We start from the raw sequence: 185,563 nt of genomic DNA on the forward strand, positions 1-185,563 counted from the left end.
TGGTTTGTAGCTACGAAACACCACAAACTATTGGAGGTAATCAAAAATGAATAAAAAGTTTATCACTGCAGCAATGACTTTGGGAGTAGCGACCGTGTTGGTTGCAGGAAACGGCGTTATTTCGGCAAATGCTTCTACATTCGATCATGCGGAGCAGGTGAAGGTAACCGGTAAACATCAGCAGCCGGGCGTCAATAAAGTTGAAAATGTGCCGGTGCACGAAAAGATAGCCGTTGTGACCGCGGAGCAAGCGGTTCAAGATAAATTTAACGTATCCTTAAGCGGCATGGACATTTCCTATAGTGTGGGCACCCGCGAAGGCATGGAAGGAAAGTTCTATTTTGTAGCCTTCGAAAATCAAAAATACACCTACACGGATGAAGAGAAAATCAAAGCGAAGCGCGATTTGCTTGCGGGTAAAGAACTCGACATCAAGTGGAACGATATTTACGTTGCAACCGTAAACGCCGAAACCGGGGAAGTCGTTTCTGTCGAGAAAAATCCATCGGCAAAAGGTACGGACTTTGCTACAGAGTAATTGTTCATCTATATGAGTCTATGAAAATGGAAACCTTTGGTCGTATAAGTTATATGACCAAAGGTTTTTTTACGTGAAGCCAACAATGACGAAATGTCTGTTCTTGCCCTGAGGACTTCAATCGCGCTATGCTGTAGGTATGACTATGACTACAACATTTGATAGGAATTGATTCCCTATGAAACTCGGTTTTTTTGATTCCGGAATTGGCGGGCTTACGGTATTGGCCGAATCGCTCAGGCTGCTCCCTGCTGAGGATTATCTCTATATGGCAGATACTACACATGTCCCTTACGGGACCAAATCGAAGGAAGACGTGCAGACCTTCGTCTTTGAAGCTGTGGAGAAGATGATTCAGCATGGCATCGATGCGCTTGTTATTGCTTGCAACACGGCGACAAGCATTGCGATAAACGAGCTGAGAGAGCGGTACTCCTTTCCGATTATCGGCATGGAGCCTGCCGTCAAACCGGCCGTAGAGATGAACCGCGCAACCGGTAAGAGAGTACTCGTTTTCGCTACGCCTCTTACGCTGCAGATGCCGAAATACTATGCGCTCGTATCCCGCGTGGATCAAGATGGCATCGTGGACTCATTGCCGTTGCCGGAGCTTGTCCAGTACTGCGAATCCCTTCAATTCGATAGGAATGTTATGGGTGAGTACTTTCGAGGCAAGCTTGCCCCCTATGATCTTAACCAGTACGGCATTATCGTGTTAGGCTGCACACATTATCCGTTCTATACGGATATTCTCCGCGACCTATTGCCGCCCCATATCGAGATCGTCAACGGAAACGCTGGTACGGTCAGAAGGTTGTCGGCGTTATTAAATCGCTATGGCATTGAAACAGGCTTGGGGAGCGGGCATGTGACGTTCATGTGTACCGGCGGGGAAGCCGCCTACATCGAGAAAATGAAGTTAGCGCTGACTCGTCTCAGATAAGAAGCGAAATGAAACAAATACATCGCCTTGGGCTGCGCCCGGGCGATGTATTTGTTATGCTCACCTATTCGATTATGCGTTTCTCGCCTAAGTATTTCTCCGTCAATATGGAAAGCAGCCGGATGCCCACTTCATTCTGCCCGCCTTCGGGGATGATGATGTCGGCGTATTTCTTGGACGGTTCAATGAAGGCTTCGTGCATGGGCTTGACGGTCTGCAAGTATTGATCGTGGACGGATTGAATCGACCGGCCGCGCTCTTCCATGTCGCGCAATACCCGGCGCAGAATGCGAACGTCCGGATCGGTGTCGACGAACACCTTGATATCGAGCATTGCACGCAGATTCTCGTCAGATAGTACGTGAAGCCCTTCAATAATGACGATGTTGTATGGCATGAGCTTCTCGGTTTGATCCTTGAAGCGGGCATGCATCGTGAAATCATAGACCGGCGCATAGGCTGTCTGTCCGGCCTTCAGCAGCTTCAAATGCTCGACCAGCAGCTCGTTCTCGAATACGAGCGGATGATCATAGTTCAACTGCTCGCGTTCGGCCATCGTAAGATGGGGATGATCTTTGTAATAGTTGTCTTGCGATATAAAGGTCACTTTATCAGACCCGTGATGTTCGATGACCGAGCGTGCGACCGTTGTTTTGCCCGATCCCGTGCCGCCTGCAATTCCGATGATTAGCATAGCTGTCGATAAGACCTCGCTTATGTGTAATTACATTAATCTCAGTATTGTAGCATAGTGGTGCAGGGAATCACAAAACGCCGGCTTGGATTCGTACCACATTGAATTTCAATTTTAGAAGGAACCAACCGATAATAGAGGAGAATGGTACTAACGATATGCACAGGCACATCGACATCTACGAATGGAAGGAGAGATTCGTCAATGCACTACCAGTTCTGCCAGCAAGTGAAAATCGTGGATATGGATGATGAAATTATCTCGGAAGTGTTATTCGAGCATGGGGAGTACGAGACGGCAGCATTGTCGATCGGTTCCTCTATCCTGATTCACCAACTGGGATTGAAGGAATTTAGCGTTGTCTACGATAAAAGGGAAGGCAAAATCGCTCGTTATAAAATCGCGGATATCGAGCTTGATCTGATTACGCAACCGGTGGTTACCAGGGTATACTTGGAACCGGTGAAGCTCATTGTCGGCCAACACGATATCGGCGAAATTGCCTGATGTCCGGAACGGGGCTTTAATGAACCTGCGGGTAGCGGGTTCTTTTTTATGTGCAACTAAAATTTAACAATAAATGTTGTTTGGGCGATTGCAATATTTGCCCAATAATAGTACCGTTTATTGGTAAGACTTTAAGGAAATGAGGGGATAAGTTGTCTAACTATTCGAATGCAGTTGCTGCCACTGAGGAAGCGCCGTTCTCGATGAAAGCGATTATGGGTCCGCTAATGGCAATCGTTGTCGGGATGATTATGGTTATACTCGACAGTACGGTTATGAACATTGCTTTGCCGACTTTAATGGATGATTTCAAGTCGTCCGTCAATACGATGCAATGGTCCATTACGGCTTATACGCTGGCACTTTCCGCGGTTATTCCGCTGGCCGGCTGGTTGACCGATCGATTCGGCGCCAAACAAATTTTTCTGATCACGATTTTCTTGTTCGCGGCAGGGTCTCTTCTTTGTTCCTTTGCCACAACGCCTGAACAGCTGATTGCCTATCGCGTTATTCAGGGAATCGGCGGAGGCATGGTGCAGCCGATCGGGATGGCGATTATATTCAAGCTCGCTCCTCCTAACAAGCAGGGTGCAGTCATGGGCATGCTCGGCATTCCGATGATGCTGGGACCCGCGCTTGGACCGGTATTGGGCGGTTATTTGCTGGAATACGCGACTTGGCACTGGATCTTCCTGATCAATTTGCCAATCGGTATTATTGCCATCTTAGTCGGCCTTAAGTACTTGCCGAGAGTAGAACGCAAAACCGTACCGGAACTCGATATATGGGGCATGCTCCTTGCACCGATCGCATTCGCTACGTTATCTTACGCGGTTAGTGAAGGCGGCAAAGATTGGGGTTCTACTAAAACAATTGTCGGCTTAATTGTGGGCTTCGTAGCTTTGGTGTTATTCATTATTGTCGAGCTTCGCCATAAACAACCGTTACTGGAGCTTCGCGCGTTCAAATCCGCGGACTTCACAGTCGGCATGGTCACGTCTTGGCTCATGTTCATGGCCTTATTCGGCTCCTTCTTGTTCGTGCCGATGTACATGCAGCAAGTGTTTCATTATGAGCCGCTCAAAACCGGGTTTATGATCCTGCCGCAAGTCGCGATGACAGGATTGTTTATGCCTATTGGCGGTAAACTGTTCGATAAATTCGGCGCTCGCGCCGTTTGTGTGGTCGGGGTCGCCTTTGTTGCGGCAGGCATGTTCTATATGTCGCAAATTCAAGCGGATTCCGGCTCAGGCTTCGTAATCATAGCAACGATGATTATGGGCGTAGGCATGGGACTGTCGATGATGCCGGTGAATACGCACATCTTGAAAGCAGCGCCTCGCCATCTAGTAGGCCGGGTAACGCCGCTTACGTCTGCTGCCCAACAAGTCGTGGTGTCTTTCGCGGTTGCGGGATTGGCCAGTTACCTGAGTACGCGAGTGACGGATCATATGACCGCAAGCAAAGGTGATGCGGCTGTCTCGCTCGTCGCCGCTTTCGGAGATACGTTCTTCATCGCCGGATGTATCGCTACGGCCGGCGCCTTATTGGCCATTCTGCTTCGTAAGCCGAAGGCGGTGGAAGGCGAAACAACGGATCAAGTCAATGCTCCCGTGATGATGCATTAAGAGAGCATGATAGAAGGCCTCACTGTCCTAGGGATGGTGAGGCCTTTTCTATTGTCTGCATCCATGCATTCAACTTAACAATAAAGCAAGCATAATCACGTCAAGGAAGGTTTTCGTAACATCGTGCAACAAATACTGTCGTAATAGACCTTCTTCCTGAAAGCCGAGTTTCTTTAATACCTTTAGCGAGGCCGCATTATCAGGGAGGACTTCAGCTTGAATTCTATGGTGACCGATATGCTTCCGGTTGAAGTCTAGAACGGATCGCAGCGCTTCAGACATTATACCTTTGTTCCAATACTCAGGCTTCAAGTCGAATCCGAGGGTAAGGGGGAAGAAAGGAGCTTCATTAAAATGACCTCTGGTAGGCATGAGCATTAGCGTACCTACAAATTGCGTAGAACTGCTAAGGGATATTCCCCAAGGGAGCAGCTTGTTGGCTTCAAAGGCTTGATTCCATGAGTCGATCAGCAATCTGGAATGCTCAATGGAAGAGGGGCCGGACCAATCTAAATGTTTCGTGACAAGAGGGTCGGAATAAAAAGCATAGATCTCACCGGCATCCGCGGCATTCATTTGTCGTAGAACTAACCGTTCCGTATACAGGGTAGGAAAGGAGGAGAATAAGACTTCGTTGCTCACAGATTTTCACTTGCCTTCTGGAATAAGAGTGTATTGAAGCGATCATATACCAGTAGCCTTAAAACCAACTTAAAATCGCATAAATTCGTGTGATACGAAGTCAAAAACCGCACTGGATGATGCACACGGACTGAGCGGTAAAGCATATGCAAGGTTGCCATTGCTGCAACATAGGCCCTTGGCCAGTGTAAGACTGTACGCGCAATGAGTCGAGAAATGGCGCCACAGATCAGTGACCTGTGGCGCCATTTCTTAGTTTTAAGCTACTCCTAAGGAAGTAATTTCTTATTGAAGAAACCCCTTCTGGGACAGCCCCTTTAATTGAGTTACTGCGCTTCCACCGCAACGGGAACCGGAACCGGATCCTTGATTCGGTAAATTGGCAGGAGAAACACGATGCCGATTAGAAACATCGCAGCAGAGCATTGATAGGTCCAAGAGAGCGATAAGCTGTCCTTCAGGAAACCGGAGATGCTCATGGTAACCACCATGGCGCCCATGAACATAGGCGTCAGAATACCGTTCACACGCCCGACGAATGATTCCTCCGTCTTGTTCAGAATTAGCGTATTAATGCCGATCTGTAAGGCTGGCATGAAGAAACCGATCATGGCTTCCATCGCCAGCGTGAGCCAGAACATCTCGGAGAATCCCATAATCGATACGCCAATTCCGGAGACAAGCATGCCCCATAAAACAAGCGTTTGCGGCGCAACTTTGTTCGAGAACACCATCGATAATCCTCCGCCGACAAGCATCGCCGCGCCGTTGGCCGCGAAGAGCCATTGTAGATTGCCCTTCGGCAAGCCGAGCTGCTCGGTAATAAGAAAGACGGCAAGCGTATGAATGACGCCGATGCCAAGTCCCGCAGCGAGGAAAGAGCCGCCTAAAGCGACGAGCGCTTTGCGATGAAGAACGTAGTCGAGCCCCATCTTCATCTCCGTCCAAATCGAAGTCCCTTTATCGATTTTCTCTTCGTCTCTGTCCGGCGGCAGCAGCGTAAGTACGGCGGCAGAGATGAGGAACATGGCGCAGACGATGCCCATCGACCAGTGGATGTTCAATTGTTCGAATACGAATGTGCCCAGAATTGGACCCAAAATCATGAATACGGCCATCATCGTCTGGAACAAAGCCATGCCGGCCTGCATTTGCTCGCCCGGTACATGCAGCTTAAATAACTTCATACTGGAAGGTTGAGAGAACTGCGATAGAATCGCCGAGACGAACGTCGCGAAGAATATGGCCTGCCAAGAGCCATAAAGCAAGGTGAGCAAAATAACGAAGATCGATATTGCGCTAAGCAGGTCGCATAATACCATTGTCTGCTTAGGCTTCCATCGATCAGCAAATGCGCCGCCAATGAAGGAGAAAACAAAAATAGGCGCGAACTCCGCTACCGAGACCAACGAGACGGCAAGCGCGTCCCCATCGGTCATTTCGACCACAAACAAGAGCACTGCGAAGTTACGCACCCAAATGCCGATTTGCATGAATACGCCTGCTGATAGGATCGCTTGAATAAATCGGTTTCTGAGCATGGAGCCCATTGAGGGCTTAGGTTCAGTTGAAGGACTATTTGTTACAGGGAGTTCCATGTGTAGCAGTCATCCTCTCCTAGCAAAATAGTAGATCATATGTTCGATTCTACTATAATTATGTCTATTAAGGAACGAGAACATACTCTTAAAACAATTAATATTTTGCAGGAAAATGTGGAGTGGTAGAAACCGAAGTTGATGATTCCTTTAAGCTATTGGCAATGAACAATTGGGCCGCATAGTAGGTGACCATGATCCAAATATCGGGGTGGGAAATGTCCGAAACAAACATATTCCAAGACAGAAGGGAGTCGGAGGCTAAGAAGAGCAGTGACCCGATTATAGCGTAAACATTCCCTGTTAGAATCGCCGTCCAGGCCATTAAGGAGATAACCGTTACATAGAGAAGAACAGGCGCGATGAGTCCGCTCTGCCCGCTGGCTTGAAGGGCATGCACCAGCCGTATACTCATATATCCGGCATAGATAGCAATTGGAATGAGGGTCGCGGCGCGCGGCCAAGTGAACCGCATTCGCCGGATGAAGGATGCGGTGTAGAACAGATGTCCGATCAGAAAGGCAGAGAGACCGGCAACGAACCATTTCATTAATCCGTCACCGCACATCGAGAAGAGCAAACCGAGCAAGAGCAGCGAATGTTTCGGCTGCCGAGAAGTCGGGCAGAGCATGAAGGCATACGTCAGGATAAGAATCATAGGAATCAGCTTGAAAACCAGCTTAATACCTTCGGGCTCGTCAGGAATGATGAAAATATAAGAGAGGCTCATAAGTCCAATGGCATACGGAAGCATCTTACGAATCAAGGGGAGCTCCTCCTTTTATATATTGAGTAATGGCAGATACATAGATTAAATTATAACGCATCTATTAAGAAAAATAAGGATATTTTGATGAGGTTGCGTGGGCAGAATCGGTGGTCTATGGAATACAAAAGAGCTTCCCGCAAAGGAAGCCCTTGTTGTTATTCTATAATCTCGACATGCGCAGCATGCGCTGCCGGTTATGGGCGTAGGACTGGTTGGCGATCTCGCGGAATCGATCGTAGTCACCTGCCAGAATTGTATCGTAAATGGATTGATTCAATCGGTTGGCGGAATAGTGCGGCTCGTGAGGTGTTAATTTGAAGTTAATGGTGGCGAAGAGAATCATTTGTTTGACTCCGGCATCGACGATCTTCGCAATGACGCCGTTGTTCATGACATTGAGCAAGCATTCGGAGAATTTCATAGAGCTCACAAGGTACTGCGTATAATCATTATCCTGCTCGGCCTGGATGGAACGGTTCAGATGCTCCTGCAGATTCTTGAAATCCGGCTCTACTACACCATCTTTCAATAGGGTGATGGCCTGCAGTTGAAACAGGTACAGAACCTCCATGGTGTCAATGACCTCTTTCATGGAGATCTCCTTGACGAGTACGCCTCTATTCTTAAGCGTAATGAGCAGTCCTTCATGCTCAAGACGAGAAATGGCCGCGCGGATGGGCGTACGACTCATGTTCAGGGTTTCAGACAATTCGTTCTCAGACAGAAGTGAACCTGGCATGAACTCACCGGTTCGAATTTGGGTATTCATATAGTCGTACGCGGTATCAATCAGTGTCGAATTCGCCATCATTACACGTTCCTCTCTCTCTTGCACTCCTCTGTATATTATGACATGCAAGAGGCGGTCTGCAAACTGACAGCGCCGAAACCTAGTTGAAAAAGGAGTCGCCCCACAACCGGGGGCGACTCCTTGCTATAAGATTACTCCGTGTACATCGCTTTCAGCTTAGCGCGCTCTTCTTTCGTGATGCCAAGGCCGGTCTCCAGGAATGCATCGATGGAGCCGTACTTTGCTTTCATCTCATCAATAGCAGCTTGAAGGAATTCTTGCTGTACGCCCATCAGTGCAGTAATGGCAGCAACAATGTTCTCGTCTTTCACTTGTTGTTTCACGCCATCGATCATCTTCTTGTTAGCTTCTGCACGGTAAAAGTCGCTGAGCAGGTAGTCGTCCATTACGGTTTTCTCATCAACGCCAAGTGTCAGAAGAATGATAGCGGAACCTAGACCTGTACGGTCTTTACCGGCTGTGCAGTGCTGCAAGAGAGCGACGTTCTTCGGATCGTTAAGAAGATCCATCAATTGCACGTAAAATTTCGGAGCATCAACCATTTGTTTGTTGAAGCCAACCATCATTTGAACGGCGGATGCGGCGTCCTTCATCATGCCGGAAGCAATCATCGCATTCATATCAGCAGTCGAACCTGCGTTGCCTGCATCCGTACGAATGTTGTTGATGCCTGCCATTACCGGATCTGGAACAGCTTTAACTTCCGCATCGGTACGGTAGTCGACGTTAGTTTTGATACCCATCTCTTGAATGGTCTTAATATCTGCATCCGTCAGATGGCCAAGCTCTTCGCCGCGGAACAGCTTGCCCCACTTTACCGTTTTGCCGTCTGCCGTTTTGTAGCCGCCGAGGTCGCGGAAGTTAAATGCGCCTTGCAGGTTTACTTTGCGTTCAGCCGTCTCGATCGTCGAGCTGTTGCCGCCTTTGACAAGGAAGTAAATGCGGGAACCCGGTTTAGGATCTTCGGTTACAAATCCGTTATATGCCGAGTAAGTCTTAGCCAGCAATTTACCGTTCTGCTCGATGTTGTCCGGGGAAGTGCTCCAGTATACTTTGGCTGCGCCTAGATCGGCGTCAGCTTTCCAACGTACGATTAATTTACCTTGTGCCGTGCGCTCCACGCTGGCTTGCGTGAAAGCACCCGGTTTCTTGGCGATTGGCGCTGCTGCGAAGCTGGATGCAGGAGCAACAATGGCACCTACAAGCAAAGATGCGGATAAAACCGCTGTTGTGAGTTTCGAAGTATGTTTCATTTTTATATACCCTCCTATGAAGTTCAACGTGTCTACAAGTAGAGTACAAGTTGTATGTTTTCGAGAAATCATAGATTTGTAAATGTTTTGTGTAGCACCCGGCGCGCCTAATAATTGTCCTTGTCAAATGCTTATATTTCCATTTATAATAATTGTGTAAAGTTTAATCGCTTTAATTTTCACTTAACAAGCTGTGTTATATTTATTTTTTTATTTCTAAAGTTAAAGCGATTAAACTTTGAGTGCGTCATTCCGGCGCTGGTCGATTTGGCAATCGAAGGGGGATTGGTGGCGTGAAGTCAACCAGGGCAAGCCGCCGCGAGGGAAGATTATTTTACTTGTTCGTGTCTCCGTGGCTGATTGGATTTATCGTATTCGCTTTGTTTCCGGTACTCGCTTCCTTGTATTACAGCTTCACGGAGTATGACATCATTCATGCGCCGGAATTTATCGGGTTTGGCAACTACAACGAGATGTTCCACGACGATTTGTTCTGGAACTCCATCGAGGTCACGCTGCGGTATACCTTCATCAGTGTTCCTTTGACACTTGTCCTCTCCCTGATCTTCGCAATTCTAATCAATCAGAGAATTCCGTTCCGTGGTTTGTTCCGGACGGCGATGTATTTTCCGAGCATGATCTCAGGGGTGTCGATGGCCCTCCTCTGGTTCTGGGTATTTAACCCGCAAGCCGGTCTGTTCAATTACTTCTTATCCATGTTCGGCGTCGATCAGATCAACTGGTTCCTCGATGAGAAATACGCGATGTGGGCCTTCATTATCATGTCCTTCTGGGGTTTAGGCGGGGGGATGCTTATCTTCTTAGCTGGTTTGCAAGGCGTGCCGGCACATTTACTCGAGGCGGCGAAGCTTGATGGAGCCGGAAGGCTGAGGTCGTTCTGGAACGTCACATTGCCGCTTATCTCTCCCGTTATCCTCTTTCAGCTCATCATCGGATTAATTGACTCCTTTCAAGTGTTCACGCAAGCATACACGATTACCCAAGGCGGGCCGAACTATTCCACTTGGTTTTACGTCTACAACATCTACATTAACGCCTTCAAAAACTTCCGCTACGGTTACGCCTCAGCCATGTCCTGGATACTGCTGATTGCAGTTACAGTCATTACGTTCTTTATTATGAAGCTGTCCAAACGATACGTGCATTACGAAGGGGGAACCCCGCAATGAGTGGGATTGCCAAGAAGGTCGATTTGCTCCAAGTCATCGGATTTCTCATTCTATTGCTCGTTACCGTCGCCATGATTATGCCGTTCTGGTTCATGTTATCGACATCGCTCAAGACGACGAAGGAAATGTTCGTGTATCCGCCGTCCTTCATTCCGGAGCACTTCGCTTGGGAGAACTTCAAAGAACTGTTCGTGAACTCGGAGATCAAGTTCGGGCGGCAGTACATAAACAGCGTGATTGTGGCTGTGTTGACGGTTATTGGAACGGTATATTCTTCTTCGTTCGTCGCTTTCGGCTTTACTCGGTACCGGGCAAGGGGAAGCCAATTTCTGTTCATGCTCGTGCTCAGCACGCTGATGCTGCCGTATCCGGCGATTATGATTCCGCAGTTTCTGCTCTTTACGAAGCTGGGGCTTCATGATTCCTTGCTGCCGCTCATTCTGCCTTCCTTCTTCGCATCGGCATATATGATTTTTCTGTTGAAGCAATTCTTCACGACACTGCCTAATGAGCTTTACGATGCGGGCAGAATCGACGGTTGCAGAGAGATACAGCTCTATTGGAGCTTAACGCTCCCGTTAGCAGGTCCGGTATTAGCGACTGTGGCGATCTTCTCTTTTCTCTGGAGCTGGAATGACCTCCTCACACCTGTGCTGTACTTGGATTCGCAGGAGAATTTCACGCTTCCGATCGGGATGGCGGCGATGATGTCCTCGAAATTCCGCATTGCTCCGTGGAATCTGATGATGGCGGCCTCGCTGCTGTCGGTCCTTCCGATTGTTGCTCTGTTCGCAGTAGCGCAAAGACGTTTCGTACAAGGGATCGTTCTTACCGGTATTAAGTAGTTGTTCACATAGTCCGTCACTACTATTAACGAGGGGGATTTGCATGAGCGCAAAGATTGGAAAGACGATGCTTAGCTTGACGCTGACGTTCGGATTAGTTGGGTTGGTTGCTGCGGGATGTTCAGATGGAGGCGGTAAAGACGGGGATGTTGTCACGATCACGCATTATACCATCGATTCGCCGGATCGCACCTTCGTGGAGAAGCTAATCCCGGATTTCGAGAAAACCCATCCGAACATTAAGATTAAAGTGACCAAAGCGCCGTATGAACAATTCGACTCCAAGCTTCAATCGTCCATAGCGGCCAAGAACTCTCCGGACGTCACTTCCCATTGGGGGTATGGCGGATTCATGGAGTACTACAACAAAGGAATGCTGATGGATATGACGCCTTATCTCGCTGATTTCAAGGCATCCGACTACAATATTCCGGATGATGTCATGAACATCTACAAGGTGGACGGCAAGACTTACGGAATCCCGCTGAATAGTTACGTGACGGTCATGCTGTACAATAAGGACCTGTTCGACAAAGCCGGTCTCGCGTATCCTCCGACGGACTACGAGGATAAGAGCTGGACATTCGATAAGATGGTGGATTACGCGAAGAAAATGACCGTGGATTCGAAGGACTTGGCCGAGGCGCAATACGGAGTGGACTTCGGGTTCGGTGAGCGCGACCAAAGGCCTTCTTATTTCGGAGGTCAAGTCTACTCCGACGATACGTGGACCAATGGCGGCAAGCCTTCTAAGATCAACCTGACGGAGCCGGACGTTATTGAAGCTTATAAGAAAATCTACGGTCTTATCTGGGATCAAAAGGTTTCTCCGACACCTGCATTCTCGAAGTCGGTTTCCGGCCAATTCGGCGATCCGTTCCTCTCCGGCAAAATCGCCATGTCCGTCGTAGGCTCCTGGAGCTTGGCGGCATCCAGTGATTTTAACTTCAAGGTCGGCGTTGCGGCGGTTCCGCAAGGTCCGAATGAGAATGTGAGAAGCGTTCTGTACGTGGATCCGCTCTTCGTGCTTAAAGATTCCAAGCACCCCAAAGAAGCGCTGGAATGGATCAAATACTTGATTACGACAGACGTACAGAAGAAGTCGATTGAGCTGAGCGGCGGCAATCCTCCGGTCAACCAAGCGGCGGCGGAGACGTATTACAATAATTTTGAAGGCATCGATCCGGCTCAAATTAAGCAGGTGTTCGAAGGTGCATACAAATACGGCTTCGAATCTTATAATCACTTGATTTCGAACTACTCGCAGATCAACGAACTCTTCATTAACGAGCTGGCTGGCGTTGAGAACGGGGATGAGAAGGTCGAAGTCGCGCTTCCAAGAATCCAGGAGAAGCTGACGAAGCTGCTGGAACGCGTCAACAAGTAAATCAAGAGACGCGCGGCTGCTAGTTTCCGGCGGAAAAGCAATCGTCTTCCGCGCGCGCGTCTTAGTTTGCTCTTGGCTCCAACTATGATACGGTAAGGGCAGTCATTTTTTATTCGTATAGGAGCGATATAACGATGAAAGTCAGTATCTTTGATGTTGCGAAGAAATCAGGCTTGTCCGTAGTTACGGTTTCGAGGGTATTAAATAACTCATCATCCGTGCGTCAAAACAACAGGGAGAAAGTGCTTCAAGCGATGAAGGAACTCGATTACCATCCGAACGCATCGGCACGTAGTCTAGCCAGAGGAAAAACGGGCATTATCGGCTTGATGCTGACGACGCTTCATGATTCTTTCTTGGATGCCGTGGTCAAGGAAATCAACGATCGGTTGGCGGAGCACGGATATTTTCTCGCGTTGTCCATCTCGAATGGCTACGAAGATACGTTTCATCGTTCCTTGTTTCAGGAAGATCGCGTAGATGGGGTCATCTTGCTGTCTCCCGTTGATGAAGACGAGTATGTGATGGAACTGAAGAAGAAGAAAATCCCGTTTATTATGATCGATAACTCGCAGCGCAATCCTTCCGTGACTTCGATTATCGTAGATAACTTCAAAGGCGGCTACGAAGCGACGAAGCACTTAATTGATCTTGGGCATACGGAAATCGCGCATATTTCGGGGCCGGATTCCTTCCTCAGCAGCAGGGAACGAGAACGGGGATTCCGCTTCGCACTCGAAGAAGCGGGTTTGCAGCCTTACGGGATTGAGCGCGGCGGCTTCCAAATTCCTACCGGCTATCGCATTGCGAAGCAGTGGATTGACGAAAGGCGCCTGCCGTCCGCGATCTTCGCTTCGGATGATTACATCGCGGTAGGTGTTCTTAACGCTTGTATGACCTCGGGCATTCGCATACCCGAGGATGTGTCGCTCGTCGGCTTCGACGACCAGATTCTGGCCTCCGAATTTCATCCGCGGCTGACGACAGTTCGGCAACCGGCGGATCGGATCGGGCACGCAGCTGTGGAGCTGCTTCTGAACGTGATTAACGAACCTGCCAAACGCAGCGTGACGATGCAGATCGAGCCGGAGCTGATTGTGAGAGAATCGACGGCACGCAGAGCTTAGACTGCCGGGGCAGGAGCTCGCTTGGTTAATAGGCTGTAAGCCAAATACATCGCCAGAGCTCTGCGCTTGGCGGTGTTTTTTTATGGTTTTGTCAATTCATTGTTGCTAAAGTCGTACGTGAAGTCTACTGATTGTTAGAGGAGCCATGAAGGATTTGTCGAAAGTACTGCAATATGAAGCGACTCGTCTTGGGGGATTCGTTTTTCGGTATAATGGGAAGTAGTTTGTAGACAGAAGCCTGAGCTTGAAGTGATGAACCGAATCCTTATATAAAGGGAGTTATGATCATGCTGGAATATAGAAAGGCAAGACCGGATGAGCGTGAGGCCTATATCGATTTAGCCAATTACGCCTTCAAAATTGATGTAGAAACCGTGCTGCCCAAAGTGTACAACAAGGACATTGATTCATCATCGATCCATATGGTGGCCGCGGATGAGCAGGGACGGCTGCGCGCACAGGTAGCCATTTACCCGGAGCCGATGAACGTAAGCGGTGTTGAGCTGCGCGTCGGGTACTTAGGGATTGTGTCGGTGCACCCGCGAGCGCGCGGGGAAGGGCATATGAAGGTGCTCATGAACAAGTGGCTGGAAGAAGCGCCTGAATTGTACGATATGGTTGTTCTATATGGTCAGCGACAGCGGTACGAGTATTTTGATTTTACCCTCGGTGGGGTGAAAATCAAGTATTCGGTGGGCGAGGTCAATTGCCGTCATGCCTTGCGCGATGTGAATGTGAACGGGCTGTCATTCCCTCCGTTGTTCGAAGTCGAGGGCGCAGCGGCCTACGCGCGTAAGCTGAACGATGCTCGGCCTGCATTCGTTCACCGTGACGAGCAGCACATGTCGCACATACTGAATGGACTCGAGCAGCGAGCGATCGGTGTGTTGGATGGGGACAAGTTAATTGGCTATATGGTCGTCAATAAAGCGGGCAATGAAATAACGGAGCTCGCGATGGAGAATGTGAACGACGTTCCGCGTGCGATCAAAGGTTATTTGGCTCATGCAGGTCAGGAATGGATAGCTGTATTCGTACCGGAGTATGAGACGGAGTTGAATGCAAGCCTGAGCAGCTTTGCAGAAAATTACGCGATAGGTACATCAGATATGTACCATATCATCGATTTTGCCCGTGTGCTTGAAGCGTATCTAACGCTTGCTCATCGGACGAATGGACTTCCGCCGGGTGAGTTCTCCGCTGTGCTGGATGGCCAGCCTGTTACCGCTCGCGTAGATGAGAACGGCGTGACGGTGGAACGGTCGGCTAAGCCCGGCGCAGATCAGCTGGATAAGAAGCAGGCGCAGACGCTTCTCCTTACTCCGCAAGGTCGTTATTCGAGAGCAAACGTGCCTGCCGGATGGTTTCCGCTTCCTATCTTCTGGTATACGGCGGATAAATTCTAACAGCCTAAGAGGAGACAACTAACATGAAAGCAGATAAACGCGGCATACTTATTCTACCCGAGGAGGTTGGCCCTTATTGGGCGGACCTGATTGCCCGTTCGGGCCTTAATCTGGTGGGCATCCATCCGGGCTGGGGAGCGGGAGCGCTTGAGGAGCTTGAGAATATGCTGGATTTCGTGAAAACGCCGGTTTTTGAGCAGTTCGTTGAACGGATGAAGGAGCTGAATGTGGATCTCGAGTTCGAATCCCACGCCATGTCATGGCTTGTTCCGCGAGCACTCTTCTCCGAGCATTCCGACTGGTTCCGTCTGGACGAGTCAGGAAGTCGCAATCCGGACTTTAACTTGTGTGCTTCCAACAAGGAGGCAATCGAATTCTTGGAGACGCGGTCAGAAGAGCTGGCTCGTGCTTTGCCTACATTATCGGGGCGATACTACTTCTGGATCGACGATGTGACGAACAGTGCTTGCCACTGCGAGGAATGCCGCACGTTGTCTACCTCCGACCAGGCGATGATTTTCTATAATCATATCCTGCGGGGGATTCGGCGCTTCGATCCATCGGCTGAGCACTGCTATCTGGCCTATCAAGACACGATCCAAGCGCCGGTGAAGGTACAGCCAGACGAAGGAATCTTCCTGGAGTATGCGCCTATCTATCGGAATTCAGCCCGTCCAATCCATGATCCGGATTGCCCTGAGAACTATAAAGAGCTCGAGCACCTGCCTGGTCTGCTGCAGCTATTCGGACAGGATGGCGCTCAAATTCTGGAATACTGGATGGATAATTCCAGGTTTCTAAACTGGACCAAGCCGATGAAGGCATTGCCTTTCTACGAAGAGGTCATCCGTCAAGACGCGGAGTATTATCGGAGCCTCGGATTCAACCGGCAGACCAGCTTCGGCGTATGGTTAGGCGAGGACTACGCGGATGCTTTCGGAGAGCCGCCGATCGTCGCTTATGCTCGCGCTATTGGGGAATAAGCAGAAATTAAAAAAACAGAGCCCGGTGATTCGAACACCGACGCTCTGTTTTTTTCTTATTCGGCGTTCATGATGTCTACATACTGCTGCGAAATTCGTATCCAATCGGCATTATGCTTATCGCAATCGTCAATTAACGCCTTTATTCGATTATTCATCGCTTGATCGACGACGTTATGGAGCTGCAAATGAATGTCCAAGGCAACCAGCAGGATTTTAGCTAAATCCAAGCTTCTGACGTTCAACGTATTGAGATCTGCAGGGAAAAACTTCCTCAGCATCATGAACGCGGACTGGCTGTCTTCTTTTGAATACATCAAATCGAAGAGGGTCTCGAAGGGATTGGCCCAATCCGCGCTCTCAATGGTTCTAAAGAAAGCAGGGTTGGCAATCTCGGTATTAGGCGTTCCGACAAACAGCGTATTTCCACCTAAATCCGTAATGATGAATCTTCGATCGTCCGCCAAGTCCTTCAACTTCGAAATGCGAGGGATGCCGGAACGGGGGATTTTGCCGATCGCTTGTTTCAAGCCAGAAGTGAAAGCTTCATAGATCCGATTGACGTCATCCACTTGCACGTAGCACATTTGCGAATTTGCGGCGGGTACTGTCATTTTACTTCCGTAGAAATGAATCTCCAGCTCGCCGTACTTTACAACGGCATACGGACGGCGATTGGTGGTATACACGGTTTCGAAGCCCAAATGTTCGTAAAAGGCAATCTGCTCCTTAATGGAGGGACACGGCAAAATGGGTTTGATTTGATTCAATTTTAAAGCCCCTTTCATTCGATAAATTTTTACTACTACCTCTATCGTACAACATTCATGCACATGAGAAGGTTTCGTTAATATTCCGGATAGCGGTGAACGGCATCAGAGCTCTTGCTGGAGCCAACGCTGGGCTTTTTCTGCCAATCGGAGCATATTACTTAGTAAGGTCACACTTACAAGTAGAGTGATAACATGCAAGACACGACGTTTAAAGCCTTCGCGATCTCCAACGAGATCGACTTGAACAAAATCGCCGTTCATTGCGGCATTCGTAAGAAATACACCTGGGAACAGCCCTTAATTCTAAGAGACGGTATTCTGGCATCCATCCTCCGAAAACATGTAGACGAGATGCAGCAGGTGCTTGTTTTTTCATTCGGCTGTGTTGTTTTCGTCAATAACGCCCAAGCGAGCGAAATCACGGAATTTCTGCGCTATATCCAGTCCTTCGAGCCGGAAATCGATATTCAGAGTGCGGATTATTATACGGATGATTATAGTCTTCACATCGGGGCAACGGAAACCACCCAGCTAACCGACGAATACATCGTGGTGAACGAGTACGAAAGTGTATACCCTGAACTGATCTCAACCGTACTCGCAAAGTCAGTAGCGCTTGAGCGAATAGAGGAGCAGCTGGGCAAAATCAACGACAAGCTCGAAACGCTATTAGACCGACTGGAAAAAGGAAAGCTTAGAATCGGCAACAAGGAACTGGCAAGAACGACCGCGATCATCGTTCGTCATGAATACAATACTCTTGCTTATATCATGATTCTGGATAAGCCCGATATCACATGGACCAGCAGCAGTGCAGGTCAATTCTACGACAAGATGATGGAATTCTTCGAGCTGAGCGACCGATATAAAATCATGAAGAGCAAAACGGAAGTGCTGTATCACATCATGGAGGGGTTTTCGACGATTAGCCATTCCATTCGGGGACTATTCGTGGAATGGATTATTGTAATCCTCATTGTCATCGAGGTTGTTCTGACGGTTTTGCAAATCGTGGGATGGTTATAAAATGATGACAAATAATAAGGGGCGCTCCCGATTGATGGAAGCGCCCCTTTTCTGCCGATCGTTACTTCTCCTTGCTCAATATGGCGTCGACTTCTTCGGCGATCTTCTTGGCGCCTTCTTCCGGTGTCACCTTCTTGTTCAGAATTTGATCGCCGTAAGTGATATACACCTGATCCTCTTCCGCCGTCGTTTCTGTAAACTGATACAACTTTCCTTTTTGCAGCATTTGCGAAATGATTTTGGCGTTGGACGGCATTCCTTCCGCGTTCAATATTTCTTTCTTGTCGACGACGCTCGGTCTTGGCGGAATAATGCCACGGCTGGCTGCGTCATCCGAGTAAGAGTCCGGTGTCGAGAGCGCTTCGATGACCGCCCATGCTTCGTCAGCGTGCTTCGTGTCCTTGGAGATGGAGAAGCCCGAGTTGTGAATATAAGTGGTGAGCGGATCAATATCGGTGCTTGCCACTGGCATCGGCGCTACATTCCATTTGAACGGTAACGTCTTATAACCGCCGATTGCCCAAGAGAAGTTTGCTTCCATGGCGATCTTGCCTGTCGCAAACGACATGCCCGTTACGTCTTGACCGCCGCCCGCCGGTGACGGAGCTACGTTGTACTTGTTGGATAGCTCACTTGTAAACGCAAGCGCTGCGATGACTTTCGGATCGTTAAATGCCGATTTCGTGCTGTCCTCGTTCAAATAGGATCCGCCGTTGGTGAACACCCAAGCGCTATACCACCACGGCCCGATTCCAGGATAGCTGGTGCCGAATTGCGTGAAACGATCGCCGTCCTTCAGCGTCAGCTTCTTGGCATCCTCCAAGTACGTTTCCCACGTCCAGTTCCCTTCCTCGTAGGATTCCCAAGGTGTTTTCAATCCGGCAGCCTTGAACATATCTTCGTTATAGAAGAAGAGCGCCGTATTCAAGTCCTGTGGAATACCGTATTGTTTGCCGTCGTATTGATAAAATTCCAGTGACGCAGGATAGAAATCGTCTTTATTAAATGTCGAGCTGGCTTCGATATACGGATTCATGTCAAGCAGCTTGCCCTGACTTGCGAACTTCTTGAGCGGTTCGCTCATGAACAGAACATCCGGCTGCGTGCCGCCGGCAAACATCGTCGTCACCTTATCCCAGTATTCTCCGCCGGGTATCGGTGTAACTTGTACATCGATGTTGAGTGATTTGTCTAAGTATTTATCAATCCGTGCTTTCAACACTTTCGTCGCATTCTCATCGCCGGTATAAGTCATGGTAATCGTGACCTTATCTCCGGAACCGCCTGAATTATTGTTTGAGCATGCTGCAGCGAAGACGAGCGAACAAACGACAGTGAACAACATGATTAAACGACTCGATTTCACTACGGTCAGCGTTCTCATTTGTGTTGCCTCCCCTTAATATTTAACTGCTTCATGAAACGAAATCCGGCACAGCTCTAAACATCACCCCTTCCGTTATCCTTTGATTCCGGAAACGACCACGCCTTGAATCATCTTGCGCTGGAACAAGAAGAAGATGGTAACAGTCGGAATGAGCGCGATGACAGAAGCTGCCATCAGTAGATGCCACTCCACGGTATGCAAGCCCCTAAGCGCGTTAATTCCCAATTGAATCGTTCGCAGCTTCTCGGAATTGATATAAATGAGCGGTCCGAGGAAGTCGTTCCATACGCCGTTGAATGAGAAAATGGTCACGACGCCAATGACGGGGAGCGACATCGGGATGATGATGCGGATAAAGGTGCTCCAATAGCCGCAGCCGTCGATTTTGGCGGCGTCGCTGTACTCCTTGGCAATATTCATGAAAAATTGCCGGTACAGAAAGATGTAGAATGGCGTCCCGAAGAAAGCAGGTGCGATTAAAGGCAAATAGCTGTCGAGCCAACCGAGTTCTTTGAAAATGATGAATTGGGGCACCAAGGTGGTATGATAGGGGATCATCATGGTCGATAGCATAACGATGAAGAGGATGCTGCGTCCCGGAAACCTCAGGTTGGCAAAGCCGTAACCAACCATTGCGGATGAGAAGACCGTGCCGCTGACGACGAACACGGCAATGAATAGGGTGTTCAGAAAGTATTTGCCGAACGGCAATATCCGGAAGATGTCCGGATAGTTAGACCATCGGAATCGCGACGGAATGACCTCCGGCGGGAATATAAACACGTCCGCATAAGGCTTGATCGAAGTCGTAATCATCCACCAAAGCGGAACGAGCAGGAATAATGCGCCGCATCCAATAACGGCATATATTAGTACTTTCTGCAACAGCCCGGCAGCTGACCTCATCCCCGATTCTCCTCTCCGCTCGCATAATACACCCATCTCCTCGAGGTCGCGAACAATAAGACAGTCACCAGCAGAATGATTAAGAACAAGACCCAGGCCAGAGCGGAAGCATAACCCATTTTGAAAAACTTAAAGGCGTTCTGGTACAAATACATCGCATAGAACAGCGTAGCGTTATCCGGTCCGCCATTGGTGATGACGTATGCCTCCGTGAACGTCTGGAACGCACTGATCATTCCGATAATCAGATTAAAGAAGATAACGGATGTCATCAGGGGGATGGTTATTTTCCACAGCTTCATCCACTTGCTGCAGCCGTCAATTTCGGCGGCCTCGTACAACTCGGTAGGAATGCCCTGGAGTCCGGCCAAGTAAATAATCATTCCGCCTCCCGCACCCCAGACGCTCATAATGACAAGTGATGGGAGGGCCCAGTCCGGACTCGCGATCCAGCCGGGACCCTGTATGCCGACGTAAGAGAGGAGCAGGTTAATGACACCAAAGTCGGGATTCAGCACCCACATCCACATGAGCGAAACGGCGACACCTGATAATATGGCGGGGAAATAGTAAATCGTCCGCCAGACGGACAACCCTTTTATTTTCTGATTGAGCAGCAGTGCAATGCAGAAGCCGAATACGATGCCGAGCGGAACGGCGGTTACGACGTAGATGACCGTAACTCTCAGCGAGATCCAGAACTTCTTGTCATGAATGAGCGTGTTATAATTGTCTGCTCCAATCCACTTGGACGGTGTAAGCAAATCCCAATCCGTCAGGCTTACATAAAAAGCGGTTATCAGGGCTCCGAGCACGAATACGACGAAACCGACGATCCACGGAGCGATGAACAGATAACCTGCGACTGCCTCGCGTTTTCCCTCTTTTCCCACTGCTCTTTCACCTCACGCTGTGTTGCATTCATATTTGATTTGCCACTTCGCCGGTTGATTGGAAAGCGCTTGCAACAACTGGTAACCCGAGTATATGATAATTTATAAGCGCTTTGCAGAGGGTATACTGGTCGAAAAGATATGCGCTTTTGTTTTTATAACAAAGGAGTGATCCGTTTGACCCAATCGCTTTTTGTCGAACCGTTCCTGCCGTTTGTGCCTGCTGTGTTAAATTTCGATTTGAAACAGGGCGAGCAATTCGTATTCCCACTTCATCATCACCCTGAGCTAGCCCAGCTGCTGCTTATCTCCGAAGGAAGCGGATCGTTTCAGATCGATGGTCACACCTATAAAGTCGGTCCGCGAACGATGCTGGTATATGACACCGGCGTATGGCATGAGGAGTTAGCGGACGCCTCGCAACCGTTTAAGGCCATTTCGATTTCTTTCGCAGCTTTCCAGCTTACCGATCTGCCGCCGGGGACCTTTATGGAACCCGGGATTAGCCCGGTAATCGAGCTGGGTGATCGCTACGATGAGGTAGTATCCTTGTCACGGATGATTCTGCGTTTAGCGGAAGATCCTTATGTACCCGGAGGGCTAAGCATCCGATATTATTTGGCCATTCTGCTAATCGAGCTAGCCAAAATCGTCTATACCGGCTTTGCCAAGGGAACGTCAACAAGCAGCGACCGGACAGTTACCGCTATTAAACAATACATTCATAATCATTACATGGACGCGATTACGCTTGAGCAGCTGTCGAAGGCTTCCTTTTTCAGTCCGGGTTATACATGCCGCGTGTTTAGTCAATCCGAGGGAATCAGCCCTATTCAGTATTTGGTTGGCTACCGGATGGAGGTCGCCAAGCATTACTTGAGGACAGAGAAGGAGCCGGTGTACCGAATCGCCGAGCTGGTCGGTTATCAGAGTGAAACCCACTTCAAGAACGTGTTCAAGAAGACGATTGGCCTGCCGCCGCACAAATATAGGAAGATGCACCGAATAGAAGGGTAGATGGAGTCGGAGAAAGGACCTTGCATGCACTTTATGTGATGCAAGGTCCTTTTAATTCAAACTTGAAGCCTGACTGATCAGGAATTTAGCACGATCGTACTAAATCCGCTTTACACTTTAGCTCGATCGTACTAAAATATAAGCGAGCAACTAAACATCGGCATGGTTCGAAAGCAAAGGTGGAAGAGCATGAAGGATACAAGAGAAAGAATACTGCTTGCCTCACAGGAGCTATTGGTCAGAAACGGCTACGCCGGATTTACGTTAGGGGCGATCGCGGAATTACTGAGAATCAGCAAGGGCGTGGTCACGTATCATTTTTCGCAAAAGGATCAGATTATACAAGAGCTTGTAGAGGGCTTCTTTCATGATGCGGCGGCGCATATGGCTAGCCATATGGTCATTGATGGAACCGCGCCCGAAGCGCTGGAGTCCTATATTGACGCCAACTTGCGTTTTGTGGCTGATAATCGAGACCGAACGTTAGCTATTATGCACATTATTGCGAACCATAGAAACAAGGATGGCCGGCTGGTCTTCTCGGATCAAGACAATCTCATCTATCAGCCGCTTATCGAGATTTTTCAATACGGGCAAGAGGAAGAGAAGAGCTTCAGGAAGTTTTCGACCGGATTAATGGCCATGATCGTTAGGAGCACCATCGATACGTTAAGCGGAAAAATTGCGACAAACGAGATCGAAGATCTCGATGAGGCCATTCAAGAAACGATTCATACCTTTATCCTCGCAACAAGGAGAGATGATCATGAAGAAAATTCAAAATAACGGGCTGCAGATACTGGGGATCGTTCTTAGTCTCATTGGTCTGGCAACAGTTGTGCAACCGCTGATTAAGGCTCTTTTCGGCCACCCCATCACCTATAAATTCCTTGGATTACTGCCTAATGGGCTGCCGTCCTTCATCGCGTGGGCTGTCATTCTGGTTGTGGGGCTTGTGCTTGTTTCGATTACGAAGCCTATTGCTACCAACTCTTCAGAGTAAAAAGAGATGGAGTTAAGATCGGCATGCATCTATATCGAGCGCCAGCCCTCTGTCACATCGACGCAAAAAAGGCCGCCAGAGTGTGGTGCGAATACGAAGGGGAAGGTGGAGTCCCAGGCAGATGAATACAGCAGCTATCCGGTACGAACGTTTAAATGAACAAGATTATGATGCCGCAAGAGAACTATTAAGCCAGGATGATGCAGGCGAAAATATTCTTCGGGTGCTTGATGCAGAGCCGCAACTGTTTATTACGGTGTTTATGGAAGATAAGCTGGTTGCGCTGGCTCAAGTGAACGAGCCTGGAGTGCTGTCCTATTTAACCGTGTATGTCGCTCCAACCTATCGTAGGCAGGGCATCGGTTCTGCGGTGGTAAGGTATGCGGAGGAGCGCTTGCGAACGGGCGGAACCCAGAAAGTCAGGAGTTCCTTTCGTGCCAGTCACCTCTCAACCCTGACGTTTGCACGCAAGCTCGGTTATGACGAATACTTCTCATCGAGCTTATTGCGGCGGACTCTCGGGCCCTTTCCCTCGGAGGAGCTCCCGGTGAGAGTATACACGGACGGAGACTATACGGTCAGTCAGTCGTTGTATGCCAGAGCTTTTCATGAGATGCGTGTCCGTGTCGGCTCCTTTCCTGATTCCATCATTGCGGAATCCAATGAACAAGAGCGGAAATCATGGCAAGAGGATGCCCAAGATCGTTTTGTCTACGTCCTAAATGGGGAAATTGCCGCGTATGGCCATCTTTCTAATCATGAGCTTAGCAGTATTTCTGTTCGTGCAGACCTACAGGGGCTTGGCATTGGAAGAAAGTTCATAATGTACCTGTGCAACGAGATTTATCAGCGTGGTCATGCAAACGTCGACCTTTGGTGCGTTGTCGGGAATTACGCCAGAAATCTGTATGATAGCCTTGGCTTTGAAGAGAAATACACGATGCAATTTGCACGGAAAACGCTGTAATTCATACGGTTGAGCAATAGACGAAAGGCCGGAGCGCCATCTAACAGATGACAATCCCGGCCTTGTTGTAGTTATAAGCATGATTCATTCGAGATGCGAGGAGAAGGGCAAGCAATTGACCGAAGTTGATCCAGCTGTACGCGGCAACTTTAAGTTTCTGGTTACGCTGATATCGTGCTCTCTTTTTTGGAAAGACCGCACTATTAGTGATTGTGGGATGTTGTCTGACGGAAACACCGAGATGTCGAAAAATAATGCGCGTTTAGATCTAGGAAACGACAAACTTTTCACGGAAAATGACATAAAATTAGCGGGAGTTAACAATCTTGTGAAAAGATGTCGATAAATTACAAATCAGCTCACATCACCTTTAAAAAATACGATTTCTGGGGGAAGACCACACGTATGAAATGTATTAGGGGCTTTAGAGGATTAAACGTTTTTATGATTGCAGCACTTATTTTCACCTTTATAGTTCCATTTGGTAATTACGCAAGTGCTTCATCAGCGCCGACACCTGCATTGACCGATGTTTCGCTGAATATGGGCTCAGCTATAAATAAAACTCTCGTGGACAATGAACGGGACAAGATGTACGTGACCACTAGAGATACGAACCAGTTGCTAATCATAAACTTAGTTACATTTCAGATTGAGAAGAGCATAAATGTTGGTTCGACGCCAAATGGAATAGATATGGACGGGGATAAGCTCTACGTTGCTTTGAGCGGGGCTACATTTATTGCCGTCATCGATTTGGACGAACAGGTTGTAACTACGATGCTTCCTACAACGGGCAAACCGATCCATTTGGCCGTTGATGGAGATATTCTGTTCTATTCTAATGACGCTCCTTTTAGTGCGATTTACCGTAAAGATCTAGCCAATTCCGAAGCTTCAGATACGAAGCTCGAGAGCTCGCCGAGAGATCCGTTATTAACAATTGACCGTGAGGCACATGTTCTCTACGCTGGTCAAACAGAGGTTTCCGCGTACGAACTTAACGCTTATTCCTTGGATGGTGCTAAACAGTGGACGATTCAGCCTAGTGGGGGATTTGCGGGAACGTTATTCGTTAAGGATGGTTCTGTTTACTATGGAAACCTTCGGATTAACAGCGCGAACCACGTTATCATTTCAAGATCAGTTGCCGGCTATTATCAGGCTGCAACGGACGAATTTTTGTATTCTAATGGCGCAATCGTGACGAAAGACGAAGCAAAGACTGTTGTAAAAATAGCCGATTCGACCAATAGTGACGAGCGTTTGGCCATCGACGAGAATGGGAGCGTCTATACCTACGAGGTCAGGAGCTCACCGATGATTCGCAAAAGGACCTTCGAAATGAGCGCTGATCTCCCGGCGATTCAGTATGTCTCGGACCCCGAACATAACCGCATTCTGCTAGACAATAATTTGACCGCGTTTGCTATGGGCAAAGACGAGCAATACGTCTATGCGATTGCACAGAATTCAAACCGGTTGCTCCAAATCGATACGGACAACTTTCAAGTCGTTCAAGACCGATATATTGGCATCAGCCCGACGGATATCGATATCAGGGATGGTATTATCTACGTTTCGCTTGGTGGCAGTACACATTTAGTAAAGATTGACACACAGAATGAAACCCAATTTCTAGCGCCGATTACTGAAATTGAAGTGGGTTCCTATACGAGCAACGTCGAAGTCGGTAATGGAACGGCCTATTTTACGACACCTGGAGGCTTTGGCAATGTTAACATTGTGAACGGCGATTCCACTTTGACAGTATTGCCGCACAGCTATAGCACGCCATTCTTGAAGCTCTCCTCTGACGGTGCTGCTCTATATATCGGAGAGACTGATACGTCAGGCGGTCAGCTATTTAAGATGGATACGTCGACAAATACGATTATCTCATCGACGCCGACGAGTTATTCGAATCCACCTGAAAGTATCATTCAGGATGAGAATGACCACTTCATCTATTACGCGTCGAATCGGTTATCATCTGAGAATCTGGCGACTGTCTACGGCGTCTACAAAAATGATTATTATAACGCCATGCTGCTTCATGCACGCGGTCCTATCGTAGTTGCTGCTAACGGACTATACGATCGGGATAGCTTCAATCCATCGTACACATTCCCATTTACAGCATCGTATGGATACGTTAAAAATGACGGATCAATCCTTTTGTTTACTACTGTAGGCATGGGTCCTGATCCGGTATACGCGCTTATGAAATTCAATGATGTCGATGATTTAAGTAATCAAATTAAGCTCGGTTATCATCCTGTGTATGCAAGCTTTATAGACGAAAGTGAAACTGAGAGTGTGATCCAAGGTGACTTAACGTTTTACCCTGGCCCAATGGCAGTTAGCGACACCAAGTATCGAATTCGATATTACGATGCGAATGGTAGAACAATTCCTGATGTAAGTGACGATTATAGCTACTCTTATGATCGGGAAGACAATGGCAGCTATGTTCATACGTTATACAAATCGATGCCAGCGGCCATTACGACAATCGGAGTAACGCCTGTCGTATCACTCCCTTTAAACAAAACACTGGTCATGGAAGACTCGGAGCGCCTTATTCATTTGTGGAGAACGGATAGCTATTATGTAAATAACCTTGTTTTTCATGATACAAATGCGGATACGAATAAAATCAGTGGACAAGTTACCTTCGATAAAGCTTCAGGTGAGATGGCAGGAAGCAGGTACGCCATTTGGTTCGGTGGAGAGGATGATGTCCTCGGTGATCCAATCGGCTACGTGAATGCAACAGGTGCGGCAAGTTATTCGTTTACGCTTCCAGCGAATACGGTCATACCGAATGGCGCAATAGTGCTTGCGGTTCAGGTTGAAGATTCGAACAAGGAAGGGGCGCCGGGATATTCCCTTATCGAAATTCTTGATCGAATGACTATTACGCCGAATCAGTCGCAAATCTCAGTGTCCAACGTAAATGGGACATCCGATTCTGTCACGGTAACTGGTCTTCAATCAGGAGACATCGTGAAAGTTTTCAATTACGAAGGTGTCTTGTATGGACAAAGTGTAGTCAGTTCAGGCCAAACTTCTGCAACGTTATCGGGCTTGAATCTTGACAATCAGTTGCCGGCACTGTTCGTCACGGTAACTTCTCCAGGCAAACGTGAGAGTTTCTACGTGTTAAAAGAGTACACTCCGACAAATGGCGAGGACAATAGCGGTGTAGTCGGCGGCGGCGGTGGCGGTGGTGGTGGTGGTGGGATACCCATCTTTGGAGGCGGCGGTTTCATGCTGCCGAACTTGGAAGATACATCTGGGGGAATCAAAGCCACTGGCGAAACGGTCGATAATCCTGATGGCACGAAGCAGTTTGTCGTCAAACTGGATGATAAGGCGCTGGACATCTATTTAACAAACTGGGATAAATCAAATCATCAATTTGATATTATAGTGGAGGACAAATCAGAACGAGTGACACTCGTTCTGAGCGCCGACCAATTGACCAAAATACGCAGCAAAGATGAGAAGGCCGTCATTCACTTGCAAGGTGAGAGGGGCATGGTTATTCCTGTAAGCCTTATGAATCTATACGTTGTTGATCATTATTCAATTGAAGTAACGCCATTGAAAGATTCACTTAACGACTCTGTGCAGAAGCTGATCAACAATGAGTCTTTACAGCTTGTTGGTCAAGTGTACGATTTTAAAATTATGGCGTATAAAACGAACGGAGCTACAGTTGAGATTCATAATGCCGACCAATATATTGGACACGTTATTACGCTACATGCCGCAACACAACCGATTGAAACGCTATCCGCTGTAATGTACGATACCGAAACGAATCAAATCATTCCCGTTCCTGCGACATTCAAGAAAGAAGGGGACAAAATTACTGCGGTGATCTATCGAAAAGGGAATTCCATGTATTCTGTTGTAAAGAAAGAAGCTAATTTCAGTGATGTATTAACTACACATTTTGCCAAAGAAGCGATTAAGAAGCTGGCGGGACGTATGGTCATTAAGGGTTACGAGGATGGCTCCTTTAAGCCGGAAGGTTTTGTAACGCGTGCAGAGGCGGCTTCGATGCTGGTCAAAGCACTGGGCATTATGCCTGTCGGTACAACTTCAAAGTTCACAGATATCGTCAAAGGATCTTGGTACGAAGGATACATTGCTGCTGTTGCACAGGCTGGCTTGTTTAAAGGTTATCCGGACGGTACCTTCCACCCGGACGAATTGATTACCCAGCAAGAAATGCTCGCAATCGTGTACCAGGCGATGCAGTACGGAGGATATACGCATACGGATGTCTTGGTGCCAAGGCAATTCAATGAGAATGCCGGTTATAAAAAGTGGTCGGCGCAGGCGGTGGATGCCCTTCTGCAAGAAGGTATCATACTGAAGGATGAGAAGTTCCCGATTCAAGCCTCCAAACAAACGACGCGTGCTGAATTTGCAGAGTTGCTTTATCGCATGTTGGGGAATTTAAAATTCATCTAAAGGTACAACTTTCCCTCACTTAACTTTGAAAAACGGACCGCGATGACCCCTTATATGAGGGGCATCGCGGTTCAATTTCTTTTAGGGGGTAAATCAGTATACAAAGGTTCCGGTATTTTTGGTATGGTTAGTTGGTGTTTCAAAAAGATTGGCTGGGAGAGACGACATCTTATGAGTAAACAAATGAAATCCAGTTTATTGCTTCTCATTACGGCTTGCATCTGGGGGTCCGCTTTTGTCGCACAGCGCGAAGGGATGTCCTATGTAGGGCCGTTTACCTTTAATGCTGTTCGATTCGCGCTAGGTGCATTATCCTTGGTTCCGCTCATCATCTGGCTGGATCGAAAATCTCGGAAATCATCCCAAGAAATTGTGTCTTCGGTCAAGAGCTCAGCCGTCTCCGGCTTCATAGCAGGTCTGATTCTCTTCTGCGGGGCGTCGTTGCAGCAAATCGGACTCATTTACACAACAGCGGGCAAAGCCGCTTTCGTCACTGGTTTATACATTGTTATTGTACCGTTTCTGGGCTTGTTTCTAAAGCAGCGGATTAATGCGAACAGTGCAGTAGGCGCGATTATAGCGGTTTACGGTTTATATTTACTATGCTTAAAGAGTGATTTGACGCTCGGAACCGGCGACTTATACGAGCTCGTAGGGGCATTCTTCTGGTCGGCGCATATTCTGCTGATCGACAAGCTATCTCGGCGAACGGATGTCATTAAGCTGTCGTTCTTCCAGGTGGTAACCTGCTGCGTGCTTAGCTTTATCGTTGCTTTTGCAACAGAGACGATCGAATGGACAGGACTGTCGCAGGCCCTTATTCCTCTACTGTATGGCGGAATTTGCTCTGTCGGGATTGCTTACACCCTGCAAGTTGTTGGTCAGAAAGGTGCGCATCCGACGCAGGCGGCGATTATTATGAGCATGGAAACGGTATTCGCGGTTGTAGGCGGTTATTTGATCCTCGGTGAGTTGCTGGATACACGCGGCGTCGTCGGTTGTGTGTTTATGTTGGTGGGGATGATTATTCCGCAGCTGCCGCCAATTAGGAGAAACATTATCGTGCAGGAATAGTTGCGACTCCCAATTACCGCTGCTCTATACTTCAATTGAAAGGAGGGAATGAGATGGATTGGCTTACGAGGATGAATCGTGCTATGGACTACATCGAAGCGAATCTAACCGGAGAGATTGATTTGGCAAAAGTGGCTCGTGAGGCATGCTGTTCATCCTATCAGTTCCAAAGAATGTTCTCGTTCATTACGGATGTGACGCTTGCCGAGTATATTCGGCGTAGACGCCTTACGCTTGCCGCACTGGAATTGCAGAATAACGCTGCTGCCAAGGTAATCGATGTTGCACTTCAATATGGGTACGAATCGCCGGTTTCTTTTGCACGAGCCTTTCAATTGCTGCATGGTGTCACACCTGCAATGGCCCGGCAAGACGGGATTGCACTCAAAGCTTATCCTCGTCTTTCCTTCCTTATCGCAATTAAAGGGGCAGAGGCGATGAATTATCGAATTGAATCGAAAGAAGCTTTCCAGGTGTTCGGCATTGAAGGCGTATTTCAAACTAACCCGGACAGCGAGAATCAGCCTACACCGGCACAATTGTGGCAGCAATGCCATGCGAATGGCGAAGTGGAGCGATTAGCTGCACATGCAGGAGACTTGCCGGCATTCGTGAGTCGGAATTTAAGTAAAGTACATGCGGTATGTAGTTATAAACCAACCGACGACGATACATTTCCGTATATGTTGTGTGCCTTTAAGAGCGAATCCAGTAAGACGGACGGGTATTCAACAATAACCATTCCGGCATATACATGGGCTATTTTCCCCTCAGATCCATTCACTTGGGATGCATTCGATGAGGTTATCGAGACGTTATATCGGCGCTTCTTCACAGAGTGGCTGCCAACGGCGGGATACGAGCAGGTCGATGGACTGGACTTTGAAATCTACGGCGGTTCGGACGGACTGAACTACTTTGAATTATGGTTTGCTGTGAGGAAAGTGGCTTAATTGCACACGTGGATGCTAAAAGAAGGGCAGGGAATCCTCCTCACGGGATTATTCTCGGCCCTTCTTTTGCAGTTCGGACGCGTAGTTCTGTTTGGAATCCCTCATGAGCAGCGGTGCGTCCCGAACAGCGTGTAGCGGAATGCGCTAACGAACCGTACAGATCTTATTTGCCCGAAAGTAGCTCCGAAAAAATGCTAACGAAACCTACAGGTCTTATTTGGTGGTTTGCAATACGGTTCGTTAGAATCTCGTGGCGCGGGTGGTGTAAGGACAATCTGGTGGTACAGGAGGGGAATCCTGTACCTTTTTTGCGTCTGCGCAGTGTGGCCAATCCATCACATGGAAGGGTTTTCCGACTCCTCTGACGAATGAGTAACCAACTGGAATACCGTTTCACTCGACTACATCCTCAGTATTCGAGGCAGAGGAGGACGGGACATTGTCGATTAAAGAGCAGACGATTATGAACGTGAGCAGAAACAAAATTATAACCACGGATCAGGAAATTACGATTGTCGGCAGGATCGAAGAACCGCTAATTCTCATCTTGGAAAATGTTTTGAGCCACGCCGAGTGTGATACGTTGATTGAATTAGCTGCAAACCGCATGCAGCGTGCCAAGATCGGCAAGTCCCACGAGGTAAGCGATATTCGCACCAGCAGCAGCATGTTCTTCGAGGAAAGCGAGAACGAATCCATTCATCGAATCGAAACCCGGGTAGCTGAGCTCATGAATATACCGATCGCGCATGCAGAGCCGCTGCAAATTTTACATTATCAAGCCGGTGAACAGTATCAACCTCATTATGACTATTTTAAATCCGGACACGCCGTAAACAATCGCATTAGCACGCTAATCATGTATTTAAATGATGTGGAGGAAGGCGGAGAAACGAACTTTCCTTCCCTTCAGTTTGCAGTAACGCCTAGAAAAGGAAGCGCTGTCTATTTTGAATACTTCTATACGGAAGAGCGACTAAATGAGCTCACCTTGCATGGGGGAAATCCCATTGTGGTTGGTGAGAAGTGGGTGGCGACCCAGTGGATGAGAAGACAAATTCATCGCTATGATTAGGGGGAGTTAGTGGTTATGTTGAAGCAAATTTCCACGAGTCTATTTCAATATGAGGATACTTGTCTGGTGTATGTGATTAAGAACGGGAGCGAAGCGGTCTTGATCGATTTTGGATCAGGTGCTGTGCTGGAAGAGCTGGCAACGATCGGCATCGACAAGGTAACGGATGTGCTAATGACGCACCATCATCGCGATCAAGGACAAGGACTGGACAAAGCGGTTGCGGCCGAGGTGCGCGTGTGGGTTCCCCATTATGAGCAGGATTTGTTTACCCAAGTGGACCAACACTGGCAGGGCCGTGAAATACTCGTGAATTACAATGTACGCCAAGATAAATTCTCCTTGCTCGAACCCATCCCGATAGCTGGGACACTGAAGGATTATGCGAACCACAACTTTGGCGGGTATTCGTTTAACGTCGTTCCAACCCCCGGTCACACCACAGGGTCGATTACGCTGACAACCGTATTGGATGGCAACCATGTTGCATTTACAGGGGATTTGATCGCCGGCTCGGGGAAAGTTTGGTCCATGTCTGCCACTCAGTGGTCGTATAACGGCTGCGAAGGGGTCAATAATACGATCTGTTCATTAACGGCTCTGCGGGATAAAGGCTTACAAATGCTGCTTCCGTCACACGGCGAAATAATGGAGCAGCCCACCGCTGCGATTGAACCCTTAATCGAGAAACTAGAGCAGCTTCTCCGGCTTCGTGGCCAATATTCGGATTTCGAGTCTTTCAAGGAACCGGAGTTTCGGGAAATTACCCCTCATCTGCTTTGGAATGCGCGCAGCTTTGCCAATTCCTATGTTCTCCTCTCCGAGAACGGCAAAGCGCTTCTCATCGATTATGGCTATGCAAACCTACCTGCAATCTTCATAGCAGGAACGGATCGCGCATCACGCCGGCCATCTCTCTTCCCTATCGAGCAGTTGAAAAAGCAATATAACGTGACCAAGATTGATGTGGTCATACCGACGCATTATCATGATGATCATGTGGCCGGGTATAACCTTCTGCGTGATGTCGAAGGTACGGAGACGTGGGTAGCCGATAATTTTGCCGATTTGTTCGAAAATCCATCCCACTACGACGTGCCCTGCATTTGGTATGATCCGATCCCTGTAGACCGCAGAATCCCCCTCGAGCAGACTGTTTCTTGGGAGGGGTATGACATCCGTCTCTACGAGCAGCCCGGCCATACACTCTATGCGGTTGCGATCTCGTTCGAAGTCGATGGTAAGCGAGTATTGGCTATCGGAGATCAGCAGGGCAACGACGGGAATTTGAATAATTACGTGTATCAGAACCGGTTCCGTTCGCATGACTATGTGCGGAGTGCAGAGTTATACCAGAAGCTGAATCCTGACCTCATTGTTTCCGGCCACTGGGACCCGCTATGGGTGGAGGAAGGTTACTTCGATAAGCTGAAGCGGGACGGGGAAAGCTTGAAGCAGCTGCATGATGAACTGCTGCCTTTGGAGAAGATTAATCTAGGAGCGGAAGGGTACTGTGCATGGATTAAACCTTACCAAGTCGAGGTCGGCAACGGGGAAACGACTGAGATTGCGGTTGAGGTGTTAAATCCGTTCTCACGCAGGGAAAAGGTGACCGTTCGACTGGTTACACCTCCAAGCTGGAACACGGAGGCGGATGAGCAGCAGCTGGAGGTCGATCCTCACCAGGTGGAGACGATACAGTTCGCTATTACAGTTCCTGCAGGCGTCTCTGTGAAGCGTGCCCGAATCGCCGTCGATATTACGATTGGAGATCAGAAGCTGGGCCAGCAGGCGGAAGCGCTTGTGACGGTGAAGTGATTTCAGTTTTTTATGATACCAAAAAGAGAGCAGGCAATGTCGCCTGCTCTCTTTTTGTCGTAGCTATAAAGGAAGCGGGGGCCATTTTATTCGCGAGCCTAATCAAAGTAGTATTAGTTGCTGCCTGAAATCACATAATCCGTGTTCATAAGCGTATACGTAATGGTACTGTTCGTGTTGATTAAGGCATCAAAATCGCTTTCGAGGGTCACGACGAATTGCATTTTGCTATAGAGGTCACCTTCGAAAATCGTGAAAATCAGGATCCCATTTAGATAAGTGTTGTCGTCGTCGCCGTAAGCAACCTCTTCTGTCCCAAACGGTCCAAGGGTAAAGGATTCCGTGCCATATTGGTTGTAAGGCTCAAATCCTGCGCGGATAAACAGCGTAATATCCAATGCGGCTCCGGTGGTATTCACAAACGTTTTCAAACCTGCCATGAGGTGTATCCTCCTTTCAGAGCGGGATACACTATTCTATTCTAGTATTTTCAGATTGCTAGGACTACTCGATAGAATTAGTTAATCACCCGTGTTCCTCCCAGTCGCCAGAAGCGCTTGCGAATTGCCGCTTTGTCCAGCTTTCCCACCGATGTTCGCGCGAGACTCTGAACGACTTCCAAACGAGTAGGCAGCTTATATTCCGCAAGACGTTGCTGGCAGTACAGCCTTACTTCTTCTAAGGTGAGTGCCGAGCCCTCTCTGATAGTGACTACGGCAGTGACTTCTTCCCCCTCATCCGGTAATGGCGTTCCGATAACGGCAACTTCAACAATGGAGGGATGTTTACTTAAGACCTCCTCGACTTCAGAGCCGTACACATTGGAGCCGCTAACGATGACGATATCTTTCTTTCGATCGAGTAGATACAAATATCCGTCTTCATCGAACCTGCCCAAGTCTCCGGTATACAGCCAGCCACCGCGAATCGCTTTGTCTGTTTCCTCCGGATTGTTCCAATAACCGAGCATGATTTGATCGCTTTTGCAAATAATCTCGCCTACTTCTCCCCGCGCGACATCGTGAATACCAGAATCATCGACGATCCGTATTTCAAAAGGTTTCTGTCCCCAACCGGCGATATGTGAGGGGTTTCCCACAGACAAAAGTCGTTCCGCTCTACCTTCTGCGAAGCACTGATTGATGGAGAGGTGACTGATGAATTGACCGCTTTCGGTTTGCGCGTACACTTCGGTCACATGTGCATTCGGAAAAACTTCTCGTGCCTGGAGGAAGGTTTTTCTGCTTATAGGAGCTCCTCCACATGAGAGTCCTTCAATAGACTGTAGGTTTCGGGATTGAATATGTTCCAAATGGACAATGTCTCGGAAGAGAAGCCCCACTGTACCGAGGAACTTTAATTGTTCACGTTCAATTAGATCGACAACCTCTGCAGCTTGCAGCGGGTAGGAATCCGGATAAATGAGGCAGCCGCCTTCGAATAAGGTCGTCCATAGAATGAATTGGCCGGTTAGATGAGCTTGATTGGGGACAAGAGATTTCTTGCTTGGGTTGTGCCCTCCGACTCGATCGGGATTCATAAAGGACCAATTACGGATACTGCGATGGGAATGCATAACACCTTTGGAACGACCCGTCGTGCCGCCTGTATAAATAATTAGCGCAATATCATCAGGGTTCGCGGCATACCATCGTTCGAGAGGTGTGGACAGGGAGATGAACTGTTCGATGGAATGCGGGGCGGAATTGCCACCTGCTGACTTGCAAGAAACGAGATTAGCTATGGATATCGAAGTGACTGCTGCGGTAATGTTCGATTGATCGGCGTCGTACACGACAGCAGCGGGAGAGGCGTCTTGAAGGATCTGTTTCAGTTCAGTCGGCGTTAAAGCGGGAAATAGGGCTACCGGAATTGCGCCAATAGCGACCGCTGCACATTCTGCAACGGCAAGGTAAGGGGAGGGGTCACTTAGAAGTGCAATTCGATCCCCAGGCTTGATGCCAAGCTTGTGAAAACCATAGGCGACACAGCTAACTTGGTGCAGTAGCTCAGCGTAAGTCAGCGTTTCGCGGTTACGCTTCATGGCGCAGTTGGTAGGGAGCATACGAGCCACATGAGGCAAAATCTCTGACAGCAGCATAGCGTCAATAACCTCCTCGCTCCAAATCTTATTATTCCCATTATTTTACTCGTAATAAAAGTACCACTAGAACGGTTTGCGGGCAAATCGTGTTTACTTATAGCCGAAGAAAGTCTTTATTATATAAGGCGTGCGGAGCCTGCGAATTTCGTTGCAATTTTGGATGTCTTGGATTACACTGATCACAATCGAATAAGCGCGGGAGCTTGTAGAAACAGGCTGAGAGTACGACTAATCCGTCGTAGACCGTTTAACCTGTTGGGTAATGCCATCGTAGGAAGTTCACGGCTGTCGTGCGCATTGTTGCGCCTTACCCTCTTTTTGCGGGTAAGGCGTTTTTTTGATACTCGATTGGCAAAATAGCAAAGTAGAGGTGGCCGAGGCTATGAATATTCAAGCAGTAGCAAGCAAGCTGAGACAAGTAAGGGAAACGAACCCGTTAATTCACAATATTACGAATGTCGTCGTCACCAATTTCACGGCAAACGGCCTGTTGGCATTGGGAGCATCGCCGGTTATGGCCTATGCCAAACAGGAAGTTGCGGATATCGCCAAAATATCGGGAGCATTAGTGCTTAATATTGGAACGCTCAACGAAACCGAGATCGAAGCGATGAAACTGGCAGGCAGTTCGGCAAATGCGCATGGAGTTCCTGTTGTGCTGGATCCAGTTGGAGCGGGAGCTTCGGCTTATCGTACGGATACTGCGAGAGGATTGCTGGCAGAGGTGAAAATCAGCATCCTTCGAGGCAATGCCGCCGAAATCGCAAACGTTGTCGGCCGTGAATGGTCGATCAAAGGCGTTGATGCCGGAACAAGCGGCGGCGATGTTGTCGAATTAGCTAAGCATGCGGCTGCGCAGCTCGGCACAGTCGTCGTGATTACCGGCGAGGCTGACATCGTTTCTGACGGAACGAGAACGTTTGCCGTGCGCAACGGAGATGCGATTCTGACGCGCGTTACCGGAACAGGCTGTCTGTTGACGTCGGTTATCGGTGCATTCGCGGCAGTGGAGAGCGATCTAATCGTTGCTTCGGTCGCTGCATTGGCGGCATACGGCGTAGCTGCTGAGCTTGCTGCCGTGAAGGCGGCCGGACAAGGACCCGGCAGCTTCCAAATCGCGTTCCTCGATCAATTGTCGAATGTAACCGTAGAGGATATCGAGAAGCTGGGCCGAGTGGAGCGGATTGAAGCATGAGTAGTATAGCGAGAGCATTAACGATTGCAGGCTCGGATAGCGGCGGCGGTGCCGGCATTCAAGCGGATTTGAAGACCTTCCAAGAGCTGCGGGTATATGGGATGTCGGCGATAACGGCTGTTACATCGCAGAATACGCTAGGCGTGCGGGGGATTTATCCGCTTACGGCTGATGCGGTTCGGTCGCAGATTGAGGCCATTGGCGATGATCTCGGCACGGATGCGGTTAAGACGGGCATGCTGTTCAACGATGAAATTATTGTTGCGGTTGCCGAGGAAATCCGCCGCTACGGCTGGAGCAAGGTTGTTGTCGATCCGGTTATGATCGCCAAAGGCGGGGCATCGCTGCTGCTGGATCAAGCGGTTCGCGCGATGAAAGAAACGCTGCTTCCGCTTGCTTGGGTCGTCACGCCTAATGTGCCGGAAGCGGAAGCGCTGACAGGGATGACGATCTCCGGCATTGCTGCACGCAAAGAAGCAGCGAAACGGTTGGCTGATTTCGGCGCCAAGCATGTCGTGCTCAAAGGCGGCCATGACCTGTCCGATGACGGCCAAGCAATCGATATTCTCTATGATGGACGGGACTTCTATGAATTTAGCAGCCAGCGGAGAGAAACGCGTCATACCCATGGCACGGGTTGCACGTTCGCTTCCGCGATTACGGCTGAGCTTGCCAAAGGCCGCGACGTGACTGAGGCTGTCGAGGTTGCCAAAGCATTCATCCAGGCGGCGATCGAATACCCGCTTGGTCTTGGACAAGGGCACGGGCCGACCAATCACTGGGCGTACCGCGATCAGGAGAGCGGACGATGAGCGCTGGGGCATGGCAGGATGATGCCATTCGTGAGGCGCTGCGGCTTTATTTCATCATGGGGAGCAACAACTGCTTGCCGGGACGCGATCCCGTGCAGGTGTTGGCGGAAGCGATTAGAGGCGGCGTCTCGATGTTTCAATTCCGGGAGAAAGGCAGCGGCGCGCTTGTGGGCGATGCCCGAGTAGAGCTTGCTTGGCGGCTTCGTGAGCTGTGCCGTGAGCATCGCATTCCGTTCATCGTGAACGACGATGTCGAGCTGGCCCTGGAAGTGGACGCGGACGGTGTCCATGTCGGCCAGGAAGATGAGGCGGCATCGACCGTACGCCGGTTGATCGGCGATGACAAGTTGCTTGGCGTCTCTGCCTACGATGCGCGGGAAGCTGAAGCGGCAATTCGTTGCGGTGCGGACTATTTAGGCATAGGGCCGCTGTTCTCCACGCGCACGAAGGAGGATGCCAAGGACGCCTCGGGCCTTAGCGTGCTTACGCAGATGCGTGAACTGGGCATGCACATTCCAATCGTCGGTATCGGCGGAATTACGGACGCGAATGCGGCTGATGTCATATGCGCCGGAGCTGACGGAATATCTCTGATCTCTGCGATATCGCTGGCCGAGGAGCCGTTCGCGGCATCCAAGCAGCTGCGTCAGCTCATCGACGCGGCCGTCGGGTGAGAACAGATAAGTAAAAAGGCGTGGGAAACTGTGTTGGCAGTGTCCCATGCCTTTTTTGCTAGGGTCATCATTTGCAGCATTGGGTCCCATGTAGCCCACCGGGAAGTCTACATGCTAGTGAATTTGCAGCATTGGCTCAACTTATTGTCGGAGGACAACTGGAGGCGACAGCTGCCGGTCTTTTTGCGGTACAATAAACAAAACGGAACATTCCCCGGAGAGGATGGTTTACACCCATGACAACGACCGAGAAGTCCTTACGTACCTGCAGTCAAGGACATAAGTATTATAAAAGCACGGATTGTCCGACCTGCCCGACCTGCGAGCAAGAGCGGAAGCCAGAGAGTGGATTTCTGTCTCAGCTATCGGCACCGGCAAGACGAGCACTGGAGAATAACGGGATTACGACAGTAGAGCAGCTATCTAGCTATTGTGAAAGGGACATACTCAAATTTCACGGGATGGGACCCGGTTCAATGCCTAAGCTGAGAGCGGCGTTGGAGGCAGTTGGGTTGTCTTTTAAGCAGTAAGTCTGCGTACAGAGCATGGTGAGCGTATCGCCGCTGCTCTGTATTTTTTTATGTGCGGCAGGTAATCTGGATAATAATGGTGAATGGTCTCTGTAAGATATTGCGGAGGTGGTGCTGCCAAATGCAAGAGGATACGATCGTTCAGCCTAACACTGTGGTGAAGCTCGAGAATTATAAGTTCAGCGGCCTGGATGCTTCACTCGTCGGTGCCATCAAGTCGGTTGCTGACTACTATCAACTTCCGCTAACGACATCATGGATCTATGGCATGACAGGCATTGCCTTCCTGCACATCCTTGACGAGAACATGTGTGAGCCCAATGGCGGACCGCTTGAACCGGAGGTGTTTGCGCTCGCTCGTAATTTTGGCGTGGACGTTGAGGGCTATCACTTACATGCAGAGGGAGAGGCTTTCACGCAATTACAAGCGGAGGCTTGGGAGAAAGCAAAAGAGGCCATCAACGCGGGGCAGCCTGTCTTTGCCAAAAACATCGATATCGGCAACCAGTCGTCGGTCATCTATGCGTACGACGATCAAGGATACTACACCTATACTTGGCACACGGGTTATGAGCACAGCGAAGATGTGATACCGTGGAATCAGTTAGGGTTAAGTCAATGTCCGTGCATCAATTGTGTACATGATCGTAAGTCGTCAGGAACGCAAACCAATTCCACCGGCCGACTAATCTCACTGCACTGGGCAAAGTCTATTCCAGCCGCGAAAGAGAATCAGGCTGCTCTGAAAGAAGCACTCGAGTTTGTCATCCAGTTAAATGAGACAGGCTTCTATCAATGGTCCGGCAAAACCTATTTCGTCGGATCGCATGCCTATGAGCGCTGGTTAACGGCACTTGAATGCAAGCGGCTAGATAAATATTTCTTCAGTTTGTTCGTCGAAATCATAACGGAAGCAAGGCATCATGCAGCCCGGTTTCTGTCCGAAATCAGAGCGAGCATGACGAATCTCAACCTCAACCTCCTAGATAAACTCATACTCACCTATAACGAAATCGCGGCTAAGGGTAAGGCGTTAAAGGACATGTATCCATATACGGAACCACGCACGCAAACACTCGAACAGAGCGAACACTGCGCAGTACTCCTGAGAGAGCTCCAGGCATTGGAATCGAAAGCATTAATCACGCTGCGAGAGCTCCATTCGAGTTTATAAGCCGCACATGGCTCAGCTACGTATGGATTGCCGTAACGGCGAGATCATGATAAAGTAGCGGGAACTTATAGGAATGGGGTCGGTACCCGTGGAACTGACGTACTTGAAGACTTTTCGCGAGGTAGCCAAGTGTGGAAGCTATACGCGAGCAGCGGAGTCGCTGGGTTATGCCCAGTCGAGCATCACGTCGCAGATTCAGAAGCTGGAAGAAGCTTACGGGGCAGTCCTGTTGGAGCGGTTCGGAAGAGGCATGAAGCTGACGATGGCCGGTGAAGCGCTCCTGCACTATGCCAACGATATCTACAGACTGCATGAAGAGTCCAAAGAAGTCGTAGCCAAACAAGCCAAGGGGACGCTCTCGATTGGGACGATTGAGACATTAGCAGCCTTCTACCTCCCGCCGCATCTACAGGCTTATCGCCGCGAGTTTCCGGACGTTAACATTGTCATTCAGCCGGCGAATGAGCCGTTTATTATCGAAGCGGTCAAAGAAGGAGAGCTCGACATCGGAATCATTCTGGATCCTCCGTTCACGGACCCGGAGCTTCACAGCAGCATCCTGCGAGAAGAAACGCTTGTTATCATCACAAGCCCCAATCATAAATTAAATGGACAAAGCGAAGTCCATGTCGAGGATTTGGAGAGCGAGTCCCTCATTCTGACGGAGGATGGCTGCACATACCGGGCGATGCTGCTCAAGGTGCTGAAGGGCAATCAAGTGAGCTTCAGTCTCTCCTATGAGTTTGGCAATTTGGAAGCGATCAAGCAGTGTGTCATCTATGGACTTGGGATTGCCTTGGTGCCTCGGATTACGGTGGCCGAGGAAGTCCGCAAAGGCCAGCTAATCGCGATACCTTTTGTCCACCCGGACTGTAAGTTCTACACGCAATTGATCTACTCGAAGAAGAAATGGAAGTCAAAGGCGTTCAATGGCTTCGTGGAACTGCTCAGCGCCGGCGGAACTGCTAATTATCGAAATGAGTGAAGTATAGTATAGATTTCTATCGATAACTCCATGGTTAGGGGCTGTGATACATTGAGATCAACAAACAACAACCACAACCCTACCGGAGGTAATCCAAATGACCATTCAAACACGCCAATCTCTCGTGCTCGAAACACCAGCTGCATCGCCTGAGCATACGCATCGTCACTTTATGAACAAACTAGCTGTGGAAACTGATGTTGCGGATGTACGGTATGACATGCAGCAGGGTCTGAATGACTTCCTGCTCATCGATGTTCGCAGCACGAAAGCCTATGAAGAATGCCATGTTCCTGGCGCGATCAGCCTGCCTTCCAACAACATCAGCCCAGAGACGACAGCTGCATTCTCGAAGGAACAAGTCATCGTGGTCTATTGCTGGGGACCGGCTTGCAATGGCGGCACCAAAGGCGCGGCGCGATTATCCGGTCTTGGCTTTCAAGTCAAAGAGATGCTTGGCGGCATCGAATACTGGCGGAAGGAAGGGAACGAAGTGGAAGGGACACTTGGACAATCGGCTCCCTTGATCGGGTAAGGAGTCGCTGCGGTCCGACTCGACCTAATAAATGTTGTTTTTCTTGCAACAAAAGTAGCCTATAACAGCCGACAAGGTGGATTTGTTGCGCATTATGCAACATTATGGCGCGAATCGCCTTGTGGGGCGGCACAAATCAATATTCACAAAGCACGAAGGAGTTTATGATATCGAATGACGGAGATTAACGCAGAGCTAGTAAGCAGACTTATCCAAGGCCAGTTCCCGCAATGGGCGGACTTGCCGATCTATCCGGTTGCCAATAGCGGCCATGATAATCGCACTTTCCATTTAGGCAGCACGATGAGCGTCAGGCTGCCAAGTCATGAGTCGTATGCGGCGCAGGTCGAGAAAGAATTAACTTGGCTGCCTAAGCTTAGACCGCACCTTACTTTACCTATACAGGTTCCTTTAGCTAAAGGGAATCCTGCGGAAGGCTATCTGTGGCCATGGTCCATCAATCGATGGATTGAAGGGGAAACCGTAAGCCTTGCTTCAATAGACGATCTGAATCAACTAGCTATAGATTTAGCCGCTTTCTTACAAGAGCTTCAGGCCATTCCGGCTTCGGAAGGACCTCCTTCGGGAGCGCATAATTTCCATCGAGGCGGTTCACTAACTGTCTATCATGAGGAAACGAAGGCTGCACTCGAGAATCTGAAGTCGGACCTCGATACAAAGGTGTATCATGAAATGTGGAACCTAGCTTTACAGTCACAATGGAAGGGTACGCCGGTCTGGGTGCACGGTGATATCGCTCCGGGCAATCTCTTGGCGCAGGCTGGGCGACTTAGCGGCGTCATCGACTTTGGCATACTGGGCGTTGGCGATCCGGCCTGCGATTACGCGATGGCATGGACATTCTTCGATCCCGTAAGCAGGGAGGTCTTCTTGCGTGAACTTGGCTGTGACGAAGGAACACGCCACCGGGCATGCGGCTGGGCACTATGGAAGGCGCTTATCACCTACAACTGGCATGACAGAGAGTCTGCTGCGGCAGTAGAGGCTAAACGTGTCCTGGATATTATTAAAGGCGAGTATGAGCAGTCTAATTAACAAACAAATAGCCGGTAACTCTTCATTCGGGAGAGTTGCCGGCTTTTTCTATCCCAATAGGTAAAAAAAGGGCGAACAAGGCATACTAGCCAATGTGGCACGCAGATCAATTGCAGGTCGAAGGAGATTCAACTCTGATGAGGATACGTAGAGCGATATTCGGCCATAGCAGGGCGGGTGGTGGTGGCGGCAAGGAGAATCGCGCCGTTGCGCCCGGGCAGCTTGAAACGGATTTGGATGCCAATATAAACCGAATCCGAACGGAGCTGGTATCCAGCCCGGATCTCATTGTGCGTAAATTCACGCTGCGTACGGGACTACCGCTTCACGTGGCGGCGGTTTATCTGGATACCATTACAGATAAAGAAATGGTGAACGAATTTGTGATGCGCTCGCTCATGTCGCCATTTCTGCCGCAAATCCCGGAGGACGCGGATTCTACGGAGGCTGCTTTCCGGTTTATCTGCGATAATGCGCTCGCGGTCGGGCAGATCGAAGTGCTCGATAACTGGACATCCATGCTGCTCGAATTGTTGACCGGCAAGACACTCCTCATTGTCGATGGCTGGGGCCAGTGTGTCTGCGGCAACACGATTGGCGGTGAGAAACGTGCCGTTTCGGAGGCGAGCACCCAAGTTGTCATTCGGGGACCGAAGGACAGCTTCTCCGAATCGATCGCGACGAATATCGCACTGGTGCGACGCCGGATACGGAGCGCGAAGTTCGGCTTTGAAGCAATCAAGATTGGCTCCGTTACACAAACCTCTGTTGCGATGCTTTATATAGAGGGAATCGTCAAGGACGACATCAAGCAAGAAGTAAGAAGCCGGTTGGAGAAAATCAATACAGACGCGATCTTGGAATCCGGGTATATCGAGGAGTTCATCGAAGACAACTGGAGCTCTCCTTTCCCAACGGTGTACAACACGGAGCGACCCGACGTCATCGCCGCTAATTTGCTTGAGGGACGTATTGCGATCTTGGTTGACGGAACGCCTTTTGCCTTGGTGGTACCAACCGTGCTTTCGCAATTTTTCGCGGCTGCAGAAGACTATTACCAGCGCTATGATATTGGCACCTTCATCCGATTATTGCGCTATGTGGCATTCATCATTTCGTTGTTCGGACCGGCTGCCTATATCGCTTTAACGACTTTTCATCAAGAGATGCTGCCAACGACACTCCTCATCAATTTGTCGGCGTCCAGGGAAGGCGTCCCTTTTCCGGCGTTGGTCGAAGCTTTCATTATGGAGATTTGCTTTGAGATCCTGAGGGAGGCCGGCATTCGGATGCCCCGAGCGGTTGGACAAGCTGTGTCGATCGTAGGCGCGCTGGTTCTGGGTGAAGCGGCTGTCCAGGCAGGCATCGTATCCCCGATCATGGTCATAGTAGTGTCCATAACCGCGATCGCGAACTTCTCCATTCCGGCCTACAATCTGGCCATTACGGCACGCATGCTGAGATTCCTATTCATGATGGCGGCCGGATTGCTTGGCTTCTATGGCATTGTACTAGGCATGATCATGATGGTAGCCCACTTGAATGCATTGCGCTCATTCGGCGTATCCTTCTTGTCTCCGCTCGTGCCATTCAAATACAAGCAGATGAAAGACGTGTTTGTCCGTCTCCCGCACTGGAGCCTTGAAGCCCGGCCGGACGATACGGCGAAGGATACCGTTCGGATGCCTCCGGGGCAAAAACCAGAGAGCGAGTGAGTCAGGGAGGTTCAGTCTAATGGAGATCGGAAAACGATTGGCTAAGCTTGCCCTAATTGCAGTCTCATTGGCTTCCGTCTTGTTCGCAACCGGCTGCTGGAACAGCAGAGAGCTGAACAAGCTTGCGATTGTGACGGCTATGGCTATCGACAAAGCGGAGCATTCCGATCAATACGAGCTCACCTTCCAGGTTGTCATCCCGGGCGAGTTAGCGAAGTCGAGCAATAGCGGAGGTGGAGGAGGTGCGCCGTTCTCCATTTACAGCGTGCGCTCCAAAACCTTGTTTGAAGGCATACGTAAGGCATCCAAGCAGGTGCCGAGGCAGTTATTCTTCTCTCACATTCAAGTTGTGGTTCTCGGCGAGAGGCTCGCAAAGGCGGGAATCGAAGAAATTTTCGACTTTTTCGAACGATCGCATGAGGTGCGGCTAACTTCAATGCTGCTCGTTGCCAAGGGCAGCTCCCCAGGGAAATTAATTAGTACGATCACGCCGCTTGCACCCTTGCAAGCCGAGGCTGTTCTGGGAGCAAGCGAATTCTCGTCGAAAATTTGGTCCAGCTCTCCCGACATCGGAATTGACGAGGTAATCCGGAAGTTGATCAATCCGGGGGCAGATCCATCCATCAGCGGACTCCGATTGCTAGGGGATAATCAGAACGTGACGCAGCAGCAGAACCTGGGGCAGACACGTCTTCCTTATCACCTTGAAATTTCAGGCATTGCCATGTTTCATGACAAGAAGCTCGCGGGATGGCTGGAGAACTCAGAAGCGCGCGGGTACATGTTCATCATCAATGGAATGAATAGCACGATTATGAATTTGTCATGCGAAGGGCAGGCAGATGGCGTTGCGCTTGAAGTAATAAAAAGTAAAACGAAGACGCAGGTTTCGATGAAAGACGGTCATGTGAATGTGGATATCGTCGTGAAAGCAGAGGGAAACGTGGCCGAAGTCAAATGCGGCATTCCGCTTACGGAACTATCCGTGCTGAACAAGCTGGAGCAAGAATGGGGTGAATTGGTCAAATCCAGCATGATGGCGGCGATTCAACGTGCGCAAGCCGTCCATTCCGATGTGTTTGGTTTCGGTGAAGTGCTGCAGCGCAGTCATCCGAAGGCATGGAAGCAAGTACAAGACAATTGGGCGGAAGCATTCTCGGAAGCGGAGGTGAGCATCACCTTCCAAGGGCAGATCATGAGATCGGGCATGAGGGGCAAATCGCTAATGGAGAAGCCTTGATACAGGGAGGAATGGCAGCATGAAAAGCCGGGTGGTACACATTGGGCCGCTGCATTTGTTTGCATGGATTACCTTATTCGAGCTGGGAACAGCCGTCGTCATTCAGATGGGGATGGAAGCAAAGCAGGATGCCTGGATTGTCATTGTACTCGGCTGCCTGTGCGGCGTTGCCCTGTTTGCCGGGGTGTTCGGCACGCTGTACAGACTGTATCCCGACCTTCCCTTGACAGGGTACATACGTCAAATCATAGGCCCTGTTCCGGGATGGATGCTGGGCTTCGTGTACCTGCTTTATTTCATCTATATTTCCGGGCGCGATGTCAGAGACTTTGCCGATTTGTTATCCGCTGCCGCTTATGATGTCACACCGCTGTTCGCGCTCTCGTTGTTCATGCTGATCGCGGTCGGGTATACGATTCGTCTGGGAGTCGAGGTGTTTGGAAGAACAACCTTTGTTTTCTTCCTGATCTGCTGCTTCATGTTTCTGTTCATCATCGTCTTGGTGATGTTCTCGGATTTGTCGGATGGGAAGCGGCTGCTCCCGGTGCTTGGCGAAGGATGGACCCCCGTCTGGAAGGCGCTGTTTCCCACGAACATCACGTTTCCATTCGGCGAGATGATCGTCATGACGATGTTCCTGCCTTACCTGAACAAGAAATATAAAGCGGTCAAAATCGGTACCGGGGCGATGGTGTTCAGCGCGATACTGCTCTGCATTGCTACCTATGTGAATACGTCCGTGCTGGGCACCGAAATCGCGTCGCGAGCGACATTTCCTCTGTTTACGTCCTTGAGTCGACTAAGGTTGTCTGAAATTGTGCAGCGAATGGATTCGATTGTGCTCTTCTTATTTATCATTACCAGCTTCGTCAAAATCGGCACCTTCATGTTTGCCGCGATCTTGGCCGCTAGCGATCTGTTTCGGATTACAGATCATAAGACACTAATTATGCCGATTGGCTTAATTGTGTTGTTCTCATCGCTTACGATCGCGGGAAGCTTAACGGAACATCTGCAGGAGGGACTTAAGATCGTGCCGTATTACCTCCATCTGCCTCTCCAGTACGCGATTCCAACCGTACTCATGCTGATTGGCTTAATTCGGCGCAGAGGGCGATCCGTCACTTCCTCCTGACGAGGTTGGGTTGTCAGGCGCTGGCATGAGCTTGCGTACAAGAGCCGTAAACGGCTTGCGAACATAGAAGAAGAGGAGTGCCGCAAGCATGATTCTCTCGACCAAATCCAGCATGGCGAACGGAAATATTAAATTTCTGATCATGCGGTCCGGAGGAAGCCCTTGGAGGAAATCCATGGACAAATCCCATGCGATGATGCAAGGGAAAAGTAGGGCGAATACGGCGTAATGCTTATGATTCTTCATTAGGGGGCACCTTCCTTACTGTTGATGCAAGTATTATTCCCCAATTTCAATGTAAAGGGCCGTGACAATCGCCCATACGGGTGATAATCACGGCCCTGTTTCTGTAGCTTACAGGCTTGCCAAGTAATCGTCGAGCTTATCGAAGGTGCCGCCGAACCCTTGTTGCATGGATTCGAACATGCCTTTGTAGAATGCGTTCTCCTCAGCGGTTGCTTCGTGAGGGCCGCCTTCAAGCTTAATCGTCGTTTGGCCTTCACTCTCGGTAAAAGTAACCATATTCAGGACTTGCAGCGGAAATTGCGGCGCGAATGGAGGACGTTCCGTGCCGCCCTCAGAGTTAGAGAACGAGCTGAAGAAAGAAAGCTTCTCCGGTGCCGCGATTTCTTGATAAACGAATTTGCCCCACATGGATTGTCCATCAGGCGTGCTCATGGTGTAGAGGAAGATGCCGCCGGGACGCAGATCAAGCTGTACAACTTCAAGATCCAGACCCTTCGGTCCCCACCAGTGCTTCAGATGCTCGGCTTCCGTAAAAACTTTAAAGACCAGCTCACGCGGTGCGTTAAAGGTACGAGAAATGACTAATTTCCCATCCTTCGTGCTTACTTCATTGGCGTTTACAGCTTGGTTATCGGTCATTATGATACCTCCAGAGTTAATTTCTTGCTTTGAATATACTCTATACGGAATATTCCTGTCAAGGAATACTCGGAATAGATTCACAGATGCTGCTAGGGCGGATTATATATCATTACCCTGGCAACAATTTAACTATTCACGCCGTCTTGTATAGCAATAGAGCCGAAATGGATGTGAGGCGAGCATGCTTTTCAAAAAAATGATGTGGGTATCCTTATGTGCGATCATGTTGCTATTGAGTGCATGTGGGGAGAAGTCTGTAGTCGCTGCTCCGGATTTAGGCGAGCTGTACAGCTTGGCTCTCGACGCTTATATGCCGGTTGATGAAGGCCTCAATAGCGGAATGAAATACATTGCCATTGATATGAGTAACTTGAAGGACCTTGATGGGGCAGATAAGGGACAGATTCTGGACCATTTCAAAACCTACAAGGTTGACGTGATGGAAGCGACCTATGAGCAGTTGGAGGCCAAAGGGTTATTTAATAAGAATACACTGTCACTTGACGGCATCCTGTTGAAAGTGGATAAGGCAGAGCTTACAGCGAGACAGCTTATTGTAGAAGGTTCCAAGTATCGGTCCGGTGACGGTGCGATTGGAATGAAAGTTGTGGTGGAATTAAAGGACGGAGAATGGCAAGTGAAGAAGGCAGACATGACATGGATAAGCTAGTCAATTAGGTGGGATAAGCATCATGCTGAGCTCGCGCAATCCTGTGGCGGGAAGCTTAATTGAGCCAAGCCTGTATGCGAGCATGGAGTCATCTGCTATGATAGTTGCAAAACAACAGTCGGGGTGATGGATCCATGTTCGGCAATAAGAATGCGAAAACAACTGAGCCGGCAGCAGCGGAGACGGTGCGGGTCGTCCCGGTGTATACCGTCCATTCGCTGCCTCAGCCGTATGAAGTACTGTGCACTGTCTACTCCGGCAGGATAAGCAACAGCTCGCCTGTTAATTTGCTGCAGCAGCTCGGTCGCGCCGGTGGCGCAGTATCTGAGTGTGATGCAGTCATCGGCATCCTGCTTACTCCCGGTCTGGCGGCTGGGACATTGAATGCCTACGGCACAGCCATTCGTTATTTGTAAGATAGAAAAGGACAGAGCGTCTGCTCGGTCCTTTTTGATTTTATAGTGGTAATGTAACGAACCCGCAGCCGTATTTGGTGTCGAGACGCCGCTTTCAATGGTCTACTGCGGCCGAATGCTGCACAGAACGCAACATTTCACCTCTTCCAATGGCCTACTACGGCGAAATGCTGCTCAAAATGCAACATTTCAAGAAGATTGGCCAGCCGAGAGGCCATATGAGGTGGAAAAAGTGCCTTTTGTGCAACATTTCCTGCTTAGGACCACCTTTTGTCTTGAAATGTTGCAGAATATGCATCATTTTCACTTGGGGGTAAGCCAAGTTACAAGCCCTTACGGCTGCAGCTTCAACAGCTCACTAACGGTGATGAAGGAATACCCTTGCTCCGTGAGCGCCTGCAGGATTTCATCGATTGCGGCGATCTTGTTCTGGTCATACATGGGATGAAGAAGCAGGATGTCCCCCGACTTCACCTGCTCTTCCACATAGCGTACCTTATCGGCAGTCGTCGAATAGTACGTATCCGGCTCAAGGCTCCAAGTGATCGTTTTCATATGATGCTTGTGCAAGTAATAAGGCAGTCCAATCAGCTTCTTACCGTAAGGCGGACGAAAGAGAATATCTCCCTTGTAGCCGGTTTGGCGAATAAGCGTATTTGTCTTTTCGATTTCTTCCTTGATATACGAGGGTGATTTGAAGACCATCCGGTCGTGAGAGAAGGTGTGATTCCCGATCTCATGTCCGGCTTCTACAATCTTGCGTCCTTCCTCCGGGTGCTGCTCCAGCTCCCCGCCAATGAGGAAGAAAGTGGCTCTTGCTTTGTACTTGTCCAGCAGCGGCAGGAGCTGATCGACATTGCCGGTAGGGCCGTCGTCGAAGGTGAGTGCGATGACCTTCTGATTCGTCGCCACATGGTTGGTTATGCCTCCGAATACTTGAAAGGTGCGCGAGTTCATCCATTTGAGCATGCCAAATAGAATCAGAATAAGGAGGACAAGGACAGCTGCGCTAATGATTAATTTTTTCTTCATACAGGGTACCTCCTTGATTAGTTTTCGTTAACCGGGTTCCATTAGCATAGCAATAGTCGTTACAATATAAGGAAGACAAACTGTAAGGGAGTCCTGGACGTTGAGCTTTCTAAAGCCTTATTTTCGCCAATTCGGAAAACCGTTTGCCGCAGCGATTCTATTCCTGATGCTCGAAGCGTTATGTGATCTCATGCAGCCCACGCTGATGTCGCGGATTATTGACGTTGGTGTTGCGAACCGAAATCTGGATTATGTCTTCCGTTTCGGCGGCTACATGCTGCTCATAACGGCTATTGGTGCCGCAGGGGCGACGATGCGCAACATTATCTCCAGCCATGTCTCCTTGAATTTCGGCACGCGTCTGCGGTCGGACTTGTTTCGCCGGATTCAGACGTTATCGTTTGACAGCATCGACAAATTCGATCGCGCTTCTCTGGTGACAAGGCTGACGAACGATGTGACCCAAATTCAAAACTTCACAAACGGACTCATGCGTATCTTTGTCAAAGCTCCGCTGATTTGTATAGGCAGTCTCATTATGGCGATTCGATTGAATCCGCCTTTATCGCTTGTATTGGCGGTTGTCATTCCTTTCGTGGCGCTGCTCATTGTGATCAATATGCGTATTGGTTTTCCTCTGTTTGCAGGTGTGCAGCGTGCGCTCGATCGGGTTAATGGGGTGTCGCGCGAATACTTATCCGGGGTCCGTGTTGTGAAAGCTTTTAACCGGGTCGATTACGAGACGGACAAGTTCGGCATGGTCAATGACAGCTATCAGGAAGCGTCGACTCGCGCGATGCGTTTGATGTCGATCTTCAGTCCAAGCATTATGCTGACCGTGAATCTGGGGATTACCGCGGTGATTTGGATCGGCGGCGTTCGGGTTGACGGAGGCCACATGCAGGTTGGCCATATTATTGCATTTATTAACTATATGACGCAAATTTTGTTCTCGCTGCTGATGATTTCGAGTGTGTTCACGATGTTCGTAAGAGCCAAGGCGTCGGCAGAGCGGATCGGCGAGGTATTCGCGGAGAAGGATTCGATGACGGTGAGAGAGGCGGGACAAGGACAGCGGGCTTCCGGGAAAATCGGCGGCAAAGGAAGCATTGCGTTCAAAGGCGTATCGTTCTCGTATGCCAATTCGGATACGGTGCTTCGCGATATTACGCTGGATTGCCGGCCGGGCGAGACAATTGGGATCATCGGTTCGACAGGCTCGGGCAAAAGCACGCTCGTCAATCTTATTCCGCGATTCTACGATGCTACCTCAGGTACGGTGGAAGTGGACGGGCAGGATGTGCGGAACATCGAGCTGAAGTCGCTTCGGGAGCAAATCGCCATCGTGCCGCAGAAAGCCGTGCTGTTTTCCGGCACCATTCGGGAGAATCTGCTGTGGGGCAAGGAAGACGCTGCCCATGAGGAGATCGAGCTGGCGGCGCGAATGGCGCAGGCGCATGACTTCATTATGGATTGTCCTGAAGGCTATGATACGCTGCTCGGTCAGGGTGGCGTTAATCTCTCCGGAGGACAGAAGCAGCGGGTTTCCATTGCTAGGGCGCTCATTCGCCAGCCGTCCATTCTGATTCTGGACGACTGCACGAGCGCCGTGGATACATCGACGGAATCCCGCATTAAGGAAGCGCTTCGGGAATATGCGCAAGGCTTGACTTGCATCTTAATCGCGCAGCGTATGTCCTCCGTGATGGATGCGGACCGTATTATCGTGCTCGATAATGGGGAGATCGTGGGCTCCGGGCGACACGAAGAGCTGATGCTAAGCTGCTCGGCTTATCAGGAAATTTATCGGTCGCAGACCGGCAAGGAGGCGCGTGCCAATGTCTGAACGGAATCATCGACCTGAGGGGAGTGCTCCGGCGCAGGGAAAACCGCAAGCGCAAGCGCAGGGGTCGCCACCGCCAATGCCTGCCGTGAACGTCCCGGGCCGAGGCGGCTTTATGGGCCGGGGGCCGGTTGTGAAGCCGAAGAACTTGAAAGCGACTCTGGGCCGGCTGTGGTCGTATTTTGGCAAGGAAAGAAAGCTTCTCGCGATTATCTTCGTCATCGTACTGATCGATGCCCTTATTACACTGGCTGGGCCTTACCTCATTGGCGTGGCGATTGACGCCATGTCCACAGGGAACGATGGCAGCCCGGTCGATTTCGGACTGCTTCAGATCGCGCTCATTGCGCTTGTCTCTTCATACATCGCTGATGGGGGTCTGACCTTCCTGCAAGGGTGGCTGATGGCCGGCGTTTCCCAGCGTATCGTTGGGCGCATGCGGACCTCCTTATTCGCCAAGCTGCATAAGCTGCCGATCCGCTTCTTCGATACGCGGACGCACGGGGAACTGATGAGCCGGATGTCCAATGATATCGACAATGTGAGCAATACCATCGCGCAGTCGGCTATTCAAGTCATGACGGGTTCAGTAGCCATTACAGGTGCGCTCGTTATGATGCTGGTGCTCAGCCCCGTGCTGACGCTGGCGAGCTTGATTACGGTGCCGGCCGTATTCCTGCTGACGCGGACGATTGCCCGTGCAACAGGGCCTTTGTTCAAGCAGCAGCAGAGCAAGCTCGGCAAGCTGAATGGACATATTGAAGAAACAATCTCGGGGATCCAGATCGTGAAGGCGTTTAACCGCGAAGACAAGGTCATTGATGACTTCGAGGTGGTGAATGAAGAGCTGCGTGAGATTGGCATTAAAGCGCAAATTCGCTCAGGTTTCCTTATGCCGATTATGAATGTCATCAACAACGTCGGCTTCGCGTCCGTAGCCATTGTCGGCGGGATGCTGGCGGTGAATGGACATATTACGGTTGGCGTTATCGCCAGCTTCCTCAGCTACTCGCGCCAGTTTGTGCGGCCGCTCATCGAGCTTGCAAATTTGTTCAACGTGCTGCAGTCGGGCGTAGCGGGGGCGGAGCGGGTATTCGAGGTGCTCGATGAAGAAGAGGAGCCGGCCGATCGTCCGGGGGCGAAGACGTTCGTCAATCCGCGCGGACATGTCGTCTTCGACAATGTGTCCTTCGGTTACCGCGCCGATGTGCCGATTCTTAAGGGCATCAGCTTTGATTCCGCCGAGGGCACAAGCACGGCGCTAATCGGCCCTACAGGCGCAGGCAAAACAACGATCGTGAACCTACTAAATCGGTTCTACGATGTGACAGGCGGCTCCATCCGAATTGACGGACGCGACATCCGCGATTATACGAAGGATAGTCTTCGGCAGGCGTTCGGCATTGTGCTGCAGGATACCTATCTATTCTCCGGAACGATCCGGGAGAATATCAAGTACGGTAAGCCAAGCGCAACCGATGAGGAGATGGAGCGAGCGGCTGGGCTGGCCAATGCCGCCTCCTTCATCCGCAGGCTTCCTCAGCGATATGATACGGTGCTCGCCGAGAACGGCGGCAACCTAAGTCAAGGTCAGCGGCAGCTGCTTGCCATTGCAAGGGTCATTCTGGCCGACCCGCCGATTCTTATCCTCGACGAGGCGACCAGCAGCATCGACACCCGGACAGAGCTGCATATCCAAGATGCGCTGCGAGGTGTGCTGCATGGCCGCACCAGCTTCTTGATCGCTCACCGGTTGAATACGATTCGTGACGCCGACACGATCATGGTCATTGACCGTGGGGCGATCATGGAGAAGGGCTCCCATGAAGAGCTGCTCGAGAAGCAGGGCGTATATGCCAATATGTTTAAGAACCAGTTCGGAGCCGTGCTCGGCGAAGGTTAAATAAAAGGTCCCCAAAGTTGGTTGAGGCAACTTTGGGGACCTTTTGTATATTTAGGTTAGACCAAGATTTATACGACGCCTTGAGCAATCATGGAGTCGGCTACTTTAATGAATCCGGCAATATTCGCACCATAGACCAGATTACCGGCATGTCCGTAATCTACCGATGCTTTGACGCTGTTATCATAGATATTTTTCATAATGCTATGCAATTTGGCGTCTACTTCTTCGAAGGTCCACGACAGTCGCATGCTGTTCTGCGCCATTTCGAGTGCAGATACAGCGACTCCGCCCGCGTTTGCAGCCTTAGCAGGCCCAAACAGAACGTCGTTATTCAGAAACACATCAATGGCTTCCAACGTTGACGGCATGTTCGCCCCTTCGCCAATTGCCTTCACGCCGCCATCTACTAACAGCTGTGCGGACGCCGCGTCGATCTCATTCTGTGTTGCGCATGGAAGCGCAATGTCACAAGGAATGGACCAAATGCCGTCGCAGCCCGGCGTGTAGGTAGCGTGTGGATGGAATTTCACATATTCGCTGATTCGTTTGCGATCCAGTTCCTTCAACTGCTTGAGGGTATCAAGGTTGATGCCTTCAGGGTCGTAGATATAACCGCCGGAGTCGCTGCAAGCAACCACTTTAGCGCCAAGCTGCTGTGCCTTCTCAATCGCATAGATAGAGACGTTGCCCGAGCCCGATACGACTACCGTACTGACTTTGAAGCTCAAGCCTTTGCTTGCAAGCATCTCGTTCACGAAATAAACGCAGCCGTAGCCGGTCGCTTCCTTACGCGCCAGGCTTCCGCCGTAGACAATGCCTTTGCCCGTTAGAACGCCTGCCTCGTTGCCGCCGCGAATGCGCTTGTATTGCCCGAACATGTAGCCGATTTCCCGTGCTCCCACACCGATATCGCCTGCAGGAACATCGACTTCAGGCCCAATATACTTATAGAGCTCCGTCATGAAGCTTTGCGTAAAGCGCATAATTTCATAATCGGATTTGCCTTTCGGATCAAAATCCGATCCGCCTTTGCCGCCGCCGATCGGCTGGCCGGTTAAGCTGTTCTTGAAGATTTGCTCGAAGCCCAAGAATTTGATGATGCTTGCATTTACGGACGGATGGAACCGCAGCCCACCCTTATACGGGCCTAGTGCGCTGTTGAACTGAACGCGGAACCCGCGGTTCACATGCACCTTCCCCTTGTCATCTACCCAGGGTACACGGAAGGATACGACACGTTCAGGTTCGGTAATTCGCTCTAGAATGCTATTGTCTTGATACTCCGGATGCTGAGCCAGTACCGGAACGAGTGAATCCAGAATTTCCTTCACGGCTTGGTGGAATTCAGGCTCGTGGTGGTTGCGTTGAACAATTGTTTCGTATACGGATTGCACGTATTCCTCGGCCGCTGCCAATTGCTGATCAGGTATAACGGTTATCAATTTAACCAACGCTCCTTTAGATGATAAGTGCTCGAATTTGCATTTTTCTGCTGAAAGTTTGTATTTTTATACATTGTAAACGCGTGGTTAATAGAATACCAATTAATTAATCTTTGCGGACTGATAAAATACATTTATAACCTAAATGTGAGAAAACCTGCCATATAGTCATGGCAGGTCATATGACATCTATGCTGAAGGGCTATCTTTTACGAGGCTTCGGGCCTCTCATGGAGCGGCGGATGAGCATCGGACCAACCGCGCTTCCCACCATTGCTGCATAGAAGGAATGGAGGGGCAGCTTGATCAAATAGTACAATACGGTACCTCCAATAATATCGATCACGACGAACTTCTTGATTTCCGACATCGGTACGACCACAACGATAAACTCTTGCTTGCTCCCCATTACATAGATCCCTGCTTTCATCGTAACAATCTCCACTTGAAATTGTATTTGCAGCGAGCTTGTCAGATTCCATGACAATGAAAAACCCGGGAACTCCCGCACGCGAGCAGCGAGGGGCTTCCGGGCTCAGCAATCTTGCGATTCAGAAACAAGTAAAGGCATCGATTCGGTTAAGGTCTAAGCCGGTGTACATCCAGAAGAAGCCGTTCCAACGAAATCCGGAAACCGAAGTCCGACCGAGGAAGACCGGATAGAACCAGAAGCCCTGCCCGCTGCGCGGCCATATATAGGTTTGGCGGAACATACAGCGGGAGATCGCTCCCGGATCAACAGCAAGCGTCGAAGTAGTAAGGGGTTTGGGAGGAACCATTTGCGGCGGCGGTGAACTTGGGGGCTGCTGCATACCCTGAGGTCCGACCGGTGGCATAAAAGCCATGCTAATCACTCCTTTGTGGTTGACTGTCGACTGCAAACTACAAGCTTAAAGCAGCGAGATGGCCAGAAGATTAAACAGAACCAGAGGCAGGATTACGTTACTGTATGTCTGCTGCTGTGGCGGGAAACCCGGGCTGGGGAAGAAACCGCGACGGGCGCCTTCATTCGACAGGCAAATGTAGAGAATACTCCTGTCGCAATGGACGATATGTCCTTCGAACACATCGCCGTCCATCGTTTCAACCTTAACCAGCCGGTGTGCGTGATTCGCGCATAGCTGATGAAGATGATCTTTGACGGATTGCAGCGTGTGATGAACTTTGGAGTCGCATTGATAGATCGGCTTTAGCTCTTGTTGCACGGACTTATTTTGCGAGCTCATGATTGATAACCTCCATTTTGAACATGAATTATCCTATGCAGAGGCCTAGCTGGGCGTGAAAAAACCGCCTCTCCGAATGTGATCGAAGAGGCGGTTTATAGTAGCTGACAGAGCTTGGAAACTAGAGCAGCTCGCGGCGGAGCTGTTCAGCTGATTTCGGGGATAGGTAGCCGATTGGCAGGTCGAAGATCGTCTTCGCGCCTTTGCTGCCCTCTTGGCTTAAACGGTAGCCCGCTCTCGCGCAAGCCACCAGCACGCTTGCCGTAAACTCGGGATTGCTCTCGAGCGTAAGGCCGAACTCAATGATTTGTTTCGTGCCAGCGCCCGTAATCCCGCTGCGAATGACGAATCCGCCATGCGGCATGCCTTGGTGCTCAGCTTGCAGTTGTTCTTCGCTAATGAACGTCACCGTCGTGTTGTAATCCGAGAAATAGTTCGGCATGTTCACGATGGTTTGTGTAATTTCTTCTTTATCCGCGCCTTCTTCAGCAACAACGTAGCATTCACGCAAATGTTTGTCGCGAGTTGCCAGCTCCGGGGTTTCACCCGAGCGGATTTGATCGATGACTTCTTGAACAGGCACGGTGTATTGAACGCCTGCTTTGACACCGGGTACGCGGCGGATCGCATCGGAGTGACCTTGGCTTACGCCTTTGCCCCAGAACGTGAAGTCTTTACCAACCGGCAGAATCGCTTCTGCAAGAAGGCGGTTAAGAGAGAACAGACCCGGATCCCAGCCTGTCGAAATAATGCTGAGCGTACCGGCTTGCTGCGCGGCAGCGTTGACCGTTTCGTAGAACTCAGGGATTTTGGCATGGGTATCGAAGCTGTCTACCGTGTTGAACATGCTTGCAATAACAGGTGTTTGCTCAGGAAGATCGGTAGCCGAACCCCCGCAGAGAATCATAACATCGATAATGCCTTTGTATTGCTCAGCTGCCGAAATATGTTCGAAGCGGACGCCTTCTCCGCCGGTCATTTGCTCAGGCTGTCTGCGGGTGAAGATCGCAGTAAGTTCCATATCTGGATTTTGAACGATTGCTTTCTCAACGCCTCTGCCGAGGTTTCCGTAACCTACAATGCCAATTTTGATTGCTTTACTCACTTCAAATTCCTCCTAATATGGGGTATTCTGCATGTATGGATGATCTTTATTAAGTATAAAGATATTACATGGAATGTAAACTATTTCTTTTGAAAATGCCCAAGAAAGTAGTAGCTAGAGACGGAGGTAACGGATTGAGCACATCGACCAGGAGCGTCACGGGCCTGATTCGCAGACAGGGATTCCGGCAATTTTTAGAGCTTTGTAAGCGCTACAAATATTTATATCTGGCCGTTCTGGTGCTGCAGCTTGGCGGTACGGGGGCTGCACTCCTGCTCGCGGAGCTGAGCAGAAGGATCTTCGACGGCGGCACGGAGCTGTCTCATGCAGAGCTTGTCCGATTAATCATCGGCATAGCCGTGATGGTCATGCTAGGCTTGTTCTTCTCGCTGGGAGCAAGGATTTGCAACCAAGTCGTAAACACCAATATTGTGTTCAGAATGAGGCAGATCATACTGCGGCAGCTAACCAATCTATCGCTGAAGTACCATGAACGCACCCACAGCGCTCACACGCAGAATATTCTCTTTAATGAGCTGGAAGTGTTCAAGCATTTTATCGTATTCGATATGCTTCGACTGATTTCACTGCCCGTATCATTCGTCGCTGTCGGCATCTATTTGTTTACGGTTAATCCGCTGCTCGGAGCCATCGCAGTTCTTGTAGGTCCGTTTCAGCTGCTCAGCAATCTGGTGATGCGAGGGAGATTCAAGGATCTCATTGCAGAACAGCAGGCCAACGGGGGCGAAGTGTTCTTCCATATGGATGAGACACTCTCGGGCATTCGAGAAGTGAAAATGAATCAATTAGAGCAGTCGGTATTTGCGAGGTTCGAGAAGGTGTGCAAGGAGGGTATCCGGCTCTGGGTTTCCGTTGAGAAAATGGAGGCGTTTCGCGAGTTTACAAGGCTCATTCCGGAGAAAATCGGGTATCTACTAGGTATTACCGTTGGTGCTGTTCTGATGGTGAACGGGGATATTGGCCCTGGTGCGATCATTGCCTTTCTTACGCTGCTCGATAAGGTTAGCGAGCCTTTCGTCAGCATAACCGCTATCATTAGCTCGCTGCAGAGAGTGTCGGCCGGAGCGGAGAATCTGCTTACAGTCATGGAGATGGCACCTGAAGTGAAGGATCGAGGAAACGTACTTCCGGCAAAGCCTTGCTCCATTCGCTTCGATAATGTCTCCTTCTCTTACGAAGAGGATCGTCCGGTCCTTCATAACGTCAGCTTCGAGATTCCGGCTGGCAAATCCGTAGCGCTGGTCGGCCCAAGCGGCAGCGGGAAGAGCACGTTGATTAAACTGCTCTACCGGTTTTATGAGCCGAGCGGCGGCTCGATTCGACTGGATGAACGTCCAATTGAGGCGTTTACGATCGCATCGCTGCGGGGGCAGCTGGCCGCGGTTACTCAAGATGTGTATTTGTTCGATGGCACGATTCGGGAAAATATTGCGATTGGGTTCGCGAATGCGACGGAGGCGGACATCCTTCGAGCTGCTGAGCTGTCACAAGCGGCGTTTATTTGGGAGCTTCCGGAAGGGCTGGATACGTTGGTTGGGGAGCGGGGCATTAAGCTATCCCATGGGCAGAGACAGCGCATAGGTATAGCCAGAGCTGTTCTTCGGCGGGCGTCGGTCACCATTCTGGACGAGCCCACCTCTGCGCTTGATGTGGAGACAGAAGCGATGTTTCAGAGTGATCTGCCGAAGTGGGCGGGAGCTAGTACCAAAATCATCATTGCCCATCGGTTAACGACGATTCGCGATGTCGATTTCGTGATTTTTCTGGAGAATGGACGCGTACAGGAAATGGGCTCTCCTAAGGAGCTGCTGCAAGCGAAAGGGCGGTTCTCGGATTTCTGGAGAAACCAGCATATTCATGAGTTTGTGAGCTGACGCAGACAATGCAGGCAATGCAGACAATGCAGACAATGGACAACAAACAAGGAGGCATTCTAACTTATGACAACGATACTTTGTTTACAAGAGCTTACTTCGGAGCAGCAAGCGGCAGTGCGACAGGCGGCACCGAGTGCGGCGATTATTTTCGGCGGGAAGTCCGCGGCGAGCGATCAAGATTTTCGCGAAGCGGAAATTATTCTCGGATGGGATAAGAGGGTGACAGAGATTGCGCTGCAGGAGGGCTCGAAGCTGCGCTGGGTGCAGAGCTGGTCGTCGGGGATCGACAGCTTGCCGCTAGATCGGCTGGAAGAACGCGGCATCTTGCTGACGGATGCCAGCGGCGTGCACGCCAGATCGGTGTCCGAGACGGCAGTCGCCATGATGCTCGGGCTGTCGCGCGGCATTGCCGCGGCCGTTCGCAATCAGCGGACAGGCCTATGGGAAAGCCCGGATACGCTTGCTGAGATGAACGGCGGCACCGTAGCGATTGTCGGCGCAGGCGAAATTGGCCGCGAAGTGGCGCGGATCGCTCGCGCGTTCGATATGCGCGTCATTGCCGTTCGCCGATCGGGCGGCCAGATGCCGGAAGCGGACGTCGTTTACGAGACGTCGCGTCTTGATGATGCACTGCGGGAAGCGGATTATGTCGTCAATATTTTGCCGCTCACGGGGGAGACGCAACATCTGTTTCATGCTGAACGCTTCGCCGTGATGAAGCGTACGGCTTATTTTATCAACGTGGGGCGCGGGGCGACCGTAAGAACGGAGGATCTCGTTGAGGCGCTGGATAAAGGCGTTATCGCCGGTGCGGGACTTGATGTGTTCGAGGAGGAGCCGCTGCCCGCGGATCATCCACTATGGGCGATGCCCAGCGTGATTCTCACGCCGCATAATGCCGGCGGGCTGACGGTTCGCAACGGGGAGCGGCTCGTGAAGCTGTTCCTATCGAATTTGGAGCTGTATTTGTCCGGGAAGGCTGCTGATTTGCGCAACTTGGTCGATTATAAGAAGAGGTACTAACGAATGAGCCGCATCGGCAGCGGCGGCGATGAGCGTTACTTCAGCGCGAAAGCAGCTTTGGCCCATGGATATTCGGGATCCGGCTGGGTTCCGTCTTTGTAGGTAGAGATAAGCGCCCAGCGGTCTGCGCCGGACGTGTTGGAATACGAGGCATGCAGCAATAAATCGTGGAACACGATGGCGTCTCCCTTGGTTGCAGCGAAATCGACGACCTGCGAAGCGTCGATCTGATCCTCATTTAAGCGATGAACGAACCCGTTGTTATCCGCGGCGTCACCATCATGGCTGACTGTCGATCGATGGGAGCCGGGAAGCACTCTCAAGCAGCCGTTAGCCGGGGTCGCATCGTCAAGCGCAATCCAAACGGAGAATTTGTGACTGCCGTGCCAGTAGGAATAGTCTTGGTGCCAAGGTGAACCGAAGTCCGTGCTCGCATTCTTGAAGACGACCTTGTCGTTCATGAATAGGACGGAATCGCCGATGATCGCTTTCAACGCGCGAGCCAGTTCGGGTGTCCGTGCGGCATCCTTGAACAATTCGCTTTCGGACGCTAATCCGAGGAAAACGCCGCTTTTATCGACATCATGTCTTGCTAGAATCTCGGCTGCTTCCGCCTTTAAGGCTTGCACCTCTTCTTGCGAATAAAGCTGCTTCAGAATGAAATAGCCTTGTCGATCGAACTCTTCTTTCATGGCTGTTGTCATGCTCATTGCCTCCTAATCGATATGATGCGGAATGAATGGCAAACCGTGCTAAAGGGCGCTATAGTATGAATGGTAAAGCAACCGGATAATGGTGTAAAGGGGCGATACCGACATGCAGTTGTTTCGGATGCAGGTGGAGTCGGAAGGCAAGAACGGGTTATCTGAATTTGTGGAAAATCATTATATAAGCTGCGGCAGACCGGGCATCGGGGATATGAGCGACATGACCAAAACAGAGCTGAAAGTGAAGCTGGCTGAAGGTTATGGGCTGGGTGGAGCCGAGCTGGAACGCGAAGCAGAGGCGCATTACTGTTTCGCGCAAGTCATGCAGGACGGCGATTACATCATCGTAAGGGATAGCGATCGCATGTATCTGGGCGATCTCGGCGATTATTATTATCTCGATGATTTCGACAACGCGCAGGATCAGATCGGGCATAGGCGCGGCGTGACTTGGCTGCGAAGCTTGCATAGCGAAGAGCTGCATCAGGAGCTGCTTGGTTTTCTGGAGCAGGAAGGGGAGCTTGGCATGTTCGGGCGAGCGGTTGGCAAGGAGCAGCTTGAACGGCTGCTGATGACCAAACAAGCCGGAACGAGGCTGGTCGACGAAGCGACCATTCAGGAAGCGCTCGACATTCTGAAAGCAGCGATGCGAGGCGAGGATGCAGTTCGGCGGGAACAGGCTGCAGTTGCGATATTGCAGTTTGCTAGGATGGAGCGGCAGGCGGCGGTCAGAGAATAGTGGATGATAAGGAGGCGAAGGGAATGAAATTTCGAACGGTAGTCGAGCTTGGCGGCAAGACCGCAACCGGGCTTGAGGTGCCGAGTGAAGTAGTGGTGTCACTTGGGACAAGCAAGAAGCCGGCTGTTAAGGTGAAGATTGGCTCGTATAGTTACCGCAGTACGGTTGCTACAATGGGCGGACGCTTCATGCTTCCGCTCAGCGCGGAGCATCGCCAAGGCGCCGGTGTTGCGGCAGGAGAAGAAATTGAAGTCGAGCTTGAGCTGGATACCGAGCCTCGGGAGCTTGAAGTGCCTGGAGATTTCGCTGCTGCGCTCGGCGATGCACCGGCATCCCGCGTATTCTTCGACGGCTTGTCTTACAGTAACAAGCGCAGAATCGTACTTTCCATCGACGGTGCGAAGACGGCCGAAACCAGGCAGCGGCGTATCGAGAAATCTGTGCAGGCGTTAAGCGAGAGCCGCATTCCATAGGAACCAAGCAGAGCTGCCGAGGCGTGACCTCAGCAGCTCTGTTTCTGATCAAGCCCGCTAATGCGCGTAAGCTTCTCGGGGTTAGAGACCATATAAACAGCTCTAATGGCGCTGAAATCCTCACTCGGTTCGAACACGAGCGCAAAGGGAGGTCTATTCTCCCGCTGCAGAAGCAGTCCTTGCTGGCCGCTGATCGATACAAGGTGGAGCTGCCCGATAAGGGAGCCTTTGCTGAATGACGCGCGCAAGCGGCGTATCCGCAGCCGCGGTGCCAAGCTCGATGACAGGCTCCGGCAGCCAGTGGCCCGTGTAGCTCTCGCGATTGCGCGGCGCTGCTTTCATTACATTGAGCACGCGGTTGGTAACCATTTTGACCAGGTAGGCTCTCGGATGAGTCATATCGAGCTTGCCCAGCTTACTTATCGTGACGAACACATCTTGAACGGCATCCTCGGCCTCACTCATTGAGCCGAGCATGCGATAAGCAATGGAGGTAAGCAGCGTCTTGTGCTCGCGGTATAATTGTTCCGCTTCCAACGTGTGATCGATCGACGTCAAGGCGCATCACCCTCCGATTCTAGATGCATTTTATCAAGATAAGAGCATGAAAGAAAGCCACCCGTGGCGGGGTGGCTTGTCAGATTCGTTCACTTATTTCGCAAAACAGTCCGGGTACATGCCTGTAGCAATCGCGATCCGGTTCCAGCCGTTGATTGCATTGATGGCGAGCAGCAGGGCAACAAACTCGCTTTCGTCGAAGTGCTTAAGGACTTCGTCGTACACGTTCTGCGGCACGCCGCCTTCGGAGATCAGCGTAACCGCTTCGGTCAATCCGAGTACGGCACGTTCCTTCTCTGTAAATTGAGGAGATTCACGCCAAACGACGATCAGGTTTAGCCGACGCTCGCTTTCACCCATGTTCCCGCAAATCGGTTGTATGCATATCCACGCAGAACGCGCAGCCATTGATTTGGGAAGCCCGGATTTTGATGAGCTCATAGATTACCTTGTCTGCAATTAACTCCTTTGCCGTTCCATCTAGTTGTTGCATCGCCTGGTAAGCTGTTGGGTTGGCTTTGGATGCGTTCATTCGTAAGTTCATATCGATTCCTCCCGTGGATTCTAGTCGAATTGGTTATTACATCTATTTAGACAATTGAAGCTCTTATTCTGTGACAGTGCCGCCACCTCGGATGCAAAAAAAACTCCGAGCGCGCTCGGAGCCTGTCTGCCCGAGAAATTCTTGGGCAGACTGCGTAGCCCCGAAGGGGCTGCTGGCTGAGCAGTTCAGGAGTGCGGAATGTTCTAACGAGCCGTACGGGGCTTATTTGCCCAATGATGGCTCCGAAATAATGCTAACGAACGACCGTGGAGGGGCTATTTGGTGGATTTTGAGTTTTTGGGACCGGATTATCCCCAAATAAGGCCTCCTCCACGGTTCGTTAGATTTTCGTTGCCCCGAAAATTGACCTATTAACGCCCTAACAGTTCGTTAGATTTTCGCAATTATCGCACGACACTATGCCATATCCGAAAACTGGTCTTCAAGGTAAACTTCGTCCCGTCATCTCGAGCAAAGGTACCAAAGTGTTAGGGTACGAGATCACACCTACTGCATGACTCGACGTTAGCATGCACGGAGTACAATACAATCTCGCTTTTCATGCCTCGCGTGGTATGTGAAATGTATGGAGTACAAGTCAAATCTATATATGTACGGAAAACATCTAATTTTCAGTAGTTCAATTGTATGGGCTGCACGTTAACTACATACACTTCCACAAATTCTCCGTTTGAAGTGTAGTTTTTACATCACAAGGGGTTTGTCGGAAGGGAAGAGTATCTGATTTCCCTAGGTACTTTCCAATTGAATTAGGGGACTTAATAGCAAGCAAAAAGCGAAACCTACCATTTTGAACAAATGTAGGTTTCGCTTCAGCCTAACTTCGAGCGGGCGCGCTCAGAGACTTATTGTTCAGCTATTGCTGCTCCCCAGCTTCACCGACATCTCTCCAATTCGGAAGTCGATCAAGCGTAATGCAGCTCGGATGATGATAGACCTTCTTCAGCTGTTCGTCAGTCGTGGATTGACCATCAAGCACGAAGCCTTCGCCCCATGTCATGTACCACAGCCAAGGCGTGCGGCTCGCGAGGAGCTGATCCGGATCCGGAATCGATCCGTTCTCACCGAGTGCAATGAGCTTCTTGCCCCCGGCCAGCGCGTCCACTTGCTCGAACGGCTTGCGCAGCGGTCCGTAATTGGCCGACGGCGCGTAGATGTCGCAGCTGTCGATGTCGGTTTCGCCTTCTCCCGGATACCACTCCTCCACATGAGAATTCCAGACCCAAATCAAGTTATGAAGCTGATGCAGATTCGTCAGTCGATCGTACAGCAATCGCCATAGCTGCTTGCATGGCTCGGCACCGAATGCTCCCCACCAGAACCAAGCGCCGTCAGCTTCGTGCAAAGGACGCCATAGCACAGGGACATTGGCATCTTGCAGCTTCTTCAATTGCTCCGCAACGGCATCGATATCAGCCAGCAGCAGCTGATGCTCTTGCGAATCAGACTGCAAAGCGAGCGGAAGGTTAAAATCGGTGTTCTTCGTGTAGAACGTTTTGTCCGTCCCGCCGGTTGGCGCATACCAGTGCCAAGTCAAGGTTACGATCCCATTATGCACGGTTGTCCACTCGATAGCGGATTCGATGGAGCCTTTGTTCTCTGCAATTTCGAGCAGTTTATGCGGGGTTGGATCTGCTGTTTCGGTAGCATGCGTATAGCTGATCAGATCAAATCCGCGAATGGCAGGCTGTTTGCCGGTCACACGCTCGATATAAGTGAATTCCTTCACGGGTGTAAACCCCGAAGCGGTATGCTGACCCGTAAGGAGGCTGCTGCCGAACTGGCTGTTCAAGTAGTTCCACAGCGACACGGTTTCTGTCGTAGCATTAGGGTTAATCAATTGGCGCGGCGTACGGCTGAGCTCGGGCGTGTCCGCTGCGGACAACAGGAAACAGTCGACTTCCACGCCGCTGTCCCAGGCTTTGAGCATGGCAAGCGTATGTGTGCCAGCCTCTAGAAAAACGCTGCACTGACGCTCCGTTACAAATCCTTCGGTCGGACGAGATCTTACATAGCCGTAGCAATTGCCATCGATGAGGAGCGCGTTGGAGCGATAGCCGTCCGGTACGGAATAACGGACACTAAGCTCATAGAAGCCTCCCTCCTGAATCTGTACATCAACCTCCAGCCAATCTCCTTCATTCTCCGTGCCATTCACGTAACCGGCTCCGCTGTAACCGGGTGTCTCCTGTGCAACTGCAACGCCTTGCAAACGGCCTTCGTCGGCCTGAACGACAATCGAACAACTTGTTCTTGTTTCCATCGGATAGCTCCCTCAATTGTTGGAATGGATTATTGTTCTTTCACTATAGCTGAATTTAATTGTCGGTTGAATGTACATATATCAAATGGAAGTACCGCCATGTAAAGCACCCCGAAGCCGCTTCGGACATAGACTAGGCTATAAACCAATGCTATGTACGAAAGGAATAAAGGTCATGTATCTCGATATAAGGAATAGCGTGAGTGAGTGGATTCCCGGTTGGCAGCATGTGATGGAGCAAAGAGCAAAGGAGCGCGAGCAGCCGCTTACCTTCGTTCTCGTCCACGGTTCATGGGCGGATGCCAGCTTCTGGAATGGGGTTGCCGTCATGCTCCGCAGGATGGGTCATCGCGTATATACCCCTGAGTACCCCGGCCATGGGAGCGATCCAAACAAGAATGTGACGCATGCCATGATTACGCAAGCGGTAGTGGATTTCATTATCAAGAATAACTTGCGCGATATCATATTGGTCGGGCACAGCTTCGGCGGATCGGTCATCCAGAAGACGGCGGAGCAGGTTCCCGACCGCATCAAACGGCTCGTCTTTATGGATGGTTTCGTGCTTGGCGACGGGCAATCGGTGGTGGATCAGTTTCCGCCTCCTGTGCAGCAAATGTTCGAGCAGCTTAGACAATCCTCGCCGGATGATGCGCTCGTGCTGCCGTTCCCGGTCTTCCGCGAGCTGTTCACGAATTTGGCGGACCTGAAGCTCGCGCAGCAGCTGTACAGCGAAGCGAAGTCGGAGCCGGCGAAGCCTGCCTTTGAGAAGCTGGACTTGAAGAAGTTCTACAGTTTGAACATCCCGAGAAGCTATCTCTATCTCACGGAAGATAATTTGCTGCCGCAGGGAGAGGGCTACGGCTGGCATCCGCATATGTCGAGCCGACTTGGCGTGTTCCGGCTGATTCGATCGCATGGCGATCATATGACCTTCTTCAGAACGCAGCCTGCACTTCTGGCGCAGAAGCTGTATGAGGCATCGAGAGATTGAGAAGCATACAAGAGCAGAGCGACGGTGTTGCTGCTGCTCTTTTTTGCTAGATGCAAGGGAGTGTATTTATTCGGTAGAATATGATACAATATGTATCTAAAATAAGGAGGTGGTACGATGCCCGCTCGAGCGAAAGTTGCTATCAGGAGCTTGCGTCCGGGTAAAAGCACGTTGACATGGCTGGTTGTTTTATCTTTTTTTGATGCATTCGCGACAGATATGGGCATTCGATTGCGCGCGATCAGGGAAGCGAATCCGTTTGCTGCTTATTTGTACGAGACCGATCCGACCGTCTTCTACGCGTATAAGATTATGTTGCCGTTACTTCTGTTCTATTTGATACAAAATGTATCAGAATCGTCCTTTATCAAGAAATGGATTCTCATCGTGACCCTCATCTACGCTCTGCTCGCCATGTATCATCTCGTATGGATGCTCCTAGCTTTTGTGCTCTAACAATGCGCTCTCGATACACCGCAACTTCTCCACTATACCAGAGCATACTAATGCGATGATTAGACGTGGAGGGTACTTGGGATGCATAAAAGATTAGCATGGTGGCAGCTTTCGCTGATCGGAATGGGCTCGATTATTGGAGCAGGCTTCTTCCTAGGGAGCGGTCTGTCGATTGGGATAGCGGGGCCATCTGTGCTCATCGGTTACATCATTGCGGGCGTTGCTACTTTTATCGTATTTGCTGCTTTGGCCGAAATGACCGTGAACGACCCGCAGCCGGGCTCGTTCCGGACCTATGCGAGATTGGCTTTTGGCCGCTCGGCGGGCTTCATGTCCGGATGGATCTACTGGCTGGCCGGCGTATTAATTATGTCCAGCGAAATCGTAGCGCTGTCTACCTTCACGCAATATTGGTTCCCTAATATCCCGCTGGGCGTCTTTTCCGTGGTCTATGCCGTGCTTGGGTTTGGCATTAACTTCATGGGTGTGCGTAACTTCGGAGCCACCGAGTCGGTGTTTGCCGTCATTAAGCTGTCCATTCTAATCCTGTTTATCTTGTTTGGCGTGCTGTTCCTGTGTGGTTTGATCGCTGCTTCGCCTCAAGTGCCGATTCAACCTATTGGGGTGCATGACTGGTTCCCGCACGGCTTTAGCGGTCTGTGGTCTGCTATGATTTTTGTCTTCTTCTCGTTCGGAGGCATCGAGGTCGTCGGCGTTACGGCTTCGGAATTGAAGCGCGGGGAAGAGATTGCGAAGGCGGGGCTTACGCTCCTGATGGTGCTGGTCGTGGTCTACGTGCTTGCCTTGTTCGGGGTACTCAAAATGACGGAGGCGTCTGCAATCAACGACGCAACCAGCCCTTTTGTAACGGCGCTTTCTGGTTTTCACATTCCCTATCTCGGCACGCTGTTTAATCTCGTTATCATCAGCGCAGCATTCTCTACCATGGTCGGGGCGTTATTCGGTGTTAGCCGGGTGATGGTCTCGCTTGCGGAGGATGGCGATGCCCCGCGTTCACTGAAGCAGTTGAATTCTCGCGGCGTCGCTGCAAAATCACTCTGGATTACAGCGGCTGCCCTGACTGTCACCATTGTCTGCTCGTACGTGCTGCCTCATACGATGTATGAGTATGTGAGTACGGCGGCCGGGGCCATGCTCATTCTGAACTGGATTCTCATTCTTGCTTCTTCGCTCAAATTACGCAGCCGCAACCGCTATGAAGCGGCAAGCGGCAAGCTTCGAGCCTTATCGCATCCCTATGGTGCCTATATCGGAATGGTGCTAATTCTGGTCGCAATCTCCGGCGCGCTCCTGCATCGCAATGAACGCATTGGACTCGGCCTCAGCTTAGCGTTGATCCTGCTCGTATTCATGGCATCCAGAATGGTGTGCGGTAACAAGCGCCGCTGAAGCCCTTCATGGTTGACAAACCCAAAGCCGTGAACTGACCTCACAGTCAGCATCACGGCTTTTGTTATCATCGGCGGTTCGGTGCGGAGCTGACCACGCCATATCGATATAAAGCTTTTCGCCCAATCCATCCGACTATCCGATCCGTAATGAACCCCATGAGGCCAAGGCTGATCAAGCCGACAAAAATCCAATCCGTACGGAAGAACAGTCTGGAATTCCAAATCAGAAAGCCGACGCCTTCATTCGCCGCTATCATTTCTGCACCGATAATGGCCATATAGGAGGTACCCATAGCCAGCCGAATGCCGGTGAAGATATAAGGGGTGGTCGCGGGGATGACGACATGCAGCACAATCTGCCATTCGGAAGCGCCCATGCTGCGTGCCGAACGTATTTTGTCCTCTTCTACGGAGAGTACGCCGGTTAACGTATTCATGATGACGATAAATAGAGTCGCGTACATAATTAAGGCGATCTTCGACTGCTCTCCGATCCCGAACCAGACCAGAAACAAGGTAATGAAGGCAATAGGCGGAATGAACCGAATGAAGTTGAGAAAAGGCTCTGCGAAAATGCGTATGGCCGTTACTTTGCCAATCGTCAGCCCAATCGGAATGGCGAGAAGACTGCCGAGCGCCCAGCCGGTAAAGACTCTGTAGAAGCTGATGCCGATATACTTCATGAGAGAGCCGTCGGAGAGCAGCTCCTGTGCGCCTTGCCATGTCGCTATGGGACCGGGGATAATCTCCGGCCCATAGATCCAAGCGCCAACCTGCCAGGCGAAGAATGCCAATACCCACAGTAACGGGAGGGTAATCCATTTATTGCGCCATGTTTGCTTCATGGGTGCAGCCCTCCTTCAAGCTCAGCATCGAAGTGAGACTGAATGCGCCTGTGCAGCGATTGAAATTCCGATGATGACGCGTCGCGGGGATAGGCTAACGGGATGTCATAGATATCCGAGATGTTGGCATTCGGTCCGGAAGACATGACGGCAATACGTCCGCCAAGCAGGATGGCCTCTTGGATATCATGCGTTACGAAAATAACGGTTTTGCCCGTCTCCCACCAAATTTGGCTGAGCTCCTTCTGCATCGTCCGCCTAGTCATGGCATCGAGTGCCCCAAACGGTTCATCCATCAGCAGAATAGCAGGGTCATTGGCCAGAACGCGCGCCAGCTGCACACGCTGCTTCATGCCGCCGGACAGCTCGCGAGGGAATTTATTCTCGTGGCTGAATAGACCTACAAGACTGATGAATCGATCCGAAATCACTTTGCGCTGCTCCTTCGGCATCTTTTTCATTTTGAGTCCGAATTCTACGTTCTGACGTACGGTCAGCCATGGGAAAAGGGAGGAATCGGCCTGCTGGAAGACGACCGCCCGTTCACGGCCGGGCTTATCGATCTCGACATCGCCAACGCGCAGATTGCCGCCGGTCTTGGATACGAACCCTGCAATGATGTTCAGCAGCGTCGACTTGCCGCAGCCGCTCGGGCCAAGCAGGACGAAGAATTCTCCGCCTTTGACGACCAAGTCTATATCTTTGATGATATAGTGGACGGCACCAGGTTTGTGGTCGGCGTAGCTTTTGTTCAGCCGTTCTATCGTAATGGTGTTGGATAACGAAGACGATGATGTAGAAGAAGTTGAAGACGAAGTTGCTGCGGACATCGCTATTCCCCCTTATTGGCCGTAAGTAACACGGTCCGGCAGTGCTTGCTTCACGCCATCCAGACTCAGCTTGGCCGTGAGGTCGAAGTCTTCTTTAATGATGCCGACTTTGACCATATAGGCTTTTTGACTGGATAAGCTCTCGAAGGATTCTTGCTTGAAGCCAATCTCCCAGTTGTTCGTCGGCAGATCGCGAATCGTGGCATCCTTGGGCTGCTTCACTTCTTTATAAAGAATATCTGCCGTTTCTTCCTGATTGGCTGTGATATATGCAGATGCCTCATCGAGGGCGAGCAAGAAGTTTGAAATCGCCTGCGGATGCTCCTGAATCAAGCTGTTCGGCGCTACGATGCCGCCGCCAATACGCACCTTCGTCTTGGACATATCCGTCAGCTCGTGAACCCCTTCGATGGCTTGAAACTTGCCGATCATGGCGGCGCCTACAATCCAAGTTGCATCTATTTCCCCTTTCTTGAGCGCTACATAGGCTTCGTCGAAGCCGCCTTGCCCAATCTGCTTCGTGTCCTCCAGAGCAATGTTATTCTCCTTCAGATATTCATCCCACAAGTAGGGGAGGAACGTTCCTCGCAATGTACTGAGTTTCTTGCCGGCCAGATCGGATACTTGCTTCACGTCATCTCTGACGAATAGCTTCCACTGGGAGGCGGCGAGATCCGTATTGGTCCCTGTAGCTGCAATAATGGAGTAATCACCCTTACTTACGGCATTTAAGACCGGGAAATCCGCTCCAAAGGCGACATCGGCTTGTTTGATGAAGAGGGAGTTGATCCCTTCAGCCGGCGTGGCAAACGTAATGATCTCCGCGTCTATGCCATACTTGTCGAAGAAACCTTTATTCTTAGCGATTCGGAATACGGGATTGGTCAGAATATCGGCAATCTTAATCTTGACCGGATCAGACTTCACGGCCTCCGATTGGGAGGTGTTCGCCGGTACTGCGTTCGTATTCGCGGCTTTCTCCTTGCCGCACGCACTCAGCACGACCGTTAATAATAGGGTGGCTATCAGTAAGCTGTATAAGGAACGATTCTTTTTGGCTGTTTTCATGTAGAACCCCTCACTTTTCTATTGTGGAATCAAACTAGGAATCCTGTCCCGCCGGTTTCTCGTCTGTACTGGCTACGCAGAATGCACCTTCCTCGAAGGAACTTGTGCCTGCGATGGTCACAATGGAGCTGGACCCTTTCGCTGCAGCGCCAGGTACACGGTAATCGGCGATATCGATCGGCAGGATCGCTTCTTCCTCCGGTTTGGACAGCTGCGGTACCCACTCGTAAGGCACACGGTAAGCGCGGTAGACCATGTTCGAATTGCGTTTGTTCTTATAAGGGGAAATGTACTCCCATACTAATTCATGCTTGCTTGTCACTTCGAAGATTCGCCCATCGGCGCCTTCCGTAATGAGCGTATTGCCGTTAGGCAGCCGCTGTGCAGAGCTGATGTAAGGGCTATAGAAACGATAAGAATCAAGTGGTGCTAGGTAGCCGGCTTCAGTCGGCGTATATTGCCATTCAATCTGAAGGGAAACCGGATTGATTTCGAGAATGCGCGAGTGATCGCGAACCGCGTTCTTCTGGCCATAAGGAGAAGCGGGATTAGGAAGACCGTAACCGGCCCAGCCGCCATTATCGAACACAAGCAGATTGCCTTCGCCGGGAAGCCCGTTTGGGATGATGTGGGCGTGATGCTGACCAATGATCCAGCCGAGATGCTTGAACTCCGGTTTCGAGAAATCCGGGCCCAGCTGCCAGACGATCTTGCCTGTTTGTCGATCCGTAATGGCCGTAATGTTCGATTCTCTCGCATCCCAGATGATGTTGTCCGGGTGGAAACGCTCATCACCAGCATCATAGAACTTGTTCGGGCCAACCCATGACGCGGAATTAATGTGCATCCAATCGCCGCCTGTATCATTGCCGAAATGGCGGCCATTCGGATCGCGGAACAGGACGTTCTTCGCTGCCTCGTCGAAGCCGAGTTCTTCGAAGTGGTCGCTGACCGCCCACTCCCAAATGATATTGCCTTCCCAGTCCACCTCGATAATCGTGTCGTCCAGCAGCACTTTATCGGAAATTTCAGGCTTGGAGACGTTCTTGTGGGCGAGGATGAGCGTGCGCCCGCCGTCAGTCTTCGGTTCCTGTCCGGGCGCATAATAGCCGACCGGGTTGCCTTCGCGTTGATAGTCATGATGTGCTCTGGCCATCCATTCCGGCTCGTAGCCGGGATCTTCTATCAGCTCATAGCGGTTAAAGCGCCACACGATATTGCCATCCCAATCTACCTGCACAACGTCAGCTTCATCCTGGAAGCCGTATCTCGGATCTCTCTCCTTGGTGCTTCCGGTTACGAAGCCGCCTGGCAGAATTTTGTTCGGGAAGCCGCGGAGTCCTTGCCACAGATGGACTTCCTTGCCGCTCATGTCGATTAGAAGCGCGCCGGTTTCAGCTGCTTGATAGATGGTGTATCCGCTCCATGCTTTCTCCGGTAAGTAGACGGTTGTTCCTGTCGGGTGAATAGTAGGGTGTCCCATGTTCATCTCTCCTCTGATAAGTTGGATTAGTAATGCAGGTACCGGCTTGGTTGTACCGGCGCCGGCTTAGTCTTAGGGGTGTCGTCTTCTTGCGGTTTCGCAGGTTTGTTGACGAGGCTTAGCACTGTCTCTGCGAAATGCTCCAGATTGTCGGTAATTTGGGTGTATGTAGTCTTCTGTGCGTCGAGTTCATGCTTTGTGAATGAACCGAATAGGAGGGTGATGCACTGTTTCCCAACATCTTGATTCCGTGCCAATAAGGCACGTCCTTCATCCGTAATATCGAGCAAAATAGTGCGTCGATCTTCCGTCCTGCGATGACGTTTCGCGAAGCTCTTCTCTTCGAGTTTGTCGCAAAGTGCTGTGATCGCTCCGGAGGTCAAATCGAGTTGTTCCGCCAGATCGCCAAGCTTCTGCTGTCCATCGCGGACGAGCTTGTGCAGGATAAGGATGCCGGGTAATGCAATCCCTTCAATGGAGACCTTGTCACGTTCCTTAATAAACTTTCGAACCATCCGCCTAAAGAGCCAATCAATTTCCTCCAGCTGTTCCCATGTAATGTCAGTGTCCACCATGTTCTCCTTTCCGCAGCAATCTTCCTTAAGAGCGCCAAAAAAGGCCGCAACGTCATCCCGAGTGAAGGGAACTGTTGTGGCCTTTGGTTATCCAATCGGCATATGCAATTACTTTAGTGCTAAAATAATGACCGCTAAAGGATCATGAGTTGATACTAATCCAATAATTCCAATCAGTCAAGTGGGTATTAATATTTTATTTGAATTATTCATTATTTGATGGCTAACACTCACCAATTACAGCAAGTCCGATGGTTTTAAGAAGAAAGGTCCAAGTTGTATCCGAAAAGATGCACCGGGCCTTTTTTTCTTGTTGTAAATTAACTGTGTACATAATATACTGATTACACAATACACAATTAATGAGGGGATGATGATAAATGGCAAAGCTTGCAATAGAAGCCGCCGGGCTGCGTAAGAACTTCGGCAGTCAAACGGTGCTGGACGGTATCGACTTGGCGGTCGCGAAAGGGACGATCTTCGCGCTGCTTGGCCCAAACGGTGCCGGCAAAACGACACTTATTCATATTCTATCGACCTTGATCGAACCAGATGACGGCAGTGCGCGAATTGAAGGGTATGACATTGTGGCAGATAAGAAAGGGGTGCGCCAGTCGATTGGGTTGACCGGCCAGTTCGCTGCAGTGGATGAGGTGTTGACGGGGGCGGAGAATGTGAACATGATGTGCCGCTTGTCCGGATTGTCAGCAGCGGAAAGCCGCGTCCGCACGGCGGAGCTGCTCAGAAGCTTCGATCTGGAAGCTGCTGCAGGCAAACGCGTGAAGACCTATTCCGGGGGAATGCGCCGGAAGCTGGATCTTGCAGTCAGTCTTGTCGTGCACCGGCCGGTGCTGTTCTTGGATGAACCGACGACGGGGCTAGACACGGTGAGCCGCCGCGCACTCTGGGCGAATATTCAGCAGTTGAAGGAACAGGGGATCACGATCTTCCTGACGACGCAGTATTTGGAGGAAGCAGATCAGTTGGCCGATCAGATCGCGGTCATAAACCATGGGCGAGTAGTCGCGTCCGGGACAGCGGCCGAGCTGAAGGCGCGTGTGGGCGGCGAAGTCATCGAGCTGCGCAATAAGGACAATGAGCTGCTTCGAACCTTGCCAACGAGCGGGACCATCGTTGATGTGTGGCAAACGCTTGGAAGTGTCGTTCATTCCTTCCCTGAAGGCACGCAGCTCAGTATCCGCAAGCCGAGCATGGATGATGTTTTCTTGGCGTTAACGAGCATGGAGAAGGAGGCGTCACCGGCATGAGAACCTTACAGCAACGGGCACCGAAGCCCGCTTCCTTCGGCGTGACTAATCTTGTCTTCATCGGACGCAGTCTCCGTCACAGTCTGCGCAACGTCGAGTCGCTGGTGATGGCGATTATGCTCCCCGTTATGCTCATGTTATTGTTCACGTATGTGTTCGGAGGGGCCATCGACCCTTCGGGCGACTATGTCGATTACGTTGTACCGGGCATCATCTTGTTGTGCGCAGGCTTCGGTTCTTCCAGCACCGCAGTCGATGTCGCGACAGACATGACGAACGGCATTATCGATCGATTCCGCACGATGCCGATTCGTTCACTAAGCGTCGTCGTTGGACACGTGGTCGCGAGCCTGGTCCGTAATTTGCTTGCGACCTGTATCGTCATCGGCGTTGCGCTGGCCGTGGGCTTCCGCTCGGACGCAAGCGTGTTAGAGTGGGCGGGTGCGCTTGGCGTCATCATCCTCTTCATCCTGACGTTCACGTGGTTATTCGCCGCGATCGGGCTGGTGACCGGAAGCCCGTCGGCCGCAAGCGGCTACGGCTTCGCGCTGCTCTTCCTTCCGTATCTGTCGAGCGCCTTCGTGCCGACCAGTACGATGCCTTCATGGCTGCAAGGTTTAGCCAATCATCAGCCGATCACGCCGGTCATCGAGACCATTCGCGGACTGCTCTCGGGCACGCCGATCGGAGACAACGGCTGGTGGGCGATCGGCTGGTGCACGTCCATCCTGATACTGGCCTTAATATGGTGCACGCTCGCGTTCCGCCGGAAGGCCGGCCAGCGATAAAATAAAAAGCAGCGATTCGAGCCAATGAGCTCTAATCGCTGCTTTTTTACATTTGACGTCGTACCTCAAGATACTGCTCGATACCATCAAGTATACGCTCCAGCCCAAAGGCCAAATCGTCTCCAATCGGACTCTCAACCTCACCTGTATAGGCGCCTGACATGACGATCGGATGCAGGTCCGGGAAGCTGCTCTCCGTAATGAGCTGCTTCAATGCGGCCGTGTAGCTCAATCCGCTGAAAGTCGAGAAGCTGTCGCCCGCCTTGATGACCAAATCCATATCTCTGGCAATCATGCCGCATGCCCTCGCATAGCTGCTAATCAGGAGCACGAAAGACATTTTCTCAAAATCATTAACCGGGAAGTCACGCATAATGCGAAGCATCCAATCAATAATGCGAAGATTGCCGGGCATCATAGGGACGCTGCGAATGGGGATATCGGCGAACCAGGGATGATCCCGAAAGACAAGGATACAGAATTGCACGTAGTCCTGCATTTCCTCGCGCCAATGTTTCTTGGGCGCGTCCGAATCCGCTTCAGGTGGGGGAGGACAGACTCTATCCTGCATTAGAAGCAGCAAATCCTCTTTGCTGGTTATGTATCGGTAAAGGGACATCGTAGTGAAACCGAGCGCTCCGGCAACGCGGCTCATCGATACGGCGGACAGACCGTCTTGATCGGCAATCGCGACAGCGGTGTCTACGATTAAGGGAATGCTAAGCTCGCCTTTAGGCCCTCGGCGTGATGGCTTAATAATCCCCCAGCTCAGTTTGACGCTCTCCGGTAAGCTTTGAATCGCTTCGTCATCATTGTGTTCCTTATTGTCGGACATTGCCTTTATTCCTCCATCAGCTTAGCGCTTTCATAAGTGTATATGTAGTAAACAGTATATCATAATTTTCGGCCACAGAGATGGTGCTGGGCCGCACTGCGGGTACAACTCTCGATTCTCTCGGCTGCTCGACCAGTCGTCTCGTAAGCTTGTACATTTTGTTATATGATGGGGAGAATGAAGGGAGTGGATACACATGGCCTACAGCTATGAAGAGCTGGCAAGAGGGTTTGTTCATACATCTGTTGATCTGTTTGGCGTGTACCGGACACAGCTTGAAGCGAACGAAGTATACAGCGGGCATGTGGACAAGCCGACTTCGAAATGCGCGATTATTTGCGCCCTTAGCGGAGCTGCCGAATTTATCTTCGATGACGAGGAGCGCTACCGGCTGGAGCCCGGCAAAATACTGATTGGGGGAGCGGGCAGAAGGCTTGAGATCATCGTGGGAGACAGCGGCTTTCAATATAACATCGTGCATTATATGCCAAACACGGCGGAAGCAGTGCCGGGGAGCTTAGAGCGTAACCATGATATTACGCTGCTGGAGGTTACGGTAGATCCTGAGCTGCTGCGATTGCAAGAGCAGCTGCTTCAAGCCGCTTCGGCTCCTGACAATATGGGAATGCTTGCGAAGAAGTCGTTGTTCTACCAATACGTAGCCAAGCTGCTTCAGTCTGAGCGTAACCGCCAGAACAAAGACAGCTACTCGGTAATCGACGACGCGCTCGGACATATTCATGACCACTTCATGGATTCGCTGACGCTTGCCGGGCTAGCTGAGCGCTATCAACTGAAGCCCAAATACTTCTCTTATTTATTCCACAAATATACAGGCACCGGACCAATCGATTATTTGATTCATTTCCGCATGAACAAAGCGCATGAGTGGCTGCTGACCGAGCAGGTTTCGGTATCGGCCGTTGCGAAGAGCGTCGGATACGCAGACCCGTATTACTTCAGCCGGTTGTTCAAGAAATATAAAGGCATAGCGCCAAGTATGGTCGGTCATCTGCATCAGAAGAAATAGTCCATTGAAGAGTCGGGAATTTCTCTATTCTATTATTCCGCGTCTGATGGTACTCTTTTAGTTGATAATGAGAATCGTTATCGAGATGAATAGAAGAGGGGAAGCTTGACATGCACCTGAGAAAACAATCTTATTTGGTACTAATCGCTCTGTTGAGTTTGGCTTTGATCCTGAGCGCATGCTCCGGTTCGAATAATAATGGAGCGTCTAATGCTGCGCCGAGCGGTGAAGCGGAGGAGAGCAACAACGCGTCGACCAGCGCATTCCCGCGTACCATCGATGCAGCGAATGGCCAAATCGAAATTACCAAGAAACCGGAAAGAGTGGCAGTGGTACATTGGGGTTATATCGACTCGATTCTGCTGTTTGATCTGAAGTCGGCTGCGCTTGCGCTTCCTTTCACGGAGAAGTCATCGGCGCTGCATACGGACAGCTATAAGCCTTATGTAGACAAGCTGGGTGAAATGGTCGTCGTTGGCGAGAATACAACGGTTAATATGGAGGCTTTGCTGAGCTATAACCCGGACTTGATCATCGCCGGTAACAGCATCAACGCTGAAGTTACGGATCAACTGGAGAAGATCGCAAAGACGGTCGTTATTGATGAAGCCAAAACAGATATATGGAGCAACTGGCAGGCGGTCGTTACGAAGTTCGGGGAAATCCTCGGACAAGAGGATGTTGCGAAGCAATACATCGACAATTACAATGCGAAACTTCAAGATGTCAAAACGAAATTGGCGAAGGTAGAAGGAACAGTAGCATTCGTCCAAGTTCGGAACAATGCGGTATGGCTTGGCGGAACGAAGTATTTGACGCAGTATTACGGAGGCGGACTTGGCTTGAAAGCGCCGAACGATCCGGCTATGGAGGAAGGCGTAGAGCTTTCGCTTGAGGGTTTAAGCAAGCTTAATCCTGATCACCTCTTCCTGGGCTACTTCAATTACGTCGACAAGTCGCAGCCGGCAATGACAGACGATTGGGAGAAGAATACCGTCTGGAAAAGTCTGAAGGCTGTTCAAAATAAACAAACCTACGCCATTAACGGCGAGCTGGCTATGGGCTACGGTCCAATCGGCAACAGCTACGGCGTGCAGGCTGTACTTGAAGCTTTAGAATAGAAACGATTCCGGTCTACATAGACAAGCGTCTCTCATGGGAGAGACGCTTTTTTGTGCTTACAAGGGACTCGGACTCTTCTTCGGGTTGTACTTCAGGACGCTTGCTGCCATATAGACCGCTGTAACAGCAATGATGACGATAAGCCAACTGTCATGAAGCTCATCGAACCAGTTGAAAGCAGACGTTTTGACAAAAGCAAAGAACAGCACATTGAAGGAGCACCCAATGAGAATTACCGACCAAATCGAACGCAGGCGGAGATACATGTAGCCATACAGGAAACCTAGCGGAATGCCAAGCAGCTGCATGGCGATCCCTCCCGGCTGTAGAGCGGCAATAATAATGGAAACGAGTAGAACCGCCCAGAAGACGGCCACATTGCGGCGTGCTTCATTGAAGAGGATGCCCATGAACAAGACGATCTCAAGCGTGGTGTTGATAACGGCAGAGATGATGAGGTAGCCGGTCGAAACGTCGGCATATTGATCCGTGAAGGCTGCCAGCTCGCTTACTCCTTGATGGAGCAGGAGTTTGAGGGAGGCGGTGAAGAAGAAGGCAAACCCGATGCCGACGGTGATCATATGTACGGCTCGTAAGGTTGAAATCGGCAGATACTGCTGCATCCGTAGGAAGCCGGGCGGCGGTGTCTGCGGTACGATCAGCCTATATTTCACGCGATAGGCCAGATAACACAACAAGGCGGACAGCCCCAGCACGATAAAGACTTGCGCAGGCAATTGTTCGCCCTCCCCGAAGGTTCCCCACCCGAGCAGCGGATTTACGGCCGCATTGTAGATCACAATCGCGGCAACTATCATGGCCACATACAGCGCTACATTCGCAAGCATGCCAAGGTATCGTCTCATCATTCAGGTTCGCCCCTTTAACTGCTTTCCACATTTCGAAGGTTCAAGACAACATATTCGTGGAACGGAGAGTCTATGCTGGGATGAAGGCATTTTCTACCACGTTGCATGAGGTAAATTCTACTAACTGTAAATCTCGTAAATAGCATTGTCTGGATGTCGAACATAATGGGAAGTTCGAGCGGATGTTATCGGTTACTCGGGCTAAAATCGCTGTTGACCTTCAAGTAACTTTAAGGTGTATGATCGTCTTAGCAAAAATTTCCCAAAAGCGGAGGTTGGAATGGATGGAGACACCTTACTTTAAATTCGACGGCGGATTTATTATGGTACCTTGGCAGCAATTTGACGAAGCCGTGGAATGGTATCGCGAGAAAATGGGTTGGCGATTGAAAGGGACAGGCGACGGACCTGTCGGACGGAAGGCTTTCTTCAAATTGCCCGGCGTTGGACAAGCAAACCTGAAATCTTTCGAAAGCGAGCTTGAGCATTTCACGCTGAACGATTATGCCGAAGGAAACTGCCGATTCTGCTTCCGTACGGCTAATCTCCGTGAGACGTTGGATTACTTTAGATCACAGGATGTTACTTGTACCGAACCGTTCGAGATGCCTGATGGCACTTGGTCTGCCGATATTCTGGCATTCGGGAATGTTCGCCTAACGCTAAGCGAAGACCGCAAGCTGGAAGGGAAATTCCCTGACGCTCGCATCGTGCAGTATGCAGCTAAGCCGTTATGGCTTGGTGTATCTGACCTGGAAGCTTCTATTTCTTGGTACGAGCAGGTTTTCGGCTGGGGCCGGTCGAAGAAAAACTATCAGGACCAGGGGTTTGCCTTGATGCGCGATCAGAAAAGCAAATGGGACTTTGTATGGTTGGAGCAGCTCAAAGAGGAGAAGGCTCAGCCTATAGGTAAGGCCAATCCCGGCGCACGCTTATATTTTCATATCAAGCAGCAAGAGGATCTATATAAGACGAATGCTTGGCTGAAGGATCAGGGAATTGAAGCTTCAGCAATTATCGGGGAGCGCTGGAAAGGATTCCATTTCTACGACCCGGACGGCAATCGATTAAACGTTTGGAGCTACTATTAATAAAGCTGCAGGGAGGGGATCCGCTTGAGAACGGGCATGACGATTCAGAGCTTCGCCGAGCGGACGGGTCTGCCTGCCAGCACGCTCCGTTATTATGAGAAAGAAGGATTGCTCCAGCCCAGCTACCGCGCGGATAACGGGTATCGCTATTATCAAGAAGAACAAATACCGAGCGCATTGAAAATTCATACGCTTCGACAGGCAGATATAGCCTTGTCCGAGATTCGGCAATATCTTATCGCCGGTACAGAGGGTCAGACAGGATGGCTGCGCAAATGGCGCCAAGATGTAGATGCCAAGCTGCTGGCTCTGAATGTAGCGAAGCAATACTTGAATGGCGTAGTTGATGCGGTCGATGAGCATGTCCAGCTTGTGAGGTGGTCTCATGCGACGAGCATGCTCTGGTTCCGGCATCGCGTGAAGCGTCAGCTCCAGCCTTATGCGGAAGCCATAGAAGCGAGCGCGGCATATTTAAGCAAGCACGGGATTCTGGTTGCGCAAGAAGCCTTCGTGCGGCAGCAGCAAATCATCGGCGACGAGATGATCGGGCAGGTCGGATTCCGATTGCCCTCAAAAACGAACATGCCGAATAGCTGGAAGCAGGAGACACGTTTCGAAATCGAGCTGGAGCGGATGCAGCCGACCTTGTTCGTGACGCTGGATTGTTTATCGAACGATCCTTACGCCTGCTTCAGCTTGATGCTCGTTCTGCAATCGTTCGGCTTCGAGCCGGATGGACCTAATCTGGAGCGTCATCAACTTCACGAGCGTCAGCGCTATCAGTGGATGATTCCGGTCATTCACAGCAGTGGAACAGAAGAGCGTGAAGAGGAGCTTGAATAATAAGAAAAGGCCGGTATTCTCCTTCGAACGGAGCGATATCGGCCTTTCATTTGTTTGCTCGCTAGGTTATTGAAAGCACTCAATAAAATGCTGCGCCCGCTTGGACAGCAGCTGATCCTTCAGCCATAGAATTCCGACCTCGGATTGGAAATCGGCGTCGCGTATACTGAGCGTGATGACGTCCCCGGAGGGAAACGAGGAAATAACCGATTTCGGAAACACCGTTGCGCCGATTCCTGCGGCAATTAGGGACATAATAATGGCGACGCTGGAGCATTCGCAGATGATATTCGGTTCGAAGCCGTGACGACGGAACTCGTTGACAACCTGTTCGTGCATTTTGATCGTTTTATCGGTCTTTAACGTGAGCAGCGGATATTGGGCGAGCTCTTCAATGCTGATATCGTTCCCTCTTCCAGGAGAAGCCCACGCGGCAGGCATCAAGGCAACATAGGGATCGGAAGGGAGCGGGAGCATATCCAATTTATTCGGAAGCAGATGTGCCTCAAAGGGCAATCGGGATATGACGAGCTCAATCGAGCGCCGCTCCAGCATTTCGCCGAGCAGATAATGATCGCCCTCGGAAATCTTAAACGTAACCTGCGGGTATTTCTCTCGTAATTGCTGAATCGGGCGAGGGAGAATGGAGACGCAGGAAACAACCGCGCCGAGCGAGAGCGTACCGCGTACGCCAAGCTCGAGCTCCTTGACTTCCTTCATCGTCTCGTCTAATTGCAGCAGCAACGACTCCGCCCGATCCTTGAGCAGCCGCCCAGCAGCGGTTAACGTGAGCTGGGTTCGGCTCCGCTCGAACAGTTGCGCACCGAGCTCTTCTTCCATCAGCATAAGCTGACGGCTGAGGGGCGGTTGTTCCATATGCAGCAGCTTCGCCGCTCGTGTAATTTGCTTCTCGTGCGCGATGGCCAAGAAGTATTTTAGCTGTCGAAAATCCATGTAAGCATCCCCAATTTGAAGATCTATTTACATACTCTAAAGGTATGGATAGTGAACATAATAGATATTTTATATATACCTCAACAAGTTGTATTATGCAATCACCAATCATGAAAGTAAGGGAGTAGTGAATAAACCATGACAACAGCCAATAAAGCCGTTTCGATTGAACGCAGTCAGAACAAGAAGACCAAGCCAGCGCAGGATCAGCTTGGTTTCGGGATTTATTTTACGGATCACATGTTTGTAATGGATTATAGTGTCGAGCAAGACTGGCATAACCCGCGCATCACGCCCTACCAGCCGATCGTACTCGATCCGGCCGCGAAAGTGTTCCATTATGGACAAACTATCTTCGAAGGCTTGAAAGCCTACAAGACCGAAGACGGCGGCATTCAACTGTTCCGTCCGCGCGATAATTTTGCCCGTATGAACCGCTCCAATGATCGCATGAGTGTACCTGAGCTGGATATTGATGTGGCGATTGATGCTCTGGAGCAGCTCATTGCAGTCGATCAAGACTGGATTCCGGAGCTTGCAGGCACATCGCTCTATATTCGACCGTTCGTCATTGCTACGCAAGCGACGCTTGGCGTGTCTCCATCTGAGAATTACCAATTTATCATTATCATGTCGCCTGTCGGTGCCTACTATCCCGAGGGCATTAATCCGGTCAAAATCCACGTGGAATCCCAGTATGTTCGCGCAGTTGTGGGCGGCGTAGGTGAAGCGAAGACCGCAGGCAACTATGCCGCAGCCTTGAAATCGCAGCAAGCCGCTAAGGAGCAAGGCTATACGCAGGTACTTTGGCTCGATGGCACGCAGCACAAATATATTGAAGAAGTCGGCAGCATGAATGTATTCTTCAAGATCAATGGAACGGTTATAACGCCTGCACTGAACGGCAGCATCTTGGCGGGTATTACACGGAATTCGGTCATCCAACTCCTGAAGCACTGGGACATTCCTGTTGAAGAGAGAGTGCTGTCCATTGAGGAGCTTTATGAAGCGGGTCGTAACGGCACGCTGGAGGAGGCTTTCGGAACCGGAACAGCTGCGGTTATTTCGCCTATTGGAGAGATGAACTGGAACGGAGAGAAGCTCGTGATCAGCGAAGGCGTGACCGGGCAGCTCTCGAAATCCATCTATGACACGCTGACAGGCATCCAAACCGGTGCCGTTGCTGATCCGTTCGGTTGGGTGAAGAAAGTCGAATTCAGCGAGAAGTAATAATTGTGGCGGGGCGCGGCAGATATTCATCGTACTGTGAGATTTTTCGAGTGAGGTCTATGGTAGAATCAGAAGTAGACAAGGATTTCACTCGAGAAAAGGAGCACGTGCATGCTGCAGCCTCGCCATTTTCTAATCTTCTTGCTACCGCTTGTTAATGCCGCCGTGTGGATTGCTTTTCCACCTATGGATAATAGCCAACAGCCTGCGTTTTCCCAGCGTTATCTAGGCGAAGTAATTGGCTCTACAATGATGATGATGATGGCCTTCACTTTATTGCTCGCAACGAGATTCCGGGTATTGGAACGATTATTTGGCGGCTTGGATAAGCTGTATGTCGTCCATCGAAACGCGGGTATATTTGTGTTCCTGCTGCTCTTTCTTCATTTGCTTGTGATGCCGCTTAATCCTAATGAGATCCCGCCCGGACGAGCTCCCGGTTATATTGCATTTGGAGGTTTTGTCCTTCTCATTCTCCTTTCACTGGCACCGAGGATACCGGTGGTTCGGCGGATTGTGCGAATAGGCTACCGAGGCTGGCGAATCACGCATCGGTTTATCGGGCTCTTCTTCATTATCGGCACGGCGCATTCGCTGCTGGTTGATCCGCTCGTTCGAACGACTACCGTGCCGTTTACACTCTTGATGATTGCGATCGTTGTCGGGATAACCTCCTATTTATATACGGAGCTCATAGCGAGATTCGTAAGGCGAAGAGCGGCTTATAAAGTGAGCGAAGTACGGCAGTTGAGCGCAGGAGCAGTCGAGGTGACGCTCTTTCCGGAGAAGAAACAGCTGCGATTTGAAGCAGGGCAGTTTCTGTTTATCCGGTTCAAAGGAGACAGGGTGCTGTCCGAGTGGCATCCCTTCACCATCAGCAGCTCACCCAAGGAGTCCGGCCTCAGGCTGACGATTCGATCCGCCGGTGATTATACCGATTACCTGAACCGAAACTTGAAATCAGGCGCGCGAGCCGTTGTTGAAGGCGGTTATGGCACTATGGATTACCGCAAAGGCGATACGAATCAAATATGGATCGCCGGCGGTATTGGCGTGACGCCATTCCTTAGCTGGATTCGAGATATGCCGGAGCGTCTTCCCCATCATGTTGATTTCTTCTACACGGTGCGAACGAAAGAGGAAGCGCTGTTTCTGAACGAGATACGTGCAGCCGAGCGGCGGCACGATAACCTCAAGGTGCATGTCCACTATTCTGCGGAACAGGGGCGACTCACTGCCGAGCGTGTAGTCAGCACGATGCAGGGTAAGATGGCTGTGGCGGCAAAACAGATCTATATGTGCGGACCGGCTCCGATGCTTGCGGCGTTCCAGCTGGAATTTCGGCGTAGCGGCGTTCCCACGGGTTCGATTCACTATGAACAATTCCGGTTCCGATGAGCGCTGTGCGTGTGCGAAGGTCCGCGGCAGAGCTCTAATGTTGAAACGAGGTACAACTTAGCTATGCAGAAATCCAAAATTCTCTATCTGTGCATGCTGACGATTGCGATCGGCTTTATCGTATATGTGATCACCATCAATTTCTTCGTAGATCCCCAGGCGGATCGTTTTCTTAGTCACAAAATCAACTTAAAGCACTCTTTAAACAAGCCGGTTTGGCTTAATGTGATGTATGTTCATGTGGTTTGCGCGAGCATCGCGATGGTTGCGGGAGCGGTTAATTTTGCCTCGAAGGTTCAAACCCAATACCGGCGCGCCCACCGAGCGATCGGGTATGTTTATTTTGGCGTGATCCTTGTTGTGGTGCTAACTTCCGGCTACATGGCACCTTATGCGACCGGTGGCAAGCTGAACAGCGTTCCGTTTAACCTGCTGAGCATGCTGTGGACGGCCATGACGGTGATTGCGATCGTGAAAGTAAGACGAAAACAGCGCATCGCCCACCGGAATTGGATGGTCAGAAGCTACGCGTTCTGTTATACGAATCTGTGCATCCATGCGATTACGTACGTGGTTCACCAAGGATTCGGCGTATCTTACACGCACAGCTACACCATCGGCGTTTATGGGGCGATTCTGTTCCTGCTGCTTGCAGCCGAGTTCGTCATTCGGGTCGTATATGGGCGAAGGAGCAAGGGAATGTAGATCCAGTCATCATATAGATGGTCGGAGCAGTGGCTGAGGATTCACGGGGCTCTTTTCTGCAACATTTGTATTTCCCGAGCCGGTCTGGGGCGAACTATGCAGATGCGAGGCGGGCTCCCAGTGAATAGCCAGAACTTTCACGATTGATTTGCGAGAATATTCGGACTAAAATAAAGGTAGTATTCGGTGTGTGTGACTGGCGTAAACGTGGAGTACCACGAGGGAGCACATATTTCATATGCCGTACGCCTGGGCGAAGTGCTTGGTCTTTTGGACTGAGCACTTTTTATTATTTCATGGGAGATGATGAAATGGAGCAGGAGCAGGTGCGGCAGGCAAGGAATGTAGCGATTCTGATCTTTGATCGCGTGGAAGTGTTGGATTTTGCAGGGCCATTCGAAGCTTTCCTATCCGGAAGTAACTATGGCCGAGATTTGAACGTGTTCACCGTGGCGGAACACGATGGCCCGATTCAAGCGCTTGGCAACCTGAGCATTAACCCGGCTTACAACTTTCGGAACTGTCCGAAGCCGGACATTCTCGTCATCCCCGGAGGCCCGGGCACCAGAACCGAAATGCACAATACGGTCATGACGGATTGGATCCGTAAGATTGCGGGAGAAGCCGAGCTGGTGCTGTCCGTTTGCACAGGTGCGCTTCTTGTTGTGAAAGCACAGCTGGCAGATGGGTTGAAGCTAGCTACGAACCGGCTGGCGATGCATGAGCTTCGAGCAATAGCACCGGAATCGGCTGTTATTCACGAAGAAGCGCGTTACGTGGACAATGGGAAGATTATTCTGTCAGCCGGCGTTTCAGCAGGGATCGATGCGTCCCTTTATGTGATCGGTAAACTGCTGGGCGAGGAGCGCGCGCTTCTGGCAGCGAGCTTGATGGAATATGATTGGTCACGTTCCTAAAGAAATTGCACTAGTCCACAGCAGTGGGCTAGTTCTTAAAATAATTCTTTACTGATCGTTCTCAATATGCTAAGATGATCTCGTAAGCAAGAAGGAAGCAATCGAGCCATGAGATGCATTCCTTTTTTATTGGGAATACTAGAACGATCATTCCCGAAAGGTAAATGGAGTGTGGCTGCAGTACAATTTTTTTTAACCTTTTCGAGAACGATCATTCTCGAAAAAGGAAGCATAATAAAGCACATGACAAAGGAGCGATTCATAATGGGTAAATTAAACGGTAAAGTAGCATTCATCACAGGTGGTAACAGCGGGATCGGGTTTGCGACTGCGAAATTGTTTGTAGCCGAAGGAGCTAGAGTCGTCATCACAGGTCGTAATCAAGCTAAACTCGACGCAGCAGTGGAGGAGCTGGGCACGGCGAATAGCTTCGGCATTCAAGCCGAAACGACCGATCCGCAGAGCTTGGAGAAAGCAACAGCTGCAGCAGTCGAGAAATTCGGCCGACTGGACGTCGTATTCGCTAATGCCGGCATTGGTGGTCATACTCCACTGGGTGGAACGGAACTAGCCTTATTCCAAGAGGTTATGAACGTGAACGTGACAGGCGTATTCTTCACGGTGCAAGCTGCATTGCCTCACCTGAAGGAAGGTGCTTCGGTGATCTTGAATGGTTCAGTGCTTGCCAATGCAGGAAGCCCGGGATGGGCGGCTTATGCGGCGAGCAAAGCTGCAGTTGCCAGCATGGCTAGAGTGTTCGTATCCGAGCTGTCGCCGCGCGGCATTCGCGTAAATACAGTCGCTCCAGGTCCTACACGCACTCCGATCTGGGGTCAGCCGGAAGGGCTTGCGCAAATGGAAGCCAAACTCACACGATCGGTTCCGCTAAACCGTTTGGGTGAACCGGAAGAAATCGCAAACGTTGCTTTGTTCCTGGCTTCGGATGATGCTTCGTACGTGCAAGGCGCCGAAATCAGTGTTGACGGTGGCGGCGGCTCATCCCCGTTCGGTGCACCGGTATATCGATAAGTCAAAAAGTCGCCGGAGTAGAAGACACCTTGTCAGAGGATTCTTTACCGATTGTTCTCAATATGGTAAAATCGACTGGAAAGGGGTATGCTTATGGCTAGAGCGAAAGAATTCGAAGAAGACGTCGTACTGCTGAAGGCAATGAAGCTGTTCTGGGAGCAGGGCTACGAGAAAACATCGATTAATGATCTTGTCGAGCGTATGGGCATTCACCGCAGGAGCTTGTATGATACGTTCGGCGATAAACATATGCTATATCTAAGGGCCTTTGATCGGTACAAAACATTGACCAATAACCGACTTGGTGCCCTCATTCCGAACTCCACGCCTAGTCAGGCGATCGATTTCATATTCGATTACACGATTCAGGGCACAAGCGAGGATAACCCCGCCGGCTGCATGATGGTGAATATGGCGGTTGAGCTGGCTTCGATTGATCCCGAGGCAAGAGCCAGGGTGAGCGAAAGCTTCGATTATTGGGAGCAAATTCTTGTAGATGTTATTGGCAAGGGTCAGCAGCAAGGCGACTTTACGTCGAAGCGCAGCGCGGAGGAGCTCGCCGAAAGCCTGCACAACAATTTGCTTGGCTTGCGAGTGCTGACGCGATCACTTACGGAGAAAGACAAGCTTTACCGCATAGCCGATATGGCTAAGAGCATATTGTACCATTAAATGATTGTCCCGAAAGCCGGAACTCCTTTCTATATAAGGGGTTTCGGCTTTTTATATGGGGTTTCGCCGCACAAGTGAACCCCCCTTACCCTTGCAGAGTGTTCTCCAAATAGACAAACGTCATCATGGCATGGGAATTATTTTCAAAAGATTAATTGACAATGAGAATCATTATCAAATAATATGAGAGAGGAAATGCGGGGCGTAAGGAACGCATACCCAAGCAATGGACTATGGAGACATAGGGTAGAGGAGTGTTGTAGGCATGGCAAATGTACTGCTGGTTTATGCGAGCATGACAGGTAATACGGAGGATATGGCGGATGCAATTGCACAAGGCATTCGCGAGGCAGGCGGAACTCTCAAGGTTCAGATGGTGATGGATGCTGCTGCTGCCGACCTGGCGGCTTACGATGGTATTGTCCTTGGCGCGTATACGTGGGGGGACGGAGAACTGCCGGATGAGTTTCTTGATTACTATGGGCAAATGACCGGCTTGCAGCTGCAAGGTACTAAATCCGCCGTGTTCGGCTCCTGCGATTCCTCTTACTCTGCTTACGGAGTTGCTGTAGATATCTTGATGGATAAACTCAAGGAACTGGGCTCAGAGGTTGTGCTGGAAGGGCTAAAAATAGAATTCGGACCAAGCCCCGCTGAGAAAGAAATCTGTATACAGTTTGGCAGACAATTTGTCAGCGCGCTTGCCGGGGTTGGAGGAACTGTATAATGGGACTCCTATATAATCTGTATAAATCGATGCAAGAGATGGAGGACGATCGTTCGGATATGCGGAATCAAATCGAAAAGGCGGATACTCCACTATCGCTAATTGAGCTGCTCGCCCGACCTATTGGCGGCAGGGATGTAAATGAAGTCGCCCCAGGGAAAGAAACGACGAATTAACGCGGACTTGGACTAAATCGGATTTCTCCCACGTAGTATAGTTTGAAGCTAAACGATACTGGTTCGGGGGGAACTGATGTATGCTGAGTCGTCCTGAGATTCGAGCGAAAGCAAGGCAAAGCTTATCCGGCAACTGGAAGACGGCCGTACTTCACTTCTTGTTGTACATGGTGGTTTCGGGCCTCATTAGCACGATCACGAATAAAATTGATTTCATTGGCTGGATCATCAACATTCTGCTGACGGCTCCGTTAGCGTATGGGATCTATAATCATTATTTGGATTTCGCTCGGGGGAAGGTGCCGGAGGCGACAGCGATTTTTCGCGGATTTCAGCGTTACAAGGAGTCGCTCATTGTTTACGTTGTCATGGCGATCTTTACGATGCTGTGGGCTCTGCTGCTGATCGTTCCGGGTATTATCGCGGCGCTTCGCTACTCGCAATCTTATTTTATACTGCGGGATAATCCAGGGATATCGCCACTTGAAGCGATTGACCGCAGCAAAGCGTTGATGGCGGGGAACAAATGGCGATTGTTTACGCTCTACCTGTCCTTCATCGGATGGGCATTGCTGTGCATTCCAACGCTCGGGATCGGATACCTCTGGCTAGGCCCTTATGTCAGTACGGCGGCGGGACACTTCTACGAGGATATTGCAAAGTAACAAGAAACGTACGGCTTGAGTCTTAAAGGATGAGTGAAGGCCGGGAACTCCGTTAGCGGAGGTTCTCGGCTTTTTTGATGTTGCAGCCTTTATTTCAATTCGCAGAGCCAAATGCCCCTTTTGTGCGTCTAATCGTTAGGAAGGTAAATGTGAAGCAGGTGATGAGGATTATTGAACGGGTCAAGAAAGCTCAGCAAGGTGATGAGCAAGCGTATTTAGAGCTGTTTCAGCAGTATGAAGCGGATATTTACCGAACGGCTTATGTTTACTTGGGAAGTCCAGAGGACGCCCTTGATGTTGTACAAGAAACAGCCTATAAGTCGTATAAAGCGATCGCGAATATAAAGGAGCCTCAGTATTTCAAAACATGGCTCATTCAAATCGCCATCAGCTGCTCCATCGATATGCTTCGTAAAAGGAAGAAAGAAGTGCAATGGAGCGCAGACTACTTGGACTCTATAACGGTAACGGACGAAGAAGATATTCCGCTGTCTGTGTCGCTGCAGGATCTGATCGAGTCCTTGACGGCAGAGGAGAAGCACATCATTATGTTGCGATTTTATTATGATTTTACGATTCGAGAAGTGGCGGAAATCATGGGCATTCCACTGGGGACTGGGAAAACATTGCTGTATCGGACGCTTAAGAAGCTTCGCATGCGAGTAGAGGAGGGCGATAGTCGTGAGTTCAAATCCAATTAAAGACCGATTGCAAACGATACCTATACCTTCCGAGCTGGGGCAGCGAAGCCGGTTAGGCATTCAGAAAGCTGCTGCGGAACGAGAACAGGCCATTAGCGGTTCTATAAGCAGCAGAGTGAAACCGGCGAGGAAGAGGAGATTGATCGCAGTTGCAGCAGCAATAATCGTTATCCTCATGACTGCGGCGCTTGTAGATCACTCGAGAGTATGGGCAGCCATTCAGAAGGCATTGCAATTCGTGCCCGGCATCGGCATTGTGAAAGAAGAAGCTGTTCCTATGGAACGGTATGTGATGAAGCAGCCGATTACGGTGAAAGTCGGGGAAGGGTCGATTCTCATTACGGGATTTATGTCCGACGAAGAGATGACCTATCTCACGATGGCAGGCAAGGATGTGCCGCGGTTCAAACAGATTGAGATTGTGAATGAGAAGGGAATGAAGTTCACCCTTGGTTCTTCTATGGCCGTTCAGGGCGGAGCGCAATGGACGTCTGACTTCTGGCATAAAAAAAAGTTGGATCTTAGTGGGCAGGTTAAACTGATCCTGCCGCTTGATCCCGCTATTGAAGTAGAAGTTAAACTGTCGAGGGCCGCGACTTACGCCAGCTATACGGAATTAGGTGCAACGGATACAGCTACCGGAGTCTCCATAACGGCGATTACGGACCGGATGGACGAGAAGGTTAGAGTTTCCTTGGTTTCTCGTCATTCTGATGATTTCAACGTCTATGATTATGGCATTAATGGCGTGTACCTGCATGATGAGAGCCTGAAGCTGCAGGTGGCGGATGAAACGGGCAAGAACCTGGAGATCGAGAAAATACCCGGTGTCAGCAGCCCGGCAAGCGAGTTTTTCTTTAGCGTGCCGAAGCAAGCTGGTAGTGAGCGCTATACGCTAACAATTCCTGAAATAAGCGTTACGTATAACGATGAGGCGCAGATCAAGGTGCCAACCGCTGCAAACGAGCATCTGAATCAGACCTTCGAGATCGCCGGTTTTCCGGTCACGATTACGAAAGTGGAACGTATAAACGAGACTGGTCTGCGACTTTACCTGGATATGCATGATGACGATCAGGCTACAGCGTCGCTATATGACTTCGGATTAAATAGGAGCAGCATGTTCAAGCTGGATGAGCAGACGGGGAAGGTTGTTTATATGGAGGTCGACATGGAGCCGGGCAGCAAGCGGGTCAGCTTAACAATAAACCGGCCGGGAGTGGTGATCCGCGGACCTTGGTCATTTGTGCTTGACCCATCCTAGGCTGCAGGCGCGATTCTTGTTTAGCCTTTTTTTAGAATTCCTTTACGGATTCGATAGAATGAGCAGGTACAATGAAAAGAAAACCTAGGTGGCGTGGTAGTTGTGAGGACGAATAGGCGTTGGTGGATTCTGCTCGTTGTTTCGCTTGGGGTGATGATTCCATTCATGCTCCCTTATTTGACATTTGATTCGGATAACAGTCGGGTGAGCATCGCCTCCGCGACCATTCAATATCCGGCGCTTGTTGCGCATATCTGCTTTGCTTTTGTCGCTCTGCTTACGGGCTGGGTTCAGTTCGTCGGGCATATCCGCAGGCGGTATCCCCGCGTGCATCGGCAATTGGGACGTGTGTACGTCGGCAGTGTTTTTCTAAGCGGAATGCTATCGCTGGTGGTCATTCTGTATGTCGAGGATTTTACAAAAGCGGTGTCTTTCCTCGTGTTGACCAGCCTATGGCTGTTTACGAGCTGGAAAGGGTATCGTACGGCGGCGCTTCGGAGGTTTGACGAACATCGCAAGTGGATGATTCGCAGTTACGGGGTTACGCTGGTGGCCGTGTGCGCGCGCGTGGCAGTTCCGGTTCTGCTGCTAACCTATGGTGTGTTGAACGGGTTTTCTCTGCCGGAAGGTAGAGAGGGGATGATTGAAGAGGTACTGAATGTGAATATTTGGACGGCGATCGTCATCGATCTTGTCCTTGTAGAATGGGTAATTCTAACTAAACGGCGGGAATAAAAGGGTTGTGAAGCCTCGGCTTGGCAAGGTAAGATAGGTTTGCAATCCACTATTGTATGCCAGGGGGAAATTCGACACATGCTCACTCGTCCTCAAATCCGTGCCAGAGCGAGGCAAAGCTTATCCGGAAATTGGAAACCGGCTGTTCTGCACTTCTTATTGTTCGTGGTCATTTCGATTATCGTTAGTACCGTCACCGGAAAAATTGATTATATTGGGTGGATCATCAGTATCCTCATGGAAGCTCCGTTAACGTATGGGATCTACAATCATTACTTAGATTATGCTCGAAGGAACGTGCCGGAAACCGCCGGTGTTCTTAGAGGCTTTGAGCGATATAGAGATTCGCTGGTGCTTTACGTCGTCATGTCGGTATTTACGTTCCTTTGGACGCTGCTGCTCATCGTTCCCGGTATCATCGCGGCACTTCGTTACTCGCAGTCCTATTATATCCTGGGGGATAACCCGGGCATGGCGCCAACTGAAGCGATTAACCGCAGTAAAGCCATGATGGCAGGTCACAAATGGAGACTGTTTGTGCTCTACTTATCCTTCTTCGGCTGGTTCTTGTTATGCCTCCCAACGCTTGGGATTGGATTGCTCTGGTTGGGACCGTATTTCAGCACGTCGATGGCGCATTTCTATGAGGATCTGCGAAGTGGCGGTGGCATGCAAGAAGATCATATCGTCGCATAGAATGGCAATAAAGAAGGCCGGGATCTCCTTAAGCGGAGAATTTCCGGCCTTTTGTCGTTCCTTAATCTACATCGGCAAAATCAGTGAAGTCCGTGCGTGCAGCTGCAGGCTCTTCATGCGGCTTCGCCTTGCGAATGAAGAACGCCAGAACGAGTGCGGCCACGGTCAGCCAAGTTGCTACGATGAAGGAATGATTGATGCCGTAGATCATCGCCGTTTGCGTGACTTCTGCCATTTTGGTTTTGTCGGTCGTATCGATTTGGCCAGCAATGATGAGCTCCTTGGCGTGGGACGCCGACTTGTTCGTCATAAGCGTAACCAGAATCGCGGTGCCGAGTGCGCCGGAGACGTTGCGAAGCGTCTGCGACATGGCCGAACCGTGAGCGTTCAGGCGGCGCGGCAGCTGGTTCATGCCGGCTGTCTGAATTGGCATCATGAGCATCGACATCCCGAACATACGCAGCGTATAGATCAGCATCATGTGATTATAAGTGGTGTCCGCCGTCAAATGACTGAATTCATAGGTTGTAATCGTCGTGATGACGAGACCGACAACCGCCAGCCAACGAGCGCCGACTTTATCGAAGATCATCCCCGTGATTGGAGACATAATCCCCATTAGAATGGCTCCCGGAAGCAGCAGCAAACCGGAGTCCAGCGGGGAGAAGCCGCGGATGTTCTGCAGGAAGATCGGAAGCAGAATCATACCGGAGAACATGGCCATCGTGATGATCGCGTTGATCAGTGTCGTCAAGGAGAACATCCAATATTTAAATACATTCAAGTCAAGCAGCGGTTTCTCTGCCGTAAGTGACCGAATGACGAAGAGCAGTAAAGACAGCCCGCCCAATGCCAGGCAGACAATAACGGTTGCACTTCCCCAGCCGGCCGAGCCAGCGTCGCTAAAGCCGTACAAGAGTCCGCCGAAGCCGATGGTGGATAGCACAACCCCAAGGGAATCGAGTTTAGGAAGACTGGTCTTAATAACATCCTTCATGAAGATGGCACCGATGATGACGGCCAAGATAGCTAGCGGCATGATGATGTAGAACAGGACATGCCAGTTATAATGCTCGACGACCCAGCCGGACATCGTAGGACCAATGGCCGGTGCGAAAATCATCGCGATTCCCATCATCCCCATCGCTTTGCCGCGTTCTTCTACAGGGAAGATCGTGAGAATGACGACGGACATGAGCGGCATAAGGATGCCGGCGCCGACAGCTTGCACAAGGCGTCCGGAGAGCAGTACGCCGAAGTCGCCGGAGAAGGCACATATGATGGTACCAACGGCGAACAAGGAAGAGGCCACCAAGAACAGCTTGCGTGTGGAGAACCGGTTGAACAAGAAGGCGCTGATCGGGACGAGAACGCCGTTTACGAGCATGTAGCCGTTGGACAGCCACTGAATCGTGCTCTCGTTTACGTTGAGGTCCTCCATCATTTTGGGTAAGGCGACATTTAATACGGTTTGGCTGAGCAACGCTACGAATGCTGCAAGGAGCAGCGAGGCCATGATCGGACCTTTGCGCAGGGTTGAGCTTATCATGCTGGTCATATAGCACCATCCTCTTTCACTTTTCTTAAGATGCCTAAAATTTCAGTTTGGATACGGAGAAATTGAAGCTGGTCCTCCTCGGACAATTGAAGAAGAGGCTGGAACATCAGCGTACGAGTCTCGTTCGATTCTTCCCACAACGTTCGTCCTTTATCGGTAAGCGTGAGCGTCATGGCCCGTCGATCTGCCTCGGTCCGCTCGCGGTATACAAGCTCATCCCGCACCATGCGATCAATAATGCCGCTAGTCGTGCTGCTGCCAAGATTCAGCTTCTCGGCCAGCTCCGTCAGTTTGATCTCCGGATGCTCTCTCAGGATGCGAATGACGATGAGCTGAATCGGCGTGATTCCATGCTGCTGCGCCACTTTCTTCATCACTTGGAAGAAGGCTTGATTCACCTCGCGGTAGCTATGAAAAATGTGAAGCATTCGCTGTTCATCGTCCACTTTCGTCCACCTCCTGCTTACTTGCAGTTACTTCGCATACGAACTTTCGCATACGAAGTATTATGCTCCGATCCAATTCATATGTCAATATTGATATATAAAATAGAAAAAGGTACCTGATTAGGGTACCCTTAATCCTCGTCAAAAAAAGACCCGCAAGAGGTCACTTGAATTCAAGTGTCCATCTCGCGGGTCTTAGACCTGCACTTCATTTATTATTTTGTTGCGCTTGCCATGAGCAGATCGATCACTTTAGCTGCTTCCGCGCGTGTCGATGTTGCTTTCGGAACAAACGTATTGTTGCCGCGGCCATTCATAATGCCTTTGCCTGTAACGGCATCGACGCTGGATTTGGCCCAAGTGCTGATCATGTCGCTGTCTGTGAATACAACAGCAGCCGCAGCTGCAGCTTCCGCTGCTTGAAGATCCAGCGCGTTCTTAGCCATCACGGCCATTTGCTCGCGCGTGATGCTTGCTGCAGGAGCAAACAGATCGCTGCTGATGCCTTTAACCAAACCATTGCCGTAAGCTGCTGCTACCGCGTCAGCGTACCAGCTGCCAGCCGGAACGTCTTTGAACGATGCTGCAGTCGCGGTTGGTTTAAGGCCCAATGCTTTCACAAGCATGCTTGCAAACTCCGCACGCGTAACTTGCGCGTTTGGATCGAAGTCCGTTTCGTTCTTGCCTTGAACGATTTGCTTAGCGGCTAGACGCTGAATAGATTCGTAAGCCCAGTGCGAAGCAGGTACGTCACGGAACGATTTGTTCAAGTTGATGGAGAAGATGCCGAAGCCTTTGTCATCTGTTTTGTCCAAGTAACGAATGTTGCTTGTGGCTTTCGCATAACCTTCTGCCTTCGGCGAAGAAGCGAACGTTACATTCACATCACCGAAGATTGGCGCGATGGACCAGTTGTTGTCGATCGATGGGTTGATCTCTTTGTTATCTGTGATGTAATCCATCAGAATTTGGCGGTTCTCTTCTGTGGAATCAATGATATACTTGCTTCCTTTAACGCCTGGGAAGTTGCCGCCGCCGCTTGCACGGTAGTTGTTCGTTACGACGATAAAGTCTTGGTTCGGGTCTACTGCTTTACCTTTGTATTTCAGGTTGATGATACGGCTGGAATCTGCATTGTTAACCGTACCGTCTACTTTATATTTCGCCGGCTTCGTAACATCGACTTGATACGTTACGCCGTCAATGACATCAAAGTTGTATACAGGGAAGCTGGCGTTCAGCAAAGCTTGCTCTTCTTTGACAGTCGGATCGATTTGATTGAACTTGCCTGCCGACATTTCCAGCCATTCTTTCACAACAGAGCCTTTAACCAGGATGGCTTTCATCGTGTTGTCGTAGAGGTAAAGATCGCCTGCGCTCTTAATGGCAAGAGGGCCTGTTTTAATTTCCGTATATTCTTCTACGCCATTGCGGCCTGCCTTAAACGGAGCGCCAACCGACAGAATCGGCGTGTCTTTGTATTGCGGCAAGTTGTCCTTCACATATTGTTCCACGTACCATTTCTGCGCGTTCGTTACAATTTGGACCGATGGATCGTCTTGAACTAGGGCAAAATAGCTGTGAATCGGCGAAGTCGTCGTACCGATTGGGTTGTTTGCATATTGAATAGTCGCATCATGATCCGCCTTAACAGCTGCTACGATAGCAGGATCTTCTTCAACAAGCGATTTCTTCGCTACTTTGTCATAGATGGATTTCGTGGAAGACTGGGAAGCCGCCACTTTCCACTTGCCGTCTTGCTTCTCAAGCGTAAGATCGATGACGCCGAGGTCGCTGCCGCCGTAACCGGCTTGTACAGCAGGAACGCCGTTGATTGTGCCTTTGGCGTTATCTACGCCAGGCAATACTTTGCCAGAAGCGTCTTTGAACAGGGCATCAAGGGATTTCTCGTCAACTGCCGGGAATACCTTATGCGTGTGGGAGAAAGTAATCGCATCAATGCCAGGCACTTTACTAAGCGGCAAGACAGCATCTTCTGCTTTCACATGTGCTTGCGCGTTGCCGTTAAAGCCGGTGTGCGCCATAGCGATAATGATGTCTGCACCTTCGGCCTTCATGACAGGAATGAATTTCTCAGCGGTTTCGACGATGTCCTTCGTGATGACATTGCCTTCAAGCGAAGCTTTGTCCCAGTCCATGATTTGCGGAGGCACAAAACCGATGACGCCGATCTTGAGCGTTTGCTCTTGGCCGGATTCGTCTTTGTACTTCTTCTCAATGAGCTTGTAGGGCTCGAATTTGTTTTTATCATTGTCAGGGTTGTTATCCTTATCATCCACATAGACGTTAGCGGAGATGTAAGGGAAGTTAGCGCCTTTGATCGCTTGGTTCAGGTAATCTAGGCCGTAGTTGAACTCATGGTTGCCAAGCGTAGCTACGTCGTAGTCCATCAGATTCATCGCTTTGTAAACCGGGTGAATCTCGCCTGCTTTCAGCGGAGCGACTTTCGCTTTGTACGTGCCGAGCGGCGTGCCTTGAATCAGGTCTCCGTTATCGACCAAGAACGTATTCGGGGATTGTTCGCGAACTTGTTTGACCAGGTTCGCTGTTCTTGCTAAACCTACGGTTGGAGCTGCAGCATCTTTATAGTAATCGTAGGACATCAGGTTCGTATGAATGTCCGTTGTTTCCATAATGCTAAGCTTCAAAGTCGAAGCGTCTGCTGCTTCTGCGGAAACGATCCCGCTAAATGGTACTGCGAGCATTCCTACTGCTAATGTAGTTGCAACAAACTTGCCAGCTCTTTTCGTCTCTCTGTTTCTCATGCTGCTCCACTCCCCTAGTAAAGTTTGTTCAAAAATTTTTGAATCGATTAATGAACCTCTCTTATCTTAGTTGAAGTCACCCGAAAAGACCACCGTCAAAAAATGTAATCGACGATCGGCAAAAAGGTAAATGAAAGACAACAAGAGTCAACGATTTCACGTTGTAGGCGTGCTTGCGCAGGCTCTATAATCGAGATAGGAAACGAACGCCAAACCTACATAGCAGCCGAGATTCGATAACTCCTGTCCACCTGAGGATAGGAGTTTTTTTGGGGTAAGCGGATTTATCAAATCGGATCATTTCTATTATATCCATAGAGGAGCGATCATCATGTCCATACTAGATGGCCTTTACAAGCTTCATAACGGAAGAAGAACGAAACGGATATCGAGCTATGACCGAGCGGGCTTCAACAAGGATTCCGTGCCGATCGGGGCGCGAGAGGTCCGGGAAATCGCACGGATTGAAGGATCGGGCATTATCCGCCATATCTGGATGACCATCAGCACGAGTGATCCCATGATTCGCCGGCATGCAGTGCTGCGCATGTACTGGGATGGGGAGACCGAGCCGAGCGTGGAATCACCGATCGGGGATTTCTTCGGACAAGGCTGGGGCCAGTCCTATCCGTTCCTTTCTTTGCCGCTGGCAGCGGCTCCGCAAGGAGGAAGAGGACTGAATTGTTATTTTCCGATGCCGTTCGGTCAAGGGGCTGTCATTACGGTGGAGAATGATTCGGACACGCCGATGGATGCTCTTTATTACTATGTGGATTATGAAGAGCATGACGAGCTCGGGGATGATGTCGGCAGATTCCACGCGCACTGGCGCCGCGAACTGACAGAAGCAGACCCGGAGGATGGCGAGAACGAGGGATTGCTTGAGATCGTACCGCTGAAGCCGACTTTGGATGACAAGAACAATTACGTGTTTGCAGATATAGAAGGAAAAGGTCATTTCGTCGGGCTGAATTACTTCGTCGATAATCCGAGTCCGATGTGGTACGGGGAAGGCGACGATATGTGGATGATTGACGGCGAAGAATGGCCGGGATCGCTACATGGCACGGGAACGGAGGATTATTTTAATACCGCGTGGTGTCCGAAGGAAGTGTTCATGCATCCGTATTTCGGCATCGCCAAGATCAATGAAGGGGAAACCGGGTTTCTGGGACGGACGCACTGCTACCGATTCATGCTGGAGGATCCGGTGTATTTCGAGAAATCGCTGCGCGCGAGTATGGAACATGGTCACGGAAACGTGCTGACGCTGGACCTTGCGACCGTTGCGTACTGGTATCAATCAGAGCCGCATAAGCCTTATCCGAAGCTGCCTGATCGGGCCGGCAGGCAGAACATGCCGATGCTCAATTTGCATGATGTGCATTATTGGCGGCACGAATACCGCAAAGCGTTCGGCGGCGGAACGAAGCTGTGGGGCAACGAGTGGCGGACACAGCGACCGCAAGGCTAACAAATTACATTCAGTTCGAAAGGTGCGAAACGGGACAATGCTGAACATAGCTGAGAATAAACGATTTCTGGTCAAAGAAGACGGTACGCCTTTCTTCTACATGGCCGATACTGCATGGGAGCTGTTCCACCGGCTGGACCGCGAGCAGACCGCAGAGTATTTGGAAACCCGTAAGGAGCAGGGCTTCAATGTCGTACAAGCGGTCATTCTCTTCGAGCTTGAAGGGCTGGCCGAACAGAACGCGTACGGCGAGGTGCCGCTGCTGCAGAATGAGGCGGGCAGCTTCGATCCATCGCTTCCCGCGGAAATTGCGGATCGCTACGATTATTGGAAGCATATCGACTACGTCGTCGATTATGCGGCATCGCTTGATCTCATTGTTGGCATCGTGCCGACTTGGGGAGACAAAGTGCTGCTGGGAAATCCTTTTGCCAAAGGGCCTGAGATCTTCAATGTGGACAATGCCCACCAATTCGGTCGTTACGTAGGTGAGCGATACAAAGACAAGCCGAATATCGTATGGATTCTCGGCGGAGACCGGAATCCGGATGAGCGTATTGCAGTGTGGCGGGCGATGGCAGGAGGATTGCGCGAAGGAGATGGCGGCAATCATCTGATCACTTACCATCCGATGGGCGGCTTCTCCTCCTCGATTTGGTTCCATCACGACGACTGGTGTGATTATCACACGCATCAATCCGGACATTTCGGGCGGCACTTGGCGAACTACAACCTGATTGCTAAGGACTATCATATCTATCCGCCTAAGCCGACAATTGATGGGGAACCCCGTTATGAGGATCACTCCGTGAATTGGAACGAGGAGCTTGGTTTCTTCCTCGATTATGACGTTCGGCAGGCGGCATACTGGGCGGTCATGGCCGGCGCCTTCGGCCATGTTTACGGCCATACGAGCGTATGGCAGTTTTATGAGCCGGGCCGTCTGGCTTACAGCGGCGCGAAGCTGCACTGGCGGGAAGCGCTCAGCCGCCCGGGTGCCGACCAGATGAAGCATGTGCGGGCGCTCTTCGAATCGCGGCCTTTGCTGGAGCTGGTGCCGGATCAGAGTCTGATCACGGATCAGCTTGAAGGGGCGAATCATATTCGGGCGGCAAGAGGGCGCGGTTATTTGTATGTGTACAGTGCGACCGGGCAGCCTTTCCAAGTGAATATGGGGCGTATAACAGGCGACCGGGTTCGCGCCTATTGGTACGATCCGCGTACAGGCGAGATGCTGAGCGCGAGCGCACATAATCAGGAGATTCCGAACCACGGCATTAGATCGTTCGTGCCGCCCACTTCAGGAATTGGCGAGGACTGGGTCTTAATACTGGACGATGCTGCTGTGAACCGCGGAGAGCAGTAAGCAGTAACTGGAACAATACGAGGAGAGAAGGGGAATCGGTATGATTCGAAATACAGTCCAATTGGAACAGATCGCCGTGCAAGGGGATTTGCTTGATCGTTTAAGAGCGAATGCGGCTCGTTTGGCAGACCCTCTATATAGCCCGGAGGAAGTCTTTAAGCCATCGAGCTATGATTGGCCGGGCGATAATGAAGGCAGAACGCTGCTCGCCCAAATCTTGACCGCCCGCGCAACAGGCCAGGATGCCGTTCACTTGGACGCCATCTTGGCGAAGCTTCCGTTCTATTTGAATGGACTTGGCTATTTTGGGAATATTCTGCCTGAGGGGATTACCGATGAGCAGCAGCTCTCCGGCAACAGCTGGTTTCTGCGCGCCTTGTGCGAGCTGTATGCTTGGAAGCAGCAGCCGGAAGTGCTGGACCAAATCGGGCGCGTCGTGAAGAACCTGCTGCTGCCCGCCCACAGCCACTTCGCGCACTATCCGACCGATCCGTCCGAGCGGGCGGAGGGCGGCGAAGCGTCCGGCACGCTCGCCGACAAGACGGTTCGCGACTGGTACCTGTCGACGGACATCGGCTGCGCCTTCATCATGCTCGATGGGGCGACACATGCTTATGAGCTGCTGCAATGGCCGGAGCTCGAAGCGACCGTCCAAGAAATGATCGAGCGTTTCCTCGCGATCGATCTCGCGGGTATCAACGCGCAAACACATGCGACGTTATCCGCGCTGCGGGGCATTCTTCGCTATTACGGCATGAGCGGGGACAAGAAGCTGCTTCATGCGGCGGAGTCTATTTATTCCTTATATTTAGACGAAGGTAAGACGGAGAATTATGCGAATCGCAACTGGTTCAACCGCCCATGGTGGACAGAGCCTTGTGCAGTCGTGGACTCATTCGTAGCCGCCGTAGAGCTATGGAGATATACAGATCATCTACATTATCTGGAGACGGCGCATCTCATCTATTACAACGCAATCAGCCACGGTCAGCGCGAGAACGGCGGCTTCGGCTGCGATTGCTGTACGCGTGAAGAGGAGCCTTCCCTATACGCGCTCGAGAATGTGTACGAAGCGTATTGGTGCTGCACGATGCGCGGTGGAGAAGGACTCTCACGCACTGCGGAATACAGCTACTGGCTGAGAGACGACGAAGTAACAGTGCCCTTCTATCATGCTAACAAAGCGGAGCTTTCGTTTGCAGAAGGCACGGTGTCGATTGAGCTTGAGACGCGTTACCCTTATGAAGGCTATGCATCACTTACCGTCGTGCAATGTCCGGATTTCATTCCACGCAAGACGATCAGGCTATTCGTGCCAAGTTACTCTGTGGCGGGTTCAGCGGCGCTTCGCCTTAATGGCGAGTTGGTGAACGATGCCGTGCTGAGTAACGGGTTTATTGAAACTCCGGCGGTGATTCTTGCAACAGGGGCGAAGCTCGAGCTTTCCTTCGACATCGAGCTGCAGCAAGTCCCGATTCGTAGCAACGGTGAATCAGAAGGTCAAGCTCCGGTTACGCTGCGTCATGGTGCGCTTCTTCTTCATGGGCCGCATGACGTCGACGCTGCATCCATTCAAGCCGGCTCTAAGCTTACGCCCCTCGGAAACGCGGTTTATCGGGATGAGAAGAATAAGCACGAATTCTCGCCGATCTATCGTCCTATCCGCGAGGCTGCGAAGCAGGATGCCTTAGCTAAGAAGCCGATTCTGTTCCGCTAGATAAGGAATGTATTGACTTCCATACTCTTTCGTTTACTAAAGTAAAGATTGGTCATTTCATGTCAATACATTCATATTTTCGCCTCCCGGTGAGTTCGGTATGATGAAGCAGCAAGAATGACAGCGTATATATAAACGGGAGGTTGCAAAGATGAAATCTATGAAACACGTTTTGCTGTTGACGGTAATGACCATGGTCGTATTTACTTCAGCATGCGGCAAATCGAATGATACGTCCGGTACCGATGCGACGAACGAAACTGCTGCAGGCAACAACAATTCGGCCAACGCGGCTGAAGAAACAATCGACATTAATGCGAAATATGATCCGGCGATTACCGTTACGGCCATTCGTGACCAAGATCCATCCATGGCGTTCAAAGAAGGCGACGACTTCGAGAACAACAACTGGACCAAAGCTTATGCGGATGAGCTTGGCATTACGCTTAAATACGATTGGATCGCTCCATCGGACCAATACTATGAGAAACTCAATGTTGCAATCGCTTCCGGGGATATTCCGGACATTATGAAAGTAAACGGCGCGCAATTGAAGCAGCTGGTGGATGCCGATTTAATTGCCGACCTGACTGATGTCTATAACAAATACGCGTCCGAGCTGACGAAGAAATCGATCGAAATGGGTCCGCTGGCCAAAGCTTCTGCGACGTTTGACGGCAAACTGATGGCGATTCCGCCGGATGAAGGCTCCTTCGAGGGCGGACTGTCCTTGATGTATATCCGCGCAGACTGGCTGAAGAAGCTAAACCTTGAAGCGCCTAAGACGTGGGCGGAGCTCGAGAAGGTCATGGATGCATTCGTGAACCAAGATCCGGACGGCAATGGCAAGAAGGATACGTTCGGTATGGGACTGACGAAGGACCTGTACAAGAACGGCGTTGCGGAAGCGACGGGCGTATTCAACGCATTCGGCGCACAGCCGTACACGTGGGTTCAGCAAGCAGACGGCACAATCGGCTACGGCGGTATTCAGCCGGAAGTGAGAGAAGCGCTGCTTAAGCTGCAAGACATGAAGAACAAGGGACTTATCGATCGCGAATTCGGCGTGAAGGACTCCGGCAAGGTCGGCGAGGATTATGCCAATAACCGGATCGGGGTTAACTTCGGTGCACTGTGGAATCCGCTTTGGCCGCTGCAAGATAGCGTAACGAAGAATGCGGATGCGGATTGGGTAGTGCTTCCGGGCATTTCCGCTACAGATAAACCGGTTCAGTACACCGGCGCGTTGGAATTCAATGAGTATATGGTTGTCAGCAAGAAAATGGAGCATCCTGAAGCGCTAATCAAGCTGCTGAACACAAGTCAAGAGAAGCTCTACGGCGGTAAAGCAGATCCGAAAGTGTTCCATACGGAAATCGTAGGGGACAAAGAATATGCGCACTTCAAAGAGAACGTCATGATGGTCAAAGGCTCCGACCCGATCGGAAACTACGGCCACTATAAGAAAGTGATTGGCGCGCTCGACTCCAAGGATGCGACAACGCTTAATCCGGAGGAGAAGGGTTATTACGACAAAATCGTTGCCTTCCAAGGCGGAGACCGTACAACGTGGGGAACCGTTCGCGTATTCGGTACAGAAAGCGCGTATAGCGTCCTAGACGGCATCTATCAGAACAAGGAGCAGAACATCAACTTCACGAAGTTCTATGGCTCCAAGACGAAGACCATGGCGGAGAAAATGGCGACGCTTGATAAAATGCAAAAAGAAGTGTTCACCAAAATCATCCTAGGCTCGCCAATCGAAGATTTCGACAAATTCGTAGCCGACTGGAAGAAGCTTGGCGGCGATCAAATCACGCAAGAAGTGGCCGAGTGGGCCGCGCAGCAAAGCAAATAAATCAGAAGACAAAGAAGAAGAACGATAGTGATCTTCCTATCCTTCTTCTTCTTCTTTCATCTACCGCAAATAAGACATACGAAAGACGGAGGGACCGCAATGGTTAAGAATAGAATCAGCCAGATGCCCTTTCATTTGATGCTGCTTCCGGGTGTCATTCTCGTGCTGATCTACAGCTATGGCCCGATGCTCGGCATTGTCATGGCATTTCAGCATTTTATCCCTGCGCTCGGCTACTCCGGCTCGGAGTTTACCGGTTGGGAGAATTTTCAGTATGTGTGGGATATGCCGGAGACGTTAACCGTGCTCTGGAATACCATCTATATTTCCGTTATGAAAATCGCGGCGGGACTCGTGTTTCCCGTACTCATCGCGCTCTTGCTTAATGAAGTGACCAAGACCGCCATCAAGCGGGGCATTCAAACGCTCATCTATTTGCCGCACTTCCTGTCTTGGATCATCCTTGGCGGAATCCTGATCGATGTTCTGTCGCCATCAAGCGGCATCGTGAACCACATTCTTGGCCTCTTCGGCGTAGAGCCGATTTATTTTCTCGGCGATAATCGGTGGTTCCCCTTTACGGTCGTCATCAGCGACTTGTGGAAGGAATTTGGTTTCTCCACGATCGTCTACTTGGCTGCACTCACGTCCATTAATCCGGTGCTCTACGAAGCGGCGGTTGTGGATGGAGCGAGCCGTTGGAAGCAAACCTGGCATGTGACGCTTCCGGGCATGGTGCCTATTATCGTGCTGCTTACGACATTAAGCCTTGGCAATGTGCTTAATGCCGGCTTTGACCAAATTTTCAACCTCTATTCCCCGCAAGTATTCGAAAGCGGAGATATCATTGATACGCTGGTCTACCGCCTTGGACTTGAGCAGGCGCAGTTCGGACCTGCGACAGCGGTCGGATTGTTCAAATCCTTCGTTTCGTTCGTGCTCATATCGACTTCCTATCTACTCGCCTACCGTTTGGCCAACTATCGCATATTCTAGGAGGTGCGCGAACTTGTCTTATCAATTAACGACCAGCCGCAAGCTGTTCCAAGCAGCCAATTATACGTTTCTTATCGGATTGTCCATTCTGTGCATTCTGCCTTTGCTCCATGTTTTCGCAATTTCGCTTAGCGACAAGACTGCGGCTGCCGCAGGTGACGTCGTGTTATGGCCCGTCGATTTCACGCTGCAGTCCTACGAATACGTGCTTCACAAACCGGAGTTCTCGAGATCCTTCTTCGTTACCCTAGAACGGGTTGCTCTTGGCACGCTCGTTAATATGTTTCTGACCATTCTGCTGGCCTATCCGCTGTCCAAGGAAGTCCGGACGTTCAAATACCGCACGGTTTACGCCTGGTTCTTCGTGCTGACGATTCTGTTCAGCGGCGGCTTGATCCCGAGTTATATCGTGGTGTCGAAGACGCATTTAATGGATACCATCTGGGCGCTGATCATCCCCGGCGCGGTGCCTGTGTTTAATGTGATCCTGCTGCTTAACTTCTTCCGGGGATTGCCGAAGGAGCTGGAGGAGGCTGCCTTCGTGGACGGCGCTCGTGCGTGGACGGTGCTGTGGAAGGTGTTCGTTCCGCTATCCATGCCTGCGCTTGCGACGATCGTGCTGTTTACCATCGTGCACCACTGGAACTCCTGGTTCGACGGGCTGATCTTCATGCACCGCCCGGAGAATTATCCGCTTCAAAGCTATCTGCACACGGTCGTCATCAAGATTGATTTGGCGATGCAGTCGGCGAAGGATTTGGATTCCCTTGCGCAGGTATCTGACCGCACATCCAAGGCCGCTCAAATCTTCATGGGGGCGCTGCCGATCCTGTTAATCTATCCGTTTCTGCAACGTTTCTTCGTCAAAGGCATCGTGCTCGGAAGCGTGAAGGAGTAGCGACGCCAAGCGAAGGTGATGAGCGAGGGCATGTTATAATGAGCAGATGTTAAGATCCGAAAGGAAGTCGATTCCTCTGAGACGAACCACCAAGCTCCGAATCCCGATTTTCGGCAAGCTTGTCATCGCCTTCATGCTCGTCATTATTCCGATGTACACGATAAGCCTCTTTCTGAATCAGTGGGGCGCAGCCAGCGTCCGCGATGAAATTACGAAGTCGATGAAAGGCCGAGTCCACTTCTATATTCAATCTCTCGTTGTGGAGTTTGAACGGATCCAGCGGCTGCAGTGGGACTTCATTAATGACCGCGATTTGCAGAGGCTGAGCGTAACCAGTGAAATCATGTCCGATAACGATCGGACCCAGACGATCATCAGGCTGCAGGAGCGGCTCGCGCTTGTGAAGAATTCCAGTAATTATATCGCGAGCTTCAACGCTTATATACCGACGCTAGGCAAGGTCATCAATTCGCAGAACAATTATGATTCTGCGGATCAAGCTTATTTGAAGGCGCTCATCGATGAAACGGACCGCATTCATCCCATTGTCCAGTCATGGCAGGACAGGCTGTTCATTACGCAGAAATACCCCGATATCGGGTACCCCGATTCGCTCACGTTCTTCTTAAATGAAGAAATCTCGAAGAAGGCCATTCGGCAGGAGCTGCAGCAATTTAGCAATATTCAAGACGAACAGGCTATTCTTTTCGGCACTGACTTTGATTGGTCGATCACGAATGACGATCACGCCGAATTAATTGAACATATACGGCAAGTTGCGAAGAGCCTCGTGAAAGGCGACACAGTGACGGCTATGGATACGGTCGATTATGAAGGCAAATCGTACTTGCTTACCTTGGAGCACGAGTCTTCCTTTGATATGACGCTCGTCATGTACATGCCGGTGAAGAACGCGCTTGGGCCGATTGCCAAATATAACGTATGGCTGTGGGTGCTTTCGCTCACCTCGTTCATTATCGTATTGTTCTTCTCGTACTGGATTTACCGGGTCATTCATAAGCCGCTTGAGCAGCTGGTCCGAACGTTTCGCAAAGTGGAGAAAGGGCAGCTTGATGTGCGACTTAACCCCACAACCCGCGATGAATTTGAATACTTGTACAGCCAGTTCAACTCGATGATCGGACGAGTGAACGTATTAATTGAAGAAGTGTACGAGCAGCAAATCCGTTCGCAGCGCTCGGAGCTGAAGCAGCTGCAGGCGCAGATCAATCCCCATTTTCTATATAACACCTTCTTCATTCTGAACCGGATGGTGAAGGTAGAGGATTATCCGAAGCTGAAGCCGTTCACGAAGCACTTAGGCAACTATTTCAAATTCATTACGCGCGACGCCTCCGACGAGGTTGCGCTTCGAGAAGAGTTGGCTTTCGCCCAATCGTATTTGGAAATTCAGAAGATTCGGTTTGAGGACCGCATCCATATCGATATTGAAGTATTGCCTGAGCATTATGCGGATTTGCTGGTGCCAAGACTGACTTTGCAGCCGATTATCGAGAATTGCTATAAGTATGGGCTGGAGGATGTTGTATCCGGAGGGCAGCTGCGCATTGCGTTCAGGCAAGCAGGCGGTTTGCTAACCGTTGTCATCGAGGATAACGGCAAAGGGATGAGCGAGGAAGACATATACGCCTTGAACCGTAAGCTGAGCCACTCGCAGGCGCAGTTGGAAATTACGGGCATGATCAACGTCCACAAGCGGCTTCAGCTGATGTATGGGAAGGAAAGCGGGATTCGCGTAACGACCAGCGAGACGTTCGGAGGGCTGAAAGTCGAGCTCTATATTCCGGTAAAGGAGGAACATGATGCACCGGCTATTGATTGTAGATGATGAGCCGTATATCGTCTCGAGTTTGAAGGAGTTGTTCGAGGAAGCGGAGCATCTCGAGCTGGATATTTATTGCGCAGGCTCGGCCATGGACGCAATCGCACGGCTGGAGCAGACGCGAATCGATATTGTGCTAAGCGATATCCGAATGCCCGGCATGACAGGGCTTGAGCTGCTCGCCCAAATTCGGCGCAGATGGCCGGCTTGCAAAGTGATTTTCCTATCCGGGCACAATGAGTTCTCGTACGTGCAGGAGGCCCTTCGGCAGGGAAGCGCAGGGTATTTGCTCAAGACGGACGATGAAGAGGAAATCGTGCTTGCCGTAGCCAATGTCATTGCGGGCATGAACGGTGAACAGCATGTGCAAGTCTCGATCGAGAAAGCGCAGCTCCGTATGCGCCAGGCACAGCCGGTGCTGCAGAGAGGGTTTCTGACCGAGCTTGCGGAAGGCGAGCCGCTTGCCGACGATGCGACCAGAGCCAAGCGGTTTCAAGAGCTGGAGCTCGGGCTGCGAGCTGACCGACCGTTCATGCTTGTCGTAGGCCGGATAGACCGCTGGGATGAGAAGTATTCCACAATGGACAAGGAGCTGCTCCTGTACGCCGTTCAGAATATCGCTGAAGAAGTGTTCAGCCATGCGGGTACCTTCGTCCCCGTGATGAGCGATCGCTCACGTTTCTTCTGGTTCATTCAAGTAGGCGGCGGCGAAGCTGCTGCTGAAGTTCCATCCCGATTTGTTCAGGAATCACTCGATTTTATTCAGAATCAATGCGAATCGCTGCTCAGTGTACCGATTTCGTTAGCCTCGACGGAGCAGGAGATTGCTTGGAACGAGCTGCCGGATTATTACGGACGCTTGAACAGGCTTCTTATTCGGGGGCTTGGACAAGGCGATCGGATGCTGCTCTACGAAAAGCAGGAGGAGGATCCGGATTCGGAGACCAGCATCTCCCGCTGGCACAGCGAGCTCAACCAGCTGGGCACCCTGCTTGACAGCGGCAATCGGGATGCTTTCTTGCAGCTGCTGGAGAGCATCTTAGGGCGAACAGCTGGGCGGTCGTATGGCATCGTGCAGGAAACGTATTATATGATTGCGACTTTGCTGCTTTCGAACATGAATCGATGGGGCGTTTACGAGGCTGTATCCCACAAGCAACCCATTAATCGACTGCTTCATTTGGATGGACATGTGTCTTGGCAGGTGGCAGGCGACTATCTCAAACGAACGGCCGAAGTGATTTTCGCGCTGCTCGATCAGGATAAGTCGGCGAAGAGCAATGAGGTCGTCGATCAGCTTCATGGCTATATCCATGAGCATATTGAAGGCGATCTCTCGTTGTCCCGATTGGCGGATCTGGTGGGGCTCAACAGCAGCTACTTGTGCAGATTGTACAAGCAGCTGACGGGGAGCGGTTTATCCGAGTACATCACCGAGCTGAAGCTGACCAAAGCGAAGGAGCTGCTTCGTGATCCTCAGCTCAAGATTGGCGAGGTTGCGATCCGAATCGGACTGGATCCGGGTTACTTCTCCCGCTATTTCAAGAAAATGACGACCCTTTCTCCTCAAGAATATCGGGAGAAAGCAGCGATTCGGTCATCGGAGTAACAGGCAACGGATCATGGGGGAGGCAGTTAGAATGAATAAGCGCACTATACCGGGAACGCCGCTCGAGGCTTCCGTTATCTGTCTTGGAACGTCCGCTTATGGCGGTACGCTGCCGAAGGAAGAGGCTTACGAATTGCTGGATCTATTCACCGAGCTCGGGGGCAATTTTCTGGATACGGCCAATGTCTATGAAGATTGGCTTGGCAAAGGCAAGAGCACGAGTGAACGTACACTCGGGGAGTGGCTCCGATTGCGTGGAGGCAGAGACAAGATCATCCTTGCGACTAAGGGCGGCCATCCGGATTTGCAATCGATGTCCGTGTCTCGGCTAAGCAAGGAAGAGATCATTCATGATCTCGAACAAAGCCTTCGCCATCTGCAAACCGACTATATTGATTTGTACTGGCTGCACAGAGATGACCCGTCGATACCTGCAGGAGAAATCATCGAGACGCTGAATGAACAAGTGGGCGCAGGCAAGATTCGCGCGTTCGGCTGCTCGAACTGGAGTGCCCAGCGTATCGAGGAAGCACGCCAATATGCTGAGCGCAGAGGGATTGCGAGCTTCGCGGCGAGCCAGCCTCTGTGGAACCTCGCGGTGCTCAATGAGGGGATCATTAATGATCCGACGGTTGCGATCATGGACGAGAAGTCGCTCGCCTATTACAAGGAGATCGGCCTGGCGGTTGTGCCTTTCTCTTCGCAGGCGAACGGGTTCTTTGGCGGACGCTACTTCAGAGGGCAGGACATTCAGATGGGCGGCAGCGCGCATATTGTCAAAGCGCATTATTTCAACGAAGCCAGCTTCGACCGGCTGGATCGTGCGAAACAGCTTGCGGATGAGCTTGGTACGACAGCCTCACGCATTGCGCTCGCCTATTTGATCTCGCAGCCGATCCCGGTCTTCCCGATTGCCGGAGCGAATAAGCGGGAATATATGCTGGATAGCTGCGCGGCCGGAACGATAACGCTGACGAAGGAACAGCTGCTGTTCCTAACGGGCGGAAGTCCGATGTAACAGAGGTAGCCATGGCGCTGCAGCTTCACGCCAATAGGGGCTTTTCGCAAGTCATTCCGACTTGTGGAAAGCCCCTTGTTCTCAGTTCAGCACCATATCTCTGTATTCTTGCGGAGCCAGACCGGCTGCACGTTTAAACATGCGCGTGAAGTAGGAAGGGGATTCAAACCCGACCGCATGGGCAATATCGTGAATTTTGATCAAAGGATCCAGCAGCAGCAACTCTTTGGCACGATTCATTCGAAGGTTGAAGATGTAGGCCGTGATGGATTCGCCGCTCTCTTGTTTGAAGAGCCGGGACAGATAATTGGGATTCAAGTGTACGATTTCGGATAGATGGGTGATGGAGAGATCACCGGATAGATGCTGCTGGATGTAGGTGTGAATGTTTCTGACAATCACATGCGTATGGTTAGTGCGGAGCTTGTCTCTAAAGCGCAGGAATCGTTGGGAGAATTGCAAGAGCATCGCTTCCATCTTCGACCATGAGGAAAGGCCTTTCATCTGGAACAGCAGCTCCAAATCCATGGAGGGAAGATCGTCATCACACATGCCGATCCGATTACAGCAGGAGATCATCATAAGGGCGAGCTGGTAATAGATTTCATACGTGGTGCTCTGCGAATGGGGCCGGGTTGCGGCTACCGAATGAAGCAAAGAGCGAAGCTGCGACTGAAAAAGCTCACGCTGGCCGCTCTCGAGGAGCGTCTCGAGCTCGGTGACTTTGCGCCGAAAGGCTTTTAAAGAGAATGTTGAGGAGGGCTGTCCATGTCCTCGCTCTTCGACATCGATAATTAACATCTCGTCGTCTGCGCCTAGTCCCAGGCTCATTCTGCACTGAATTCGATCAAAGGTTTCAGCAGCATGACACCATGTAATCGGAGTGGATTGCACGATGAAGGAACAGGGCAGGTTCAGCATTTCTTTCGTATGTAGTTGTACGGCTTCGATATTCCCGTGGATGAAGGTAGCCAATGAGATACAGTTCTCACCGTTCTCTTGTTCAGCAGCCTCCTTAGGTTGAATGAGCCATACCCAGCGGTCTGCCTCGATTTGAACACTCATTAGGTTTGCCTTATGCCTGAGCAGCTCATCGGCAATATTGTTTACCGCATACAAGAGAAGCGTGCGATCGGGTCCGGAGTAGGGTTTGTTCCACTGATCCACTCTGCCCATCACGAGGTAGAAGCGGTCAGCCAGGTTTACGGGCATGTGCAGCTTGGACAAGGAATCCGCTGAGGGGGGAGCCGGCATATGACCATGAACCATGTTTAGCAGCAGCTCTTTCCGAAGAATGGGAAGGGATGCCCGGTACTGCAGCTTAGCCTGTTCGAAGAAGGTCGTATTGTCCATATCCAGCTTGATTTGCTCGCAGGCTCTTCGCACCGCTTGAATAAGGGGGCGGTCGCCTTCCGTTTTCAACACATAATCGACACTGCCGTTACGAAGCGCGGACTGGGCGTAAGCGAAATCGGTATAGGCGGTCAAGAAGATCACTTTGCAGAGCGGCCAGTTGCCTCTGACAATCGCTTGCAGCTCAATTCCGTTCTTCCCCGGCATCTGAATATCGGTCAGAATAATATCGATTCGAATTCGTTTCATCCACTCCAGCGCTTCATCCGCGGAGTCTGAGCCATAGACATCCAAGCTCATTTCAGATGCCAATTCCTCAAACAATTCGCATAGTCCGCGTACGATAATGGGTTCATCATCGACAATCAAGAGTCGGAACATGCCACCCCTCCAAATTCCAGTATTTGTTTATATTATGAGGGAAACGAAAGAAGTAATCATACGGCAAGAATAGTGGGAATCCTATTATTTTAGATCGGGAGAATAGGAATATACTGGGACTGAAAGGGGGGCCTGCGTTTGTAAGAGTTCGTATATTGAGAATGGAGGAGGTCATTTATGTATGGAATCCGAAGGTTAGTGCCCGCAACACTCATCATGTGTCTTGCCCTACTGACTGTATTCTCTCCTTTGGGCCCGGCCAATACGGCTTACGCGGTCGACCCGAAGCTAACGCTGACAGCATCCATGGTCGTGAATGAATCCGGATTAGGTACTGCCGGCATGTTAGTGGATGAACAGAGTGCTGCGGGCAACCCGCTTGGAGGTGCCGGAGGCAGCACGAACACGTATTGGCATCCGGGATGGACGGCCAGCACATATCCTGCAAGCGCATACATTGATTTGGGCCAGTCCTATACCTTGAGTGCCATCTATTTATTTGACCATGAAGGTGCAGGTAACTATACAGTATCATCAGGATCGCCGGGGAATTGGACACCGCTGTTTACCGATCCGCTAACCGGATATTTGGCGTGGAATGCACATGCTGTTAATGTATCCACACGGTATGTACGCGTGACGATGCTGACCGATCAATCGAAGATGTCTGAAATCGTGATCTATGGCTCTTCGGGCTCGGGCGGTGCGGATACGACCGCGCCTGCCGCAGTTGTGAATTTGGCTGCCGGCTCGCCTACGACCACCTCTGCTTCACTTAGTTGGACTTCCCCGGGAGATGATGGAACCACAGGTACCGCCTCCTCCTACGACATACGCTACAGCACATCAACCATTACAACGGCTAACTGGGGCAGTGCCACGCAAGTGAGCGGCGAACCGGTGCCTGCTGCTCCGGGAACCAGCCAGTCCATGAACATAACAGGCTTAACAGCAAGCACGACTTATTATTTTGCTATTCGCACGAATGATGAGGTTCCTAATCTATCGGCCCTATCGAATATTGCAAGCATCACGACATCCGCCACCGGCGGTGGGGGAACCGGTACGAAGATCACGCTCTCCCCGGCGATGCTCACCAATGAATCCGGTTTAGGCAGCGCAGAGCTTCTGGTAGATGAGCAAACGCTGGCAGGCAATCCGCTAGGCGGGGCGGGCGGTAATCCGGCTAACTATTGGCACCCGGGTTGGAATCCGAGCTCTTATCCTGCCAGTGTCACGATTGACTTAGGTCAATCCTATCAGCTCAGCCATATCTATCTGTACGACCACCAAGGTTCAGGAAGTTATGGGGTATCTTCAGGTACGCCCGGCAGCTGGACTTCCTTATTCACAGATGGATTGACGAATTATCTGGTCTGGAATCCGCATGCGGTTAACGTGAATACGCGTTATCTTCGATTGACCATGGGCTCCCTGGATGCCAAAATGGCTGAAATTGTGCTCTACGGCACAGCGAGCGGTGGCGGCGGTCCGGATACAACACCTCCGGGCGCTGTCACGAATCTGGCCAAAGGAACCGTATCTTCCACATCGGTGACGCTGCAGTGGACGGCGCCGGGGGATGACGGTGCGGCGGGTTATGCCTCTTCCTACGACGTTCGTTTCAGCACAGCGCCAATTACAGCAAGCAATTGGAGCAGTGCGACGCAGGCTAATAATGAGCCCATTCCGGGAACGCCGGGTTCTGCGCAATCGTTCAGCGTAACGGGGCTTCAGCCGCAGGTCCTCTATTATTTTGCGATGAAAACAACCGATGATGTCGGGCTCATCTCTGCCCTCTCCAATGTCGTGAACGCGACTACCTCGGCTCCGAGCGCAAACTGCGGACCTTATGCACCGAGAGTTCAACATACCGTGGATAAATTCCTTGGTGTGAATGGATTTAATGATGTACCGGTTGATATCCAGACCGTGGGCGGCGCGTTGCGCGAATACCACCCTTGGCCATGGGATGAAACCAATTCCGCCCCATATCCGAACAATTTGCTGAAGTTTAATCCGAGCTACTCCGGCGATCCATGGAACTTTGACAATGTATATGCCACGCATAAAGCAGCTGGCGTAGATGTCAGTCCGGTCATCTGGCAAACGCCGAACTTCATTGCTTGGGGGCATGAAGATAAGCCGGTATATCCGGCAGGGGCAAGCACGACCAACCCGAATTCGTACGTGGCTAAAGCCGAGCATATGTACCAGTTTGTTGCCCGCTACGGCAGTCAAACGGTCCCGGATGCGAACCTCAAATTAGCGCCGGATCAACCAAGACTAAGCGGCTTGAACTCGGTCCGCTACTTTGAGAACTGGAATGAGCCCGACAAGAACTGGATGGGCGCAGCCGCGCAATTCTCGCCGGCAGAGCTCGCAGCGATGTCGAGCGCAGACTTCGACGCCAATTGCCGCAGCATGGCGAACGCCGATAAGCTTGGCATGAAGAACGCAGATCCGACTGCCCGCATGGTCATGGGCGGCCTGTTCCAGATCGATGTTCCTTTCTTGGATGGCATGAAGGCATGGGCGTCGGCTAACCGTGAAGACGGCAAGCTGCCGCTTGATGTCATTAACGTTCATCACTACAGCAGCTCGGCCGCTTGCTGCTCGGGCAACGGCATTAGTCCTGAGGCCGACAACCTGAAAGGGAGACTGCAAGCCTTAACGGCATGGCGCGATACGAACGAACCCGATAAGGAAGTGTGGTTCTCCGAATTCGGATGGGGGACCAAAGCGGGCAACTGGATGTATGCACCTCCGATTGGTCCTTATAGCAGCCTAGAGGTACAGGGTATGTGGACAATTCGAGCGTACATGGCGGGATTGGCGGCAGGAGTAGATCGCATGCATTATTACGCGATCCGCGATTCCAATCCGTTCTCGTCGCAATGGGATTTGACAACAGGGCTGACCTTCTTCTGCTCGGCCTGGTCCGGCTGTGACATCAATCAATATACGGCTGCAGGTTACACCCAGTATCAGAAGAAGCCGGCCTGGTACTATATCAACACCTTGAAGAATCGCTTGACCGGCATGCGGTTCAATGGCGAGCAAGCATCCGGCAACAGCAATGTACTCATTTACAAAATCAAGCATCCAACAACAGGAGCAGGTGCTTATGTCGTGTGGGCGCCTACAAGCAACAACTCGGTCGTGTCGAATTATCAGCTCACCGTGAGCGGTGCGACTTCCGCTACGTTGGTGCAGCTGAACGAGAGCAGTACGGGCAACGCCTCGTCGCTTACGATATCCGCAGGCAAGGTAACAGTGAACGTTGCCGAGAAGCCGATCCTTATCATGGTCAATAGCATGCCTTAACAGAAAACGGCTGCACCGGATGGAATTCATCCCGTGCAGCCGTTTATTCGTTGCCTTCCATTACGCGGATGGCGAAGCGAGGATGGCGCGTTCAAACGTACGTACCAGCTCAGCGCTGTACGTTTCCATGTCCACTTGCGCGATCAGATTCGCGTTCACCAAATACTCGCCGATCGCGCCTTGAATGGTGCTTGCCATGATGAGGACGTTGAACGCACAGAACTCGCCTGTTGCTTGCCCATCGAACAAGATCTGCTGGAGCCGAGCAAGCATCGGATCTTCCTCATCGTCGCCAATCTTGTAATAGGGCACATTATCCGGTGTCCGTGCGTGAAATACAATTTCAATCAGCGCCGTGTTATGTTGAGGCCGAGTGCCTTGATAGGCAATGCTGGCGTAAATATACGCACGAAGCTTCTCCGTGGCAGTCGCCGCGGTGGCCGTTCTGTTCAGCACATAGGAGGACGATTCCTGAACTAGCATCATCAGCGTATGGTCCATCAGATCGTTCTTATCTTTAAAATGGTACGAAATAAGCGCCGTGCTGATACCGGCTCTCTTAGCGATTTGGGCGAGGCTGGCATTCACATAACCGATTTCATCGAGCGTAGTGATGGCCGCGTTCATGATTTGCGACCTTCTTGCTTCGGTTATAAACGATTGCTTCTCGCCCTCCTTACGTTCAGTCATCCTTGTTCTCCTTCGGTGGTGTTGGTTTGGGTTTAGCGTTGGTACGTATGATGATCAGCGTGATGATAACCAAGATTAGCGCGATATTCATAAGCAATTTGCCGGATGTAATCTCCAGCCCTGTGAAGAATTCGACCACCGATCCATCGAGTAGTTTGCGTGCGACCGTACCGATAAACACAACGATCACAATCAGCAAGCGCATCGCCAGTGTAATTGGCACGATGGCGATCGCCAGCTCCAGCACATCGCGGCCTGCAGCATTGCGGCTAAATAGCATCGCTGCTGCCAGCCAGCTCATTGCACCGCCAAGCAGAAACGCGATGGGGGTGATCCATTCATACCAATGAAAGTCAGGAGAATCCCATGAATTTCGGAAGAGCAGCCAGGTGACCAGCGGAAAAGCAATACCGGCTAATACAGCGAGCAGACCAAGCGTGTTTAGAGGGAGCGATCTCCAACCGGATAAGGATGGGGCTTCTTTGACAGGTTCGTTCATCAGACATTCTCCTTTTTAATTATACGGATTATCAGTGCATTGAGCATTTAATCAAAAAACTGATTACTTAATCAAATTTTAATGGAGATGGCTTCCAATGTCAATCGGCGCAAAAAAGCCGGGCGACTTCTCTTATCGAGGAGCTCCCGGCTATCTTGTTTATGTTCGAGCTGCCAGAGTAGCTCCCCACGCAGTAGGGTCCACGTCTTTGACATGCTGGGAGAACAGCCATAAATGGTTTTCGCTATCCACTGCCGCATATTGCCGCTCCCCGTATTCCGTTTCGAAGAGCTCCTCTGCAATGCTTGCTCCGGCTGATTTTGAACGATTATAGTGCTCTTCAATGTCGCTCACGAAGATCATTAACGACTGTGTCGTTGCTCCGAGCTTGATCGGACTGGCTGTTAGCTGGCCGATACTCTTCAGCATCACCCATACATCGCCGAGGTAAATCATCGCTCCATGCAGCTGCCCGTCCGGGAGTTCGAAGCGGAAATGTTCTTGGAAACCGAAGGTTTGGCTTACCCAATCCAGCGCCTCTGCGACATTCTCATAGTAAAGATGCGGCAATACATGGTTAGTTGGTACAGAGCGGTTGTGGATCATAACGAGAGTCCTCCTTAAAAGTTACGGATTTGCAGGATACAGGGATAACTGCAGATTCTTATGGATACTCTGCACCGTGCGGTTTGTATGTGAGCCTGCTCACTGATGCGCGTTCATACAAATCATACCAGTAATTTGGGTTCTCTCATACGGACCGCCATCACGCGGCATGTTTCTGCAAATACCACCGTTTCAAGCATCCGAACGAAACTGCCAAACCTTTACCCCGAAGAAGCATAATGGAAAATAGGTATTGGGTATAGTAAGGTCTGTGGCAAATCGTGCTCACTACATCCAAAAGGAAGGTGTCTTGTTACATGGAAGCAAATAAACGTTCTCATGGATCTAAAGGTAAATCCTTGAGATCGGCTGCTAAGTTTCTTGGATCATTTTTGTTGGTGCTAACCCTTCTTGTTGGTGCGCCAAATGTCGGCTCGGCTATTGGAAAAGGGGCAAGGGGGCCGGATGTTTACGTTATTCAAGGAATGCTGAAATCATTAGGCAGCTATTCCGGACCGATCGATGGGCGCTATAATGCGTTGACTGTTCGCGGTGTCAAATACTATCAGAAGTCGCACGGCCTGCCGATGACCGGCAAAGTAGATAAACGTACGCTGAAGTCGATCGTGTACGCTTACGATGCTAAGAAGTCAGGCGTGAAGATGAAGGCGAAGAGCAGAGGCATGGGTGGCGCTAAACGTATTCGCGGCGGCGGTAGAGGCAGCGGTGCAGGCGGCGGTGCAGGCGGCGGTGCAGGCGGCGGTGCAGGCGGCGGTGCAGGCGGCGGTGCAGGCGGCGGTGCAGGCGGCGGTGCAGGCGGTGGTGCAGGCGGCGGTGCAGGCGGCGGTGCTGGTGGCGGCGCAGGCGGCGGTGCTGGTGGCGGCGCAGGCGGTGGCGGTCAAGGCGGCGGTGTAGAGCAAAAACAAGAACAAGGCACCGAGCAAGGACAAGAGAAAGGCCAAGTCGAAGAGAAGTCGCAGCAAGAAGGTACTGAGAAGCAAGGCAAGGATAACGGTGGTTCGCAGGGCGGAAGCCAAGGCGGCAACCAAGATAACCAAGGTAGTCAAGACAATCAAAACAATGAAGGCAGTAAGGACAATCAAGACAATACAGATAACAAGAGCAAAGGCCACTAAGCTTGGCTGATAAGACAAAGGCAGGTCCTCCACACGAGGACCTGCCTTCTTTTATTGCGCTGCTCAGATCTAGAAGAAATGACACATAAAGTGGCATTCAGATAAATATTTACAAATTATAGAAACCGACTTATATTACTTTATAAGTTTAGATTTTTCTCACTTAGTTCTTAACCGATGGTAGAGGAGCGTTTTCAATGAGCATGGTAGGAAATTTACAACGAATCTCGTCCGATTTACTTCATGATCTGCTTCAAGGGGAAGTGGAGTTGGAAGATGTGTTATATAACGGCGGAAGTGAAACCGAATCGTTATATCTTGATAAGTCATGGCACGCCATTCATTATTTGCTCAATGGGGCTGCATGGGAAGGCACGGAACCACTTGTACATACCGTTCTCGGAGGTACACCGATTGGTGAGGAGACTGACGAGGAAGAGGAGCCGACACGTTATTTGACCGTTACGCAGGTAAAACAAATTCACGAAGCGCTGGCTACTATTTCAGAGGAAAGCCTTCTAAAGCGCTATAATCCTGAGCATATGAGGGAGATAGATCTTTACCCTTCACTGAGCTGGGATGATGACGGTGATCGTGAATACGTGATGGATTACTATCGGGAGTTGGTTCAATACTATCGGGTGGCTGCTGAGAACGAGCAGGCTATGTTGTTGTACATTAGCTAACAAGAGAGGCGAGCCTAGACAGGCTCGCCCCTTTCTTTGTACTCGTAATACCAAACGGCATGTACGGTGGTATGATGAGAGGTTGGGAGTTAATAACTCCCGACGTACTTAATGTATGATTTGTGCTGAAGATGGTTGTGGGATATGTTTGCGAATGAGTCCGATTTGACCGGCATGCAGACCTGTATGATAGATGGCACGGCCAAGCGCTTCGCGCGGAGAGGACGGTCCGATCTTCGATTCGACGATCGTATCCCAAGCGTCATCGCTTAGCTGTTTCATCGCTTCCGTCAGAAAAGCATCAGCTGCCGCAGAGAACGCAATCAACTCCTGCAGGGAAAGGGCATGCTCATTCTTCGCGCCGCTTTGACCGCTTGCTATGTATTCCGTTCCCTCAGGAACAGTTGCACCGAAGAACCACTCCGCGAACATATATTCAACCTCAGCGTTATGCCGAATCATATGAGCGATGGAAGAGGCTCCGGGTGTCATCGCCAGAAGAAGTTCTTCTTCGTTTAATCCTTGTACCATTGTCTGAAACCGATCACGAACTACGCGCCAAATAGGGCCGACCGCTTCATAACTCATGCTTACACCGTCCTCATTATTATTTATCTTTGCGATCTACGACAACATGCTCGAAACGGTCGCCGGCGAGATCGACATCGAATGCTTGTCCGAAACCAACTACATATCGACCTGCCGATGGGGTCAGCTCGAACAAGGAGAAGTCGAGCCCGCGCAGCATCGCCATCATTTTGTCGCCAAACTTCTCGTCGAATGCGGCGAAGATGGCTTCATAGCCTTCGTTGCCGAGGTTCTGCGGCTCACATACCCAGCGAGCGCGCTCACGGGCAAATGCATTCGGCGTAGCCGACTCGTCATTGATCAACATCACGTGAATCCGCTCGTTATTCTCTACAAAACGATAATGATCGGAGATACGGCTGATGTAGATGTACAGCTTGCCGTCTACTTTAACGAACGGCGCATAGCTGATGAAAGGAGTACCTTCCGCATCTTGCGAGCTGATGATAAGCGATTTGCGGCTTTCGATAAAGTCGATGTACTTCCCGCGTGATTCTTCGATGTTGGGCTGTTTCATGGAAATGCCTCCTTGTAGTGGGTAGTAAACAGCGCCTCCGGCAATAGATGCAATCGGTGCGACTCCGCATTAATTGGTATTGATAATCATTATCAATAGTATTTAGTTTATAACAGCATATGTAAATATTCAATAGATTACTGAAAATGATACGAGGATCAGTATGAAAAATATTATTTGGACCCCATATCTGTGCGCCTTCTGACCACGTTATGATAGGTGTAGTGAATTTCCAATCAGGAGGGAGTCTCATGCGACGAAGTGTAAGCAGAATTAGCGGTATCTTTATTCCTGTAACGGATATGCAGCGCTCCACGGAGTGGTACATACGGATGTTTGATCTGGAGACGATCGATCTGTCGGACTGCTGCACAGGACTCGCTTTTCCGGGTGAGGCTACGTTTATTAATCTATGGAAAGTAGAGTGTCCGGTACCGACGCAGTTCGATGCGGGAGGCGGGGTGCGGATTCCGTATTATAATTTCGAGTCCTTTGATATCGAATACTCCCATGCTTCGCTTCGTAAGAAAGGGGCGGAAGTGCTGCCGATTGTCGAGGATGCGAGCGGAACCCGTTTCTTTGATTGTCTGGATCCGGACGGCAACCTGATCGGCATCGTGGAAGATTTGCCGAATTCGACGTTCTATCCTCACAAACAGAAATATAACAACGGTTAATCGCCCCATGACAACCTACAATGACGAAACATTCGAGATGCAGACGACACCGTACAAACCGGAGCTGCTCCGCTATTGCGGCAAATTAGCCGGCTCAGCCTGGGATGGCGAGGATCTGTTTCAAGAGGTGATGCTCAAAGCCTATCGCAGATTCATTCGCTGGCCGGAGCGCGAGCTGAGCAAGCCATATCTGTACCGTATTGCCGCCAATGCGTGGTTTGATAGCTGCCGCCGCCGCAAAATCGCCTTCCTGCCGGAGCTTCTGGCTGACTATAACAACCTGGCTTATTCCGAATGGAATCGTCATGATGTGCGAGAGTCGCTCGCATACTTGATGGATGCGCTGGAGCCGAGGCAGGTGGTGCTCATTCTTCTGACCGACGTGTTCGGCTTCTCTCCTACCGAGACCGGACGGGCACTGGGGCAGCCGGTTACGGCGATCAAAGCTGTGCTTCACCGAGCGCGTACGCGGCTGAAGAAAGCAGCAGAACGGCAGCTCCACTGGCTGGACACCACGGCCGGTTCCCCGAAAGAAACAGGGATGAATCGACAGCCCGGCACGGAGCTGTTCGAATCCTTCGTGAGAGCGTTCCGCGAAGCGGATATGACGGCGATGTTCCGTACCTACCGAGAGCTGTCCGGGGCTGGGATCGCGATTGACCGGGTCACGGTGGTCCGAGGGCAAGCTTGGTTTTATTTTAAAGATCCCGATGGCAATGTCTTGATGGTGTCGACGCCTTTCAGAACGATTCAATCCGAGCAGGAGGAACAATGAGATGAGTAAACCGGCTTTATATGGCGTAGGGATATTTGTCCCGGTGAGTGATTTGGAGCGTTCCACAAGGTGGTATGCGGAGATGCTGGGTTTCGAGATTACAGGCAGAGACGAGCCCAAAGCAACCGTGATGATGATGAATGATTACCGCATCATGTTCTGTCTCGTGAAGTCGTATAACATCGTGCAGCATGCGTTTCCGCAGAACGACTATCAGGTCGAGCAATATTTTAATTTTCATACCGACGATGTGGAGGAGGCCTACCGTAACTTAAAGGACAAGGGGGCCGATATTGGGGATATCGTCCATTATGATGACGGCATTACCGGCTTCCCGCTGTACGATCCGGATGGCAATAAGTACGGGGTTGTTAAATAATAGACGAGGTGAGTGAAGCAGATGCAGCCATTAATTAAGCAAGATATTATCGGGGTCATGCACTATGTGAAGGACTTGGAATCTGCGGCAAAATGGTACTGCGACACGCTCGGATTTACAATAACCGCCTATGATTACCGTGCGTTCGTTGAGCTTGCGATTGATGGTCGTTATGTCATGCATTTGCTACAATCAGAAGGTGACGCCGGGCCCGTATCACAGGCTCCATTCACGTTTGATACGGCTGATCTTCGGCAGGCGCATCAACGGTTGGCTGAACTGGGCGTGGAACCGGGACCTATAAAGGCATATAGCGATCATGCCTGTTTCAGCTTCAAGGATTGCGAAGGAAATGCGCTGATGATTTGCCGGTTTGACCGCCGCTAAGGAACGTATGAAGTGAGGAGTAGAACAGGATGCAGGTCAGTCAGTCGAAGTCGGAATTATCGCGGAACCCCTATGTGCTCATGCCGATTTTGCTGCTGCTGTGGGGCTCTGTGGCGGCAGTGAGTAAGCTGGTGCTGGGCCAATTGGACAGCTACCAGGTGTTATTTTATATGAATGGAATTGGAGTTGTCGTATTCGCAGGCATCGTGTTGCATAAAGTGCGATGGAGAACGCTACGCATGTGGTCATGGCGACAAATGGTGCTTATTGCGTCGTGCGGGTTGTTCGCGTTCTTATATGATGCTCTCTACCTGCAAGCGCTTGATCGGATTCCGGCGGTCGAGGCATCCATGCTGAATTATCTGTTTCCTATCTTTATTGTCATCTTCGCGATCCCCATCCACAAGGAGAAAATGAACCGATACAAGCTGCTCTCCATCGTGATGGGTTTCGCGGGGACGGTGCTGCTCATGACAAAAGGGGATATTTCGGCGCTGAAGCTGACGAATTTGACCGGCGATGTATTGGCGATTCTGGCCGCGGTTAGCTGGGGATTGTTCACTAATCTGGTGAAGAAAAACAAGAAGGATATGCTGATCAGCACCTTCTTCATCACGGTTGTGGCTTTTGTGCTGTCCGCCGGTGGCCTGTTTGTTTATTCGAACCTCATGCTGCCCCGGCTTGTCGACTTCGGCGGGGTGTTCTGGTTAAGCATGTGCAACATCGTGCTCGGCTTCCTCTTGTATTTCCGGGCGCTGCGCTATTCGCCGGCTTCGCTCATTGCGAGCTTCACCTTCTTTACGCCGTTCGTCACGCTGGTGTTTATCATGCTGCTGCTCGATGAACGGCTGACGCTGATGGACGGCCTTGCCGCGCTGCTTATTCTGTGCAGTGTTCCGGTGCAGAAGCTGGGGAGCATGCTTGGGCCAGGGGAGAAGAAGGACGTTATGAACTGAATCCATAGAGCCGGATAGGCGAGTGCCCGGTTGCATGGTACGCTAGTGGGATTCTGCCGGTGGCAGGAAGTGGAACGTGGAACGTTGGATGCCGAACGCTGAATGCCGACTGCCGAACACCGACTGCCGAACGCCGAATACTCTAACGAACCGTACGGGTCTTATTTGCCTCAAAAACCGTTCGAAAAAATTCTAACGAACCGTACAGGCTTTAGTTGACGGTTTGGGGGTGTTTTTGAGCCGATTATCCTAGAATAAGGCCTCTACGGTTCGTTAGATTCTGCCACATGTGGCAAGCGTGTTGCGTATTGTGAAATCCGAAATCCGAAATCCGAAATCCAGAGGATTGAAGGCCGGTTGCTGCATGTACTAAAAAGGTAACTAAGAAGCCTCCTAATCGCATTGCTGCGGTTAAGAGGCTTTGTTGCGTGCTGCGTTAGAGTGAAGTAATGGAGTAATAATGCTCGAAGAATCGCTTGCGGTCGACGGTTGTCGCAATTTCATGGTTATCGCTTGTGCTGCCAGCTTGGAAAGCCATCCGGCCGAATGTATCCGCGTGGGTGTAGTCCACTTCAACAGAGCCGCACGCGTACTCGCAGAGATTCGGTTCAAATAAACATGCCGCTGCGAGCGGGTCATGGAATGTCATCACATGCTGCTCCAGCCAGGGTGATCCGAAATCCTCCACTGCCCGCATGACCGGCGCGTCGAACAAGTCTGCTTGCTCGTTTCGCTCAAGGACAAGTTGTGAAGTCACATTTAACCCGAACGTGCGATGAATGGCTACCTGCTTGTTATACACGATGGCGCAGGCATGCGGGTCCATCCAGGAATTCCAATTCCCCATCGGCATATCAGGGCCGGCTTCGAGCTCTTCGGAGAATACGCCGCTCATGATGTAAAGTCCTTTCAGCAGCTTCGGAATCTCGGGATCGAGTAGAAAAAGCTGGGCAATATTGGTGAGGTGACCCACAGCGAGCAGCATCATTTCATGAGGGTTCTCATAGATCGCAGCACGCATCGCATCTACGGCTTGGTTGGCCTTGAAGGTCGTCTCATGCGGCCAATTCGCCAGTTTGGATGCACCGTCCGGCGTAGGATAGACACTGGTTGGCATGATCGGATTGTCTGCTCCCGCATACACAGGAACACTCCGATCGGCAGCTTTGCAGATCGCGTCCGCAACCATGGCTCGTTTCTCTACCTCGCCGCCTACGGTGGAGATGCCAATCAGCGTACAGTTCGGTTGGCTCAGCAGATAACCCAAACAAAGCGCATCGTCGATATCGCCGCCGATGTCCGTGTCCAGCCAAACTTTAAGGGTAGTCATCGTCATTCCTCCTTGGGTATGATGGAACCAGTGATTGGAGAAGATCGCGGGATGAAAGGGATGAGCAGCATGGACAAGCGACGAGCAATTGTAATTGGCGCGGGCATTGGCGGATTGTGTTCGGCTTTGGCGCTGCAGCAGCGCGGTTGGCAGGTGGCGGTGTACGACAAAGCTGCTGCGCTGCGGGAAGCGGGAGCAGGTATCGTGCTTGCAGCCAACGCGATGAAAGCACTGGATTTGTTAGGTGTTGGCGACGGTGTCAGAGAAGCAGGCGCCCCGGTCATGCAAGCGGATATTCGGACTTGGGACGGCAAGCTGATTACGAGCCTTCCTGCTGCGAAGCAAGCGGAGAAATACGGTACGCATAGCTATGTCATTCATAGAGCGGAGTTGCAGTCGATTCTCCTGCGAGCGGTCATGGCGGGAGCATCGGTTTATACCGGTAGGCAATGGATTCATGGTGAGCAGACGGATGATGCGGTAACGGCTGTGTTTGATGACGGAACGCAAGAGAAAGCTGAGCTTGTGATCGGAGCTGACGGCATTCATTCTGCGATTCGAGAGCAGTTATTCGGTGCAAGTCCACTCCGTTATGCCGGCTATACCGCTTTAAGAGGGGTATGTACACTGGATGAGGTCCCGGTTGGTGCAACGGAAGGCGGCGGATTCGAAGCGCTGGGACAAGGCAGAAGATTCGGATTCTCGAGTCTGGGCAATGGCCGGGTGTTCTGGTTTGCGGCGATTAATGCGCCGCAGGGAACCGTTCTGCCGACAGCGGAGCGTAAGTCAGCGCTAATGGCCTTGTTTCGCGGCTGGTACAAGCCGGTTGTCGACGCGATTGAGGCGACGGAGCCGGCGACGATTCTTGCCCATGACATTGTAGATCGAGCCCCACTCGCTCAGTGGAGTTCCGGCGGCATGACGCTCCTCGGCGATGCCGCGCATCCGATGCTGCCTAATCTGGGGCAGGGCGGTGCGCAAGCCATCGAGGATGCTGTAGTGCTGGCACGATGCCTGCAGCAGACAGATGCTTCGGTGGGAGCGGGAACGGATGTACCTGCTGCACTGCGGGCTTACGAGAAGGAACGTATGGCACGAGCTTATAGAATTGTTCGACTATCGCGCTCCATGGGGAGAATGGTGCAGCTTGAGCATACGCTGCTTATCCGCTTCCGTAATGCGGTCATGGCCGCAACGCCCGGTGCTGCTTACGTGAAACGGTTTGATCCTATCGTTGGTTATGTGGTTCGCTGACCGCAGTTACCGGTGATCGCGTCAGATAAGGATAGAGTAATATAAGGCCGACTATATAAAGCAATAAGGCGAAGATGGCGGGCGACAAGTGAATGAAGTCCGTATAGCCAATGTGCCAATGAACGGAGAAGGCAGCGAAGAACGCCGGGGCTCCGCCGATTAGAAAGGTCCACCACAACCAGCGTTCCCCTTGTTGGATTCCCCATAATGCCATCGTGAGCAGGGCCAGTGCATCGGAAAACAGAGCGCCGCCGAAGCCTGCACGATCATGGGCGATAAGAGGAACGAGCCGGGAATTGATTGCCGAAATCTGTTCCGACGTGAGTCCGATGTAATCCAGGTCCTGCGGTACAAACACACGCGTCACACCGAATCCGGAGATGGTAATGCTGCCGATTACGAGCGCAAAACCAAGTACCACCATGCAGAACTGCCCCCACATAGCCCGCTTCCACATCCTGTCGCTGCGTAAGTTGACGGGATTGCGAAACGGCTTGTCGGGGTTAGCGCGCATACTTAGCAGAAACAGAGGAAGAAGAATCAGTGCCACAACTGCATGAAGCGGATCGAAGTAGCCATAACCGAGATAGAGAAAGAAGCTGGCGAAGCCGGTAATACCGGATACGAGCAGAGCAGTCCTCGTCCAATGCATACCGTACCGCAATCCATGCCTGCCAAGCTGATAATAAAGTACGCCGATGGAAATCATCGTGCCGGCGAGCGTAATGCGGTCATGCGACATGAAGTGAAGCAGACGGTGATTCAGATGATGCAGTTTATCCCGGTTGATGCCTAGAAACGCCTCATCATAGGGGAGCAGCACCGTTGTGGTCGCGATTATCCAGGCAAGCATTCCGCCAATGATCATCCCGATGCCAAGTAAGCACATCCAGCCCCAGTGACGCCAGAAGGATACGGGCTTAGGATCAGGAAGGTGTCGGACCCGCTCATACAGGATGGCTTCGTTGACCCGCTTGGGTAGTCCCGGTCCGGTATCAATGAGTCCGCCGTGCAGTAAGATGTAGTCGGCGCCTGCAGCGATCAAATCCAAGGCATCCTGTGGTTCATAGACGCCGCAGGATGCTTTGAGCACGAAGTGCTGTGGACCAAACCGTCGCAGCAAGGCAAGTCTCGCAACGCACGACTGCTTATCTGCAGGCCGCACTGTGAGTCCGCCATCACTTGCACGAGCTTCCCCCACAACGGCCCCGCTCCACGCTGTGAAATCAGCGGCATCGAGCACGAGTCGCAGCGTCTGCTCTGATAGATCATGCGGGATGTAGAGGAACAAGCGGTTCTCTTCGGCCACATTCGACGCCGCTATGAGTTGGAGCAGCGCGATAATAGGTTCTGATAATGCCGGCTGCTGCAAAATATCAAGATAAAACCCCGCGGCACCTGCCTTACGTAGCCGACGAATCATAGTCAGCAGCTGGTCAAACGACTGCTCCGGCGTACTCCCCGGCAGCGGTGTCAGTCTTGCAAACAGCGGCAGCTTATGTCCGGGCTTGGCGATCCGCGCAGCAATAACGGCTGCACCGACATTGTCGCTGTAAGACGGGTAGGTGATGCTTCGTTCCCCTTGGTTCAACTGAATTGGCGCCGCGCTTGCACCAAAGATGGGCTCCGTCGTAATCGGACCGATCTCGATAAAGCCCAGACCGAACTGCGCCACCGCTAGGTGGGCGGTGCCCGAAGGATCAACCGTGCCGGACAGACCGACAGGCGTGATGAAATCGACGCCGCATGCTTGGCTGCGGATCAGAGGAGCGGGTTCCATATGTCCGAGCGTGCGGATGACGAACGAACCGAGCGGCAGGCGACTTAAGGTGCCGATGGCGCCAAGCGTAACGGAGCGGGCAAGTCGATTCGGAAGCCGGAACAGCAGGGGGCGAAACAAGGTTTGATAAGACCAGTCCGGCACTCGCATTCTCCCCCAATCTTAACGTTATTTTCGTATAGCAGCGGTGTCAGTTCAGTTTGGCACACCATGCCTGACCAGTACTTCCCTTACGGCACTGCTGCCTGAAGCACTTTGAGGCAAAGAAGCTCCTGCCTGAATAAGCGTCTCTGCAACCGCAGCATAATTTCCCGTTTGATTCTGCATATGAACGGAGCCCCAAGCACAGCTGTCTAGTGCGGTACCGCCATATCCATTGGTGAGTTGGTTAGATGCGCCATGCGACAGCAGAAGTTGAACCGCTTCAACATTTCCTCGAATCGCCGCGTTATGAAGCGCAGTGAAAGAACTGACATCACGGCGTGCATCCGCATAGAATCCTGCCTCCAGCATGACTTGTATGGCGCCAATCTGATTATCCCAAGCCGCATCGGCAATCAAGCTCTGATCCTCAGCAGACAAGGAAGCGACTAAGTTCGGGTGTTGCTCCAGCAGCTCATGCACGGCAGCATGATCCGCCTGCATGCAAGCCAGTAGGAAGCGCTGCTCAATCGAACTGTGAGCGAGAATCAGCTCTACGATCTCGGTGTTGCCACAAGTCGCCGCCAGGAAGAGCGGCCTGACATTGGCGCCTATTTTGTACGTGTAAATATGACCGCCGTCCGAATCGCCGGATGTAAAGCGGCCATGCCCGACTTGAGCGAGTAGGCACTCTGGGCTGTCTTCAATCAGCGTACGGACTAGCGCCGCGTTACCGAGCTTAATTGCCATGAGAATATCGGCTGCTGCGCCGCGCTCTAGGAGATAATTGCATTTTGCCGGGTTATCGACCGCCCACTGCGCAGGTGTGCTGCCATGGTCGATATCGCACATATCGACTATGGCGCCGTGCGCAAGCAAATAATCGATAATCTCAGGCTGAACAGCGAAATGAAGAGGAACCTGACCGTCAGGTCCGCGCTGATTCACGACACCCGGGTCCTGCTGAACCATAGTCGATATCGTATCCAGCATGCCAAGCGCAGCGGCCGCATGAATATCTACGGGAGCACCTCGTTCAATCAAATAGCGGGACAGCTCGGCATGATCATGATGCAGAACCCCGAAGGCTCCTGCCCACCAACTACTCTGAGCATGTAGATCTGCGCCGTTTGCGAGCAGGACGTCGACCATCTCGCGGTTGCCTGCAGCAGCCGCAGCTACAATAGCAGGCGTATCGAAGGAAAACCAAGGCTCGTTTATTCCCGTGGACAGGAAAGGATGCTCGTTTATGTACTGTGTCGCTGCCTCCGTATTATTGTGAAGGACGGCTTGCTTGAACTGCTCGATGATCTGCTGCTCCTGATTCATTCCCATTCCCCCGTTCTGAACGAATTAGTTAGCTTCCAGTGTAAGTTCGTCTCCCGGTGCCATGACTTTCCCTTTGAGTCCTTGTTCTTCTAAACGGCGCACGAACAGCTCCGCGTCTTGCTTGATCGGCGGGAAGGTGCTGTGGTGAATAGGAATCGTAAGCTTCGCGTTGTACCATGCTGCAGCTTGCAGTGCATCGCCAGGTCCCATTGTATAGTGGTCGCCGATTGGAATAAATGCGATATCGATCGAATGACGCTCTCCGATCAGCTTCATATCGCTGAATAGGGACGTATCTCCCGCGTGCAGAATCGTCAGCCCTTCCGCGAAAACAAGATAACCGGCCGGCATGCCGGCATACATAATTTGTTTGGTTTCCATATCCACGATGCCGGAGCTGTGGAAGGCTTGCACCATTTTGGCTTTTGCGAAGCCCAGATCGACCGTTCCGCCCATATTCATCCCGATTGTCTTGGCTCCCTGCCAGGACATATAAGTGGCGAGCTCTACAATGGCTACAATCGGCGCATCATTGGCGATGGCGACCGGTGCGGCGTCTTGAATATGATCTTGATGTGCGTGAGTCAGCAGTATGGCATCGGTTTTGAGCGCTTCTGGTTTCATAACAGCAACGGGGTTACCGCTAAGAAAGGGATCAATAACAAGGGATTTATCGCCGGTGCTGATTTGGATACAAGCATGGCCATGAAATTGGATTTTCATCTGGGAGTAGCTCCTTATCGATTCAAGAATAGGTACACCTTCCATAGTGCCAGAATATGGAGCTGGAAGCAATTTGAAGGTGACGAATGTGACAACAACAGACAACTCCACTACAATATAGACAAAATAAAGCCTAAAAGGAGGCATGACGTTCATGTTTGTTCATATGTCGATCCACCATCCGAAGCCGGGCAAGAGTGAGGACCTGATTGCTTCCATGCACCGTTTCGGGAGCGCGCTTGAAGGAGCGGAAGGATTAAGGGAGGTACATACCTTGCAGGACAGCCGTACCGGCAAGCTAATCGGCCTGGCGATTTGGGAATCCGAGGAAGCGTTCCGGGCAGGCGTGAGTGCTGCGCGTTCGGCGGTCGAGAATGATCCGTTCGAGGATTGGGAGGACGCTTCGGAAGGATTTTGGCTGAGCAAGGTGTAGCAAGGATATCGCGTTAAAATGTTAAATGGCGGCGCCGGGATTCCGGCACCGCCATTCTGGCATCCTCATAGCTGATTGGATTAATCCTGTGGACGCGTACCGGGCTCCAGACCTGTCGAAGCAGCTGTCTTGAGCAGATTTACGGTTAGATCCCCATGTACCCGAATTTGGCAGGAAAGGCGGACATTCGGGTCTGTGATCCCTTTAGCCTGACGAACGGCGGCTTCGGCTTCGCCCATTTCCCCAGCGTCCCCGCTTAGTACTTCTACGCTGCAGGTGGTGCATTTGGCATTTCCCCCGCAGCGATGTAGAATATCAACCCCATTGTCTTCGAGCACGAGCACAAGCTTCTTGCCCTCATCTGCTTCGAACGTACCTCTCTCTTGAACCTGAACAGTTGGCATCGTAATCCCTCCTCTACCTCATCGTTGCCATATTAGTACCGGTTATACGGTACATCCGAGCATAAGCTTGCGCTTACGGTCTCTAACCATTGTCGCATAGTTCAACGCGGACAGCTATACTAGTCGTATGGGGTTCAGAGCAGTCCAATCAGTAAGGAGATGTCGTAATGGCTTTAGAAATTGAACGTAAGTTTTTATTGACTGCATTCCCGGAGGAGCTCATGGGTACCGGTGAATTACAGCGCGTGTCCGAGCATCGAATCGAACAGACGTATCTGGCGCTTGATGGCCCGCAGGAACTGCGAGTCCGCAGAATCGTCGATCTGGCGACAGATGAAGTGAGCTACACGCATACTTTCAAATCCGGCCATGGTTTGGCGCGTGAGGAGATCGAATACAACATTTCGCAGGGGATTTACGAACAGATTATCCAAGCATTCGGCGCTGTTCCACTGACGAAGAACCGCATCACCGCTCATTGGGGCGATCAAGTCGTGGAGATTGATATCTACGATCAAATTCAGCTAATGGTGCTTGAGGTGGAGTTCGATTCCGAAGAAGCAGCTGTGGCGTTCGAGCCCCCGGCATGGTTCGGCAAGGATATCAGCACAGAGAAGCAATACAGCAATAAGAAGGTTTGGCGCGAGCTGCAAGAACGCGGCAACTAATACGAAGCGATTATTGATGGTGAAAAAGGTGGTAATGACCATGCAGCGCCAACCTGGCGAGAAGCAGCACGTTATTGAAGAAGCGGAACGGTTCGCACGGGCCGAGCTGGAGCATGATGCCACCGGCCATGATTGGTGGCATGTGCACCGCGTCGTTCAGATGGCGGAGCGCCTCGCACTGCGCGAAGGCGCGGATGCGGAGATCTGCATGATTGCGGCACTGCTGCATGATGTGGCGGACGAGAAGCTGAACGAGTCTAAGGAGAGCGGCCTGCGCAAAGTGAGCACTTGGCTCGCGAGCCAGTCGTTGTCGGAGGCGGAACAGGCGCATATTATGGAGATCATCGCCACGATGTCGTTTAATGGCGGCGCCAATCCGCCGATGCGGACGTTGGAAGGCAAAGTGGTGCAGGATGCGGACCGGCTGGATGCGATCGGGGCTATCGCGATTGCACGGTGCTTCCTCTACGCAGGCTGGAAGGGAGATCCCATCTATGACCCGAAGCTGCTGCCGCGCGATGAGATGAGTCCCGGCGAATATCGCCAAGGGAAAAGCACGGCAATTAACCATTTCCACGAGAAGCTGCTGAAGCTGAAGGATCGCATTAACACCGCGTCGGCCAAAGAAATTGCCGAGGAGCGGCATCTCTACATGAAGGAATATGTGGAACGGTTCATGCAGGAGTGGAATGGGAACTAACGAGCTGTCGGGATAAATAAGAAAGCCGGGTGTTCTCCGCGTTGGAGAATGCCCGGCTTTTCTAATTACTCTGCTGCTGTTGCAACGGTGCTTAATTCGCCTGTCGTCAGTACAACCGGACAATGGTCGCTGCCCATGATGTGACAGTCGATCTGCGCATCGATTAGTAGCGGAGCAAGTCTGGAGGAAACAAGGAAATAGTCAATCCGCCACCCCACATTCCGCTCTCTGACCTTCGGCATATAGGACCACCATGAATATACATCGGCGAGGTCCGGATAGAAATAGCGGAAGGAGTCGGTGAAGCCGGATGCGAGCAGATCGGTCATTTTGCCGCGTTCTTCAAGCGTGAAGCCGGAATTGCCCAAATTGGGCTTCGGGTGCTTCAAGTCAATCTCTTCATGGGCGACGTTCAGATCACCGCAGACGATGACCGGCTTCTTGGCATCGAGCTCCAGCAGGTAGCCCCGGAACCGATCCTCCCACTCCATCCTGTAGTCGAGCCGCGCCAGATCGCGTTTGGCATTCGGCGTATATACCGTGACGAGATAGAACTCATCAAATTCCAGCGTAATGAGGCGGCCTTCGGGCTCATAATCCTCTTCCATGCCGTAACGCACGGATAGCGGTTTGATTTTCGTGAAAACGGCCGTGCCGGAGTACCCCTTCTTCTCCGCATAATTCCAGTAGCTCTCGTAGTCGTCACCAAGCTCAAGCTCGATTTGGCCCGCCTGTAGCTTCGTCTCCTGCAAGCAGAAGATATCCGCGTTCATCTCCGTAAAATAATCCATAAACCCTTTGGTCACGCAAGCGCGTATCCCATTTACATTCCATGAGACCAGTTTCATCGGCTAGTTCTTCTCCTTGCTGCTTATCGAATGAATTACTACCAGTTTAGCACAGAAGACTGCGCTCATGGTGGCTGGGTACCGCTTTGCACTATAATGGGAATAACAAGGAAGAATTGGACAATAGAAAGGGCATGATCGCGAATGGCTTCCACTCGGCAAAATAATAAATTCGTCAACGCCATAGAAACAAAGATGGATATGAGCTTCAAGGCGATCGTCAGCATGCTTCGGGATCAGTTCAAGGGCAGTCCGAATCGGCAGCCGGCGAAGGCGATTCCGTATAAGAAGCTGACATTGCCCGCTCGACCACAGGCAGCAGGCATTCAAGTGACCTGGTTCGGGCATTCCGCGTTCCTGCTTGAGATGGAAGGGAAACGGCTGCTGTTTGACCCGATGTTTGCGGATTCGCCGTCACCGGTTTCGTTCTTTGGCGGCAAGCGCTACAGCGGGGGTCTTCCGCTGCAGGCGGAGGATTTTCCAGCGATTGATGCCATTATTCAGTCGCATGATCATTTTGACCATCTGCACGAAGGCACGATTCGGAAGATGAAGGATAAGGCGGCGCGGTTCATCGTACCGCTGGGCGTAGCGAAACGGCTTCGTAAGTGGGGCGTGGATCCGGCGAAAATTTCCGAGCATGATTGGGGCGATGAGCTTCAATTGGCGGGGCTTACGCTTGCATGTATGCCGGCTAGGCATTTCTCGGGCAGAGGATTGTTTGATCGGAATTCGACGCTGTGGTGCTCGTGGGTAATAGCCGGGGAGCGCAATCGGGTGTTCTACAGCGGGGATAGCGGCTACGGGCCGCATTTTAAAGAAATCGGGACGAAATACGGGCCCTTCGATCTGACGCTGATGGAGTGCGGTCAATATGATGAGCGCTGGTCGTCCATCCATATGATGCCGGAGGAGACGGTGAAGGCGCATGTTGATGTGCGGGGAAGCCTGCTGATTCCGGTCCATTGGGGTGCTTTTACGTTAGCCTACCACGATTGGACGGATCCGGTTGAGCGTGCGGTAAAGGCGGCACATGAACAGGGAGTTGCAATTGCAACTCCGCAGATCGGAGAGACCGTTACGGCAGGAAGTGGGGATTATCCTACTGCAGCTTGGTGGCGAGGGTAGCCCGAGGAGAGGGAGTGCGCGTAATGAAGGGGAACGGAAAGTATCTCATCATCAATTGTGATGACTTTGGCCAAAGCGCGCCGATGAATGCGGCCATTATGCATTTGCTGGAGGAACGGCGCGTTTCGTCGGCGACGATCATGGCTCCGGCGCCGGGCTTCGAGGAAGCGGCAGCTTGGTGCAAGAAACGCGGGCAGTCCAACATTGGGCTGCACCTGACGCTGACCAGCGAATTCGATGCGCTGCGGTGGGGAAGTTTGACCGGTCATCCTTCCTTGCATGATGCAAGCGGGCATATGTATCAGACCGTAGAGGCGTTCGAACGAGGTGCCGTTACTGCAGCGGTCGTGCAGGAGATGGATGCTCAGTATGATCGGGTGCGCCAAGCGGGCATTACCATTACGCATGCAGACAACCATATGGGCAGTCTGTATGGAATAGCGACAGGCCGCAGTCACATTCCGCAAGTCTTGATGAAATGCGCCAAGTGGAAAGTGCCGTTTCGACTGTTCCGCCACGTTCATCCGGAGGATATGATGGCCGCGGTTCCCGGCGTGGAACGTGCAGTAGGCAAGGCTTCGGCGCTCGCGGGTACGCTCGGCGTAGCAATCCCGGACTATCTGTTGTCGCATCCTTTCGAGATTGAAGAAGGGGAGACGTTCGAGTCCTTCAAGCAATCCATCATCGCCAAAATGTACCGCCTGCCCGAGGGCATCAGCGAGACGTACATTCATCCCGCTGTGGAGGATGCCGCGATGCTGGCGGCGATTCCCCACTGGGAGAAGCGGGTATGGGAATACCGACTCATGCTCGATGATGATTTGCACGCTGCATGCAAGGATGCGGGCGTCACGCTGACGGACTACAATTTCATCCAGCAGCATGGCAAATCATCGCGCCTTCGCTCCGTTTGGGCGCTAGGCACGGAGCTGCTGCGCAAGTAGCCGGTCGGCGCGGAGCCTTATCTTGCACAACAAAGGCCGGGTTCAATGGGAACCCGGCCTTTTCATAAACGATTCGATTAGATGCGGAATCGCTTCACCATCGTATTAAGCTGATAAGCGAGCGAGCCGAGCGACTGGGAGGAGCTTGCCGTCTGCTGGGCAGCGGCGGCGGCCTCTTCGCTGATGGAAGCAATGGATTCAATCTGCTTCATGACTTCCTGGGATTGCGAGGCTTGGCTGACGCTCGAAGACGCGATTTCTTTGGTCTGCTCCGCCACTTCGCCGACCCGAAGCACAATGCTGCCAAGCGCTTCGCCGGCTTGTCGATAGAGCGTCTCGGTGGTCGACATGGCCTTCACGCTCTCATGCGTACTATGTTGCATCCCCTTAATAATATCGGCGATTTGCTTCGTAGCTTCGCCGCTGCGTTCCGCCAGCTTGCGTACCTCGTCTGCCACGACCGCGAAGCCGCGTCCTTGGTCGCCGGCCCGCGCCGCTTCAATCGCGGCATTCAGCGCCAGCAAATTGGTTTGCTCGGCAATGTCGTCGATTACACCGATGATGTTGCCGATCTGATTCGAATCCTTCTCCAATTCATTCATGCGCTGCGAGAGCAGGTTCATGCTGCTTAGTGATTCTTGCACGGTATTGCCGCAAGCGATCGCTTCTTTGTTGGTGTTAATGGTGAGATGCGTCGCTTCCTTGGCGCGCTGCGATACGGTGCGCACGCCTTCTGATAGCTTCGTAACGACCTCTGAAGCGGTTTGTGCCGACTCGGCTTGATACATGTTACCTCTGGCAACTTCATCGGTTGTTGCCGAAATTTCCGCTGCGGCTACTGTCACGGCTTCGGCTGAAGTAAGCACGTTGCTGATCAGCTCACGAAGTCCGTTTGCCATGCCATCGATGGAGTGTGTGATGGTGCCAAGCTCATCCTTGTAATGCTGAGACGGACCGTCGTTATGAAGATTGCCTTCGGAAACTTGCTTCACACGATCCAGTATATGATCGACAGACTTTGTGATTCGGCGAATGATGCCTAGTCCCGTAATTCCAATAATCAGCACACAGAGGGCGATGATGATATAGATAAACAAATGCATGCTCACATTGTCCTTCTGAATCAGCTCTGCCTGTGTAACCGCATAAGCATCGAGAAATTCACCAAGCTCATTCAAGCTCTCCCTGGCTGTGTCGAAATCCGTGATATCGCTTGTGCCTGCAGCAGTCTTGTCGGACCATGCGGCAAAATGGGTATTGAACCGGTCGAGGTTCTGTTGAACGGTTAAGTGAGATTGCTCATGCGTTTCTGCCGAAAGTCCATTCTCGGTCAGGATGGTACCGGCATTGCCGACCCGTTCGACGATTTGTCCGATATTCTCGCTCAAATCCTGCTGCTGCAGCTGCAGCTCATCATCGGTCAGATGACCATTATCAATCGTTTGATAGGCGTTCAGTGCTTGGTACATGTCGCGGTCAGCGTTAAGAATCAGCGAAGTGGTTTGCGCACTGACGTCGTACATAGTTGTTTTCATATGACTCAAATCGGCATTATTCCTTTGAATCAAGTAAAAACAAACAACAACAAAGAGTACCAACGGAATAGCAAGCAGGCCACTCAACTTCTTCTTTAACGAGATGTTATTCAGCATCCGGACAACCCCTTTTATCTTGGTCCAAGCCAGCTTTGACAGCTTTAGAGCCCATTATAGAGTCAAGTTGTTTAGGAAGTTTGGCGGTAAATGTTTAAATTGTGTTTGATTTTGAAGAGGACGCAAATAAACAGTCGTATATTTGAGCCTAGCTACAGAGAAAATAGGATAACTATGAAAAAGAATCCAAGCGCATCATTAGAAAGGGTCCCTTCTAAGCAGCAGCTGCTTGGAAAGGACCCTTCTGGCTATTCGGCAGGAAGGAGAGGCTGAGCGGCTTCCTTCACCCAAGGATGGGCATGTGCCCAGCTTCTCCAAACCGCGTGAACCCATTGGCGAATCATCGCATCCCGAGGTTCACCGGCTTCCGCGTGAAGCACTTCTTGAATGGTAATGGCTGCGCTCGTTTGCGGTGGGGCGAGCTCGGGCCATGTGATCTTTTTGCGACCTAACTCCATATGCGCTTGTTGCACTTGTTTGCCCGTAAATCCATGCTCTACGACCAGATAGAGACCGATCAGCGAGAAGGCGGTCGTAATGGAACGCGTGAATCCGCCTGAATGCTGCGCACCGTAGGAGTCTAATGCCAGCTGATGAATAAATTCGGGCTGTCCATGCGATACCGTGTAGTAAGATAACTGATTAAACAGTTCCATACATTCGCCGGACGCATGAAAACGCGAGGGCTCCGCAAAGTACTGATTGGGCAGCATCAGACCGCACCCGGGACATTTGACGATCGATTGTTTCATGGATCTTCCGCCTCCTCTATTAGATAAACTGCGTCCGCTGCAACTTCAAGCTTCGGCAAAATGAATCCCATTCATCTGCATAATCGGCCATGCGCCGGACCTCACAACCTACTACACAACAAGATGCGCCGCAGAGGAGGGCATGGGTTGAAGAACAAGAAAAGCTATACTCTTCACAGCACCGTCTCCAAGGATGGAACGTGCATCGGCTACAGACAGTCGGGGCATGGCCCCGGTCTTGTCATCATTCATGGCGCATTCGTCTCCGGGCATGAGTATGAGAAGCTGGCACGGGAGCTCTCTGACACGTTTACTGTGTATGTCGTCGATCGGCGCGGTCGCCTTTACAGCGGTCCGCAGGGTATGCAGTACAGCATAGAGAAGGAGTGCGAGGATGCCTTGGCTGTTCTTCAGGCAACGGGGGCTCCTTATGTGTTTGGCCACAGCTTTGGCGGGCTGATTGCACTGGAACTAGCGCGGACGCCTTGGTCGGCGATGGAGAAGCTAGCCGTGTATGAACCGGCCGTCTCGGTCGACGACGAGTTTCCTTCCGACTGGATGCCCGCCTATAAACGTCAGATGGAGAAGGGGAAGGACTTGGATGCTTTTGTTACCTTCCTCAAAGGAGTAGGAGTATCAGAGCAGATGGTTAAGCTGCCGCGCTGGCTTATCAAGCTGATGCTGCTTCCTTCCCTGCTGTTCCGGGAAGGGCGTAAGCTGCGCGAGAAGCTGCCGACACTCATTAAAGAGATGGATGAAGTGTTCCGCCTTGACTCCACGGTCCGCAACTACAGCGCCATACGCGCGGAAACTCTCATTCTGGCCGGAGGCACCAGCCCGGCATTTCTGCTGAAGGGTGCCAGCGCGGCAGCGGCGGTCATTCCGAACGCTTCGTACGCCGTGATGGAGGGACTTGGTCATAATGCGCCGGACTTGTTCAACCAGAAGGAGATTGCGCAGCGGCTGAAGCGGTATTTTGCCGAGGAAGGGGCTGCCTATGAACAAAAAGAACCTCGGCAGCTCGCTGTGAAAGGCGCAGCGGGTGACAGAGGTTCTTCCGGGCAGCCCGGTTGAACCCGGGCATTATGGCATATTCGAGTATGGCTCTGGCACAGCCAGACCGCCGGTAAAGAGAGACAGGGCAGCATGACGAGCCGCGATTGCAGCTGTACGAACGAGAGGCGAGTTGGATCGGATCATTCTGCTCACTCCTTTAGGTAACCGTAGTCAGACTTACCTAAATTATAGCGGATTGAGGCCATGCGTCTATCGCTAATTTTGGCGGATTTTAGCGAAACTGCTTCTGCAGAAATAGAATCCGTTCCCTATTGTGGTACTCCCCGATTTCATGACCGCTGAAAGGGTAATCGAAGATCACTTTCTCCGATGCAATCCGGTTGTAAACCGCATAGATCGTCTCCGGCAGACAGACGCCGTCTTTCCAACCGACCGACATCAAGACAGGAACCTTGATGCGCGAAGCCAGATTGAGCATGTCGTAGTGAGCCAGCGTATGTAGAACAGGCTCCAGCTGCTCAGGATAACGCTTGAGATGCTGCGCGACCTCCGATAAGGAGCTGCTGGAATGGAGCACACCGTGATCCATATTGCACATATTCGGAATATCGGCGATGACGGCCGTTACTTTGGGGTTCAGCGCTGCCGAGATCAAAGCGAGACCGCCGCCTTGGCTGCCGCCGACCGATGCGAGTCTCGCAGGATCAACCTCTGGCTGCGCTGCGGCGGCATCAATGGCACGAACGACATCGAGCGTAAGGGCATGGTAGTACGAGCCCTCCGGCTGAAGCAGATTGCTGGAAACCCAGCCTTTCACCGAGCCTGTGAGCTCCGGCATGTAATTGCCGGTCTCGCCGCCTTGTCCTCTCACATCAACAGCGAATACGGCATAGCCGAGAAGCAGCCAGCTCGCGTAGCGTTCCGGATAACCGCGGTCATCGGTATAGCCCGGGTAGGTTACGATACAAGGAAGCTTCGCGCCGGCGCCAGCTGCTGTTTGCGGAACGATAAACCAGCCGTGAATCGGCGTGTCATCGTAGCCTTTATAAGTGATTTTATCGACGGTTATACCTGGGAAAGGGGAGTCCGCGCGCTCGCGTAGGAGCTCTAGCGGAATATCCTCATATTTACGCAGTACCTTATCCCAGAAGGCATGAAGTTGATCAGGATCCATTGTCAGCTCAGCTGAGCAATTCATAAGCTCGCGCTTGCGGCGAGAAATCGCATCGTTCACAGTGGTAAGCCTCCTCCAAGTCGGTATTGCGTATTATTTGTGCATCGTCATGAGGACAGAAGCGGTCGTTGAAGCAGATCGACGAGATGAAAGGGAAGCCCAGAGAATAACAAGCAGCATCAATGCCGCCGTACCCGCGAATAACCAGCGAACGGCTTCCGGGCCATGCTGGTCGAGGAACCAGCCGGTTCCCTTGGGCAGCAGCGCGCCGCCAATACCGCCGCAAGCCATGAGCAGGCTGGTCGTCCGCTCGGTCCTGCCGGGCGTTGCCCGGTTGGCAAATACAAGTGCGATCGCAAACATGCCTGACATCGTGAGTCCAACGACAAAAGCAAGCACGAATGCCGGTAATGCGCCGGTGAACAAGGTCATGAGTATGAATAGTACGGAAGTAATGATACAAGTCCCGATTAAGTAGGCCGAGCCGCCGATGCGATCGGCGATTTGCCCGGAAACCAAGCGGCCGATGACCATCGCACCCCAGAAGAGACTGAGCGCGAGTGTAGCTGACGACTCCACCAGACCGTTCGTTTGTACAAGCAGGGATGGCAGATAGTGGATATAGCTCATTTCAAGACCTACATAAACAATGAAGAATACCGCGCATGCTGTAAGAATAACGAGAGAACGTGATGTGAGCTTTGGTGCAGCTCCCGCATGGGCTTCATGGTCGGCGGTTCCCGCCGAAGAAGCGGGTTGATCCAGAACGGATGGCCACCAGATCGACCATAGTAAGAAGGTGACAGCACCGAGCACGCCGACGATTCCAAAGGACAGTTTCCAATAACCGGCCTCGATTAAGGCTGCACCCGCGAACGGGATAAGCAAAGCGCCGACGCCGAAAAAGGTTTCTACGCGGCTCATCGCAGTATTGGCTTTCGCCCCGGATGCTCCGATAATAAAGGACCCCACAACGGCTTCCGTCATGCCGAGGCCGACTCCGGCAAAAGGCGCAATCGTGAGCATAACCCACCATGGCGGCAGCATGGTGTATAGAAATTCAGCTACGGTCATGAAGCCGATGGCGGACAGCAGCACCGCTTTTTTGCCAATCTTCCCGATGAGCCATGGTGCGCACAGAATGCCTGCCATTCCCCCAAGAAATTGATGCATGACGAGTTGACCGCCATCTCCATATTGTACGCCATAGGCGTGAACCATCGGTTCCATTATAGCGCCGATGACCAATTGACCGAGCCCGACAACGAGATAAGCGAAACAACCTAGATAGACTAACCGAGACATTTATTCCAGTGCTCCTCACGTGGTAGATTATTTCCACCTTAACATATATGGGAGAGAGGAACGATATGAAAATATGACCGATTTCCATAACAAAACAGCCTCTTCTCCTGCAGCATAGGTTTGCAGGAAGAGAGGCTGTTTGTTTATGGCGAGGTTGCTCGGTTGCTGGAAGAGCGGCTGCATGTGACAACGAAGGTTGCTCGATTGCGAAAGAGAGGCTGCATGTGTCAACGAAGGTTGCTCGGCCACAGCACAAGGGAGCGATTGTCGCGCTCGGCGCCCATGGCGCGCAGCATCTCTTGGGCGGCTGTCGATTCGGTTATCGGCTCTCCGTTCCAGCGGTCGATCTTGATTTTGCTGAGTCCGTGCTGACGAAGCAGCATGCGGAAGATTTCTTTGAGCTCGGCTGCGCGGGCGGCGTTGCCAGCTGCATCAGACGGAGTCGATAAAGCAGACAGGTCGACGATGTGTCGGCCGTTATTTTCGAGCCAGAAGCGCCATTGCCCGTGCTGCAGCACGAGGTAATTGCCGCTCTTGCGAGCGAATCCGGTGCCGCGGACGCTCGGCCAATCGGCGGCGAGGCCGAACGGATTGGCCGGGTCCGTAGCGGCGAGGACCGTGACGGCGGCATTGTCCTGGCCGGGCAGCGGCTGGCGGACCGCAGCGATTCCCTCGCGGCGCGCGAACTGCAAGGTTTGCACGCCTTGCACCAGCAGGCCGCGGGTTACGACGCCCCACTGCTCCAGCTGCTTGAGCATCGGCAGCAGCTCCTCCCAGCTGAATGGCGAGAGCTGGGCGACGAGGTCCTTGGACACGATGCCGTAGCTGTCCAGCAGATGCTGCGTCCAGTGGAGCGCCGACTCCGACAGCTCGGAGGAAACGGAGCGCAGCTGGGCGGAGCCGGTTGGTTCGGCGTGCTGGCTGGGCTCGGCAGGGTGACCGGCCTGGCCGAGCGGAGCGGGCTGAGCCGGTATAGCAGGCGGAGCCGGCCGAACGGGCTGCATAGTTACGGCTGGTCGGTCGGGCGTGACGGGCAAGACTGGCTGCTCGCTGAGCGGGCCTGTCCAGTACCAGCGCCCAAGGCCGGAGCCGGTGCGTGCGAGCTGCTTGCCCTTGGTCTGCAGCTGCAGGCGGAGCGGCGCGAACTGGTCGTTCGAGACCGTGCCCTCCCAGATCAGATCGAGCAGATCTGTCAGCAGCTCGGACGGCACTTTGCCGTAATCGCGGCTCAGCTTAGTCAGGAAGCTGGCCCCGCCTTCCTGGAGCAGCGCAAGCAGGCGGGGATGCTTGGTGCTGTTGGCAGCTTGGACAGCTCGTGCGATAACCGGTGCGTAGAGAGGCTTGGACTCGGAGAGGAAGAAGGCAATTTTGCCTTCCTTCTCGTTCTCTTCTTTGCGGCCGATCCAGATGATTTCACCGGAGGCGCAGAGCAAATCCAGGTCGTCCTTTCGATAGCCGATCACACGGGAAGGGAACAGGACGGATTCCCAATGCGAAGCAGGCAAGAAGAAGCCTTGCAACCGTTCGATAACCATGCGCAGTCCGTCGATTCCGCTTAGCTGCGAACCCGAGAGAGCGTGCTGGAGCATGGACATATGAGCGCACCAGCGAATGGGGGCGATCGGCTCGGCTTGTTTTCGCGCTTGCTCCATTGTCAGTCGGATTAGTCGTTTGGCTACGGTGCGGCTCGTCCAAATCCGCTCTTCCTCACCATCGGCGAAAGGAGCAGGCTCGATTCGATCCAGCTGCAGCAGCACCTCAGGGATATGAGCGGCCTGGGCCGGCGAAAGATCGGGGTAGTGCTCACGCAGCTCTACCTCGTTGAAAGAAAGCCGGTGGTCTGCGAAGCGACCGGCAATAAAAGCGATGGCGCTTTCGCTCTTGGGGAACGCGTCGTACATGTCCTGCTCCTCCGCGCAGATCCATCGGCGCTGTCCGCGGCCGAACGGTTGCTCCGCGATACGACCTGCATCGCGTAGAGCTTGCAGCCATCCCGGTACGGATTTACCGGCAATGGCAGTTAGTTCCTCGGTCGACAAATCGCCGCGCTGTTTGAGCAGCATATACAGCTCCTCGGCGTTTGCGGGAACTTGTCGGCCACCGGTTTCCAGTCGCTCCTGCTCCTGCTGAGCAATGCCGGGATCGACCGCCCGTTGAACGGCCTCTTCTCCGAAGAGCTGTCCTGCCAGCGACTTGCTCACACTAAGCAGTTGGAGCTGTGTCGCTTCGCTCAGGCCATCGCCTTCATAGAGCATCATATTGGCGTAGTCGGCGAGAAATTGAACGGCAAACGGTGATGGGGCATGCGATTCTTTGACCAGCACCTCGATTTGACCTGCGGTGATCGACTCCAGCAGTTGTTTTAACCCATTCGTATCGAGGTAGTCATGCAGACATTCCCGCATGGCCTCCTCAAGATAAGGGAACTGCTCGGCATAAGGGAGCGATTGCTTCAACAACTCTTCGCAGCGCAGACGTTTCTGCCACATCGGCGTACGCGTGAAACTGCGGGAGAGGAGAAGCGACGTCTCTGCGATACGACGGAAAGATAATCCGAGAAACGGGGAGCCCGTAATCGCTTCTGTGAGAAGTGACTCCACGCTGTCCGCCGTAATTTGCCACAGCGTCTGCAGCCAGGAGGCGTCCCAATCGGGCACGACCAGCTCGATGCCGTTGTCTTTGGCGTTGCCGTACATCGAGTAGGGCAGGAGCCGCTGAAATTGCCGCTCGATGGCGAGCAGCCACGTTCGGTTCATACGCCTGCCGAACGGATTATGGATAATGATACGGGTCTGGTTCATCAGATCGCGATAATGCTCGATAATGATTCGCCGCTCGGTGGGCAGCCCAAGCGCATGATGCTGGGATTGGACGAGCCCAATCAGCTCGGAAGCCGCATAATGATCGAGCCCATATTCTGCATCGAGCCAGTCAATGGTGGCGTCTTCCCTTCTTCTTGCCAGCTCGGGATCGCTTTTGTTCGTTGGGTCGTCCAAAGCCAGCCTTGCGGATAGCTGTTCCAGAAAATGACCAAGCTGAATGCCGACCTCCACGCTTCGGCTGGCGTTCTCCGCCTGCCAGAACGGGATCTCGCTGAAGCGATTCGGTGCTTCTTGGACATATACGCGGTCGTTCTCGATGCTGCTGATCATCCAAGAGCTGGTTCCAAGCTGAAAGACGTCTCCGACACGGCTTTCTGCTATATAAGTTTCATCAAGCTCGCCTAAGTGAGTACGGCTGTCTGCATGATGAACGGGATAAGCGGAGCTTTGCGGAATCGTGCCGGCGCCGGTAATAGCGGCCATGGATGTATTGGCCCTTTTGCGGAGCGTGTCAGTGGCTCGATCCCATTCCACTAGAGGTCGTGCGAACGGATAAAATCCCGACAATACCTTGAGCGCAGCCTCCAATCGCGTTCGTGGGAAGCCGCGGAAACATTCGCTTTGTATTATCAGCCTGTACAATGCATCGATACTGATATCTTCCGCCGCTACGATGGAAGTCATATGCTGCGACAAGACGTCGAGCGGCTCACGCGGCAGGGTGATCGCTTCGATGTCACGCCGCCCGATGTTACGGCAGAGCACTGCCGCCTCAGGCAGCTCGCTGCGCGATCGCGCGATGATGAAGCCGCGGCTCACATCGCCGACGGCGTGACCGGCGCGTCCGATCCGCTGAATGCCGGCGGCTGCCGCTTTGGGCGAGTCGACCTGAAGCACGAGGTCGACATGGCCCACGTCAATGCCGAGCTCGAGCGAGGAGGTGGCGACGAGGCAGCGCAGCTCGCCGGCCTTGAGCATGCGCTCGACCTCAAGCCGCCGCTCGCGCGAGAGGCTGCCGTGATGCGCGCGCGCCAGCTCGTAGCCCGCGTGCTCGTTGAGCCGCAGCACGAGCCGCTCGCACATGCGGCGGCTGTTCACGAACAGCAGCACGGAGCGTGCGCCTTCCATCAGCGCCATCATCCGCTCGATGATGGGCTGCCAGACGCCATCGCGCGTGCGAGCAGGGCGGCTGAGGTCCGGCATCGTGACCCGGACCTCAATGGACTTGGTCATCGTACTCTCGACGATGACCACCCGGCGCCGCGCGTAGCCGAGCGGATGCACCGGCTCCGCATCCGCCGCGCCGCCGTCCGCACTCGCTCCAAGCTCGCCATGCTGCGCCGCCGCGCCGCCGTCCGCACTCGCTCCAAGCTCGCCATGCAGAGCCGCCGCGCCGCCGTCCGCACTCGCTCCAAGCTCGCCATGCAGAGCCGCCGCGCCGCCGTCCGCACTCGCTCCAAGCTCGCCTTGCTGCGCCGCTGCGCCGCCGTCCGCACTCGCTCCAAGCTCGCCATGCAGAGCCGCCGCGCTGCCGTCCGCACTCGCTCCAAGCTCGCCATGCTGCGCCGCCGCGCCAACCCCAGCGCCTGCCTGCGGCTCCCAGCCGCCAAGAAACCGCGCGACCCGCGTCAGCGGTTTCTGCGTCGCCGACACGCCGATCCTCTGCACCGGCTGAGCCGCGAGCGCGGACAGCCGCTCCAGCGAGAGCGACAAATGCGCGCCGCGCTTGTCGCCGGCAAGGCTGTGGATCTCGTCGACGATGACGGTCTCGACGGTTCCAAGCATTGTGCGACCTTTGTCCGAGGTGAGCAGCAGGTAGAGGGACTCCGGCGTTGTCACGAGCACGTCGGGAGGGCGCCGAGCCATGCGCGCCCGTTCGCTAGAAGGCGTATCGCCGGTCCGCACCGCGGAGCGGATGCCCGGCCATGCTTCGGCCGTGTCGCCGCCAGCCTCTCCGGATTCACTCTCAAACCGTTCAATATCCTGCATAAATCCGACCAAATGGTGTTGAATATCATTGTTGAGCGCCTTAAGAGGCGTAATATATAGCACACGCACACCGGGTGGCAGGGTTTTACCCCGTGCAGCAGCAGCCAGCTTGCGCTGAGCAAGGCGATTCAAACATGGCAGCAGTGCAGCCAATGTTTTGCCCGATCCGGTTGGCGCGGCAATCAGCGTATGACGGCCTTCCACAATGGCGGCCCATGCTTCCAGTTGGACAGGGGTAGGTTCGCCGAAAGTATGCCAGAACCAACCGGCCAGCGTCTTATGAAATCCCGCGAGCGCGGGGGATGAGAGTGACATAGCGGAAGCTCCTTTTCTATTCAAGTACTCAAAATGTATAATTTCATCTCCAAAAGACACCGCCAGCTGGTTAGTTTCACTGGAACGCGCCATCCAGAGCCCATATATCTGCAAACGAACTCAATTATTAATTCTAACGAATCCCACAGGCCTTATTTCGGCCAAATAACGCAATTTGAAATTCTAATGAATCCTACAGGTCTTATTTGGACTGAAATAGCCCTTTTCCATCCATATTCACCTAAATAAGACCGCTAGGGTTCGTTAGAATCGAAAAGTATCGATTTCCCCTAAAATAAGACCTCCACGATTCGTTAGCCTGCAACCACTGTCGCTGTCCCCGGCACCGGAGCGTCATCCCGGCTAACAGCAGCTCCACCGAATGAAATGACCTTCTCAGCCCCGGCCGACGCGCCACGCATTTCTCCACGGCACCAGCCATCAATCCGTCGACGTTCTCCGTCTGCCTTCTCCACCAATCCATCGCCTTCCCCGCCGCGCCAACCGCACGCGCCGTTCCCCACCTCTATCATCCTACTATTCATCATGAGTCAATCGATTCCTCTTTAGACAGTCCTCGCCGCTCTAACCTGCTAAAAATCGGTCATTTGTTAAGCTTCGTCACATAAGCTTAGAAAAAAGGAGGAATCCGGGATGGCAGGATGGCGGGACAGCATAGAGAGTCGGCGAGCAGAGTGGAAGAAGCTTGAGGTTGGTTTAACGGATACGTTGGCGGGACGGCGCGTACTGCGGGTGAGTGGACCGAGAACGCCGCGACTGACGACGCCGGTGACGAAGGCGGTCCGTCAAGAGGAACTCCAAGCAGTGGCCGATACGTTCGATGCGGGGCTGGCTTGTTTCTGCCTCGGCGAGCTGCCGGCGGGGGAGCGTCAGCACTTCCTCGAGGCCTGGCATGAGCGGCTTGCCTCAGGCGCGATCGTCGTCATGGCCGACCGCCGAAGCGAGGGCTGTGCGACGCCGATTGAGCTGCATGATCTGTTTGCGCCGCTCGGCAGCAAGCTCGATGTCCAGGTTGGCCGAACGTTCTGGTGGGTGCGCTACTTAAGGCGGTAATGCCGATTATTCCTTCGAATAGAACAAAAGAAGCCGCAGGTGCTTGTCCCGAAGGACGAACAGCTGCGGCTTCTTTTGTGCTCACACAGGCACCTTAGGCAGGTGCAATAATCAATCTTACTCGTCGCCGCCGCCATCTGCAACGTCAGTAGGCTCGTCCGCGTATTTCTCATACGTTTCAGGGCTCATCACGCGGCGTGCTGTAACATACCGTTTGGAATAGTAGGAATCGCTCAGTGCGCTGATGGTTACACCTTTGCTGGTGGAGGAGTGTGCAAACTTGCCTTCGCCAACATAGACGCCAACATGCGAGATTCCTTTTCCTGTCGTATTAAAGAATACGAGGTCGCCGGCGATCAAATCCGCTTTCGCGATTTTCTTGCCAAGCTGTGCTTGCGAACGGGATGCATGCGGGATATCCACGCCGAGTTTATTAAACACGTACATGGTGAATCCGGAGCAGTCAAACCCTTTCGTTGTAGTACCGGTGTACACATAAGGTGTACCGATCAGATCTGAGATGACCCCATCCATTTTGGATTGCGCGAAAACGCTTCCTGTTTGAAAAAGTAGAAGCATCGCCAGTCCGATCAAAAGTGCAGAAAGCTTTTTCAAAACGGGAAACTCCTTCCAGTGCCTACGAGGTTAGCTGTGGGGTTCGGTTGAAGGCTCCCTATGATCACCTCTGGCATGCCGCGTCTTGCTTTGCGGATGTCGGGATCAATTCACCCAAGATGGTTCCCCCGTTTCCCGTGATGGGAATTCGGCAAAATTTTCATTTCTAGGCATAATTATTCGATCATTTTCTTCCTTCTCCTCCCTAGTTCACAACTTGTTCACAAATTAAAATTATTAGAATGCAACCTTTTATCTCTCACTTTCGTATAGTGGCCGCTAGTTTCGGCGATTTATGGGGCTCGCCCGCGATCAGCCCACTGTGCAAAGCATGTCTCATCTTGAAATGAAGCACATGTCAAAAAAACCCGCTCTACCCGAGGAGTTTGTCTTTAATATGCCAGTAATTAGTGAAAAAGGAGGCCGTCCCACTGTCATGAACATGACATGATGGGCGGCCTCCATGCATGGATTAGACCTGTTTCGACTGCCAAGCATCGTACTGGGCGGCTACCGTCCATACCTTCATGATGGTTCGGATCAACTGGTAACCTTGATGCAGGATGAGCGCCAGCAGACCTGCCCACAGCAGCGATACGGAAGCAATGGTCATACTGAGCGCGGCTCCAATTGCCCACATTAGAAGCGAAATACCGGCGAAAGGCAGGAAATTCGCAATGCATGTCCATAGGGAGCGGAGGGCGCCGGTTCCGGCGACTGCCCCGAACTGCATGGAGAGGAAGAGCAGGTGGATCAGAACCGCCCAAGCGAGCCAAGCACCCGCCCACGGACCGGCTTGCTGTGCAAACTCCAGCAGCGAGTTGCTTCCTAATAGTTTCGTTAATGCCCTCGGCAGCAGCCAAATGGCCGGCAGGAGCGTGAGTGTTGTTTCCACCAAGTAGAGCAGCGCAACCGGCTTCCAAGCAGCGCGGATGCCTTTTAGAAATTTCGTGCCGTTCTCGTCCGTTACATGATGGAGGGAGTGGAACAGCCCTGCATTCAGGAAAGGGGTGATCACGATGCGCCCGGCCAGCAGCCCGCAGAAGAGCCAGACATAAGGGCGGATCAGATCGGTCTTGATGAGCTGGAACTGTGCTTCCGTCATGAAGAGCTGAACGGCTGTACCACTGCTGCCGATGCTGTCCGGGAATCTTTTTAGAAGCGGCACGGTTATCCCTTCAATGGTTCGATAGAGGAAGAAGCCCCATATCAGCTCATATAGAAACAGCATAATGATAATGTAGAAGTGCTTAACGGTCAGTCGCCAGCCTTGCTTCAGATGCGTTCTCATTTATCATCACCTCCCGGAAAGTTTTTGCTAGGCTTCACCATGCGATGGAAGCAAAGATGCTCTCAATCAGCTTGGAAACACCGACACTCCAGCGTGTGCGTGATTTCTCTGCGAGCTCGGCTTTCATAAAGTTGTTGATGTGTTTGTTGTCGAGCACGTTGTCGTTGTGCGGATCGACGGCGGCCCACAGCAGCTTGGAGGAGTGGACGATTTTATATTGAATGTGGGTTTCTTGGCCGTCCCACACTTTAGGCATCAGCGTACCGTCGGCAAAATGGAACACGACCGACACCGGCCCGGAGCTGCCGCCTGTCTTCTTGATGAGTACGACCGATTCGTACTGCGTCTCGTTGCCTTGTTTCACTGGACGTACATGAATGGAAGCGACCGAGTAATCGGACATGGCATCCCCGTACACGAAATGGCTGAAGTAGTCGTTCCACTTGGACTTCGTTACGGATTCTACGACACGCTGGAAGTCGGCGGTGGAAGGATGCTTGAATTTATATTTTTGAAAATAAGTCCGCATAATCTTACGCATCGTCTGGGCGCCGACCTGCTTCTCGATGCCGAAGAGCACCAGCTTCGCGCGCATGTATACATTCTCGGCATAGTGATTGTTGCTGTGGTAGGACCAGGAAAGCTGCTTCAGCGGTGCAGGGTTCGTCATGTAGCTTGCTTCCACCGGCAAATTCGGCTCCACGCCGTATTCGCTCTCCATCACTTTGTCCTCGGCATAGGAGGTGAAACCTTCGTCGAGCCAAGCCTCTTCGAATTCATTGGAAGCGACCATGCCGTACCAATATTGATGGCCGATCTCGTGGACGACCGTTCGCTCCAGATCGTAGCCGGGATTCTCGTTCTCTGCGGCAAATGCAGTAATGAGTGTCGGATATTCCATCCCGCCTGCGCCGTTGCCGCCTTTAGGCGGAACTACGACAGAGAGGGTGGTATAGGGGTAAGCGCCATACCATTGTGCATATTTGGAGAGTGCTGATTTGGCTGCGTGCATGTAGCGATCCTTGAATTTGGCGTGCAGCGGATCCAAGTACAGCTTGATACGAACACCCGGAACGCCGTCTGTGGAGAAAGGTTCCTCTGAATAGACGAAATCCGGTGAGGCCGACCAGCCAAAATCATGCACATCATCGGCGTAGTATTGGTAGGTTTTGCGGCCGGCTGCCACGACGGAAGGTTTGGTTTGGAAGCCGGTTGCCGCTACTTTATAGCTGTCCGGGACGTTGATTTTCACACTGTAGATGCCAAAGTCGCTGTAAAATTCCGAGTTGCCGTGGTACTGATGAATGTTCCAGCCTTCGGCGGCTCGGCCGCGTGTGCCTGCAGTTTCGTACACGGCAAGCTTCGGAAACCACTGGCCCGCCATGATGAAGTTGCCGGAGTAGCCCATCCGCGCGAACACTTCCGGAAGCTTGACCTCAAATTTCATACGAAGCGTGACGCTTTTGCCCGGTGCGACAGCTTGCGGCAGCCGCAGCTTGGCCAGCGTTAAATCATGTGGATTGCTGTCATCGGGCTGCACGTAATGCAGACGCGGAAGAAGGCTGTAACCTTCGGTCGTCTCTAGGGAGAGCAGGTTCATATAGCCGATGCTGTCCGAGGTCGCTTTATCATTGCGGAGCTGACCGCCGGATTCTTTCATGAAGGTCGTGTCTTTGGAGCGGAAGGCGTTCGGGTATAGATGAAAATACATCTCGGACACCTGCTGCCTGCCGGGGTTTGTCCATGTGACAGACTGCTCCCCGACCAACATGTGCGTATTCTCCTGGAGTTTCACATCGATGTGGTACTCCGTAACCCTTTTGCTGAGCGCTACCGGCTTTGGCTGCATCACAATATCGGGCTCCGGCGCGGTTGACGGAGCAGCAGGCTTCGGCGCCGTGTCTTTCTTGGCAGGAGCGGAGGCATATGTATATTGCGAAACCCAGGCATCTCCGAACCCTTGCCTTGCCGTTAAGCCCAGAATCACGGCGACGAGGGCAAAGAGTAGAAAACGTTTGGCGTGACGTGGATTCATTGAAAGATTCCCTCCCGTTGACAAGCATCTAAAGCATGTATATGTTTGCTTTTCCGAGATTATTAGCTAAAATGGAATTAATGTGCGGACAGGCGCGGAAACCGCGCCGGACGTGGAATCGTAGCGTTTTTAGATGGGAGTTGAAGCGTAAGATGAGTGATCAAGAGAAAGATCAACAGCCCGTGGAGAAGAAAGAGAAGAAGTCTCTCTCTTTGAACGTGGTGAGCAATAAGGAACATAAAGGCTTTGGTGCAGGGACGATTGACCTCAGCAGCGTATCCTGCGTCATGATCGATAACGGCGAGGCTTACATTGATGTAGGTGCGATGCATGCGAAGAGCAAGATCGAGAAAGGGATCAAATTCAGCACGAACAAGGAAGATGTGCCTAACGGCCGTCTGTGCTGGATCGTCTGGGTAGCCGTTGATCGCAATGAAGAAGGTTCGTTCTATGCAGGGGCAACCGCTTGCCCGATGCTGGTGGACACAGAAGCACGCAGAGGCTGGAAGATCCTTGCGCAGCACGTGAATAACCTGGATTATGCGATCAAGCGCCGGTTCGTGCTCGACGAGCTTGGAACCGAAGAGAGAGCGGCGCTCAAGAAGCTGCTCGTCACCAACAATCAGGAGTGGTGGGACCGCTCGCCGGATAAGTTGAAGGAAGCGCTGAACGTATAATTTTGATGGATAACACGTAACGTATAACATGCACTTGTGCTGTAATAAAGCCGGTTTGCCGTCTCTCTAATGAGGAGAAGGGTGAAGCGGCTTTTTATTATTTATTCTGTTTCGAAGTGCATCCTAATTATGGTATAGTCGTAGGACAGAACGTTTGTTCTAAAATTAGGGGGAACTGGAATGAATTTACCGCGCGTATCGCGCAATCAATATTCGGAGCTGCTCCGGCGCTATCTGCTCCCGCAGAAGCGGACATTAATCGGCCTTGCCTTATTGCTCTTCCTATCGATTGGCTTGCAGCTCGTCAACCCTCAAATTATTCGCTTCTTTATTGATACCGCACAATCGGAAAGCAGTATGAAGCCGCTTCTTATCGCAGCTTGTTTGTTTATTGGATTCTCCCTTGCGCAAGGGGCGGTATCGGTCGCAGCCACCTACTTCAGTGAGAACGTAGGCTGGAAAACTACCAATGTGCTGCGCGGCGACTTGGCTGCTCACTGCTTGTCGCTGGATATGCCGTTTCATAAGACGCATACATCCGGGGCTATTATTGAACGGGTAGACGGTGATGTGAATGCGCTGGCGAATTTCTTCTCCAGCATGATCATTAATCTGGTCGGTAATTTCTTGCTGATGGTGGGCATCTTGGTTCTGCTGTTTCGGGAGAGCTGGTTGATCGGCACAGGCATGACGGTGTTTGTGTTTCTGGCCATTCTGGTCATTCAGCGTATACGGAAGATGGCAGCACCGCTGTGGAAGGATTGGCGGCAAGCTAATGCCGATATGTACGGATTCATCGGCGAGCAGCTGGAAGGAACGGAGGATATTCGGGCCAACGGGGCATCAGGGTTCGTTATGAATCGCTTCTACGGCATGCTGCAGCGGATGCTGCCGCTTCGCGTGAAGGCTTTTCTTGGTTTTGGCGCGATGTGGAGCACGACCATCGTTGTTTTTGCTTTAGGGAATGCGATGGCCTTCGCTATTAGTGCGTATCTATGGAAGGCAGGCTCTATTTCGATTGGTACGGTGTATTTGATTTTCTACTATACAGAGCTGCTTGCAAAGCCGATTGAGAAGATTCGCACGCAGATGGAGGATTTGCAGAAAGCGGACGCCAGCATATCGCGTATTCGCGCTTTATTCGAGACGCGTTCTGCTCTTGTGGATGGACCGGGTGCAACGCTTCCAGAGGGTGCGCTCGGTGTGAAGTTTGATGAAGTCACCTTTAGCTACGAGGATGGTACGGGCGAGCCTACGCTTGATCGATTGGTTCTGGACCTGAAGCCCGGCGAGGTGCTAGGCTTGCTCGGCCGGACGGGGAGCGGGAAGTCGACGCTTGCCCGGCTGCTGCTTCGGTTCTACGATCCGCAGGAAGGAAGCGTCTCCTTGAGTGGGACGGATATCCGCGAGCTGAAGCTAAGTCAGCTTCGCAACCGTGTGGCCATGGTTACTCAGACGATTGAAATTATGGAGGGCACGATCCGTGATAATCTGACCTTCTATGATGACTCGATACCGGATGAGCAAATCATAGCCGTCCTACATCAGCTAGGGTTAACGAGCTGGTATGAGGCGATGCCGGAGGGGCTGGACACCAGGCTCGCCTCCGGCGGCGGAAGTCTCTCTGCGGGGGAAGCGCAGCTGCTGGCTTTTGCCCGTGTGTTTCTGACGAATCCGGGTCTTGTCATTATGGATGAGGCGTCTTCGCGGCTTGACCCGATGACGGAGCAGCGCATTGAGCAGGCTATTAGCACGCTGCTTGCGAACCGTTCTTGTATTATCATTGCGCATCGATTGGCTACCGTACAACGTGCTGACAGTATCCTGATTCTCGAGAACGGCCGCGTCATCGAAGCAGGCAGCAGAACAGCGCTTGCAGCCGATCCGGCATCGCGTTTCAGTGCCATGCTGGCAACCGGCCTTGAGGAGGTGCTCGTATGACGACTTTTCGATTTCTAATGGGGCTCATTACGTACCGGACATGGCGTTACGTCATCAATGCGACCGCCTGGACGGTCATTTACATGGTGCCTATTATACCGGGGCTCATCACGAAGGAGTTCTTCGATTCGCTCACGGGAGACGCTTCGCTGAAGATGGGCACTTGGGGGATCATCGCGCTGCTGCTCGCTGCGGCGCTCGCACGTGTTGTTCTAATCATTGTCGGTTTTATAACCGACGTTAATTTTCGCTTCCGCATGGGGATGATGCTGCGGCGCAACATGCTGAAGCATGTGCTGAAGCAGCCCGGTGCCCGTGCGATTCCTTGTTCGCCGGGAGAAGCAATCAGCTATTTCCGCGATGACGTGGAGCAGTCCGAGGAAGCGGCCAGCTGGTCGGTCGATGTGTTCGGAATGACCTGCTTCGCCTTGGTTTCCAGCTATATTCTGATTGGGATCGACGCGCAAATGACCTTGCTGGTTTTCGTGCCGCTCGTTATCGTTATTGCGGTTGCGCAGCTGTCGACCTCAAGATTGCAGAAGTACCGCGCGGCGAGTCGCGAAGCGACTTCTCATGTGACGGGGGCGATCAGCGAGATGTTCGGCAATGTGCAGGCCATTCAGATTGCAGGCGCTGAAGAACGTGTCATTGAGCGGTTCCGGAAGTTTAATGATACGAGGCGCCAAACGATGCTGAAGGATAAGCTGATGGGCGAGGCGCTGGATTCCATCTTTACGAATTCCGTGAACCTTGGCATCGGACTCATCCTCCTGCTGGCTGGTCAGAAGCTGCGGGGAGGTACCTTCACCGTCGGTGATTTCTCGTTGTTTGTCTACTACTTGACGTTCGTTACCTCAATCATCACGAATGTGGGCAAGTTCATTACGTATTTCAAGCAGATGGGTGTAGCACTGGATCGGCTAAAGGGGCTGCTTCAAGGCGCGCCGGCTGGTGTGCTTATACTGAAGGAAGGCCTGCGGCTCGGTAAAGGGAGCGCAATGAAGGAGAGTACGGCAGTGGCAGCTGTGAAGGTAGAAGCTGATAAGGCTGTTAGTGAGCCACTGCGTACTTTGGAGGTCGAAGGTTTAACCTACCGGTTTCCGGAGACGGGCAGAGGGATCGAGGACATTCGGCTTGCGCTGAAGGGCGGATCGTTCACCGTTGTGACCGGCGCAATCGGTTCCGGTAAGACCACACTTGTCCGCACGTTGCTGGGGCTGCTGCCGAAGGATGAAGGAACGATTACGTGGAATGGGAAGCCGGTTCACGATTCAGGGACCTTCTTCACCCCGTCGAACAGTGCATATTCGGCCCAAATCCCTCGTATGTACAGCGATACGCTGCGCAACAATATTTTGCTCGGTCAGCAGGAGCAGGGGGATGACTTGCAGCAGGCGATTCATACGGCCGTGATGGAGTATGACCTCGACCATTTGCAGAACGGCCTGGAGACGATGATCGGCCCGCGCGGCGTGAAGCTCTCCGGCGGACAGATGCAGCGGACGGCAGCCGCGCGCATGCTCGTGCGCGACGCACAGCTTTATGTGTTCGACGACGTATCGAGTGCGCTCGACGTCGAGACCGAGCAGAAGCTGTGGGAGCGGCTGTTCCAGAGCAGAGGCGACGCGACCTGCTTGGTCGTTTCGCACCGCAGAGCGGCATTGACGCATGCCGATCATATTATCGTCATGAAGGACGGCCGCATCGAAGCGGAAGGCACAGCCGAAGAGCTGCTGCGCACAAGCGCGACCTTCCAGGAGCTGTGGAGCGGCGATGAGCGAACGGCGGATGCCGCCTTACCCGCCGATGCAACGGAAGGCGTTGCTGCGCTCCAGTCGAAAACATAAGAAAAGCCTCTGCAGACGGCAAGTTGCCGTAGCTGCAGAGGCTTTTTTGCTCAAACGCGGCAGAACCCGTTGCGTAGCTCAACGCGCTGTCCGCCGCCCGCGCCGCAACCCGCGGCGTAGCTCAACGCGCTGCCCGCCGCCCGCGCCGCAACCCGCGTCATAGCTCAACGCATTGGCCATTAGAATTCACTAAAACTACCTTCCCAACACACGCGACACAATTATTGCGGAATATGCAGCATTCAATCTGTTTTATCGATCATCCAGCATCATTGTTGCTTAAACTGCAACATTACATCACTTTATCCCCGAATAAGCCTGCTCGTGCGCCGAAATCTTGCTTTTTGAGCAGGATTTCAAGAAATCAGCATCATACTGAGCAATAATGCTGCACATTTTGCAACATTGTCCCCATAAGGAGAGATGCGCTACTGAAGCGTGCATCCCTCCTTCCGGCTAGATCGACATTTCTTTGCCTGTGTAGTCCACGAATTGAAAACGGAACGCTTCCGGGACTATGCGACGCTCCAATAAGTCCACGATGCCGCGGGCACTGGCACGTGGGTCGGTCGGGGCGTTTTCGCCGCCCATATCGGTCTTCATCCAGCCGGGGTGAATGCTGAGCACCTGAATAGGGCGATTCATCAAATAGCGATGAAGCTGCTGCGAGAACATATTGAGCGCCGTCTTCGAGATGCTGTAGGGGTAGTCTCCCGGATAGGCGTTCGTAATGCTGCCTGCTTCGGAAGAGATATTTAGAAGCGCACCATTCTCCTCCGTAAGCAGAGGCAGAAAATGCTTCACCACCCGCATAGGCCCATACAAATTAATTTCGAATGCTTGCGCGACATCGTTCATATCGAGCTCTTCAATTTGAGTGTTGCGCGCATTGAGTATGGCTGCGTTGTTAACGATTGCGCCGAGTGTTCGGCCTTCACGCTTCAATGTGGAAGCCAACTGAGCCACACTCTCTTCGCTGGCAACATCGAGCTCAGCGATCGTAAGTCGCTCTCCATATGCTGCCCCGAGAGCTGCCAGCTTCTCGCTGCCCACATCGCGAACCCCGGCAATAACAGCATGTCCGCGCTCTAGTGCTTCGGCGGCCATTGCTAAACCAAGTCCGCGGCTAGCGCCAGTTAGTAGTATATTCATGCTCATTGATCACTCCTATTTGTCGTTCTCGAGCAGCTCCACGAGCACCTTCAGTGCCGGAATGGTATCGATATAAGCATAACGTCCGCCTGTATATTCACCCTTTTGCTGAAGCGGGAAACCCTTACCCTCCAGCAGCATAATCTTCTCTTTCATGCCTTCAATTTCAAAAGCGATATGATGCGGCCCCTCACCATGCTCGTCCAAATAATTTCGCCACGTGCTCGGATGTTCATCCGGTTCGATTAGTTCAAGCTGCAAGGAGCCCATATCGATAAAAGCAAGCTTAGCCCGAGCAAGAGTAGGAGCACCGTTAAATTCCGTCTGCGCTTTATCCAGCGTGTCCGTAATGATGGCCTGCGGTTTCTCAATTCCAAAAAAATCCGCATAAGCCTGACTCACTTTGTCGATATCGTTAACGAGTATGCCGATTTGCGTAATGACTTTATTGCCGAGTAGTCCTGACAACAGCGAACACATCCTCTCCATAGTGGTGAATCAGACGTAGACTCTTACACAATTTCCCACAACCCTTACTCAGCTATCTTATCCAATCGGCAAAATGAGTGTCAATCCGCACAACCGCTCACTTTCGCACTTTGCTTGCCGTGGAAACGAAGGAAATAGCACACGACGGAGTAACCCCAAGAGCGCCACAATGGTGGGAAAGCGACGAAAGCAGCCCAAGAGTAGTCCCCAGAACCACACATTAGCGAGAAAACACCGAAAGTAGCCCAAGAGTAGTCCCCAGAACCACACATTGGCGAGAAAACACCAAAAGTAGTCCAAGAGTAGTCCCCAGAACCACACATTATTGGATGCGATCGCAATGTGAGGTACCAGTTATCGTTCCTTGGACGAAATAGAGCAATTTAGCTTGAGGAGAGGTGCCGGTTACCGTTCATTGAGCGGAAATCCACGAATTTAGCTTAAGTGGGGTACTGGATACCGCTCATAGAATATTGGAGGTTAGTAAGAGGATTGTAGGTGGCAGCATATGAGCCAAATGCGAGTTTTCGAGCCAAGAAGCGTATGAGGAGGTCTACATGCGAGCCAAATGCGGGTTTTCGAGTCAAGAAGCGCACGAGGAAGTCTACATACAGGCCAAATGCGAGTTTTCGAGCCAAGAAGCGCACGAGGAGGTCTACATGCGAGCCAAATGCGGGTTTTCGAGTCAAGAAGCGCACGAGGAGGTCTACATTAGAGCCAAATGCGAGTTTTCGAGCCAAGAAGCGCATGAGAAGGTCTACATCCGAGCCAAATGCGGTTTTTCGAGCCAAGAAGCGTACGAGGAGGTCTACATCCGAGCCAAATGCGAGTCAAGAAGCGTATGAGGAGGTCTACATGCGAGCCAAATGCGGGTTTTTGAGTCAAGAAGCGCATGAGGAGGTCTACATCCGAGCCAAATGCGGTTTTTCGAGCCAAGAAGCGTACGAGGAGGTCTACATGCGAGCCAAATGCGGGTTTTTGAGTCAAGAAGCGCACGAGGAGGTCTACATAGGAGCCGAATGCGAGTTTTCGAGCCAAAAAGCGTATGAGGAGGTCTACATGCGAGCCAAATGCGGGTTTTCGAGTCAAGAAGCGCACGAGGAGGTCTACATACGAGTGCAACGCCTGAATTCGTACGAAGAAGCGTACGACATGCGCTCCAAATTGCCTAACGGCACAAAAGGGCTGCCTCACACCATCCGAGAACTCGGATGAAGAAGCAACCCTTTTCCACCCGCACCGCGGCCAGCTCCCGCAGCACCGCACCGCGGGTCCCTCAACCCGCGGCTAGCCCCTCCGCGCTGCACCGCAGCGGCCCCGGCGCTCCCACGGCCAGCTCCCGCGCTCCGCGGTCAGCCCCCGCAGCACTGCACCGCGGGTCCCTCAACCCGCGGCTAGCCTCTCCGCGCTGCACCGCAGCGGCCCCCGCGCTTCGCGGCCAGCCCCCGCAGCACCGCACCGCGGGTCCCTTAACCCGCGGCTAGCCTCTCCGCGCTGCATCGCAGCGGCCCCCGCAAAACCGCGGCCAGCTCCCGCGCTCCCGCGGCAAGCCCCATCGCAGCGGCCAAGCGGCGCGATCCGCTCCCCAAGCGCTAATTCGACCACCAGCGCTTGAGGTGCTTCCACCAGTGGCGCGTCTGCTCGGCTTGCGCGCCGTCGTCCGTCGAACCCGCAGCATCGCCTTCGCCGTGAACGCCGCACACCTCTACCGGCTCGGTGCCGCTGACGAATGATTCGAGCCGCCGGTCCGGGCAAGACTTCCCGGCGAGTTTGCCGCTCTGCGGATCGATGTAGACGGATACGACGCCATCCGGCAGCGGGAAGATCTTCGGCGGAATGGCGGACAGCGCAGCTTCCGTATAGGAGGCGAAGATCGGCGCGGCACGGCGCGCTTCTACAGGCGTCAGCTTGCGGCCTTTATCGTAGCCGACCCATACCGCGGTGGCCAGCTCCGGCGTATAGCCGACGAGCCAAGCGTCCGTCGCGGTCGTGCCGGTTTTGCCGGCGACAGGGCGCTTAATCATCGCCGATACGCGGTTGCCGGTTCCGCCGGTTTCGAACACGCTCTCCATCAGGCTGGTGAGCACATAAGCATGCGCGGCATCGACCACGGTGGAGGAAGCGGGCTGCGCTTCATACAGCACCTCGCCTTTGGCATCCTCAATGCGCAGGATTGCCGTTGGCTCCATGCGTACACCGCCGTTAGCGAACGCGCTGAAGGCTGACGCCATCTCGAAGGGACTTACAGGGAATGTGCCGAGCGCTAAGGATGGAACCGGCTTCATCGGGCTCTCGATGCCAAGCTTCCGAGCCATGGCGATGACCTTCTCCGGTCCGACGGTCATGATGGAATTGACCGCATAGATGTTGTCGGAGCTTGCGATGGCCTGACGCATATTAATGAAATCGCCGACGTATTTGCTGTTGTAGTTGCTCGGCGAATACGTCTTACGGCCTTCATCATAGGTGAAGATTGTAGGTGTGCTTTTATACTGCGAAACAGGCGTCAACACACCTTCTTGCAAGGCAGTCAGATATAGGATCGGTTTAAAAGCCGACCCCGGCTGCCGCGTCTTGGCAAAAACCCGATTATACTGATTGGTCCTATAATCGCGGCCGCCGACCATCGCCTTGATGTAGCCGGTACGCGGATCGACGGAGACGAGCGCAGCCTGCTGCTCGGAATCCGCCGGTATTCCGGAAGCGACAGCCTCTTCCGCCGCACGCTGCGCATCGGGATCCAGCGTCGTATAGATGCGAATGCCGCCTTCGCTCATCGTCCGCTCGTCGATGCCAAGCTTATCGACCGCCATATACCGTACATAATCGCGGAAGTATGGCGCAGTTCCGGCTTGCTTGCTCGCTCCGAGCGGCACGAACCGAAGCAGCTCGGCGCCTGCCGCTTCAGCATCAGGCTGCAGCAGAATCCCTTGATCCACCATCGTTTGGAGGATGGTGCGCTGCCTATCCTTCGCGTTCTTCATATCCATATAGGGAGAGTAGTATTTAGGGCCTTTCGGAATACCCGCAAGCATCGCGCTTTCGGCTAAAGTAAGCTCCGACGCGTGTTTCCCGTAATACAGCTCCGCTGCGGCTTCTGCGCCATAGGCACCGTGACCGTAATAGATTTGGTTCAAATACAGCGCCAAAATCTCATCCTTCGAGTAATGCATCTCCAGCTGAATCGTGTACATGGCTTCCTTCAGCTTGCGCGACCAGGTCCGCTCATGCGTCAAATACAGGTTGCGGGCGAGCTGCTGGGTCAGCGTGCTGGCCCCTTGCTTGCGCGACATGTTCTCGACATTAACGACCGCTGCACGGGCCATCCCTTTCATATCAAAGCCGAGATGGTCGTAGAAACGCTGATCCTCGATGGCGAGCGTCGCCTCTACAAGATAAGGGGAAATTTGCTTCAAAGGTACCGATTGGCGGTTCTCGCCGGCATGAAACGTGTCGATGATATGGCCCTGTGCGTCAAGCATTTGCGAGGTTTGGCTGATCGCCGAAGCGGGGAGTGCCTGTTCCCGCAAATAATAGAGGAAGCCGAAGGCACATATAAACAGCACCAGCAGTGCAGCGCCTGAATAAATCAGCCACCGCTTAACATGCTTCAGCAGCGGCATCCATTTTTCCAATTGAATAGAAACAGGCAGTCGACGCTTCATCGCGCCGCCCTGCCTGAATATAGGTTTCAACCATCTTTTCATGTGCAAGTCTCCTAACCGAAAGAAAGTCCGCTTCATCCAACTAGTATGGAAAACAATGGGACACCCTATTCAGCAAGAGGGTTTGCTTAATATGAAATTTTTGTGCGACGCTGGCAAAAGGTTGCTTTTTCCCCCCGTTAACTTATAATACAGATTGAAACATTGGACCATATGATCAATAGCACCACTACATAAACGAAAGTAGGGACTTAACAATGGAATTGTGGTACACGGAGAAACAGACCCCGACTTATGGGATTACGATGAAAGTAAAAGAAACGTATGTCAGCGAGCAAACGGAATTCCAACAGCTCGATATGATCGAGACGGAAGAGTTCGGCACGATGCTTGTTCTGGACGGCATGGTAATGACAACAGATAAAGACGAGTGGGTTTATCACGAAATGGTTGCTCACCCGGTTCTATACACGCATCCGAATCCGCGCAAAGTGCTTGTTGTTGGCGGCGGCGACGGCGGCGTAATCCGCGAAATCCTGAAACACCCGAGCGTAGAGAAGGCTGTTCTGGTTGACATCGATGGCAAAGTAATCGAATACTCCAAGAAGTACCTTCCACAAATCGCTTGCGGTCTGGACGACCCTCGTGTAGAAGTGATCGTTAACGACGGCTTCATGCACATCCACGATCACAAGAACGAGTACGATGTGGTTATGGTTGACTCCACGGAGCCGGTTGGCCCTGCGGTAAACCTGTTTACACGCGGCTTCTACCAAGGCATCTACGATGCACTGAAGGAAGACGGTATTTTCGTAGCACAAACGGACAATCCTTGGTTTACACCGGAGCTGATCTCGAACGTAAACCGCGATGTGAAAGAAGTGTTCCCGATCGTCCGCGTATACTGGGCTAACGTTCCAACGTACCCGAGCGGCCTGTGGACATTCACAATGGGCAGCAAGAAATACGATCCGCTTGAAGTGGACGAGTCCAGCATCCCGGAGATCGACACTAAATATTACTCCCCACGTCTGCACAAAGCGGCTTTCGTTCTGCCGAAATTTGTGGAAGACCTGGTGAAGTAAGAGGAGACCTACACAACCTATGAAACTCGATCAAAAATATTCCGGCAACGTGTTTATCCTTAGCTCGGATGACTATAACACGTCCAAAGCCGTTATTTACGGTATGCCGATGGACTTTACCGTATCGTTCCGCCCAGGCTCCCGTTTCGGCCCTCCGCGTATTCGCGAAGTGTCGATCGGTCTGGAAGAGTACAGCCCGTACCTGGATCGCAGTTTAGAAGATATCGAATATTTCGACGCAGGCGATTTGCTGCTGCCTTTCGGCAACGCGGCTCGCTCGCTTGAGGTGATCGGTGAATTCGTTCGCGGCGTGTTGGATGACGGCAAAATGCCTGTAGGACTTGGCGGCGAGCATCTCGTTTCGTGGCCGATTTTCCAAGAGGTATACAAGAAGTACCCGGACATGGCAATCATTCACTTTGATGCCCATGCGGATCTGCGCGAGTCGTACGAAGGCGAACCGCTTTCGCACTCCACACCGCTTCGCAAAGCAGCCGGCCTAATCGGCGGCAAGAACGTCTACCAATTCGGTATCCGTTCCGGCTCCCGCGAAGAGTGGCAATTTGCGCGCGAGAACATCAATTTCCACCCGTTCGAAGTGCTTGAGCCACTGAAGAAAGTACTGCCTGAGCTTGAAGGCCGTCCTGTCTATCTGACGATCGACATCGACGTGCTGGATCCATCGGCAGCACCGGGAACAGGTACGGCGGAAGCCGGCGGCATCACGTCGAAGGAATTGATCGATGCGGTTCACGCGATCGCTCGTTCCGGCGTTAACATTGTCGGCTGTGACCTTGTTGAGGTAGCACCGGCCTACGACCCGACAGAACAAACACAAATCGTCGCGGCGAAAGTCATCCGCGAAATGCTGCTTGGCTTTATTAAATAATAGCGAAGGATGGGGGCGATGCTCCCGTCCTTTTTTGTTGGTTAGAAAATGAGGGGCTCCTAGCATGGGCTGCATGCGGGTTGTGGATCGCGAATACGCTAACGACCGTACAGGTGCTATTTGTCGAATAGAGCATCGAGAAAATTCTAACGAACCGTACAGGCCTTATTTGCCCGAAAAAAGCCTTGAGAAAATTCTAACGAACCGAACAGGCCTTATTTGAAGGTTTTGAGTATATTGGAGCCGATTATCCCAGAATAAGACCCCTACGGTTCGTTAGATTATAGAAATCGCGAATATCGGCCGAATAAGGCTACTACGATTCGTTAGATTTTCTCGGCAAGCTTTATTGCTCCCTCAATCCATTCCTTTATCCATTCCTTGAATCACCCCTATAATCGCTCCTGAATTCGCACGCTAAATCCCCATAATCCGCCCGTAATCCCCTTCCAAATCAGGCTTCTTCTTTTTCGGCGGTCAAGTTTCAGAGTGCCGGAATCAGCTATAAAATAACAATAAAGCAGCTCTGGTTAGAGTACTACCGTATGCCCACCGCTTAGGGCTTCATTTTTTGGTCATAATGAATAGTAGTAGTCTAACAATTGAGGGGGCGAGCAAGTTATGAGCTTATTGCCAATTCACGAGCGGCTCGCGGAGCTGTGGACGGTACGTAGCAAGAGGCAGCTCTCGGCGGAAGAGCTGGCGGATTTTGAGCATTGCTTGGCGGTGAACGCGATGATTTGCCGACAAGTTGCGAATTTGTACAATCTCTCGCTGCTGGCTTCGATGACAGGCGATACGGAGTGGCAGCATGATATATGTCGCAAAATAGAACGGCTGACCGGCACGCCGCCGGCATCGCCCCAGCTCTAGATGGGGCTTGATTAATACGTCTCTTTCTGTTTTCCTATGGAGAAGAGGGGGAGGGACTGCTTCATGAGAGTACATTCATTTCCGCCGGAGATCGGCGCTCGTGCGCGGGTGCTTGTCCTTGGCAGCATGCCTGGAACGGCTTCGCTTGCGAAGCATCAATATTACGCTCATCCGCGCAATCATCTATGGCCGGTGGTGTATGGCTTGTTCGGCCAAACGCCGGCTGAAGAATACGAGGAACGGCTCGCTTTTGCCAAGGCTCGTGGAATTGCGCTCTGGGATGTAATTGCCTCTTGCCAGCGAGAGGGCAGCCTCGACGTGAACATTCGCGAGGAACAGCCCAATGACATTCCGGGCTTGCTTGCGGAATATCCGGAGATTAGCTGCATTGTGTGTAACGGGGCCAAGTCGCATGACACGTTCTTAAAGTATTTCCGGAGCTTGCCCGAACTCAGCAGGATCACGCTGCTCAAGCTGCCGTCGACCAGTCCGATACCAACGGCTGCGATGCGCTCGACTGCAGATCGGATCGAAGCTTGGCGGATAGTGCTGCCTTATTTAATTCCGCTCGAGCAGACCTAGGCAAACCTCATAAAGAGGCTTGCATTTTTGGCGAGGTTGCATATAATAGGGGAAATACAGTCAGTTATAACAGCTACATACGATGAACGGGACAGTACCTTGCAGATCGGTGCTAGCAGCGAGCCGGGCTGGATGAGCGAATCATCCTTGGTGAAAGCCGGCGCAGCGGCGTAAGGGAAGCGGACCCGGGAGTAGATTCATTGAATCATGCAGTGCGGCGGCTCGATTGAAGTTCATACGCCTCTGTCTCTGTAAGTAGATGAATCCGGTCACCCCGTTATCGTGCTTGAGAGGTTTTCGGCATGGCCGCCGCTGTTTGCAGTTCGTTGTTCGTGCAGCCATAATGAAAACCAGAAGAGTGGTACCGCGGAAATCAACCTCCGTCTCTTTATTAGAGACGGGGGTTTTATTTGTCTCAAGAGGGTTGTGACCACATTCGGGGAGGATGATCATGATGAACCTGTTATTGCAGTGGACCGCTGCACAGCTGCAGCCGTATGTACCGACGCTGACTTACGAAGACATCGTATCGCTGCTGGAGCTCCCGCCAAATCCGGAGCTTGGTGATGTCGCATTCCCTTGCTTTGCCCTATCGCGTGAACTGAAGCGCGCGCCGGCGGCAATAGCCGCAGAGCTCGCGGAGCGGATCGGCGGTGCCGGTGCCGGCACGGGCGTGTCACCGACTTTTCGCGCCGAAGCCAAGGGCCCTTACTTGAATCTCTTCCTCGTACGGGAAGAGTGGGCACCGAGGCTCCTTGCGCCGCTGCTGCTTGCCGACTTCGGGCAATCGCAGATCGGGGCAGGTCAGCGCGTCATCATGGATATGTCCTCTCCGAATATTGCCAAACCTTTCGGCGTCGGTCACCTGCGTTCTACGATGATCGGCAATGCGCTCGCTCAGATGTACCGCAGCTGTGGCTATGAGGTTGTCACCGTCAACCATATCGGCGACTGGGGCACGCAATTCGGCAAGCTGATGGAAGCGTATATGCGCTGGGGCGACGAAGCGAAGCTTAAGGAAGAGCCGATTCGTGAGAGCTTGCGTTTGTACGTCAAGTTCCATGAGGAAGCGGAGAAGGACCCGACTTTGGAAGAAAAGGCGCGCCACTGGTTCTGGAAGCTGGAGAACGACGATGAGGAAGCGCACCGATTGTGGCGTTATTTTGTATCGTTCAGCATGGAGGAATTTGACCGTGTGTACAGTCGTCTTGGTGTGCAGTTCGACTATACGCTGGGTGAGAGCTTCTATAACGACAAGATGGCTGCTGTCGTCTCTCGCTTGCAAGAGCTAGAGCTCCTTGAAGAAAGCGACGGTGCGCAGGTGGTCCGTTTGGAAGAGGAAGGCTTGCCGCCATGCCTCATCCTGAAGTCGGACGGCACGACCATCTACCCTACGCGCGATCTCGCTACGGCGCTCTATCGGAAGAAGGAGATGGGCGGGGATTTGCTGCTGTATGTGGTAGGCGCGGAGCAGAAGCTGCATTTTCAACAAGTGTTCGCCGTCTTGAAGCGTATGGGTGAAGAAGTGGCAGACCAGTGCCGCCATCTGGCATTTGGGCTGATGAAATTCGAAGGCCGTAAGATGTCCACGCGCAGAGGTCAGGTTATCTTCCTGGATGAGGTGCTGGACGAGGCGGTATCCAAGGCTGCGGCGATTATTGCAGAGAAAAATCCGGATCTGGCGGATGCACGGGATACCGCTGAGGCAGTGGGTATTGGTGCGATTGTGTTCGGTGACTTGCTTCACCATCGGATGCTGGAGGTGGATTTCTCGCTGGATGAAGCGCTTCGCTTCGAAGGAGAAACCGGTCCGTATGTGCAGTACACCGCGGCAAGAGCATTCAAGCTGCTGGCCAAAGGGAAGCTGACGCTGGCGGAAACCGAATCGCGCAGCTTATCCGGGGCTGTTACCGGCAGTGAGCTGGCCAGCTATCTCTCGGGGGCGGCGGCATGGGAGTGCATGAAGCTGCTGGCTGCCTACCCCGAAGCGATTGCCGGCGCGCTTCGCCAGAATGAACCGGCGGTTGTGGCACGTTTCCTGCTCGATGCAGCCAAACGCTTCAATCGTTTCTATCACCAGGAACGCATTCTGACAGATGACCCAGCGGAAACCGAAGCGAAGCTGCTGCTGACTGCGGCGGTTGCAGGCGTACTGCGTTCAGGGCTGGCCCTGCTCGGGTTACGGACGCCGGAACAGATCTAGAAGCGCTTGTCCATAGGCGCAGGCATTGAAATTAGAGGTGCTCCTGTATATAGTGAGGACATAAGCATTTCAGGCGACGGGAGACCGTGATCATGACAGACAGAGCGAATGTAACGATATCACTGAGAAGCGACATCGATGGGGAAGTGGAACAGAATACGTTTAGCGGTGAGTGGTTTCGCAAAGGCTCCTCTGTATTTGTCCGATACGAGGAAACGAGCGATGGTGAAGGCGACAGCGTCGTGCGGACGATTATTCGCTATCGCGACGGCGAGCTTAGTGTCACGCGCCGCGGCGATGTGGAGTCGCTGCAGACATTTGTCGCAGGCACCAAGCGTACCGGTCATTATGAATCGGCGCATGCCGCCTTTCATTTGGAGACGGAGACGAAGCTGCTCTGGGTTCAGTTTGGTGATTTAACCAAGACCGGACCGAGCGACGGCGAGTTAAAGCCGGATCTGCCGATGCTGCTCGAATGGCATTATACACTGCTTGTTAATGATGAACCGACAGGCGAGTTCCAGCTTCGGCTGCAGGCGCAAGAGCAGGAGCAGGAGCCGTTGACCTAGATTGATTTTTTGCGAATGAATGATTGAAAGATTGATGAATTGAATGATTGATAAGCGAACCAGGGGGATTGAAGACTTACATGACAACGAATGTGATAGTACAGCTGCATGAGCAGGTGAAACAAGCGATCGCGGATGCGGTCGTAACAGCAGGGCTCGCAGCCCGGGAAGAGCTTCCGGTATTTGTGCTGGAAGTACCGAAGGATAAGGCGCATGGCGATCTCGCCACCAACGCGGCGATGCAGCTGACGAAGCTGGCGAAGAAGAACCCGCGTCAAATCGCTGAAGCGATCATTGCGAACCTGGATATGAAGAAGGCTTCTATTCAAGGCGCCGAAATCGCCGGTCCCGGCTTCATTAACTTCCGGATGGACCGCAGCTACTTGTATCCGGTTGTCGGTCAAGTGCTTGAGCAAGGTGCCGATTACGGACGCATAGATACTGGTGCAGGAGAAAAGGTGCAAGTAGAGTTCGTCAGTGCCAATCCGACAGGCAGCCTGCATTTGGGTCATGCTCGTGGTGCGGCGGTTGGCGACGCACTATGTAATGTGCTTGATTTTGCAGGGTACAAGGTTACGAGAGAGTACTACATTAACGATGCGGGCAACCAGGTTGCCAATCTGGCACTTTCTATTGAGGCACGTTACAAGCAGGCGCTTGGCCAAGATGCGGCAATGCCGGAAGACGGTTACCACGGCGAAGACATCAAGGGCTTCGCGAAGGAACTCGCCGATTCCGAAGGAGACCGTCTGCTGTCGCTGTCCGACGAAGAGCGTTTCACCTTCTTCCGTGACTACGGCTTGGAGCGTGAGCTGAATAAGATCAAACGCGACCTCGGCGACTTCCGCGTGGAATTCGACGAATGGTTCAGCGAGACGTCACTCTACAAGTCCGGCCAAGTCGAGCAGGCGCTGGCAGCGCTCCGCGAGCGCGGTCAAGTATTCGAAGAAGGCGGCGCTACGTGGCTGAACACGATGGCTTACGGAGACGACAAGAATCGCGTGCTTGTGAAGAATGACGGATCGTACACGTATTTGACGCCGGACATCGCCTACCACCGCGACAAATTCGGCCGCGGCTTCGACAAAATGATCAACATTTGGGGCGCCGACCACCACGGCTACATTCCGCGTGTGAAAGCGGCAATGGAAGCACTGGGCAACGATCCGCAGAAGCTGGTCGTTCTGATCGCACAGATGGTGAGCTTGTTCCAGAATGGCGAGAAGGTCAAAATGTCCAAGCGGACAGGCAAAGCCGTTACCATGGAGGATCTGCGCGAAGAAGTCGGCATCGACGCCATTCGTTACTTCTTCACGATGCGTTCAATGGACTCCCATCTTGATTTTGATATGGATCTCGCGATCTCGACTTCCAATGAGAATCCGGTATTCTATGTGCAGTACGCACATGCGCGGATCTGCAGCATTTTCCGTCAGGCCGAAGAGCAAGGCATTGCGATCCTGCCGCTTGCGGAAGTGGATCTGAGCCAGCTGACCACGGAACATGAATTCGATCTTCTACGCAAAATCGGCGAGCTGCCGCAGGAAATCGCGGATGCCGCATCGCAATACGCACCACATCGCCTGATTCGCTACGTCTATGAACTGGCGTCGCTGTTCCACAGCTATTACCGTGCAGATCGCGTCATTACCGAAGACGCGGCTCAAACGCAAGCGCGCTTCGCCCTGCTTGGTGCGACTCGTACTGCTATTGCGAACGTACTGCGTCTTGTCGGCGTTTCCGCGCCGGAGCGCATGTAGGCTATTCAACAATCAAGGCCGCGAACCTTATCGGTCCCCGGCCTGAAGCATTCGCATTACATCGAGCTCTCCGGTTATCCGGGGAGCTTTTGTGCCCCTTAAAGGCAGCATGGATCGTTTGACGACAGCCTTAATGTCGCTTGGCGACATTCCGGGCCGATGAGCGAGCAGCAAAGCGATGGCGCCGCTCACATGCGAGGTGGCCATGGAAGTGCCGCTCATTTCGTTGTATTTGCCTCGCAGCCAAGAGGAGAGAATCTTGTCGCCCGGAGCGTACACGTCGATATACAATCCGCGGTTGCTGAACGGGGCGATCCTTCGCAGCCGGTTCGTTGCACCGACGGCAATGGTTTGCGGGTAACGTGCCGGATAGTCGATCGACTTCCGTTTACCATCGTTTCCGGATGAAGCGACGATAATGACACCTGCATTGTAAGCGTTGGTTACGGCGGTCAGCAGCGACTTGCTCCGTGTTTTCATGCCGAAGCTCATATTCACGATGTCCATATTGTTGCGCACGCACCAATCGATACCGAGTACGATATCAGAGACAAAGGCGCTTCCATTCTGATCGAACGCTTTCACGGGATAGACTGTCGCACGCGGAGCTACGCCGATCATGCCATGCACTTGATTAGCCGCTGCGATGGTGCCGGCAATATGGGTGCCGTGTCCGTTGTCATCATGCGGAAGCGACCCGCGATTAAGCAGGTTGATGCCCCGGCCCAGCGATTGCTTCAAATCCGGATGGCTGAAATCAACGCCGGTATCAATGACGCCGACCTTCACGCGGTGCCCGGTGGTTGTACTCCAAGCAAGCGGCGCTTTAATTTCCTGGACGCCCCAAGGGATACCTTTCTCACGGATCACCGGCTTATATATGGAGGAGGAATGCACCGTTAGGAGCGGGTCATTCTCGATCCAAATTCCGTCATGGGTATGAGAGCGAAGCAGGTCATTCGGCACGCGCAAAGAGAAGCCTTGGATGAATGGCAAATGACGGATGGCATCGGCCGCATTCGCCGCGGTTTTGTCGATATTCGACCATTCTTGAAGGAAGCGCTCATAGTCGCTCTTTTGCCGGAAGCGGACGATTCGTCGCTTGGCGGCTGACGTGGTATGAGTTAATGCGCTGTGCAGCAGGCGGAGAACTGCGGATCTGTCCAAGTTGGCTTCCCCTCCATGGCGAATCATGCTGCAGTATTGTATGAACGAGCGCAACAAGCTGTATGAGCAACTTGCCTTTTTTCACATAATTAGGCTGCAAACCGTGTCATTCGCCGTACGGGCACATAGTATAGACCAAGAGTCATTAACGGGCTCTTATAACCGGAAACAGCGGCAACGCCTCATCCGGAAGGATACAGTCAAAGCGAAGGCGCCTCCTTCGCTTTTTCTTTTTGCTCTCATAGGCGGGGGCGCTTGCTTTTTCCAAAGAAATAGGTTTTACTATAATTTGATAATGGATTGCTAACGCACAAACGATTTCTCCTGCTAGGACAGCGAAGTCGGTTTTCTAGCGTTCAAGCAGTTTGACATGAGAGGAAGTGTCCGAAATGAGCAGCGAGATTGTCTTGAAAATCGATTCTGAGCGCATCAAGGAAATGCCGATGGTTGATTTGGCATTTGAATTGCTGAAAGCGGCTAATACGCCGTTTTACTATCGCGACCTAATGATGGAGATTGCCAAAGTTCGGGGCTTTTCCCAAGATCAAATCAACCAAGTGATTGCGCAAGTATATACAGAAATTAATATCGACGGACGTTTCGCGTGCGTCGGCAGCAATATGTGGGGATTGAAACGCTGGTATCCGGTTGAGAAGAACGAGGATCCGGTCGGTAATGCGAAGCGTTCCCGTATCATCAATGATGAAGAGGACGACGACGATCTCTATCCGGATGAGGAAGAGGAAACTTACGCTGCAGAAGAAGATGACTTCGATTCTTATGATGAGGATCAAGAGCTCTTCGACGAAGCTGAAGAAGAAGCGGAAGTAGACGAAGAAGTTGTCATCGACGACGAAGAAATTGAAGAAGACGGCATTGAAGACGGAGAAGGCGCAGATGGAGCGGCTGACGAAGAAGATGCTGAGGATGACTTCGACGACGAGGAAGAAGAAGAAGACAAATAGATTCGAATCTGCGGGACCCCTGAGTCTCTTGACATGGGGTATCTGCGCAGAGTAAACTATTGCATGGGCTTCAAGTTCGGACATGCAGGCAATAAGCCAAAAACAGAAAGTGCCCCGTTTATACGGGTGTCACTTTTTTCTTTTTTATCGACCATTTTTCTTCGGAAATTGGAGAACCTATACTTAACATACAGGCGTGGAGGGTATCATCAGTGACTAAGTACATTTTCGTAACAGGCGGTGTTGTATCATCGCTGGGCAAAGGGATCACGGCCGCATCTCTCGGACGTTTGCTCAAGAATCGCGGTCTGAAAGTGACGATCCAGAAGTTCGACCCGTACATCAACGTGGACCCGGGAACGATGAGTCCATACCAGCACGGTGAAGTTTTCGTAACGGACGATGGTGCCGAGACGGATTTGGATTTGGGTCACTATGAGCGTTTCATTGACATCAATTTGTCGAAGAACAGCAACGTGACGACGGGCAAAATCTACTCCACCGTTATTTCGAAAGAACGTCGCGGTGAGTATTTGGGCGGAACGGTTCAAGTTATTCCCCACATCACGAACGAGATCAAGGATCGCGTATTCCGTGCAGGCAAAGAAACAGGTGCGGACGTCGTTATTACGGAGATCGGCGGTACCGTAGGCGATATCGAGAGCCTTCCGTTCTTGGAAGCGATTCGTCAAATTAAGAGCGATATCGGTCGGGATAACGTGATGTACATTCACGTTACGCTGATTCCGTTCATTAAAGCAGCAGGCGAAGTAAAGACCAAACCGACACAGCATAGCGTGAAGGAATTGAGAAGCATCGGGATTCAGCCGAATGTGATCGTTTGTCGTACGGAGCATGAGCTGGCAGACGATTTGAAACGCAAAATCGCGTTGTTCTGCGATATTGATGCGAATGCCGTCGTGGAATGCCGCGATGCATCGACACTCTACGAAGTGCCGCTGAATCTACGAGAGCAAGGACTCGATGATATCGTTGTTAATCACTTGAAGCTGACAACCACGCCTCCTGATATGACGGAATGGGAAGCACTCGTTCGCCGTGTGAAGCAGCTTAGCCGTACAACTGAAATCGCGATTGTCGGTAAGTACGTTGCGCTTCATGATGCATACTTGAGTATTGTAGAATCGCTAAGCCATGCAGGCTTCGACGCGGATGCGGATGTGAAGTTGCGCTGGGTGAATGCAGAAGAATTGACCGATCAGAACGTTGCAGATAAATTGCACGGTGTGCACGGCGTATTGGTACCGGGCGGCTTCGGCGATCGCGGTATCGAAGGCAAAATCATTGCGATTCGTTATGCGCGTGAGAATGCAGTACCGTTCTTCGGTATTTGCTTGGGCATGCAAGTAGCAGTCATTGAATATGCACGAAATGTATCGGGATTAAAGGATGCGAACAGCTCCGAAATTAACCCGCTTACGCAATATCCGGTTATTGACCTGCTTCCGGAGCAGAAGGACATTGAAGATATGGGCGGCACGATGCGCCTTGGACTATACCCTTGTAAACTGACACCCGGCTCCTTGTCCGCGCGTGAGTATGATGATGAGCTTGTATACGAGCGTCACCGCCACCGTTATGAGTTCAACAATGAATACCGTGAAACGATCGAATCCGCAGGTCTGCGCATTACGGGTACATCCCCGGATGGCCGTCTTGTTGAGATGGTTGAGCTTCCGGGACACCCTTGGTTCCTGGCCGTTCAATTCCATCCTGAGTTTACTTCCCGTCCGAACAGACCGCAGCCATTGTTCCGTGGTTTCGTAAGAGCGGCGCTGGAGAAAGCAGAGAATTAATCGTTTTGAAGTTTTTTTCCAGCAAAAGCAGGAATATGAGTGCCATGGCTCGAAATCATTAACGAATATGGAATTCAAATCCAATCGTGACGATGGTTGTCGTACATTCATAGGAGGGTTTCAAGTTGGAAAACAAGAAAGTCTTAATTGTCGATGATCAGAATGGTATTCGTATTTTGCTGATGGAAGTGTTCAGCAGCGAGGGCTACACAACGTTCCAAGCGCCTAACGGCAAGTTGGCACTGGAAATTGTGAGAAACGAAGCACCGGATCTCGTATTGCTTGATATGAAAATTCCGGGTATGGACGGATTGGAAATATTAAAGCATGTCAAAGCGATCAATAAAGACATCAAAGTCATCATGATGACCGCTTATGGCGAGCTTGACATGATTAAAGAAGCGACTGATCACGGCGCGCTTATGCATTTCACTAAGCCGTTCGATATTGATGAGATGCGAATGGCGGTTAACTTACAACTGCGCAGCGAAGAAGCTGGCGGCTGGTATGCAGTAGGATCCTAAGCACAAGGGTCCTGCTGCTTTTTTTTGTCCGCGTTACAGACTGTACGAAGCATCGATTTCCAAGACTTGTACCAAACGATTCATGATTGTGTTATAATCATTTGGTGCGATATTTGAAGCGTGTTTTCGTTATATAAGCGCATGTCTTCAATGCCGGTTGTCGGCACTCGTGCTGAGGCGGTTTTGCGAAGCGTCGCATATCAAAGACAAATTTATGAAGCGGTAAGCTTCATAAAACACTAGGAGGAGTAGAGAACCATGCCACTCGTTTCGATGAATGAATTCCTGCCAAAGGCAAAAGCAAACAAATTCGCGGTCGGCCAGTTCAACATGAACAACCTGGAGTTCGCGCAAGCGATCACAGAAGCCGCAATGGAAGAAAACTCGCCATTTATTTTTGGTGTATCTGAAGGCGCCCTTAAATATATGGGTATTGAGTACACAGTTGCTATTGCTGAAGCAGCAGCGAAGAAATCCGGTTTGCCAATCGCACTTCACCTGGATCACGGCAGCAGCTTTGAAGTTGCGATGAAATGTATCCGTGCAGGATTCTCTTCCGTTATGTTTGACGGTTCCCACTACGGACTAGAAGAAAATATCGAATTGACTAAACAAGTGGTTAAAGCGGCTCGCGCTATGGGCGTATCCGTTGAGGGTGAGCTTGGCACAATCGGCGGCGTTGAGGATGATATCAGCGTTGACGAAGAAGATGCATCGCTTGCTAAGCCGGCTGAAGCAATCCGTTTCTACGAAGAAACAGGCGTTGACTGCTTGGCTATCGCTGTAGGTACTGCTCATGGTATGTACAAAGGCGACCCAAAAATCCATTATGATATCATTCAAAAAGTATCGGATGCTATTCCGGTACCTGTTGTATTGCACGGCGGTTCCGGCGTACCAGACGAAGCGATTCGTTTGTCCATCGCTGCAGGCGTAGGCAAAATCAACGTAAATACAGAGAACCAAGTGGCTTGCACAAACGCGATCCGCGAAGTGCTTGGCGCAAGTGCATCGGTGTACGATCCGCGTAAATACTTGGTACCAGCTCGTTCCGCAATGAAAGCAGTCGTTCAAGAGAAAATCCGGTTGTTCGGCAGCAGCAACCAGGCTTAACTTCCGAAAGCTATAGAATCGAACAGCCGCGTTTAGCGCGAATCAGAAGCAGGCGCTCCCGTCCGTCAAGAAATCTCTTGATAGAAGGAGCGCTTGCTTTGTGGCATATAGGGTTTATGTTATGTACTGGATAGCGGCTGCTCGTTTTGTTGCTCTCTTCCGGATGGGAGGATAATAAGAACTGATGGATAAATTAATGATCCGCGGCGGACGTCCGCTGCGCGGCACCGTGCAAATCAGCGGCGCGAAGAATAGTGCAGTTGCCTTACTACCTGCGGCAATATTGGCGGAATCAACGGTCACGCTTGATAATTTGCCTCACCTTAGCGATGTCGCCGTATACAGTGAAATCTTAGAAGAGCTTGGTGGACATGTACATTGGAGCGGGGACTCTATCGTCATTGATCCTTCCGCCATGCAATCCATTCCGATGCCCAACGGGAAAGTAAAGCTGCTTCGTGCATCGTATTACTTGATGGGTGCGCTGCTTGGCCGATTTGGCGAAGCGACAATCGGTTTGCCGGGCGGCTGTAATTTCGAGCCTCGCCCAATCGATCAGCATATTAAAGGCTTTGAAGCGCTTGGTGCACAAGTAACCAACGACCACGGCTCCGTACGGATTGTGGCGAAGGAACTGCGCGGCGCGAAGATTTACCTCGATGTTGTAAGTGTCGGGGCGACGATCAATATTATGCTTGCGGCCTCCCGGGCCAAGGGCTCTACCATTATCGAAAACGCGGCAAAAGAGCCTGAAATCATAGATGTAGCTACGCTTCTAAGCGCGATGGGTGCCAAGATCAAAGGTGCCGGAACAGAAACGATTCGTATCGAAGGTGTTGAACGGCTGCATGGCTGCAGACACTCCATCATACCTGACCGAATTCAAGCAGGCACTTACATGATTGCCGCCGCGGCAACGCGCGGTGACGTATTAATTGATAATGTCATTCCGAAGCATATGGAAGCAGTAACGGCAAAGCTGCAAGAAATGGGTGTTCATGTGTATGAAATGGACGAGTCCATTCGTATTGTAGGACAACCGAAGTATGAAGCAATCGATGTGAAAGCCCTTGTTTACCCCGGCTTCGCCACGGATTTGCAATCCCCTATGACCAGCCTGTTGACACAGACTTCGGGAGTAAGCATCTTAAGTGACTATGTTTATAGCAATCGCTTCAAGCATGTCCCGGAATTAACGCGAATGGGCGCTAACATTCGGGTGGAAGGCCGTTCGGCTATTGTCGAAGGCGGTGCGCTGAATGCGGCGAAAGTGCGTGCAGCTGATTTGCGTGCAGGCGCGGCGCTTGTGGTGGCGGCATTAACTGTGAGCGAAGGCGTTACGGAGATAACGGGCGTGGAATATATTGACCGTGGTTATGACAATTTAGTCGAGAATTTGCGGATGCTCGGCGCAGACGTTTGGCGCGAGTAGCCGGAATGGGAGAATAGCAGGATGCAATTCTGCTATAGGAATCAGCCGATGGAATAGAGTAGGCTGATTCCGGCAATGATGGATGAGGCTTGGAAATATTTGCACGGAGTGAAATGCGCTGCGCCGCCATTACGACAGCGATAGCCGTTTCACCTTGAACCTTGATAAAAGTGGTGATATTATGTCTGAACTTCAGATCGCGGATCTTGAAGTGATGAAGCTCACGGAGCTTTATAAACTGGCCAAACAGCATCAAATTCAGGGCTATGGCCAGCTGAAGAAGAGAGAATTGATTTTTGCAATACTGCGCGCGCAAGCGGAGCAGAGCGGACTTATGTTTATGCAGGGAGTACTTGAGATTTTACCGGAAGGTTTCGGATTTCTACGACCGATTAACTACTTACCAAGTCCAGAGGACATCTACATCTCGGCCTCGCAAATCCGCAAGTTTGACCTCCGTACAGGAGATTTAGTTTCAGGCAAATGCCGAGCTCCCAAAGAAAACGAACGCTTTTTTGGATTACTTCAAGTAAATGCCGTTAATGGAGAAAGCCCCGAACATGCTGCAGAACGCCTTCATTTTCCAGCCCTTACTCCTCTCTATCCCGAAAAGAAATTAGTTCTCGAAACCGCCCAGCCTAAATTATCTACACGGATTATGGATTTACTTGCGCCTGTTGGCCTTGGCCAGCGCGGACTTATCGTAGCGCCGCCTAAAGCGGGGAAAACATTGCTGCTTAAAGAAATTGCCAATAGCATTTCCACCAATAATCCGGAAATCGAATTATTTGTACTGCTCATTGATGAGCGCCCGGAGGAAGTAACGGATATGTCTCGTTCTGTGAAAGGCGAGGTTGTCGCTTCGACGTTCGATGAATTGCCGGAAAATCATATTAAAGTAGCGGAATTGGTGCTGGAGCGTGCTTTGCGACTTGTGGAGCATAAGAAAGATGTCGTAATTTTGCTGGATAGCATCACGCGTCTTGCTCGTGCATACAACTTGGTTGTACCTGCATCAGGACGTACGCTTAGCGGTGGTATTGATCCGGCGGCATTCCACCGTCCGAAGCGGTTTTTCGGTTCTGCGCGTAATGTGGAGGAAGGCGGCAGCTTGACGATTCTGGCAACTGCGCTTATCGAAACGGGCTCGCGTATGGATGATATTATTTATGAAGAATTTAAAGGTACGGGCAATATGGAGCTTCATCTGGATCGTAAGCTTGCAGAACGCCGTATTTTCCCTGCACTGGATATTCGCCGCTCGGGAACGCGCCGCGAAGAGATGCTCTTGACCAAAGAGCAGCTGGATAAAGTATGGGCGATTCGTAAGAACATGAACGATTCCATGGAGTTTGTAGATGGCTTCTTGAAGAAGCTAGCGGATACGAAGGATAACGAGGAGTTCCTGGCCTCACTGGACACTTCTGCTGTTACGCCGCCACCTGCGCCGAGAAACAGACCCAGCACAAGTTCAAGTGGCAGCAGACCGAGCTCAGGCTCGAGCAGCAGTGCCACAAGCGCATCGAGAAGACCGTCAACACGCACGACACCTGTAACATAGATTGGAAGTCGTCTTGCTCACGCAGTATTTCATTAAGCGTGCGGCAAAACTTTTAGGAGGTACACCATGAATCTCGTTTACGCAGACGAACACGGTAATTTGTTCGATCATCCCGATTGGACGGGTCTTGGCCGCAGCGGCGATATGATTGTTGAGCTGATGGAGGATGAGCTGATTCCTCTTCCTGAGGGTGCAACGATGGTCGGACTGCCGCATACGCGGCCGATCGGCATTCATAATGCGTCCGGTGAGATGCGTCCGCTGCCGGGCAATGTGCAGGCGGTTGGAGCACTTTTGCCACAGGGCTATACTCGTTTATGCATCCCGGGTTATATGAAGAGTGACAAAACACAGAAGCTGCCGCTCTTTGGTTATTCTGCTGTCGTTTGGAAGGAAGACGGCTTCTATGTGACGGCGCAGAAATCCGACGATCCGGAACGCTGGAATCCGCTCAACTGCGACACGAATGAACTGAATGTCGGTGTCGAGCGACTGCTTGCCAAATACCCGGAGAACAGGCTCTACAAGCATCTGTCGAATTGCGCGCTTGGCTATGAGTGCCTAACGGCATCCAATACTTTCTTGCAGCGCTGGGAAGGTGCAGTTCCTGTTTCCTTCTCCTGCAATGCCGGCTGCTATGGCTGTATCTCGGAGCAACCCGACGATAGCGGCTTCGTAGCACCGCAAACACGCATGAACTTTAAGCCGACGGTAGAAGAAATCGTTGACGTGATGATGGAGCATCTCATTGCTCCGGAGTCCATCATCAGCTTCGGACAAGGCTGCGAAGGCGAGCCGTCGACGCAAGCCAGAATTATTATCGACGCTATGCGCGAAGTCCGCAAACGGACCTCGATGGGCTATATTAATATCAATACCAATGCGGGGTTGACGGATCACATCCGTGGCATCGTTGATGCGGGTCTTAATCTGATGCGTGTCAGTACCATCAGTGCGCTCGATGATCACTATAACGCATATTACAAGCCTCGTGGCTACAACCTGGCGAATGTCGAGAAATCACTTCGCTACGCAACGGATAAAGGTGTGTACACATCCATCAACTATCTTATTTTCCCTGGTGTTACGGATCGTGAGGAAGAGATCGAAGCGATGCTCGGTTTCGTCAAACGCACAGGCTTGAAGCTCATCCAAATGCGGAATTTGAATATCGATCCGGAGAGCTATCTGGAGCTTATCCCGAAACCGCAAGGGGAGATCTACGGCATGAAGCAGATGCTGGAAATCTTCGCGGATGAACTGCCCGATGTTGTGATTGGCTCCTATACCCACGTGCCTCCGGCGCCGGTAAAGCAGTCCTAATAGTGCTCGCTTGGTAAGCTGTGGGTGGCCCACAAAAGCATTGCTTTTCAGAAGACGGCCATGCTATACTCTTCTTATGTTTGTAACACACTCTGGATCCACATGTTGATTCAGGGCAGAAAGAGGTGAACGAGATGAAACAAGGTATTCATCCGACATACCACATCACAACGGTAACTTGCGCTTGCGGCAATAGCTTCGAGTCTGGTTCGATCAAACAGAACCTGCGCGTAGAGATTTGCTCCAATTGTCACCCATTCTTCACGGGTAAGCAGAAGTTCCTGGATGCTGGCGGTCGCGTCGACAAATTCAAAAAGAAATACGGTATCTAAGCCTTATTGGCCGGGATTTCCGGAAATTAGCAGAATACAAGAACCTCCCTCAGCCATCCTATTGGTTAAAGGGAGGTTTTTTTATGCGAAAGAAGCATGTTCTGCTTAGCGCGCTAACACTCATGACTGCGATTTCGATATCCGCATGCGGACACAATAAAGACGCGACCAACAATTATAATTCGAACTCGTATGGTCATGACGGCTACATGGGGCTCTCCAACAGCAACCCCCATCTGCCCAACCGCAATGGTCAATTCTTGAATTATGATAGTGACGGGGATTTTGCGCAGCAGCAGCTGAAGAAGGTCAGTGGCATTGAAAGAACCAACATTATGTTCCAAGGACCTGAAATGTACGTGAACATCAAGGCTAAACCTGGTGTAGATAAAGAGAAACTGCGGGTAAAATCACTTGCCGTATTGCGGGATAATTTCCCTCGCTATAAGGTGCATGTCCGAATGGCGGGGTAGCGGCAGGTTGACTCCAATGACAACCCAGTGACAACTTCCATCCAATAGGCGGTTGCACTTTGAGATAGAACAAGCTATACTTATTTTTGCCGTGCTAGACGGGGAGGTAGCGGTGCCCTGTAGCTCGCAATCCGCTGTAGCGAGGTTGAATCCCTTTTCTGAGGTTATGCTGATGTGGGGCTGGTGTTCATGAACAGTGTTGACGGTTGGGTCCTCCGCAATGGGCGCTTGTGAACGGGTCAGGTCCGGAAGGAAGCAGCCATAAGCAGGTTAGCTCATGTGCCGGAGGAGTGCTTGACCAGAGCTGGGAGTGGAAGTGCCGTCCATGTTACATCAATCGAAGTTAGGTGCACGGTCCTAACAACAACAAACGACATCCATGTTTGACTCTTAACGAGTCAATATGGATGTTTTTTTATGTTCTGGCAGGATTATCAACTTTTGTGGACGAAAGGAATAGAGACGATTGGATCTACGTAAAGGGGATAACGCATGTACGATATACCATCTGCTTCTATTGTTCACTTGAGTCTGCAGGCGCTTGATAATTATTGTGCGCAGTTCGCTGGCACAATGATTGTTGTGTTGGATGAGTCCGCCCGCATGGTCCATGTTAATACACAATTCTTGAAAGATACGGGCTATACGGAGTCGGACTTACTTCATACTGCTTTCCGCGGCATTGCGGAGAGCAAGCTCTTTCGCTCTGAACCTGAACATTCTATAGAAGCAATCGTGAAGCATCTGCTTCTTCCTTCTCGAGATTCCATTTCGATACAAATACGCAAAGCCGGCGGCACTGTCATGCATACCACGGCCGCACCTATAATTGCACAAACAGAGCAGGGAATTCGTTGTCTGCTCTTCATATATAATCAAGAAGCCGGGCAAGGCACTAGCCTCATTGAACGTTTTGGGGAAACCATGCTGCAGGATGAGCATATCGGCGTGATCCTGCTTCACCCGGAGACACTGCAAATTTTCGATATCAGTCCTCTTGCTTGTCAATTGCTTGGCGTTGCGAAGTCAGCTCTCGTTAATGAACAGCTGTCGTCATTTTTCGCAAGCGCGGAGAAGGAATATGCACTTATTTGTCAGGCGCTGGAGAGTGGGGAACCGGTTCGGAACTATCCGATCACCTGGATTCACGACGACAAGCGAAGCGATCTGCTCATGGATGTTGGCTTGCTTCGCAGTTGTGGAGAAGGCCGAGAAGGTGCTTATATCATATTCAAGGATGTCACCAATTTGCGGTCGCTCGAGACGCAGGTGCAGCGAAGTGATCGACTCGCCATGATTGGCCAAATTGCGGCGGGGGCTGCGCACGAGATCCGAAATCCGCTGACGGCGATTCGAGGGTTTCTGCAAATGTTCCGCAAAACGATGATCGAACGCGAAATGAACAAAGAAAAGGAGTACACGGACATCATGTTAGGAGAACTGGATCGGATCAATCATCTTGTCGGCGAGTTTCTTCTGCTGAGTAAACCGAAGGAAGTGATGACAAGCTCTGTGCAAGTGGGATCCGTGCTGCGCGATATTATGCCTGTTGTAGCAAGTGAGGCGCTCCTTCATAATGTAAACGTAATCTGGGATGAGGAGCTGGAACTGCCGAGGGTGCTGGCGGATGCAGAAATGCTCAAGCAGGTGTTTCTGAACTTATGCAAGAACGGCATTGAAGCGATGGAGGCAGGGGGTACGCTCACGGTAAGAGGCACTGTTGTGCGGGAAGGCAGGAAATCGCACCTGCTTATTGAAATTGAAGATACAGGTCCGGGCATACCGGCTGCTCTGATTGATAAAATATTCGATCCCTTCGTTACGACGAAACAGAACGGAACTGGGCTTGGGCTTTCGGTTTGCCAGCGAATTTTGCATGACTTTGGCGGAAGTGTCACAGCAGCGGACAGACAGACAGGAGCACTTCTGCAGGTTGTGCTTCCTTGCTAAACCTCACTTTGAGTGCCTTCTGCTAAGGGGAAGGAAGAAACGTGCAGGAGAACGGTTTTTTTGGCTGGCGGCATCGTGTATAATAGAAGGGGCTGGCATTTCAGCCCCGCGAACGAAAGCAGCCGAAAGGAACGGAACGTATGTCACATATCGCCTTATATCGTGCCTGGCGTCCGCAGACGTTCCAGGACATGGTCGGCCAGCAGCATATCATTCAAACTTTACAGAATGCGATACGCGAAGATCGTGTATCCCATGCCTATTTATTTAACGGTCCAAGAGGAACGGGGAAAACAACCGCGGCTAAAGTTTTGGCCAAAGCCATCAACTGTGAACGAGGACCGACGACCGAGCCTTGCAACGTCTGTGACGCGTGCCGGGGCATAACGGCCGGAACGATTATGGATGTTGTGGAGATCGATGCGGCGTCCAACCGCGGTATAGACGAAATAAGGGATATTCGAGACAAGGTTCGCTATGCCCCTTCTGAAGTACGCTTCAAAGTGTATATTATCGATGAAGTGCACATGCTGACGACCGAAGCGTTCAACGCCCTGCTGAAGACACTCGAGGAGCCGCCGGCTCATGTCATCTTCATCTTGGCGACGACGGAACCGCATAAGCTGCCGGCTACGATTATTTCACGCTGTCAGCGGTTCGATTTCCGTCAAGTCTCTTTGCCGGAGCAGACAGAACGTCTCCGCCAAATTTGTACCGAAGAAGGCATTGAAGCCGAAGACGATGCAATCGCTTATATTGCGAGACTGTCGGACGGCGGGATGCGGGATGCGATCAGCTTGCTCGAGCAGGTGTCGGCTTACAGCGGTGAACGAATTACGCTGAATGCTGCCGTCGATGTTACCGGTGGACTAGCTGCGGAACAGTTCGAGCAATTAGCAGATGCAATCAGAGCACGAGATGCCGGGGCGGTAATGCCTTTGGTGGAAGGGCTAATGCAAGCCGGCAAGAGTGCAGATAAGTGTCTGGAGAACTTAATATACTATTTCAGGGACCTGCTCGTGTTGAAGCTTGCTCCGCAAGGGAAAGCCGCAACAGAGCGAATCGTCGATCAGGCCAAATACCGTGAGGTTGCCGAAGCGTTCAGCGCTGAGCTGCTGTTTCGCATGATAGACGTGCTTAACGGCTATCAGCTTGAGATTAAGCATGCTGCGCTGCCGCAAACGATATTCGAGATCGCCCTGATGAAAATCTGCACGATGCAGGAGGCAGGTAGTGCGCAGGTTACTGCGTCTGTTGTCTCTGATGCTGCTGCTGGCGGTGCTCCTTCCGGAGAAGTGCAGCGCCTGCAGCAGCGTATTGATGCACTGGAGCGCAAGATTGAACAGCTCGTGGCCAGCGGCGTGCGTCCTGAGGGTGGCGCTGCGGCCAGCGGCGATCAGGCCGGAGCGGCGCAGCGCGGCGCGCGAGGTGCTTCGAACTTCGGCAAGGGCGGTGCAGCCGGCGGAGGCACAAGCTCGATAGCCCGCGTCAAGCTGGATCCATTCCTTGCTGCGGCGGAGAGCCAAGCGACAGGGCAGGTGCGCATGAGATGGAGCGACATTTTGCAGCGTGTGAAAGGGAATAATATTTCGACACATGCTTGGTTTGTGAATGGAGATCCCGTCTCGGCCGCTGATAATACAATCCTTGTTGCATTCAAGAACTCCATCCACCGGGAAACGACAGAGAAGCCTGCCAATCGCGAGGTTATCGAACGGGCTCTGCATGAGGCGTTTAATCGCCCGATCCGTCTGGCTACCGTCATGCTGAAAGAATGGCAGACGGCAGCCGAGAACGGGCCTGCGCCTGCAGGCGAGCTGCTAATGCTTCAACAAGATGAAGCAGGTGCGGCACCGGCCGAACCGGAATGGGTGGAAGAGGCAGTTAAGCTGTTTGGCGAAGACCTTGTCGTTATTGAAGACAACTGATGTCATCCCAAGCAAATGGGTATACGAATCTAACTATAATTGAGGAGTGACTTTCACGATGAACAACATGAACCAGATGATGAAGCAAGTTAAGAAAATGCAAGAGCAAATGCTTAAAGCACAAGAGGAGCTTGGAACGAAGCTGATCGAAGGCTCTGCAGGCGGCGGTGTCGTTACTGTGCAAATAAACGGACATAAGAACGTGCAAAGCATCATCATCAAGCCGGAAGCTGTAGACCCAGACGATATCGAAATGCTGCAAGACCTTGTCCTGACAGCGGTTAACGATGCACTGACTAAAGCAGATGAGCTGGCAAACAAAGATATGGGCAAATTTACGGGCGGCATGAAGATCCCGGGCCTATTCTAACGTTCCAAACGAGTAGAGGAGCTGCGCCTTGTATTATCCCGAACCGATAGCCAAACTTATTGATGCCTTCAGCCGATTGCCGGGCATCGGTCCGAAAACGGCGGCCAGACTGGCTTTTCATGTGTTGAAAATGAAGGAAGACGATGTCATAGATTTCGCGAAGGCGCTGGTCAGCGTCAAGCGCAACCTGCATTACTGCTCCGTATGCTGCAACATTACCGATACCGATCCTTGCCGAATTTGCCAGGACAAGAGCAGAGATAACTCTGTTATCTGTGTCGTTCAGGAATCGCGGGATCTGGTTGCAATGGAGCGTACGAAGGAGTTTCAAGGACAATATCATGTTCTCCAAGGAGCGATATCGCCGATGGAGGGGATTGGCCCTGACGAGATTCGCATTGCTGAATTATTGAGACGATTAAGCGACGAACGTGTGCAAGAGATGATTCTCGCAACGAATCCCAATATAGAAGGCGAAGCGACAGCGATGTACTTATCGCGGCTAGTCAAACCGTTTGGCATCAAAGTCACCCGTATTGCGCATGGGCTCCCCGTAGGGGGCGATTTGGAATATGCCGATGAGGTTACTTTGTCCAAGGCGCTTGAAGGCCGCAGGGAATTAGGATAATCGTGTTGTAAGAAAAGCCCCGTGAGAGATTGCTCTCACGGGGCTTTTCTTTGGACTGCGATTGAACGCGGGATAGGAAGCTTGTTCTAATTCTCTTTCTCTTTCATACATTTCAACTATATGCCGTGCAAATTGCGAGCTATAAGGGAAACAGGAATGAGCGAGGAGTGATTGCGATGTGGGCCAAATGGCTGCGTACGAAGAAACAGGCTGCAGCACTGAAGTTAAAGAAGAGTGAGCAGGATGAGCAGGTGGAACTTTATGCAGAGATTAAGACAGCAAAGCAAGAGTGGGATAATGCATACCGGTACTTCGACAATGCACTCGGCAAAGATCAAATCGACTATGCCATATTTGCGATAGGTGCGGCTGAGAAGCGTTACGAAATGCTAATCAGAAAAGCGAAACGATTGCCGGTAGAATGGTCGGCTTTAAAAGGAGGACTTAGTGGATGAAAATCATTTGGCTGGTTAGTCTAATTGTATCTTCCTTGCTCTTAATTACTGTTATGCTGAGGCATCGATTGCCGCTGCAGTGGGTGAGGCGATTTGCTTTGCATCTCATTGCGGCAGCATTGACGTTGTACGTTCTGAATTATTCGGGGTTGATCTCAGGTCTGGAAGTACCGCTGAACCCGATAACGATCGGGACGACAGTGCTGCTCGGAATCCCTGGCATAGCATTAATTTTGGGGCTGCAAATGACATTGTTGTGAGTGGATCACATTAGTAAACGATAAAAGTAAAAGAACACTTGACCGGGGGCTCGCGTATATGTTAAATTAGTTCTCGCGTCACTCGAAGGTACATGAGTTGCAAAAACAAATTTAAAAAAAGTGCTTGCAATTGAATGACCGAATGTGATATATTAATCAAGTCGCCGCTGAGACATGGGCGCACAAACACGAAGTATTTGTTCTTTGAAAACTGAACAATGAGCGACCAGTCAAATGGTCATAAATCGCGAAACTAACGTTTCGCAAAGCTAGTTTTTTGAATGAGCTAACAAGCG

At 51.7% G+C, this 185,563-nt stretch carries 170 protein-coding genes, 1 other RNA gene, 1 pseudogene, 2 riboswitches and 1 other annotated feature; of the genes and pseudogenes, 112 read left to right on the forward strand and 60 right to left on the reverse strand.

Annotated features, from left to right (window positions below):
* Window positions 1-46: 46 nt before the first annotated feature.
* Window positions 47-538 carry a hypothetical protein gene (locus AC0YNS_RS25190; RefSeq protein ID WP_475783687.1) on the forward strand — a complete coding sequence of 164 codons (492 nt, stop codon included), beginning with the start codon at window positions 47-49 and terminating at the stop codon, window positions 536-538.
* A gap of 178 nt (window positions 539-716) precedes the next feature.
* Complete coding sequence (gene murI / locus AC0YNS_RS25195; RefSeq protein ID WP_475783688.1) at window positions 717-1,481, forward strand: glutamate racemase; 765 nt, start codon at window positions 717-719, stop codon at window positions 1,479-1,481.
* A 64-nt stretch (window positions 1,482-1,545) separates the two neighbouring features.
* On the opposite strand, the gene udk is transcribed toward murI, so the two are convergent.
* Window positions 1,546-2,175 carry a uridine kinase gene (udk, locus tag AC0YNS_RS25200; protein ID WP_475783689.1) on the reverse strand — a complete coding sequence of 210 codons (630 nt, stop codon included), beginning with the start codon at window positions 2,173-2,175 and terminating at the stop codon, window positions 1,546-1,548.
* Window positions 2,176-2,379: 204 nt separating this feature from the next.
* On the opposite strand from udk, the gene AC0YNS_RS25205 reads away from it, so the two are divergent.
* Together AC0YNS_RS25205 and AC0YNS_RS25210 are read left to right on the forward strand one after the other, a co-directional pair.
* Window positions 2,380-2,682, forward strand: a complete 303-nt coding sequence (locus AC0YNS_RS25205; protein ID WP_475783690.1) for a hypothetical protein — start codon at window positions 2,380-2,382, stop codon at window positions 2,680-2,682.
* A 152-nt stretch (window positions 2,683-2,834) separates the two neighbouring features.
* Window positions 2,835-4,310, forward strand: coding sequence for a DHA2 family efflux MFS transporter permease subunit (locus AC0YNS_RS25210; RefSeq protein ID WP_475783691.1), 1,476 nt, complete (start codon window positions 2,835-2,837; stop codon window positions 4,308-4,310).
* A 69-nt stretch (window positions 4,311-4,379) separates the two neighbouring features.
* Here AC0YNS_RS25210 and AC0YNS_RS25215 read toward each other — a convergent pair whose 3' ends face one another.
* From AC0YNS_RS25215 to AC0YNS_RS25235, 5 genes are all read right to left on the reverse strand, one after another.
* On the reverse strand, window positions 4,380-4,952 hold the full coding sequence (locus AC0YNS_RS25215) for a GNAT family N-acetyltransferase (protein ID WP_475783692.1): 573 nt from the start codon (window positions 4,950-4,952) through the stop codon (window positions 4,380-4,382).
* A gap of 326 nt (window positions 4,953-5,278) precedes the next feature.
* Window positions 5,279-6,550 (reverse strand): MFS transporter, encoded by a 1,272-nt coding sequence (locus AC0YNS_RS25220; RefSeq protein WP_475783693.1) that lies wholly within the window; start codon window positions 6,548-6,550, stop codon window positions 5,279-5,281.
* Between the two features lie 97 nt (window positions 6,551-6,647).
* Entirely contained in the window at window positions 6,648-7,316 is a 669-nt protein-coding gene (locus AC0YNS_RS25225) for a lysoplasmalogenase (protein ID WP_475783694.1), read from the reverse strand.
* Window positions 7,317-7,479: 163 nt separating this feature from the next.
* Entirely contained in the window at window positions 7,480-8,130 is a 651-nt protein-coding gene (locus AC0YNS_RS25230) for a GntR family transcriptional regulator (protein ID WP_475783695.1), read from the reverse strand.
* Between the two features lie 131 nt (window positions 8,131-8,261).
* Window positions 8,262-9,383 carry a tyrosine-protein phosphatase gene (locus AC0YNS_RS25235; protein WP_475783696.1) on the reverse strand — a complete coding sequence of 374 codons (1,122 nt, stop codon included), beginning with the start codon at window positions 9,381-9,383 and terminating at the stop codon, window positions 8,262-8,264.
* Window positions 9,384-9,676: 293 nt separating this feature from the next.
* Between AC0YNS_RS25235 and AC0YNS_RS25240 the strand changes: the two genes are divergently transcribed.
* The 6 genes from AC0YNS_RS25240 (at window position 9,677) to AC0YNS_RS25265 (ending at window position 16,321) form a co-directional block, all read left to right on the forward strand.
* The gene (locus AC0YNS_RS25240) at window positions 9,677-10,573 is read left to right on the forward strand and encodes a carbohydrate ABC transporter permease (RefSeq protein ID WP_475783697.1); all 897 of its coding nucleotides are present in this window, start codon (window positions 9,677-9,679) and stop codon (window positions 10,571-10,573) included.
* Window positions 10,570-11,418 (forward strand): carbohydrate ABC transporter permease, encoded by an 849-nt coding sequence (locus AC0YNS_RS25245; RefSeq protein WP_475783698.1) that lies wholly within the window; start codon window positions 10,570-10,572, stop codon window positions 11,416-11,418. Before AC0YNS_RS25240 ends, AC0YNS_RS25245 begins: the two co-directional genes overlap by 4 nt.
* 43 nt (window positions 11,419-11,461) lie before the next feature.
* Window positions 11,462-12,805, forward strand: a complete 1,344-nt coding sequence (locus AC0YNS_RS25250) for an ABC transporter substrate-binding protein (RefSeq protein WP_475783699.1) — start codon at window positions 11,462-11,464, stop codon at window positions 12,803-12,805.
* Between the two features lie 134 nt (window positions 12,806-12,939).
* Complete coding sequence (locus AC0YNS_RS25255; RefSeq protein ID WP_475783700.1) at window positions 12,940-13,932, forward strand: LacI family DNA-binding transcriptional regulator; 993 nt, start codon at window positions 12,940-12,942, stop codon at window positions 13,930-13,932.
* 287 nt (window positions 13,933-14,219) lie between these two features.
* Window positions 14,220-15,338 (forward strand): GNAT family N-acetyltransferase, encoded by a 1,119-nt coding sequence (locus AC0YNS_RS25260; protein WP_475783701.1) that lies wholly within the window; start codon window positions 14,220-14,222, stop codon window positions 15,336-15,338.
* Window positions 15,339-15,361: 23 nt separating this feature from the next.
* Window positions 15,362-16,321: a DUF4838 domain-containing protein gene (locus AC0YNS_RS25265; RefSeq protein WP_475783702.1), complete on the forward strand. Its 960-nt coding sequence runs from the start codon at window positions 15,362-15,364 to the stop codon at window positions 16,319-16,321.
* Between the two features lie 56 nt (window positions 16,322-16,377).
* Here AC0YNS_RS25265 and AC0YNS_RS25270 read toward each other — a convergent pair whose 3' ends face one another.
* The gene (locus AC0YNS_RS25270) at window positions 16,378-17,091 is read right to left on the reverse strand and encodes a VOC family protein (protein WP_475783703.1); all 714 of its coding nucleotides are present in this window, start codon (window positions 17,089-17,091) and stop codon (window positions 16,378-16,380) included.
* 195 nt (window positions 17,092-17,286) lie between these two features.
* Here AC0YNS_RS25270 and AC0YNS_RS25275 point away from each other — a divergent pair, with 195 nt between their 5' ends.
* On the forward strand, window positions 17,287-18,120 hold the full coding sequence (locus AC0YNS_RS25275) for an RMD1 family protein (protein WP_475783704.1): 834 nt from the start codon (window positions 17,287-17,289) through the stop codon (window positions 18,118-18,120).
* Window positions 18,121-18,181: 61 nt separating this feature from the next.
* Here AC0YNS_RS25275 and AC0YNS_RS25280 read toward each other — a convergent pair whose 3' ends face one another.
* The 3 genes from AC0YNS_RS25280 to AC0YNS_RS25290 all read right to left on the reverse strand — a co-directional run bounded on the left by AC0YNS_RS25280 (window position 18,182) and on the right by AC0YNS_RS25290 (window position 21,306).
* The gene (locus tag AC0YNS_RS25280) at window positions 18,182-19,504 is read right to left on the reverse strand and encodes an ABC transporter substrate-binding protein (protein WP_475783705.1); all 1,323 of its coding nucleotides are present in this window, start codon (window positions 19,502-19,504) and stop codon (window positions 18,182-18,184) included.
* 75 nt (window positions 19,505-19,579) lie between these two features.
* A complete protein-coding gene (locus tag AC0YNS_RS25285; protein WP_475783706.1) occupies window positions 19,580-20,413 on the reverse strand; it encodes a carbohydrate ABC transporter permease in 834 nt (277 codons plus the stop codon).
* Window positions 20,410-21,306, reverse strand: coding sequence for a carbohydrate ABC transporter permease (locus AC0YNS_RS25290; protein ID WP_475783707.1), 897 nt, complete (start codon window positions 21,304-21,306; stop codon window positions 20,410-20,412). The genes AC0YNS_RS25285 and AC0YNS_RS25290 overlap by 4 nt, the downstream gene beginning before the upstream one ends.
* A 177-nt stretch (window positions 21,307-21,483) precedes the next feature.
* On the opposite strand from AC0YNS_RS25290, the gene AC0YNS_RS25295 reads away from it, so the two are divergent.
* From AC0YNS_RS25295 to AC0YNS_RS25335, 9 genes are all read left to right on the forward strand, one after another.
* Entirely contained in the window at window positions 21,484-22,323 is an 840-nt protein-coding gene (locus AC0YNS_RS25295; RefSeq protein WP_475783708.1) for an AraC family transcriptional regulator, read from the forward strand.
* A gap of 189 nt (window positions 22,324-22,512) precedes the next feature.
* Window positions 22,513-23,109: a TetR/AcrR family transcriptional regulator gene (locus AC0YNS_RS25300; RefSeq protein ID WP_475783709.1), complete on the forward strand. Its 597-nt coding sequence runs from the start codon at window positions 22,513-22,515 to the stop codon at window positions 23,107-23,109.
* The gene (locus AC0YNS_RS25305; RefSeq protein WP_475783710.1) at window positions 23,090-23,326 is read left to right on the forward strand and encodes a hypothetical protein; all 237 of its coding nucleotides are present in this window, start codon (window positions 23,090-23,092) and stop codon (window positions 23,324-23,326) included. Before AC0YNS_RS25300 ends, AC0YNS_RS25305 begins: the two co-directional genes overlap by 20 nt.
* Before the next feature lie 121 nt (window positions 23,327-23,447).
* Window positions 23,448-24,293, forward strand: a complete 846-nt coding sequence (locus AC0YNS_RS25310; protein ID WP_475783711.1) for a GNAT family N-acetyltransferase — start codon at window positions 23,448-23,450, stop codon at window positions 24,291-24,293.
* Window positions 24,294-24,698: 405 nt separating this feature from the next.
* A complete protein-coding gene (locus AC0YNS_RS25315) occupies window positions 24,699-28,781 on the forward strand; it encodes an S-layer homology domain-containing protein (protein ID WP_475783712.1) in 4,083 nt (1,360 codons plus the stop codon).
* A gap of 171 nt (window positions 28,782-28,952) precedes the next feature.
* Complete coding sequence (locus AC0YNS_RS25320) at window positions 28,953-29,855, forward strand: DMT family transporter (protein ID WP_475783713.1); 903 nt, start codon at window positions 28,953-28,955, stop codon at window positions 29,853-29,855.
* Between the two features lie 53 nt (window positions 29,856-29,908).
* On the forward strand, window positions 29,909-30,808 hold the full coding sequence (locus AC0YNS_RS25325; protein ID WP_475783714.1) for an AraC family transcriptional regulator: 900 nt from the start codon (window positions 29,909-29,911) through the stop codon (window positions 30,806-30,808).
* A 463-nt stretch (window positions 30,809-31,271) separates the two neighbouring features.
* On the forward strand, window positions 31,272-31,883 hold the full coding sequence (locus AC0YNS_RS25330) for a 2OG-Fe(II) oxygenase (protein WP_475783846.1): 612 nt from the start codon (window positions 31,272-31,274) through the stop codon (window positions 31,881-31,883).
* Between the two features lie 15 nt (window positions 31,884-31,898).
* A complete protein-coding gene (locus AC0YNS_RS25335; RefSeq protein ID WP_475783715.1) occupies window positions 31,899-33,701 on the forward strand; it encodes an MBL fold metallo-hydrolase in 1,803 nt (600 codons plus the stop codon).
* A 113-nt stretch (window positions 33,702-33,814) separates the two neighbouring features.
* On the opposite strand, the gene AC0YNS_RS25340 is transcribed toward AC0YNS_RS25335, so the two are convergent.
* A complete protein-coding gene (locus AC0YNS_RS25340; protein WP_475783716.1) occupies window positions 33,815-34,141 on the reverse strand; it encodes a hypothetical protein in 327 nt (108 codons plus the stop codon).
* 77 nt (window positions 34,142-34,218) lie between these two features.
* The gene (locus AC0YNS_RS25345) at window positions 34,219-35,802 is read right to left on the reverse strand and encodes a class I adenylate-forming enzyme family protein (RefSeq protein WP_475783717.1); all 1,584 of its coding nucleotides are present in this window, start codon (window positions 35,800-35,802) and stop codon (window positions 34,219-34,221) included.
* A gap of 385 nt (window positions 35,803-36,187) precedes the next feature.
* Here AC0YNS_RS25345 and thiM point away from each other — a divergent pair, with 385 nt between their 5' ends.
* The 11 genes from thiM (at window position 36,188) to AC0YNS_RS25400 (ending at window position 46,856) form a co-directional block, all read left to right on the forward strand.
* Window positions 36,188-37,000, forward strand: a complete 813-nt coding sequence (gene thiM, locus AC0YNS_RS25350) for a hydroxyethylthiazole kinase (RefSeq protein ID WP_475783718.1) — start codon at window positions 36,188-36,190, stop codon at window positions 36,998-37,000.
* A complete protein-coding gene (thiD, locus tag AC0YNS_RS25355; RefSeq protein ID WP_475783719.1) occupies window positions 36,997-37,812 on the forward strand; it encodes a bifunctional hydroxymethylpyrimidine kinase/phosphomethylpyrimidine kinase in 816 nt (271 codons plus the stop codon). The genes thiM and thiD overlap by 4 nt, the downstream gene beginning before the upstream one ends.
* Window positions 37,809-38,486 carry a thiamine phosphate synthase gene (thiE, locus tag AC0YNS_RS25360; RefSeq protein WP_475783720.1) on the forward strand — a complete coding sequence of 226 codons (678 nt, stop codon included), beginning with the start codon at window positions 37,809-37,811 and terminating at the stop codon, window positions 38,484-38,486. Before thiD ends, thiE begins: the two co-directional genes overlap by 4 nt.
* Before the next feature lie 236 nt (window positions 38,487-38,722).
* On the forward strand, window positions 38,723-39,016 hold the full coding sequence (locus AC0YNS_RS25365; RefSeq protein WP_475783721.1) for an RNA polymerase alpha subunit C-terminal domain-containing protein: 294 nt from the start codon (window positions 38,723-38,725) through the stop codon (window positions 39,014-39,016).
* Window positions 39,017-39,137: 121 nt separating this feature from the next.
* Window positions 39,138-40,190 (forward strand): cysteine peptidase family C39 domain-containing protein, encoded by a 1,053-nt coding sequence (locus AC0YNS_RS25370; RefSeq protein ID WP_475783722.1) that lies wholly within the window; start codon window positions 39,138-39,140, stop codon window positions 40,188-40,190.
* Window positions 40,191-40,278: 88 nt separating this feature from the next.
* Window positions 40,279-41,175 carry a LysR family transcriptional regulator gene (locus tag AC0YNS_RS25375; RefSeq protein ID WP_475783847.1) on the forward strand — a complete coding sequence of 299 codons (897 nt, stop codon included), beginning with the start codon at window positions 40,279-40,281 and terminating at the stop codon, window positions 41,173-41,175.
* A gap of 97 nt (window positions 41,176-41,272) precedes the next feature.
* Window positions 41,273-41,710, forward strand: coding sequence for a rhodanese-like domain-containing protein (locus tag AC0YNS_RS25380; protein ID WP_475783723.1), 438 nt, complete (start codon window positions 41,273-41,275; stop codon window positions 41,708-41,710).
* A 174-nt stretch (window positions 41,711-41,884) separates the two neighbouring features.
* Window positions 41,885-42,766 (forward strand): aminoglycoside phosphotransferase family protein, encoded by an 882-nt coding sequence (locus tag AC0YNS_RS25385; protein ID WP_475783724.1) that lies wholly within the window; start codon window positions 41,885-41,887, stop codon window positions 42,764-42,766.
* Window positions 42,767-42,903: 137 nt separating this feature from the next.
* Complete coding sequence (locus AC0YNS_RS25390; protein ID WP_475783725.1) at window positions 42,904-44,481, forward strand: spore germination protein; 1,578 nt, start codon at window positions 42,904-42,906, stop codon at window positions 44,479-44,481.
* A 19-nt stretch (window positions 44,482-44,500) separates the two neighbouring features.
* Window positions 44,501-45,721: a Ger(x)C family spore germination protein gene (locus AC0YNS_RS25395; RefSeq protein ID WP_475783726.1), complete on the forward strand. Its 1,221-nt coding sequence runs from the start codon at window positions 44,501-44,503 to the stop codon at window positions 45,719-45,721.
* A gap of 19 nt (window positions 45,722-45,740) precedes the next feature.
* Entirely contained in the window at window positions 45,741-46,856 is a 1,116-nt protein-coding gene (locus tag AC0YNS_RS25400; RefSeq protein WP_475783727.1) for a GerAB/ArcD/ProY family transporter, read from the forward strand.
* Here the strand turns inward: AC0YNS_RS25400 and AC0YNS_RS25405 are convergent.
* The gene (locus AC0YNS_RS25405; RefSeq protein ID WP_475783728.1) at window positions 46,818-47,102 is read right to left on the reverse strand and encodes a YczF family membrane protein; all 285 of its coding nucleotides are present in this window, start codon (window positions 47,100-47,102) and stop codon (window positions 46,818-46,820) included. The two genes, AC0YNS_RS25400 and AC0YNS_RS25405, sit on opposite strands and share 39 nt — an antisense overlap.
* Window positions 47,103-47,210: 108 nt before the next feature.
* Window positions 47,211-47,741: an SRPBCC domain-containing protein gene (locus AC0YNS_RS25410; RefSeq protein ID WP_475783729.1), complete on the reverse strand. Its 531-nt coding sequence runs from the start codon at window positions 47,739-47,741 to the stop codon at window positions 47,211-47,213.
* Window positions 47,742-47,925: 184 nt separating this feature from the next.
* On the opposite strand from AC0YNS_RS25410, the gene AC0YNS_RS25415 reads away from it, so the two are divergent.
* Together AC0YNS_RS25415 and AC0YNS_RS25420 are read left to right on the forward strand one after the other, a co-directional pair.
* On the forward strand, window positions 47,926-48,414 hold the full coding sequence (locus AC0YNS_RS25415; protein WP_475783730.1) for a peptide ABC transporter substrate-binding protein: 489 nt from the start codon (window positions 47,926-47,928) through the stop codon (window positions 48,412-48,414).
* A gap of 134 nt (window positions 48,415-48,548) precedes the next feature.
* Window positions 48,549-48,830: a hypothetical protein gene (locus AC0YNS_RS25420; RefSeq protein WP_475783731.1), complete on the forward strand. Its 282-nt coding sequence runs from the start codon at window positions 48,549-48,551 to the stop codon at window positions 48,828-48,830.
* A 333-nt stretch (window positions 48,831-49,163) separates the two neighbouring features.
* Here AC0YNS_RS25420 and AC0YNS_RS25425 read toward each other — a convergent pair whose 3' ends face one another.
* Window positions 49,164-49,862, reverse strand: a complete 699-nt coding sequence (locus AC0YNS_RS25425) for a polysaccharide deacetylase family protein (protein WP_475783732.1) — start codon at window positions 49,860-49,862, stop codon at window positions 49,164-49,166.
* 100 nt (window positions 49,863-49,962) lie between these two features.
* Between AC0YNS_RS25425 and AC0YNS_RS25430 the strand changes: the two genes are divergently transcribed.
* Both AC0YNS_RS25430 and AC0YNS_RS25435 read left to right on the forward strand, forming a co-directional pair.
* Entirely contained in the window at window positions 49,963-51,708 is a 1,746-nt protein-coding gene (locus AC0YNS_RS25430; RefSeq protein ID WP_475783733.1) for an ABC transporter ATP-binding protein, read from the forward strand.
* 76 nt (window positions 51,709-51,784) lie between these two features.
* A complete protein-coding gene (locus AC0YNS_RS25435) occupies window positions 51,785-53,608 on the forward strand; it encodes an ABC transporter ATP-binding protein (RefSeq protein WP_475783848.1) in 1,824 nt (607 codons plus the stop codon).
* A gap of 68 nt (window positions 53,609-53,676) precedes the next feature.
* Here the strand turns inward: AC0YNS_RS25435 and gdhA are convergent, their stop codons facing one another.
* From gdhA to AC0YNS_RS25460, 5 genes are all read right to left on the reverse strand, one after another.
* The gene (gene gdhA, locus AC0YNS_RS25440; protein WP_475783734.1) at window positions 53,677-55,053 is read right to left on the reverse strand and encodes an NADP-specific glutamate dehydrogenase; all 1,377 of its coding nucleotides are present in this window, start codon (window positions 55,051-55,053) and stop codon (window positions 53,677-53,679) included.
* A 202-nt stretch (window positions 55,054-55,255) separates the two neighbouring features.
* A complete protein-coding gene (locus tag AC0YNS_RS25445; protein ID WP_475783735.1) occupies window positions 55,256-55,483 on the reverse strand; it encodes a hypothetical protein in 228 nt (75 codons plus the stop codon).
* Window positions 55,484-55,604: 121 nt separating this feature from the next.
* Window positions 55,605-55,898, reverse strand: coding sequence for a transporter (locus AC0YNS_RS25450; protein WP_090984054.1), 294 nt, complete (start codon window positions 55,896-55,898; stop codon window positions 55,605-55,607).
* A gap of 45 nt (window positions 55,899-55,943) precedes the next feature.
* Window positions 55,944-56,279, reverse strand: a complete 336-nt coding sequence (locus AC0YNS_RS25455; RefSeq protein ID WP_475783736.1) for a hypothetical protein — start codon at window positions 56,277-56,279, stop codon at window positions 55,944-55,946.
* Window positions 56,280-56,400: 121 nt separating this feature from the next.
* Window positions 56,401-57,384: a diaminopimelate dehydrogenase gene (locus AC0YNS_RS25460; protein ID WP_475783737.1), complete on the reverse strand. Its 984-nt coding sequence runs from the start codon at window positions 57,382-57,384 to the stop codon at window positions 56,401-56,403.
* 134 nt (window positions 57,385-57,518) lie between these two features.
* Between AC0YNS_RS25460 and AC0YNS_RS25465 the strand changes: the two genes are divergently transcribed.
* Both AC0YNS_RS25465 and AC0YNS_RS25470 read left to right on the forward strand, forming a co-directional pair.
* Window positions 57,519-59,279: an ABC transporter ATP-binding protein gene (locus AC0YNS_RS25465; protein WP_475783738.1), complete on the forward strand. Its 1,761-nt coding sequence runs from the start codon at window positions 57,519-57,521 to the stop codon at window positions 59,277-59,279.
* 66 nt (window positions 59,280-59,345) lie between these two features.
* Window positions 59,346-60,305: a D-2-hydroxyacid dehydrogenase gene (locus tag AC0YNS_RS25470; RefSeq protein WP_475783739.1), complete on the forward strand. Its 960-nt coding sequence runs from the start codon at window positions 59,346-59,348 to the stop codon at window positions 60,303-60,305.
* A 35-nt stretch (window positions 60,306-60,340) separates the two neighbouring features.
* Here the strand turns inward: AC0YNS_RS25470 and AC0YNS_RS25475 are convergent, their stop codons facing one another.
* Window positions 60,341-61,009: a phytanoyl-CoA dioxygenase family protein gene (locus tag AC0YNS_RS25475; protein ID WP_475783740.1), complete on the reverse strand. Its 669-nt coding sequence runs from the start codon at window positions 61,007-61,009 to the stop codon at window positions 60,341-60,343.
* 112 nt (window positions 61,010-61,121) lie between these two features.
* Here AC0YNS_RS25475 and AC0YNS_RS25480 point away from each other — a divergent pair, with 112 nt between their 5' ends.
* Together AC0YNS_RS25480 and AC0YNS_RS25485 are read left to right on the forward strand one after the other, a co-directional pair.
* A complete protein-coding gene (locus AC0YNS_RS25480) occupies window positions 61,122-61,751 on the forward strand; it encodes a hypothetical protein (protein WP_475783741.1) in 630 nt (209 codons plus the stop codon).
* 23 nt (window positions 61,752-61,774) lie between these two features.
* Window positions 61,775-62,224, forward strand: a complete 450-nt coding sequence (locus AC0YNS_RS25485; protein ID WP_475783742.1) for a YdeI/OmpD-associated family protein — start codon at window positions 61,775-61,777, stop codon at window positions 62,222-62,224.
* A gap of 153 nt (window positions 62,225-62,377) precedes the next feature.
* On the opposite strand, the gene AC0YNS_RS25490 is transcribed toward AC0YNS_RS25485, so the two are convergent.
* The 3 genes and pseudogenes from AC0YNS_RS25490 to AC0YNS_RS25500 form a co-directional block, all read right to left on the reverse strand.
* The gene (locus tag AC0YNS_RS25490) at window positions 62,378-62,782 is read right to left on the reverse strand and encodes a sigma factor (RefSeq protein WP_475783743.1); all 405 of its coding nucleotides are present in this window, start codon (window positions 62,780-62,782) and stop codon (window positions 62,378-62,380) included.
* A gap of 93 nt (window positions 62,783-62,875) precedes the next feature.
* Window positions 62,876-63,326: pseudogene (locus AC0YNS_RS25495) on the reverse strand (carboxymuconolactone decarboxylase family protein).
* Window positions 63,327-64,203: 877 nt separating this feature from the next.
* The gene (locus tag AC0YNS_RS25500) at window positions 64,204-65,610 is read right to left on the reverse strand and encodes a glycosyl hydrolase (protein ID WP_475783744.1); all 1,407 of its coding nucleotides are present in this window, start codon (window positions 65,608-65,610) and stop codon (window positions 64,204-64,206) included.
* Between the two features lie 199 nt (window positions 65,611-65,809).
* On the opposite strand from AC0YNS_RS25500, the gene AC0YNS_RS25505 reads away from it, so the two are divergent.
* The 3 genes from AC0YNS_RS25505 (at window position 65,810) to AC0YNS_RS25515 (ending at window position 68,470) form a co-directional block, all read left to right on the forward strand.
* Window positions 65,810-66,604: an alpha/beta hydrolase gene (locus AC0YNS_RS25505; protein WP_475783745.1), complete on the forward strand. Its 795-nt coding sequence runs from the start codon at window positions 65,810-65,812 to the stop codon at window positions 66,602-66,604.
* Between the two features lie 117 nt (window positions 66,605-66,721).
* Window positions 66,722-67,060, forward strand: coding sequence for a DUF5658 family protein (locus AC0YNS_RS25510; protein WP_475783746.1), 339 nt, complete (start codon window positions 66,722-66,724; stop codon window positions 67,058-67,060).
* Window positions 67,061-67,141: 81 nt separating this feature from the next.
* Complete coding sequence (locus AC0YNS_RS25515) at window positions 67,142-68,470, forward strand: amino acid permease (protein ID WP_475783747.1); 1,329 nt, start codon at window positions 67,142-67,144, stop codon at window positions 68,468-68,470.
* A gap of 67 nt (window positions 68,471-68,537) precedes the next feature.
* Here the strand turns inward: AC0YNS_RS25515 and AC0YNS_RS25520 are convergent, their stop codons facing one another.
* From AC0YNS_RS25520 to AC0YNS_RS25540, 5 genes are read right to left on the reverse strand one after another with little or no spacing between them, the layout of a single operon-like run.
* On the reverse strand, window positions 68,538-69,317 hold the full coding sequence (locus AC0YNS_RS25520; protein WP_475783748.1) for an ABC transporter permease: 780 nt from the start codon (window positions 69,315-69,317) through the stop codon (window positions 68,538-68,540).
* Complete coding sequence (locus tag AC0YNS_RS25525) at window positions 69,314-70,147, reverse strand: ABC transporter ATP-binding protein (protein ID WP_475783749.1); 834 nt, start codon at window positions 70,145-70,147, stop codon at window positions 69,314-69,316. The genes AC0YNS_RS25520 and AC0YNS_RS25525 overlap by 4 nt, the downstream gene beginning before the upstream one ends.
* 12 nt (window positions 70,148-70,159) lie before the next feature.
* Window positions 70,160-71,215, reverse strand: coding sequence for an ABC transporter substrate-binding protein (locus AC0YNS_RS25530; RefSeq protein WP_475783750.1), 1,056 nt, complete (start codon window positions 71,213-71,215; stop codon window positions 70,160-70,162).
* A gap of 34 nt (window positions 71,216-71,249) precedes the next feature.
* The gene (locus AC0YNS_RS25535; RefSeq protein ID WP_475783751.1) at window positions 71,250-72,698 is read right to left on the reverse strand and encodes an aryl-sulfate sulfotransferase; all 1,449 of its coding nucleotides are present in this window, start codon (window positions 72,696-72,698) and stop codon (window positions 71,250-71,252) included.
* Window positions 72,699-72,724: 26 nt separating this feature from the next.
* Window positions 72,725-73,273, reverse strand: a complete 549-nt coding sequence (locus AC0YNS_RS25540; RefSeq protein WP_475783752.1) for a MarR family winged helix-turn-helix transcriptional regulator — start codon at window positions 73,271-73,273, stop codon at window positions 72,725-72,727.
* 380 nt (window positions 73,274-73,653) lie between these two features.
* Here AC0YNS_RS25540 and AC0YNS_RS25545 point away from each other — a divergent pair, with 380 nt between their 5' ends.
* Together AC0YNS_RS25545 and AC0YNS_RS25550 are read left to right on the forward strand one after the other, a co-directional pair.
* Window positions 73,654-74,541: an ATP-binding cassette domain-containing protein gene (locus tag AC0YNS_RS25545; RefSeq protein WP_475783753.1), complete on the forward strand. Its 888-nt coding sequence runs from the start codon at window positions 73,654-73,656 to the stop codon at window positions 74,539-74,541.
* Window positions 74,538-75,329: an ABC transporter permease gene (locus AC0YNS_RS25550; RefSeq protein ID WP_475783754.1), complete on the forward strand. Its 792-nt coding sequence runs from the start codon at window positions 74,538-74,540 to the stop codon at window positions 75,327-75,329. Before AC0YNS_RS25545 ends, AC0YNS_RS25550 begins: the two co-directional genes overlap by 4 nt.
* A 46-nt stretch (window positions 75,330-75,375) precedes the next feature.
* Here the strand turns inward: AC0YNS_RS25550 and AC0YNS_RS25555 are convergent, their stop codons facing one another.
* Window positions 75,376-76,164 (reverse strand): TetR/AcrR family transcriptional regulator, encoded by a 789-nt coding sequence (locus AC0YNS_RS25555; protein WP_475783755.1) that lies wholly within the window; start codon window positions 76,162-76,164, stop codon window positions 75,376-75,378.
* Between the two features lie 196 nt (window positions 76,165-76,360).
* Between AC0YNS_RS25555 and AC0YNS_RS25560 the strand changes: the two genes are divergently transcribed.
* Together AC0YNS_RS25560 and AC0YNS_RS25565 are read left to right on the forward strand one after the other, a co-directional pair.
* A complete protein-coding gene (locus AC0YNS_RS25560) occupies window positions 76,361-77,194 on the forward strand; it encodes a helix-turn-helix transcriptional regulator (RefSeq protein WP_475783756.1) in 834 nt (277 codons plus the stop codon).
* A gap of 110 nt (window positions 77,195-77,304) precedes the next feature.
* The gene (locus tag AC0YNS_RS25565) at window positions 77,305-78,315 is read left to right on the forward strand and encodes an ABC transporter substrate-binding protein (protein WP_475783757.1); all 1,011 of its coding nucleotides are present in this window, start codon (window positions 77,305-77,307) and stop codon (window positions 78,313-78,315) included.
* Between the two features lie 57 nt (window positions 78,316-78,372).
* Here AC0YNS_RS25565 and AC0YNS_RS25570 read toward each other — a convergent pair whose 3' ends face one another.
* Complete coding sequence (locus AC0YNS_RS25570; protein ID WP_475783758.1) at window positions 78,373-79,185, reverse strand: CPBP family glutamic-type intramembrane protease; 813 nt, start codon at window positions 79,183-79,185, stop codon at window positions 78,373-78,375.
* Window positions 79,186-79,469: 284 nt separating this feature from the next.
* Between AC0YNS_RS25570 and AC0YNS_RS25575 the strand changes: the two genes are divergently transcribed.
* The gene (locus AC0YNS_RS25575; RefSeq protein WP_475783759.1) at window positions 79,470-80,276 is read left to right on the forward strand and encodes a VOC family protein; all 807 of its coding nucleotides are present in this window, start codon (window positions 79,470-79,472) and stop codon (window positions 80,274-80,276) included.
* Window positions 80,277-80,300: 24 nt separating this feature from the next.
* Window positions 80,301-81,119, forward strand: coding sequence for a helix-turn-helix domain-containing protein (locus AC0YNS_RS25580; protein ID WP_475783760.1), 819 nt, complete (start codon window positions 80,301-80,303; stop codon window positions 81,117-81,119).
* A gap of 66 nt (window positions 81,120-81,185) precedes the next feature.
* Here the strand turns inward: AC0YNS_RS25580 and AC0YNS_RS25585 are convergent, their stop codons facing one another.
* Entirely contained in the window at window positions 81,186-82,073 is an 888-nt protein-coding gene (locus AC0YNS_RS25585; RefSeq protein ID WP_475783761.1) for a LysR family transcriptional regulator, read from the reverse strand.
* 138 nt (window positions 82,074-82,211) lie between these two features.
* On the opposite strand from AC0YNS_RS25585, the gene AC0YNS_RS25590 reads away from it, so the two are divergent.
* The 13 genes from AC0YNS_RS25590 to AC0YNS_RS25650 all read left to right on the forward strand — a co-directional run bounded on the left by AC0YNS_RS25590 (window position 82,212) and on the right by AC0YNS_RS25650 (window position 92,988).
* Window positions 82,212-83,303, forward strand: coding sequence for a branched-chain amino acid aminotransferase (locus AC0YNS_RS25590; RefSeq protein ID WP_475783762.1), 1,092 nt, complete (start codon window positions 82,212-82,214; stop codon window positions 83,301-83,303).
* 111 nt (window positions 83,304-83,414) lie between these two features.
* On the forward strand, window positions 83,415-84,701 hold the full coding sequence (locus AC0YNS_RS25595) for a ferredoxin reductase family protein (protein ID WP_475783763.1): 1,287 nt from the start codon (window positions 83,415-83,417) through the stop codon (window positions 84,699-84,701).
* 63 nt (window positions 84,702-84,764) lie between these two features.
* On the forward strand, window positions 84,765-85,406 hold the full coding sequence (locus AC0YNS_RS25600) for a DUF2306 domain-containing protein (protein WP_475783764.1): 642 nt from the start codon (window positions 84,765-84,767) through the stop codon (window positions 85,404-85,406).
* A gap of 182 nt (window positions 85,407-85,588) precedes the next feature.
* Window positions 85,589-85,668: riboswitch (ZMP/ZTP riboswitch) on the forward strand.
* A gap of 49 nt (window positions 85,669-85,717) precedes the next feature.
* Window positions 85,718-86,323 (forward strand): DJ-1/PfpI family protein, encoded by a 606-nt coding sequence (locus AC0YNS_RS25605; RefSeq protein WP_475783765.1) that lies wholly within the window; start codon window positions 85,718-85,720, stop codon window positions 86,321-86,323.
* A 264-nt stretch (window positions 86,324-86,587) separates the two neighbouring features.
* Window positions 86,588-87,352, forward strand: coding sequence for an SDR family NAD(P)-dependent oxidoreductase (locus AC0YNS_RS25610; protein WP_475783766.1), 765 nt, complete (start codon window positions 86,588-86,590; stop codon window positions 87,350-87,352).
* A 93-nt stretch (window positions 87,353-87,445) separates the two neighbouring features.
* Window positions 87,446-88,024 (forward strand): TetR/AcrR family transcriptional regulator, encoded by a 579-nt coding sequence (locus tag AC0YNS_RS25615; protein ID WP_475783767.1) that lies wholly within the window; start codon window positions 87,446-87,448, stop codon window positions 88,022-88,024.
* A gap of 265 nt (window positions 88,025-88,289) precedes the next feature.
* On the forward strand, window positions 88,290-88,751 hold the full coding sequence (locus AC0YNS_RS25620; RefSeq protein WP_475783768.1) for a flavodoxin: 462 nt from the start codon (window positions 88,290-88,292) through the stop codon (window positions 88,749-88,751).
* A complete protein-coding gene (locus AC0YNS_RS25625; protein WP_475783769.1) occupies window positions 88,751-88,927 on the forward strand; it encodes a hypothetical protein in 177 nt (58 codons plus the stop codon). The genes AC0YNS_RS25620 and AC0YNS_RS25625 overlap by 1 nt, the downstream gene beginning before the upstream one ends.
* An 80-nt stretch (window positions 88,928-89,007) precedes the next feature.
* Window positions 89,008-89,592, forward strand: a complete 585-nt coding sequence (locus tag AC0YNS_RS25630; RefSeq protein WP_475783770.1) for a DUF975 family protein — start codon at window positions 89,008-89,010, stop codon at window positions 89,590-89,592.
* Between the two features lie 149 nt (window positions 89,593-89,741).
* A complete protein-coding gene (locus AC0YNS_RS25635) occupies window positions 89,742-90,293 on the forward strand; it encodes a sigma-70 family RNA polymerase sigma factor (protein ID WP_475783771.1) in 552 nt (183 codons plus the stop codon).
* Window positions 90,274-91,557 carry a hypothetical protein gene (locus AC0YNS_RS25640; protein ID WP_475783772.1) on the forward strand — a complete coding sequence of 428 codons (1,284 nt, stop codon included), beginning with the start codon at window positions 90,274-90,276 and terminating at the stop codon, window positions 91,555-91,557. Before AC0YNS_RS25635 ends, AC0YNS_RS25640 begins: the two co-directional genes overlap by 20 nt.
* A 102-nt stretch (window positions 91,558-91,659) precedes the next feature.
* Window positions 91,660-92,292 (forward strand): DUF2306 domain-containing protein, encoded by a 633-nt coding sequence (locus AC0YNS_RS25645; RefSeq protein ID WP_475783773.1) that lies wholly within the window; start codon window positions 91,660-91,662, stop codon window positions 92,290-92,292.
* Window positions 92,293-92,370: 78 nt separating this feature from the next.
* Entirely contained in the window at window positions 92,371-92,988 is a 618-nt protein-coding gene (locus AC0YNS_RS25650) for a DUF975 family protein (RefSeq protein WP_475783774.1), read from the forward strand.
* 61 nt (window positions 92,989-93,049) lie between these two features.
* Here the strand turns inward: AC0YNS_RS25650 and AC0YNS_RS25655 are convergent, their stop codons facing one another.
* From AC0YNS_RS25655 to AC0YNS_RS25665, 3 genes are all read right to left on the reverse strand, one after another.
* Window positions 93,050-94,546 (reverse strand): DHA2 family efflux MFS transporter permease subunit, encoded by a 1,497-nt coding sequence (locus tag AC0YNS_RS25655; RefSeq protein ID WP_475783775.1) that lies wholly within the window; start codon window positions 94,544-94,546, stop codon window positions 93,050-93,052.
* Window positions 94,543-94,992 (reverse strand): MarR family winged helix-turn-helix transcriptional regulator, encoded by a 450-nt coding sequence (locus tag AC0YNS_RS25660; protein WP_475783776.1) that lies wholly within the window; start codon window positions 94,990-94,992, stop codon window positions 94,543-94,545. The genes AC0YNS_RS25655 and AC0YNS_RS25660 overlap by 4 nt, the downstream gene beginning before the upstream one ends.
* Window positions 94,993-95,207: 215 nt before the next feature.
* Entirely contained in the window at window positions 95,208-97,778 is a 2,571-nt protein-coding gene (locus AC0YNS_RS25665; RefSeq protein WP_475783777.1) for a bifunctional 2',3'-cyclic-nucleotide 2'-phosphodiesterase/3'-nucleotidase, read from the reverse strand.
* A 331-nt stretch (window positions 97,779-98,109) separates the two neighbouring features.
* Here AC0YNS_RS25665 and AC0YNS_RS25670 point away from each other — a divergent pair, with 331 nt between their 5' ends.
* The 9 genes from AC0YNS_RS25670 (at window position 98,110) to AC0YNS_RS25710 (ending at window position 110,557) form a co-directional block, all read left to right on the forward strand.
* Entirely contained in the window at window positions 98,110-99,252 is a 1,143-nt protein-coding gene (locus tag AC0YNS_RS25670) for a glycoside hydrolase family 172 protein (RefSeq protein ID WP_475783778.1), read from the forward strand.
* Between the two features lie 37 nt (window positions 99,253-99,289).
* Window positions 99,290-100,618 carry a glycoside hydrolase family 140 protein gene (locus tag AC0YNS_RS25675; RefSeq protein WP_475783779.1) on the forward strand — a complete coding sequence of 443 codons (1,329 nt, stop codon included), beginning with the start codon at window positions 99,290-99,292 and terminating at the stop codon, window positions 100,616-100,618.
* A gap of 40 nt (window positions 100,619-100,658) precedes the next feature.
* The gene (locus tag AC0YNS_RS25680; protein WP_475783780.1) at window positions 100,659-102,335 is read left to right on the forward strand and encodes a glycoside hydrolase family 127 protein; all 1,677 of its coding nucleotides are present in this window, start codon (window positions 100,659-100,661) and stop codon (window positions 102,333-102,335) included.
* Window positions 102,336-102,486: 151 nt separating this feature from the next.
* Window positions 102,487-104,193: an extracellular solute-binding protein gene (locus tag AC0YNS_RS25685; RefSeq protein ID WP_475783781.1), complete on the forward strand. Its 1,707-nt coding sequence runs from the start codon at window positions 102,487-102,489 to the stop codon at window positions 104,191-104,193.
* Window positions 104,194-104,292: 99 nt separating this feature from the next.
* Entirely contained in the window at window positions 104,293-105,189 is an 897-nt protein-coding gene (locus tag AC0YNS_RS25690; protein WP_475783782.1) for an ABC transporter permease, read from the forward strand.
* A gap of 13 nt (window positions 105,190-105,202) precedes the next feature.
* The gene (locus tag AC0YNS_RS25695; RefSeq protein ID WP_475783783.1) at window positions 105,203-106,087 is read left to right on the forward strand and encodes a carbohydrate ABC transporter permease; all 885 of its coding nucleotides are present in this window, start codon (window positions 105,203-105,205) and stop codon (window positions 106,085-106,087) included.
* A 46-nt stretch (window positions 106,088-106,133) separates the two neighbouring features.
* On the forward strand, window positions 106,134-107,936 hold the full coding sequence (locus AC0YNS_RS25700; protein WP_475783784.1) for a sensor histidine kinase: 1,803 nt from the start codon (window positions 106,134-106,136) through the stop codon (window positions 107,934-107,936).
* Window positions 107,908-109,539: a response regulator transcription factor gene (locus tag AC0YNS_RS25705; RefSeq protein ID WP_475783785.1), complete on the forward strand. Its 1,632-nt coding sequence runs from the start codon at window positions 107,908-107,910 to the stop codon at window positions 109,537-109,539. The genes AC0YNS_RS25700 and AC0YNS_RS25705 overlap by 29 nt, the downstream gene beginning before the upstream one ends.
* Window positions 109,540-109,570: 31 nt before the next feature.
* A complete protein-coding gene (locus tag AC0YNS_RS25710) occupies window positions 109,571-110,557 on the forward strand; it encodes an aldo/keto reductase (RefSeq protein WP_475783786.1) in 987 nt (328 codons plus the stop codon).
* A gap of 81 nt (window positions 110,558-110,638) precedes the next feature.
* Here AC0YNS_RS25710 and AC0YNS_RS25715 read toward each other — a convergent pair whose 3' ends face one another.
* The gene (locus AC0YNS_RS25715) at window positions 110,639-112,291 is read right to left on the reverse strand and encodes a response regulator (protein ID WP_475783787.1); all 1,653 of its coding nucleotides are present in this window, start codon (window positions 112,289-112,291) and stop codon (window positions 110,639-110,641) included.
* A gap of 177 nt (window positions 112,292-112,468) precedes the next feature.
* On the opposite strand from AC0YNS_RS25715, the gene AC0YNS_RS25720 reads away from it, so the two are divergent.
* Window positions 112,469-115,618, forward strand: a complete 3,150-nt coding sequence (locus AC0YNS_RS25720) for a discoidin domain-containing protein (RefSeq protein WP_475783788.1) — start codon at window positions 112,469-112,471, stop codon at window positions 115,616-115,618.
* Window positions 115,619-115,678: 60 nt separating this feature from the next.
* Here AC0YNS_RS25720 and AC0YNS_RS25725 read toward each other — a convergent pair whose 3' ends face one another.
* The 3 genes from AC0YNS_RS25725 to AC0YNS_RS25735 form a co-directional block, all read right to left on the reverse strand.
* Window positions 115,679-116,308, reverse strand: coding sequence for a TetR family transcriptional regulator (locus AC0YNS_RS25725; protein WP_475783789.1), 630 nt, complete (start codon window positions 116,306-116,308; stop codon window positions 115,679-115,681).
* On the reverse strand, window positions 116,301-116,807 hold the full coding sequence (locus AC0YNS_RS25730) for a hypothetical protein (RefSeq protein WP_475783790.1): 507 nt from the start codon (window positions 116,805-116,807) through the stop codon (window positions 116,301-116,303). The genes AC0YNS_RS25725 and AC0YNS_RS25730 overlap by 8 nt, the downstream gene beginning before the upstream one ends.
* 159 nt (window positions 116,808-116,966) lie before the next feature.
* Entirely contained in the window at window positions 116,967-117,413 is a 447-nt protein-coding gene (locus tag AC0YNS_RS25735; protein ID WP_475783791.1) for a VOC family protein, read from the reverse strand.
* Between the two features lie 317 nt (window positions 117,414-117,730).
* On the opposite strand from AC0YNS_RS25735, the gene AC0YNS_RS25740 reads away from it, so the two are divergent.
* Both AC0YNS_RS25740 and AC0YNS_RS25745 read left to right on the forward strand, forming a co-directional pair.
* Window positions 117,731-118,549 carry a peptidoglycan-binding domain-containing protein gene (locus AC0YNS_RS25740; protein WP_475783792.1) on the forward strand — a complete coding sequence of 273 codons (819 nt, stop codon included), beginning with the start codon at window positions 117,731-117,733 and terminating at the stop codon, window positions 118,547-118,549.
* 197 nt (window positions 118,550-118,746) lie between these two features.
* Entirely contained in the window at window positions 118,747-119,235 is a 489-nt protein-coding gene (locus AC0YNS_RS25745) for a YfbM family protein (protein ID WP_475783793.1), read from the forward strand.
* 108 nt (window positions 119,236-119,343) lie between these two features.
* On the opposite strand, the gene AC0YNS_RS25750 is transcribed toward AC0YNS_RS25745, so the two are convergent.
* Both AC0YNS_RS25750 and AC0YNS_RS25755 read right to left on the reverse strand, forming a co-directional pair.
* Window positions 119,344-119,823: a DinB family protein gene (locus AC0YNS_RS25750; protein ID WP_475783794.1), complete on the reverse strand. Its 480-nt coding sequence runs from the start codon at window positions 119,821-119,823 to the stop codon at window positions 119,344-119,346.
* Window positions 119,824-119,842: 19 nt separating this feature from the next.
* Entirely contained in the window at window positions 119,843-120,340 is a 498-nt protein-coding gene (locus AC0YNS_RS25755) for a HugZ family pyridoxamine 5'-phosphate oxidase (RefSeq protein ID WP_475783795.1), read from the reverse strand.
* A gap of 251 nt (window positions 120,341-120,591) precedes the next feature.
* On the opposite strand from AC0YNS_RS25755, the gene AC0YNS_RS25760 reads away from it, so the two are divergent.
* Genes AC0YNS_RS25760 through AC0YNS_RS25780 form a run of 5 tightly spaced genes read left to right on the forward strand, consistent with a single transcriptional unit; the run spans window position 120,592 to window position 123,514 of the window.
* Window positions 120,592-121,017, forward strand: coding sequence for a VOC family protein (locus tag AC0YNS_RS25760; RefSeq protein WP_475783796.1), 426 nt, complete (start codon window positions 120,592-120,594; stop codon window positions 121,015-121,017).
* A gap of 7 nt (window positions 121,018-121,024) precedes the next feature.
* Complete coding sequence (locus AC0YNS_RS25765; RefSeq protein WP_475783797.1) at window positions 121,025-121,792, forward strand: sigma-70 family RNA polymerase sigma factor; 768 nt, start codon at window positions 121,025-121,027, stop codon at window positions 121,790-121,792.
* A gap of 1 nt (window position 121,793) precedes the next feature.
* Window positions 121,794-122,171, forward strand: a complete 378-nt coding sequence (locus AC0YNS_RS25770) for a VOC family protein (RefSeq protein ID WP_475783798.1) — start codon at window positions 121,794-121,796, stop codon at window positions 122,169-122,171.
* Window positions 122,172-122,192: 21 nt separating this feature from the next.
* A complete protein-coding gene (locus tag AC0YNS_RS25775) occupies window positions 122,193-122,558 on the forward strand; it encodes a VOC family protein (RefSeq protein ID WP_475783799.1) in 366 nt (121 codons plus the stop codon).
* Between the two features lie 29 nt (window positions 122,559-122,587).
* The gene (locus AC0YNS_RS25780) at window positions 122,588-123,514 is read left to right on the forward strand and encodes a DMT family transporter (protein ID WP_475783800.1); all 927 of its coding nucleotides are present in this window, start codon (window positions 122,588-122,590) and stop codon (window positions 123,512-123,514) included.
* A gap of 436 nt (window positions 123,515-123,950) precedes the next feature.
* Here the strand turns inward: AC0YNS_RS25780 and AC0YNS_RS25785 are convergent, their stop codons facing one another.
* Entirely contained in the window at window positions 123,951-124,844 is an 894-nt protein-coding gene (locus AC0YNS_RS25785; RefSeq protein ID WP_475783801.1) for a nucleoside hydrolase, read from the reverse strand.
* A gap of 51 nt (window positions 124,845-124,895) precedes the next feature.
* Here AC0YNS_RS25785 and AC0YNS_RS25790 point away from each other — a divergent pair, with 51 nt between their 5' ends.
* Window positions 124,896-126,098: an FAD-dependent monooxygenase gene (locus tag AC0YNS_RS25790; protein ID WP_475783802.1), complete on the forward strand. Its 1,203-nt coding sequence runs from the start codon at window positions 124,896-124,898 to the stop codon at window positions 126,096-126,098.
* Here AC0YNS_RS25790 and AC0YNS_RS25795 read toward each other — a convergent pair.
* Genes AC0YNS_RS25795 through AC0YNS_RS25805 form a run of 3 tightly spaced genes read right to left on the reverse strand, consistent with a single transcriptional unit; the run spans window position 126,073 to window position 130,071 of the window.
* Entirely contained in the window at window positions 126,073-128,022 is a 1,950-nt protein-coding gene (locus AC0YNS_RS25795; RefSeq protein ID WP_475783803.1) for a dihydroorotate dehydrogenase, read from the reverse strand. The two genes, AC0YNS_RS25790 and AC0YNS_RS25795, sit on opposite strands and share 26 nt — an antisense overlap.
* Window positions 128,023-128,073: 51 nt before the next feature.
* Window positions 128,074-129,348 carry an ankyrin repeat domain-containing protein gene (locus tag AC0YNS_RS25800; RefSeq protein WP_475783804.1) on the reverse strand — a complete coding sequence of 425 codons (1,275 nt, stop codon included), beginning with the start codon at window positions 129,346-129,348 and terminating at the stop codon, window positions 128,074-128,076.
* A 24-nt stretch (window positions 129,349-129,372) separates the two neighbouring features.
* Window positions 129,373-130,071, reverse strand: a complete 699-nt coding sequence (locus AC0YNS_RS25805; protein WP_475783805.1) for a metal-dependent hydrolase — start codon at window positions 130,069-130,071, stop codon at window positions 129,373-129,375.
* 154 nt (window positions 130,072-130,225) lie between these two features.
* On the opposite strand from AC0YNS_RS25805, the gene AC0YNS_RS25810 reads away from it, so the two are divergent.
* On the forward strand, window positions 130,226-130,504 hold the full coding sequence (locus AC0YNS_RS25810; RefSeq protein WP_475783806.1) for an antibiotic biosynthesis monooxygenase family protein: 279 nt from the start codon (window positions 130,226-130,228) through the stop codon (window positions 130,502-130,504).
* An 80-nt stretch (window positions 130,505-130,584) separates the two neighbouring features.
* Here the strand turns inward: AC0YNS_RS25810 and AC0YNS_RS25815 are convergent, their stop codons facing one another.
* Window positions 130,585-130,908 (reverse strand): 2Fe-2S iron-sulfur cluster-binding protein, encoded by a 324-nt coding sequence (locus AC0YNS_RS25815; RefSeq protein WP_475783807.1) that lies wholly within the window; start codon window positions 130,906-130,908, stop codon window positions 130,585-130,587.
* 167 nt (window positions 130,909-131,075) lie between these two features.
* Between AC0YNS_RS25815 and AC0YNS_RS25820 the strand changes: the two genes are divergently transcribed.
* Together AC0YNS_RS25820 and AC0YNS_RS25825 are read left to right on the forward strand one after the other, a co-directional pair.
* On the forward strand, window positions 131,076-131,576 hold the full coding sequence (locus AC0YNS_RS25820) for a CYTH domain-containing protein (RefSeq protein ID WP_475783808.1): 501 nt from the start codon (window positions 131,076-131,078) through the stop codon (window positions 131,574-131,576).
* A gap of 40 nt (window positions 131,577-131,616) precedes the next feature.
* Window positions 131,617-132,276, forward strand: a complete 660-nt coding sequence (locus AC0YNS_RS25825) for an HD domain-containing protein (RefSeq protein ID WP_475783809.1) — start codon at window positions 131,617-131,619, stop codon at window positions 132,274-132,276.
* A 65-nt stretch (window positions 132,277-132,341) separates the two neighbouring features.
* On the opposite strand, the gene AC0YNS_RS25830 is transcribed toward AC0YNS_RS25825, so the two are convergent.
* A complete protein-coding gene (locus AC0YNS_RS25830; protein WP_475783810.1) occupies window positions 132,342-133,124 on the reverse strand; it encodes an exodeoxyribonuclease III in 783 nt (260 codons plus the stop codon).
* Between the two features lie 144 nt (window positions 133,125-133,268).
* On the opposite strand from AC0YNS_RS25830, the gene AC0YNS_RS25835 reads away from it, so the two are divergent.
* Both AC0YNS_RS25835 and AC0YNS_RS25840 read left to right on the forward strand, forming a co-directional pair.
* Window positions 133,269-134,252, forward strand: a complete 984-nt coding sequence (locus AC0YNS_RS25835) for an MBL fold metallo-hydrolase (protein WP_475783811.1) — start codon at window positions 133,269-133,271, stop codon at window positions 134,250-134,252.
* 23 nt (window positions 134,253-134,275) lie between these two features.
* On the forward strand, window positions 134,276-135,196 hold the full coding sequence (locus AC0YNS_RS25840; RefSeq protein WP_475783812.1) for a polysaccharide deacetylase family protein: 921 nt from the start codon (window positions 134,276-134,278) through the stop codon (window positions 135,194-135,196).
* A 77-nt stretch (window positions 135,197-135,273) separates the two neighbouring features.
* On the opposite strand, the gene AC0YNS_RS25845 is transcribed toward AC0YNS_RS25840, so the two are convergent.
* A complete protein-coding gene (locus AC0YNS_RS25845; RefSeq protein WP_475783849.1) occupies window positions 135,274-136,731 on the reverse strand; it encodes a methyl-accepting chemotaxis protein in 1,458 nt (485 codons plus the stop codon).
* A gap of 365 nt (window positions 136,732-137,096) precedes the next feature.
* Window positions 137,097-137,600, reverse strand: a complete 504-nt coding sequence (locus AC0YNS_RS25850) for a DUF5946 family protein (protein ID WP_475783813.1) — start codon at window positions 137,598-137,600, stop codon at window positions 137,097-137,099.
* A 147-nt stretch (window positions 137,601-137,747) separates the two neighbouring features.
* Here AC0YNS_RS25850 and AC0YNS_RS25855 point away from each other — a divergent pair, with 147 nt between their 5' ends.
* The gene (locus AC0YNS_RS25855; protein ID WP_475783814.1) at window positions 137,748-138,674 is read left to right on the forward strand and encodes an alpha/beta fold hydrolase; all 927 of its coding nucleotides are present in this window, start codon (window positions 137,748-137,750) and stop codon (window positions 138,672-138,674) included.
* 214 nt (window positions 138,675-138,888) lie between these two features.
* Here AC0YNS_RS25855 and AC0YNS_RS25860 read toward each other — a convergent pair whose 3' ends face one another.
* The 4 genes from AC0YNS_RS25860 to AC0YNS_RS25875 all read right to left on the reverse strand — a co-directional run bounded on the left by AC0YNS_RS25860 (window position 138,889) and on the right by AC0YNS_RS25875 (window position 146,770).
* Window positions 138,889-139,815 (reverse strand): acetylxylan esterase, encoded by a 927-nt coding sequence (locus AC0YNS_RS25860; protein ID WP_475783850.1) that lies wholly within the window; start codon window positions 139,813-139,815, stop codon window positions 138,889-138,891.
* Window positions 139,816-139,884: 69 nt separating this feature from the next.
* On the reverse strand, window positions 139,885-141,096 hold the full coding sequence (locus AC0YNS_RS25865) for an MFS transporter (protein WP_475783815.1): 1,212 nt from the start codon (window positions 141,094-141,096) through the stop codon (window positions 139,885-139,887).
* A 227-nt stretch (window positions 141,097-141,323) separates the two neighbouring features.
* Window positions 141,324-146,315, reverse strand: a complete 4,992-nt coding sequence (locus tag AC0YNS_RS25870; RefSeq protein WP_475783816.1) for a DEAD/DEAH box helicase — start codon at window positions 146,313-146,315, stop codon at window positions 141,324-141,326.
* A gap of 221 nt (window positions 146,316-146,536) precedes the next feature.
* Window positions 146,537-146,770: a hypothetical protein gene (locus tag AC0YNS_RS25875; protein WP_475783817.1), complete on the reverse strand. Its 234-nt coding sequence runs from the start codon at window positions 146,768-146,770 to the stop codon at window positions 146,537-146,539.
* 106 nt (window positions 146,771-146,876) lie between these two features.
* On the opposite strand from AC0YNS_RS25875, the gene AC0YNS_RS25880 reads away from it, so the two are divergent.
* A complete protein-coding gene (locus tag AC0YNS_RS25880; protein ID WP_475783818.1) occupies window positions 146,877-147,296 on the forward strand; it encodes a hypothetical protein in 420 nt (139 codons plus the stop codon).
* Window positions 147,297-147,413: 117 nt separating this feature from the next.
* On the opposite strand, the gene AC0YNS_RS25885 is transcribed toward AC0YNS_RS25880, so the two are convergent.
* The 3 genes from AC0YNS_RS25885 to AC0YNS_RS25895 all read right to left on the reverse strand — a co-directional run bounded on the left by AC0YNS_RS25885 (window position 147,414) and on the right by AC0YNS_RS25895 (window position 151,237).
* Window positions 147,414-147,911, reverse strand: a complete 498-nt coding sequence (locus tag AC0YNS_RS25885) for a C40 family peptidase (protein WP_475783819.1) — start codon at window positions 147,909-147,911, stop codon at window positions 147,414-147,416.
* A 4-nt stretch (window positions 147,912-147,915) separates the two neighbouring features.
* A riboswitch (cyclic di-AMP (ydaO/yuaA leader) is annotated at window positions 147,916-148,075 on the reverse strand.
* Window positions 148,076-148,383: 308 nt separating this feature from the next.
* Entirely contained in the window at window positions 148,384-149,202 is an 819-nt protein-coding gene (locus AC0YNS_RS25890; protein ID WP_475783820.1) for a hypothetical protein, read from the reverse strand.
* Between the two features lie 34 nt (window positions 149,203-149,236).
* Window positions 149,237-151,237: a M1 family aminopeptidase gene (locus tag AC0YNS_RS25895; RefSeq protein ID WP_475783821.1), complete on the reverse strand. Its 2,001-nt coding sequence runs from the start codon at window positions 151,235-151,237 to the stop codon at window positions 149,237-149,239.
* A gap of 152 nt (window positions 151,238-151,389) precedes the next feature.
* Here AC0YNS_RS25895 and AC0YNS_RS25900 point away from each other — a divergent pair, with 152 nt between their 5' ends.
* The 3 genes from AC0YNS_RS25900 to AC0YNS_RS25910 all read left to right on the forward strand — a co-directional run bounded on the left by AC0YNS_RS25900 (window position 151,390) and on the right by AC0YNS_RS25910 (window position 155,702).
* A complete protein-coding gene (locus AC0YNS_RS25900) occupies window positions 151,390-151,914 on the forward strand; it encodes a YwhD family protein (RefSeq protein WP_090986009.1) in 525 nt (174 codons plus the stop codon).
* Between the two features lie 180 nt (window positions 151,915-152,094).
* Window positions 152,095-153,855, forward strand: a complete 1,761-nt coding sequence (locus tag AC0YNS_RS25905) for an ABC transporter ATP-binding protein (RefSeq protein ID WP_475783822.1) — start codon at window positions 152,095-152,097, stop codon at window positions 153,853-153,855.
* Window positions 153,852-155,702, forward strand: coding sequence for an ABC transporter ATP-binding protein (locus tag AC0YNS_RS25910; RefSeq protein WP_475783823.1), 1,851 nt, complete (start codon window positions 153,852-153,854; stop codon window positions 155,700-155,702). Before AC0YNS_RS25905 ends, AC0YNS_RS25910 begins: the two co-directional genes overlap by 4 nt.
* A 456-nt stretch (window positions 155,703-156,158) precedes the next feature.
* Here AC0YNS_RS25910 and AC0YNS_RS25915 read toward each other — a convergent pair whose 3' ends face one another.
* The 3 genes from AC0YNS_RS25915 to AC0YNS_RS25925 form a co-directional block, all read right to left on the reverse strand.
* A complete protein-coding gene (locus tag AC0YNS_RS25915; protein WP_475783824.1) occupies window positions 156,159-156,854 on the reverse strand; it encodes an SDR family oxidoreductase in 696 nt (231 codons plus the stop codon).
* Between the two features lie 15 nt (window positions 156,855-156,869).
* Window positions 156,870-157,325 (reverse strand): VOC family protein, encoded by a 456-nt coding sequence (locus AC0YNS_RS25920; protein WP_475783851.1) that lies wholly within the window; start codon window positions 157,323-157,325, stop codon window positions 156,870-156,872.
* 1,610 nt (window positions 157,326-158,935) lie between these two features.
* Window positions 158,936-160,966, reverse strand: a complete 2,031-nt coding sequence (locus tag AC0YNS_RS25925) for a transglycosylase domain-containing protein (RefSeq protein ID WP_475783852.1) — start codon at window positions 160,964-160,966, stop codon at window positions 158,936-158,938.
* Between the two features lie 299 nt (window positions 160,967-161,265).
* Here AC0YNS_RS25925 and speE point away from each other — a divergent pair, with 299 nt between their 5' ends.
* The 7 genes from speE (at window position 161,266) to argS (AC0YNS_RS25960) (ending at window position 168,969) form a co-directional block, all read left to right on the forward strand.
* Window positions 161,266-162,093, forward strand: a complete 828-nt coding sequence (gene speE, locus AC0YNS_RS25930; protein ID WP_475783825.1) for a polyamine aminopropyltransferase — start codon at window positions 161,266-161,268, stop codon at window positions 162,091-162,093.
* Window positions 162,094-162,112: 19 nt separating this feature from the next.
* Window positions 162,113-162,982, forward strand: coding sequence for an agmatinase (speB, locus tag AC0YNS_RS25935; protein WP_475783826.1), 870 nt, complete (start codon window positions 162,113-162,115; stop codon window positions 162,980-162,982).
* Window positions 162,983-163,603: 621 nt separating this feature from the next.
* Window positions 163,604-163,855 carry a DUF7667 family protein gene (locus AC0YNS_RS25940; protein WP_090985995.1) on the forward strand — a complete coding sequence of 84 codons (252 nt, stop codon included), beginning with the start codon at window positions 163,604-163,606 and terminating at the stop codon, window positions 163,853-163,855.
* Between the two features lie 63 nt (window positions 163,856-163,918).
* The gene (locus AC0YNS_RS25945; RefSeq protein WP_475783827.1) at window positions 163,919-164,437 is read left to right on the forward strand and encodes a DNA-deoxyinosine glycosylase; all 519 of its coding nucleotides are present in this window, start codon (window positions 163,919-163,921) and stop codon (window positions 164,435-164,437) included.
* 73 nt (window positions 164,438-164,510) lie between these two features.
* Window positions 164,511-164,828 (forward strand) — a binding site (T-box leader).
* Between the two features lie 60 nt (window positions 164,829-164,888).
* Window positions 164,889-166,640, forward strand: coding sequence for an arginine--tRNA ligase (gene argS, locus AC0YNS_RS25950; RefSeq protein ID WP_475783828.1), 1,752 nt, complete (start codon window positions 164,889-164,891; stop codon window positions 166,638-166,640).
* Between the two features lie 92 nt (window positions 166,641-166,732).
* The gene (locus AC0YNS_RS25955; RefSeq protein WP_475783829.1) at window positions 166,733-167,209 is read left to right on the forward strand and encodes a YwiB family protein; all 477 of its coding nucleotides are present in this window, start codon (window positions 166,733-166,735) and stop codon (window positions 167,207-167,209) included.
* 80 nt (window positions 167,210-167,289) lie between these two features.
* Window positions 167,290-168,969, forward strand: coding sequence for an arginine--tRNA ligase (gene argS, locus AC0YNS_RS25960; RefSeq protein WP_475783830.1), 1,680 nt, complete (start codon window positions 167,290-167,292; stop codon window positions 168,967-168,969).
* A gap of 27 nt (window positions 168,970-168,996) precedes the next feature.
* Here argS (AC0YNS_RS25960) and AC0YNS_RS25965 read toward each other — a convergent pair whose 3' ends face one another.
* Window positions 168,997-170,136 carry a S8 family peptidase gene (locus AC0YNS_RS25965; protein ID WP_475783831.1) on the reverse strand — a complete coding sequence of 380 codons (1,140 nt, stop codon included), beginning with the start codon at window positions 170,134-170,136 and terminating at the stop codon, window positions 168,997-168,999.
* A 389-nt stretch (window positions 170,137-170,525) separates the two neighbouring features.
* Here AC0YNS_RS25965 and rpoE point away from each other — a divergent pair, with 389 nt between their 5' ends.
* The 16 genes from rpoE (at window position 170,526) to AC0YNS_RS26045 (ending at window position 185,267) form a co-directional block, all read left to right on the forward strand.
* Complete coding sequence (gene rpoE / locus AC0YNS_RS25970; RefSeq protein ID WP_475783832.1) at window positions 170,526-171,101, forward strand: DNA-directed RNA polymerase subunit delta; 576 nt, start codon at window positions 170,526-170,528, stop codon at window positions 171,099-171,101.
* A gap of 212 nt (window positions 171,102-171,313) precedes the next feature.
* Window positions 171,314-172,918: a CTP synthase gene (locus AC0YNS_RS25975; RefSeq protein WP_090985987.1), complete on the forward strand. Its 1,605-nt coding sequence runs from the start codon at window positions 171,314-171,316 to the stop codon at window positions 172,916-172,918.
* A 125-nt stretch (window positions 172,919-173,043) separates the two neighbouring features.
* Window positions 173,044-173,442 (forward strand): response regulator, encoded by a 399-nt coding sequence (locus tag AC0YNS_RS25980; RefSeq protein ID WP_091225104.1) that lies wholly within the window; start codon window positions 173,044-173,046, stop codon window positions 173,440-173,442.
* A gap of 258 nt (window positions 173,443-173,700) precedes the next feature.
* A complete protein-coding gene (fba, locus tag AC0YNS_RS25985; RefSeq protein ID WP_475783833.1) occupies window positions 173,701-174,555 on the forward strand; it encodes a class II fructose-1,6-bisphosphate aldolase in 855 nt (284 codons plus the stop codon).
* Window positions 174,556-174,739: 184 nt separating this feature from the next.
* Complete coding sequence (locus AC0YNS_RS25990) at window positions 174,740-175,987, forward strand: UDP-N-acetylglucosamine 1-carboxyvinyltransferase (RefSeq protein ID WP_090985981.1); 1,248 nt, start codon at window positions 174,740-174,742, stop codon at window positions 175,985-175,987.
* Window positions 175,988-176,168: 181 nt separating this feature from the next.
* A complete protein-coding gene (gene rho / locus AC0YNS_RS25995) occupies window positions 176,169-177,548 on the forward strand; it encodes a transcription termination factor Rho (RefSeq protein ID WP_475783834.1) in 1,380 nt (459 codons plus the stop codon).
* Between the two features lie 66 nt (window positions 177,549-177,614).
* Window positions 177,615-178,871 carry a radical SAM family protein gene (locus AC0YNS_RS26000; RefSeq protein WP_475783835.1) on the forward strand — a complete coding sequence of 419 codons (1,257 nt, stop codon included), beginning with the start codon at window positions 177,615-177,617 and terminating at the stop codon, window positions 178,869-178,871.
* A gap of 134 nt (window positions 178,872-179,005) precedes the next feature.
* Window positions 179,006-179,203 (forward strand): 50S ribosomal protein L31, encoded by a 198-nt coding sequence (gene rpmE / locus AC0YNS_RS26005; RefSeq protein WP_090985975.1) that lies wholly within the window; start codon window positions 179,006-179,008, stop codon window positions 179,201-179,203.
* A gap of 83 nt (window positions 179,204-179,286) precedes the next feature.
* A complete protein-coding gene (locus AC0YNS_RS26010) occupies window positions 179,287-179,676 on the forward strand; it encodes a hypothetical protein (RefSeq protein ID WP_475783836.1) in 390 nt (129 codons plus the stop codon).
* Between the two features lie 89 nt (window positions 179,677-179,765).
* Window positions 179,766-180,031: signal recognition particle sRNA large type (gene ffs, locus AC0YNS_RS26015), an RNA gene on the forward strand.
* 137 nt (window positions 180,032-180,168) lie between these two features.
* The gene (locus tag AC0YNS_RS26020; RefSeq protein WP_475783837.1) at window positions 180,169-181,626 is read left to right on the forward strand and encodes an ATP-binding protein; all 1,458 of its coding nucleotides are present in this window, start codon (window positions 180,169-180,171) and stop codon (window positions 181,624-181,626) included.
* Window positions 181,627-181,766: 140 nt separating this feature from the next.
* Complete coding sequence (gene dnaX / locus AC0YNS_RS26025; RefSeq protein ID WP_475783838.1) at window positions 181,767-183,554, forward strand: DNA polymerase III subunit gamma/tau; 1,788 nt, start codon at window positions 181,767-181,769, stop codon at window positions 183,552-183,554.
* A 58-nt stretch (window positions 183,555-183,612) separates the two neighbouring features.
* Complete coding sequence (locus AC0YNS_RS26030; protein WP_090985971.1) at window positions 183,613-183,924, forward strand: YbaB/EbfC family nucleoid-associated protein; 312 nt, start codon at window positions 183,613-183,615, stop codon at window positions 183,922-183,924.
* Between the two features lie 28 nt (window positions 183,925-183,952).
* Window positions 183,953-184,552 (forward strand): recombination mediator RecR, encoded by a 600-nt coding sequence (recR, locus tag AC0YNS_RS26035; protein ID WP_091225095.1) that lies wholly within the window; start codon window positions 183,953-183,955, stop codon window positions 184,550-184,552.
* A gap of 176 nt (window positions 184,553-184,728) precedes the next feature.
* On the forward strand, window positions 184,729-185,007 hold the full coding sequence (locus AC0YNS_RS26040; RefSeq protein WP_090985968.1) for a DUF2508 family protein: 279 nt from the start codon (window positions 184,729-184,731) through the stop codon (window positions 185,005-185,007).
* Complete coding sequence (locus AC0YNS_RS26045; protein WP_475783839.1) at window positions 185,004-185,267, forward strand: pro-sigmaK processing inhibitor BofA family protein; 264 nt, start codon at window positions 185,004-185,006, stop codon at window positions 185,265-185,267. The genes AC0YNS_RS26040 and AC0YNS_RS26045 overlap by 4 nt, the downstream gene beginning before the upstream one ends.
* The last annotated feature ends 296 nt before the right edge of the window (window positions 185,268-185,563 follow it).

The organism is Paenibacillus sp. J22FR21 (assembly GCF_056269135.1).

Coding starts and splice junctions, on each gene's coding strand:
- AC0YNS_RS25190 (WP_475783687.1), top strand. CDS start 47: ATGAATAAAAAGTTTATCACTGCAGCAATGACTTTGGGAGTAGCGACC.
- murI (WP_475783688.1), top strand. CDS start 717: ATGAAACTCGGTTTTTTTGATTCCGGAATTGGCGGGCTTACGGTATTG.
- udk (WP_475783689.1), bottom strand. CDS start 2,175: ATGCTAATCATCGGAATTGCAGGCGGCACGGGATCGGGCAAAACAACG.
- AC0YNS_RS25205 (WP_475783690.1), top strand. CDS start 2,380: ATGCACTACCAGTTCTGCCAGCAAGTGAAAATCGTGGATATGGATGAT.
- AC0YNS_RS25220 (WP_475783693.1), bottom strand. CDS start 6,550: ATGGAACTCCCTGTAACAAATAGTCCTTCAACTGAACCTAAGCCCTCA.
- AC0YNS_RS25230 (WP_475783695.1), bottom strand. CDS start 8,130: ATGATGGCGAATTCGACACTGATTGATACCGCGTACGACTATATGAAT.
- AC0YNS_RS25235 (WP_475783696.1), bottom strand. CDS start 9,383: ATGAAACATACTTCGAAACTCACAACAGCGGTTTTATCCGCATCTTTG.
- AC0YNS_RS25245 (WP_475783698.1), top strand. CDS start 10,570: ATGAGTGGGATTGCCAAGAAGGTCGATTTGCTCCAAGTCATCGGATTT.
- AC0YNS_RS25250 (WP_475783699.1), top strand. CDS start 11,462: ATGAGCGCAAAGATTGGAAAGACGATGCTTAGCTTGACGCTGACGTTC.
- AC0YNS_RS25255 (WP_475783700.1), top strand. CDS start 12,940: ATGAAAGTCAGTATCTTTGATGTTGCGAAGAAATCAGGCTTGTCCGTA.
- AC0YNS_RS25260 (WP_475783701.1), top strand. CDS start 14,220: ATGCTGGAATATAGAAAGGCAAGACCGGATGAGCGTGAGGCCTATATC.
- AC0YNS_RS25265 (WP_475783702.1), top strand. CDS start 15,362: ATGAAAGCAGATAAACGCGGCATACTTATTCTACCCGAGGAGGTTGGC.
- AC0YNS_RS25275 (WP_475783704.1), top strand. CDS start 17,287: ATGCAAGACACGACGTTTAAAGCCTTCGCGATCTCCAACGAGATCGAC.
- AC0YNS_RS25280 (WP_475783705.1), bottom strand. CDS start 19,504: ATGAGAACGCTGACCGTAGTGAAATCGAGTCGTTTAATCATGTTGTTC.
- AC0YNS_RS25285 (WP_475783706.1), bottom strand. CDS start 20,413: ATGAGGTCAGCTGCCGGGCTGTTGCAGAAAGTACTAATATATGCCGTT.
- AC0YNS_RS25300 (WP_475783709.1), top strand. CDS start 22,513: ATGAAGGATACAAGAGAAAGAATACTGCTTGCCTCACAGGAGCTATTG.
- AC0YNS_RS25305 (WP_475783710.1), top strand. CDS start 23,090: ATGAAGAAAATTCAAAATAACGGGCTGCAGATACTGGGGATCGTTCTT.
- AC0YNS_RS25310 (WP_475783711.1), top strand. CDS start 23,448: ATGAATACAGCAGCTATCCGGTACGAACGTTTAAATGAACAAGATTAT.
- AC0YNS_RS25315 (WP_475783712.1), top strand. CDS start 24,699: ATGAAATGTATTAGGGGCTTTAGAGGATTAAACGTTTTTATGATTGCA.
- AC0YNS_RS25320 (WP_475783713.1), top strand. CDS start 28,953: ATGAGTAAACAAATGAAATCCAGTTTATTGCTTCTCATTACGGCTTGC.
- AC0YNS_RS25325 (WP_475783714.1), top strand. CDS start 29,909: ATGGATTGGCTTACGAGGATGAATCGTGCTATGGACTACATCGAAGCG.
- AC0YNS_RS25330 (WP_475783846.1), top strand. CDS start 31,272: ATGAACGTGAGCAGAAACAAAATTATAACCACGGATCAGGAAATTACG.
- AC0YNS_RS25335 (WP_475783715.1), top strand. CDS start 31,899: ATGTTGAAGCAAATTTCCACGAGTCTATTTCAATATGAGGATACTTGT.
- AC0YNS_RS25340 (WP_475783716.1), bottom strand. CDS start 34,141: ATGGCAGGTTTGAAAACGTTTGTGAATACCACCGGAGCCGCATTGGAT.
- AC0YNS_RS25345 (WP_475783717.1), bottom strand. CDS start 35,802: ATGCTGCTGTCAGAGATTTTGCCTCATGTGGCTCGTATGCTCCCTACC.
- thiM (WP_475783718.1), top strand. CDS start 36,188: ATGAATATTCAAGCAGTAGCAAGCAAGCTGAGACAAGTAAGGGAAACG.
- thiD (WP_475783719.1), top strand. CDS start 36,997: ATGAGTAGTATAGCGAGAGCATTAACGATTGCAGGCTCGGATAGCGGC.
- thiE (WP_475783720.1), top strand. CDS start 37,809: ATGAGCGCTGGGGCATGGCAGGATGATGCCATTCGTGAGGCGCTGCGG.
- AC0YNS_RS25365 (WP_475783721.1), top strand. CDS start 38,723: ATGACAACGACCGAGAAGTCCTTACGTACCTGCAGTCAAGGACATAAG.
- AC0YNS_RS25370 (WP_475783722.1), top strand. CDS start 39,138: ATGCAAGAGGATACGATCGTTCAGCCTAACACTGTGGTGAAGCTCGAG.
- AC0YNS_RS25380 (WP_475783723.1), top strand. CDS start 41,273: ATGACCATTCAAACACGCCAATCTCTCGTGCTCGAAACACCAGCTGCA.
- AC0YNS_RS25385 (WP_475783724.1), top strand. CDS start 41,885: ATGACGGAGATTAACGCAGAGCTAGTAAGCAGACTTATCCAAGGCCAG.
- AC0YNS_RS25390 (WP_475783725.1), top strand. CDS start 42,904: ATGAGGATACGTAGAGCGATATTCGGCCATAGCAGGGCGGGTGGTGGT.
- AC0YNS_RS25395 (WP_475783726.1), top strand. CDS start 44,501: ATGGAGATCGGAAAACGATTGGCTAAGCTTGCCCTAATTGCAGTCTCA.
- AC0YNS_RS25400 (WP_475783727.1), top strand. CDS start 45,741: ATGAAAAGCCGGGTGGTACACATTGGGCCGCTGCATTTGTTTGCATGG.
- AC0YNS_RS25405 (WP_475783728.1), bottom strand. CDS start 47,102: ATGAAGAATCATAAGCATTACGCCGTATTCGCCCTACTTTTCCCTTGC.
- AC0YNS_RS25410 (WP_475783729.1), bottom strand. CDS start 47,741: ATGACCGATAACCAAGCTGTAAACGCCAATGAAGTAAGCACGAAGGAT.
- AC0YNS_RS25415 (WP_475783730.1), top strand. CDS start 47,926: ATGCTTTTCAAAAAAATGATGTGGGTATCCTTATGTGCGATCATGTTG.
- AC0YNS_RS25420 (WP_475783731.1), top strand. CDS start 48,549: ATGTTCGGCAATAAGAATGCGAAAACAACTGAGCCGGCAGCAGCGGAG.
- AC0YNS_RS25425 (WP_475783732.1), bottom strand. CDS start 49,862: ATGAAGAAAAAATTAATCATTAGCGCAGCTGTCCTTGTCCTCCTTATT.
- AC0YNS_RS25435 (WP_475783848.1), top strand. CDS start 51,785: ATGCCTGCCGTGAACGTCCCGGGCCGAGGCGGCTTTATGGGCCGGGGG.
- AC0YNS_RS25445 (WP_475783735.1), bottom strand. CDS start 55,483: ATGAAAGCAGGGATCTATGTAATGGGGAGCAAGCAAGAGTTTATCGTT.
- AC0YNS_RS25450 (WP_090984054.1), bottom strand. CDS start 55,898: ATGGCTTTTATGCCACCGGTCGGACCTCAGGGTATGCAGCAGCCCCCA.
- AC0YNS_RS25455 (WP_475783736.1), bottom strand. CDS start 56,279: ATGAGCTCGCAAAATAAGTCCGTGCAACAAGAGCTAAAGCCGATCTAT.
- AC0YNS_RS25470 (WP_475783739.1), top strand. CDS start 59,346: ATGACAACGATACTTTGTTTACAAGAGCTTACTTCGGAGCAGCAAGCG.
- AC0YNS_RS25475 (WP_475783740.1), bottom strand. CDS start 61,009: ATGACAACAGCCATGAAAGAAGAGTTCGATCGACAAGGCTATTTCATT.
- AC0YNS_RS25480 (WP_475783741.1), top strand. CDS start 61,122: ATGCAGTTGTTTCGGATGCAGGTGGAGTCGGAAGGCAAGAACGGGTTA.
- AC0YNS_RS25485 (WP_475783742.1), top strand. CDS start 61,775: ATGAAATTTCGAACGGTAGTCGAGCTTGGCGGCAAGACCGCAACCGGG.
- AC0YNS_RS25500 (WP_475783744.1), bottom strand. CDS start 65,610: ATGGAAACAAGAACAAGTTGTTCGATTGTCGTTCAGGCCGACGAAGGC.
- AC0YNS_RS25510 (WP_475783746.1), top strand. CDS start 66,722: ATGCCCGCTCGAGCGAAAGTTGCTATCAGGAGCTTGCGTCCGGGTAAA.
- AC0YNS_RS25515 (WP_475783747.1), top strand. CDS start 67,142: ATGCATAAAAGATTAGCATGGTGGCAGCTTTCGCTGATCGGAATGGGC.
- AC0YNS_RS25520 (WP_475783748.1), bottom strand. CDS start 69,317: ATGAAGCAAACATGGCGCAATAAATGGATTACCCTCCCGTTACTGTGG.
- AC0YNS_RS25525 (WP_475783749.1), bottom strand. CDS start 70,147: ATGTCCGCAGCAACTTCGTCTTCAACTTCTTCTACATCATCGTCTTCG.
- AC0YNS_RS25530 (WP_475783750.1), bottom strand. CDS start 71,215: ATGAAAACAGCCAAAAAGAATCGTTCCTTATACAGCTTACTGATAGCC.
- AC0YNS_RS25535 (WP_475783751.1), bottom strand. CDS start 72,698: ATGGGACACCCTACTATTCACCCGACAGGAACAACCGTCTACTTACCG.
- AC0YNS_RS25540 (WP_475783752.1), bottom strand. CDS start 73,273: ATGGTGGACACTGACATTACATGGGAACAGCTGGAGGAAATTGATTGG.
- AC0YNS_RS25545 (WP_475783753.1), top strand. CDS start 73,654: ATGGCAAAGCTTGCAATAGAAGCCGCCGGGCTGCGTAAGAACTTCGGC.
- AC0YNS_RS25550 (WP_475783754.1), top strand. CDS start 74,538: ATGAGAACCTTACAGCAACGGGCACCGAAGCCCGCTTCCTTCGGCGTG.
- AC0YNS_RS25555 (WP_475783755.1), bottom strand. CDS start 76,164: ATGTCCGACAATAAGGAACACAATGATGACGAAGCGATTCAAAGCTTA.
- AC0YNS_RS25560 (WP_475783756.1), top strand. CDS start 76,361: ATGGCCTACAGCTATGAAGAGCTGGCAAGAGGGTTTGTTCATACATCT.
- AC0YNS_RS25565 (WP_475783757.1), top strand. CDS start 77,305: ATGCACCTGAGAAAACAATCTTATTTGGTACTAATCGCTCTGTTGAGT.
- AC0YNS_RS25570 (WP_475783758.1), bottom strand. CDS start 79,185: ATGATGAGACGATACCTTGGCATGCTTGCGAATGTAGCGCTGTATGTG.
- AC0YNS_RS25575 (WP_475783759.1), top strand. CDS start 79,470: ATGGAGACACCTTACTTTAAATTCGACGGCGGATTTATTATGGTACCT.
- AC0YNS_RS25585 (WP_475783761.1), bottom strand. CDS start 82,073: ATGGATTTTCGACAGCTAAAATACTTCTTGGCCATCGCGCACGAGAAG.
- AC0YNS_RS25590 (WP_475783762.1), top strand. CDS start 82,212: ATGACAACAGCCAATAAAGCCGTTTCGATTGAACGCAGTCAGAACAAG.
- AC0YNS_RS25595 (WP_475783763.1), top strand. CDS start 83,415: ATGCTGCAGCCTCGCCATTTTCTAATCTTCTTGCTACCGCTTGTTAAT.
- AC0YNS_RS25600 (WP_475783764.1), top strand. CDS start 84,765: ATGCAGAAATCCAAAATTCTCTATCTGTGCATGCTGACGATTGCGATC.
- AC0YNS_RS25605 (WP_475783765.1), top strand. CDS start 85,718: ATGGAGCAGGAGCAGGTGCGGCAGGCAAGGAATGTAGCGATTCTGATC.
- AC0YNS_RS25610 (WP_475783766.1), top strand. CDS start 86,588: ATGGGTAAATTAAACGGTAAAGTAGCATTCATCACAGGTGGTAACAGC.
- AC0YNS_RS25615 (WP_475783767.1), top strand. CDS start 87,446: ATGGCTAGAGCGAAAGAATTCGAAGAAGACGTCGTACTGCTGAAGGCA.
- AC0YNS_RS25620 (WP_475783768.1), top strand. CDS start 88,290: ATGGCAAATGTACTGCTGGTTTATGCGAGCATGACAGGTAATACGGAG.
- AC0YNS_RS25625 (WP_475783769.1), top strand. CDS start 88,751: ATGGGACTCCTATATAATCTGTATAAATCGATGCAAGAGATGGAGGAC.
- AC0YNS_RS25630 (WP_475783770.1), top strand. CDS start 89,008: ATGCTGAGTCGTCCTGAGATTCGAGCGAAAGCAAGGCAAAGCTTATCC.
- AC0YNS_RS25650 (WP_475783774.1), top strand. CDS start 92,371: ATGCTCACTCGTCCTCAAATCCGTGCCAGAGCGAGGCAAAGCTTATCC.
- AC0YNS_RS25655 (WP_475783775.1), bottom strand. CDS start 94,546: ATGACCAGCATGATAAGCTCAACCCTGCGCAAAGGTCCGATCATGGCC.
- AC0YNS_RS25665 (WP_475783777.1), bottom strand. CDS start 97,778: ATGAGAAACAGAGAGACGAAAAGAGCTGGCAAGTTTGTTGCAACTACA.
- AC0YNS_RS25670 (WP_475783778.1), top strand. CDS start 98,110: ATGTCCATACTAGATGGCCTTTACAAGCTTCATAACGGAAGAAGAACG.
- AC0YNS_RS25675 (WP_475783779.1), top strand. CDS start 99,290: ATGCTGAACATAGCTGAGAATAAACGATTTCTGGTCAAAGAAGACGGT.
- AC0YNS_RS25680 (WP_475783780.1), top strand. CDS start 100,659: ATGATTCGAAATACAGTCCAATTGGAACAGATCGCCGTGCAAGGGGAT.
- AC0YNS_RS25685 (WP_475783781.1), top strand. CDS start 102,487: ATGAAATCTATGAAACACGTTTTGCTGTTGACGGTAATGACCATGGTC.
- AC0YNS_RS25690 (WP_475783782.1), top strand. CDS start 104,293: ATGGTTAAGAATAGAATCAGCCAGATGCCCTTTCATTTGATGCTGCTT.
- AC0YNS_RS25700 (WP_475783784.1), top strand. CDS start 106,134: ATGTTAAGATCCGAAAGGAAGTCGATTCCTCTGAGACGAACCACCAAG.
- AC0YNS_RS25705 (WP_475783785.1), top strand. CDS start 107,908: ATGATGCACCGGCTATTGATTGTAGATGATGAGCCGTATATCGTCTCG.
- AC0YNS_RS25710 (WP_475783786.1), top strand. CDS start 109,571: ATGAATAAGCGCACTATACCGGGAACGCCGCTCGAGGCTTCCGTTATC.
- AC0YNS_RS25715 (WP_475783787.1), bottom strand. CDS start 112,291: ATGTTCCGACTCTTGATTGTCGATGATGAACCCATTATCGTACGCGGA.
- AC0YNS_RS25720 (WP_475783788.1), top strand. CDS start 112,469: ATGTATGGAATCCGAAGGTTAGTGCCCGCAACACTCATCATGTGTCTT.
- AC0YNS_RS25725 (WP_475783789.1), bottom strand. CDS start 116,308: ATGACTGAACGTAAGGAGGGCGAGAAGCAATCGTTTATAACCGAAGCA.
- AC0YNS_RS25730 (WP_475783790.1), bottom strand. CDS start 116,807: ATGAACGAACCTGTCAAAGAAGCCCCATCCTTATCCGGTTGGAGATCG.
- AC0YNS_RS25735 (WP_475783791.1), bottom strand. CDS start 117,413: ATGATCCACAACCGCTCTGTACCAACTAACCATGTATTGCCGCATCTT.
- AC0YNS_RS25740 (WP_475783792.1), top strand. CDS start 117,731: ATGGAAGCAAATAAACGTTCTCATGGATCTAAAGGTAAATCCTTGAGA.
- AC0YNS_RS25745 (WP_475783793.1), top strand. CDS start 118,747: ATGAGCATGGTAGGAAATTTACAACGAATCTCGTCCGATTTACTTCAT.
- AC0YNS_RS25750 (WP_475783794.1), bottom strand. CDS start 119,823: ATGAGTTATGAAGCGGTCGGCCCTATTTGGCGCGTAGTTCGTGATCGG.
- AC0YNS_RS25755 (WP_475783795.1), bottom strand. CDS start 120,340: ATGAAACAGCCCAACATCGAAGAATCACGCGGGAAGTACATCGACTTT.
- AC0YNS_RS25760 (WP_475783796.1), top strand. CDS start 120,592: ATGCGACGAAGTGTAAGCAGAATTAGCGGTATCTTTATTCCTGTAACG.
- AC0YNS_RS25765 (WP_475783797.1), top strand. CDS start 121,025: ATGACAACCTACAATGACGAAACATTCGAGATGCAGACGACACCGTAC.
- AC0YNS_RS25770 (WP_475783798.1), top strand. CDS start 121,794: ATGAGTAAACCGGCTTTATATGGCGTAGGGATATTTGTCCCGGTGAGT.
- AC0YNS_RS25775 (WP_475783799.1), top strand. CDS start 122,193: ATGCAGCCATTAATTAAGCAAGATATTATCGGGGTCATGCACTATGTG.
- AC0YNS_RS25780 (WP_475783800.1), top strand. CDS start 122,588: ATGCAGGTCAGTCAGTCGAAGTCGGAATTATCGCGGAACCCCTATGTG.
- AC0YNS_RS25785 (WP_475783801.1), bottom strand. CDS start 124,844: ATGACTACCCTTAAAGTTTGGCTGGACACGGACATCGGCGGCGATATC.
- AC0YNS_RS25790 (WP_475783802.1), top strand. CDS start 124,896: ATGAAAGGGATGAGCAGCATGGACAAGCGACGAGCAATTGTAATTGGC.
- AC0YNS_RS25800 (WP_475783804.1), bottom strand. CDS start 129,348: ATGAATCAGGAGCAGCAGATCATCGAGCAGTTCAAGCAAGCCGTCCTT.
- AC0YNS_RS25805 (WP_475783805.1), bottom strand. CDS start 130,071: ATGAAAATCCAATTTCATGGCCATGCTTGTATCCAAATCAGCACCGGC.
- AC0YNS_RS25810 (WP_475783806.1), top strand. CDS start 130,226: ATGTTTGTTCATATGTCGATCCACCATCCGAAGCCGGGCAAGAGTGAG.
- AC0YNS_RS25815 (WP_475783807.1), bottom strand. CDS start 130,908: ATGCCAACTGTTCAGGTTCAAGAGAGAGGTACGTTCGAAGCAGATGAG.
- AC0YNS_RS25820 (WP_475783808.1), top strand. CDS start 131,076: ATGGCTTTAGAAATTGAACGTAAGTTTTTATTGACTGCATTCCCGGAG.
- AC0YNS_RS25825 (WP_475783809.1), top strand. CDS start 131,617: ATGCAGCGCCAACCTGGCGAGAAGCAGCACGTTATTGAAGAAGCGGAA.
- AC0YNS_RS25830 (WP_475783810.1), bottom strand. CDS start 133,124: ATGAAACTGGTCTCATGGAATGTAAATGGGATACGCGCTTGCGTGACC.
- AC0YNS_RS25835 (WP_475783811.1), top strand. CDS start 133,269: ATGGCTTCCACTCGGCAAAATAATAAATTCGTCAACGCCATAGAAACA.
- AC0YNS_RS25840 (WP_475783812.1), top strand. CDS start 134,276: ATGAAGGGGAACGGAAAGTATCTCATCATCAATTGTGATGACTTTGGC.
- AC0YNS_RS25845 (WP_475783849.1), bottom strand. CDS start 136,731: ATGAAAACAACTATGTACGACGTCAGTGCGCAAACCACTTCGCTGATT.
- AC0YNS_RS25850 (WP_475783813.1), bottom strand. CDS start 137,600: ATGAAACAATCGATCGTCAAATGTCCCGGGTGCGGTCTGATGCTGCCC.
- AC0YNS_RS25860 (WP_475783850.1), bottom strand. CDS start 139,815: ATGAATTGCTCAGCTGAGCTGACAATGGATCCTGATCAACTTCATGCC.
- AC0YNS_RS25865 (WP_475783815.1), bottom strand. CDS start 141,096: ATGTCTCGGTTAGTCTATCTAGGTTGTTTCGCTTATCTCGTTGTCGGG.
- AC0YNS_RS25870 (WP_475783816.1), bottom strand. CDS start 146,315: ATGGCGCGTTCCAGTGAAACTAACCAGCTGGCGGTGTCTTTTGGAGAT.
- AC0YNS_RS25875 (WP_475783817.1), bottom strand. CDS start 146,770: ATGATGAATAGTAGGATGATAGAGGTGGGGAACGGCGCGTGCGGTTGG.
- AC0YNS_RS25880 (WP_475783818.1), top strand. CDS start 146,877: ATGGCAGGATGGCGGGACAGCATAGAGAGTCGGCGAGCAGAGTGGAAG.
- AC0YNS_RS25890 (WP_475783820.1), bottom strand. CDS start 149,202: ATGAGAACGCATCTGAAGCAAGGCTGGCGACTGACCGTTAAGCACTTC.
- AC0YNS_RS25895 (WP_475783821.1), bottom strand. CDS start 151,237: ATGAATCCACGTCACGCCAAACGTTTTCTACTCTTTGCCCTCGTCGCC.
- AC0YNS_RS25900 (WP_090986009.1), top strand. CDS start 151,390: ATGAGTGATCAAGAGAAAGATCAACAGCCCGTGGAGAAGAAAGAGAAG.
- AC0YNS_RS25905 (WP_475783822.1), top strand. CDS start 152,095: ATGAATTTACCGCGCGTATCGCGCAATCAATATTCGGAGCTGCTCCGG.
- AC0YNS_RS25910 (WP_475783823.1), top strand. CDS start 153,852: ATGACGACTTTTCGATTTCTAATGGGGCTCATTACGTACCGGACATGG.
- AC0YNS_RS25915 (WP_475783824.1), bottom strand. CDS start 156,854: ATGAATATACTACTAACTGGCGCTAGCCGCGGACTTGGTTTAGCAATG.
- AC0YNS_RS25925 (WP_475783852.1), bottom strand. CDS start 160,966: ATGCCGCTGCTGAAGCATGTTAAGCGGTGGCTGATTTATTCAGGCGCT.
- speE (WP_475783825.1), top strand. CDS start 161,266: ATGGAATTGTGGTACACGGAGAAACAGACCCCGACTTATGGGATTACG.
- speB (WP_475783826.1), top strand. CDS start 162,113: ATGAAACTCGATCAAAAATATTCCGGCAACGTGTTTATCCTTAGCTCG.
- AC0YNS_RS25940 (WP_090985995.1), top strand. CDS start 163,604: ATGAGCTTATTGCCAATTCACGAGCGGCTCGCGGAGCTGTGGACGGTA.
- AC0YNS_RS25945 (WP_475783827.1), top strand. CDS start 163,919: ATGAGAGTACATTCATTTCCGCCGGAGATCGGCGCTCGTGCGCGGGTG.
- argS (WP_475783828.1), top strand. CDS start 164,889: ATGATGAACCTGTTATTGCAGTGGACCGCTGCACAGCTGCAGCCGTAT.
- AC0YNS_RS25955 (WP_475783829.1), top strand. CDS start 166,733: ATGACAGACAGAGCGAATGTAACGATATCACTGAGAAGCGACATCGAT.
- argS (WP_475783830.1), top strand. CDS start 167,290: ATGACAACGAATGTGATAGTACAGCTGCATGAGCAGGTGAAACAAGCG.
- rpoE (WP_475783832.1), top strand. CDS start 170,526: ATGAGCAGCGAGATTGTCTTGAAAATCGATTCTGAGCGCATCAAGGAA.
- fba (WP_475783833.1), top strand. CDS start 173,701: ATGCCACTCGTTTCGATGAATGAATTCCTGCCAAAGGCAAAAGCAAAC.
- AC0YNS_RS25990 (WP_090985981.1), top strand. CDS start 174,740: ATGGATAAATTAATGATCCGCGGCGGACGTCCGCTGCGCGGCACCGTG.
- rho (WP_475783834.1), top strand. CDS start 176,169: ATGTCTGAACTTCAGATCGCGGATCTTGAAGTGATGAAGCTCACGGAG.
- AC0YNS_RS26000 (WP_475783835.1), top strand. CDS start 177,615: ATGAATCTCGTTTACGCAGACGAACACGGTAATTTGTTCGATCATCCC.
- rpmE (WP_090985975.1), top strand. CDS start 179,006: ATGAAACAAGGTATTCATCCGACATACCACATCACAACGGTAACTTGC.
- AC0YNS_RS26010 (WP_475783836.1), top strand. CDS start 179,287: ATGCGAAAGAAGCATGTTCTGCTTAGCGCGCTAACACTCATGACTGCG.
- AC0YNS_RS26020 (WP_475783837.1), top strand. CDS start 180,169: ATGTACGATATACCATCTGCTTCTATTGTTCACTTGAGTCTGCAGGCG.
- dnaX (WP_475783838.1), top strand. CDS start 181,767: ATGTCACATATCGCCTTATATCGTGCCTGGCGTCCGCAGACGTTCCAG.
- AC0YNS_RS26030 (WP_090985971.1), top strand. CDS start 183,613: ATGAACAACATGAACCAGATGATGAAGCAAGTTAAGAAAATGCAAGAG.
- AC0YNS_RS26040 (WP_090985968.1), top strand. CDS start 184,729: ATGTGGGCCAAATGGCTGCGTACGAAGAAACAGGCTGCAGCACTGAAG.
- AC0YNS_RS26045 (WP_475783839.1), top strand. CDS start 185,004: ATGAAAATCATTTGGCTGGTTAGTCTAATTGTATCTTCCTTGCTCTTA.